Source organism: Nocardioides salarius (assembly GCF_016907435.1).
Classification (GTDB): Bacteria; Actinomycetota; Actinomycetes; order Propionibacteriales; family Nocardioidaceae; genus Nocardioides; species Nocardioides salarius.
The window spans coordinates 4,121,680-4,352,365 of record NZ_JAFBBZ010000001.1 but is presented as its reverse complement, the minus strand read 5'-3'; the positions used below and the strand labels follow the sequence as shown (position 1 = coordinate 4,352,365).

The 230,686-nt window shown below is 70.1% G+C and carries 204 protein-coding genes and 6 pseudogenes (2 of these 210 running past the window's edge); 111 read left to right on the top strand and 99 right to left on the bottom strand.

The annotated features are described in order from the left end of the window. The 3 genes in view from JOE61_RS20830 to JOE61_RS20820 are tightly spaced (each overlapping or abutting the next) and all read right to left on the bottom strand, a layout consistent with a single transcriptional unit that may run on beyond the window. A protein-coding gene (locus JOE61_RS20830; protein ID WP_307823142.1) for a prenyltransferase/squalene oxidase repeat-containing protein crosses the window boundary here: on the bottom strand, positions 1–881 show its 5' portion. 271 nt of this gene lie to the left of the window's left edge; 881 of the gene's 1,152 nt are visible here — the first part of the coding sequence; the start codon lies at positions 879–881; its stop codon lies beyond the left edge, outside the window. Next, the gene (locus tag JOE61_RS20825) at positions 871–1,602 is read right to left on the bottom strand and encodes a class I SAM-dependent methyltransferase (RefSeq protein ID WP_193670620.1); all 732 of its coding nucleotides are present in this window, start codon (positions 1,600–1,602) and stop codon (positions 871–873) included. Before JOE61_RS20825 ends, JOE61_RS20830 begins: the two co-directional genes overlap by 11 nt. Further along, positions 1,589–2,887, bottom strand: a complete 1,299-nt coding sequence (locus tag JOE61_RS20820; RefSeq protein WP_193670619.1) for a glycosyltransferase family 4 protein — start codon at positions 2,885–2,887, stop codon at positions 1,589–1,591. The genes JOE61_RS20825 and JOE61_RS20820 overlap by 14 nt, the downstream gene beginning before the upstream one ends. A 166-nt stretch (positions 2,888–3,053) precedes the next feature. Here JOE61_RS20820 and JOE61_RS20815 point away from each other — a divergent pair, with 166 nt between their 5' ends. Continuing rightward, positions 3,054–3,668, top strand: a complete 615-nt coding sequence (locus JOE61_RS20815) for a TetR family transcriptional regulator (RefSeq protein WP_193670618.1) — start codon at positions 3,054–3,056, stop codon at positions 3,666–3,668. Here JOE61_RS20815 and JOE61_RS20810 read toward each other — a convergent pair whose 3' ends face one another. From JOE61_RS20810 to JOE61_RS20785, 6 genes are all read right to left on the bottom strand, one after another. After that, positions 3,669–4,166: a pyridoxamine 5'-phosphate oxidase family protein gene (locus tag JOE61_RS20810; RefSeq protein WP_193670617.1), complete on the bottom strand. Its 498-nt coding sequence runs from the start codon at positions 4,164–4,166 to the stop codon at positions 3,669–3,671. Positions 4,167–4,173: 7 nt separating this feature from the next. Beyond that, positions 4,174–4,977 carry an SDR family NAD(P)-dependent oxidoreductase gene (locus JOE61_RS20805; protein ID WP_307823141.1) on the bottom strand — a complete coding sequence of 268 codons (804 nt, stop codon included), beginning with the start codon at positions 4,975–4,977 and terminating at the stop codon, positions 4,174–4,176. After that, complete coding sequence (locus JOE61_RS20800; RefSeq protein ID WP_193670616.1) at positions 4,974–5,888, bottom strand: 3-oxoacyl-ACP reductase; 915 nt, start codon at positions 5,886–5,888, stop codon at positions 4,974–4,976. Before JOE61_RS20800 ends, JOE61_RS20805 begins: the two co-directional genes overlap by 4 nt. Then, positions 5,889–6,083, bottom strand: coding sequence for a ferredoxin (locus JOE61_RS20795; protein WP_193670615.1), 195 nt, complete (start codon positions 6,081–6,083; stop codon positions 5,889–5,891). It abuts the gene before it with no gap. A gap of 3 nt (positions 6,084–6,086) precedes the next feature. Further along, complete coding sequence (locus JOE61_RS20790; protein ID WP_307823140.1) at positions 6,087–7,094, bottom strand: NAD(P)/FAD-dependent oxidoreductase; 1,008 nt, start codon at positions 7,092–7,094, stop codon at positions 6,087–6,089. 76 nt (positions 7,095–7,170) lie between these two features. After that, positions 7,171–7,890, bottom strand: a complete 720-nt coding sequence (locus JOE61_RS20785) for a response regulator transcription factor (RefSeq protein ID WP_204797332.1) — start codon at positions 7,888–7,890, stop codon at positions 7,171–7,173. Between the two features lie 210 nt (positions 7,891–8,100). On the opposite strand from JOE61_RS20785, the gene JOE61_RS20780 reads away from it, so the two are divergent. From JOE61_RS20780 to opgC, 5 genes are read left to right on the top strand one after another with little or no spacing between them, the layout of a single operon-like run. After that, positions 8,101–9,297 carry a PP2C family protein-serine/threonine phosphatase gene (locus JOE61_RS20780; protein WP_204797331.1) on the top strand — a complete coding sequence of 399 codons (1,197 nt, stop codon included), beginning with the start codon at positions 8,101–8,103 and terminating at the stop codon, positions 9,295–9,297. After that, positions 9,294–11,261, top strand: coding sequence for a glycosyltransferase family 2 protein (locus JOE61_RS20775; protein WP_307823139.1), 1,968 nt, complete (start codon positions 9,294–9,296; stop codon positions 11,259–11,261). Before JOE61_RS20780 ends, JOE61_RS20775 begins: the two co-directional genes overlap by 4 nt. Continuing rightward, positions 11,258–11,593 (top strand): STAS domain-containing protein, encoded by a 336-nt coding sequence (locus JOE61_RS20770; protein WP_193670612.1) that lies wholly within the window; start codon positions 11,258–11,260, stop codon positions 11,591–11,593. Before JOE61_RS20775 ends, JOE61_RS20770 begins: the two co-directional genes overlap by 4 nt. Next, on the top strand, positions 11,586–12,065 hold the full coding sequence (locus tag JOE61_RS20765; RefSeq protein WP_193670611.1) for an ATP-binding protein: 480 nt from the start codon (positions 11,586–11,588) through the stop codon (positions 12,063–12,065). The genes JOE61_RS20770 and JOE61_RS20765 overlap by 8 nt, the downstream gene beginning before the upstream one ends. 17 nt (positions 12,066–12,082) lie before the next feature. After that, a complete protein-coding gene (gene opgC, locus JOE61_RS22350) occupies positions 12,083–14,560 on the top strand; it encodes an OpgC domain-containing protein (protein ID WP_193670610.1) in 2,478 nt (825 codons plus the stop codon). Here the strand turns inward: opgC and JOE61_RS20755 are convergent. Together JOE61_RS20755 and JOE61_RS20750 are read right to left on the bottom strand one after the other, a co-directional pair. Continuing rightward, complete coding sequence (locus JOE61_RS20755; protein WP_193670609.1) at positions 14,538–14,843, bottom strand: hypothetical protein; 306 nt, start codon at positions 14,841–14,843, stop codon at positions 14,538–14,540. The two genes, opgC and JOE61_RS20755, sit on opposite strands and share 23 nt — an antisense overlap. Next, positions 14,840–16,129 carry an MFS transporter gene (locus JOE61_RS20750; RefSeq protein ID WP_307823138.1) on the bottom strand — a complete coding sequence of 430 codons (1,290 nt, stop codon included), beginning with the start codon at positions 16,127–16,129 and terminating at the stop codon, positions 14,840–14,842. Before JOE61_RS20750 ends, JOE61_RS20755 begins: the two co-directional genes overlap by 4 nt. Positions 16,130–16,185: 56 nt before the next feature. On the opposite strand from JOE61_RS20750, the gene JOE61_RS20745 reads away from it, so the two are divergent. After that, a complete protein-coding gene (locus JOE61_RS20745; RefSeq protein ID WP_193670608.1) occupies positions 16,186–16,887 on the top strand; it encodes an ion channel in 702 nt (233 codons plus the stop codon). A gap of 19 nt (positions 16,888–16,906) precedes the next feature. Here the strand turns inward: JOE61_RS20745 and uvrB are convergent, their stop codons facing one another. After that, positions 16,907–19,045, bottom strand: a complete 2,139-nt coding sequence (gene uvrB, locus JOE61_RS20740) for an excinuclease ABC subunit UvrB (RefSeq protein ID WP_193670607.1) — start codon at positions 19,043–19,045, stop codon at positions 16,907–16,909. 142 nt (positions 19,046–19,187) lie between these two features. Here uvrB and JOE61_RS21965 point away from each other — a divergent pair, with 142 nt between their 5' ends. Genes JOE61_RS21965 through JOE61_RS20725 form a run of 3 tightly spaced genes read left to right on the top strand, consistent with a single transcriptional unit; the run spans position 19,188 to position 22,868 of the window. Further along, positions 19,188–20,957 carry a right-handed parallel beta-helix repeat-containing protein gene (locus JOE61_RS21965; RefSeq protein WP_193670606.1) on the top strand — a complete coding sequence of 590 codons (1,770 nt, stop codon included), beginning with the start codon at positions 19,188–19,190 and terminating at the stop codon, positions 20,955–20,957. Continuing rightward, entirely contained in the window at positions 20,954–21,562 is a 609-nt protein-coding gene (locus JOE61_RS20730) for a hypothetical protein (protein ID WP_193670605.1), read from the top strand. Before JOE61_RS21965 ends, JOE61_RS20730 begins: the two co-directional genes overlap by 4 nt. Before the next feature lie 43 nt (positions 21,563–21,605). Next, the gene (locus JOE61_RS20725) at positions 21,606–22,868 is read left to right on the top strand and encodes a phospholipase D-like domain-containing protein (protein WP_307823137.1); all 1,263 of its coding nucleotides are present in this window, start codon (positions 21,606–21,608) and stop codon (positions 22,866–22,868) included. 58 nt (positions 22,869–22,926) lie between these two features. Here JOE61_RS20725 and JOE61_RS20720 read toward each other — a convergent pair whose 3' ends face one another. Then, a complete protein-coding gene (locus JOE61_RS20720; protein ID WP_193670604.1) occupies positions 22,927–23,772 on the bottom strand; it encodes an SCP2 sterol-binding domain-containing protein in 846 nt (281 codons plus the stop codon). A gap of 90 nt (positions 23,773–23,862) precedes the next feature. Then, entirely contained in the window at positions 23,863–24,801 is a 939-nt protein-coding gene (locus tag JOE61_RS20715; protein ID WP_307823136.1) for a DNA-3-methyladenine glycosylase family protein, read from the bottom strand. A gap of 52 nt (positions 24,802–24,853) precedes the next feature. Here JOE61_RS20715 and JOE61_RS20710 point away from each other — a divergent pair, with 52 nt between their 5' ends. Further along, positions 24,854–25,633 carry an enoyl-CoA hydratase/isomerase family protein gene (locus JOE61_RS20710; RefSeq protein WP_193670603.1) on the top strand — a complete coding sequence of 260 codons (780 nt, stop codon included), beginning with the start codon at positions 24,854–24,856 and terminating at the stop codon, positions 25,631–25,633. A gap of 35 nt (positions 25,634–25,668) precedes the next feature. Beyond that, the gene (locus tag JOE61_RS20705) at positions 25,669–27,186 is read left to right on the top strand and encodes an ATP-dependent DNA ligase (RefSeq protein ID WP_193670602.1); all 1,518 of its coding nucleotides are present in this window, start codon (positions 25,669–25,671) and stop codon (positions 27,184–27,186) included. 3 nt (positions 27,187–27,189) lie between these two features. On the opposite strand, the gene JOE61_RS20700 is transcribed toward JOE61_RS20705, so the two are convergent. Further along, a complete protein-coding gene (locus tag JOE61_RS20700; RefSeq protein ID WP_204797330.1) occupies positions 27,190–28,473 on the bottom strand; it encodes an NRAMP family divalent metal transporter in 1,284 nt (427 codons plus the stop codon). A gap of 146 nt (positions 28,474–28,619) precedes the next feature. Then, positions 28,620–29,948, bottom strand: coding sequence for an ISL3 family transposase (locus JOE61_RS20695; protein ID WP_193671201.1), 1,329 nt, complete (start codon positions 29,946–29,948; stop codon positions 28,620–28,622). 286 nt (positions 29,949–30,234) lie between these two features. On the opposite strand from JOE61_RS20695, the gene JOE61_RS20690 reads away from it, so the two are divergent. After that, positions 30,235–31,593 carry an HNH endonuclease signature motif containing protein gene (locus JOE61_RS20690; RefSeq protein ID WP_193670950.1) on the top strand — a complete coding sequence of 453 codons (1,359 nt, stop codon included), beginning with the start codon at positions 30,235–30,237 and terminating at the stop codon, positions 31,591–31,593. Continuing rightward, entirely contained in the window at positions 31,526–32,212 is a 687-nt protein-coding gene (locus JOE61_RS20685; RefSeq protein ID WP_193670949.1) for a TetR/AcrR family transcriptional regulator, read from the top strand. The genes JOE61_RS20690 and JOE61_RS20685 overlap by 68 nt, the downstream gene beginning before the upstream one ends. A gap of 3 nt (positions 32,213–32,215) precedes the next feature. Here JOE61_RS20685 and JOE61_RS20680 read toward each other — a convergent pair whose 3' ends face one another. Next, a complete protein-coding gene (locus tag JOE61_RS20680; RefSeq protein ID WP_193670947.1) occupies positions 32,216–33,499 on the bottom strand; it encodes an acetyl-CoA C-acetyltransferase in 1,284 nt (427 codons plus the stop codon). A 186-nt stretch (positions 33,500–33,685) separates the two neighbouring features. Here JOE61_RS20680 and JOE61_RS20675 point away from each other — a divergent pair, with 186 nt between their 5' ends. Together JOE61_RS20675 and JOE61_RS22345 are read left to right on the top strand one after the other, a co-directional pair. Beyond that, entirely contained in the window at positions 33,686–35,020 is a 1,335-nt protein-coding gene (locus JOE61_RS20675; RefSeq protein ID WP_193670946.1) for a 3-oxoacyl-ACP reductase, read from the top strand. A gap of 1 nt (position 35,021) precedes the next feature. Beyond that, complete coding sequence (locus JOE61_RS22345; RefSeq protein WP_193670944.1) at positions 35,022–35,927, top strand: MaoC/PaaZ C-terminal domain-containing protein; 906 nt, start codon at positions 35,022–35,024, stop codon at positions 35,925–35,927. Here JOE61_RS22345 and JOE61_RS20665 read toward each other — a convergent pair whose 3' ends face one another. The 4 genes from JOE61_RS20665 to JOE61_RS20650 all read right to left on the bottom strand — a co-directional run bounded on the left by JOE61_RS20665 (position 35,928) and on the right by JOE61_RS20650 (position 39,932). After that, positions 35,928–37,133: a peptidoglycan DD-metalloendopeptidase family protein gene (locus JOE61_RS20665; protein ID WP_193670943.1), complete on the bottom strand. Its 1,206-nt coding sequence runs from the start codon at positions 37,131–37,133 to the stop codon at positions 35,928–35,930. It lies immediately after the preceding gene. Between the two features lie 126 nt (positions 37,134–37,259). After that, complete coding sequence (locus JOE61_RS20660) at positions 37,260–38,087, bottom strand: acyl-CoA thioesterase (protein WP_193670955.1); 828 nt, start codon at positions 38,085–38,087, stop codon at positions 37,260–37,262. A 26-nt stretch (positions 38,088–38,113) separates the two neighbouring features. Then, the gene (locus JOE61_RS20655) at positions 38,114–38,971 is read right to left on the bottom strand and encodes an acyl-CoA thioesterase (protein ID WP_193670941.1); all 858 of its coding nucleotides are present in this window, start codon (positions 38,969–38,971) and stop codon (positions 38,114–38,116) included. Between the two features lies 1 nt (position 38,972). Then, positions 38,973–39,932, bottom strand: coding sequence for a proteasome assembly chaperone family protein (locus JOE61_RS20650; protein WP_193670940.1), 960 nt, complete (start codon positions 39,930–39,932; stop codon positions 38,973–38,975). Positions 39,933–40,103: 171 nt separating this feature from the next. Here JOE61_RS20650 and JOE61_RS20645 point away from each other — a divergent pair, with 171 nt between their 5' ends. After that, positions 40,104–41,303, top strand: a complete 1,200-nt coding sequence (locus JOE61_RS20645; protein WP_193670939.1) for a thiolase family protein — start codon at positions 40,104–40,106, stop codon at positions 41,301–41,303. After that, the gene (locus tag JOE61_RS20640; protein WP_193670937.1) at positions 41,303–43,372 is read left to right on the top strand and encodes a 3-hydroxyacyl-CoA dehydrogenase NAD-binding domain-containing protein; all 2,070 of its coding nucleotides are present in this window, start codon (positions 41,303–41,305) and stop codon (positions 43,370–43,372) included. The genes JOE61_RS20645 and JOE61_RS20640 overlap by 1 nt, the downstream gene beginning before the upstream one ends. Here JOE61_RS20640 and JOE61_RS22340 read toward each other — a convergent pair. The 13 genes from JOE61_RS22340 to JOE61_RS20575 all read right to left on the bottom strand — a co-directional run bounded on the left by JOE61_RS22340 (position 43,369) and on the right by JOE61_RS20575 (position 58,613). Then, positions 43,369–44,697 (bottom strand): hypothetical protein, encoded by a 1,329-nt coding sequence (locus JOE61_RS22340; RefSeq protein WP_193670936.1) that lies wholly within the window; start codon positions 44,695–44,697, stop codon positions 43,369–43,371. The two genes, JOE61_RS20640 and JOE61_RS22340, sit on opposite strands and share 4 nt — an antisense overlap. Continuing rightward, complete coding sequence (gene dxs / locus JOE61_RS20630) at positions 44,681–46,585, bottom strand: 1-deoxy-D-xylulose-5-phosphate synthase (RefSeq protein WP_193670934.1); 1,905 nt, start codon at positions 46,583–46,585, stop codon at positions 44,681–44,683. Before dxs ends, JOE61_RS22340 begins: the two co-directional genes overlap by 17 nt. Positions 46,586–46,638: 53 nt before the next feature. Further along, positions 46,639–47,583, bottom strand: a complete 945-nt coding sequence (locus JOE61_RS20625; RefSeq protein WP_193670933.1) for an SMP-30/gluconolactonase/LRE family protein — start codon at positions 47,581–47,583, stop codon at positions 46,639–46,641. Continuing rightward, positions 47,580–48,005, bottom strand: a complete 426-nt coding sequence (locus JOE61_RS20620; RefSeq protein WP_193670931.1) for an NUDIX domain-containing protein — start codon at positions 48,003–48,005, stop codon at positions 47,580–47,582. The genes JOE61_RS20625 and JOE61_RS20620 overlap by 4 nt, the downstream gene beginning before the upstream one ends. 24 nt (positions 48,006–48,029) lie before the next feature. Next, on the bottom strand, positions 48,030–48,401 hold the full coding sequence (locus tag JOE61_RS20615) for a hypothetical protein (RefSeq protein ID WP_193670929.1): 372 nt from the start codon (positions 48,399–48,401) through the stop codon (positions 48,030–48,032). An 801-nt stretch (positions 48,402–49,202) separates the two neighbouring features. After that, a complete protein-coding gene (locus JOE61_RS20610) occupies positions 49,203–49,610 on the bottom strand; it encodes a YjbQ family protein (RefSeq protein WP_193670928.1) in 408 nt (135 codons plus the stop codon). A gap of 7 nt (positions 49,611–49,617) precedes the next feature. Further along, complete coding sequence (locus JOE61_RS20605) at positions 49,618–51,543, bottom strand: M3 family metallopeptidase (RefSeq protein WP_307823134.1); 1,926 nt, start codon at positions 51,541–51,543, stop codon at positions 49,618–49,620. Then, a complete protein-coding gene (locus tag JOE61_RS20600; protein WP_193670927.1) occupies positions 51,540–52,139 on the bottom strand; it encodes a thioredoxin-like domain-containing protein in 600 nt (199 codons plus the stop codon). The genes JOE61_RS20605 and JOE61_RS20600 overlap by 4 nt, the downstream gene beginning before the upstream one ends. Then, a complete protein-coding gene (locus tag JOE61_RS20595; RefSeq protein WP_193670925.1) occupies positions 52,136–52,435 on the bottom strand; it encodes an MTH1187 family thiamine-binding protein in 300 nt (99 codons plus the stop codon). Before JOE61_RS20595 ends, JOE61_RS20600 begins: the two co-directional genes overlap by 4 nt. Positions 52,436–52,461: 26 nt before the next feature. Beyond that, positions 52,462–53,154, bottom strand: coding sequence for a TSUP family transporter (locus JOE61_RS20590; protein WP_307823133.1), 693 nt, complete (start codon positions 53,152–53,154; stop codon positions 52,462–52,464). A gap of 35 nt (positions 53,155–53,189) precedes the next feature. Then, positions 53,190–56,054, bottom strand: coding sequence for an aconitate hydratase (locus JOE61_RS20585; protein WP_193670924.1), 2,865 nt, complete (start codon positions 56,052–56,054; stop codon positions 53,190–53,192). A gap of 129 nt (positions 56,055–56,183) precedes the next feature. Beyond that, positions 56,184–57,803 (bottom strand): ATP-binding protein, encoded by a 1,620-nt coding sequence (locus tag JOE61_RS20580; RefSeq protein WP_227492346.1) that lies wholly within the window; start codon positions 57,801–57,803, stop codon positions 56,184–56,186. A 3-nt stretch (positions 57,804–57,806) separates the two neighbouring features. Further along, on the bottom strand, positions 57,807–58,613 hold the full coding sequence (locus JOE61_RS20575; protein WP_193670922.1) for an alpha/beta fold hydrolase: 807 nt from the start codon (positions 58,611–58,613) through the stop codon (positions 57,807–57,809). 884 nt (positions 58,614–59,497) lie between these two features. On the opposite strand from JOE61_RS20575, the gene JOE61_RS20570 reads away from it, so the two are divergent. The 4 genes from JOE61_RS20570 (at position 59,498) to JOE61_RS20555 (ending at position 66,373) form a co-directional block, all read left to right on the top strand. Further along, positions 59,498–61,321, top strand: coding sequence for an SIR2 family protein (locus JOE61_RS20570; RefSeq protein ID WP_193670921.1), 1,824 nt, complete (start codon positions 59,498–59,500; stop codon positions 61,319–61,321). Then, complete coding sequence (locus tag JOE61_RS20565; protein ID WP_193670920.1) at positions 61,318–62,730, top strand: argonaute/piwi family protein; 1,413 nt, start codon at positions 61,318–61,320, stop codon at positions 62,728–62,730. The genes JOE61_RS20570 and JOE61_RS20565 overlap by 4 nt, the downstream gene beginning before the upstream one ends. An 84-nt stretch (positions 62,731–62,814) precedes the next feature. Next, entirely contained in the window at positions 62,815–65,316 is a 2,502-nt protein-coding gene (locus JOE61_RS20560) for a DEAD/DEAH box helicase (RefSeq protein WP_193670919.1), read from the top strand. A gap of 82 nt (positions 65,317–65,398) precedes the next feature. Next, a complete protein-coding gene (locus tag JOE61_RS20555) occupies positions 65,399–66,373 on the top strand; it encodes a serine/threonine protein kinase (RefSeq protein WP_193670918.1) in 975 nt (324 codons plus the stop codon). Positions 66,374–66,392: 19 nt separating this feature from the next. Here the strand turns inward: JOE61_RS20555 and JOE61_RS20550 are convergent, their stop codons facing one another. From JOE61_RS20550 to JOE61_RS20525, 6 genes are read right to left on the bottom strand one after another with little or no spacing between them, the layout of a single operon-like run. Further along, positions 66,393–67,316 carry a hypothetical protein gene (locus tag JOE61_RS20550; RefSeq protein WP_193670917.1) on the bottom strand — a complete coding sequence of 308 codons (924 nt, stop codon included), beginning with the start codon at positions 67,314–67,316 and terminating at the stop codon, positions 66,393–66,395. Continuing rightward, positions 67,307–68,479: a restriction endonuclease subunit S domain-containing protein gene (locus JOE61_RS20545; RefSeq protein ID WP_193670916.1), complete on the bottom strand. Its 1,173-nt coding sequence runs from the start codon at positions 68,477–68,479 to the stop codon at positions 67,307–67,309. Before JOE61_RS20545 ends, JOE61_RS20550 begins: the two co-directional genes overlap by 10 nt. Continuing rightward, on the bottom strand, positions 68,476–69,747 hold the full coding sequence (locus JOE61_RS20540) for an HsdM family class I SAM-dependent methyltransferase (protein WP_193670915.1): 1,272 nt from the start codon (positions 69,745–69,747) through the stop codon (positions 68,476–68,478). Before JOE61_RS20540 ends, JOE61_RS20545 begins: the two co-directional genes overlap by 4 nt. 2 nt (positions 69,748–69,749) lie before the next feature. Next, the gene (locus JOE61_RS22660) at positions 69,750–72,860 is read right to left on the bottom strand and encodes a type I restriction endonuclease subunit R (RefSeq protein WP_193670914.1); all 3,111 of its coding nucleotides are present in this window, start codon (positions 72,858–72,860) and stop codon (positions 69,750–69,752) included. Then, a complete protein-coding gene (locus tag JOE61_RS20530) occupies positions 72,857–74,050 on the bottom strand; it encodes a restriction endonuclease subunit S (RefSeq protein WP_193670913.1) in 1,194 nt (397 codons plus the stop codon). The genes JOE61_RS22660 and JOE61_RS20530 overlap by 4 nt, the downstream gene beginning before the upstream one ends. Positions 74,051–74,066: 16 nt before the next feature. Next, on the bottom strand, positions 74,067–75,653 hold the full coding sequence (locus JOE61_RS20525; protein ID WP_193670912.1) for a class I SAM-dependent DNA methyltransferase: 1,587 nt from the start codon (positions 75,651–75,653) through the stop codon (positions 74,067–74,069). 260 nt (positions 75,654–75,913) lie between these two features. Between JOE61_RS20525 and JOE61_RS20520 the strand changes: the two genes are divergently transcribed. The 6 genes from JOE61_RS20520 to JOE61_RS20495 all read left to right on the top strand — a co-directional run bounded on the left by JOE61_RS20520 (position 75,914) and on the right by JOE61_RS20495 (position 82,774). Further along, positions 75,914–76,234 carry a hypothetical protein gene (locus JOE61_RS20520; RefSeq protein ID WP_193670911.1) on the top strand — a complete coding sequence of 107 codons (321 nt, stop codon included), beginning with the start codon at positions 75,914–75,916 and terminating at the stop codon, positions 76,232–76,234. Between the two features lie 124 nt (positions 76,235–76,358). Further along, positions 76,359–77,369 carry an IS481 family transposase gene (locus JOE61_RS20515; protein WP_204797323.1) on the top strand — a complete coding sequence of 337 codons (1,011 nt, stop codon included), beginning with the start codon at positions 76,359–76,361 and terminating at the stop codon, positions 77,367–77,369. Between the two features lie 112 nt (positions 77,370–77,481). After that, positions 77,482–79,155: an NACHT domain-containing protein gene (locus JOE61_RS20510; RefSeq protein ID WP_193671050.1), complete on the top strand. Its 1,674-nt coding sequence runs from the start codon at positions 77,482–77,484 to the stop codon at positions 79,153–79,155. Positions 79,156–79,176: 21 nt separating this feature from the next. Then, a complete protein-coding gene (gene istA, locus JOE61_RS20505; RefSeq protein ID WP_193671048.1) occupies positions 79,177–80,502 on the top strand; it encodes an IS21 family transposase in 1,326 nt (441 codons plus the stop codon). Next, positions 80,499–81,311, top strand: coding sequence for an IS21-like element helper ATPase IstB (gene istB, locus JOE61_RS20500; protein ID WP_193671046.1), 813 nt, complete (start codon positions 80,499–80,501; stop codon positions 81,309–81,311). Before istA (JOE61_RS20505) ends, istB begins: the two co-directional genes overlap by 4 nt. A 92-nt stretch (positions 81,312–81,403) precedes the next feature. Then, positions 81,404–82,774, top strand: coding sequence for a hypothetical protein (locus tag JOE61_RS20495; RefSeq protein ID WP_193671044.1), 1,371 nt, complete (start codon positions 81,404–81,406; stop codon positions 82,772–82,774). A gap of 6 nt (positions 82,775–82,780) precedes the next feature. On the opposite strand, the gene JOE61_RS20490 is transcribed toward JOE61_RS20495, so the two are convergent. Together JOE61_RS20490 and mobF are read right to left on the bottom strand one after the other, a co-directional pair. Next, a complete protein-coding gene (locus JOE61_RS20490; protein WP_193671042.1) occupies positions 82,781–83,113 on the bottom strand; it encodes a sulfate permease in 333 nt (110 codons plus the stop codon). 111 nt (positions 83,114–83,224) lie between these two features. Continuing rightward, complete coding sequence (gene mobF, locus JOE61_RS20485) at positions 83,225–86,752, bottom strand: MobF family relaxase (protein WP_193671040.1); 3,528 nt, start codon at positions 86,750–86,752, stop codon at positions 83,225–83,227. A 335-nt stretch (positions 86,753–87,087) separates the two neighbouring features. Between mobF and JOE61_RS20480 the strand changes: the two genes are divergently transcribed. From JOE61_RS20480 to JOE61_RS20430, 12 genes are read left to right on the top strand one after another with little or no spacing between them, the layout of a single operon-like run. Continuing rightward, positions 87,088–87,735 carry a hypothetical protein gene (locus JOE61_RS20480; RefSeq protein ID WP_193671039.1) on the top strand — a complete coding sequence of 216 codons (648 nt, stop codon included), beginning with the start codon at positions 87,088–87,090 and terminating at the stop codon, positions 87,733–87,735. Next, positions 87,720–88,679: a hypothetical protein gene (locus JOE61_RS20475; RefSeq protein WP_193671037.1), complete on the top strand. Its 960-nt coding sequence runs from the start codon at positions 87,720–87,722 to the stop codon at positions 88,677–88,679. Before JOE61_RS20480 ends, JOE61_RS20475 begins: the two co-directional genes overlap by 16 nt. A gap of 18 nt (positions 88,680–88,697) precedes the next feature. Beyond that, positions 88,698–89,375, top strand: coding sequence for an SAF domain-containing protein (locus JOE61_RS20470; protein ID WP_204797329.1), 678 nt, complete (start codon positions 88,698–88,700; stop codon positions 89,373–89,375). Next, positions 89,375–90,142, top strand: coding sequence for a hypothetical protein (locus JOE61_RS20465; protein ID WP_193671035.1), 768 nt, complete (start codon positions 89,375–89,377; stop codon positions 90,140–90,142). The genes JOE61_RS20470 and JOE61_RS20465 overlap by 1 nt, the downstream gene beginning before the upstream one ends. Next, a complete protein-coding gene (locus JOE61_RS20460; RefSeq protein ID WP_204797328.1) occupies positions 90,139–91,629 on the top strand; it encodes a TadA family conjugal transfer-associated ATPase in 1,491 nt (496 codons plus the stop codon). Before JOE61_RS20465 ends, JOE61_RS20460 begins: the two co-directional genes overlap by 4 nt. Then, entirely contained in the window at positions 91,626–92,483 is an 858-nt protein-coding gene (locus tag JOE61_RS20455; RefSeq protein WP_193671034.1) for a type II secretion system F family protein, read from the top strand. The genes JOE61_RS20460 and JOE61_RS20455 overlap by 4 nt, the downstream gene beginning before the upstream one ends. Further along, positions 92,480–93,385: a type II secretion system F family protein gene (locus tag JOE61_RS20450; RefSeq protein WP_193671032.1), complete on the top strand. Its 906-nt coding sequence runs from the start codon at positions 92,480–92,482 to the stop codon at positions 93,383–93,385. Before JOE61_RS20455 ends, JOE61_RS20450 begins: the two co-directional genes overlap by 4 nt. Positions 93,386–93,434: 49 nt before the next feature. Continuing rightward, positions 93,435–93,623, top strand: a complete 189-nt coding sequence (locus tag JOE61_RS21945) for a hypothetical protein (protein WP_223399687.1) — start codon at positions 93,435–93,437, stop codon at positions 93,621–93,623. After that, positions 93,595–93,999, top strand: a complete 405-nt coding sequence (locus JOE61_RS20445; protein ID WP_227492370.1) for a TadE family protein — start codon at positions 93,595–93,597, stop codon at positions 93,997–93,999. Before JOE61_RS21945 ends, JOE61_RS20445 begins: the two co-directional genes overlap by 29 nt. Before the next feature lie 14 nt (positions 94,000–94,013). Further along, on the top strand, positions 94,014–94,433 hold the full coding sequence (locus JOE61_RS20440) for a TadE/TadG family type IV pilus assembly protein (RefSeq protein WP_227492369.1): 420 nt from the start codon (positions 94,014–94,016) through the stop codon (positions 94,431–94,433). Then, positions 94,430–94,861 (top strand): TadE/TadG family type IV pilus assembly protein, encoded by a 432-nt coding sequence (locus tag JOE61_RS20435; protein WP_193671027.1) that lies wholly within the window; start codon positions 94,430–94,432, stop codon positions 94,859–94,861. Before JOE61_RS20440 ends, JOE61_RS20435 begins: the two co-directional genes overlap by 4 nt. Continuing rightward, a complete protein-coding gene (locus JOE61_RS20430; protein WP_193671025.1) occupies positions 94,858–97,968 on the top strand; it encodes a LysM peptidoglycan-binding domain-containing protein in 3,111 nt (1,036 codons plus the stop codon). The genes JOE61_RS20435 and JOE61_RS20430 overlap by 4 nt, the downstream gene beginning before the upstream one ends. A gap of 308 nt (positions 97,969–98,276) precedes the next feature. Here the strand turns inward: JOE61_RS20430 and JOE61_RS20425 are convergent, their stop codons facing one another. After that, on the bottom strand, positions 98,277–100,349 hold the full coding sequence (locus JOE61_RS20425) for an ATP-binding protein (RefSeq protein ID WP_193671023.1): 2,073 nt from the start codon (positions 100,347–100,349) through the stop codon (positions 98,277–98,279). Between the two features lie 247 nt (positions 100,350–100,596). Between JOE61_RS20425 and JOE61_RS20420 the strand changes: the two genes are divergently transcribed. Next, entirely contained in the window at positions 100,597–101,409 is an 813-nt protein-coding gene (locus JOE61_RS20420) for a hypothetical protein (RefSeq protein ID WP_193671021.1), read from the top strand. Positions 101,410–101,470: 61 nt separating this feature from the next. On the opposite strand, the gene JOE61_RS22655 is transcribed toward JOE61_RS20420, so the two are convergent. Next, positions 101,471–102,613 (bottom strand): protein kinase family protein, encoded by a 1,143-nt coding sequence (locus JOE61_RS22655; protein WP_204797327.1) that lies wholly within the window; start codon positions 102,611–102,613, stop codon positions 101,471–101,473. A 273-nt stretch (positions 102,614–102,886) separates the two neighbouring features. Between JOE61_RS22655 and JOE61_RS20410 the strand changes: the two genes are divergently transcribed. Both JOE61_RS20410 and JOE61_RS20405 read left to right on the top strand, forming a co-directional pair. After that, the gene (locus JOE61_RS20410) at positions 102,887–104,020 is read left to right on the top strand and encodes a hypothetical protein (protein ID WP_204797326.1); all 1,134 of its coding nucleotides are present in this window, start codon (positions 102,887–102,889) and stop codon (positions 104,018–104,020) included. 320 nt (positions 104,021–104,340) lie between these two features. Then, a pseudogene (locus tag JOE61_RS20405) lies at positions 104,341–105,687 on the top strand (IS256 family transposase). Positions 105,688–105,745: 58 nt separating this feature from the next. Here the strand turns inward: JOE61_RS20405 and JOE61_RS20400 are convergent. After that, the gene (locus JOE61_RS20400) at positions 105,746–107,488 is read right to left on the bottom strand and encodes an SIR2 family protein (RefSeq protein ID WP_193671019.1); all 1,743 of its coding nucleotides are present in this window, start codon (positions 107,486–107,488) and stop codon (positions 105,746–105,748) included. A gap of 202 nt (positions 107,489–107,690) precedes the next feature. Here JOE61_RS20400 and JOE61_RS20395 point away from each other — a divergent pair, with 202 nt between their 5' ends. Further along, positions 107,691–108,665, top strand: coding sequence for a hypothetical protein (locus JOE61_RS20395; RefSeq protein WP_193671017.1), 975 nt, complete (start codon positions 107,691–107,693; stop codon positions 108,663–108,665). 201 nt (positions 108,666–108,866) lie between these two features. Here the strand turns inward: JOE61_RS20395 and JOE61_RS20390 are convergent, their stop codons facing one another. The 4 genes from JOE61_RS20390 to JOE61_RS20375 all read right to left on the bottom strand — a co-directional run bounded on the left by JOE61_RS20390 (position 108,867) and on the right by JOE61_RS20375 (position 112,009). Next, positions 108,867–110,087, bottom strand: a complete 1,221-nt coding sequence (locus JOE61_RS20390; RefSeq protein ID WP_204797325.1) for an MFS transporter — start codon at positions 110,085–110,087, stop codon at positions 108,867–108,869. Between the two features lie 23 nt (positions 110,088–110,110). Next, positions 110,111–110,662 (bottom strand): ArsR/SmtB family transcription factor, encoded by a 552-nt coding sequence (locus JOE61_RS20385; RefSeq protein ID WP_193671016.1) that lies wholly within the window; start codon positions 110,660–110,662, stop codon positions 110,111–110,113. A 409-nt stretch (positions 110,663–111,071) separates the two neighbouring features. After that, a complete protein-coding gene (locus JOE61_RS20380) occupies positions 111,072–111,551 on the bottom strand; it encodes a hypothetical protein (protein WP_193671014.1) in 480 nt (159 codons plus the stop codon). After that, entirely contained in the window at positions 111,548–112,009 is a 462-nt protein-coding gene (locus tag JOE61_RS20375; RefSeq protein ID WP_323741332.1) for an ImmA/IrrE family metallo-endopeptidase, read from the bottom strand. Before JOE61_RS20375 ends, JOE61_RS20380 begins: the two co-directional genes overlap by 4 nt. Before the next feature lie 147 nt (positions 112,010–112,156). Between JOE61_RS20375 and JOE61_RS20365 the strand changes: the two genes are divergently transcribed. After that, a protein-coding gene (locus tag JOE61_RS20365) for an IS3 family transposase (RefSeq protein ID WP_372440070.1) occupies positions 112,157–113,574 on the top strand; the annotation gives its coding sequence in 2 pieces (ribosomal slippage) (positions 112,157–112,397 and positions 112,397–113,574; 1,419 coding nt in all). On the opposite strand, the gene JOE61_RS20360 is transcribed toward JOE61_RS20365, so the two are convergent. Next, positions 113,545–114,261 (bottom strand): hypothetical protein, encoded by a 717-nt coding sequence (locus tag JOE61_RS20360; RefSeq protein WP_193671155.1) that lies wholly within the window; start codon positions 114,259–114,261, stop codon positions 113,545–113,547. The two genes, JOE61_RS20365 and JOE61_RS20360, sit on opposite strands and share 30 nt — an antisense overlap. Before the next feature lie 788 nt (positions 114,262–115,049). Here JOE61_RS20360 and JOE61_RS20350 point away from each other — a divergent pair. Beyond that, positions 115,050–115,970, top strand: coding sequence for a DUF4268 domain-containing protein (locus tag JOE61_RS20350; RefSeq protein WP_193671156.1), 921 nt, complete (start codon positions 115,050–115,052; stop codon positions 115,968–115,970). A 72-nt stretch (positions 115,971–116,042) separates the two neighbouring features. Here the strand turns inward: JOE61_RS20350 and JOE61_RS20345 are convergent, their stop codons facing one another. Continuing rightward, positions 116,043–116,558, bottom strand: a complete 516-nt coding sequence (locus JOE61_RS20345; RefSeq protein WP_193671157.1) for a hypothetical protein — start codon at positions 116,556–116,558, stop codon at positions 116,043–116,045. 93 nt (positions 116,559–116,651) lie between these two features. On the opposite strand from JOE61_RS20345, the gene JOE61_RS20340 reads away from it, so the two are divergent. The 9 genes and pseudogenes from JOE61_RS20340 (at position 116,652) to JOE61_RS22755 (ending at position 123,724) form a co-directional block, all read left to right on the top strand. Continuing rightward, the gene (locus tag JOE61_RS20340) at positions 116,652–117,479 is read left to right on the top strand and encodes a GIY-YIG nuclease family protein (RefSeq protein ID WP_193671158.1); all 828 of its coding nucleotides are present in this window, start codon (positions 116,652–116,654) and stop codon (positions 117,477–117,479) included. A 313-nt stretch (positions 117,480–117,792) separates the two neighbouring features. Further along, positions 117,793–118,707, top strand: coding sequence for a bifunctional DNA primase/polymerase (locus tag JOE61_RS20335; protein WP_193671159.1), 915 nt, complete (start codon positions 117,793–117,795; stop codon positions 118,705–118,707). Next, complete coding sequence (locus JOE61_RS20330; protein WP_193671160.1) at positions 118,704–119,078, top strand: hypothetical protein; 375 nt, start codon at positions 118,704–118,706, stop codon at positions 119,076–119,078. Before JOE61_RS20335 ends, JOE61_RS20330 begins: the two co-directional genes overlap by 4 nt. Next, positions 119,075–119,923 carry a hypothetical protein gene (locus JOE61_RS20325; RefSeq protein ID WP_193671161.1) on the top strand — a complete coding sequence of 283 codons (849 nt, stop codon included), beginning with the start codon at positions 119,075–119,077 and terminating at the stop codon, positions 119,921–119,923. Before JOE61_RS20330 ends, JOE61_RS20325 begins: the two co-directional genes overlap by 4 nt. Continuing rightward, positions 119,916–120,902 (top strand): ParB N-terminal domain-containing protein, encoded by a 987-nt coding sequence (locus JOE61_RS20320; protein WP_193671162.1) that lies wholly within the window; start codon positions 119,916–119,918, stop codon positions 120,900–120,902. Before JOE61_RS20325 ends, JOE61_RS20320 begins: the two co-directional genes overlap by 8 nt. Before the next feature lie 28 nt (positions 120,903–120,930). Then, entirely contained in the window at positions 120,931–121,608 is a 678-nt protein-coding gene (locus JOE61_RS20315; RefSeq protein ID WP_227492406.1) for a hypothetical protein, read from the top strand. 3 nt (positions 121,609–121,611) lie between these two features. Continuing rightward, positions 121,612–122,694 (top strand): M23 family metallopeptidase, encoded by a 1,083-nt coding sequence (locus JOE61_RS20310; protein WP_193671164.1) that lies wholly within the window; start codon positions 121,612–121,614, stop codon positions 122,692–122,694. Between the two features lie 6 nt (positions 122,695–122,700). Next, complete coding sequence (locus JOE61_RS20305) at positions 122,701–122,994, top strand: DUF6112 family protein (protein ID WP_227492407.1); 294 nt, start codon at positions 122,701–122,703, stop codon at positions 122,992–122,994. A 32-nt stretch (positions 122,995–123,026) separates the two neighbouring features. After that, a pseudogene (locus JOE61_RS22755) lies at positions 123,027–123,724 on the top strand (DUF6349 family protein). 1 nt (position 123,725) lies between these two features. Here JOE61_RS22755 and JOE61_RS20295 read toward each other — a convergent pair. Further along, positions 123,726–124,058, bottom strand: a complete 333-nt coding sequence (locus tag JOE61_RS20295; RefSeq protein WP_193671166.1) for a DUF3024 domain-containing protein — start codon at positions 124,056–124,058, stop codon at positions 123,726–123,728. 79 nt (positions 124,059–124,137) lie between these two features. Between JOE61_RS20295 and JOE61_RS20290 the strand changes: the two genes are divergently transcribed. The 4 genes from JOE61_RS20290 to JOE61_RS20270 all read left to right on the top strand — a co-directional run bounded on the left by JOE61_RS20290 (position 124,138) and on the right by JOE61_RS20270 (position 128,773). Beyond that, positions 124,138–124,455 carry a DUF6112 family protein gene (locus tag JOE61_RS20290; protein ID WP_307823130.1) on the top strand — a complete coding sequence of 106 codons (318 nt, stop codon included), beginning with the start codon at positions 124,138–124,140 and terminating at the stop codon, positions 124,453–124,455. A 26-nt stretch (positions 124,456–124,481) separates the two neighbouring features. After that, positions 124,482–125,567: a TrbL/VirB6 family protein gene (locus JOE61_RS20285; protein WP_193671167.1), complete on the top strand. Its 1,086-nt coding sequence runs from the start codon at positions 124,482–124,484 to the stop codon at positions 125,565–125,567. 57 nt (positions 125,568–125,624) lie between these two features. Further along, positions 125,625–127,042, top strand: a protein-coding gene (locus JOE61_RS20275) for an IS3 family transposase (protein WP_372440070.1) whose coding sequence is annotated in 2 segments (ribosomal slippage) — positions 125,625–125,865 and positions 125,865–127,042 — 1,419 coding nt in all. Because the reading frame shifts where the segments join, the coding sequence is not laid out codon by codon here. 309 nt (positions 127,043–127,351) lie between these two features. Then, positions 127,352–128,773 (top strand): SCO6880 family protein, encoded by a 1,422-nt coding sequence (locus JOE61_RS20270; protein WP_193671153.1) that lies wholly within the window; start codon positions 127,352–127,354, stop codon positions 128,771–128,773. A 37-nt stretch (positions 128,774–128,810) separates the two neighbouring features. On the opposite strand, the gene JOE61_RS20265 is transcribed toward JOE61_RS20270, so the two are convergent. Continuing rightward, positions 128,811–129,647 carry a hypothetical protein gene (locus tag JOE61_RS20265; RefSeq protein ID WP_227492405.1) on the bottom strand — a complete coding sequence of 279 codons (837 nt, stop codon included), beginning with the start codon at positions 129,645–129,647 and terminating at the stop codon, positions 128,811–128,813. Continuing rightward, the gene (locus JOE61_RS20260) at positions 129,637–130,071 is read right to left on the bottom strand and encodes an SMI1/KNR4 family protein (protein ID WP_193671151.1); all 435 of its coding nucleotides are present in this window, start codon (positions 130,069–130,071) and stop codon (positions 129,637–129,639) included. The genes JOE61_RS20265 and JOE61_RS20260 overlap by 11 nt, the downstream gene beginning before the upstream one ends. A gap of 238 nt (positions 130,072–130,309) precedes the next feature. Here JOE61_RS20260 and JOE61_RS20255 point away from each other — a divergent pair, with 238 nt between their 5' ends. From JOE61_RS20255 to JOE61_RS20225, 8 genes and pseudogenes are all read left to right on the top strand, one after another. After that, a complete protein-coding gene (locus JOE61_RS20255; protein WP_193671150.1) occupies positions 130,310–130,711 on the top strand; it encodes a hypothetical protein in 402 nt (133 codons plus the stop codon). A 5-nt stretch (positions 130,712–130,716) separates the two neighbouring features. After that, entirely contained in the window at positions 130,717–132,240 is a 1,524-nt protein-coding gene (locus JOE61_RS20250; RefSeq protein ID WP_227492400.1) for a putative type IV secretion/conjugal transfer ATPase, read from the top strand. After that, positions 132,206–133,567, top strand: coding sequence for a nucleotide sugar dehydrogenase (locus JOE61_RS20245; RefSeq protein WP_307823129.1), 1,362 nt, complete (start codon positions 132,206–132,208; stop codon positions 133,565–133,567). The genes JOE61_RS20250 and JOE61_RS20245 overlap by 35 nt, the downstream gene beginning before the upstream one ends. Next, positions 133,567–134,355 (top strand): hypothetical protein, encoded by a 789-nt coding sequence (locus tag JOE61_RS20240; protein WP_193671147.1) that lies wholly within the window; start codon positions 133,567–133,569, stop codon positions 134,353–134,355. Before JOE61_RS20245 ends, JOE61_RS20240 begins: the two co-directional genes overlap by 1 nt. Then, positions 134,343–135,413 carry a glycosyltransferase gene (locus JOE61_RS20235; RefSeq protein WP_193671146.1) on the top strand — a complete coding sequence of 357 codons (1,071 nt, stop codon included), beginning with the start codon at positions 134,343–134,345 and terminating at the stop codon, positions 135,411–135,413. The genes JOE61_RS20240 and JOE61_RS20235 overlap by 13 nt, the downstream gene beginning before the upstream one ends. Further along, a pseudogene (locus tag JOE61_RS22770) lies at positions 135,410–135,847 on the top strand (GHMP family kinase ATP-binding protein); the annotation flags it as partial. The gene JOE61_RS20235 and the pseudogene JOE61_RS22770, both read left to right, overlap by 4 nt. 177 nt (positions 135,848–136,024) lie before the next feature. Further along, entirely contained in the window at positions 136,025–136,420 is a 396-nt protein-coding gene (locus JOE61_RS20230; RefSeq protein WP_193671145.1) for a hypothetical protein, read from the top strand. 71 nt (positions 136,421–136,491) lie between these two features. Next, positions 136,492–137,208, top strand: a complete 717-nt coding sequence (locus JOE61_RS20225; protein WP_193671144.1) for a Rossmann-fold NAD(P)-binding domain-containing protein — start codon at positions 136,492–136,494, stop codon at positions 137,206–137,208. Here JOE61_RS20225 and JOE61_RS20220 read toward each other — a convergent pair. The 5 genes and pseudogenes from JOE61_RS20220 to JOE61_RS20200 all read right to left on the bottom strand — a co-directional run. Next, positions 137,197–137,850, bottom strand: coding sequence for a hypothetical protein (locus JOE61_RS20220; RefSeq protein WP_193671143.1), 654 nt, complete (start codon positions 137,848–137,850; stop codon positions 137,197–137,199). The two genes, JOE61_RS20225 and JOE61_RS20220, sit on opposite strands and share 12 nt — an antisense overlap. Before the next feature lie 68 nt (positions 137,851–137,918). Then, positions 137,919–138,764, bottom strand: a pseudogene (locus JOE61_RS20215) (IS3 family transposase); the annotation flags it as partial. Between the two features lie 139 nt (positions 138,765–138,903). Beyond that, a complete protein-coding gene (locus tag JOE61_RS20210; protein WP_307823128.1) occupies positions 138,904–139,647 on the bottom strand; it encodes an ATP-binding protein in 744 nt (247 codons plus the stop codon). Further along, positions 139,644–140,943: pseudogene (istA, locus tag JOE61_RS20205) on the bottom strand (IS21 family transposase). The gene JOE61_RS20210 and the pseudogene istA (JOE61_RS20205) overlap by 4 nt, the downstream one beginning before the upstream one ends. 164 nt (positions 140,944–141,107) lie before the next feature. After that, positions 141,108–141,520, bottom strand: a pseudogene (locus JOE61_RS20200) (transposase); the annotation flags it as partial. Between the two features lie 122 nt (positions 141,521–141,642). On the opposite strand from JOE61_RS20200, the gene JOE61_RS20195 reads away from it, so the two are divergent. From JOE61_RS20195 to JOE61_RS20185, 3 genes are read left to right on the top strand one after another with little or no spacing between them, the layout of a single operon-like run. Then, positions 141,643–142,698, top strand: a complete 1,056-nt coding sequence (locus JOE61_RS20195) for a serine/arginine repetitive matrix protein 2 (RefSeq protein ID WP_193671141.1) — start codon at positions 141,643–141,645, stop codon at positions 142,696–142,698. Next, positions 142,695–143,225 (top strand): hypothetical protein, encoded by a 531-nt coding sequence (locus tag JOE61_RS20190; RefSeq protein WP_193671140.1) that lies wholly within the window; start codon positions 142,695–142,697, stop codon positions 143,223–143,225. The genes JOE61_RS20195 and JOE61_RS20190 overlap by 4 nt, the downstream gene beginning before the upstream one ends. Next, positions 143,222–144,985 carry a type IV secretory system conjugative DNA transfer family protein gene (locus tag JOE61_RS20185; RefSeq protein ID WP_307823127.1) on the top strand — a complete coding sequence of 588 codons (1,764 nt, stop codon included), beginning with the start codon at positions 143,222–143,224 and terminating at the stop codon, positions 144,983–144,985. Before JOE61_RS20190 ends, JOE61_RS20185 begins: the two co-directional genes overlap by 4 nt. On the opposite strand, the gene JOE61_RS20180 is transcribed toward JOE61_RS20185, so the two are convergent. Continuing rightward, positions 144,982–145,992: an IS481 family transposase gene (locus tag JOE61_RS20180; RefSeq protein ID WP_204797323.1), complete on the bottom strand. Its 1,011-nt coding sequence runs from the start codon at positions 145,990–145,992 to the stop codon at positions 144,982–144,984. The genes JOE61_RS20185 and JOE61_RS20180 overlap by 4 nt on opposite strands. A 124-nt stretch (positions 145,993–146,116) precedes the next feature. Further along, a complete protein-coding gene (locus JOE61_RS20175; RefSeq protein ID WP_193670343.1) occupies positions 146,117–146,551 on the bottom strand; it encodes a hypothetical protein in 435 nt (144 codons plus the stop codon). 100 nt (positions 146,552–146,651) lie between these two features. Between JOE61_RS20175 and JOE61_RS20170 the strand changes: the two genes are divergently transcribed. From JOE61_RS20170 to JOE61_RS20145, 6 genes are all read left to right on the top strand, one after another. Next, complete coding sequence (locus JOE61_RS20170; protein ID WP_193670342.1) at positions 146,652–147,083, top strand: single-stranded DNA-binding protein; 432 nt, start codon at positions 146,652–146,654, stop codon at positions 147,081–147,083. Between the two features lie 11 nt (positions 147,084–147,094). After that, positions 147,095–147,673 carry a hypothetical protein gene (locus JOE61_RS20165; RefSeq protein WP_193670341.1) on the top strand — a complete coding sequence of 193 codons (579 nt, stop codon included), beginning with the start codon at positions 147,095–147,097 and terminating at the stop codon, positions 147,671–147,673. Positions 147,674–147,771: 98 nt separating this feature from the next. Further along, positions 147,772–148,104, top strand: a complete 333-nt coding sequence (locus JOE61_RS20160; RefSeq protein WP_227492126.1) for a hypothetical protein — start codon at positions 147,772–147,774, stop codon at positions 148,102–148,104. Further along, positions 148,104–149,423 carry a hypothetical protein gene (locus JOE61_RS20155; protein WP_193670340.1) on the top strand — a complete coding sequence of 440 codons (1,320 nt, stop codon included), beginning with the start codon at positions 148,104–148,106 and terminating at the stop codon, positions 149,421–149,423. The genes JOE61_RS20160 and JOE61_RS20155 overlap by 1 nt, the downstream gene beginning before the upstream one ends. Before the next feature lie 40 nt (positions 149,424–149,463). Next, the gene (locus tag JOE61_RS20150) at positions 149,464–149,784 is read left to right on the top strand and encodes a helix-turn-helix transcriptional regulator (protein WP_227492125.1); all 321 of its coding nucleotides are present in this window, start codon (positions 149,464–149,466) and stop codon (positions 149,782–149,784) included. A gap of 30 nt (positions 149,785–149,814) precedes the next feature. After that, positions 149,815–151,059: a tyrosine-type recombinase/integrase gene (locus tag JOE61_RS20145; RefSeq protein WP_193670338.1), complete on the top strand. Its 1,245-nt coding sequence runs from the start codon at positions 149,815–149,817 to the stop codon at positions 151,057–151,059. 184 nt (positions 151,060–151,243) lie between these two features. Here the strand turns inward: JOE61_RS20145 and JOE61_RS20140 are convergent, their stop codons facing one another. Next, positions 151,244–152,431, bottom strand: a complete 1,188-nt coding sequence (locus tag JOE61_RS20140; protein ID WP_193670337.1) for a class I SAM-dependent RNA methyltransferase — start codon at positions 152,429–152,431, stop codon at positions 151,244–151,246. After that, positions 152,428–154,470: an APC family permease gene (locus JOE61_RS20135; protein ID WP_193670336.1), complete on the bottom strand. Its 2,043-nt coding sequence runs from the start codon at positions 154,468–154,470 to the stop codon at positions 152,428–152,430. Before JOE61_RS20135 ends, JOE61_RS20140 begins: the two co-directional genes overlap by 4 nt. A 73-nt stretch (positions 154,471–154,543) precedes the next feature. Between JOE61_RS20135 and JOE61_RS20130 the strand changes: the two genes are divergently transcribed. Together JOE61_RS20130 and JOE61_RS20125 are read left to right on the top strand one after the other, a co-directional pair. After that, the gene (locus JOE61_RS20130) at positions 154,544–155,191 is read left to right on the top strand and encodes a potassium channel family protein (RefSeq protein WP_227492158.1); all 648 of its coding nucleotides are present in this window, start codon (positions 154,544–154,546) and stop codon (positions 155,189–155,191) included. Next, a complete protein-coding gene (locus tag JOE61_RS20125; protein WP_193670334.1) occupies positions 155,191–155,862 on the top strand; it encodes a potassium channel family protein in 672 nt (223 codons plus the stop codon). Before JOE61_RS20130 ends, JOE61_RS20125 begins: the two co-directional genes overlap by 1 nt. Here JOE61_RS20125 and JOE61_RS20120 read toward each other — a convergent pair. The 4 genes from JOE61_RS20120 to dut all read right to left on the bottom strand — a co-directional run bounded on the left by JOE61_RS20120 (position 155,859) and on the right by dut (position 158,163). Beyond that, positions 155,859–156,584 (bottom strand): DUF3159 domain-containing protein, encoded by a 726-nt coding sequence (locus JOE61_RS20120; protein WP_307823125.1) that lies wholly within the window; start codon positions 156,582–156,584, stop codon positions 155,859–155,861. The two genes, JOE61_RS20125 and JOE61_RS20120, sit on opposite strands and share 4 nt — an antisense overlap. Further along, complete coding sequence (locus JOE61_RS20115; RefSeq protein ID WP_193670333.1) at positions 156,581–156,943, bottom strand: OB-fold nucleic acid binding domain-containing protein; 363 nt, start codon at positions 156,941–156,943, stop codon at positions 156,581–156,583. The genes JOE61_RS20120 and JOE61_RS20115 overlap by 4 nt, the downstream gene beginning before the upstream one ends. A 6-nt stretch (positions 156,944–156,949) precedes the next feature. Next, complete coding sequence (locus tag JOE61_RS20110; protein WP_193670332.1) at positions 156,950–157,654, bottom strand: DUF3710 domain-containing protein; 705 nt, start codon at positions 157,652–157,654, stop codon at positions 156,950–156,952. Positions 157,655–157,719: 65 nt separating this feature from the next. Continuing rightward, positions 157,720–158,163, bottom strand: a complete 444-nt coding sequence (dut, locus tag JOE61_RS20105; RefSeq protein WP_193670357.1) for a dUTP diphosphatase — start codon at positions 158,161–158,163, stop codon at positions 157,720–157,722. Between the two features lie 108 nt (positions 158,164–158,271). On the opposite strand from dut, the gene JOE61_RS20100 reads away from it, so the two are divergent. Further along, positions 158,272–158,757 (top strand): DUF3093 domain-containing protein, encoded by a 486-nt coding sequence (locus JOE61_RS20100; RefSeq protein ID WP_193670331.1) that lies wholly within the window; start codon positions 158,272–158,274, stop codon positions 158,755–158,757. Positions 158,758–158,767: 10 nt separating this feature from the next. After that, entirely contained in the window at positions 158,768–159,061 is a 294-nt protein-coding gene (locus JOE61_RS20095) for a DUF4235 domain-containing protein (protein ID WP_193670330.1), read from the top strand. A gap of 70 nt (positions 159,062–159,131) precedes the next feature. On the opposite strand, the gene JOE61_RS20090 is transcribed toward JOE61_RS20095, so the two are convergent. The 3 genes from JOE61_RS20090 to JOE61_RS20080 all read right to left on the bottom strand — a co-directional run bounded on the left by JOE61_RS20090 (position 159,132) and on the right by JOE61_RS20080 (position 161,520). Continuing rightward, on the bottom strand, positions 159,132–159,422 hold the full coding sequence (locus tag JOE61_RS20090) for a DUF4193 domain-containing protein (RefSeq protein ID WP_193670329.1): 291 nt from the start codon (positions 159,420–159,422) through the stop codon (positions 159,132–159,134). 146 nt (positions 159,423–159,568) lie between these two features. Continuing rightward, positions 159,569–160,399, bottom strand: a complete 831-nt coding sequence (locus tag JOE61_RS20085) for an inositol monophosphatase family protein (protein WP_193670328.1) — start codon at positions 160,397–160,399, stop codon at positions 159,569–159,571. After that, on the bottom strand, positions 160,396–161,520 hold the full coding sequence (locus JOE61_RS20080; protein ID WP_193670327.1) for a ferrochelatase: 1,125 nt from the start codon (positions 161,518–161,520) through the stop codon (positions 160,396–160,398). The genes JOE61_RS20085 and JOE61_RS20080 overlap by 4 nt, the downstream gene beginning before the upstream one ends. Before the next feature lie 81 nt (positions 161,521–161,601). Between JOE61_RS20080 and JOE61_RS20075 the strand changes: the two genes are divergently transcribed. Together JOE61_RS20075 and JOE61_RS20070 are read left to right on the top strand one after the other, a co-directional pair. After that, positions 161,602–162,792 carry an MFS transporter gene (locus JOE61_RS20075; RefSeq protein ID WP_193670326.1) on the top strand — a complete coding sequence of 397 codons (1,191 nt, stop codon included), beginning with the start codon at positions 161,602–161,604 and terminating at the stop codon, positions 162,790–162,792. A gap of 102 nt (positions 162,793–162,894) precedes the next feature. Continuing rightward, positions 162,895–164,193: a D-arabinono-1,4-lactone oxidase gene (locus JOE61_RS20070; RefSeq protein ID WP_193670325.1), complete on the top strand. Its 1,299-nt coding sequence runs from the start codon at positions 162,895–162,897 to the stop codon at positions 164,191–164,193. Between the two features lie 15 nt (positions 164,194–164,208). Here JOE61_RS20070 and JOE61_RS20065 read toward each other — a convergent pair whose 3' ends face one another. Next, on the bottom strand, positions 164,209–164,844 hold the full coding sequence (locus tag JOE61_RS20065) for a trimeric intracellular cation channel family protein (protein WP_193670324.1): 636 nt from the start codon (positions 164,842–164,844) through the stop codon (positions 164,209–164,211). A 128-nt stretch (positions 164,845–164,972) separates the two neighbouring features. Here JOE61_RS20065 and sepH point away from each other — a divergent pair, with 128 nt between their 5' ends. Both sepH and JOE61_RS20055 read left to right on the top strand, forming a co-directional pair. Further along, positions 164,973–165,863 (top strand): septation protein SepH, encoded by an 891-nt coding sequence (gene sepH, locus JOE61_RS20060; RefSeq protein WP_227492124.1) that lies wholly within the window; start codon positions 164,973–164,975, stop codon positions 165,861–165,863. A 50-nt stretch (positions 165,864–165,913) separates the two neighbouring features. Beyond that, positions 165,914–167,899, top strand: coding sequence for an SDR family oxidoreductase (locus JOE61_RS20055; RefSeq protein ID WP_193670322.1), 1,986 nt, complete (start codon positions 165,914–165,916; stop codon positions 167,897–167,899). 13 nt (positions 167,900–167,912) lie between these two features. Here the strand turns inward: JOE61_RS20055 and JOE61_RS20050 are convergent, their stop codons facing one another. After that, complete coding sequence (locus JOE61_RS20050) at positions 167,913–168,749, bottom strand: sulfurtransferase (RefSeq protein WP_193670321.1); 837 nt, start codon at positions 168,747–168,749, stop codon at positions 167,913–167,915. A gap of 47 nt (positions 168,750–168,796) precedes the next feature. Here JOE61_RS20050 and JOE61_RS20045 point away from each other — a divergent pair, with 47 nt between their 5' ends. Further along, on the top strand, positions 168,797–169,468 hold the full coding sequence (locus JOE61_RS20045; RefSeq protein ID WP_193670320.1) for a thymidine kinase: 672 nt from the start codon (positions 168,797–168,799) through the stop codon (positions 169,466–169,468). Positions 169,469–169,485: 17 nt separating this feature from the next. Here JOE61_RS20045 and JOE61_RS20040 read toward each other — a convergent pair whose 3' ends face one another. Continuing rightward, positions 169,486–169,917 carry an SRPBCC family protein gene (locus JOE61_RS20040; RefSeq protein ID WP_193670319.1) on the bottom strand — a complete coding sequence of 144 codons (432 nt, stop codon included), beginning with the start codon at positions 169,915–169,917 and terminating at the stop codon, positions 169,486–169,488. A gap of 116 nt (positions 169,918–170,033) precedes the next feature. On the opposite strand from JOE61_RS20040, the gene JOE61_RS20035 reads away from it, so the two are divergent. After that, positions 170,034–170,714: a hypothetical protein gene (locus JOE61_RS20035; protein ID WP_193670318.1), complete on the top strand. Its 681-nt coding sequence runs from the start codon at positions 170,034–170,036 to the stop codon at positions 170,712–170,714. Positions 170,715–170,841: 127 nt separating this feature from the next. Here JOE61_RS20035 and JOE61_RS20030 read toward each other — a convergent pair whose 3' ends face one another. Genes JOE61_RS20030 through JOE61_RS20015 form a run of 4 tightly spaced genes read right to left on the bottom strand, consistent with a single transcriptional unit; the run spans position 170,842 to position 175,973 of the window. Continuing rightward, positions 170,842–171,960: an alkaline phosphatase family protein gene (locus JOE61_RS20030; protein WP_193670317.1), complete on the bottom strand. Its 1,119-nt coding sequence runs from the start codon at positions 171,958–171,960 to the stop codon at positions 170,842–170,844. Then, positions 171,957–172,553 (bottom strand): DUF5998 family protein, encoded by a 597-nt coding sequence (locus tag JOE61_RS20025; RefSeq protein WP_193670316.1) that lies wholly within the window; start codon positions 172,551–172,553, stop codon positions 171,957–171,959. The genes JOE61_RS20030 and JOE61_RS20025 overlap by 4 nt, the downstream gene beginning before the upstream one ends. Positions 172,554–172,555: 2 nt before the next feature. After that, positions 172,556–173,209 carry a sulfotransferase family 2 domain-containing protein gene (locus JOE61_RS20020; RefSeq protein ID WP_193670315.1) on the bottom strand — a complete coding sequence of 218 codons (654 nt, stop codon included), beginning with the start codon at positions 173,207–173,209 and terminating at the stop codon, positions 172,556–172,558. Positions 173,210–173,237: 28 nt separating this feature from the next. Further along, positions 173,238–175,973, bottom strand: coding sequence for a GNAT family N-acetyltransferase (locus tag JOE61_RS20015; protein WP_307823124.1), 2,736 nt, complete (start codon positions 175,971–175,973; stop codon positions 173,238–173,240). 76 nt (positions 175,974–176,049) lie between these two features. Between JOE61_RS20015 and JOE61_RS20010 the strand changes: the two genes are divergently transcribed. Genes JOE61_RS20010 through JOE61_RS19995 form a run of 4 tightly spaced genes read left to right on the top strand, consistent with a single transcriptional unit; the run spans position 176,050 to position 181,634 of the window. Beyond that, complete coding sequence (locus JOE61_RS20010; protein ID WP_193670313.1) at positions 176,050–178,569, top strand: DNA gyrase/topoisomerase IV subunit A; 2,520 nt, start codon at positions 176,050–176,052, stop codon at positions 178,567–178,569. A gap of 5 nt (positions 178,570–178,574) precedes the next feature. Continuing rightward, positions 178,575–179,288, top strand: a complete 714-nt coding sequence (locus tag JOE61_RS20005; RefSeq protein ID WP_193670312.1) for an LppX_LprAFG lipoprotein — start codon at positions 178,575–178,577, stop codon at positions 179,286–179,288. Next, positions 179,285–181,108 (top strand): MFS transporter, encoded by a 1,824-nt coding sequence (locus JOE61_RS20000; RefSeq protein WP_193670311.1) that lies wholly within the window; start codon positions 179,285–179,287, stop codon positions 181,106–181,108. The genes JOE61_RS20005 and JOE61_RS20000 overlap by 4 nt, the downstream gene beginning before the upstream one ends. A gap of 10 nt (positions 181,109–181,118) precedes the next feature. Further along, positions 181,119–181,634 carry a beta-class carbonic anhydrase gene (locus JOE61_RS19995; RefSeq protein ID WP_193670310.1) on the top strand — a complete coding sequence of 172 codons (516 nt, stop codon included), beginning with the start codon at positions 181,119–181,121 and terminating at the stop codon, positions 181,632–181,634. Positions 181,635–181,650: 16 nt separating this feature from the next. Here the strand turns inward: JOE61_RS19995 and JOE61_RS19990 are convergent, their stop codons facing one another. Both JOE61_RS19990 and JOE61_RS19985 read right to left on the bottom strand, forming a co-directional pair. Further along, complete coding sequence (locus tag JOE61_RS19990) at positions 181,651–183,357, bottom strand: glycoside hydrolase family 3 protein (protein WP_193670309.1); 1,707 nt, start codon at positions 183,355–183,357, stop codon at positions 181,651–181,653. 37 nt (positions 183,358–183,394) lie between these two features. Then, a complete protein-coding gene (locus JOE61_RS19985) occupies positions 183,395–185,509 on the bottom strand; it encodes a DNA gyrase/topoisomerase IV subunit B (RefSeq protein ID WP_193670308.1) in 2,115 nt (704 codons plus the stop codon). A gap of 319 nt (positions 185,510–185,828) precedes the next feature. Between JOE61_RS19985 and JOE61_RS19980 the strand changes: the two genes are divergently transcribed. Continuing rightward, on the top strand, positions 185,829–186,065 hold the full coding sequence (locus tag JOE61_RS19980) for a DUF7455 domain-containing protein (RefSeq protein ID WP_193670307.1): 237 nt from the start codon (positions 185,829–185,831) through the stop codon (positions 186,063–186,065). A gap of 147 nt (positions 186,066–186,212) precedes the next feature. On the opposite strand, the gene JOE61_RS19975 is transcribed toward JOE61_RS19980, so the two are convergent. Together JOE61_RS19975 and JOE61_RS19970 are read right to left on the bottom strand one after the other, a co-directional pair. Next, on the bottom strand, positions 186,213–187,712 hold the full coding sequence (locus tag JOE61_RS19975) for an RNA polymerase sigma factor (RefSeq protein WP_307823123.1): 1,500 nt from the start codon (positions 187,710–187,712) through the stop codon (positions 186,213–186,215). Between the two features lie 184 nt (positions 187,713–187,896). Then, positions 187,897–188,472 (bottom strand): HhH-GPD-type base excision DNA repair protein, encoded by a 576-nt coding sequence (locus JOE61_RS19970; protein ID WP_193670306.1) that lies wholly within the window; start codon positions 188,470–188,472, stop codon positions 187,897–187,899. 281 nt (positions 188,473–188,753) lie between these two features. On the opposite strand from JOE61_RS19970, the gene JOE61_RS21925 reads away from it, so the two are divergent. The 3 genes from JOE61_RS21925 (at position 188,754) to JOE61_RS19955 (ending at position 192,716) form a co-directional block, all read left to right on the top strand. Beyond that, positions 188,754–190,253 (top strand): DUF4389 domain-containing protein, encoded by a 1,500-nt coding sequence (locus JOE61_RS21925; protein ID WP_193670305.1) that lies wholly within the window; start codon positions 188,754–188,756, stop codon positions 190,251–190,253. Between the two features lie 90 nt (positions 190,254–190,343). Beyond that, positions 190,344–191,519: an MFS transporter gene (locus tag JOE61_RS19960; RefSeq protein WP_193670304.1), complete on the top strand. Its 1,176-nt coding sequence runs from the start codon at positions 190,344–190,346 to the stop codon at positions 191,517–191,519. 9 nt (positions 191,520–191,528) lie between these two features. Continuing rightward, complete coding sequence (locus JOE61_RS19955; RefSeq protein WP_193670303.1) at positions 191,529–192,716, top strand: AI-2E family transporter; 1,188 nt, start codon at positions 191,529–191,531, stop codon at positions 192,714–192,716. Between the two features lie 73 nt (positions 192,717–192,789). Here JOE61_RS19955 and tpx read toward each other — a convergent pair whose 3' ends face one another. Both tpx and JOE61_RS19945 read right to left on the bottom strand, forming a co-directional pair. Then, the gene (gene tpx, locus JOE61_RS19950; protein ID WP_193670302.1) at positions 192,790–193,284 is read right to left on the bottom strand and encodes a thiol peroxidase; all 495 of its coding nucleotides are present in this window, start codon (positions 193,282–193,284) and stop codon (positions 192,790–192,792) included. Positions 193,285–193,340: 56 nt separating this feature from the next. Continuing rightward, the gene (locus JOE61_RS19945) at positions 193,341–193,739 is read right to left on the bottom strand and encodes a universal stress protein (protein WP_193670301.1); all 399 of its coding nucleotides are present in this window, start codon (positions 193,737–193,739) and stop codon (positions 193,341–193,343) included. Between the two features lie 130 nt (positions 193,740–193,869). Between JOE61_RS19945 and JOE61_RS19940 the strand changes: the two genes are divergently transcribed. Then, positions 193,870–194,310, top strand: a complete 441-nt coding sequence (locus tag JOE61_RS19940; RefSeq protein WP_307823121.1) for a hypothetical protein — start codon at positions 193,870–193,872, stop codon at positions 194,308–194,310. Here JOE61_RS19940 and JOE61_RS19935 read toward each other — a convergent pair. Together JOE61_RS19935 and JOE61_RS19930 are read right to left on the bottom strand one after the other, a co-directional pair. After that, positions 194,307–195,770: a glutamate-cysteine ligase family protein gene (locus JOE61_RS19935; RefSeq protein ID WP_193670300.1), complete on the bottom strand. Its 1,464-nt coding sequence runs from the start codon at positions 195,768–195,770 to the stop codon at positions 194,307–194,309. The genes JOE61_RS19940 and JOE61_RS19935 overlap by 4 nt on opposite strands. Before the next feature lie 41 nt (positions 195,771–195,811). Beyond that, positions 195,812–196,762 (bottom strand): DUF4192 domain-containing protein, encoded by a 951-nt coding sequence (locus tag JOE61_RS19930; RefSeq protein ID WP_193670299.1) that lies wholly within the window; start codon positions 196,760–196,762, stop codon positions 195,812–195,814. Between the two features lie 118 nt (positions 196,763–196,880). On the opposite strand from JOE61_RS19930, the gene JOE61_RS19925 reads away from it, so the two are divergent. Then, positions 196,881–198,245, top strand: coding sequence for a DNA polymerase IV (locus JOE61_RS19925; protein ID WP_193670298.1), 1,365 nt, complete (start codon positions 196,881–196,883; stop codon positions 198,243–198,245). Here JOE61_RS19925 and JOE61_RS19920 read toward each other — a convergent pair. From JOE61_RS19920 to JOE61_RS19910, 3 genes are read right to left on the bottom strand one after another with little or no spacing between them, the layout of a single operon-like run. Beyond that, positions 198,229–199,095: a 5-oxoprolinase subunit C family protein gene (locus JOE61_RS19920; protein ID WP_193670297.1), complete on the bottom strand. Its 867-nt coding sequence runs from the start codon at positions 199,093–199,095 to the stop codon at positions 198,229–198,231. The two genes, JOE61_RS19925 and JOE61_RS19920, sit on opposite strands and share 17 nt — an antisense overlap. Next, positions 199,092–199,748, bottom strand: coding sequence for a 5-oxoprolinase subunit B family protein (locus tag JOE61_RS19915; protein ID WP_193670296.1), 657 nt, complete (start codon positions 199,746–199,748; stop codon positions 199,092–199,094). Before JOE61_RS19915 ends, JOE61_RS19920 begins: the two co-directional genes overlap by 4 nt. Before the next feature lie 2 nt (positions 199,749–199,750). Continuing rightward, positions 199,751–200,455 carry a 5-oxoprolinase subunit PxpA gene (locus JOE61_RS19910; protein WP_193670295.1) on the bottom strand — a complete coding sequence of 235 codons (705 nt, stop codon included), beginning with the start codon at positions 200,453–200,455 and terminating at the stop codon, positions 199,751–199,753. 37 nt (positions 200,456–200,492) lie between these two features. On the opposite strand from JOE61_RS19910, the gene JOE61_RS19905 reads away from it, so the two are divergent. Beyond that, on the top strand, positions 200,493–202,664 hold the full coding sequence (locus JOE61_RS19905; RefSeq protein WP_193670294.1) for a S9 family peptidase: 2,172 nt from the start codon (positions 200,493–200,495) through the stop codon (positions 202,662–202,664). A gap of 259 nt (positions 202,665–202,923) precedes the next feature. Next, a complete protein-coding gene (locus tag JOE61_RS19900) occupies positions 202,924–203,892 on the top strand; it encodes a sigma-70 family RNA polymerase sigma factor (protein ID WP_193670293.1) in 969 nt (322 codons plus the stop codon). Between the two features lie 36 nt (positions 203,893–203,928). Here JOE61_RS19900 and JOE61_RS19895 read toward each other — a convergent pair whose 3' ends face one another. After that, on the bottom strand, positions 203,929–205,263 hold the full coding sequence (locus JOE61_RS19895) for a glycoside hydrolase family 3 N-terminal domain-containing protein (protein WP_307823120.1): 1,335 nt from the start codon (positions 205,261–205,263) through the stop codon (positions 203,929–203,931). Continuing rightward, positions 205,260–205,850 carry a dephospho-CoA kinase gene (coaE, locus tag JOE61_RS19890; RefSeq protein ID WP_193670292.1) on the bottom strand — a complete coding sequence of 197 codons (591 nt, stop codon included), beginning with the start codon at positions 205,848–205,850 and terminating at the stop codon, positions 205,260–205,262. Before coaE ends, JOE61_RS19895 begins: the two co-directional genes overlap by 4 nt. Before the next feature lie 114 nt (positions 205,851–205,964). Between coaE and JOE61_RS19885 the strand changes: the two genes are divergently transcribed. Next, positions 205,965–206,399: an SRPBCC domain-containing protein gene (locus JOE61_RS19885; protein ID WP_193670291.1), complete on the top strand. Its 435-nt coding sequence runs from the start codon at positions 205,965–205,967 to the stop codon at positions 206,397–206,399. Here JOE61_RS19885 and JOE61_RS19880 read toward each other — a convergent pair. Beyond that, the gene (locus tag JOE61_RS19880; RefSeq protein WP_193670290.1) at positions 206,396–206,899 is read right to left on the bottom strand and encodes a putative universal stress family protein; all 504 of its coding nucleotides are present in this window, start codon (positions 206,897–206,899) and stop codon (positions 206,396–206,398) included. The genes JOE61_RS19885 and JOE61_RS19880 overlap by 4 nt on opposite strands. A gap of 162 nt (positions 206,900–207,061) precedes the next feature. Here JOE61_RS19880 and JOE61_RS19875 point away from each other — a divergent pair, with 162 nt between their 5' ends. The 5 genes from JOE61_RS19875 (at position 207,062) to JOE61_RS19855 (ending at position 212,525) form a co-directional block, all read left to right on the top strand. Then, on the top strand, positions 207,062–207,280 hold the full coding sequence (locus tag JOE61_RS19875) for a hypothetical protein (protein WP_193670289.1): 219 nt from the start codon (positions 207,062–207,064) through the stop codon (positions 207,278–207,280). A 12-nt stretch (positions 207,281–207,292) separates the two neighbouring features. Next, the gene (locus JOE61_RS19870; RefSeq protein ID WP_307823119.1) at positions 207,293–208,000 is read left to right on the top strand and encodes a class I SAM-dependent methyltransferase; all 708 of its coding nucleotides are present in this window, start codon (positions 207,293–207,295) and stop codon (positions 207,998–208,000) included. An 86-nt stretch (positions 208,001–208,086) separates the two neighbouring features. After that, positions 208,087–209,532, top strand: a complete 1,446-nt coding sequence (locus tag JOE61_RS19865; RefSeq protein ID WP_193670288.1) for an HNH endonuclease signature motif containing protein — start codon at positions 208,087–208,089, stop codon at positions 209,530–209,532. Positions 209,533–209,574: 42 nt separating this feature from the next. Then, positions 209,575–210,849 (top strand): class I adenylate-forming enzyme family protein, encoded by a 1,275-nt coding sequence (locus JOE61_RS19860; RefSeq protein WP_193670287.1) that lies wholly within the window; start codon positions 209,575–209,577, stop codon positions 210,847–210,849. Positions 210,850–210,926: 77 nt separating this feature from the next. Then, complete coding sequence (locus JOE61_RS19855) at positions 210,927–212,525, top strand: SLC13 family permease (protein WP_193670286.1); 1,599 nt, start codon at positions 210,927–210,929, stop codon at positions 212,523–212,525. Between the two features lie 12 nt (positions 212,526–212,537). Here the strand turns inward: JOE61_RS19855 and JOE61_RS19850 are convergent, their stop codons facing one another. Next, a complete protein-coding gene (locus JOE61_RS19850; protein WP_193670285.1) occupies positions 212,538–213,482 on the bottom strand; it encodes a helix-turn-helix domain-containing protein in 945 nt (314 codons plus the stop codon). Positions 213,483–213,573: 91 nt separating this feature from the next. Between JOE61_RS19850 and JOE61_RS19845 the strand changes: the two genes are divergently transcribed. Then, a complete protein-coding gene (locus JOE61_RS19845; RefSeq protein ID WP_193670284.1) occupies positions 213,574–213,741 on the top strand; it encodes a hypothetical protein in 168 nt (55 codons plus the stop codon). Between the two features lie 98 nt (positions 213,742–213,839). Here JOE61_RS19845 and rpsA read toward each other — a convergent pair whose 3' ends face one another. Both rpsA and JOE61_RS19835 read right to left on the bottom strand, forming a co-directional pair. Then, positions 213,840–215,330 (bottom strand): 30S ribosomal protein S1, encoded by a 1,491-nt coding sequence (gene rpsA / locus JOE61_RS19840; protein WP_193670283.1) that lies wholly within the window; start codon positions 215,328–215,330, stop codon positions 213,840–213,842. 255 nt (positions 215,331–215,585) lie between these two features. Beyond that, entirely contained in the window at positions 215,586–216,536 is a 951-nt protein-coding gene (locus tag JOE61_RS19835; protein ID WP_307823118.1) for a phosphotransferase family protein, read from the bottom strand. A 58-nt stretch (positions 216,537–216,594) separates the two neighbouring features. Here JOE61_RS19835 and JOE61_RS19830 point away from each other — a divergent pair, with 58 nt between their 5' ends. Next, positions 216,595–217,167 (top strand): hypothetical protein, encoded by a 573-nt coding sequence (locus tag JOE61_RS19830; protein WP_193670281.1) that lies wholly within the window; start codon positions 216,595–216,597, stop codon positions 217,165–217,167. After that, complete coding sequence (locus JOE61_RS19825) at positions 217,164–218,024, top strand: class I SAM-dependent methyltransferase (protein WP_307823117.1); 861 nt, start codon at positions 217,164–217,166, stop codon at positions 218,022–218,024. Before JOE61_RS19830 ends, JOE61_RS19825 begins: the two co-directional genes overlap by 4 nt. A 37-nt stretch (positions 218,025–218,061) precedes the next feature. On the opposite strand, the gene JOE61_RS19820 is transcribed toward JOE61_RS19825, so the two are convergent. Beyond that, complete coding sequence (locus tag JOE61_RS19820) at positions 218,062–218,979, bottom strand: PorA family protein (RefSeq protein ID WP_193670280.1); 918 nt, start codon at positions 218,977–218,979, stop codon at positions 218,062–218,064. A gap of 103 nt (positions 218,980–219,082) precedes the next feature. Between JOE61_RS19820 and JOE61_RS19815 the strand changes: the two genes are divergently transcribed. Continuing rightward, on the top strand, positions 219,083–220,930 hold the full coding sequence (locus JOE61_RS19815) for a chalcone isomerase family protein (RefSeq protein WP_193670279.1): 1,848 nt from the start codon (positions 219,083–219,085) through the stop codon (positions 220,928–220,930). Then, positions 220,927–222,159, top strand: coding sequence for an acyltransferase family protein (locus JOE61_RS19810; RefSeq protein WP_193670278.1), 1,233 nt, complete (start codon positions 220,927–220,929; stop codon positions 222,157–222,159). The genes JOE61_RS19815 and JOE61_RS19810 overlap by 4 nt, the downstream gene beginning before the upstream one ends. Here JOE61_RS19810 and JOE61_RS19805 read toward each other — a convergent pair. Together JOE61_RS19805 and JOE61_RS19800 are read right to left on the bottom strand one after the other, a co-directional pair. Further along, positions 222,045–226,250 (bottom strand): alpha-(1->3)-arabinofuranosyltransferase domain-containing protein, encoded by a 4,206-nt coding sequence (locus tag JOE61_RS19805; RefSeq protein WP_193670277.1) that lies wholly within the window; start codon positions 226,248–226,250, stop codon positions 222,045–222,047. The two genes, JOE61_RS19810 and JOE61_RS19805, sit on opposite strands and share 115 nt — an antisense overlap. After that, on the bottom strand, positions 226,247–227,014 hold the full coding sequence (locus JOE61_RS19800; RefSeq protein ID WP_307823116.1) for a class I SAM-dependent methyltransferase: 768 nt from the start codon (positions 227,012–227,014) through the stop codon (positions 226,247–226,249). Before JOE61_RS19800 ends, JOE61_RS19805 begins: the two co-directional genes overlap by 4 nt. A gap of 32 nt (positions 227,015–227,046) precedes the next feature. Between JOE61_RS19800 and JOE61_RS19795 the strand changes: the two genes are divergently transcribed. Beyond that, complete coding sequence (locus JOE61_RS19795) at positions 227,047–228,210, top strand: glycosyltransferase family 4 protein (protein ID WP_193670276.1); 1,164 nt, start codon at positions 227,047–227,049, stop codon at positions 228,208–228,210. A gap of 22 nt (positions 228,211–228,232) precedes the next feature. Here JOE61_RS19795 and JOE61_RS19790 read toward each other — a convergent pair whose 3' ends face one another. Both JOE61_RS19790 and JOE61_RS19785 read right to left on the bottom strand, forming a co-directional pair. Then, on the bottom strand, positions 228,233–228,412 hold the full coding sequence (locus tag JOE61_RS19790; protein WP_193670275.1) for a hypothetical protein: 180 nt from the start codon (positions 228,410–228,412) through the stop codon (positions 228,233–228,235). A gap of 67 nt (positions 228,413–228,479) precedes the next feature. Beyond that, on the bottom strand, positions 228,480–230,183 hold the full coding sequence (locus tag JOE61_RS19785) for an MmpA family trehalose lipid delivery protein (protein ID WP_193670274.1): 1,704 nt from the start codon (positions 230,181–230,183) through the stop codon (positions 228,480–228,482). 79 nt (positions 230,184–230,262) lie between these two features. Here JOE61_RS19785 and JOE61_RS19780 point away from each other — a divergent pair, with 79 nt between their 5' ends. Continuing rightward, positions 230,263–230,686, top strand: the 5' end (the start) of a protein-coding gene (locus JOE61_RS19780; protein ID WP_193670273.1) for an MATE family efflux transporter. 851 nt of this gene lie beyond the right edge of the window; the window shows 424 of its 1,275 coding nt (coding positions 1–424); the start codon lies at positions 230,263–230,265; its stop codon lies off the right edge, out of view.

The window sequence follows — 230,686 nt, the reverse complement described above, 5'->3', positions numbered from 1 at the left end:
TCGGTGCGCAGGTGCTGCATGTCGGCGAGCAGGTCGCGCGCGCGGCGCGCCTCGCCGAGGGCGTCGAGCGCCATCACGAGCTCGCAGGTCTCGGCGCCCGTCACCCACGGGTTGGTGTCGACGCAGAGGATGCCCAGGCCGGGGCGCACGAAGTCGTCCCAGCGGCTGTCGATGAGGGCCAGCCCCTCGTCGCCGCGCACCGCACCGCCCAGCACCGGGTAGTACCAGTCCATCGAGTAGGTGGACTTGTCGAGGAAGAGGTCGCGGTGGCGGCGCACCGCGTGACCCAGCCGGCCGCCGGCCAGCTCCCACTCGGGCTGCGGGTCGTCGAGCAGGTCGGCCAGCGCGACGCCGGCGCGCAGCGACTGGTAGATGCTCGAGGAGCCGGCGAGCAGCGCCCCCTCCTCCTCGGGCGTCCAGTTGATGCCGCCGAAGGCCAGCTGCTGGCCCACCACCCAGTCGAGCCCGGCGCGCACCGAGGGCCAGAAGCGCTGCACGAAGGCCAGGTCGCGGCGCACCAGCCAGTGGTGCCAGATCCCGACGGCCAGATAGGCCGACATGTTCACCTCGCCGCGCGGGTCCTCGACCTCGCCGCCGACGATCTTCATCGGCCACGACCCGTCGGCACGCTGCATCGTGGGCACCCAGGCGTAGGCGCGCTCGGCGGCCTCGCCCTCGCCGCCCACGAGCATCGCCATCGCGGCCTCGACGTGGTTCCAGATGTCGGTGTGCTCACCGGTCGTCCACGGCACCGAGCCGCAGGGCTCCTGCATGGCGGCGATCGCGCGGGCGGTGTCGGCGACCTGCTGGGCCGAGAGCACCCCGTCGACGTACGGCAGCCGGGCCAGCTCGGCGTCGGCGACGCGGTCCTCAGGCCGCACGCGGGTCGCTCACGGGCTTGGTGACGTAGAGCACCATGCTCTTGCCGATCAGCGGGTCGAGCACCTTGCCGGCCAGCCGCAGGGCGCGCGGCTGCTTCATGATCTCCCACACCAGCAGGCGGTGGTAGGCCCTGACCGCCGGATGCTCGTCGTTGGTGACGCCGACGGCGCACTTGATCCACCAGTACGGCGCGTGCAGGCCGTGGGCGTAGTCCTTGCCGTCGTAGGTCAGCCCGGCGTTCTCCAGCTTGCCGATCAGCTCCTTGTCGGAGTAGATCCGGATGTGGCCGTAGGGCACGTTGTGGTAGTCGTCGCTGAGCTTCCAGTTGACGATCTCGGGGAACCAGCGCGGCACCGAGACCGCCATCGTCCCGCCCGGTCGCAGCACCCGGGCCAGCTCCTCGATGGCCTGGATGTCGGCGGGGATGTGCTCGAGGACCTCGGCGGCCACGACGCGGTCGAACTCGCCGTCGGCGAAGGGCAGCGAGAGGGCGTCGCCCTCCTTGACGTCGGCCTCGGCGCCCTCGGGCACCTCGCCGGCCTCGCGCATGGCCACGAACAGCTCACGCACGCCGGCCAGCTCGTCGGCGTCCATGTCGAAGGCGATCACGTCGCCGCCGCGCCGGTAGGCCTCGAAGGCGTGCCGGCCCCCGCCGGCACCCATGTCCAGCACGCGGTCGCCCGGGCGCAGCCCCAGGCGGTCGAAGTCAACGGTGAGCACGGGTGCCCCACTTTCTGCTCGCCCGGCCCTTGCTGCCGGTGCCGGTCATCGGTCCTGTGGTCTGCCACGAGGCGATCACGTCCTCGTAGGCGGCGGCGACGGTGGCCGCCACCGCGCGCCAGCTGAACAACTCCTCGACGCGGCGGCGGCCCGCGCGCCCCATCTCCTCGCGGCGCTCGGGGTCGTCGAGCAGCGCCGCGATGGCAGCGGTCAGCTCGCCGACGTCACCCGGGGTCACCAGGTCGGCGCACTGCCCGTCGGGGCCGACCACCTCGGGGATCGCGCCGGCCCGCGAGACGATCAACGGCGTGGCGCAGGCCATCAGCTCGGCGGTCGGCAGCGAGAAGCCCTCGTAGAGCGACGGCACGCACGCCAGCTCGGCCGAGCCCATCAGCTCGACCAGCTCGGCGTCGCTGATGCCGTGGACGAAGCGCACGGAGTCGCCGATGGAGAGCTTGTCGATGAGCTTCTCGGTGCGCCCGCCCGGCTGCGGCTTGGTGACCAGGAGCAGCTCGACGTCGCGCTCGGTGCGCAGCTTGGCGAACGCCTCCAGCAGCGTCGAGATGCCCTTCATCGGCGCGTCGGCGCTGGCCATCGCCAGGATCCGCCCGGGCACCCGGGGCCGCGTCGGCGGCACGAAACCGTCGTCGACGCCGAGCAGGATGACCTGCATGCGCGCCGGGTCGACCCCGAAGTCGCGGGCGATGTCGCGCTTGGAGGTCTCCGACGGCGTCATCAGCGCGCGGGCCGAGCGGGCCACGCGGCCCTGCATCCGCAGGAAGCCGTACCAGCGGCGCAGCGTGAGCTTGCGCCACGGGTTGCGGGTCTGGGCCAGGTCGATGCGCCGGTCGAAGGTGATCGGGTGGTGCAGGGTCGTGATCAGCGGCATGGTCTGCTCGACGTCGAGCATGCCGTAGCCCAGCACCTGGTTGTCGTGGGCGACGTCGAACTCGTCGGCGCGCTCGCGCAGCAGGCGGGCCACCCGGGTGCTGAAGGTCTTCGGCTCAGGGAAGCCGGCCGCGCACATCGTCGCGAACTCCTCGACGTCGACGCGGTCGCGGAACTCGCGCAGCCTGGGCACGCGGAACGGGTCGGGCTCGCGGTAGAGGTCGAGGCTGGGCACCTTGGTCAGGCGCACGCCCTCGTCGAGGTCGGGGTAGGGCTGGCCGGAGAACACCTCGACCTCGTGGCCCAGGTTGACGAGCTCACGGCTGAGGTGGCGGATGTAGATGCCCTGGCCGCCGCAGTGCGGCTTGGATCGGTAGGACAGCATCGCGATCCGCATGCCGGGCTCCTCTGGTCGGTACGGCCGTCGGGGCCGGTCGGGGTCTCGAGCCACCACCGCCCGTCTCACCCCTGGGGGCCGTGGAGCAGAGTGGAACGTGTTCTATCATGTCACGACTCGTCGGTAGCCTAGTCGGCGATCCATCGACCACACGAAAGGGTCCAGCGTGACCGTCAGCAACTCCCTCAGCAGCGACGAGCTCGGCTCGGCCGCCCAGCGCGAGCGTCGCAAGCGCATCCTGGACGCCACGATCGCGCTGGCCTCGGAGGGTGGCTTCGACGCCGTGCAGATGCGGTCGGTCGCCGACCACGCCGAGGTGGCCCTCGGCACGCTCTACCGCTACTTCCCCTCCAAGATCCACCTGCTCGTCTCCGCGCTGGGCCGCGAGTTCGAGCGCGCCGAGGTCCAGTTCGCGCAGCGCGAGATCCCCGGCGACACCGCCGCAGAGCGCGTGGTCAACGTGCTCAAGACCACCAGCCGCGGAGTGCGCGGCGACGCCCACCTCACCGAGGCCCTGACCCGGGCGTTCATGTTCGCCGACGCCTCGGTGCGCGCCGAGATCGACCACGTGGGCATGCTGATGACGCGGATGGTCACCCGGGCCATGGACCCCACCCGCGACGCGGCCGGCGACGAGCTGAGCGAGACCGACATCGCCATCGCCCAGGTGATCGGCGACGTGTGGCTCTCCGCGCTGGTCGGGTGGGTCACCGGTCGCGCGAGCGTGGCCGAGACCAGCCAGAAGATCGAGGTCGCGGTCCGGCTGCTGCTGCGCGACTGACTAGCGCACGGCGGCGGCCGTCGAGCCGCCCAGGTCCATCGCCGGCAGGCCCAGCTTGCGGTGGTCCCAGCTGCGCACCCGGTCGGCGTCGAGCCGCACCACGACGCGGTTGCGGGCCATCACCTCGACGAAGGGGCGCATCTCCTCGGTGTACGGCGCGTTGTAGCGCTCGAAGACGTTGACGCACACGTCCCACACCAGCTGCTCGTCCTCGAGCACCACCCCGGTGCCCTCGAGCGCGACCCCGCGCAGCTGGTCGTAGGTGTGGCCGTTCTCGACGAGGAAGCTCATCCGCGGGTCGCGGCGCAGGTTGACGACCTTCTGCGACTTGGCCTTGGTCTCCAGGTAGACGTGGCCGTCGAGCCACGCGTACCACATGGCGACCAGGTGCACGGCGCCGTCCTTGCCGATCGTGGCGACCGTGGAGCTGCGCTGCTCGGTCAGGAACGCATCGACCTCGGCCTCGTCCATCTGGACCTGACCGCGCTGGTTGGCCATCTGCTGCTCATCCTCCGAAGGCGTGGGTGGCGCTGACGCCGCCGTCGACGGCGATCTCCGCCCCGTTGACGTACGTCGACTCGTCGCTGGCAAGGTACACGTAGAGCGGGGCGACGTCGTGGGGGTGCCCGACGCGGCGCATCGGCACCTTGGCCGCGCCGTACTCCATGGCCGCGTCGCCGCCGTGCTCGCGGGTCATCGGGGTGTCGATCATGCCGGGGTGCACGGAGTTGACCCGGATGCCGTGGGGGCCGAGCTCGTGCGAGGCGCCCTTGGTCATGCCGCGGATGGCGAACTTCGTCGCGCCGTAGGCCACCACGCCCGACATCCCGCCCAGCCCCTCGGTGGAGCTGGCGTTGATGATCGAGCCGCCGCCGTTCTTGCGCATCGTGCGCGCCACCGCCTTCATGCCCAGGAAGCAGCCGAGCTGGTTGACCCGGAACATCAGCTCGAGGTCGGCGACGTCCTGGCGCTCGACCTGGCCGAAGCGCAGCACGCCGGCGTTGTTGGCCAGCACCGAGACCGGCCCCCACTGCTCGCCGGTCGCGGCGACGAGCCGGGTCCAGGACTCCTCGTCGCTCACGTCGTGGTGGGCGAAGCGGGCCATGCCCGGGTGCGAGGCCTCGAGCTCGGCGGCCAGCGCCTCGCCCGGCTCGTCGGCGACGTCGGCGATGACGGTGCGCGCCCCCTCGGCCACGAACGCGCGGCAGATGCCGGCGCCCTGGCCCATCGCCCCGCCGGTCACGATGGCGACCTTGCCGGCCAGCCGACCGTGGCCGGCCCCGCGGGTGCTGCCGTCGGTGCTGCTCACAGGGTCATCCTCATGATCGAGTCGGCGGCGAAGCCGACGGCGGGGTCCCGCTCGGCGAAGAAGCCGCCCAGCCGCTCGTCGAGCTCCTCAGCGGTCCAGGTCGTTCCCGTGGTGTCGAAGCGCTGCTCGACGACGGGCGCGGCGACCACGGCCACCATGCCGCCGTACACGACGAGCACCTGGCCGGTGATCCGTGCGGCGGCCGGCGAGGCCAGGTAGGCCACCACGGGCGCGACGTGCTCGGGCGAGAAGGGGTCGACCGCCTCGCCCGAGGTGTCCTCGCCGAAGACCTCCGCGGTCATCGCGGTGCGGGCGCGTGGGCAGATCGCGTTGGCGCGCACCCCCGAGGAGCCCAGGGCGCGGGCGGTGGCGACGGTCAGGGCGGCGATGCCGGCCTTCGCGGCGCCGTAGTTGGCCTGCCCGGGCGGGCCCGACAAGAAGGCCTCGGACGCGGTGTTGACGACGCTGCCGTAGACGGGCCCGCCCTGCTGCTTGGCCTGCGCGCGCCAGTGGGCAGCGGCGTTGCGGGAGAGCAGGAAGTGCCCGCGCAGGTGCACCCGCACGACCGCGTCGAACTCCTCGTCGCTCATGTTGAAGAGCATCCGGTCGCGGGTCATGCCCGCGTTGTTGACCACCACGTCGAGTCGGCCCAGGTCGTCGACGGCAGCGGCGAGCATCGCGTCGGCGGTGCTGCGCTCCGCGACGTCGCCCTCCACGACCAGCACCCGGCGACCCAGCGCCTTGACCTCGTCGACCACCCGGTCGGCGGCGCCCGGCAGGTCGTTGACCACCAGGTCGGCGCCCGCGCCGGCCAGGGCCAGCGCCTCGGCGCGCCCCAGGCCGGCCCCCGCGCCGGTCACGACGGCGACGCGGCCCTCCAGCGACGTGCTGCCGCCCGGCTCGTGGCTCACTCAGTCCTCCAGCCGGATCGCGGCACGCGGGCACGCGGCGACGGCGCGCTCGACGTCGGCGCGGTTGTCGTCGGTGATCTGCTCCGTCTTCAGCTGCAGGTAGTCGTCGTCGTCGAGCTCGAAGACCTGCGGGGCCATCGCCTCGCACAGCGCGTTCGACTCGCACAGGTCGAAGTCGACCTTGATCGTGCTCATGGATCAGCTCCCTTCACTGGAGTGGCCCGGGAACACCTTGGCCCCGGGGTCGATGGCGACGGTGGCGTTGTTGACGGCCGTGGCCGCCTCGCCGAAGCCGACGGCGATCAGCCGCACCTTGCCGGGGTGCTCGGTGATGTCCCCGGCGGCGAAGACGCGGGGCAGGTTGGTGCGCATCGAGGGGTCGACCACCACGTGCCGCTTGTCGACCTCGATCCCCCACTGCTGGATGGGGCCGAGGTCGGCGACGAAGCCGAGCGCGGCGACCACGGCCTGGCAGACCAGCACCGTCGTCTCCTCCCCCTGCCGGAGCTCGATCTCGGCGAGCGGACCGTCGGGGTCGCCCGGAGCGGCGCGCAGGGCCAGCACCTCCGCCTCGGTGACCAGGCGCACCGACGAGGCACGCACCTGCGCGACGGTGCGCTCGTGGGCGCGGAACTGGGCGCGCCGGTGCACCAGGGTGACCGAGCGGGCGACCGGCTCGAGGTGCACGGCCCAGTCGAAGGCCGAGTCGCCGCCGCCCACGATCACCACGTCCTTGTCGGCGTACGGCTCGAAGCGCGGCACGAAGAACTCCAGGCCGCGTCCCAGCCAGCCCTCCCCCGCCGGCAGCGGCCGGGGGCTGAACTTGCCGATGCCCGCGGTGACCAGCACGGCCCCGGCCCGCACGACCGTGCCGTCGTCGAGCCCCACCACGACCCCGTCGTCGAGGTGCTCCAGGGTCGACGCGGTGCGGCCCAGCAGGTACGTCGGGTCGGCGCTGGCCGCCTGCTCGACCAGGCCGGCCACGAGGTCGCGCCCCTTGACGGCCGGGAACCCGGCGACGTCGAGGATCAGCTTCTCGGGGTACATCGCGGTGATCTGGCCGCCCAGCTCGGGCAGCGAGTCGACCACCGCCACCCGGTGGCCCCGGAAGCCGGCGTAGTAGGCCGCGAACAGCCCGGTCGGGCCGGCGCCGACGACCAGCAGGTCGCACTCCACGTGCTCGGGGTGCTCGGTGGTCGGGGTCACACCGAAACCATAACGTGTTCTATTTCCGGCGTCACCGGCAGCCCGATGGTCGGAGGTGGTCAGCCGAGAGGACGAGTCAGCTGGTAGGCGGAGTCAGCTGGTAGGCGACCCCGTCGACGGCGCGCACCCACTCCCGTCCCGCGACCGCCCGCAGCTTGCGGCGCACTCCCGCCACCTGCACGTCGACCAGGAAGCCCGACTCGACGAAGTCGCCGTCCCACACCGCCGCGGCCAGCTCGGTGCGCGGCCAGGGCGTCCCCGGCCGGCTGGCGAGCACTCGCAGGACCTGCACCTCCGTCGGGGTGAGCAGCACGACGTCGTCGCCCAGGCGCACGTGCCCGGCGCCCGCGTCGATGCGCAGGTCGCCCACCTGGAGGACCTCCTGCCCCTGGGGGGCGACACTGCCGGACTGCTGCTGGTCGGCCCCTGCCCTGGGCCGGCGCAGCAGTGCGACGGCACGGGCTCGCAGCTCTCGGGGGGAGAAGGGCTTGGCCAGGTACTCGTCGGCGCCCACCTCGAGGCCCACGAGGCGGTCGATCTCGGAGTCGCGGCCCGTGATCATGACGATGTAGGCGTCGGTGAACCCGCGCAGCTCCCGGCACACGTCGGTGCCGTCGGCGTCGGGCAGGGTCAGGTCGAGGGTGATGAGGTCGGGAGCGTTCGCACGGGCCACCGCGACCGCCTCCGCGCCGGTGCCCGCGGTGACCACGGCGATGCCGATGTCCTCCAGGACCGTCACCAGCAGGTGGCGGATGTCAGGGTCGTCCTCGACGACGAGAGCTCGGTGCCCGGACACTCGTGCCTCCTGCCGCGCTGGATGGTGCCGGTCCTCCGGCCGTTCATGGTCGCCCCCCAACGACGAGGTCAGGCTAGCGCGCCCTGCCCCAGCCGCGGCACGCCGGTTCGGGGACCTGCCCCGAGCCACCGCGCACGCCGGTAGCCTGTGCCCTGCCTGGGGGGGACCAGAGCCACGGCTCGACCTGAGCACGAGACGAGTCAGGATCACATGACAGACCACGACGCCGCCTCCGAGGCGCAGCGCCAGCGTGCCGTCGACAGCCTCGGGCTGGCCCCGGGCGGACGGCATCCCCGGCTCGACAGGATCACCCGGTTGGCGCGCCTGGCGCTGTCGGTCCCGATGGCGGGGGTGACCGTGCTGGAGCACGACCGGGCGTGGTTCCCCTCCGTGCAGGGCATGCCGGGCGATCCGATGCCGCGCCGCGACACCTTCTGCGACGCCGCCATGGGCCAGGACGAGACGCTCGTGGTGCGCGACGCGGCGCTCCTGCCGCGGTTCGCGGATCTTCCCGCCGTGAACGAGGAGGGGATCAGGTTCTACCTCGGCCGCACGCTGCGCGACCCGCACGGCAGTCCCGTAGCGACGTTCTGCGTCCTCGACACACGCCCGCGCGAGGTGGACGACGACGACCTCGAGGTCTTCGAGGACCTGGCCGCCTGGGCTGAGCGGGAGCTGGTGTCGTCGACGGAGATGTCGCAGGCGCGACACGTCCAGGCCTCCCTGCTCCCCTCGGCGCCGCTGCGGACCGGGGCGTGGCAGGTCGCAGGCGTGTGCCACCCCGCACTCGCGGTCGGGGGCGACTTCTTCGACTACTCCGTCACCGACGACGTCCTGCACCTGAGCCTGGGCGACGTCATGGGCAAGGGGACCGGCGCCGCGCTCATCGGAGCCGGAGCCCGCACCGCGTTGCGCAGCACCGACGCCGCGGTCGCCGCCGGCGTGGACCTGGGCGTGACCGTCACCCAGGTCGCGCAGGGACTGCTGGCCGACCTCGAGTCCGCCGAGTCGTTCCTGACCCTCTTCGAGGTCGCGCTCGACGCCGGCACGGGCCTGCTGCGCTACGTCGACGCCGGCTCCGGCCTGGCGCTCCTGGTCCGCGGCGACGGCACCATCGAGCGCCTCGACGGTCGCGACCGTCCCCTGGGTGTTCTGGCCGACGACCACTGGACCGAGCACGAGCGCGACCTGGGCCCGGCGGACCGGTTGCTGGTCTTCAGCGACGGTCTCCTGGACCTCGTTCCCGACCAGGCGAGCTGGTGGGAGCCCATCGGTGAGCTGGTCGCCGGCGCCGCCGACCTGTCCGGTTGCCTGGCCGCCATCACCCGGCTGGCGCACTCGCAGACCCCCCTCGACGACATCACCGCAGTCGCCGTCTTCGGCGCCGGGCAGGACTCCGGCCGGTGACGCGTCGCCTGGCGCTGATCCGCGTCATCGTGGTGGCGACCGCCCTGCTCGGCATCAACTACGTCGCCTGGCGCTGGATGTTCTCGGTGAGCTGGTCTGCGTGGTGGATCGCGGTGCCGCTCGTGCTGGCCGAGACCTACAGCCTCGTCGACTCCCTGCTCTTCGGGCTGGGCATGTGGCGGCTCAAGGAGCGCGGGGACGCACCGGCTGCCCCGCCAGGCCTCACCGTCGACGTCTTCATCGCCACCTACAACGAGCCCATCGACCTGGTCATGCGCACCGCGAGAGCCGCCAAGGACATCACCTACCCGCACCGCACCTGGGTCCTCGACGACGGCAACCGCCCCGAGATGCGTGCGGCCGCGGAAGCCGAGGGCATCGGGTGGCTGACCCGCTCCGCCGACTGGGCGGGCATGCCGCGCCATGCCAAGGCCGGCAACCTGAACAACGCGCTGCTGGCCACCGACGGGGAGTTCCTCCTGATCCTCGACGCCGACCAGGTGCCGCTCCCGGAGATCCTGGACCACACGCTGGGCTACTTCGCGGACGAGCGGATGGCACTGGTGCAGACCCCTCAGTGGTTCGTCAACGTCGCGGCCAGCGACCCTCTAGGCAGCCAGGCGCCGTTGTTCTACGGGCCGATCCAGCAGGGCAAGGACGGCTGGAACGCCGCCTTCTTCTGCGGCTCCAACGCCGTCATCCGGCGCGAGGCCCTGATGCAGCTGGGGATCTCCCGCTACGTCGGCGAGGTCGAGGAGGGCGTACGCCGCGCCCTGCGCACGGCCCGCTCGGTGGTCCGCCGGGCGCGACGCCAGCTGGGCCCGGAGGAGCACGAGGTCCGGGGAGCCCTCGACGAGATCGCCCACGACATCGGGAGGGCCCGGCGAGAGCTCGAGCGGGGCACGCCGCTCTTCGACGTCACCTACCGGTTCCAGCGCAGGGTCGAGGAGGTGCGGACCCGCCTCGTCGCCTCCGACCTGGAGACGCTCCAGGCCGACCTGGCGGTCATCGCCGAGCTCGAGGGGATCGCCCACGATCCCGACCTGAGCCTGGCCACCATCGACGAGTCGGCGTTGGCGCGGATGGCTGCCCGGGACCTGTCCCCCCTGGGGGCCGTCGAGACCGTCGACGCCCTGGTGCGAGCACTCGACGTCGACCGCACCGGCGAGGCGCAGCCGATCATGCCCCTGGCGACCATCTCGGTCACCGAGGACATGGCCACCTGCATGCGCCTGCACACCCTGGGGTGGCGCAGCGCCTACCACGACGAGGTGCTGGCCCACGGGCTGGCGCCCGAGGACCTGCAGACGATGCTGGTGCAACGGCTGCGCTGGGCCCAGGGCACCGTGCAGGTGATGTTCCGCGAGAACCCCTTGGTCCAGAAGGGGCTGAGCCTGGCCCAGCGGCTCATGTACTTCTCCACGATGTGGAGCTACCTGTCCGGGTTCGCGGCCCTGGTCTACATCGCCGCGCCCGTCATCTACCTGACCATCGGGGTGCTTCCGGTCAAGGCGCTCTCCACCGACTTCTTCGCGCGGCTGGTGCCTTTCCTGATCGTCAACCAGCTCCTGTTCCTCGTCGTGGCGAACGGTCGACCGACCTGGCGCGGGCAGCAGTACTCCCTGGCGCTCTTCCCGGTCTGGATCACGTCGTTCACGTCGGCGTTCGGCAACGTGTTCCTGCACCGGGACCTGGACTTCGCGGTGACGCCGAAGACCAAGCAGGCCGACACCGGCCCCGCCTGGCACCTCGTGCGCCCCCAGCTGTGGGCCATGGGCCTGCTGCTCGGTGCGATGGTCGTGGGGGTCGTGCGGATCGCGGTCGGGCAGGCCGACGTCTTCGGCAGCGTCTTCAACATGGTCTGGGTGGTCTTCGACCTCGCCATCTTCTCCATCATCATCCGTGCCGCGCGCTACCGCGGCTACTCCCCCGATCCCGTCCCCGGACCCCAAGGAGCATCATGATCGATTTCGCCGTCCACACGCGCGACGACGGAGTAGGCGTGGTCGTCCCCCAGGGACGACTCAACATGGTCTCCGCACGCCGCCTCAAGGAGCTGCTCTCCGAACTGGTGGCGGGCGGGACCGTCCGCATCGTCGTCGACATGGCGGAGACGACCTTCCTGGACTCCTCCGGCCTCGGCGCCCTCATCGGTGGCCTCAAGGCCGCGCGCCAGGCCGGTGGTGACCTGCGCATCGCGCGACCCACGCCCGCCGTGACCACGGTGTTCGAGCTGACCAACCTCGATCGGGTGCTGCGTGCACGCGAGGACGTCGACGGTGCGTTCGATGACTGAGGGCTCCGCCGTCGAGCCGGGCCTGGACCAGATCGACGACCGGCTCGAGCTCTCGGCCGCCGCCACCCCCGAGATCCTCGACCTGGTGCACGCGCTGCTCGAGCACCTGCTCGCCCAGCGCGAGGACGTCGACGCGAGCGCCCGGATGCGGTTCGAGATGTCCGTCATCGAGATCCTGTCCAACATCGTCGAGCACGCCTACCAGGCCGACTCCGGACTGTCCCGCCCGCCAGGCGGTTCACGCCGGTTCACGATCACCCTGGCCGTCACCGCGACCCGGTTGATCGCCGCGCTCAGCGACAACGGGTTGCCGATGTCTCTGGACCTCGAGACCGCCACGATGCCCGACGACCTGGCCGAGTCCGGACGCGGCCTGGCCATGGCGACCGCCGCCCTGGACGCACTGGAGTACGAACGGGTGGAGGGGCGCAACAGGTGGCACCTGATGTGCCTGCACGGCGCCGCACGGTGAGACAGCAGCGGAGGCCGGTGCTGCTCCTCCTGGCCTGGCTGCTGCTCCTCGCGGTCGGGCCCTGGCCCCCGGCCGGCGCCGAGACCACTCCCGGCCCGGCGGTGCCACCGGCCGGGCGTCCGCTCTTCGGGCCCGGGCTGGACTGGGCCGATGACAGCGCGGCCGCCTACCAGGAACGCCTGGGCCTGGCTCCCTCCCTCTACGAGCAGCGCGTCGCGTACCCGCTCGACACCGAGTCGACGACCTTCCTGGAGCAGATGGTCGAGCAGGTCGCGCCGCAGGGGGCTGTGGCCCTGCTCAGTCTCGAGCCGTCGGTCGCCCTGGGTGATCTCGACCAGGCCGACGCGGCAGCGCTGGCCGAGACCCTCAGCCGGCTGCACGCCGAGCACGGGACCACGTTCCTGCTCCGTTTCGCCCCCGAGATGAACGGCACCTGGTACTCCTGGGGCCAGCAGCCCCGGGCCTACGTGTCGGCTTTTCGCGAGCTGGCCGGGGTGGTGCACGCCTCGGCCCCCGAAGCACGGCTCGTCTGGTCGCCCGTCTACGGCGCCGGCTACCCCTACGGGGCGGCGTACGGGGACGTGGACCCCGACCGCACCCGCGACGTCACCGCTCTCGACACCGACGCTGACGGTCGGCTCGACGGCGACGACGATCCCTACGGCCCCTACTGGCCCGGCGCCGAGGCGGTCGACTGGGTAGGCCTGACGCTGTTCCACTTCGGCATCGACCGCGGACGCGAGGACAACGCCCTCGACCCGTCGTCCGGCGGCACGCCGGGCGAGGACGAGCGCAGCATCGGCTTCGAGACCGATGTCGCTCCCCGGGCCGGCGCCTTCCGGGCCCGCATGGAGGAGCAGTTCGGCTACGACGGCACGAGGCGACGCGAGCCGTTCTACGAGCGCTTCGCCGAAGCGTACGAGCGGCCACTGCTGGTCGAGACCGGTGCGGTCTGGCTGCCGGACGCCGCTGGTGACCCCGAGCTCAGGATCAAGCGCGCCTGGTGGCGACAGGTCCTGGCGGCCGACGAGGAGTATCCGCTGCTGCGCGGCATCTCGTGGCTCGAGCAGCGCCGACCCGAGGCCGAGGTGCAGGGCCGGACGGTCGACTGGCGGGCCACCCGCCTGCCACGACTGGCGACCGCCTTCGCCGAGGACCTCACCGGCGAGGTGACGCTGGGCCCCGTCACCTCGGCACCGACCGGCGACCAGCCCGGCGCGGCAGCCGAGCGCGACGGCGACATCGCCCCTGCCGTGCGCCCCGACCCGGCCGCCGGCGGCCTGGTGGCGGCCTGGTGGGCGCTGACCGTCATGCTGCTGCTCGCGCTCCTCGTCTCGCGACTGCGACCGGGATGGAGCTGGCCGGGTCACGATGCCCCCGACACGACCGGTCGCGACGAGCGTCTCGACGTCCTGCGGGGGATCCTGCTGGTCGTCCTGGTGGCCGCGCACCTCGAGGCGCTCACCGCCACGTCCGGCCCCGTGTCACGACTGATGGGCGTGACCACGGGACCGGAGGCCTTCGTGCTGCTCTCGGGCGTGGTGCTGGCGATGGGGCACGGGCCGCACGTGGCACGGGTGGGCGCCCTGTCCGCCGCGGGCCGGTGGTGGCGCCGAGGAGCCGCGTTGTGGTTCACCGCGGTCGCGACGACGCTCGTCGTCCTGGGCGTCTCCTACCTGCCGGGCGCCAGGACCTCCGGGGTCACCACCTGGGCGGCGACCGGCGCCGGCGTCGACCTCTACACCGGGGCCGCATCGCTGCTGGAGTACCCGCCGCCGTGGCCCGCCGTGCGTGACCTGTTCCTCCTGGGCACCGGTCCCTGGCCGCTGGCCATGCTGGGACTGCTCGTGGTGCTGTCCCTGGCCGCGCCGGCGGTCCTGTGGCTGCTGGGACGTGGCCTGTGGTGGCTGGCACTGCTGCTGTCGTGGGGCCTCTTCACGTGGGGCACCGTCACCGCTCCTGACTGGACCGTGGGGCAGTACGAGTCCGCCTACCCACCACTGGTGTGGCAGGTGGTCTTCGTCCACGGACTGGTGCTGGGCCACCACCGGACCGTCCTGGCCCGGGCATGGGCGTCCCCGGCAGGCCGGGCCGGGCTCCTGGCCTCGGTCGTCGCCCTGGCCACGGCGCTGACCGTTGCCTGGACGGCCCCCGGGGGACCTGCGCTGCTCCTCCACCTGTGGGGTGGCGACGCCCTGGGTGCCGGACGCCTCCTGTCCGTCCTGCTGGTGGGGCTGGTGGCCGTCGCGGTCCTCAGCGCGGCCTGGACCCCGGTGCGCCGCGGCGTCGCCCGGGTACTGGTGCCCGTGGGCCGCGCCGGGCTGCTTGTGCTGGTCCTGCACGTGCTGCTGCTCGTCGTGGTCGACACCGTCGCGACCGGCACGGGGACCACCGCGCCCGGTGCCTGGTGGGCGACCGTGGTGCTGCCCACCGTCGCCCTCGTGCTGCTGGTGGTGCTGGCGCCGGGACTGGTCAGGAGGACGGTGGCTCGCTGAGGGGCGCCTCCCAGCGTCGCCGCCGCTCCTCGTCGCCCAGATCCCACCACGGGGTGCCGCGCTCCCCCAGCGCCTCCTTCGCCGCCTGCACGCCGGCGCGCGAGGTCTGCTCCTCGTCGGTGCCCCGGGTGCGGCGCACGTCGCGGCGCCACGCCATCAGGTTGCGCTGCAGCTCGTCGCGGCGCTCGGGCGGGAGGTCGGGGTCGGTGGCACGCCACCGGCGACCGTCGACCACGATGTAGCGGCCGTCGGGGGTGTGCTCGACGTCACTGCGTCCGCTCATGACCCGCTGCCCGCCTCGAGTGCGGCGCGGTCGAAGGTGCGCCGGGCGCGCAGCCGGTAGCGGTAGACCTGGACCAGACCGAGGGTCCAGAGCACGTACTGGGTGCTCATCGCCCACCGGAACGCCTCCGGCGTGTAGTCGGACCCGCCGCCCGGCGTGCGCCAGTCGAGCACCAGGCCGATCGCCACGACCAGCACCAGGCTGGCCGAGAAGCCGCCGACGTTGATGATGCCCGTCGAGCTGGCCATCCGCTCCGGCGGGTTGGCGGTGCGCCCGACGTCGAAGCCGATCATCGAGGCCGGGCCGCCGACACCGCACACCAGGGCCAGCACGACGAGCACCCCGAACGGGGCGTTGCCGGGCCAGGCCAGCACGACGCTCCAGCTGACCACGATGCTGATCACCACCGCGAGCACCATCGAGGAGCGGTGCCACGGGTGCAGGCCGATCAGCCACCCCAGCACCGGCCCGCTGACGATCACGGCCACCACGATCAGGGTCAGCAGGAACCCGGCCTCACCAGGGCTGCGACCCTCGCCGCGCACGAAGAAGGGGTAGCCCCACAGCAGCGAGAGCGTCGTCGCGCTGAACTGGGTGGAGAAGTGCATCCAGAATCCGAGCCGGGTGCCGGGGTGCGACCAGGAGGCCCGCAGGCTCGCCACCACGAGCGCGGGCGACATGAGCTCACCGCGCGTGTGCCGGCGTCCCGGCGCGTCGGCGACCACGACCAGGGCCACCAGCGTCAGCACGGCTCCGACGACGGCGGTGACGAGGTAGGCCGTGGTCCACCCCCACTGGCCCAGCGCCCAGGTCATCGGCACCGCGGCCGCGATCGCGCCGGTCTGGCCGATGGTGCCCGTCAGCTGGGTGAACAGCGGCACCCGCCGCACCGGGAACCAGGTGGCCAGCAGCCGCAGCACGCAGATGAAGGTCATCGCGTCGCCCATGCCTACGAAGAAGCGCGCCACCAGCGCCACCGGGTAGCTCTCGGCGAACGCGAAGGCCGTCTGCGCCGCAGCGAGCAGGACCGCACCGCTGAGGAGCACGCTGCGGGGGCCGTACCGGTCGACGAGCAGCCCGACCGGCACCTGCATGGCGGCGTAGACCAGCAGCTGCAGCATCGTGAAGCTCGCCAGCTGGGAGGCGGAGATGTCGAAGCGCTCGGTGGCCACCAGCCCGGCCACGGCCAGCGACGAGCGGTGGAAGACCGCCAGCAGGTAGAGGGACAGCGCGACCGCCCAGATCAGCACCGCCGCCGACGGCGCTCGCTCGGGTGTCCTCGTCACGGTGTCATTCTCCGCCCCTCCCGGAGCACGGGGTCTCCACCCCTAGGGTGGCCCTCATGAGGAGCCGGTTCTCGCGTGATCCCCGAGCCGACGGGGTCCTGGGACCCCAGCCGTCGGCGGTCCTGCTGGCCACCCAGGTCCTGGCCGTCATCGCCTACCCCTTCCTCGACGGCAGCACCGTCGGCCGGGCCCTGCTCGGGGTCGCGCAGATCGCCGTGGTGGGCGCGGCCCTGGCCGCCGTGCGCCGCACGCCGGCCCTGAACTGGGTGGCACTGCTCGTGGGGGTGCCCGCCGCCGGCTTCACGGTGCTGGAGGCGCTCACGGCGGACGTCGACTGGATCGTGCTGGTCTCGGCGCTGCTGCACGCGCCGTTCTACTTCTACGTCTCGTACTCGATGATCCGCTACCTCTTCCACGACGACAAGGTCACCAAGGACGAGCTGTACGCCACGGGCGCCGCCTTCACCGTGGTCGCGTGGGGCTTCGCCTACGTCTACGCCGCGGTGGCCGTGCTCTCCCCGGACTCCTTCTCGGGAGGCTCCGCGACCGACGGCCAGACCTGGTTCGAGCTGCTCTACCTGTCGTTCTCGGTGCTCACGAGCGTCGGCCTCTCGGACGTGGTGCCGATGGGCTCGCACGCGCGCTCCTTCGTGGCCGTCGAGATGGTGGTGGGCGTGCTCTACGTCGCCCTGGTGATCTCGCGCCTGGTCGGACTCACGGTCAGCCGCCAGGCGATGAAGGCCGTGGACAAGGACTGAGCGTGGCTCGAGCGGCCGGCTACTTGGTGGCCTCCATCATCTGGCGCAGCTCCTTCTTCAGCTCCTCCACCTCGTCACGCAGCCGCGCGGCGAGCTCGAACTGCAGCTCGGCGGCCGCCTCGCGCATCTGGTCGGTGAGGTCCTGGATGAGCTGGGCGAGGTCGGCGCTGGGCATGCCGGCCAGCTCCTTGGCGTGCTTGCCGGCGTCCTTGCCCGCCAGCGCCGGGACCGGCTGCTTGGCCTTGACCCCGCCGGCACGGCCCTTGGCCGCGGTGCCGGCCCAGGTCTCGAGCAGCGCCTGGGTGTTCTCGTCCTCGCGGGCGAGCATCTCGGTGATGTCGGCGATCTTCTTGCGCAGCGGCATCGGGTCGACGCCGTGGGCGGTGTTGTAGGCCACCTGCTTCTCGCGACGCCGGTTGGTCTCCTCGATCGCGGCCTCCATCGAGGGCGTGATCTTGTCGGCGTACATGTGCACCTGGCCCGAGACGTTGCGCGCCGCGCGCCCGATCGTCTGGATCAGCGACTTGTCCGAGCGCAGGAACCCCTCCTTGTCGGCGTCGAGGATCGAGACCAGCGAGACCTCCGGCAGGTCGAGCCCCTCGCGCAGCAGGTTGATGCCGACCAGCACGTCGTACTGGCCCAGGCGCAGGTCGCGCAGCAGCTCGATGCGCTTGAGCGTGTCGACCTCGCTGTGCAGGTAGCGGGTGCGGATGCCCGCGTCGAGCAGGTAGTCGGTCAGGTCCTCCGACATCTTCTTGGTCAGCGTGGTGACCAGGACCCGCTCGTCCTTCTCGGCGCGCTCGCGGATCTCGTGGATCAGGTCGTCGATCTGGCCCTTCGTCGGCTTGACCACGACCTCGGGGTCGATCAGGCCGGTGGGGCGGATGATCTGCTCGACGACGTGCGGCGGGGTCGAGCCGCCGACCTTGTCGAGCTCGTAGTCACCAGGGGTGGCCGAGAGGTAGATCGTCTGACCGATCCGCTCGAGGAACTCCTCCCACTTCAGGGGGCGGTTGTCCATGGCGCTGGGCAGGCGGAACCCGTGGTCGACCAGGTTGCGCTTGCGCGACATGTCGCCCTCGTACATGCCCCCGATCTGCGGGACCGCGACGTGCGACTCGTCGACGACGAGCATGTAGTCCTCGGGGAAGTAGTCGAGCAGGCAGTTGGGCGCCGAGCCGCGCGCCCGCCCGTCCATGTGCATCGAGTAGTTCTCGATGCCCGAGCAGGAGCCGACCTGGCGCATCATCTCGATGTCGTACGTCGTGCGCATCCGCAGGCGCTGGGCCTCGAGCAGCTTGCCCTGCTTCTCGAAGCTCGCCAGCTGCTCCTCGAGCTCGGCCTCGATCCCGCGGATCGCGCGCTCCATCCGCTCCGGGCCAGCGACGTAGTGGGTGGCGGGGAAGACGTAGAGCTCGTTGTCCTCGGTGATCACCTCGCCGGTGACGGCGTGCAGGGTCATCAGCCGCTCGATCTCGTCGCCGAAGAACTCGATGCGCACCGCGTGCTCCTCGTAGACCGGGAAGATCTCGAGGGTGTCGCCGCGCACCCGGAAGGTGCCCCGGGTGAAGGACATGTCGTTGCGCGTGTACTGGATCTCCACCAGCTGGCGCAGGATCGAGTCGCGGTCGCGCTCCTCGCCCACCCGCAGCCGCAGCATCCGGTCGACGTACTCCTGCGGGGTGCCCAGGCCGTAGATGCACGAGACCGTGCTGACCACGATCACGTCGCGACGGGTCAGCAGCGAGTTGGTCGCCGAGTGCCGCAACCGCTCGACCTCCTCGTTGATCGAGGAGTCCTTCTCGATGTAGGTGTCGGTCTGGGGGACGTAGGCCTCGGGCTGGTAGTAGTCGTAGTAGGAGACGAAGTACTCCACCGCGTTGTCGGGGAAGAGCTGGCGCAGCTCGTTGGCGAACTGCGCGGCCAGCGTCTTGTTGGGCTGGAGCACCAGCAGCGGGCGCTGCACCTGCTCGGCGACCCAGGCCACGGTGGCGGTCTTGCCGGTGCCGGTGGCCCCCAGGAGCACCACGTCCTGCTCGCCGCCGTTGATGCGCTTGGAGATCTCGGCGATCGCGGCGGGCTGGTCGCCGCCGGGCTGGTAGTCGGAGACCACCTTGAAGGGGGCGACACGGCGCTCGAGGTCGGTGACAGGACGCATGCTCCGAGCCTAGACATGCCCACCGACACCCGCACGGTCCCGGCGCCCGGTGCGGGCCGGTGAGGCTGCTTCTCTTCCATAACGTGAACGACGCTCATATATTCAGCGCACGCTCCCTCCACCTCCCCCCGAGGAGTCCCTCGTGCGCATCGTCGTCCGGCTGCTCTGCCTGGCCCTCATCTCCTTCACGCTCTCCCTGACGGCGTCGTCCCCTGTGGCCGCGCACGAGGAACGCGAGTCGCAGTTCCCGGCCGGGGACGGCACGGTCCCGAAGAAGCGGTCCCTCCGGCAGGCCGCCGACGTGATCGTGGTCTGCAAGGCGGACTCGCGGAAGCGGATCAGGAAGCTGCCGGGCAGGAAGCTGCGCGCCTTCAACATGCGGCTGCTGCGCCAGTGCGAGCACCGGCACATGCAGGCGGCCGTGGACGCGGTCGAGAGGCAGCGCACCAACATCTACGTGCTGCCGGGTGTCTACCGCGAGCAGCCCAGCTGGGACGTGCCCTGCATGGACGACTACGAGGGCGGCGTCGTCGAGTACGACCAGATCGTCTCCTGCGGCGAGGTGGTCAACCTGGTCACCATCGCCGGCGACGACCCGGACGACCCCGACATCACGTGCGACAACCAGCTGTGCGACCTGCAGGTGGTCGGCACCGGCGCGGGCCCGCGCGACGTCACGCTCAAGGGCGGCTTCCGCGAGGACGGCGACTGGGTCAAGCACAACGGCATCAAGGCCGACCGGGCCGACGGCTTCTACCTGGCCAACATGCGCGCCATGCTCTTCCGCGAGAACGCCTTCTACGTCCACGAGACCGACGGCTACGTGCTCGACCGCTTCGAGGCCTCGCACAACGACCTCTACGGCGTGCTGACCTTCACCTCCGACCACGGCGTGATCTCGAACTGCAACGCCCACCGCAACGGCGACTCGGGCGTCTACCCGGGCTCGGCCGCCGACGTGAACGCCACCAGCAGCACCACGGGCCCCCTGACCCGCTGGGCGGCCGAGGTCACCGGCTGCAACATGCACCACAACGCGCTCGGCATGTCCGGGACGGCCGGGAACTCGGTCTACGTGCACGACAACCGCATCCACCACAACGGGCTCGGCTTCATCGTCGAGTCGATCCTCGCCGGCCACCCCGGAATGCCGCAGGACCACGGGTGGTTCGAGGACAACCTGATCTACAGCAACAACACCAACTACTACGAGAAGTACGTGCAGGGCGACGACGCCCCCTGCCAGGAGACGACGGCCGAGCTGGTGGGTCACCAGCGTGGCGTGGTCTGCCCCGCCTTCGGCTTTCCCGTCGGCACCGGCGGCATGATCATCGGCAACCACAACTTCATCGACTCCAACCAGGTCTGGGACAACTGGCGGCAGGGCTTCATGCTCTTCTGGGTGCCGCCGGCGCTGCTGCGCGGCGACTACGACCCGCTGCACCAGCAGGACAACTCCAACCACAACGCCTTCACCAAGAACGAGCTCGGCTACTCGCCGAAGGGCGAGGTCCTGCCCAACGGCATCGACTTCTACTGGGACGAGGCCGGCCAGGGCAACTGCTGGCAGGACAACCTGACCGCCCCCGGCGCGGAGGTCACCCACAACTACGCGATCGACCTGCCCGACTGCGGCAACCCCTCGCAGTGGCCCATCGGCAACCTGGTCAAGACGACCCAGCTGATCCCCTGCGCGACCTACGACCGCCGGTCCGAGCCCGACCCGGCCGGCTGCGACTGGCTCGACACCCCGGAGAAGCCCGGCACCGGCTCCCGGGCGCAGGGCGCCGGGGCCGAGCGGCCCGGTGACGGACCCGTCGCCCCCGCGGCCCTGCTGGCGATCACGCTGGTGGGCACCCTGGGCATCCGCGCCGCCGGCGCCCGACGCCAGCGCGCCCGGGCCGACCAGTGAGCCTGCAGACCGCACCACGGCCCCACGCGGGCGTGGCGCCCCTCGAGCCCGGCCTCCCGGGCCGCGGCCGCGGGCGGCTCGTGGCGGCGGCCCTCGGCCTGGCCGCGGCCCTCGCGGTCGGCTGGGCGCTCGCCCCGCACCTGGTCACCGTGCACTCCCCGGAGGTGGCGCTCGCGCCCGACGCCGGCCTCCACGTCGAGGGGTACGGCGATGCGGGGACCTACGCCCTGCACTACCGCTACGGCGAGCGCGTCGAGCTCACGGTGCCGCTGCGCAACGCCTCGGCCGTGCCCTGGCGCGTCACCGACGTCGAGCTGGTCGAGCCCGACTACCCCCTGCTGGAGCCGGTGGGCGGGCCCATCGAGCCGGTGGCGCTCACGCCGTACGGGGACGGCGAGGTGGGGCTGGTCTTCGAGTACGCCAACTGCCGCTACTACCACGAGCGGGCCAACAACTCCTTCGACCAGGTGCGGGTCAGCGGCACCGTGCTGGGCCGCGAGACCTCCGTGCTGGTCGACCTCGAGGTGCCGCTGGTCGTGCACAGCCAGGTCATCCTCGACTGCCCCGAGCGCACCCTGGTCCGCGGCGACGACGTACGACGCTGACGGGCCTGCACCGCCACCTCCGGCCTGGTACTAACGTGTCCGCGTGACCCACCGCAGCGAACCCATGGCCGGACGGGTGCTGCGGGTCGTGCGGCGCACGCTGCTGACGATCGTGGGCGTGCAGCTCGCCGTCGCGATCGGGATGTCGCTGGTCGACTCCTACCGTCGGAGGGGCAAGAAGCCCAAGCCCTTCCCCACCACGCCGCCGCGCACGGTGGAGGTGGGCGGGGGGACGATGACCACCTACACCTACGGCAGCGACCTCTACGCCGACATGCTCGAGGCGATCGAGGGGGCGCAGCGCCAGGTCTTCTTCGAGACCTACATCTGGAAGGGCGACGCGACCGGCGAGCGCTTCAAGAAGGCCCTGGCCGACGCCGCGGCGCGGGGGGTCGACGTCTACTGCATCTACGACGGCTTCGCCAACCTCGTCGTCTCCCCCGTCTTCAAGCACTTCCCGCGCTCGATGAAGGTGCTGCGCTACCCCGTGTACGCCGCCGGCCTGCGCTTCTTCGACCTGCGCCGCTACGGCCGCGACCACCGCAAGATCCTGGTCGTCGACGGTGAGGTCGGCTTCGTGGGCGGCTTCAACATCGGTGACGCCTACGAGACCGAGTGGCGCGACACCCACGTGCGGGTCACCGGGCCGGGCGTGTGGGACCTGCAGCGCGCCTTCGCGGACTTCTGGAACCTCAACCGGCGCCGGCGGCTGGGCCACAGCGCGCGCCCGCTGCTGCTCGAGACGTCCTCGGTGTGGGAGTCGCGGATCCGGTTCCAGCGCAACGTGCCGCGGCTGTGGATGTTCCCCATCCGCTCGATGTACCTCGAGGCGATCAACCGGGCCAGCCGCAACATCTGGCTGACCACCGCCTACTTCCTACCCGACCCCGACTTCGTCGACGCCCTCAAGGACGCCGCGCGCCGCGGCGTCGACGTGCGCCTGCTGGTGCCGCTGAAGTCGAACCACATCGTGGCCGACTGGATCTCGCGCGGCTACTTCTCGCACCTGCTCGAGGCGGGGGTGCGGATCTTCCGCTACCGCGACGCGATGGTGCACGCGAAGACCGCGACCGTCGACGGCACCTGGACCACCGTCGGCACCGCCAACATCGACCGGCTGAGCCTCAGCGGCAACTACGAGATCAACGTCGAGGCCATCGACCGCGGGCTCGCCGAGGTGATGGAGGAGATCTTCACCGTCGACGAGTCGAACTGCCTCGAGCTGACGATCGGCGAGTGGGAGGCGCGCGACCTGCACCGCAAGTTCACCGAGTTCGTGCTCGCTCCCCTGCGCCCCCTGCTCTGACCCGTCCCATATCTCACGCTGACCCGGCCCATACTTCGCGCCGAGTCGGCCCAGACCTTCAGGGCTGGTCCGCGGAGGGGATGTCGAGCACCGAGAGCAGCTGCAGCGCCTTGGCCTTGTCACCCTTCACCTTGAGCTGGCCCTTAAGCACCCCCGCGACCGGCGCGAGGTGACCGGTCGCCAGGCGCAGGAAGTCGTGGCCCGCGCACGTGATGGTCGCGTCGCGGCGCTCGGGCACCTCGGTGTCGACCAGGCCGGGACCGGCCGTGCGGCAGACTCCGTCGGCGACGCGCACGACGTACCTCTCGGTCTCCCCGTCGCCGCGACCGGTGAGCCGGAAGCCGATCGTCAGGTCGCAGCGCCCGGCTCTGCGGGCATCGAGGAAGGTCGGCAGTCGGCTGAACACCTCCTCGAGGACGACGTGGCGGAAGCCGCCCGCCATCACCGAGCGCAGGTGGGCGGTGGGGACGCCGACGAGCGTGCGGGCGACGGTCACCGGGTCGAGCGCGCGCGGGTCGACGGCGACGGGGTCGGCCTCCGTGCCTGGCACGACGAACACGCCGCCCAGCGCCAGCGCGAGGTCGGCGTCCCCCTCGACCACCAGCCGCCCCGCCAGCAGGTCGAGACCGGCGTTGGCGACGCCACCGACCAGGTCGGGCAGGTGGCTCGCGGGCATCGTGAGCACCACGTCGACCGGCGCGTCCGTTGGGGGGACCACCTCGACCACGCCGTCGGTGAGGACCACGACGCTGCTGGTCACGACGTGACCGTCGTGGGTGAGGTCGAAGCGCACGCTGCCGCGCAGGGCGGCGAGCCTCTCGGGCAGCGCGTGCTCGGGCAGGCGCTGCAGGAGCGCGACAGCCTCCGCGGGGTCGAGCAGCACCGTCGATGTTGTCTGCGTCACAGCGTCACAGTAACCACGCTACGGCCGGTTCGGGCCGGGTCAGCGCGACATTTGCGCCGGGTCAGCGGGAGATATGGGCCGGGTCGGCGCTCAGGTGCGGGTGACGCGGGCGGGGAGGTGGGTGCGCGGGGCCATCCGGGCGCCGTGCCGCGGGCGGTGCAGGCCGGCCAGGCCGAGCAGGGTCGGCACCCGGCCCCGCTGCGGGCGCCACGGCTCGAGGTAGTCGGCCATCTCCTCGTCGGTGAAGGGGGTGCCGGTCAGCGCCCAGCCGACGTCCTTGGCGACGTGGTAGTCGCCGAAGGAGACCGCGTCGGGGTCGCCGAAGGCGCGCTGGCGCACCTCGGCGCAGGTCCACACCCCGATGCCGGGCAGGCTGCTGATCCGCTTCTCGGCCTCCTCGCCCGGCAGGGTCGCGGTGCGCTCCAGCGACTCCGCGACCCGGGCGGCGGTGACGATCGCGCGGGAGCGGGCGTGGTCGACGTGCATCTTGAGCCACTCCCACGAGGGCACGGTGCGCAGCTGATGAGGTGTGGGCTGCACCCACAGCCGCAGGCCGGCGCCGGGGCCGGGGGCGCGCTCGCCGTAGCGGTGCACCAGCATCCGGAAGCCGGCGAAGGCCTCCTGGCCGGTCACCTTCTGCTCGATGATCGAGGGCACCAGCGACTCCATCACCAGCCCGGTGCGCCCCAGCCGTGCGTGCGGGTGGCGTCGCCGGGCCTCGACGAGCACGGGGTGGCGCGGCTCGAAGGCGCTCCAGTCGTCGTCGGCGCCGAGCAGCGCGGGCACCGCCTCCAGCATCCACTCCGCCCCGTCGCCCCACGCCCGGGCGTGCACCTCGCCGTGGGCCGGGCGCGACTCCAGCGAGAGCGTCGCCGGGCCGAGCGGGGTGCGCACGCCGCGCCAGATCCGCCCGGCGTCGTCGATGCGGTACGTCGGGTCGCCGCGGCCGCGGCGCTGCTGGCCGGCGACGGAGGCGACCTGGCAGGGCCAGTCCGGGCGCCAGGTGCGGCGCAGGGGCTCGGCGGTCACGGCCCCGACCGTACGTGATGGAACGTGTTCTAGTTTCGCGTAGTCTGCGGCCATGCCCCTGCAGACCCACGACGAGCAGCGCGTGCGCACGCTGACCCTCGACCGGCCGGACGCGCTCAACGCCTTCGACGAGGAGCTCTACGACGCCACGACCGACGCCCTGCTGGCGGCGGCCGGCGACCCGGGCGTGGCGGTCGTGCTGCTGACCGGGGCCGGACGCGCCTTCAGTGCGGGCACCGACCTGCTGGAGATGCACCGGATGTCCGCCGACCCCGGCTTCCGGCGCGGCCGGCACGGCTTCCCCGGGATGCTCGACGCGCTCGTCGCCTTCCCCAAGCCGCTGGTGGTCGCGGTGAACGGCGTCGGGCTGGGCATCGGCGCGACCGTCCTGGGCTTCGCCGACCTGGCGTTCATGTCGAGCACCGCCCGGCTGAAGTGCCCCTTCACCTCGCTCGGGGTGGCGCCGGAGGCGGCGTCCTCCTACCTGTTCCCGCGGCTCGTGGGCCACCAGGCCGCCGCGTGGATGCTGCTGTCGTCGGAGTGGATCAGCGCCGACGAGGCGCTCGCCGCGGGCCTGGTGTGGCGGGTCTGCGAGCCCGACGACCTGCTCGCCGAGGCCCGCCGCCACGCAGAGCTGCTCGCCCGCCGCCCGGTCGCCTCGCTGGTGGCCGTCAAGCAGGCGATGACCGCTCCCCTGCGCGCCGGCATCGACGCGGCCCGCGAGCGCGAGAACGCCGCCTTCGCCGAGCTGATGGGCGGCCCGGCCAACCTCGAGGCGCTCGCCGCCTTCGCCGAGGGCCGCGAGCCCGACTTCACCGCGCTGCCGGGGTGAGAGCGGCGGTTGACCGGTGAGGGTTCAATGAGACGGTGCTGCTCGCCGACGTCGTGACCACCTCCCAGTCCGTCGCCGCCACCCGCTCGCGCAAGGACAAGGTGGCCGCGCTGGCCGACCTCCTGGGACGCACCGGCCCCACCGAGGCCGAGACCGTCGCGGCCTACCTGGGCGGCACGCTGCGGCAGCGGCGTACGGGGTTGGGGTGGCGCTCGTTGCGCGAGCTGCCCGAGCCGGCAGGCTCCCCCACGCTCGAGGTGCTGGAGGTGCACCAGCGCTTCGAGGAGGTCGCCGCGTTGGCAGGGCCGGGCTCGGCCGGCGCCCGGACCCGCGCGGTCGAGGAGCTCTTCGGCCGCGCGACCGCCGCCGAGCAGGTCTGGCTGCGCGGCGTGGTGACCGGCGAGCTGCGCCAGGGGGCGCTCGACGCGTTGGTGCAGGAGGGCGTCGCGCGGGCCGCCGACGTGCCGCTCGCCGTCGTACGCCGCGCGGCGATGCTGTCGGGCTCGACCGTCGCCGTCGTGGTCGCCGCCCTGACCGAGGGCGAGGAGGCGCTGCACGCGATCGGCCTCGAGGTGATGCGACCGGTGCTGCCGATGCTGGCCGGCTCGGCCACCGACGTGGCGGCGGCGATGACGAAGGCGCTCGGCAAGGGGGCCGAGCCGGGAGCCGAGGTCGTGGTCGACACCAAGCTCGACGGCATCCGGGTGCAGGTGCACCGCGACGGCGACGAGGTGCGCGTGGCCACCCGCAGCCTCGAGGACATCACCGCCCGGCTGCCCGAGGTGGTCGAGGTGGCTCGGGCGCTGCCGGCCCAGCGGTTCGTGCTCGACGGCGAGGCGCTGGCCCTCGACGACGACGGCCGGCCGCGCCCCTTCCAGGAGACGTCGTCGCGCACGGCGCAGTCGGCCGGCGTGCACGTCACGCCCTACTTCTTCGACGTCCTGCACGTCGACGGGGCCGACCTCCTCGACGCGCCGGGCCACGAGCGCCTCGACGCCCTGCACGCACTGGTGCCCGAGCAGCACCGGGTCAGCGGCCTGCGCACCGGCGACCCGGAGGCGGCCCAGGCGTTCCTGGCCGGCGCGCTCGAGGCCGGCCACGAGGGCGTCGTGGTCAAGAGCCTCGACGCGCCGTACGCCGCCGGGCGCCGCGGGTCGGGGTGGGTCAAGGTCAAGCCGGTGCACACCCTCGACCTGGTCGTGCTGGCCGTCGAGTGGGGCTCGGGGCGGCGGCGCGGCAAGCTCTCCAACCTGCACCTGGGGGCCCGCGACCCCGAGGGTGGCTTCGTGATGCTGGGCAAGACCTTCAAGGGGCTCACCGACGAGGTGCTCGACTGGCAGACCGAGAGGTTCCTGGCGCTGGAGACGCACCGCGAGGGCCACGTCGTGCACGTGCGGCCCGAGCAGGTGGTCGAGATCGCGATCGACGGCCTGCAGCGCTCGACGCGCTACCCCGGCGGGGTGGCCCTGCGCTTCGCCCGGGTGGTGGGCTACCGCGACGACAAGCCCGCTGGTGAGGCCGACACCCTGGAGACCGTCCGCGCGCTCGGCTGAGGGTCAGCCGAGGAGGCCGACGAAGTCGAGGAGGAACAGCGCGGCGAAGCCCGCGAGGTAGACCAGGCCGGCGTACGAGAGGTAGCGCAGCCCGGGGCTGAGCGAGCCCTCGCCGCGGACGAGGCTGAAGTTGAGCCAGGCGAAGACCGGGGCGGTGAGGAAGGCGCTGATCATGGCGAAGGTGAGCATGGTGGCCAGCGAGGCGCTCATCGCGACGACGATGACCAGCCCGACGCCGGTGATGCCGCTGAGCCACAGGTTGAGGGAGCGGCGGCTGAACTCCGGCTCGCGGCGCAGCAGGCGCAGCGACTCCGCGCACGCGCGGGCGTAGCCGTCGATGACGGTGATGACCGTGCCGTACATGCAGGCGAACGCGATCACCGCCATCAGCGGCACCGCCCACTGGCCGATGGCCGTGCCGTACATCTGCAGCAGCTGGTCGACGTACGCCCCGCCCGCGGTGGCGACCTCCACCCCGGAGCCGTACTGCACCAGGGCCCCCAGCGAGAGGAAGAAGAGGGCGAGCACGGCCGAGGTGGCGTAGCCGACGTTGAAGTCGAAGAGGACGTCCTTGGCGCGGCTGGGGTGCAGCTTCTGCTTGGCCTGGATCCACAGCGAGTTCAGCGCGCTGATCTCGATGGGCGCCGGCATCCAGCCCATCAGTGCCACCAGGAACGGCAGCGTCGCCCACGTCCACGGGGTCGGCTCGACGAAGCCGGCCACCCGCTCGGAGCCGGCCGAGGCCGCCATGAAGGTCGCGGTGATCGTGGCCAGGGTCAGCGTCACGATGATGACCTTGGTGACGGCGTCGAGGGCGCGGTAGTGACCGGCGACCAGCAGCACCCACGCCGAGGCCATCATCGCCGTGGCCAGCGCGGGGATGCCGGGAGCCCAGCTGTCCGGGAGCATGAATCCGAGGATCACCGCGCCCAGCAGCCCGACCCCGGCGGTCGAGATCACCGAGCTGACGGTGGCCAGCACGAAGAAGACCCACAGGTAGCCGCGACCCTTGCGGGCGTACCCCTCGACGAGCGACCGGCCGCTCTCCACGGTGTACTGCGGGCCGAACCGGAAGAACGGGTACTTCAGCAGGTTGGCCACGACGATGACGAACGCCAGCTGCCACCCGAAGCGGGCCCCGGCCTGCGTCGAGGAGATCAGGTGGGACCCGCCGATCGCGGCCGAGGCCATCAGGATCCCCGGGCCCAGCGCCGCCGTCCGCGACGCCCAGACCCCGGGCTCGACCCGCCGGGTCTGCGTCGCAGGACCCTCTGCCGTCTTTGCCATTGGCCGAAGTTAACACCGGGCTTCTTCGGCCGGTCGGGGCGTGCGACGTGGGCGCCGCCGGAGGCGGAGCGGAAGTGTGGAGCCGAGGATGAACCTGGTTCGTCCCAGGCTCCACACATTTTTGGCTCTCCTGTCTCTTCCGTGGGTCATGTGCGCCCGGGGAGGGTGGGCCGGTGGCCGCCGAGGTTGAGCATGGCCAGCGCGATGAGGGCTTCGGGTGATCTGAATCCGAAGGCGACGCGGGTGATGAGTCGGATCTTGGTGTTGATCGATTCGATGCGTCCGTTGGACAGGTCGTGCTCGATGGCGGCCAGGATCGATGTGCGGTGCTTGGTGATTCGTCGTTGCAGCTCGACGAAGGAGGGAAGCCGGCATCTTCGGGCCCAGGCGATCCAGGCATCGAGGGCCTCGCAGGCTTGGTTGTAGGGCAGCTGGAAGACCACGCGCAGACCTTCTTTGAGCAGGTAGGCGCGGTGGAGGCGTGGATCGGTCTTGGCGATCCACTCAAGCTTGGCGCGTTGACGGGTGGTGAGGTTCTCGGGGTTCTTCCACAGCGCGTAGCGGGCACGTTTGAGGCCGCGTGCGCGACCGGTCGCGTCGTGTCGTCGCCCTTGGGGGCCGTGGCCGGGGCCGTTGCCGTACGTGCCGCCGGGGGCACGACGCGCGTTGTTCCACGCTGCGCGGCGTTCGACGTCGAGGGCCTCGGTGGCCCAGCCCACCACGTGGAAGGGATCAGCGCAGCGCACCGCCTGGGGACATCGTTGCGCCACCACGTCGCTGATCCACTGCGCGCCGTCGGCGCTGACATGGGTGATCTGAGCGCACCGACCGGGCGAGGACTCCTCGAGAGCATCGAAGAACCGGCCCAGGGTCTCGCGGTCGCGTCCGGGCTGGGCCCAGATGAGTCGTCCGGTGTCGTGGTCGACGACCACGGTCAGGTACTTGTGGCCGCGCTTGTAGGAGATCTCATCGATGCCGATTCGTCGCAGGCCGGCGAACTGGTCGATCCCGGCCGCGGTGTCGGCCCACACCCTGGTGATGATCGAGCCCACCGTGCGCCACGCGATGCGCATCAGCTGGGTCACCGCGCTCTTGGAGCACTGCGTGGCCAACCAGGCGACCTGTTGATCAAAGGCACGGGTGTGCCCGGCCCCGTGGCGTGCCCAGGGCACCTGCCGGACCGTGGGGCCATGCACTGCGCACCGGACCCGCGGCGAATCGGCTTCCAAGTACACCTGGATGACACCGAGGTCCAGGGCCCGCCAGCGTCGGCGGTCCTCGCCAGGGTCGTACCAGCTGCTGGGTGCCCCGCACACCCCGCAGCGGCCGCGTTTGGCGCGACGTGGGCGCACGTGAGCGACCAGGACACCCCCGAGTGACCCGTCGGAATCGGCGTCCTGGTTGAACTCGACACCCTCGATCACCGCTGTCGCATCGACGCCCAACAAGGCGCGCCATAGGCTGGCGTCCCGCACGCCGTTCTCCTGCCCTTGGTTTCGGACTCTAGACAAGCCAGAAACCTAGACAGAGAACGGCGTGCGCCACATCAGGCCACGCTCAGCGACCCACGGAAGGGTCACAAGAGCCACATTTTTCCAAGCAGGCCCGTCCCTCGCTTCACCCCACGAGCCACCAGGAGACGGACCAGACATACCGGCGCGGGAGCGACGGCCGGCCCTCCGGGCGCGCTGGCATTCACACATCGCCGCAGGTCAGCGGCGGTGCGGCGGGACTGTCGGCGGTCAGTGCTTGAGTGGATGCATGCTGATCGAGACGGACCTCGCGGGTGGTCCGGTGCGGGTCGATGACCTGGACCGGGACTCGGTGCTGTGGTTCGCCGAGCAGGCCAAGGCACGCGAGGCCGCCGCGGCACGCGCGGTACTCCACGCCGCGATCCGCTGGTGCGAGACCAACACCGTCGACGACCCGAGGCTGGCGGCGGGGTTCGGGGAGGTCGGGGGCGACCTGGACTGCCCGGAGAAGATCGGTGGGGACGGCCGCCCGATGGTCGCTGCGTTCTCCGCCGAACCCCTCGCCGCGGCGATGGAGATCTCCACCACCGCCGCCCTGACGTTGATGGCCGATGCGCTGGAGCTGGCGCACCGGCTGCCGCGGGTGATGGAACGCGTCGAGGCCCTCGAGGTGCCCGTGTGGCGCGCACGCAGCATCGCCCAAGCCACCTCGTCGCTCTCCCCCGACGCGGCCGCCTACGTCGACGCTGAGATCGCCGCCCGCGCCCACCGGGTCGGCCCCGTGGTGCTGGCCCGGCTCGTCGAGACCGCCCGGGCCCGCTACGACACCGACGCCCATCAAGAGGCCGAGCAGAAGGCGCAGGAGTCGTGGGACGTCGCCGTGACCCATGCCGGGGCGCGTGACGGACGGTGGTTGGGGACCTCGTGGATGGAGATCACCGGCGACACCGCCACCCTGGCCGATCTGCAGGACCTGGTGGGTCGTATCGCCCACGACCTGCTGGTCACCCACTCCGACCTGTCCCTGGCGCGGCGTCGGGTGCTGGCGTTGCAGGTCATCGTCGACCGGGCCCGCGCCCACGGCGACAGCCCCGCACCGAGCCGGCCGTACAAGGCCTACGTGCACCTCACCGCGACCCCCGGAGGCGACATCGCACCGCTGGGGCGGGTGGAGGACCTGGGCCCCGCGACCAGCGCGATGATCCGTGACTGGCTCACCGGCGCCCGGGTCACGGTGACCCCGGTCCTCGACCCCGACCGCGGCGACCCCGTCGATGCCCACGACCCGCCGGAATGGATGCGCGAGCTGGTCGTCCAGCGCGACCAGCACTGCGTCTTCCCCGACTGCCGCCACCCCGCCAGGCGCTGCGACCTCGACCACATCGACCCCTACGACCCCCACGGACCCCACCAGACGATGGCGCTACCGGCGGATGGACCACGGCCACTACACCTGGACCGGACCCCAGGACCAACGACTCGTCGTCGTCCCCGGCATCGGCACCTACTCGCCTGGCTGACCGCCGCCGAGCCCGTCACACTCGTGCAACTCGGAGTTGCACGAGTCGTACACTCCTCCCATGAGCACCCGCACGCCCGAGACCGACGGCCGCAGGTCGGCGGCGGCCGCCCGCCGCCGCGCCCGTGAGGCGGAGATCCTGGCCGCGACCCGCGCGCTCTTCGACGAGCGCGGGGTGCGCGACGCCCAGATCGAGGACATCGCCCGGGCGGTGGGCATCAACCGCGCGATCGTCTACCGGCACTTCACCGGCAAGGAGGAGCTCTTCGCCCTCACCCTCGTCGGCTATCTCGACGAGCTGCGGGTCGACCTCGAGCAGGCCTCGACCACCTCGAACGCCCCCAGGGACCGGTTGGCCGACATCGTGGGCGCCTTCGTCGACTACTCGCTGGCCCACCCGGCGTTCGTCGACTGCGCGCAGGCGCTGATGCGCCGCTCCGGGCCCGAGCTGCTCGACGAGATCTCCGAGAGCGCCCTCTTCCGCCTCGGGCGCGCGATCTCCGGCGCGCTGTCGATCCTGTCGACCGCGCTGGAGGACGGCGTCGAGGCCGGCGACTTCACCGTCACCGACCCCACGCTGCTGGCCAACACCCTCTACGCCAGCGGCCTCGGCGCGCTGCAGCTCGCCCGGGTCGGCATCCTGGTCAAGGAGGCCGCCCCGGGCGTGCCCACGGTCGGGGAGATCTCGCCGCAGCAGGTGCGCGAGTACCTCGTCGCCTCAGCGCTCGCGCTCGCCACCCTCAGGTGAGCGTCAGGGCGCCTCGAGGATCGCGGTGACGCCCTGGCCGCCGGCGGCGCAGATGCTGATCAGGCCGCGGCCCGAGCCCTTCTGGTGCAGCAGCTTGGCCAGGTTGGCGATGATCCGCCCACCGGTGGCTGCGAAGGGGTGACCGGCGGCCAGCGACGAGCCGTTGACGTTGAGCTTGTCGCGGTCGATCGAGCCCAGCGGGGCGTCGAGGCCCAGGCGCTCCTTGCAGAACACCGGGTCCTCCCACGCCTTGAGCGTCGAGAGCACCTGCGAGGCGAACGCCTCGTGGATCTCGTAGAAGTCGAAGTCCTGCAGGCTCAGGTCGTTGCGCTCCAGCATCCGCGGCACGGCGTACGCCGGCGCCATCAGCAGGCCCTCGCCGCCGTGCACGTAGTCGACCGCGGCGGTCTCGGAGTCGACGAAGAACGCCCGCACCTCGAGCCCGTGTGCCTCGGCCCACTCCTGCGTGGCCAGCAGCACCACCGAGGCGCCGTCGGTCAGCGGCGTGGAGTTGCCGGCGGTCATCGTGGCCGCCTCGCCCTTGCCGAAGACCGGCTTGAGCTTGGCGAGCTTCTCGCTCGAGGAGTCGGCGCGCAGGTTGTTGTCGCGCTCCAGCCCGCGGAACGGGGTCACCAGGTCGTCCTGGAACCCGCTGTCGTACGCCGCCGCCAGGTGCTGGTGCGACGCGGCCGCCAGCTCGTCCTGCGCCTCGCGGGTGATCTGCCACTCCAGCGCGGTCAGCGCGGCGTGGTCGCCCATCGACAGGCCGGTGCGGGGCTCGCCGTTCTTGGGCAGGTCGAGCCCGATGTCGCCGGGGCGGATCGAGCCCAGCGCGGCCAGGCGCGCCTTGGTGTCGCGCGCGGCGTTGACCTTCATCAGCTTCTTGCGCAGCTTGTCGCTGATGGCGACCGGGGCGTCGGAGGTGGTGTCGGTGCCGCCGGCGATGCCGGCCTCGATCTGGCCCAGGGCGATCTTGTTGGCGACCTGGATGGCCGCCTGCAGGCCGGTGCCGCAGGCCTCCTGGATGTCGGTGGCGGGGGTCTCGGGCGCCAGCGCCGAACCCAGCACCGCCTCGCGGGCCAGGTTGAAGTCACGCGAGTGCTTGAGCACCGCGCCGGCCACGACCTCGCCGAGCCGCTCGCCCTCGAGGCCGTAGCGGGAGACGAGGCCGTCGATGGCGGCGGTGAGGAGGTCCTGGTTCGACACGTCCGCGTAGGCGGAGTTGGACCGGGCGAAGGGGGTGCGGTTGCCGCCGATGACGGCGACGCGACGAGGAGAGGTAGCCATGCGCACATCCTTGCGCGCGCGGCCCCGCACAGAGAAGGGTGTGAGGGGCACGTCACGAAAAGTGGACTCGGAGTTACACATCTAGTTACATGCCCGGTAGTGCCACCTGGTGCTGCCCCAGTGCCACCCCAGGCCCACCCCAGGCCCACCCCAGGCCCCACAGGACTTCACGGAGGACGGACCCGCATGAGCGACAAGTACCAGAGCTTCAGCCAGTCGCCGATCGGCAAGCTGCTGGTCAAGAACCTCGGCCTGCCCGCCCCGATGCCGCTCGAGCGCTACACCCCCGGCGCCCCGCTGGTCGACGGCACGGTCGTCACCGGCGGCACCGGCCGCCTGGCCGAGTCGCTGGCCGGCCTGCTCGACACCCTGGGCATCGCGAGCACCGAGACGCCCGACGACACCACGTCGTACAAGGGCCTGGTCTTCGACGCCACCGGCCTGACCTCGGCCGACCAGCTCGTCGCCCTGCGCGACTTCTTCACCCCCCTGATGCGCCGCCTGGCCACCTGCCCCCGCGTCGTGGTGCTCGGCACCCCGCCCGAGCAGGTCTCCGGCGCCGAGCGGGTCGCCCAGCGCGCCCTCGAGGGCTTCACCCGCAGCCTGGGCAAGGAGATCGGCCGCGGCGGCACGGTGCAGCTCGTCTACGTCGCCGAGGGCGCCGAGGCCGCGACCACCAGCACCCTGGGCTTCCTGCTCTCGCCCAAGTCCGCCTACGTCTCGGGCCAGGTCGTGCGCATCGGCGCCACCGGCACCACCGAGGCCGCCCCGGTCGCCGACCAGTTGCGTCCCCTCGACGGCAGGGTCGCCCTGGTCACCGGCGCCAGCCGCGGCATCGGCGAGCAGATCGCCCGCGTGCTGCACCGCGACGGCGCCACCGTCGTCGGCGTCGACGTGCCCCAGGCCGCCAGCGAGCTGCAGTCGCTGATGAAGGAGCTCGACGGCGACTGGCTGACCCTCGACATCACCGGCAAGGACGCGCCGCAGCGCATCGCCCACCACCTGGCCGAGAAGCACGGCGGCGTCGACGTCGTGGTGCACAACGCGGGCATCACCCGCGACAAGAAGCTGGCCAACATGGGCGAGGACCGCTGGGACTCGGTGGTCGCGGTCAACCTCACCGCACCCGAGCGGATCAGCCGCGAGCTGCTCGACCAGGGCGTCGTCAACGCCGGCGGCTCGATCATCGGCGTCGCCTCCATCGCCGGCATCGCCGGCAACGTGGGCCAGACCAACTACGCCACCTCCAAGGCCGGCGTGATCGGCCTGGTCGACTCCCTCAAGGACGAGCTGAGCGACGGCATCACCGTCAACGCCGTGGCCCCCGGCTTCATCGTGACCCAGATGACCGCCGCCGTGCCGTTCGCGACCCGGGAGGTCGGCCAGCGGCTCAACGCGATGGCCCAGGGCGGCCTCCCGGTCGACGTCGCCGAGACGATCGCCTGGTACGCCTCCCCCGGCTCGACGGCCGTCAACGGCAACGTCGTGCGGGTCTGCGGCCAGATGATGCTGGGCGCCTGACGTGGCCGGCCCCACCGTCGAGCGCGCCGCCCGCACCCACGACGGCAGCACCGGCGCCGGCACCCTGCTGCGCGCCGCCCTGCCGAGCCTGCCCGTCGTCGGCAGCCTGCCCGGCGTGCGCAAGGCCCGCCCCGAGGGCTTCGAGGGACTCGCCCTCACCCGGCCCCCGGTCACCGTCGAGCGCCCCCACGTCGAGGCGTACGGCGACCTGTGCGGCTTCCCGCGCAAGGACGTCGCCCCGCTGACCTACCCGCACATGCTGGCCTTCGGCCTGCACATGGCGATGATGACCGACTCGGCCTTCCCGGCCCCGGCCATCGGCACCGTGCACGTGGCCAACACCGTGACCCGGCACCGCCACGTGGTCATCGGCGAGCAGGTCGGCGTCTCGGCGCACGTCGGCCCCTCGCGCCCGCACACCAAGGGCACCGTCTTCGACTTCGTCACCGAGGTCCGCGACGGCGACGGCGAGCTGGTCTGGGAGAGCTCCTCGGCCTACCTGCGCCGCGGCCGTGGCGACGCCGCGGCCCCCGAGGGCACCGTCTTCCCCGACGCGCCCGCCACCGGCGCCACCTGGTCGCTGCCCGGCGACCTGGGCCGCCGCTACGCGGCCGTCTCCGGCGACCACAACCCGATCCACCTCTACCCGCTGACCGCGAAGGCGCTGGGCTTCCCGCGCCAGATCGCGCACGGCATGTGGAGCCTGGCGCGCTGCGTGGCCGCGCTGGAGAACCGGCTGCCCGAGGCGGTCACCGTCGAGGTCGCCTTCAAGAAGCCGATCCTGCTGCCCGGGCGGGTGGCGTTCGGCTCGCGTCCCACCGACGACGGCTACGCGTTCTCGCTCAGCGACCCCCGCTCCGGCGCCCCGCACCTGGCGGGCGTCTCGCGGCCGGCCGCCGGGGGCTGATCAGCGGGGCCGGCCGAAGACCGTGCTCTCGGTGGTCGAGCGCGCCGCGGTCGGTCGCAGCGCCTGGCGCTCCGAGAAGGTCGCCGTCGCGGGGTCCCAGACCCCGACGTCGGTGACCAGGTTGCCGTCCCAGTCGCCGGTCACCGGCAGGTCGCCCGGCTCCCCGAACTGCACCTCGGCGGTCCAGACGAGCCCCTCGGCGTCGACGCGGCGCAGCGTGAAGGTCGCGGTCGACTGGTCGAAGACGCCGACGTCGGTGCGACCGTCACCGTCCCAGTCGCCGGTGACCGGCAGGTCGGAGGCGTCGCCGAGGCGCACGCTGCTCACCGACCCGTCGGCGGCGCGCAGGTGGAAGGTGGCCTCGCCCGGGCGACGTACGCCGACCTCCCAGCGGCCGTCGCCGTCCCAGTCGCCGGCCACCGGCTGGTCGCCGCTCGCCCCGAACCCGACGCGGGTGCGCCCGCTGCCGACCTTGAGCGCGAAGGTGGCGCTGCCGGGGCTGAAGACGCCGATGTTGGCGACGCCGTTGCCGTCCCAGTCGCCCAGCACGGGCTCGTCGGTGGCGGTGCCGAAGCGGCGCACCTTGGGGGTGCGGCCCGGGCGCAGCACCTGGAACTGCGAGCGGGCCTCGCGGCGGTAGACGACGAGCTCGGCGGGTGCCTTGCCGATCATGTTGGCCGCCAGCGGCACGTCGACGCAGTTCGTGGAGCGCTGGGTCGAGCCGTAGACGAACGCGGCGCCGCCGAACCAGGCGCTCTGCACCGATCCCGAGAGCCGCTGCTCGTAGTGCACGTGCGCGCCGGTGGAGTTGCCGGTCGAGCCGACCGTGCCGAGCTGGGCGGCCTGGTCGACCCGCTGGCCCACCGCGACCGCCACCGTGTCGAGGTGGGCGTAGAGCGTCGACTCGCCCGCCCCGTGGTCGACGACCACGTGGTGGCCGTAGCCGGTGCCGCTGGTCGCGTTGGCCGTGGTCACGGTGCCCGGTGCCGAGGCCACCACCGGGTCGCCGGCGTCGTCGGGCCGGTTCCAGTCGATCGACTTCGCGCTCGGGCTGTGGTTGCCGCGGGTGGTGCCGGTCCACTCCTGCCCGCAGGGGAAGGGCATCTCGTGGTCGGCGCTGGGGGCGGCGTGCGCGGGCAGCGCGAGCGCGACGACGACGGCGCCGAGACCGGGTGCGAGCAGGGTCGACAGCAGGGGCAGGCGCATGATCGGGGGTCCCTCGGGGGCGGGGGGCGGTCCGGTCACACGCTCCACAGGAGCGATCAACCGCCACATTGGTCACAAAAATAACCAGGTGGCGGCGTGTCTGTCACGAATGACAGCGCTGTAATGCTATTTGCGGGGCCGGATCAGGCCCTCCTGCGCGACCGTGGCGACCAGCGAGCCGTCCTGGGTGAAGACCCGGCCGATGGCCAGCCCCCGTCCGCCGTGCGCCGCGGGCGAGACCTGGTCGTAGAGCCACCACTCGTCGGCGCGGAAGGGCTGGTGGAACCAGATCGTGTGGTCGAGCGAGGCCATCTGGGTCTGCTCGGGCCCGATCGGGTGCGCTGCCAGGGTGGCCCCCAGCAGGCTGATGTCGCTGGCGTAGGTGAAGGCCGCCAGGTGGGCGGTCGGGTCGTCGCCGAGGTCGCCCTCGACCCGCAGCCACAGCCGCGAGCGCGAGGGGTGCGCGGGGTCCTCGGGCAGGCCGCGCCCCGAGCTGCCGACCCAGCGCGCGCCCAGCGCGGCCCACTCCTTGGCCAGCGCGTCGGCCTCGGGGGTGCCGCCGCGGCGCATCATCTCCACCATGTCGATCGCGTCCTCGGGCGCCACGACCTGGGGCATCGAGTCCTGGTGCTCCAGCCCGTCCTCGGGCACCTGGAAGTTGGCGGTGAGGTAGTAGATCGGCCGGCCGTGCTGGCGCGCCGCGACCCGACGGGTCAGGAAGGAGCGCCCGTCCCGGATCCGCTCGACGTCGTAGACGATCGGCACCTGCGGGTCGCCGGGCAGCAGGAAGTAGGAGTGCATCGAGTGCACGGTGTACGCCGGGTCGACGGTGCGGATGCCGGCGCACAGCGCCTGCGCCGCGACCTGGCCGCCGAAGACCCGGGTGCGCGTCGTGCGCACCGGCCGGCCGCGGTAGAGGTCGGCGTCGATGGTCTCGAGGTCGAAGAGCCCCATCAGCTCCTCGAGGGCGGACTGCTCGCTCACCGATCGCCCCCCTGGCGCATCCGGCGGATCAGCGCCTCCTGGCTCACCGAGGCCACCAGCAGGCCGTCGCGGTCGAAGATCCGGGCGTTGACCAGCCCACGACCCCCGGTGGCGACCGGCGAGTGCTGGTCGAAGAGCCACCAGTCGTCGGCGCGGAAGGGCCGGTGGAACCAGATCGAGTGGTCGAGCGAGGCCACCATCACGTCGCGGGTGCCGATCGAGATGCCCTGCGGCGAGAGCGCCGCGCCCATGATCGTGGCGTCGGAGGCGTAGGTGAAGGCCGCGGCGTGCAGCAGCGGGTCGTCGGGCAGCGGCTCGTTGACCCGCAGCCACGTCTGCTGGCGCCCGGGCCGGTCCTCGTCGGGGGCCAGCAGGTCGTGGGAGGACCCGATGTAGCGGAAGTCGAGCACGTCCCACTCGGTGAACGACCCGTCGGCGCCGCGGATCTGGGCGTTGATGTCGAGCGACTCCTCCGGCCCGGGCACCTGGGGCATCCGGTCCTGGTGCTCGTAGCCCTCCTCGGGTCGCTGCAGGTCGACGGTCATCACGTAGATCGGTCGGCCGTGCTGGCGCGCCAGCACCCGCCTGGTGGCGAAGGAGCGCCCGTCGCGCAGCCGCTCGACGTCGTACACGATCGGGGCGGTGGTGTCGCCCGGCTGCAGGAAGTAGGAGTGCAGGGAGTGCACGGCGTAGGAGTCGTCGACCGTGCGGTCGGCGGCCACCAGCGCCTGGGCGGCCACCTGGCCGCCGAAGACGCGCGGCAGCACCGACTCCTGCTGGGCGCCGCGGAAGAGGTTGTCGTCGATGGTCTCGAGGTCGAGCAGCGCGAGCAGCTCGGCGGTGGTGCGGGGCATCTCAGGCGGGATCCTCGTCGTCGGGGCGCGGGTCTCGGTCCTCGAGCTGGGCCAGGAACTGCTCGAACTCCTGGCCCAGCTGCTCGCCGGTCGGCAGCGGCTGGTCGCGGGCGAGCAGGTTGTCGCCGGACTCCTCGGCGCGCTCGAAGGCGTCGTACTGCCGCTCGAGGGCGGCGACCACGTCGCCGACCTCCTCGTTGGCCTCGAGGTAGCTGGTGATCTCGGCCTCGCGGTCCTCGGCCTCGGCGCGCAGCCCCGAGAGGTCGACGGTCAGGCGCCCGGCGAGCTCGACCTGCTCGAGCAGCACCGCGGCGGCCTGGGGGTACTCGAGCTGGGCCAGGTAGTGCGGCACGTGGGCGACGAAGCCCTGCGCGGCGTGGCCCCACTCCCCCAGGCGCACCTCGAGCAGCGCCTGCGCGCTGCTGGGCACCCGCAGCTCGCCGCGCCACGGGCTCGCGCCCAGCAGCAGCTCGGGGCTGTTGGCGTGGTGGGTCACCGCGGTGGGGCGCGTGTGCGGCACCGCCATCGGCACCGACCCCATGCTGATCACGCGGGTCACGCCGAAGCGCTCGACGACCTCGCGCACCGCTCGGCAGAAGCCCTCCCAGCGGTTGTCGGGCTCGGCGCCGTTGAGCAGCAGGTACGGCGTGCCGCCGCTGTCGCGCAGCAGCCGCACCACCAGGCGCGGGGCGTCGTAGGAGTCGTAGCGGTCGACGACGAACGAGATCGGTGGGCGGCGGGCCCGGTAGTCGTGGAGCCGGTCGACGTCGAAGGTCGCCACCACCCGGCCGGTGCCGTCGTCGGTGCCGGCGACGTCGACGAGGTGCTGGGCGGCGCGGGCGGCGACGTTGCCGGCGTCGAGGAAGCCGTCGAGCACCACGACCATCGTCAGCGCGGACTCCTCGGAGGCGTCGATCTCGGCCACCTCGTCGACGATGTGCACCAGGCGGGTGTCGCTCACGGGTCTCCTCGGGTCGGTGGGGCGGGCGCGGGGCGAACCGGACCCGTGGCCACGATATTCCCTGCCCACCCCGGGTGGACGGGGCGTCCGGCCAGGGTTGGTTACCCAGGGGTAACCTAGCGTCGGCAACCAGCCACACCCGTCACATCACAGCGACACCCAGGAGAACCGGTGCCCCGACAGCTACGAGAGGTCGTCTTCGTCGACGGCGTGCGCACCCCCTTCGGCAAGGCCAAGGGACAGTACGCCGAGACGCGGGCCGACGACCTCGTCATCAAGTGCATCCGCGAGCTGATGCGCCGCAACCCCTCGCTGCCTCCCGAGCGCGTCGACGAGGTCGCGGTCGCGGCCACGACCCAGATCGGCGACCAGGGCCTGACCATCGGCCGCACCGCCGCGCTGCTCTCGGGCCTGCCGCAGAGCGTGCCGGGCTTCGCCATCGACCGCATGTGCGCCGGCGCCATGACCGCGGTGACCACCACCGCCTCCGGCATCGCCTTCGGCTCCTACGACGTGGCCATCGCCGGCGGCGTCGAGCACATGGGCCGCCACCCGATGGGCGAGGGCGTCGACCCCAACCCGCGGATCATGTCCGAGCGCGTGGTCGACCCCGACGCGCTGGTGATGGGCAAGACCGCCGAGAACCTGCACGACCGCTACCCCTCGATCACCAAGGAGCGCGTCGACGCCTACGCCGTGCGCTCGCAGCAGAAGACCGCGGCGGCGTACGACGCCGGCACGATCCAGCAGGACCTCGTGCCGGTGGCGACCCGCTCGGCCGACGAGGGCTGGGGCCTGGCGCTGAGCGACGAGCCGATGCGACCGGGCACCACCCTGGAGTCGCTGGGCTCGCTCAAGACGCCCTTCCGTGCCCACGGCAAGGTGACCGCCGGCAACGCCGCGGGCATCAACGACGGCGCCACCGCGGCGCTGCTCGCCGACGAGGAGACCGCCCGCGAGCTGGGGCTGCCGGTGCGGATGCGCCTGGTCGCCTACTCCTTCATGGGCGTCGAGCCCGAGGTGATGGGCGCCGGACCGATCCCGGCGACCGAGAAGGCGCTCAAGCAGGCCGGCCTGACGATCGACGACATCGAGGCCTTCGAGGTCAACGAGGCCTTCGCCGTGCAGGTGCTGGCCTTCCTCGAGCACTTCGGCATCGCCGACGACGACACCCGCGTCAACCCCTACGGCGGCGCCATCGCCATGGGCCACCCGCTGGCCTCCTCGGGCGTGCGGCTGATGACCCAGCTGGCGCGCCAGTTCGAGGAGCGCCCCGAGGCCCGCTACGGCCTGACCACCATGTGCATCGGCATCGGCATGGGCGGCACCGTGATCTGGGAGAACCCGCACCACACCGGAGAGGCAGCCTGATGAGCGACCTGACCACCCTGCTCACCCGCGCCGAGGAGATCAGCTCCGACGCCGAGCGCGTCACCCAGGCGCACCTGCGCAAGGTCACCCTGCCCCGCGGGGCGGGCGTGATGGGCCTGATCACGCTCGACAACGGCGAGGACCACACCAAGCCCAACACCTTCGGTCCCCGCGGCCTGATCGCGCTCAACACCGCCATCGACGCGGCGCTGGCCGACGACGAGGTCACCGCCATCGGCGTGACCGGCAAGCCGTTCATCCTGGCCGCCGGGGCCGACCTGACCAGCATCGCCTCCAGCGGCGCCGCCGGCGTCCGGGTCGTGGCCGAGCTGGGCCACGCCGTCTTCCGCAAGCTGCAGGACGGCGGCAAGACCTCCTTCGGCCTGGTCAACGGCCTCGCCCTGGGCGGCGGCCTCGAGGTCGCGCTGCACTGCGACTACCGCACCGTGATGGACTCCGCGCCCGCCCTCGGCCTGCCCGAGGTCATGCTCGGCCTGGTGCCCGGCTGGGGCGGCGCCTACCTGGTGCCCAACCTGGTCGGTGCCGACGCCGCGGTGACGCTGGTGCTGGAGAACCCGCTCAACAACGGCAAGACGCTCACCGGGCAGCAGGGCTTCGAGCTCGGCCTGGCCGACGCGGTCTTCTCCGGCGCCGACTTCCTCGAGCAGTCGCTGCTCTGGGCGGCCGACGTGCTCAACGGCGAGGTGCTCGTCGAGCGCGCCCAGGTCGACCGCGGCGAGGCGTGGGACGCCGCCGTCTCGCGCGCCGCGACGGTGGTGCGTGCCCGCACCGGCGGTGCCAGCCCCGCCGCCGAGCGCGCGGTCGAGCTGGTCGCCACCGCCCGCAGCGCCAGCCGCGACGAGGGCTTCGCCGCCGAGGACCAGGCGCTCGAGGACCTCTCGCAGACGCCCGAGCTGCTGGCCAGCCTCTACGCCTTCGACCTGGTGCAGAAGCGGGCCAAGCGCCCCGTCGGCGCCCCCGACCGGTCGCTGGCCCGCCCGGTCACCAAGGTCGGCATCGTCGGCGCCGGCCTGATGGCCAGCCAGATGGCGATGCTCTTCGTGCGCCGCCTCGAGGTCCCGGTCGTGCTGACCGACCTCGACCAGGAGCGAGTCGACAAGGGCGTGGCCTACGTGCACGCCGAGATCGACAAGCTGCTGGCCAAGGGCCGCATCGGCCAGGACAAGGCCAACCGCCACAAGGCGCTGGTCACCGGTGCCGTCGACAAGGCCGAGGTCTTCGGCGACGCCGACTTCGTGATCGAGGCCGTCTTCGAGGAGATGTCGGTCAAGAAGTCGGTCTTCGCCGACGTCGAGAAGGTCGTCTCGCCCACCTGCGTGCTGGCCACCAACACCTCGTCGCTGTCGATCTCCGAGATGGCCGCCGACCTCGAGCACCCCGAGCGGGTCGTCGGCTTCCACTTCTTCAACCCCGTCGCGGTGATGCCGCTGCTCGAGATCGTGCAGGGCACCGCCACCGACGACGCCTCCCTGGCCACGGCCTTCGCCACCGGCAAGGCGCTGAAGAAGACCACGATCCTGGTGCAGGACAGCCCGTCCTTCATCGTCAACCGGCTCCTGGGCCGCTTCATGAGCGAGGTCAGCAGGGTCGTCGACCAGGGCACCCCGATCCAGACGGTCGACGGCTCCTTCGCCGGCGTCGCGCCGATGCCGCCGTTCACGCTGATCGCCCTGGTCGGCCCGGCCATCGCGCTGCACAACACCGAGACGCTGGCGGCGGCCTTCCCCGACCGCTTCTACGTCTCGCCGGCGCTGGAGCGGGTCGTCGAGGCGCGCAAGGGCGCCTACTTCGCACCCGACGGCACCCTGGACCCCGAGGTCGAGGCGCTGCTGGAGACCCCGGCCGACCCGGTCGTGCTGACCCAGGAGCAGGTGCGCACGCAGGTGCTCACCGGGCTGGCCGAGGAGGTGCGGCTGATGCTCGACGAGGGCGTCGTCGCCGGGCCCGAGGACCTCGACCTGGCGATGATCACCGGCGCCGGGTTCTCGTTCTGGAACGGCGGGCTCACGATGCTCCTCGAGCGCGAGGGCCTCGGCTCCTTCCACTAGTCGTAGGTCGCCACCATCAGGCGCGCGGCACGCGCAGCGAGCCGGTCCTCGTCCAGGCCCACCAGCCGTTCGAGGGCCGGCTCGTCGCCTCCCGCCTCCAGCAGCTGCCAGAGCACCTGTGACCCGAAGCTGTCGGCCAGGTGCTCCGCGGCCCACCACGACAGCCCGTAGTGCGCGGTGGAGCCGTCTGCGTTGAAGGTCGCGCCGTCGGGCATCCGCACCCGTCCGGCCGCCAGGTCGGCCCGCGCCGCCTGCAGCGCGACCTCCGGCAGCGCCCGGTCCTCGGGCGCCAGCGGACGTACCGAGACCCACTCGGCGATCCCCTCGGCCAGCCACACGGGCGCGTCGTCGTCGCCCGCCCCCACCGCGACGTGGGTGACCTCGTGGCGCAGCAGCCGGTCGCGGGTGCGTCCCTGCGCGGAGGTGCGCTCCGCGCCCGCCGAGGCGAGCACACGGGGGTTGAGCACCACCCTGGTCGAGGCCAGCGGCGAGTCCGGGTCGCGCGGGTCGGCGGCCACCGGCACCGCGGCCGCGTCGAGGGCCGCGGCGTCACCGCCCGGCAGGTCGGCGACCGAGGCCAGCGCGGCGGTGGTCGACAGCGCGTAGAGCACCACCTGCTCGCTCCACTCGAAGGGCACCACCGCGCCCACCTCGGCCACGGCGCGCTGGGCGGCGTCGAGCAGTCCAGGGGCCGCGGCGACGCTGGCGTCGTCGAAGACCCCCAGCACGCCCGCGACCTCGCGCACCTGCACCGGGCCCCGGTCCCAGGGCTGCGGCACCACCTGGTTGCGCTCCTCCCAGGCCGCGTCGGTCACCGAGGCGAGGCGCAGCCGGTCCCGGGCGCCGCGGCCCGGCTCGAAGAGGTAGCGGTCGCGGGCCACGACCGGCACGTCGTCGTAGCCGCGCAGCTGCAGGCGCACCTCGACGACCACCCAGTAGGAGTCGTCGACGCGCAGCACGTCGGCGGGGTCGAAGCCGTAGTCGACCCGCTCCAGCGGCAGCTGCAGCAGGTTGTCGAAGTACTGCGCCTGCTCGGCGCGGAACTCGGCGGGCCCGGGCGTCAGGGCGCGCTCGAAGCGAGCCCGGTCCTGGCGGCGTACGCCGGAGGCGCGCAGGTCGAGCGTGCGCTGCACGGCCGAGACCACCTCACGCGGCGCGGGCCGCGCCGACGTCGTCGGCGCGGCGCCCGGCTCGTCGTCGCCGGTCAGCAGCGTGCACGACGCGAGGACCAGCGACAGCACGAGCGCCGTCAGCAGGACCAGCAGTCCCCTCCCCAGGGGTTCGAGCGCGTCTCCCTCCCGGGTGCGCTCAGCCGGGCCGCTCAACCGGCTGCTCGTGCTCCAGCGGGGACCCGGTCGACATCGCCTCGACGATGCCGCGGGCCAGCGACTGCGGGCTGAGCCCGATGCGCTCGAGGATGACCGCGCGCTTGGCGTGCTCGAGGAACTCCTGCGGCACCCCGTGCAGGCGCACCGGCGTGCTCACGCCGGCGGCGTTGAGGGCCTGCAGCAGGCTGGCGCCGCAGCCGCCCTGCACACCGTTGTCCTCGATGCTCACGACCAGCCGGTGCTCGCGCGCCAGGTCGATCAGCGCCGGGTCGACCGGCTTGACCCAACGCGGGTCGACGACGGTCACGCCGATGCCCTGGGCGACCAGCCGGTCGGCGACCTCGACGGCGGTGGCGGCCATCGAGCCGACCGCCACGACCAGCACGTCGCGGGCACCGGAGCGCACCAGCACGTCGCAGCCGCCGGCGCGGTCGACGGGCTCGATGTCGGCCGGCGGCGGACCCTTCGGGAAGCGCACGACGGTCGGGGCGTCGTCGACCGCGACGGCCTCGTCGAGCAGCTCGCGCAGGCGGGTGGCGTCGCGCGGGGCGGCCAGGCGCAGGCGCGGGACCACCTGCAGCACCGACATGTCCCACATGCCGTTGTGGCTCGCGCCGTCGTCGCCGGTGACCCCGGAGCGGTCGAGCACGAAGGTGACGCCGCAACGGTGCAGCGCGACGTCCATCAGCACCTGGTCGAAGGCCCGGTTGAGGAAGGTGGCGTAGACCGCGACGACCGGGTGCAGCCCGCCCATCGCCAGGCCGGCCGCCGACGTCGCGGCGTGCTGCTCGGCGATGCCGACGTCGAAGGTGCGGTCGGGGAAGTGCGCCTGGAACTTGTCGAGACCCACCGGGTGCATCATCGCGGCGGTGATCGCCACGACGTCCTTGCGGCGGTGGCCTATCTCGACCATGTCGTCGGCGAAGTGGTCGGTCCAGATCCGGCCGCGGGCCTTCTCCTCGCCCGACTCGATGTCGAAGGGCTGCGGGGAGTGGAACTGGTCGGCCTCGTGGCGCTCCGCGGCGTCGTACCCGAAGCCCTTGCGGGTCAGGGCGTGCACGATCACCGGGGCGCCGTACTTCTTGGCCTGGCTCAGCGCCGTCTCCATCGCCGCGCGGTCGTGGCCGTCGACGGGGCCGATGTACTTGAGCCCGAGGTCCTCGAAGAGGCCCTGCGGGGCGAGCGCGTCCTTGAGCCCCTTCTTCATGGCGTGCAGGGCGTCGTAGGCGGCCGTGCCTACGCCGGGCACCGCGTTGAGGCGGCGCTTGACCATGTCGAGCAGCGTCTCGTAGCGCGGGTCGGTGCGCAGCGAGGTCAGCGCGGTGGCCAGGCCGCCGACGGTCGGGGTGTAGGAGCGCCCGTTGTCGTTGACGACGATCACCAGGCGGCTGCTCTGGGCGACCGCGATGTTGTTGAGCGCCTCCCAGGCCATGCCGCCGGTCAGCGCGCCGTCACCGATCACGCCGACGACGTGGCGGTCCTCGCCGCGGATCGCGTAGGCCTTGGCCAGGCCGTCGGCGTAGCTCAGCGCGGTGGAGGCGTGGGAGTTCTCGACGATGTCGTGCTCGGACTCGGACTGGCTGGGGTAGCCGGAGAGGCCGCCCTCCTGGCGCAGGGTGTCGAAGTCGCCGGCCCGCCCGGTGAGCATCTTGTGCACGTAGCCCTGGTGGCCGGTGTCGAGCACGACCCGGTCGCGCGGGGAGTCGAAGACCCGGTGGATCGCCATGGTCAGCTCGACCACCCCGAGGTTGGGGCCCAGGTGGCCGCCGACCTTGGAGGTCGAGCGGACCAGCAGGTCACGGATCTCGCTGGCCAGCGTCTCGAGCTCGGCGTCGTCGAGGCTGCGGAGGTCACGCGGTCCCGAGATGGACTCGAGGATCGACATGGGGCTCCTTGCTGTCGCGGCGGGGGTGGGGTGGCAAGTCTAGGGGGCGTCCCTCATCGGCGCAGAACCGCGACGGCGGGCTCCAGGAGGCTGCCGATCCACACGTCCCCGTCGCGCTCGCGGACCCCCGTGGCCATGTGGAAGCCCTCGGCCGGCAGGTCGTGGTCGTGCACCAGGCGGCCCGTGTCGTCGTAGGCCTGGACCCGGCAGGTGCGGGCGGGCTTGGGCTGCAGCCGCTGCGGGATCCGCGTCACCTGGCGGCGCAGCCACGGCGGACCCTGCTGCAGCCGCTCGACGACCGGGTCGCGGGGGCTGGCGACGGCGACCCAGATCAGCCCGTCGCTGCCGCGGGCGATGTTGTCGGGGTAGCCGGGCAGGTCGGCGACCAGCAGGTCGCGGCTCCCGGCCCGCTCGCCGGTGATCCAGTGGCGCACCAGGGTGCGCGCCCCGGTCTCGGCGACGACCACGAAGGACTCGTCGGCGGCCAGCGCGACGCCGTTGGCGAAGGCCAGCCCGTCGAGCACGACGCTGACCTCGCCGTTGGTGTCGAGCCGCAGCAGCCGGCCGGTGCGGGTGTCCTGGACGAAGTCGTCCTTCCACTGCTCGATGGAGAAGCGCGTCGAGGAGTCGCTGAACCACACGGTGCCGTCGGAGGCGATCGCGGCGTTGTTGCAGAAGACCATCTCGCGCCCACCGACCTCGTGGACCACCTGCTCGACGTCGCCGCTGGCCAGGTCGACGCGCAACAGCCCCCGGTGGGCGTCGCAGACGAGCAGCCGCCCGTCGGGGTGCAGCTCGAGACCCAGCGGCCGGCCGCCGGTGTGGGCGACCCGGTCGATGCGGCGCCCGTCGTGGGAGAGCCGGAAGATCGCGCCGTCCTCGGTGCCGGAGAGCACCGACCCCTCGTGCGGGCCGTCGGGCAGCACCAGCACGTCCTCGGCACCGTGGCCGGGCAGCGGGTGGATCTCGAGTCTCGTGGGGGTCGCGGAGGTGGTCACTGGCACAGCCTGTCGTAGAGGGGCGAGGTCAGGAAGACGGGCAGCAGCAGCCGGCCCGAGACGGTCAGGTCCTTCTCCAGGACCGCACGTGGGGCGACGAAGACCATCTGGCGACCCTCACCGCAGACGATGTCGGCGTCGCCCAGGTCGGTGGCGCCGGCGAAGAGGTGCACGGTGTCGTCACCGCCGCAGGCGGGGCTGTGGAACGTCCACTCCCCCGCCGCCTGCAGGCCGGAGCCCAGCTCGACACCGGTCTCCTCGGCGAGCTCGCGGTAGGCCGCCTGCTCGGGGGTCTCCCCCGGCTCGATCGAGCCGCCCGGCAGGCCCCACTTCTCGGGATCGATGACCGGGTGCTCGTCGCGCTCCTGCATCAGCAGCCAGCCCCGGCGGTCGACCAGGGCCACGCTCGAGAACCGGTGCACGCGCCCCACCCTAGGGGCGGGCGCTCACAGCCGCGCGATGAAGCGCCGACCTCGCAGGGCCTCCTCGACCAGCCCGACCGCGCGGCGTACGCCGGCGAGCCGGGCGTCCTCGATCAGCCAGGTCTGCACCGCGGCCTCGATCACGTCGGGGGTGGCGACGTCGCGCAGCTCCGACCGCGCCTCGCTCAGCCCGCGCCGCGCCGCGGCCTGGCCGGCCTCGACGTGCAGCACCGCGAAGCGGGCCAGCACCACGACGTGCTTGCGCAGCCCCGGGTAGCCGCGGAAGTCGGGCGGGCACAGGTCGAGCAACCAGCTGGCCGCCGTGGCCTCCCAGTCGGGCGCGTCCGGCGGACGCACCTCGACCGGCCAGCCCGGCGGGGCGACGTGGGTGGGCATGCCCCCACCCTACTCGAACGCACGTTCGAGAGCCAGTGGACCGTGCGGCGAGGCCCCGCCGTTGGTCGAGCAGCGAGGGCCGAAGGCTCGAGCGACGCCGAGACCCCGTGAGCCCATGGCGTACGGCGGGCGCGCCACTCCCCAGGTCTCGGCGACGCTCCTCGCTGGCGCTCGTCACTGCTCGACCAACGACCACCGCCGTTGGTCGAGCAGCGAGGACCGAAGGCTCGAGCGACGCCGAGACCCCGTGAGCCCATGGCGTACGGCGGGCGCGCCACTCCCCAGGTCTCGGCGACGCTCCTCGCTGGCGCTCGTCACTGCTCGACCAACGACCACCGCCGTTGGTCGAGCAGCGAGGGCCGAAGGCTCGAGCGACGCCGAGACCCCGCAACCACCCGGCGTACTGCGCGCGGGCACCTCGCCGGGTCTCGGCGACGCTCCTCGCTGGCGCTCGTCACTGCTCGACCAACGACCACCGCCGTTGGTCGAGCAGCGAGGGCCGAAGGCTCGAGCGACGCCGAGACCCCGTGACCCCATGGCGTACGGCGCGCGGGCACCTCGCCGGGTCTCGGCGACGCTCCTCGCTGACGCTCCTCACTGCTCGACCAACGACCACCGCCGTTGGTCGAGCAGCGAGGGCCGAAGGCTCGAGCGACGCCGAGACCCCGTGAGCCCATGGCGTACGGCGGGCGCGCCACTCGCCAGGTCTCGGCGACGCTCCTCGCTGGCGCTCGTCACTGCTCGACCAGCGGAGGCGACGCTCCTCGCTGGCGCTCGTCACTGCTCGACCAGCGGGGTGGGTCAGGCGGAGGTGAGGAAGCTGAAGCGGACCTTGCGGTCGGGGTTGTCGACGTTGAGGTCGACCAGGCAGATGCTCTGCCAGGTGCCGAGCGCGAGCTGTCCGTCGAGCACCGGCACCGTGGCGTACGGCGGCACCAGGGCCGGCATCACGTGGGAGCGGCCGTGGCCGGGGGTGCCGTGCTGGTGCTGCCAGCGGTCGTCGGCGGGCAGCAGGTCGCCGAGCGCGGCGATCAGGTCGTCGTCGCTGCCGGCGCCGGTCTCGAGGATGGCGATGCCGGCGGTGGCGTGCGGCACGAAGACGTGCAGCAGCCCGTCACCTCGTCCGGCGCACCACTGCTCGGCCTCGCGCGTCAGGTCGACGACCACGTCGCGGCCGCCGGTGTGGATGCTGCAGGTCTCGGAGTCCATCTCTGTCTCACCTCTCCAGCCAGGCCGTGAAGGCCGTGGGCTCGTAGGGACGGCCGAGGAAGTCCTCGACCAGGTCGGCGGCGTCCTTGCTGCCGCCGGCCGCCAGCACCCGGTCGCGGTAGCGCAGCGCCACCTCGGGTGCGAACAGGTCACCGGGGTCGAAGGCCGAGAAGAGGTCCTTCGCGATCACCAGGCTCCACATGTAGGTGTAGTACGCCGAGGTGTAGCCGCCCAGGTGGCCGAAGCCGCAGTGGAAGTGCGAGCCCGGCAGCGCCGCCCACACGGCGTACTGCTCGGACAGCTCGAGCGAGCGGGCGGTCAGGTCGGCGGGCAGCTCGGCGTGGAAGCGGTAGGAGACCGAGGCGTAGTACATCTGGGTGCGCGCGTGGACGCCCTTGCCGAACTCCTCGGCGGCGCGCATCCGCTCGACCAGCTCGGGCGGGATCGCCTGACCCGCCTCGTCGGTGGCGAAGCCGGCGAGCACGCCGGCGTCCCACGCCCACTCCTCGAGCATCTGGCTGGGCGCCTCGACGAAGTCCCACTCCGTGGCCACGCCGGAGAAGCGCACCCAGTCGTGGCGCCCGGCGAGCACGTGGTGGAGCAGGTGGCCGAACTCGTGGAAGAGGGTCACGACCTCGGAGTGCTCCATCAGCCCGCGACCGAAGTTGCAGACCAGCACGCCCTCGGGCAGCTGGCGCCCGGCCACGCCGCTGACGAGGTCGAACTGCGCGGCGTGGTTGTACTTGCCCGGGCGGGGGTGCAGGTCGAGGTAGATCCGCCCGAGGGGCTCGCCGGCCCCCTCCAGCGCGACGTCGTACGCCGCCACCTCGGCGTGCCAGGTCGGCGCGTCGTCGACGGGGGTCCAGGTCAGCCCGAAGAGCCGGCCGGTGACGTCGAGGAGGCCCTGGCGCACGCGGGTGAAGTCGAAGTAGCGACGCACCTCCTGGGCGTCGACCTCGTAGCGCTCGCGGCGCACGGCCTCGGTGTAGAACCGCGCGCCGGAGACGTCGAGCCGCTCCAGCCCGGGCTGGTCGAGGCGGGCCCGCTCGAGCAGCAGCGCGGCGTCGCGCTCGGCCGCGGCGGTGGCGTCGTGGGTGATCTGGTCGATGAAGTCGGCGATCGCAGCGCCGGTGCCGATCATCTTGACCTCGGCGTCGAAGGCGGGCCAGCCGTCGTACCCGAGCAGGCGGGCGCGCTCGTCGCGCACCGCGAGCAGCTCCTGCAGCACCTCGTCGTTCTCGGGCCAGGCCAGGTCGAGGAAGGCGCCCATCACGGTGCGGCGGGCCTCGGCGTCGGTGGAGAAGGTGAGGAACGGGTGCGTGTCGGGGTAGTCGGTGGTGATGGCGACGGTGCCGTCGTCGTCGACCGGGTGCGCCTCGACGTAGTCGGCGGGCAGGCCCTCTAGGGCGCTGGCGGGCACCCCGGTGGTGCGGGCCCCGTCGCGGATGTGGCGGCCGAAGGCCTGCGCCAGGTCGTCCTCGCGCTCGCCCAGCACCCGCAGCCGCTCGCGGGTCGCGTCGTCGCGGTCGACGCCGGCGCGGCGGAAGGAGCGCAGCGCGTCGTCGAGCACGCGCCAGGCGGCGTCGTCGAGACCCTCGCGGGGCACCGCCTCGAGCCGGGCGAAGACCTCGGGGTCGAGCATCAGCGCGGTGCGGAAGCGGTTCGCCTCCTGCTCGGCGGCCTCGGCGGCGTCACGCAGGTCCCCGTCGGGGTGCACCTGGCTGAGCAGCGAGGAGGCCGCGAAGGCGTTCGCCAGCGCCACGTGCAGGTCGTTCCACAGGGCCAGGGCCTGCGCCGTGCCGGGCTCCATGGCCCGCAGCGCCTCGGCGGTGCGGGCCGCCTCGGCGAGCGGCGCGGCGGTGCGCTCGGTCAGGAACGACGACCAGCCGGCGGTGTCGTCGGCGGGTGGCAGGACGAGCGGGGTGGGAGTCACGTCGGCAGGCTACCCATCCCCTCCCCCTGCGAACCGTCGGCGTCGGGGAGCCCGCCGGCACAGCTGGCGAACGGCTCGGGGGCGGTCTCCCCGGCGCCGAAGGTGTCGATGAACAGCGGCAGCCGCGGGTCGTCGGCGCCGGTGAGCGCGAGCTGGCGGCCCCACACCGTCACCACCACCGGCGCGTCCAGCCCGTCCCACGGCGAGAGGATGCCGTTGTCGGGCAGCAGCGCCTCGAGCCTCTCGACGTCGGCGGTCGAGGTGTCCGGGCGGTAGGTGACAAGCACGGTGCCGTGCTCGAGGTCGTGCACCACGTTCTCGGCGCGCACCTGGGTCTCGTAGGCGCCGCAGTCGAGCCACCGGTCGGCGTGCTGGCCGCCGACCGGCGGGTCCTGCGCGTAGTCGACGTCGCCGTCGACGTGGGTGGTCGGCAGGTCCTCGTAGACTCGCACCTGGTCGAGCGTGCGGTCGACCGGCTCCGCGAGCAGGCGCGGCACGACCGCCGCGGCCGTGACGATCAGCGCGGCGAGCAGCAGCGTGACCAGCAGCGCCACCAGCGGCGCGCGGTCGCGCGGCTGCGGCGCGACCTCGCTCACTGGTCGAGGAGCCGCTCGACCCGCTCGACCTTGGCGCTGAGCTGGCCGTCCCAGCCGGGACGGATGTCGGCCTTGAGCACCAGCCCGACCCGCGGGGAGACCTCGGCGACGACGTCGACGGCGCGCTTGACGACGGCCATCACCTCGTCCCACTCCCCCTCGACGTTGGTGAACATCGAGTTCAGCTCGTAGGGCAGGCCGGACTCCTTGACGACGCGTACGGCGGCGGCGACCGCCTCCGAGACGCTGCCGGTCTCGTCGGCGGCGGTGGGCGAGATGCTGAAGGCCACGATCATGGGGCGAACGGTAGCCGTGCGGTGGATCAGACGAGGCTGCGGACCAGGAGGACCAGGGCGGAGGAGGCGCAGACGACGAGCACGACGCCACGCACCCGGGCCTCGGGCAGACGCGGGCGCAGGACCCTCCCGAGGGCGGCACCGACCGCGAGCACCGGCGCGAGCAGGAGGGCCAGGAGGAGCGAGTGGACGTCGAGCTGTCCGGCCAGGCCGAGCCCGGCGAGCGACAGGGCGGCGCCGACCATGAAGTAGACGGCCAGCGTCGTGCGGATCGTGCGGGCCGGCTGGTGCTGGTAGAGCAGCGCCAGCGGCGGGCCGCCGATGGAGGTGGCGGTGCCGGTCACGCCGGAGACGGCGCCGGCCACCACCAGCGAGGTGCGCGTCAGCGGGACGACGACCGTGCGCCAGGTCAGCAGCACGGCGACCAGCACCATCGCACCGACCGCCACCCCCAGCAGCCGGGGCTCGAGCACGGTCACGGCGAGCACGCCGACCGCGGTGCCGACGATGCGCGAGGGCAGGGACCAGCCCAGGCCGTGCCAGTCGATGTCCTCGCGCTCGGAGGCGAGGGTGACGAAGGGCAGCGCGAAGGCCAGCCAGAGCATCAGCTCGGGCATCAGCCGTGGCTCGACGAGGGTGATCACCGGCGCACTGACGAGCCCGAGCCCCAGGCCCACCAACGACTGCACGGTGGCCCCGGCCAGGAGGGCCAGGGCCACCGTGAGCAGCGCAGGTGCGGTCAGACCGAGCAGGATCAGCCCCGGCGCAGGTTGCGCAGGACGTACTGCATGATGCCGCCGTTGCGGTAGTAGTTCGCCTCACCCGGGGTGTCGATGCGCACGACCCCGTCGAACTCGACGTCGCCAGCCTTCACCTTGACCGTGCGCGGCGTGGTGCCGTCGTTGAGCTCGGTGACCCCGGTGATGGAGAAGGTCTCCTCGCCGGTCAGGCCCAGCGACTCGGCCGACTCGCCCTCGGGGAACTGCAGGGGCAGCACGCCCATGCCGATCAGGTTCGAGCGGTGGATGCGCTCGTAGGACTCGGCGATGACGGCCTTGACGCCCAGCAGCGCGGTGCCCTTGGCGGCCCAGTCGCGCGAGGAGCCGGAGCCGTACTCCTTGCCCGCGAGCACGACCAGCGGGGTGCCGGCGGCGACGTACTTCTCCGAGGCCTCGAAGACCGAGGTCACCTCGCCCTCACCCGTGAAGTCGCGGGTGAAGCCACCCTCGGTGCCCGGCGCCAGCTGGTTGCGCAGGCGGATGTTGGCGAACGTGCCGCGGATCATGACCTCGTGGTTGCCTCGGCGCGAGCCGTAGGAGTTGAAGTCGCGCTGCTGCACGCCGTGCTCGGCGAGGTACGTGCCCGCCGGGCTGTCCTTCTTGATCGCGCCCGCGGGCGAGATGTGGTCGGTGGTGACCGAGTCGCCGAGCTTGAGGAGCACGCGCGCGCCCTCGATGTCGGTGACGGCCTCCGGCTCGTCGGGCATCCCGTCGAAGTAGGGAGGCTTGCGGACGTAGGTGGACTCGGGGTCCCACTCGAAGGTCTTGCCCTCCGGGGTGGGCAGCGAGCGCCACTGCTCGTCACCGGCGAAGACGTCGGAGTAGCCGTCGTCGAACATCTCGGAGGTGATGGCCGAGCCGACGACCTCCTCGATCTCGGCGGCCGTGGGCCAGATGTCCTTCATGAAGACGTCGTTGCCCTCGGTGTCCTGGCCCAGCGGGTCGTTGAACAGGTCGAGGTCCATCGAGCCGGCCAGCGCGTAGGCGACCACCAGCGGCGGCGAGGCCAGGTAGTTCATCTTCACGTCGGGGTTGATCCGGCCCTCGAAGTTGCGGTTGCCCGAGAGCACCGAGACGACCGCGAGGTCCTTCTCGTTGACCGCGGCGGAGACCTCGGGGATGAGCGGGCCCGAGTTGCCGATGCACGTGGTGCAGCCGTAGCCGACGAGGTTGAAGCCGAGCTTGTCGAGGTACGGCGTCAGGCCGGCCTTCTCGTAGTAGTCCGAGACGACCTTCGAGCCCGGGGCCAGGGTGGTCTTGACCCACGGCTTGCGCTGCAGGCCCTTCTCCACGGCCTTCTTGGCCACCAGCGCCGCGCCGATCATCACCGACGGGTTGGAGGTGTTGGTGCAGGAGGTGATCGCCGCGATCGCGACGGCGCCGTGGTCGAGCTCGAACTCGGTGCCGTCCTCGAGGGTGACGTGCACCGGGCTGCTGGGCCGCCCGCCGTCGGCGGGGGCCGCCGAGAGGTAGTTCTTCGGCGCCTCGGCCTGGCCGCCGCCGTTGCTGGTGGCGGGGTCGGAGGCCGGGAAGGTCTCCTCGACGGACTCGTCGTAGCCGTTGGTGTCCTGGTGCTCGTGGTCGACGTAGTCGGCCAGCGCGCCGCGGAAGCCCTGCTTGGCCTCCGAGAGCGCGACGCGGTCCTGGGGGCGCTTGGGCCCGGCCAGCGACGGGACGACCGTGGCCAGGTCGAGCTCGAGCTTCTCGGAGTAGCGCGGCTCGGCCGAGGGGTCGTGCCAGAGGCCCTGCTCCTTGGCGTAGGCCTCGACCAGCGCGATCTGCTCGGCGCTGCGGCCGGTGAGCTCGAGGTACTTGGTGGTCTCCTCGTCGATCGGGAAGACCGCGATGGTGGAGCCGAACTCGGGGCTCATGTTGCCGATCGTGGCGCGGTTGGCCAGCGGCAGCGCGGAGACGCCGGGGCCGTAGAACTCCACGAACTTGCCGACCACGCCGTGCTTGCGCAGCATCTCGGTGATCGTGAGCACCAGGTCGGTGGCGGTCGCGCCCTCGGGCAGGTCGCCGTTGAGCTTGAAGCCGACCACGCGCGGGATCAGCATGGAGACCGGCTGGCCGAGCATCGCGGCCTCGGCCTCGATGCCGCCCACGCCCCAGCCGACGACGCCGATGCCGTTGACCATGGTGGTGTGCGAGTCGGTGCCGACGCAGGTGTCGGGGTAGGCGAGGAGCTCGCCGTCGACCTCGCGGGTGAACACGGTGCGGGCCAGGTGCTCGATGTTGACCTGGTGCACGATGCCGGTGCCCGGCGGGACGACCTTGAAGTCGTCGAAGGCGCCCTGGCCCCACCGCAGGAACTGGTAGCGCTCGCGGTTGCGCTCGTACTCGATCTCGACGTTGCGCTCGAACGCCTCGGGGGTGCCGAAGACGTCGGCGATCACGGAGTGGTCGATGACCATCTCGGCGGGCGCGAGGGGGTTGATCTTGGTCGGGTCGCCGCCCAGGTCGGCCATCGCCTCGCGCATCGTGGCGAGGTCGACGACGCAGGGCACGCCGGTGAAGTCCTGCATGATCACGCGCGCCGGCGTGAACTGGATCTCCTGCGAGGGGTCGGCGTCGGCGTCCCAGCCGGCGATCGCCTTGATGTCCTCGGCGGTGATGTCGGAGCCGTCCTCGGTGCGCAGGAGGTTCTCGAGCAGCACCTTGAGGCTGAAGGGGAGGCTGGCGACGTCGAGGCCGTCACCCTTGACCGCGTCGAGGCGGAAGATCTCGTACGACGTGCCGTCCACGTCGAGGGTGCTCTTGGCACCGAAGCTGTCCTTGCTTGCCACTGACCAACATCTCCTCTGTCGCGTCTGCGATGACGGGCGCTGCTTGCGCCTCATCTTGCCGCCGGGCCGGGGAGCCAGCAAAGGAAGGGCACCCTTACCCGTCGACCACATCTCTTGACGTCAAGATACACGACATCAAGGGGTCTTCTCCAGCAGTGCCACCCGCCCGCGCTCGACCACTGCTCAGCCGTTCGCCTCGATCTCGGGCAGGACCACGGTGACAGTCGTTCCTCGCCCGTGAGCGGACTCGATGTCCATCGTGCCGCCATGGGCGGTCACCATGGACTCCACCACGCTCAGTCCGAGGCCGGTGCCGGGCACGGCGCGCCGGTAGGCCTCGGATGAGCGGTAGAAGCGCTCACGGACCCGCAGCCGGTCCTCCTCCGACATCCCGATCCCGGAGTCGGCAACCGTGAGCACGCACCCTGCTGGAGTCGAGGCGACGGTGAGGGTGACCGACCCGCCGTCAGGAGTGAACTTGATGGCGTTGTCAGCCAGGTTGAGCACCACCCGTTCGAGCGCGCGCGTGTCGCCGTGCACGAGGACAGGCACATCGGGCACCTGGACCCTCAGTGCCACGTCGCGGGTGCGGAGCACCTGGTCGAGACTGGCGCGCGACTGCACGACCAGCGCCGCCATGTCACTCGGCTCGAGGCGCAGGGGAACCTCGTCGGCGGCTCCGAGACGGTCGAGGTGCAGCAGGTCCTCGACGAGCACGGAGAGCCGCGACGCGTTGCGCAGCACCTTGGCCACCGCGTCGGCCTGCGCAGGTGCCAGCGTCCCCAGGTCGCCGTCGGCGAGGAGCTCCCCGTAGCCCTGGATCGAGGCGATGGGTGTCCGCAGCTCGTGGCTGATCGTCGAGACGACCTCGTCCTTCATCCGATCGGCCTGTTCGAGCCGTGCCACCGACTGCAGCTCCCGATCGAGCGCCGCGCGCTGGGCTGCCTCGAGCCGCAGTCGCAGCGAGACGTCCTCCCCCGCGCACAGGTACCCGATCAGCAGATCGTCTTCGCGGATCTCGGTGAAGCTCAGTGACATGGTCCGCCGCTCGCCGGAGCGGGTCGTCAGAGTCCAGTCGCGGGGGGCGCCGTGGCGCACCAGCGCCGGGACGAGGCTCGCGGGCTGGGACGAGACACCGAGCTCATCAGCGTGGCGTTGACCTTCCTCCACGTCCAAGAGCCCCTCGGCCGACTGACCGACCACGTCCTCGGCCGCGTGCCCGAGCAGCTCCTGGGCGCCGCGGTTGAAATGGGTGACGACCAGATCGGCGTCCGTGGCCACCAGGAGCGTGTTGGTGGCCGCGTCGATGATCTGGCTGACGGTGGCTGTAGCGGTCGCCGCCTGCTCGGCCTGGGCCCTGAGCTCGACCTCCTGCTGGTCGCGTGCGCGCACCAGGTCGCGCTCGTAGGCACGCCGCCTGGTCGCCTCGAACACGGCAACCTGGATCGAGTGCGGTTCCCCGTCGGGCGTCCGGACCACGCCGGCGTTCAGGAGGACCGGAAGCCTGCTGCCGTCCGCACGGACGACGTCGACGGCGATCTCCCGCACGGATCCCCGCATCTGCATCATGGGGGCGTAGTGGGTCTCGTGGTAGATCCTGCCGGCGGGCGTCAGCAGCTCGGTGAGGTGGAGACCGAGAAGGTCCCCCGCCTCCATGCCCAGCCAGGTGCAGAGGGTGGCGTTGACCCGCGCGATCACCCCTTCGGTGGTCGTCGACAGGTAGCCGAACGGCGCCCCGCCGGAGAGACCGCCGTCCTCCTCGGGGCTCGCCCACAGGGAGTCACCCTCGGAGTCAGGAAGCATCACCTATGTCTCGCCTCGCCGCAGGAAGTCATCGATGGCGGCGATGGTCTCCTCAGGAGCGCTGAGGTTCGGACAGTGGCCCGTCGCGGCGAGCTGCACGAATGTCGCGTCCGGCACGCTGTCTGCCACGTACCGGCCGACGCGTGTCGGCGCGATCGCGTCGCGACTGCACTGCAGGACCAGCGTCGGCACAGCCACCTTCGGCAGGTCCTCACGGTTGTCCGACAGGAACGTCGTGGTCGCGAACTGACGGGCGATCTCGGGGTCCATCCGACAGAAGCTCGCGGTCAGCTCCTCCCCGAGCGCCGGCCGATCCGGGTTGCCCACGATCACCGGCGCCATCGCCGAGGACCAGCCGAGGTAGTTGCTCGCCAAGGCCTCCAGCAGCTCGTCGATGTCCTCGCGCGCGAACCCACCGCGATAGTCGATGTCGTCGATGTAGCGCGGTGACGGGCTCACCATCACCAGCGCGTCGAACCTCTCGGGCGCCGCGATGGCGGCGAGTGCACCGATCATCGACGACACCGAGTGCCCCACGAACACGACGTCGCTGAGCTCGAGCTCCCGCACGATCTCGAGGACGTCGGAGGCATAGCCGTGGAGGTCCTCGTACCTGCTCCGGTCGTAGCCCGAGACATCGGACCCTCCCGACCCCATGTGGTCGAACGTCACGACGCGGTACCGGTCCGAGAACGCTGGCGCGACGTGGCGCCACATCGTCTGGTCACACCCGAACCCGTGCCCGAACAGCATCGGTTGAGCATCACGCGGTCCCGATACCGAGACGTGGTGCCGAGAGATCATCGTCATGGCGGTCAGACTCTAGCTGACGCGGACCAGCCGGGTCCCTCGGAGCGGATACCCGCTGCTGGCACCACGGCTCACCGGCATCCGGCTGCGTCGAGGGTCAGACTCCCTCAGTCGACAGCAAGGCGACACACTCGACGTGGTGCGTCATCGGGAAGGCACCGATGACGTTACGCGGGATTGCGAATCTTTGCGCTCCACTGCGATCGGCGGCCAAACGCGCCGCTGACCTGCAACGATGCCGATTTCAGGCACTGATGGCGTCGGGTGCCCATTGCGGGTCTGTGCGAATCAAAGTGCGCCCAAAGTGCGCCCTGCCGTCAGCAGTCCCCGACGCTCGCAAAGGACCGCAGGTCGCGTGGACCCTCCCCCAGCGTCGGTCGTCGCCGATGGCGGCGACGACCGAAGTGTGGAAGTCAACCCTTGCGAGTAGGCCTCTGCAGGGCCGCGCGCTTTGTATAGCCCGCGAGGACGGGGCCGTAGGGCACGACATGTTCCAAGCTGCCAGTCGACGGACCCGCCTCTCAACTTCGACGCGGCGACAGACTGGGAATAGAGGGCCGGTCAGATCGAGCTCTACTACGACATCTGATCCGGGGCTTTTCAGCCTCTGTCAGCAGTCGCCGAAAACGGCGGCTGACCTGCGGAAACGTCTTTCGACGTCTTCCAGGGTCAGCCGCCGTTTTTCGTTCTCGTGCGTACCCAGTACACCCCCAAAGTGCTTTGCTCGCGCCCGCTAATAGGACCAACAGGAACCCCGAACCGCGGTCGATCCTCCCGCAGGTCGTCGTTCCTCCGTGGCAAGGTGGGTCAGCTGACTGTCAGAGGTTCGGGGCCGACGACGGCTCGATCAGATCCACGCATCCATGGCAGGAGGTTCCCCAGCAATGTCGCTCCAAGTTGCCGACCTCGGGACCTTCGCCCGCCAGTGGGCCGTGCAGGGCGCAAAGGTTGGCTGGCTACTGGGCGCCGGCGCCAGCGCTGCGGCGCGCGTACCGACAGCCGACCACATCATGATGGATCTGTTGCTTCGGATGTATGCCGATGCACATGGCCTCGTTCGCCAATCACTCTCGCTCGCCGAAGCGCGGGACGTGGAGCGCATCCGTGAGTACTACGACGGCCACAACGGGATGCCGATGCTCAGCGATCCGTCCGCCTACAGCGTGGCGTTCCAGCTGGCACTCCCAGACGCCACGGCTCGGCGCCAGCACCTTCGGTCACTGTTCGAAGGACGGTCGCCGTCGTACGGACAGCGAGTCCTCGGCGCCTTTGTCGCTGCCGGCTTGTCCGACCTCCTGATCACGACGAACTTCGACGACCTCATCGAGAAGGCAGTCGATCAGGCGCAAGTCACCTTGAACGACAGTTCGCGCAGCCGGTTGGGTGTCGCCGATCTCGGCAACCCGGGTCAGGCCAACCTGGCGCTGAGCGACGACGACTTTCCGTTCCTCTTCAAGCTCCACGGGGACTTCCGCGACCGTGAACTGAAGAACCTCGAGTCCGAGTTGCAGGCGCAGGACACCAGGATGCGACAAGCAGTGCTGGACGCCAGCCGACGTTTCGGGCTCGCGGTCATGGGCTACAGCGGCCGCGACGCCAGCGTGATGGACATGCTCAACGACGCCGTGGCCACCGAAGGCGCCTTTCCGGCCGGCCTATGGTGGATGGGACGCCGTCTCGAATCACTACTCGCGCCGGTCAGGGAACTCTTCGCAGCCTGCACGGCAAACGGCGTCGCCGCCTACTTCGTCAAGATCGAGACCTTCGACGAGACCCTGGGCGCGCTCGGCCGCCAGGCCGAGTTGCCCGACAGCCTGCGCGCCTACGTCGACAATCTCCAGGCCAAGCCGCGGATCGTCGATAGCGGGTTTCCTCAGCATGACCGTGGTTCGCTGCCAGCGCTGCGCATGAACGCCCTTCCGGTGCTCGATGCACCGAGTCACGCGCTTCGGGCAACCCTGACGACGGCGCCCGATCGTGTCGAGATGCGCAAGGCGCTCAGCGAGGCGCACTGGCGCGGTGCCGCGGTTGCGACTGGCCGGCAGGTGCTCGCTCTGGGAAGCCCGCAAGTCCTTCGAAGCGCTCTCCAACTCGATGGCCAGATTGAGCAATGCGACATCAGCCCGCTGGCGCAGCACGTCTCGACCGCCGAGCGTGCCCTTGTTTACGAGGCACTCGCCCGGGGGCTGGCGCGCAACTTGCCCGTGCAGGCCCGGATTCGCGATTCCGGGCACCGGCTCATCGTGGCCCCTGAACGCGGCGACCGCCCTGACGACCAGGGGCAGTCCCAGGTGCGCGCGCTTCTGGCGGAGGCCTACGGCGACCCGTTGACTGGGCAGTGCCCGATGAATCTCGGTCGTGGTATCGATGGGAAGGCCCGTCGCTTTGCCGAGGCGCTCGAGCTGTCATTGGAGTGGCGTCTCGGTGTTCTGTGGCTCCTGTTCGTGCCGAGGACCTGGGTCTCGGCCCTCCCGCAGAAGGACCGCCAGAAGGGTCTCGGGGACCCGGCGTCAGCCTGGCGCAAGGAGCGCTGGGTCAACCGGCGCAACGAGCGCTGGGCGTCCATCATCGACGCGTGGGCCAAAGCGCTCGCGCCACATGAGCGGACCGAGGTCGCGGTGCTGCCGTCGACCCTGACCGAGCGGGACTTGGTCGGCGGAACATTCGTGCTCGGGAAGACGACGGCATACAGCAGGGAGGCAACGTGAGCACCCAAGTCGTGGGCAGCCTGCTGCCGCCGCATCGGCTCCTTGCCGAGCCTTCGCTTCTCTTTGGCGCCGGCGGCAGTCACAAGCATCCGCTCCTCGGGCTCCGTACACACGGCCCCTACAGTCGCGACTCCTTTGGCTCGGCCGATATCCGATTCGCCCTCATCACCACGACCACGCTTTATGCGCGGACCAGGCAGTTCCTCGGCAGCCTGCTGAGCCAGCACCAACCGACGGACAGGCGGAAGTACGTCCCACCGTATCCGGGCTTCAACCAGGTCTACGGCGTCGGACTTCGCCCCGCCGACGGCTCCGAAGTGCAGTTGGATCCTTCTCTCACCAATACTCCAGATCCCCACAACGCGATCGCGTCGGCGCTGGCGCCCGCCGTCAGACAGCTGGCAACGACGCGATCTAACTGGGACGTGCTGGTCATCGCTTTGCCCGCAGCATGGCGCCAGTGGAAGGTATCGGCGGACGGCGCGTTCGACCTGCACGACCAGCTCAAGGCATTCGCCGCACCGCTGGGACTGCCGACCCAGATCGTGTGGGAAGACCGAGCCCTCAGCTTCAAGCACCCGTGCAGCCTCAGTTGGCGCCTTTCCATGGCTTTGTACGCCAAAGCCGGCGGGACCCCTTGGCGCCTCCACCGAACCGACGACGCCGACGTGGCCTACGTTGGCCTGTCCTACGCCATCCGAGGCGGCACGGCCGACGGGTTCGTGACGTGCTGCTCGCAGGTGTTCGACGCTGACGGTGGCGGCATGGACTTTGTCGCCTACGACGTTGGTCAAGGCGTCGATCTGGACAACCCTCACCTCACCCGAGACCAGATGCGCGCGGTGATGAGCCGCAGCGTCCGTCTCTACCAAGACCGTCACGCCGGCAACCTCCCTAGCCGCATCGTCGTCCACAAGACCACCCGCTTCCGCGATGAAGAAGTCGACGGCGTCTTTGACGCCTGGGATGCCTGCGAGGAGATCGAGTGCGTCCGAGTGCAGGCCAGGACACCGTGGCGCGGCGTGCACCTAGTGGCAGCAAACCCGGGCCAAGGTCCCAGCAAGCCAGCGAACTGGCCAGTCCAGCGCGGCACCCTCCAGTTCCTCTCCGGTCGCGACGGCCTGCTCTACGTCAACGGCACCGCACCGGGACTCGCATCGGGCAACGGGAACTTCTACCAGGGCGCAAAGAGCATCCCGAGCCCTCTTCTGGTCACCCGAGATGCCGGATCGGGCCCTTTGGAGCGCACCGCCGACGACGTGTTGGCGCTGACGAAGATGGACTGGAACAACGACGCTCTCTACGATCCGCTGCCGGTGACGATCAAGTACTCCCAGACGCTCGCCCGAGTGATCGGCCACACGAGCGGCCTGCCGGACGCTGCATACCCATATCGCCTGTTCATGTAGGCACGCCGATTCGTCGTGCGTCGTGAAAAGTCCTCCGCTGATGTCGGGGGTTCCTGAGACCATTGGGGCGGGAGGTACCTGACCATGGCCATCAACTTCGGAGCGTTGAACCAGTCGCGCGCTGCCGATGCACTCATCGACCCGCGCGACATCTTCAACGCGCTTCCTACCAAGCCGCCCGGAATGAACTTCCTCCGCGGCCCACAAGACCAGGTCCTGGAGAAGTGGTTCGCTCGGAGGTCCCAGCGCGACGTCGTGGTCAAGCTCAATACCGGCGGCGGCAAGACCGTCGTCGGCCTCCTGATCGCCAAGAGTTCATTGGCTGAGGGCAAGGGCCCCGTCGCCTACCTGGTTCCTGACAAGTATCTCGTGGACCAGGTCATCGCCGAGGCTGGCAGGCTCGGTATCCCCGTGGTGAACGACCCCAAAGTCTTCGCCTACTCCCAGGGGTCGGCCATCCTCGTCGACACCTTCCAGAAACTGTTTAACGGCAAGTCCGTCTTCGGCGTCAGCGGGAGTGCCGGACGATCGCCCTCAGCTCGCCGCCCGCATACCCTCATAATCGATGACGCCCACGCTTGCCTGAACAAGGCCGAGCAGGCCTTCCGACTCGCCATCCCGAGCACGCATGACGTCTACGACAAGCTGCTGGCACTGTTCGCGCCGACCCTCGAAGATCAATCGCCAGCGGGATTCGTCGCGCTGGAGGCAAAGTCGAGCAGCGGCGTCCAGCAGGTCCCTTATTGGTCATGGGTCGAGAAGCAACGAGAGGTCCTCTCCACACTGCAGGGCCTGGCGGGCGAGGACGACTTCCAGTTCTCATGGCCACTCGTGGCCGATGCTCTGCCGATCTCCCGCGCGGTCTTCACTTCCGACGCCCTGGAGATCGAAGCGCCGTGCCTGCCTTCCGACATCGTGACCGGGTTCGGCCAGGCCGAGCGCCGCATCTATCTGACGGCAACACTCGCCGACGACGGCATCTTGGTCAGCCACCTGGGCGCTGAGCCAGCCGCGGTGGCCGATCCGATCACGCCCGCCAGCGCCGGCGATATCGGTGACCGTCTGATCCTGGTTCCGCAGCAGACCCACCCAACGGCAGCCGACGATGAGATCCGGGATCTCATCGTCGAACTGGCCGCTACTCGCAACGTTGTCGTCATCGTGCCGAGCCTTCGTCGAGCGGCGTACTGGCTGCCCTATGCCAAGTTCGTACTCGACAAGGACACGCTGACGTGGGGCGTCGACCAGCTGCGCCAGAATGCAAGCCTTGGTCTGGTCGTGCTCATCAATCGGTACGACGGTGTGGATCTGCCCGGCGACGCCTGCCACGTTCTCGTGGTCGACGGCCTTCCCGAGGCCATGTCAGGAACCGAACGAGTCGACCAGGCGCAACTGGCAGGCTCCGAGCTACTGGTGGCGCGACAGGTGCAACGTCTCGAACAGGGCATGGGCCGCGCGACCCGCTCCAACGACGACCACTGTGTCGTCTTCCTGCTCGGCAACCGGCTGGCTGAGCGCCTGCACGGCACCGGAGCTCGCGACTGCTTCTCCCCCGCCACCCGCGCCCAGCTCGAGCTGTCCGAACAGGTCGCAGCGCAGCTGGAAGGTACCGGCCTGGATGCACTGAAGGAGGCTGCCCTCCAATGCCTCAACCGTGATCCGGACTGGCTAGCGATCAGCCGCGCCACCCTCGCGCCCCTGCGATACGGCCAGGCCAACGTCAGTGAGCTGTCAGTGGCCAGCCGCGAAGCGTTCGAGCACGCCGTAGCTGGCGATTTCAATGACGCGCTAGCAGCGATGCAGCGAGCGATCGACGCCGCGGACGGCCCGGCCGAGAAGGGCTACGTCCTGCAGCAGTGCGCGGCATATGAGCATCATGTCAACCCCGCTCGGGCACAGCAGACCCAGAAGTCGGCCAACCGTAAGAACCGCAGCGTCCTGCGCCCCATGGACGGCGTTGACTACGAGAAGCTGTCGGCACCAACACTCGAGCAAGGTGCGGCCGCGGCAGCTAGCCTGCAGCAGCGCTACGCCTCCGGGAACGAGTTGCTGCTCGGCGTCAATGCGCTGCTGGGTGACCTTGCGTGGGGCGTACGCGCCGAGGCGTTCGAGCAGGCATGGCACGAGCTGGCCGATCACCTCGGCTTCGCTGGTCAGCGTCCCGAGCGAGACACCGGGCGTGGACCTGACAACCTATGGGCGCTGACTGACGGGTCGTTCCACGTCATCGAGGCCAAGAACGAGGTCAAGGAGTCGCACCCGGTCTACAAGAAGCACGCCGAGCAGCTGTCCAATGCGATGGACTGGTTCCGGCAGACATACGGAGCGAAAGCCACCGCGACACCGGTACTGGTGCACGCTCGCGCGATGTTTGACAAGAAGGCTGCTGTCCCGACCGGCTGCCGCGTCATCACCAAGGAGAAGCTGGACTACCTCCGCGACGCTATCCATGCCTACGCGACCGCCCTCGCCGATGCCGATACCTTCCGGGGCGCAGCTGGCGTCGGACGGTTGCTTGCCACGCTCGGACTCACGGCCAACGACTTCACCGACAAGTTCACCTCGTCGGCGCTGCGCGATTCGTGAACCGCCGAGGGGGGCGGTCTCGATGTGAGGTTGCCGACGCCGATCGAGATTCATCCGCGTCGCTGACTGACATCATGGCTCCGTGACGACGGAAGACTTCGGAAGCCAGCGCTTCCAACGCGCCCTGGCGTCGACTGATGCGACGTTGCTCGCCGAGCCCCTCCAACTCGGCTCCTTCTACTGCCACGCGGCCATCAAGCGAGGTGGGCAAGGAACGGTCTACCTGGGCACGGGAGATAACCAGGCTCGCTCTCGGGTGTGCGTCATCAAGACCTTCAACGACTCGGACCCCGACACGCTGGACCGCGCCGAGCGGAGCATCCGGATTCAGCTGCGGTTGTTGGACAAAGCCACTGACTACCCGGCCACCTTGTTCTCCCGGGACGACCAGATTCGGCCGTCTCCGTGGGTGCCGGACATTCTTGCGTGGGACCTGGACGGCTCCCTGCCGTGGGTGGCGCAGGACTTCCGTGGCCCCAGCCTGACGCGAGCGCTCAGCAACGGCGTGGCCGACCGCAGTGGTCGCAGCCATAGGAATCAGCGCACGGGCAAGGACGTCCGGACGTGGCTCCTCTCCCAGGTCGTGGATGCTGTCGAGTTCGCTCACATGCACGACGTCATCCACCGTGACCTCAAGCCGGACAACATTCTCGTCGAGCGAGTCGAGGCCAGCCATCTCATGGTCGAGAGCGTCGCCCTCTGTGACTTCGACCTTTCGAGGAGTCGCGAGCACACGACCTTGACGCCCTCCGCCGTCGGAATGGGGACCTTCGGCTACGCAGCGCCCGAACAGTTCTGGGGCAATGCGCGCGACGTGACCACTGCCGCCGACGTCTACTCGCTCGCCATGGTGGCCGTCCGCGTATTCACCGGCCTGGAGCCGTCGGATGCAATGGTGGGACCGGGCCTGATGCATCTGCGGCTCGATCCTTCTGCCGCGGGCCAGCTCGGCAGCAAGCGCGAATGGGTGGAGAGCGCGCTGTCCTTCAACCCAACTGACCGGCCGTCGCTCAAGGAGCTTCACCCAAAGCTCTACGGGCCGGAGGCTGACCGATAGGCGCAGCCGAGCGCACCGCTCAGTCGTCGAAGGCGATCAGTTCCCACTTCAGGTCGTCCCACGTGCCTTCGCGGACGACTCGACCGGCGGATTCAGTTAGCTCGAGGGCAATCTGAGAGCAGAGGAACTGCGTGATGCCCATGATCGTGAGTCGAATCTGACTCCAGTCGCGCGCCTGCTCCTTGACGTCGACGAAGCGAGGCTTGCCAGGCTTGTCCGCGACGTGGGAGAGCGTGTTGCGCCTCTCAGCGAACTGGGTGAAGTGCTGGCCGATCTGACGACCCATGTGCTCGGGCACGATGCGGCGGACCTCTATGACGAGCTGGGTGATGGCCTGCTGGCCGTCAGCGGCTTCAGGCTGCATGCCTTCGGCAAGACCGGTGCCGCGCCAGAAGGTGGAGGTGCCGGCCATCTCGGGCCATGGCGCAGGAACGTCGTTCAAGTGCAGAACATGCTCGACCAGGCCCTCATACGCGGCCCGGACGTTGTCATCGGTTGGAAGCCTGGCGGGGGCGACGGGCAGGTTCTGGTCTACCGCGCCGACGACCATGCCAAGCGTCCAGCCGACAACCACCGGCTTCCACTGGTTCGGCAGCTCCATTGGAGCCGACGGAATCTCGGCCAGCGCTCGCGTCGTGACTGCCACGCGCAGTTCGTCGCCGAAGTCATAGCTCGACCCGCTGCCACGAAGCGCCGCGAGCACCCAGCTGGCGAGTACCGCATGTTCGGCCCCCACCGCGACCAGATCGCCTGGCCCAGCGGCGACCTTGAGGCTGCCCTGCCACGTCGCCTCGTACCGCTGGGCCGCCTCGTCTAGCCACGAGAGTTCCCAGCCGACTTCGGCCAGCCGCTCTTCGAGCAGCTCGGCGCAGCTGCCCTCGCTTGCCAGTTTGCGATACAGCTCGGCGAAGACGAGCGGCGAGAGTTCGCAACTCAGTCCCACAGCACGTGCTCCAACTGCAGGTCCAAGGGCACGAGCGGCTCTGCTCGACCCGTGTACTCCAAGGCCTCGGCTGGGATCGGTAGGCGCGCGAGGTTGTTTTTGCGCATCCCAGGAATGAAGTCTCCCGTCAGCAGCACCTGACGCAGGCCGTACCCGGTCTGGCCATTGAGATAGTGCGCGACCGCCGGGCCAAGGCTCGGATCCCGCAGTCGCAGTACGAAGAGGTTGCGGTCGACCGCGGTCTCCGCGATCGCGACAACGGCGTGGGGCCTGGCACCAACCGCCGCGACAAACAGGTCACCGGGATGGGCAATGACGCGAGGGCGTGGCTCGAGAGGAACCCAACGGCGTACGGGCTTCCCACCTAGGACCGCAATGTCGGTTACGGCGAGATAGCCGGGCTCCGGCGCCTCGCGGTAGTCCTCTCGCGGGACCGCCCTCCCCCGGGCGATCTCGCTGCAAAGGTCTCCGAGTGGGATACCGAAGTCGAGCACATCGGGATTGGGCGTGGCCAGCGCAATCGACCAGTCGCCCGTCGTCAGATCGGCGGTCCGCCACCAGGTACCACCGGCCTCCTCTTCCTCGCGGTGGGTGCCCTGCTCGATCGCGAGGAGCCGGCCCTCGGTCGCGCCGGCCTCGGCCAGGGGCGGCACGGGGATCTCTAGGTCAAGCAGGGCGGCTTTGGTGGTGGAGCGCCCAGCTGATCCGACCGCGAGGTGCGAGCGGAACTGCCGCCCCGTTCGGCTCGTGAGCACTGCCCAGATCCAAAGGGCCAGTCCGTCGTGGGGACGAAGCGCAAGGAAGGTCGACGACACGAGGGAGCCGACGTGTTCGGGTCGCACCAAGAGCAGTGGCAGGTCCGGGTTCATGGGCACGAGGACATCGCCAGCCCGGAGTCCACGCTCCTGGCTGCCCACCTGGAAGGCCGCACCTCGGTACTTACGGCTGCGCTTGCGAATACCACCACCGACGGGGTCGAGGCTGGCCGGAGTGATGACCGGGACGTCGTGCTCGACCCAGCCATCAGCGAGAAGTGAACGCGACAGGTCTCGCAGCGGCAACGTGTGGCGACTCGGTCCGGGCCACTGCAGGGCTTCGGCGGTCAGCGCTGCGGGATCCCAGGTTGGTCGCTCCCGAAGCGACACGACGGTCGTGCTGATCACGGCCGGTGCCCGTCGATGTGGGCCAGTGCGGCTTCCAGCGCAGCACCACCAGGGGCAAGCTGCGATTCCCAGTCCTCTCCAAGTTGCGCGACAAAGGTGTCCGTTGACGGTGCGTCTTCAATCACCATCAGGACAGTTCGAATCCCCGTCCCAGCGACGGCACCATACGGGAGGCCGAGGATGGCTGCGATCCGGAACCGTGACGCTAGGAAGCGGCGGTACTGCTCGCCGGTAGATCTGAAGGTGACCCCGACGGGCAGGTGCAGCACGGCCCTGCCGCCGCTACCGAGCAAGCGGACGATGCGATCCAGGATCACTAGGTCGCCGTCGCGGGTGGTCGAGCCGTCAAGGAGTTCGTGATGCTCCAGAATCCTCAGCCCGAACGGCGGTGCTGACACCACGCACGTGGAGAGCGGGAGGTCGGCCGACAGGGCGTCCGCCGCGACAATCTCTACCGGCACGGGCGCCGCGTTCCCGATCGAGCGCGCGACCTCCGCGGTGCGCACGTTGATGTCGTACCCGAGAACGGTGTTGAGTCCGGTGCGATGCTCCTGGGCGTAGTCGATGGCCTCCCAGAGGAACGAACCCGCGCCGCAGAACGGATCGAGCAGGTCCCAGGTAAGGCGCGTTCCCGCCAGGCGCGCGACCGCTTGGGCGATCGCCTTCGGGCTGGTGTAGATCCCGGCTTCCCTGCCCCGGCGCTCGAAGTCGACGATGGAGCGTCGACGGGCCTGCCAGAGCACGTCGCGCTTGACCGGAAGTCGGGCGCCGGTTGCCGTGCGCAGGCCACCGAGGTCGAAACTGACGTCCGATGCGAAGGCGTAGTCGACTAAAGGCTCCCGTCGATCCCTCGACCGCGACGTGGTCTTCCACAGGGCTTCGCTGATCAAGGAGCTGGCGAGATCCACATCAGTGATTTCGCCTTCGCCGCCGTTGGGGGGCGGGACGGGGCCGTCGACTCGTTCCAACCGTTGGATGCCGGGGTCGGCCCGGAACCACTCGGTGTCGTTGACGACGACGTAGTGATCCACAGTGCCGAGCAGGTCACGGGCCCGAGCGAGCGCGGGCAGTCCCGCCTCGGGGTGGACCGCGGCGTGCTGCTTCTTCGTCTCGACAACGAGCCATGGCACGAGCGTGCCGCGTGCGTCGGCGGCCCATGCGACAAGGTCGGGATTCCAGCTCGCCTTGGCGTCGGGGATGCGTGGCTCGACCTGAACGAACTCATAGCCGGCTCTGACCAGGGTGTCTCGAATGGATTGGGTGCTCATGGTCAGTTGGCGTCCTCGTCGGCGACACCGGTGGCGAACACGGCGGCCTGCTCCAGGACGAGTTCGATGGCCTTCTCTTCAAGGTCGGGCGGGTAGTCGTACTTGGCCAGCAGACGCCGGACGCGGGTGCGCATCGTTGCCCTGACGGACTCTTTGAGGTTCCAGTCGATCGTGGCGCTGGCCCGGATGGAGTCGACCAGGTCGTGGGCCATCTTCTTCAGGATGTCGTCGCCCATCTGGAGCACCGCGGCGTCGTTCTGAACGATGGCGTCGTAGAACGCGGCCTCCGCGACGGTGAGTCCCAGCTGCTCATGGCGTTGAGCCTGGTCGCGCATCTCTTTGGCGAGCTTGACCAGCTCGGCGATGATCTCGGCCGTGGTCAGGCTGCGGTTGGTGTAGCGGTTGATTGCCTCTTCGAGCAGCTCGGAGAACTTGCGAGCCTGGACAACGTTGGTGCGCTGCACGGTCTTGATCTGGTCGCCGAGCAGGCGGCGCAGCAGTCCCATCTGCAGGTTGGGCTTGTCACGATCGCCGAGCGAGTCGAGGAACTCGTCGCTGAGGATCGACAGTTCGGGGGTGTCGATGCCGGCGAGCTTGTAGATGTCGACGACCTCGTCGGCTGCGACTGCTTCGTTGACGAGCTGCCCGATCGCCGTGTCGATCTCCACTCCCCCGGCACCGCCACGGCCGGAGTCCGGGTTCTGGATCTTGATGATCGCCGCCCGGACGTCGGCGAAGAGCCGGGCGTCGTTGCGGATGGCAGCGGCCTCGTCGCGGGAGCCTGCCAGGCCGTATGCCTTGGCGAGTGCCAGGACCTGGTCGAGGAACCGCTTGGTGCGGTCGGGGTCTGCCATGACGAAGTCGAGAACCTTGGCGTGCTCGGCAAGGCGCTGCCCGGCGGGCAGGTCGGGGCTGGAGTCGAAGGCGCAGCCGTGGAGCAAGCCGCGGATGATGTCGTGCTTCTCCAGCATGGCGGCGACGATCTCGTCGATGGGCACGCCGGCCTGGTCGCGGTCGCTTGGCGAGTATTCGACCAGCGCCTTCTGGAGGTTGGAGAAGACGCCGATGTAGTCGACGATGAGGCCGCCGGGCTTGTCGCGGAAGGTGCGGTTGACTCGAGCGATGGCCTGCATCAGGCCGGCGCCCTGCATGGTCTTGTCGACGTACATGGTGTGCATCGACGGCGCGTCGAAGCCGGTCAGCCACATGTCGCGGACGATGACCAGCTCGAGCGAGTCCTCGGGGTCCTTCGCGCGGGCCTTGAGCTCCTTGCGTACGTCCTTGGAGTGCAGGTGCGGCTGGAATTCCGGCGGGTCCGCGGCCGAGCCGGTCATGACGACCTTGATCTTGCCCTGCGCTGGATCGTCGCTGTGCCAGTCGGGGCGGAGCTTGACGATCTTCTCGTAGAGCCGCACCGCGATACGGCGGCTCATGGTGACGATCATGGCCTTGCCGAGCATCGCCTCGCGGCGCTTCTCCCAGTGCTCGACGATGTCGGCAGCGACCAGGTCGAGTCGCTCCTCGGCGCCGACGATGGCCTCGATTCGGGCCCAGCGGGTCTTGGCCTTCTCGCCCTCGTCCTGCTCGACCGTCTCGGTAATCTCATCCACCAGCTCGTCAAGCGCGTCGTAGTCGTCGTTGGACAGGCCGACCTTCACCAAGCGCGACTCGTAGTAGATCTTGACGGTTGCGCCGTCCTCGACCGCGCGGGTCAGGTCATAGACGTCGATGTAGTCACCGAACACGGCACGGGTCGACCTGTCGTTCGACTCGATAGGCGTGCCAGTGAAGCCGAGGAACGTCGCGCCCGGCAGCGCGTCGCGCATGTGCTTGGCGAGGCCCGCCTTCAAGCGGCCATCCTTGTCGAGCGACTCCACGAAGCCGTACTGCGACCGGTGGGCCTCATCGGCCACGACGACAACGTTGCGGCGGTCGGTCAACACCGGGTTGCTGTCCAGCCCCTCCTCGGGGCGGAACTTCTGCAGAGTCGTGAAGATGATGCCGCCACTGACCCGGCGAAGCAGCACACGCAGATCAGCGATCGAGTCAGCCTGGACCGGCCGCTCGGGCAAGATCTGGGCGGGCGCGAACACCTCGGCGAAGAGCTGGTCGTCCAGGTCGTTGCGGTCAGTCAGGAAGACGAGCGTCGGGTTGTTCATGCGGGCGTCCCGCATGATCTTGGCCGCGTAGAGCAGCATCTCGATGCTCTTGCCACTGCCCTGGGTGTGCCAGACGACACCACCGCGACGGTCGCCATCCGGGCCGGCGGCCTCGACGGTCGATTCGACCGCAGCGTTGACGGCCCAGTACTGGTGGTACTTGGCGACCCGCTTGATGAGACCGACCGACTCCTCGCTGAAGACGATGAAGTTCTTCACGATGTCGAGGAAGCGGGTCTTGTCGAAGACACCCTTCAGCAGGACCTCGAGGGCGGGCTTGCCGGAGACCACCTCGCGTCCGTCGATGGTCTTCCAGGGGGCGTAGTGCTCGAAGCCGCCGGAGAAGGAACTCATGGCTGCGCTGGTGCCGTCCGAGATCACGGTCAGCGCGTTTGGCGTGAAGACCGATGGGATGTCGGTGCGGTAGGTCTGGATCTGATTCCAGGCGCTCTTGAGTGTGGCGTGTTCAGCGGCGGGGTTCTTCAGCTCGAGCAGGCCGAGCGGGATGCCGTTGATGAAGACCAGCACGTCGGGCCGACGGTTCTTCTTCTCGACGATCGTGAACTGGTTGACCGCCAGCCAGTCGTTGTTGTCCGGGTTGTCGAAGTCGATGAGCCGGACCTGCACCGTGCGTACGGCCCCACCAGCGTCGCGGTGCTCTACCGGCACGCCGTGGATGAGCAGCTTGTGGACGCGGGCGTTCTCTGCGACCGCGTTCTGCGACTCGGCGCGCTCCAGCCGCTTGATCGCCTCGTCGACGAGGTCCCGGTGGTCAGGGTTCAGTCGGTGCCCGGCGTCGCGCAGCCGGTCATAGAGATAGATCTGCTGGAACGATGCGCGCTCGGGGCGCTCGCCGTCCGGGGCGATGTTGGGGCCGAAGTCGGTGGCATAGCCCAACTCGCGGAGGTAGTCGAGCGCTGCGTCCTCGATGACGGACTCGTTGAAGGCGCTCACGCGATCGCCTCGCTGACCTGGTGCTCGGAGACGCCGACCCGGATCTGTCCGGAAAGGAGCGCGGGAAGAAGCGCGTCGCGCAGCCGGGTAAGCCGTCGGTTCTCCTGCTCAGCTACAAGCAGCCGCCGCCAGAGCGGGCCAAGTTCGTCGCCAAGGATCGCGAGCTGGCCGGGGTTCGGAACCTCGACCTCGGTCGATTCGAGGTGGCCCCGTTGGATGTGTCCCATCGTGGTGGCCTTGTCCTTCGCCACGGATTGGAAGATGTGAATGACGGCGTCAAGGCGGTCGAAGACGAGCCACGCCGGAAAGTCGGTCGGCAGCACTTTGAAGATGTGCTGGTTGACGATGGCTTCATCTAGCACCCACCGATAGACGCCCAGAGAGCCGGACCAGGACATAAGGATGTCCCCCGGCCGGGCGGTCTTGTCGTCGGGCACCTCGATGTCGTTGTAGACGGTCGAGCTTCCCGGCCCCGAGTTCAGGTCGGCGATGCGGACGACCATTCGCCCCGTTCCCGTCGCACCCTTCGTATAGGCACCGCCGTTCACGAACTTGGCGAGCTTGGCGACAGAGATAAGCACCGGCTCGGATGCCAGCGCAGACAGCACACGGGCACGGATGAGATCAGGCACGACCTGCACGAGCCGTGCGTTGGTCTCCATCTTCGCATCGAGAGCCGCAAGCACGCGACCAATCACCTGCTGCGACTCCAGCGGCGGCAGCGGCAAGCGGAATGACTCGATGTGCCCCTTCGTGACTGCGCGGCGGGAACCACCGGAGTTGAAGGAGGCGATGTACGGCTTCACCGCTGGGTGCGTCAGGTATGCGAGAACGTAGTCGGGATCGGCCTTTGCCGGATCAACCCGGACGATCGAGACATGCTGGTTCACACAGGCCGGGAGCACCGAATCCGGGACCATGCAGGAGCGCCCAAACGTGTCACCGTCGCCGGTGATGTTGAGAAGGACATCCTTGGGTTGAAGAAACACTCCGCGCAATACTTGCGCCTGCTCATTGCTGATGTAAGCCAGCCCATCAGGATCGAACCTGCGATCGAGAACATTCTGACTACGGACCAGCGCGTACTCGACGCGTTCGGGGAGGTAGGTCTCAGCTCCGCCACGCGGCGTAGCTCCGGAGCCGACCTTGGTGGCGATGTCCGAGATCGATACCTCGGGCCAGCCGGCCACGTTCGAGATGGGGCCCTTAGACGTCATAGCCAAGCTCCCGAAGGTTCTTCCAGATCTCAGCCTCCAGAAGTTCGCCCTCTGCGAGGACGTCCTTCAACTCGCCGACGAGGCGGTTCACCTTATCGTCAATCGGCTCATCGTCGAGCAGAGCCTCCTCGACACCGACATATTGACCAGGCGTGAGCACGAAGTTGCGTGCCGCAATCTCCTCCAGCGAAGCGGCCTTCGCGAAGCCGGCAAGGTCCGCGTATCCCCCGTCGTGATTGCGCCAGGCGTGATACGTGTCGGAGATCTTGGCGATATCAGCATCGTCGAGCACGCGAAGTCGACGCGTCTCCATCTTGCCAAGCTTTCGCGCATCGATGAATAGCACTTCGCCCGTCCGCCTCCGGTGACCGTTCCCGTCGCGCTCCTTCGAAACGAACCAGAGTGTCACGGGGATACCCGTGTTGAAGAAGAGCTTGTCGGGCATGGCGACGATGCAGTCAACCAAGTCACACTCGATCAGGCTTCGGCGGATTTCGCCTTCGCCGCCTGACGTTGAGGCCAGCGATCCGTTAGCAAGAACGAACCCCGCGGTGCCCTTCGGCGAGAGGTGGTGGATGAAGTGCTGGACCCACGCGAAGTTCGCGTTGCTCGATGGCGGCGTTCCGTGCTTCCAGCGCGGGTCGTCCTGGAGCTTGGCGTCCCACCAGTTGCTGACGTTGAACGGCGGGTTGGCAATCACGAAGTCCGCGCGCAGGTCCGGGTGCAGATCCTGTGTGAAGGAGTCAGCTGAACGGTCGCCAAGATCAGCCTCGATGCCGCGGAGGGCGAGGTTCATTTTGGCGAGCTTCCAGGTGGTGTCGGTGAACTCCTGGCCATAGACGGAAATGTCGGTGCGCTTACCACCGTGGGCCTTCACGAACTCGGCAGACTGCACGAACATGCCGCCCGAGCCGCACGCGGGGTCGTAGACCCGGCCGTGAAAGGGCTCGAGCATCTCAACGAGCGTCTTGACCACGGATCGAGGCGTGTAGAACGCGCCGGCGTCCTTGCCGGTCTCCTTGCCGGCGAACTGCCCGAGGAAGTACTCGTAGACGCGGCCGAGCACGTCGTCGGATCCGTGGTCGTCGGACTCGGTGAAGCCGATCGAGCCGATGAGGTCGACGAGCTGACCGAGTCGTCCTTTGTCGAGCCCTTCTCGGCCGTAGTTGCGGGGCAGCACACCCCGGATCGAGGGGTTCTCCTTCTCGATCAGGTCCATCGCTGTGTCGATGACCTGGCCGATCTCCGGCAGCTTGGCCTGGGCCTGGATGGACTCCCAGCGCGCGTCGGTCGGTACCCAGAAGATGTTGTGCGAGCGGTACTCGTCGCGGTCCTCGAGGAAGGTCTGGCGGCGGGCTTCGTTGGGGATGTAGTCCGGTGAGTTCGGATCAGCGAGCGCTGCCTCGATGTCCTTACGCCTGGCCTCGAACCGGTCAGAGATGTACTTGAGGAAGACCAGGCCGAGCACGACGTGCTTGTACTCCGACGGCTCCTGGTTGCCGCGGAGGGCGTCAGCCGCATCCCAGAGCCGCTGTTCGAGCGACTTGGGCTGAGCCTTCTTGGCCTGGCGTGCCACGTTGGTGGTCTCCTTTCATCTGTTCGATCTCGATTGGGAAAAGCCAAGAAGAATGACATAGGTCTCCGTCGGCCGCAACCCTGACCCTAGCGATCGCCTCCGACGAAGGTGACCAACGCCAGCGGATCGGCACGCCAACTGGCGGGACGCAGTGCGACACAGGACGCGCCCGGGAGGCGGGCGGGTCAGCGGGCCGCGTGTCGCCTACGAAGACTGTCGGCACCTCCAGTCATGATTGGAGGGCATCCAAAGGAGTCGACATGCCCGAGAGCCGTTTCAAGTACCTGTACGAGCGCTTGGGCGACGACGACTTCCAGCTCCTCGTGAACGCACTGCTCACCGAGCGCTACACCGACTTTTATCCGCTCCCGCTCCGCCAAGCAGACGGTGGGCGCGACGGCATCCGTCGCTCCGGCAAAGACCTCCTGATCTACCAGGTGAAGTGGTCGGTCAACGGGCGGGAGAAGAAGCCGGTTGACGCCCTCAGGGCCGCCGTTGTTGCCGAGGAGCCGAACATCCGACGGTTAGTTACGGAGGGGGCGAAGCAGTACTTCCTGGTCACAAACGTGCCTAGTGCCTAGTTGTGATGCCCAGGCACGTTGGTCGAGATCCTGCTACGACACGGTCTGACATGTAGATGGACGAAGGCCTCCCCGGTGTGGAGTGGAGCTGTCTAGAAACCGCTCCGCCACCAAGGAGGCCTTCGTGTCCCACGCTACCCATGCCAATGCTGCCCTGACCCCTCGCGCCCGGCTCCGACTCGCACGCCTGGTCGTCGAGCACGGTTGGCCGCCCGCTCGCGCGGCCGAGCGCTACGACGTCTCCTGGCGCACCGCGAAGAAGTGGGCCGAGCGATACCGAGCCGAAGGCCCGGACGGCATGCACGACCGGTCCTCGGCCCCACGTCATCAGCCGAACCGGACATCGACCCCGGTGGTACGCAAGATCGTGCACCTGCGCTGGAAGCAACGCCTCGGCCCCATCGCGATCGGCGACAAGCTGGGCATGCCGGCCTCGACCGTGCACGCAGTCTTGGTCCGGTGCCGCATCAACCGACTCACCCACATCGACCGCGCCACCGGTGAGCCCATCCGGCGCTACGAGCACGAACGGCCCGGCGACCTGATCCACGTCGACGTCAAGAAGCTGGGCCGGGTCCCTGACGGTGGCGGATGGCGCTACGTGGGGCGTCAGCAAGGCGGCAAGAACCGTTCGGCGACCGTGGAGCGCACCGGCGCGGCCAAGAACAAGTGGCACAACCCGTTGATCGGAACCTGCTACCTGCACACCGTGATCGATGACCACTCCCGCGTGGCCTACGTCGAGGCCCACGACGACGAGACCAAGGAGACCGCAACCCAGGTCCTCAAGAACGCGACTGCTTGGTTCGCTCAGCGCGGCGTCACCGTCCGGCGAGTGCTCTCCGACAACGGCAGCTGCTACCGATCGCACCTGTGGCGCGACACCTGCACCGAACTCGGCATCACACCTAAGAAGACCCGGCCCTACCGACCCCAGACGAACGGGAAGATCGAACGCTTCCACCGGACCCTGGCCGAGGGCTGGGCCTTCAAGAAGTTCTACAACTCCGAATCAGCCCGCCTCGCGGCTCTGCCAGGATGGATCCACGAGTACAACCACCACCGGCCCCACTCAGCAATCGGGAAGGCAGCCCCCATCACCAGGTTGGACAACCTGGCTGGGCATCACACCTAGTACAGGCAAGGCCGGCACTGGAACATTCGACCAGCTCGATAGTGAGCTGGGCGCTCTCAGTGCCGACTACGGCATCCAGATGCAATGCATCTGGAGAGAGAGCGTCGACGCCATGGTCGACTCCGCCCCGACCGAAACGAAGTGGGCGTACGCCGACATGCTCGCGGGCTGGGATCTCATCCGCTACCTCATCGACGAACACTACGAGTCGAAGCGCGACAAGGGCCTGCGTGACCTCGTGCGCAAGGTTGCCGCAGCCCAATGGGGCGAGGACGAGCGGGTGAAGTTCAGCCAGGTCGATATAGACCGTGAGCCAGTTGCGGAGCTGTATGTCGATGTCACCTCAGATCGCCTTCGAGGGCCGCGGGGCGCGGCGGAGCGCATCCCTCGTGGTGGCCGACCGGGTCGTCCCGCACCCCGGCATGCACTTGCTCCACCGCCGGACGTCCCGGGCCAAGCACGACTCGGCGGAACGGCGGCCTACCTCCTCAAGGAGGGACTGCCATTCACCCTCGTGCGGGGTGCGCCCGGTCAGGGGAAGTCAACGCTTAGCCAGTTCGTCTGCCAGGCGCACCGAGCGGCCTTCACATCCCGCGCCACCAAGCCGCCTGGTTTGCTCACCACCGACAAGCCCCGCTTTCCAGTGCGCTTCGATCTCAGCGACTACGCGATGTGGATCCGCGGTATCGACGTCTTTGACCCAGCATCGGAGCGCCACAAGAAGCCAAGGGGCAAGACACGGCCGGCGGCGCAGAGCACGATCGAGTGCTTCCTGGCCGAGCTGATGAGCCACGCGAGCGGACGTGGCAACGTGACCGCAGCTGAAGTCCAGGCGCTCTTCGATCGCGTGCCATCGCTCGTCGTCATGGACGGCCTGGACGAGGTCGGCAGTGCCAAGGATCGCGAACGCGTGGTCAAGGCGATCGACACCTTCTGTGGACGTGGCAAGTCCTACGCTGTGCCGCCTCGCGTCGTCGTCACGACTCGTCCGAGTGCCGGCGAGCTGCCCGAGCCGTCGGCTGAGCTCTTCGAAGTGCTGGTCCTCAATCAGCTCGACCGAGATCAGCGCAGGGAGTACCTCCGCAAGTGGTGTGCCATCCGGGACATTCGTGGCCGGGACGGTCGTTTGTTGCGCTCGACTTTCGACGAAAAGACTCGTGAGCCTTACATCGGGGAGCTAGCTGGCAACCCGATGCAACTTACGATCCTCATCGAGCTGCTCCACAAGCGCGGGCTGGCAACCCCAACCCAGCGGACGCAGTTGTACGACGGTTACTTGGAGCTCCTGCTGGACAGGGAGTCGAACAAGCACCCCGAATCGGTGCGCAAGTACCGAAGCGAACTCATGGAGATCATTCCGTTCCTCGGCTGGTACCTGCAGTCACGGAGCGAGCAACACAGCCTCAACGGACGCATGCAAGCGGCTGAGTTGGACGCCGCGATGCGCCAGTTCCAGCGCACCTACCGGCGACCGGAGTCGGTCGTCGACGAGCTGTTCGAGGCGGCCACGGACCGCTTGTGGGCGATCACCAGCAAGGAACAGGGCGTCTACGGGTTCGAGGTTGTTTCCCTTCGGGAGTACTTCGCCGCGCGGTTCCTCTATGACTTCGCAGGTGAAGGCGACCGCAACTTCGACAGAACCACTGTCTTCCGCGAACTTCTCCAGCGTCCCTACTGGCTGAACACGGCACGCTTCTACGCAGGCAACGCACCGCCGAGCGGCGTCTTTGAACTATCCTGTCGCTGCCGGGTGAATCCTGACCCCCTGGTGCCGATCGAATCCTGACCCCCTCGGCACTGTGAGGGAGTGATCATGACTGAGGACTGGGCTGAGATTCGACGGCTGCACAAGTCGGAGAAAATGAGCATCAAGGCGATTGTTCGCAAGACGGGGTTGGCGAGGAACACGGTGCGTGCCGCGTTGGCCTCGGATACGCCGCCGAGGTACAAGCGGGCTCCGGCGGGCTCGATGCTCGATGCCCACGAGCCGCGGATTCGTGCGTTGCTGGCGGAGTTCCCCTCGATGCCGGCCACGGTGATCGCGGAGCGGATCGGGTGGGCGAACTCGTCCTCGGTGCTGCGGGCCAGGGTCGCTCAACTGCGTCCGCTGTACGCCCCGGGCGATCCTGCTGACCGCACGAGCTATGTCGCTGGAGAGATCGTGCAGTGCGACCTGTGGTTCCCCGGCAAGGTCATCCCCGTCGACGTCCACGCTGGGTCCAAGACCGCGGCCTGGGTGGGCGGGCGGCCCGCGGTGGACCTGCCGGTGTTGACGATGGTCGCGGCGTTCTCGGGGTTCATCATGGCCACGCTGCTGCCGTCCAGGAAGACCGGCGACCTGGTGGCCGGGATGTGGCAGCTCCTGTCGGGCCTGGGCGGGGTCCCGAAGATGCTGGTGTGGGACAACGAGGCCGGCATCGGCCAGCACCACCGCCTGACCCTGGGCGCCAGGTCGTTCGCCGGCACGCTGGGCACCCGGATCTATCAGACCGCGGCACGTGACCCCGAAGCCAAGGGGATCGTGGAACGGGCCAACGGGTTCCTGGAGACCTCCTTCATGCCGGGACGTGAGTTCGACTCCCCGGGCGACTACAACACTCAGCTCACCAGCTGGTTGCCGCGCGCGAACGCTCGGGTGCTGCGCCGCACTGGCCAGCAGCCCGGTGTCAGGGTCGCGGCCGATGTCGCCGCGATGGGGGCCCTGCCGCCGGTCGCGCCGTCGGTGGGCACCACCGTGCGGGTCCGGCTGGGTCGCGACTACTACGTGCGCGTCGCCGGGAACGACTACTCGGTCGACCCGGCCGTGATCGGCCGGTTCGTCGATGTCCACGCCGGCCTGGACACCGTCACCATCACCTGCGCGGGCACGAGCGTGGGAGTCCACCAGCGGTGCTGGTCGACCCATCAGACGATCACCGACCCGGCCCACGTCGACACCGCGGCCGGGCTGCGCAGCGCCTTCCAGGCCCGCACCGCTGCGATGCGGGGCCCCGCCATGAGGTCGGCGAACGGGGTGGGGGCGGTCGTGGGTGTGCGGGCGTTGAGCGACTACGACGCGCTGTTCGACCTGACCCCGGCGATCACCGACGAAGCGGCTCTCGCTGCACGAGCGAGCCTGGAGGTCGTGCGATGACGACATCCCCTGGCAAGGTCACCGGCAGGGTCGCCGGCAGCGAGCTGCTCAGCGAGGTCGCGTTCCTGGCTCGTGAGCTCAAGACCCCGGTGATCAACGAGACCTTCGCCGTCCTGGGCGACCAAGCCCGCGCCGAGGGCTGGTCGCACGAGGAGTACCTCGCGGCCGTGCTCGGCCGCCAGGTCGCCTCACGCACCGCGAACGGGACCCGGATGCGGATCGCTGCCGCGCACTTCCCCGCGATCAAGACCATCGAGGACTTCACCTTCGACCACGTCCCGGCAGCGACCCGCGACCTGGTCGCGCACCTGGCCACCACCACGTTCATCGCCAAACGCGACAACGTCGTGCTCCTCGGGCCGCCCGGGACCGGGAAGACGCACCTGGCGATCGCGCTGGCGATCAAGGCCGCCGAGGCGTCCTACCCAGTTGCGTTCGACTCCGCGACCGGGTGGATCAACCGCCTGGCCGCCGCCCACGAGCAAGGCAACCTCGAGCGCGAGCTGCGCAAGCTCAACCGCTACCGGCTGCTGGTCATCGACGAGGTCGGCTACCTGCCCTTCGACACCGCAGCCGCGTCGCTGTTCTTCCAGCTCATCGCCAGCCGCTACGAGACCGGCTCGGTCGTGGTCACCTCGAACCTGGCGTTCTCACGCTGGGGCGAGACCCTCGGCGACGACGTCGTCGCCGCAGCCACCATCGACCGCCTCGTCCACCACGCCCAGGTCATCGCCCTGGACGGCGAGTCGTACCGCACCCGCGGACACCGAACCGGGCCACCCCCGGCAAGCCACACCAAGACCACCTAGCACCAACAAACCGCTCGAAGGGGGTCAACTTTCGATCGGCAAAAGGGGGTCAGTTTTCGGCCGGCGTTGACATATCCGGCGCAATCCGGGAGTTGCGCACCACAAGCCCTTCGCGGCACCCCTACATCGCAAGTTGGACGCTCCTCACCGACGGCGTGTTCGCCAGCCGACCAGCCGAAGGCGCGCTGGTTCTCGACGAACTCTGCAGCGACACAGGCTCAGAGATGTTGCTAGCAGCACTCGACCGGAAGGAGATCCTCCCGCTACCGAAGCTGCCGTCGGATCGGTCGACGAACCCAACCTGGACGAGACTGACTGAGGCGATTGCCAAGAACCCCGCAGACTCCAGCAACCGGCAACGGGTGCGCGTCCTCCGCGAGCTCCTCTCAGAGCGCGGAGCGTTCGCACAGTGGTGGTCGGAGCAGGTCAGGGCCGCCGTCGGCAAGAACGACGAGTGCGCGTGGCTCGTACTTGGTGCCGGATGCGAAGCAGCCGAAGGCCGGACGCTCGCCCTCGATGGAGTTGACCTTGCCGATGGTGGCGCCGAGATCCTGCTCAACACCGGCCTGATACCGCCCCCAGGGGGCACCCTCGAGACGCTGCTACTGCAGCGGGTCTTCGACGGTGAATGCCCCTACGTCACGTCGGTTCGTTCGATGCCGGCCCAAGTTGCGGTCGCTCTCGCGCCGGACACCTTCCACACGACGTCCAAGGCCGGCTTCGCCGGCCAGAGCTCGTACATGACACAGCGACGCCAGGACGCGGTCCGCGCACTGCGGCGCACCAACGCTCCGATCGCTACAGCCGCGTCCAAGCGTCGATTCAAGTCCGGCGAACATGGCAGTACATTCCCGTGGTCAAACACGGCGACTGCGCTCTTCGATGCCGTGGGCAGATGCTGGCTAGCCTCGGAGATCGCGGTCCTCGGCGCGGCCTCTGGTCACCAGGCTGGGCACACGACGAAGCGCGGGCCAACCGCCTTCGGCCCGAACAGCCACCCCGCTGTCCTGCTCGCCCAGATTCGCCACAACGCCAACGACGAACAGTGGTGGCGAGCACAACGCTCGGCGTGTGTTGACGAACTCGCCCAGGCCGAGTGGGTCTTCGCGCTGTGGGCCAAGGCCTCTCCGAACGTGATCGCGGCCCTGTTTGCTGACTGGGAGTCGACCTTGGCGAGCCTGCCTGTAGCCCGGCAGCAGGTCTTCCAAGACCGGGCTATTCGACTCAATTCGTGGGGGTTGCTCGCGAGTTTCAGGAGCGATGTCGTCGCGACAACTGATCTCGGCGCACAACTGCTGGCAGCGCGCCTCCCCAGGCAGGAGCGCACCCCGTCCGCGCCAAACCAACAGCAGGGTGGTGTCCGCCGTGGCGCGCCGGGTGCCCAAGCACGAGTGACGTCCTTGGCACAGATCGCCGGTACAGGGAAGTGGTTCCAGGTCGACCAGGTTGCCAGTTACCGGTAGCGCGATTCACCTGCTAGCGGGGCGCCCGGCTACCGGAACATCACGAATCGCCCGTACGAGAATCATCGGGAGGCTGAGGACGGCCATCCAGGCGAACTTGGCGGCGTTCCAGAAGAAGAGGAAGACCAGGACGTTGAGCCAGCCGAGGCTCGGTCGGGCGGCTCCCTGGATGGCGAGGGTGGTCAGGCCGAGGTAGGCGGGCGTGGCGACGAGGGCCACGGGGATCGCCCACTTGAGGCCGCGCGGCGAGCGCAACCAGTCGACTGCGCGGTTGGTGGGCATGTAGAAGCGGAGGTAGCCGCGGATCGCGGCGCTGAGAGTCCAGAGTGCGGCGAGCATGATGGTCTCCTTCGGTCGGGCTCACCTCCTCCCTACGCCGGTGGTTCGACAGGACGGGCGCACCGTCGCCCCTCCTGGGGATAACCCGGCTGAAACTGCCGGTGTGTACCGCTACGCGATCACCCGTCCCGGTGATTCGAGGGTGCGGCTTTGCCCCTCCTGCGCGTTGGCAGCATCCTCAGCTATGGCTCTGGCGCGGCGGATCGCCTGCTCGGCGCGGGCAGCGTCGAGCTTCTGCGCCTCGTTCTTCGGCTCACCCAACGTCCTGCGCCCCTGCACCCTGTAGCGGTCACGGTAGGCAGCGACCGTCCTGACCTCGTGGAGCCAAGGACCCCGACTTGCCTCGGTGGTCGGCGGCGTGCCGAGTCGCTTCAGCCACGGCGCCTTGTCCTCGACGGCCTGCTCGGCCAGCGTCATCGCCCGTCCTTCCATCAGGTCCGCGAGTTCGGTCAGCACCTCGGCCATCTCTGGACTCATCGGTCCGTCTGCGACCGGGATCAGGCCGACGACCAGCTTCGGGGACGGGCGACGCTTCCCGCGCCTTGGTTGGGCTGCCTTCTGGACGCGGCTGATGAGCACGGCGCCGATGTCCTCGGCGTCGGCGAGCGACCGGCGGGCGACGAGCGCCGGCAGGAGCTTCGCGACGTCGTAGTGGTTCGACTCGGCACGACGCAGCTCGGCGGTGAGCGGACCGAACGACTGCGAGGACAGCACCTGCTCGACCTGGGTCTCGGTGAGGCCGCTGTTCTTGATGGCTGCAACCCAGCGGTCGCGCTGGGCGACCGCGCCGATGGTCTCGTACTCCGCAGCGAGTTGGGCGATGGACGACCAGCGCTCCTGCTCGGCCTCGATCATCTGGTGGGCCGACAGTTCCCCGCCGAGGTGCTGGAGCACGCCGTACAGAACGGTGTGGGCGCTGACCTCGTCCGATTCGGGAGGGGCGTGGCCCTCGTCGGGTTTGTCGAGAGCGACGTAGGCGATGTTGGAGTCGCGGCCGCGGGTCATGGACACGTAGAAATTCTCCCGGGTCGTCGAGCCCGTCACCACGACGCGTGAAGTGTCGACGGTCATCCCCTGGGCTCGGTGGGCGGTGACGGCGTAGCCGAGGTCGACGTGCTCGGCGACGTACGCCGCAGGCAGCGTCACCGTGCCACCGAAGTCGACCCCGAGTCGCTGGACCTGCATCGAGCCGTCCCTTTGGACGCGAGTGACGGTCCAGCGGTCGCCGTTGCGCACCCACCCACCGCGCAGCGTGTGGAGGCGGCGGTCGTTGTGCCGCGTGATGACGAGGTCGCCCTCGGATGCTTGGGTGCCGTCGGCAAGGTTGACCTCGATGTCGCCGACCGGGTTCGCGACGATCCGGTCTGCACGAGCACGCTGGTTGAGGCGGGTCACCATGTCCATCGCCTCAGCGACGAGGATCGAGGCGCGCCCCTCCTGCACGTCGGCTGCCCACGCGAGGTAGGCGGCGTCCATCATCTCCTCGGTCGTGCCCTCCTGGACGCGGTCCTTCGTCATGTAGGTGCTGATGACCTCCGCCCGTCCAAACCGCAGTTCGAGCGACGCGGTCTTCTCCCACTCGTGGGTGAAGCGGTGGACCTCGGTCAGCTCGGGGGTGTCAGGACGGGCGGAGGCCAGCAGGCAGAACGCCCCTCCGGCGTCGACCGACTGAAGCTGCGCCCAGTCACCGACCAGCACCACCTTCGCGCCCGCATGAGCGGCGAGCGCCGTGAGCCGGTCCAGAGTCAGGGTGCCGGCGAGCGTCGCCTCGTCGATGATGACGAGCTGGCCCTTGCGGAACTGCGACCGCCCGCGGTCGTGCTCATGCAGCCACTTGGCGGTGTTCTCGCAGCCGATGCCCAGGTCTTCGGCCAGCACCTCAGCGGCGACGGCGCTCGGGGCGAGGCCGACGACGCTGCCCTTGCCGTGAGCCTTCGTCCAGGCGGTCTTCAGCGCATGCGTCGCCGTCGTTTTGCCAGCCCCGGCAGGGCCGACGAGAAGATCGACCTGTCGCCCGGACACGGCGATGCTTGCCAGCGTCTCGGACTGCTCGGCAGACAGCAGGTGTTCCTTGCGGGTCACGCGTTCGATCACGGCCAGGTCCACGGATGGAGCAGTCATGTCGTTCGAGCGAGTCAGGAGCCGATCCTCGGCGGCGAGCAGCGCTTCGGACGTGAAGACGACCGAGTGCCGGGGACGGAACCGGCTGGTGCCGTCGGCTCGGCGGAACGTCTCGGGGACGGCCACGAGCTCAGGTGGCGTCAGAGGCCGCGACTCCTGCTTGGCGGCGTCAACGATCACCCCGACTACGGCCTCGCGGTCCTCTGCGCTGGCAAAGCGCCAGCCCATCGTTTGCCGGGATGCCTCGGCCCAGAGGTTCCAGTGCTTCCACGTCGAGCGCCTCTCCTCGACCGCGCCAACCACGGAAACCGCCACCTCGCCGATCACGTCAAGGGACACGTCGTCAGCCCGGAGAGTAGGGCGGGCGATGGGACGGGCGGTGACTTCCTTCGCCCAATCGACTGCGCCTCTCCCGAGGATCTTCTGTGCCCGTCCTCGCCATTCGGTGGTCAGGTCGAACAGGGAGTGGATCTCCTTCTCTGGGCGTGTGGCGAGCGTGGCCTTGGCGCGCAACTGGATGACTTTCGCGGAGGACGGGCGGTGCCCTGTGCGCTCGGTGTACGCGGCGATGAGCCGGTCCTTCTCTTTGTCGATGTGGCTGGCCCGGCTGGAGAACTCCCGGATCAGGGTCTCCGGGACGGGCGCGAGTTCCCAAGCTTGGTTCCGCTCCGCCCCACGTTCGCGCTGCTCCCACTCGATGCCGAAGAGCCGGGTCATGCGGTCGGCGAGCACGGCGTTGTAGTGCTCGGAGATCGGAACGTTCGCTTCGAACAGCGGACGCCCGTCGAGGCTGCGCCATCGCCCGTCCTCGGTTGTCTTGACCTTGTTGGAGATGACCACGTGGGTGTGGAGTTGCGGATCGCCGAGCCGGGAGTCCCAGTGGTCGTACGCCGTGGCGGCGACGCCGACGATGTCGGCCTGCATCACCGCTCCGTCTCCTGCGGCAACGCCCCTCCTCGTGCAGACGACCTCACGCTCCATGAAGTCGAGCACCTCCGCCACGGCCTGGTGATGCGCGTCAATGATCAGCGCCTGAGTGCCGGCGTCGGCCACTCCCCAGAGCGCCGAGACGGACTTCGGGACGCTGAACGTGAAGTCGAAGCCCGCCACGCCGCTTGATGCCTTCGCCGACTCCTCGGCCTTGATCTGGTCGAAGGCCTCCTTCCGCTGCTCGTCGGTGAGGTCGGCAGGGAGTTCGGCCATGCGTTCGGCCATGCGCTGCTGGAGCGGCGGAAACGTGGGGAACGACCGGCCCAGCTTCTCGCCGGTGACCGGGTCGAGGCCCGCACCGATGAGAAGCTGGAGCTGCTGCGGCGTCACCTGGTCGCCGCGCTTGATCTCCCCGTTGCCGAAGGCGTGAAGGGCCGACCCCATCCAGCGACCGGGTGGCGTGCCCTCCTCGGTGTAGTACCTCGTGACCGGGTTGGGGTCGCTCATGTTGGCGTCTCCACGGACCACGCTCTTGAGCAGGTAGTCGCAGCCCCTGCCTGCGCGAATCACCTTCATCGAAACGGTCATCACCGCACACCTCCTCGGCGTGAAGGTGCGCCGACGTGTTCACAGACCCGGAATCATGTGGGTCCATCCACAGCGCTGGGCCACGGAGCCCACCTCGTTCTGCATGACGTGTATGCCGAGAAGGAGGGTGCGGCCGGTCAGGGCGGGCGGAGTCGCGGTGCGGTCGGTGCGGCGCACCTGGGTGAGAAGAGGCGGCACTCGGTCGCACGGAGCGAGGAGGCAGCGTGAAAAGCGAACCGGTTCAAGGTCCCGGATGTGACGTACGATACGAATGCGACGACCCAGTCGGCCCGCCGTCAGGGCGTCGTATGCGTCCTTCTCGGGATGGTCTCGGGATGGGCGTCCAGGACTCGGCCATGACGAACGCCCGACACTCTGCGCTCCTGGCGACCGTTACCGCGGTGGCGATCGCAATGGGAGGTTGTGCCTCCGACGGCAATGACCCGGCGGCGACCCCGACCCCCACTTTAAGTTCGAGCTCGCCGGCCACCACCACGACTTCCCCAACGCCGCAATCTGACAGCGAGATCGCATCAGAGGCGGCGTCTGCCATTCTTCGGAAGTACTACGACGTGCGAAACGACCTTCGCCGAAACCCAAGCAAGCCGCTGAGGCTGCTCGACAAGGTCGCGATCAGCACCGAACTCGCGGCACAGAAGAACCTGTTCACGACGGAGCGCAAGCAAGGCCTCCACCAGACCGGCGCGACGAAGATCGTCGAGCTGGAAGTGCAGTCGGTCAACCTCGACAACTCGGACCCGAAGGCCGGCAAGGTGCCGACGGTTCAGATCGACCTGTGCTTCGACGTCAGCGGCGTCGACGTCGTCGACAAGGACGGCAAGTCGGTCATCAGCCCGGACCGACCGGACACCGGCTGGATTCAGTTCCTGGTGTCGAACTACCAGTGGGGCACCGATCCCGATGGCTCGTGGCGTGTTGCCTCAAGCCAGGACATCGAGCGCACGCCATGCGAAGCCTCGTAGTCCGTGCCGTCGTCACCTCACTCGCCGTCGCGGGGCTACTCATCCATGCCCAGGCGCCGTCGTACGCCGACACCGTCTGTCAGGTCACGGACCCTGAAACCGGCGTCTGCCTGATCTACGTCGAGGTCCCCGGAACACCCGGCGACCCCGGAGACGGCGACGACGACGGACCCAAAGACACCGGGGGCGGTGCCGCTTGCTTCTGGGACGGGAGCGATCAGGGAATCACAAAGCCTCCGCCTGGGCCTGTCTCCTGTTCCACCGAGTACGGGTACTGGTCGAACGGCTACCGGTGCTACATCTCGCTGCTCGACCCGCAACCGCCAGCCGGCGATCCGAACTGGCAAGGCCACGAGCCAGGCGATGGTGCCGTCTACAACTGCTACCAGCCACAGACCGACCTGCTCATCTGGATCTGGTCGCAGGACCCGCCGCCGAACTCCGGCGCAGGGCCGACGCCCGGCGAGGTCGCGCAGATCGCGATTCAGGAGATGAACCTGCGAGCCATCGACATCGGCATCACACCTGAGCCAGGTGAGGACAGCATCGGAATCGTCGGCATGCCCGTGTGGATGTGGGCTGCCAACCCTGACGAGCACACCGTCGGCCCGATCACGGAGTCGGCCTCCGCGGGCGGGATCACGGTCACCGCCACGGCGAAGCTCCACAAGATCACCTGGGACATGGGCGACGGCGCCACGGTCAAGTGCCCAACCGCCGGGACGCCGTACAAGTCGGCGTACGGCAACACGAAGTCGCCCGACTGCGGGCACGTCTATGAGAAGTCGAGCTCGAAGCAGGCGGGCGGGAAGTACACGGTGACCGCCACCTCGGACTGGGTCATCACATGGGAAGGGGCAGGCCAAACCGGGACCATCCGGCTGAACGGCCTGACACGGACGGTCGCGATTGCGGTCGGGGAAGCGCAGGTGCTCGTGCAGTAGCCGGGCAGCAGAGAGGCGATGAGTATGAGTGGTGCAGCCACCCGGATCGACGGGACGCTCAAGCAGGAGGGTCCGGCCGCTGCTGCGCTCGTGCCTCCCCCGAAGCTGCGTCGACGACCAGCCCTCGTAGCCGCCGCGATCGGCGCCATCTGCATCGGAGCGCTGCTCGCCGGCTGGGCCTGGACCGCGACGACCAACACCCACGAAGTGCTCGTCGCGCGGCACTCCATAGAACGTGGCTCCGTCATCGAGGCAGATGACCTTGCCCGGGTGCAGGTCAGCGCTGGTCCCGCCCTCAAGCCCGTGGCAGCCTCGGAGTTCGACCGGGTGGTCGGGCAGCGGGCGGCGATGGACATCTCCTCTGGCGGAATGCTCACTCCGGACTCGTTCACCGCGGAGGTCGTCCCAGGCGAAAACCAGTCGGTCGTCGGCGTCGCCCTCACTCCAGCGCAGGCACCAGGGCTCGAACTCCGGTACGGCGACAAGGTCCGCGTCATCGTCACCCCGGCCCAAGGCGAGGAACTCGCCGCCGGCACACCGTTGAGCAACGACGCCACGGTCGTCGGAGTCCACACCTCCGAGGAGACCGGACAGACGGTCGTCGACCTACTCGTCCCCAAGGCCGACGCCGCGGTGCTCGCCACCCGGATCGCCACCGGCAACATCGCTCTCGTTCTCGATTCGCGGGAGCGCTGATGGCTGTCGTCGCACTCGCCTCCGCTTCTGGCTCCCCCGGCGTCACCACGACAGCGCTCGGGCTGGCCCTTCTCTGGCCGCGCCCGGTTCTGCTAATCGAGGCCGACCCAACTGGCGGCTCGGGGCTGCTGGCCGGCTACTTCCGTGGCACCCGTGAGTACGACGGCGGACTCATCGAGCTCGCGCTGACCGCAAGCAACTTGAGTGATGCGTTGGCCGACGTCGCGCGTCCCATCGAGGGCACCGCGGTGTCGTTCGTAGCGGGCACCCGCTCGCACACCCAGGCCAGTGCACTGCGGGATCTCTGGGCACCCCTGGCGGAGACACTCGGCGAACTGGAGACCACCGGTCAGGATGTCATCATCGATGCCGGCCGACTCGGTCTCCACGGGTCACCCCAACCCCTGCTCGATGCCGCCGACCTGTCCCTGCTCGTCAGCAGGACGACGCTCCCCCACCTCTCGGCCCTGCGCTCGTGGGCGGAGCCGTTCCAGCGCCCTGCCCTGGACTGGCACCAGTCGGGCGTCCTGCTCATCGGCGAGGGCCAGCCCTACAACGCCCGCGACGTCACTGCAGCGGTGAACCTGCCCGTCCTGACGCCGCTGGCCGACGATCCGGAGTCGGCTGCGGTCTTCTCGCGTGGCGCCCAGCCGCCGAAGCGGTTCGAGACCAGGCCGCTGGCAAGAGCGCTCACTGCGGCCATCGCCTCGATCCACTCGACGATCACCCGCCGGCGCAACGAGCTGCTCGAAGGAGCCCGGTCATGACGACGGAACGATCCGAGGACTACGAAACCACCCCGCTGACAAGATTGCCTCTGTTCACGCAGCCAGTTCCGCCGGTGGCTGAGAGGTTGGACCGTCGCTATCCAGTGGCTCCGGTGGCACACCTGTCGACCATGAGCACCCATCCCATCGGCAGCGGTCTCGACTGGTCGCTCGTCTCTGCGCTGCGCGCGCAAGCCTCCGAGCAGCTCAGTCAGGCGGTTGCGGCGGACAAGGGACGCCTCAACAAGGTCGCGCAGGAGGAGCTGGGCCGGACGATTGTGCTCGACCTCATCGAGACGACCGTGGCTGACCGGGTGAACGCCGGGATGACCACACTCCCCGGCGCCGAGCAGGACGCGCTGGCCCGTGCGGTGTTCGACTCGCTGTTCCGGCTGGGCCGCCTCCAGCCCCTCGTCGACGACGACCGGATCGAGAACATCATCATCACCGGCCACGACAACGTCGTGCTCGAACTCACTGACGGCTCACAGATCGACGGGCCACCCGTGGCCGACTCCGACGAGGAGCTCGTCGACTTCCTGGTCTTCCTCGCCTCCCGATCCGAGGTCAACGCTCGCGGTTTCTCCGAAGCCCAACCGCGCCTGCATCTGCGCCTCGATGGCGGCTCGCGGCTCGCCGCTGCTGCGTGGGTGACGCCCCGACCCTCCGTCGTGATCCGTCGCCACCGGCTGATGGAAGTCACGCTCGACGAACTCGTCACTCGACAGATGCTGACTCCTGTCGCAGCGTCATTCCTGCGGGCGGCGGTGCGGTCCCGCAAGTCCATCGTGGTGTCCGGATCGCAGGGCGCGGGCAAGACGACCCTGGTTCGAGCTTTGTGCGCCGAGATCGACCCGCTGGAGGCGATCGGCACCTTCGAGACTGAGTACGAGCTGCACCTGCACGAACTGCGGGACCGGCACCGCATCGTCCACCCGTGGGAGGCCCGTCCGGGCTCTGGTGAGCGTGGTTTGGACGGGCGCGCGGCCGGTGAGTTCACCCTCGACGAGGCGCTGGTCGACTCGTTCCGCTTCAACCTCTCGCGCCAGATCGTCGGCGAGGTCCGAGGCAAAGAGATCTGGGCGATGATCAAGGCGATGGAGTCCGGCACCGGGTCCATCTCCACGACTCACGCTTCCGACGCGGTCGCGGCCATCCGCAAGCTGGTGACTTGCGCGATGGAGGCCGGCCCGCACGTCACGCACGACCTCGCGACCTCGAAGCTTGCGGCGACCGTCGACCTCATCGTCCACCTCGACCTGCGGACCTATCGGCAGGAGGGGCGCAGCATCCGGCAGCGCCGGGTCGCCGAAGTCATCGCCCTCGACCCCGGCGAGCGCGAGCCCGGCTATGCCGCCACTCATGTCTTCGCCCCAGCCGCCGACGGGACGGCCGTTCCTGCGGTCCTGCCCGACTCGTACCGAAGCCTCGCGGCGTACGGCTTCGACCTCGGCACCTATCTCGCCCAGCAGGAGGTGCGGTCGTGATCGTCCTCGTTCCGGCCTTGGCCGGCGCGCTGGTGGTATGCGGCCTGATCGCCCTCGTCGCCGGGCTGCGCCCCTCCCCCATCGTCGAGCGCCCCTCCCGCCCCCGCAAAGTCCGCACGGTCACCAGGCAGACTCGGATGCTCCTGCTCGGCGGCTTGGCCGCAGGCATCGTCGCCCTCCTGGTCACCGGCTGGGTGCTCGCGCTGGTCATCGTCCCGGTGGCTTTCGTCGGCCTGCCCATCCTGCTCTCGTCGTCCTCGGCAGCGCAGCGGATCGAGCGCCTCGAAGCGATGGAGGAATGGACCCGGTCCCTTTCAGGCGTGCTGACCGTGGGGGTTGGACTGGAGCAGGCGCTCGTGGCCACACTCCGCTCCACACCGGCCGCGATTGCTCCCGAGGTCACCCGGCTGGTCGCCCGGCTCCGCGCACGCTGGGTGACCGAAGATGCGTTGCGGGCATTCGCTGACGAGCTCGATGACGCAACGGGTGACCTCGTGGCTGCGAACCTGATCCTCGGCTCCCGAAGGAGGGGCGCAGGGCTGGCGAGCGTGCTCGAAGGCCTGGCCGAGTCGGTGGCGGCCGACGTACGCGCCCGACGTCAGGTCGAGGCCGACCGCGCCAAGCCCCGAGCCACTGCACGCTGGGTGACGCTCATCAGCGTTGGGGTGCTGGTGATCCTGGCGGTGTCGGGCACCTACGTCGAGCCGTACCAGAGTGCGCTCGGGCAGGTCATCCTCGTGGCGCTGCTGGCGATGTACGTCGCGACGCTGGTCTGGATGAAGCGCATGGCGATTGGACGCGAGATGCCCAGGTTCCTGGCTCCCGTCCCGGTCACGAGGGAAGGCGCAGCATGACCACCGGACTTCAGATCGCGCTGCTGGGAGGGGCGTTCCTCGGGCTCGGCGTGGTCTTGCTCGTTGCCCGCCTGATGCCCGCCGAGCCGGACCTCACCGAGGTGCTGAGCCGACTGACTCCTGCTCGCGGACGAGCGAACGCCGTTGGTCCGGTCACCACTGCGAAGGGCAAGGAGCGGATCGGCGTCTGGGCGATCAAGGCATTGCCCCCGGCCGTCTGGATCAGGACTCCGACGCGAGAGCTCGCACTCCTCCGTATCCCGCTCGCGAGGTTCTACGGCGACAAGATCGTCATGGCACTCATGGGGCTCGTGATTCCGCCCCTCTTGGCGTTCTTCTTCGAGCAGCTCGGACTGGGCTTCCCCATCGCGGTCCCGGCCATCGCGTCAGTCGGGCTGGCGGTCGTGATGTTCTTCCTGCCCAACTACAACGCGGTCGACGACGCCAGGAAGGCTCGGCTGGAGTTCACTCGAGCGCTCGGGGCGTACATCGACCTCGTCGCCTTGGAGCGGAACAACGGCTCCGGCGTACGACAGGCAATGGAGTCGGCGGCCGAGGTCGGGGACTCGTGGGTCTTCACGCGCCTCTCGGAGGAGTTAACTCGCTCCCGCTGGTCGGGCCAACCGCCCTGGGATGCCCTGCACGCCCTGTCCGACGAACTGGGCCTGCCCGAGCTCGACGACTTCGCCGACATCATGCGGCTCTCCGGCGAGGAGGGCGCGTCGGTCTACACCAACCTGCGCGCCCGTTCGGCCGCCATGCGCACGGCGATGCTCAACGACGAGATCTCCGAGGCCAACGCTGTGGGCGAGCGCATGACCATCCCCGGCTCCCTGCTCGGCGTCATCTTCATGGCGCTGCTCGTCGCTCCCTCCCTGCTGCGGATGTTCAGCAACACCTGACAACCCCAACCCCACGAAAGGGCACCCATCCAGGAAAGGAAACGCCACTATGAACCGATTGCTCGCACTCCTACTCATGCTCCATCTGGGCGTCGATGCGCGCCTGCGGGTCCGCAACGAGCGAGGCTCTGTCACGACCGAGCATGTGCTCTGGGCCGTGGCCGTCATCGCCATCGTCGGGATCGTCGTCGCAGCCATCAAGGCTTACGTTGAAAGCCAAGCCGGCAACATCAAGTAGGCCGCGGGACGAACGCGGCTCGGGCACCATCGAGCTGGTCATCCTGCTGCCTGCCCTGTTCGCGGTGATGTTCCTCGGGACTCAGGCCGCGTTGTTCTACCACGCCCGAACGGTGGCGATAGCCGCTGCGCAGGAGGGCGCGAGGGCCGCTGGCGGTGAGAACGGCAAGGAGGCCGACGGCGTCAACGCCGCCTCCTCGTTCATCGCCGACGCTGGTGGCGACGACGTACTCACCGGCGCGAATGCGACAGCCAATCGCACCGCCACCACGGTGACCGTGACAGTGACCGGTCACAGTTTGAGCGTGATCCCGGGCTGGAGCCCGGCGGTCGTCCAGACGGCGTCGCTGCCCGTCGAGAGGCTGACCGCTCCGTGATGGCTTGGACGCACATGAGGAACGAGCGGGGCTCGGCTGCGGTCGAGGCCGCTGTTGGCCTGCCTGCCTTCGTGCTGTTCGTCGGTCTCATCATCTTCGGTGGTCGCACCGCCACCACCCACTCGGCCGTCGAGTCCGCTGCCGCCGACGCCGCCCGCACCGCCTCGATCGCCCGTACGGCATCCGAGGCGACGAGCGAGGCGAAGGCCGCGGCGCAGGCCAGTTTGGCCAACCAAGACGTTCACTGTCTCAGCGTCACGGTGACGGTCGACGTGTCCGACTTCGGCAAGACCGTCGGCGAGGCCGGGTCGGTCTCGGCAACCGTCGGGTGCCTTCTTGATCTAGCCGACCTCTCCGTTCCGGGCGTCCCAGGCAGTCGCCTGATCAAGGCCACCAGCAGTTCGCCTCTGGACACCTGGAGGGAGCGGGCATGACGCACCGAGCTCGCGGTGAACGCGGCTCCATCAGCATCTGGCTGGCGGTGACGAGCTTCGTGATGATGATGCTCGTCGGACTCGCCGTCGACCTCGGCGGACAGGTCCACGCCAAGCAGCGTGCTCACAACATCGCCGCCGAAGCCGCCCGGACAGGCGGCGAGCAGGTGCAGGCCGCGCCCGCCATCAAGGGTGAGTACGTCGCGGTGGACACCGTCGCGGCACGTAACGCGGCCGAGGACTACCTGAGCGCCTCGGGCGTCACCGGCGCCGTGACCATCACCGGCGGCGACACCATCACGGTCGATGTCACCGACACCTACAAACCCAAGTTCCTGAGCGTCATCGGCATCGGCATCGGTGACCTGACCGTCACCAGCACCGCCTCGGCACGACTCATCCGCAGCCTCGGAGGGAGCGAACAATGACCCAGCCAACGTTTGCCCAGCGAGTTCGCGGTCTCGCGGCCACGCTCACCCTCCTGCTTCTCGTCGCCGGCGTGCCGTTCCTGCTCATCGGTATCGGCGGCGCTCCCTGGAGGGCCGACCTCGGCTCGCTTCGGAGCCTGCTGACCAGCCCCGACGACGGGACACTCGCGATGGTCGTCATCGCGACGGTGGCGTGGGTGGCATGGCTGGTCGTGGCAATCTCCGTCGTCCTGGAAGTCGTCTCTCAAGTCCGAGGCCTTCCGACTCCGACACTGCCTGGACTCGGCGCTCCACAGCGGGTGGTGGGCCAACTGGTCGCGGGGGCAGCACTGCTGTTCGTTGCTGCTCCCACCGTGGTCGCGGCGTTCCAGACTCCGCCAGCCCGCGCCGCGACTGCGCCGGTCCTCGAAGCGCCGCGACTCGCAGCCGTCGAGGTTGCGCCTCTCCTCCCCCAGGCTGCGCCCCTCCTTGCCACCGCAGACTCGCCAACGACGGTGAGGACGACGATCGACTACACGGTCAAACGAGGCGACAGCCTGTGGAAGATCGCCGAACGCCTGCTCGGCGATGGCACCCGGTTCACCGAGATCGTCGACCTGAACAAGGGGGTCCTGAACGGACGCCCCGACTTCATCGTGTCCGGCACCGTGCTGAAGGTGCCGAACGAGGATCCCGAGGTCGACGCCGACCGTCCGACCGAGGAGTACGTCGTGCAGCCTGGGGACACCTTGTCGGAGATCGCCGAGGCGAGGCTGGGCGACCCGATGCGCTACCCCGAGCTCTTCGAGGCATCCCGCGACACCGTGCAGCCCGACGGCGTGACGCTGACCGACCCGGACCTGATCCGGCCGGGTTGGGAGATCACCATTCCCGGGCGGGCGAAGCACAAGGCCGAGGTCCCGGAGGAGCCACCCGTCGAGGTCGAACCACCGGTTGACGTGACCCCGCCGGTCGAGCCCCCGATTGTCGAGCCGACGACTGAGCCGACCGAGTCGGCGGACCAGGAACCCACGCCTGCCGTGAGCAGCACCGACGAGGCAGACGACGTCGAGTCGTCGGCACCCGGCTGGCTGATGCCCGGCCTCACCGGGGCGGGCGCAGTTCTCGCGTCGCTGCTGCTGCTCGCCGTACGCGCGCACCGCAACACCCAACTCCGCTACCGCCGGCCCGGGCAGACCATCGCCCCTCCTCCCGAGGAACTCCGAGCGGTCGAGAAGACCGCCTTCGTCGCGGGGGCGCCTTTGACCAAGGTCATCGAGGATCTCGACCGGGCGCTCATGCACCTCGCCGGCAAGTGCTCGGACGCAGGACGAGCGCTGCCCCAGGTCGTCACCGCCACGCTCGCCAAAGGCACGGTGACCCTGCACCTCGCCGAGGACGCAGACCTTCCGGGACCGTGGACTGGCGCAGGCTCCGACTGGCGCCTCGCCCTCGGTGAAGCTTTGCCCGAGCGCAGCGACGTGCTGCCGCCCTACCCACTGCTCGTCACCATCGGGCAGGACGATGACGGCCTCCACCTCGTGAACCTGGAGCAACTCTGCGTCGTCGCACTGGCCGGTGACCCGGAGCGCGGCAAGGCACTCGCGCGACACATCGCTGCCGAACTCGCCCTCAACCCGTGGTCGGCCATCGTCGAGGTCAACGTGATCGGCCTGGGCGAGGAACTCGCTCCGCTCGACAGCCTCCGCCTGCGTCATCACGAGAACGGCGAGCAGGTGGTCCCCTCTCTGGTCCGCTCCCTCACCGCGTCGCAGGAGAACGGCTGGGAAGACCCCGACCCGTACGGCGTGGTCATCACGACCGGCGACGGGACGGGCGAACTTGCACCGCTCCTTCACTCGCCGACCTCCCGGATCGGCGCGGCCTTGGTGTCCCTGGCTGCGCCCCTCCCCGCATCCACGGTCATCGAGGTCGATCCGACCGGGCGTCTGCGTGCGCCCTCCCTCGGACTCGACCTCGAAGCCGCCGGACTGACCAGCGAGGAGGCGAAGGCGTGCGCTGCGATCGTCGACCTCACCCGCGACAGCGAGCCGGTCAAGATCGCGCCCTTCGAGCAGGCCGCCGACGGTTGGATGGCACTCGTTGACCAGGCCGGCGCCCTCCGCGAAGAGCTGACCGACGTGCGTGAGGAGGGACCTGCTGGCGAAGGCTCACTCCTGCCCGAATCGGCCGGAGAGTACGTCGAGGTTGCCGCGACCACCGTCGAGGATGTCGAGACTCTGGCCCCGGTCGTGCCAGAGCAGGTCCGTCGCACGGTCGAGGAAGCCGATCCGACCCTCGACCAGGACGTCGCCGACTGGTTCGACGCCGAAGTGGAGCGCCCTCGTCTGGTCCTCCTCGGCGCGGTGAACGCCGAAGCGTACGGCGAGGCCAAGCCGGTCATTCTGAAGCGCCGACCCTACTTCGTCGAGATCCTCGCCTATCTCGCGTTGCACCCCAAGGGCGTCACCTCCAGCGAGATGGCCGACACGTTCGGAGTGGCCGCGTCTCGGGCCAGGACAGAAGTCAGCGCACTGCGCGACTGGCTCGGCACGAACCCTCGCACCGGCGGCCCCTACCTGCCGCCAGCCAATGAATCGCCCGTCTACGTGGAGACTGGCGTGAAGACCTATCAAGTGCTGGACGTGCTCGTCGACCTGGACCTCTTCCGGAGATTGCGTGCCCGCGGCCAGGCGCGCGGCGCGGAGGGCATCACGGACCTGCGGACCGCCATGTCCCTGGTCCAGGGGCTTCCGTTCAGCCTGCTACGCGACAAGGGCTGGAGCTGGCTACTCGACACCGAACGGGTCCACGAGACTGTCGGTTGCGCGATCGTCGACACCGCGCACCTCCTCGTCGTCGACGCGCTCGCAAAGGGTGAGCTCGACGTGGCGCGAACCATTGCCGAGACCGCCTGCGAGGCCGCGCCCTACGACGACAACTGTCGGCTCGACCTGGTGAAGGTCGCCGCCGCCGAGGGCCACGGCGAGGCGGTCGAGAAGATGCTCAACGACGACGTCTTCAACCGCACTGACGACTACCTCCCGCCCATCGACCTCCCCGAGAGAACGGGCGACATCGTCGGCAAGGAGGGCTGGGGGAACTCCAAGCGTCCTCCGCCCACCTGATTCCGGGCGTCGCGATGCAGCGGAGATCGCGAATTCCCGGCCGCGAGCCTTGCTGCATTTCGCCCACTATGACGCAACTGTTCCGCGGCTACGGAAGTAGTGGGCACCAGTCCGGTCCGCCCGTGCATCTCGATACCTACCGCCTCGGACTGCCGAATGACACTGCCAAACCTGCGCGGCCTGTTCGGATGACTGCCGAGAGCTCTTCAAGCACCGCTCGTGCCGCTGCAGTGCGCGGTCGGCTCACGTCTGGGCCGGTCACGCGAAGTCGGCCTCTCAGACGTCTCAACAATGCGGGCCCCGCACGCTCAGGCGCCTGTGGATGTGCCTACCGTTGCGATAGTGGCGTGCAAAGCGCTCAAGTCGGACATGTCCTGATGGGTCGGGAAATCGGGGATGTGCTCGGCCAGGAACGCAAGTCTGGTCTTGGCATCCTCAATGATTTCAGCCCACGTCAGCACCTTGGTCTCGTAGGTGGCCCCGCTGACTGTCCGTTGCTTGTCGACTCGCCCGACGGGCCTATCGTCAGCCGTACGCTTCCGGTCTACGAACTCGTCGGCCGTCAGGCCGACGAGGACAAAGGTCCAGTCGATTCGACCGTCGTTGAACTGCGGGTCCGCAATGACGGTCTGAACGTAGTTGTCGAGCTGGTCGAGCTCCTTCTTCCCCAGCTTCTGGCTTGGGCGCTTCAGCTCCACCACCAAGTTCTGTCTCCGACCCGAGGACTTTCGAGCCCGCGAAAGCAGCAAGTCGACGCGCACTCGGCGGCCGTCTGCGTCTAGGACCGTCGAAACGTCAGAGTCACCCAAATCGAGTTCGCGCAGGCGTCTGAGGCCAGTCGCAAGCGCTTTGTCAGCGATGACGGTCTGCCAATCGTCACCGAAGATCCACACGTTCGACTCGATGTACTCCTGGAGCCCGCCGCGTTCGGTGGTGGATTCCACCCAGGCGTCGACTGTCAGAGAGGCTTCAAGCCACGCGCAGAAGGCAATCCGGTCGGTAGCGGTGCGCTGCATCGCGATCATCGAAGTCAACGGGACTCGTCCCAGGAGTTCATCCAGGTCCGCGAGATCCTCCTCGCCAAGCCCCACGACTTGCTCGAGAACGTTGCGGAGCGCCGAGGCGTCAGTCTGAACCGCTGCCTTGAGCAATCGAAACGCGAAGCGGCGCCCTGCTGCGTCCGCACTGTTCAACGCAGGCGCAGCTGTGACGGCGACAATGTCGAACAGATCTCGTTCTGCTTCGTCCACCGAGGTGGCCGGGTCGCCCGTGTAGGGATATGACCCCTCGGCTCGCCACTCATCAAGAAGCGCACGACGAGCATCATCTGCTCGCACCTCGAAGTGTTGGCGAAGAGTCCTGCGGACCACATTCAACAGAGCCCGCGTGGCGTGGTCCATGTCTTCGAGGTCGGCGCCTGCGAGTTCGCGGCTCCCTGCCCACCGGAGTTTTGCGCTATAGGAGATGCCCGGGGTATTGACACGCGTCGGGATGGTGTTAACGGTCCACCCGGCCTCATCCGCCAGATGAAGCGCGGCTGTGACGTTGTGCTCCCACTCCGAGATCTCCAACGTCATCGGCGCGTCCGCCAACTCCGCAGGCAGATCGGGCAAGTGCTTAACGATGGCCTCTGGGTCGAGAAGCAGAGGGGAACGCTCAATGAGGCGATCGTCGGGCGAGATCGGCACACCGTCGTAGATGAGTTCCACACCCGGGTATCGATGCAGGTAGCTGAAGAAGTGATCCGCAACGATGTTGCGCGTGTGCACTGTGCGTAGGCGTTCGCAGGCCTGCGCGACGTGAGTCACTTCGACCCGGGTGCCTCGCCACGACCGAGTTTCGGGGCCGGCTTCTGCCAGGCCAGGGCGCCGCTCCGCGTCGCCCTGCTCCCTGGCCTGTTGCGGGAGGTCTGGCCGACTCGGTAGCTCGTTGCCTACGAGTTCCTCGTCGCCGTCGAACGCTTCCTCATCCCCTCGCCACACGACCAGGGTGATCCATCGCCGCTCGGGATCCTCGTCGTCAGTGACGCTGGTCCATGTGACCAGCTCCCCAAGCCCGAAGGCGCCGAACCGTCCACGACCGCGCCTGCCAAACAGATCGCGTCCACTCGGGGTCGTGTTGACTGAGTTCCTACGCTTCCACGAGGTTCCCATCGGGCAGAAGTTCTGCTCGACGTCGGCCACACGCATGCCCACGCCGTTGTCGGTCACAGAGATCGTCTCAATGGGATTTAGTGGCCCCTCCGCAAGTTCGAAGGCGACCTCGACGCGGGTGGCGTCAGCGTCGAAAGCGTTGTGAAGCAACTCGAGCAGGCCCTGTTGGGGCGTGAGGCGCATCTGTCGCATGTAGTCGGCGGTGAAGACCACGCTCATCCGGGGCATCGGGCCAGTATCTCGTTCTGACGAGGCGGGCGTGTCCAATCGTCAATCTCACCTCGTCTATCTCACCGAAAGAGGAGAAGGAGCTCCTCGGTGTGCGCGAGGGAGACGGCGCGGTTGGGGCTATGACTTGGCGCTGCATCTCACGTGAGTGCTGACGCTCGGCCCTGTCGGCCCCGCTTCGACGTCAGCAAGCGCCGACCACCCTCATGCTCGATGCCGTCAAGAGTTCGACGATGATGGTGGGGCCATGAATGATCCAGCCTGGTCGTTTCCTGCGGGACTGAACCGCAGTGCGGTCTCCTCGACGAACGACGCGGTCTTCGGTCTCAATGTCCTCGACCGCCTCGTGAGTGAACTCGAAAAGGCTGCCGCCCTGCGACGCACCGAGCGCATGTGGGGTCCAGCCGCGATCGGATGCGCGATGTTCATGGACGACCCCGAGCTGATCGCCGTTCTTGAGAAGATGGCGAACGCGTGCGTGGTGATCACCAAGCAACCGGCACGCAACTACGACAAGCCTCAGGCTGAGACGTTGCGCCAGTTGTCCACCACCACGGGCCTAGCCCAGCGTGCTTTCCACGAACTGTCGGAGGTAGCGCCTCTGGAGCACGGCCGGCCGCTGCTGATCGGGCCTTGGTCTCGCGACTGGGACACACACGAGCTCGGCGCCGTCCGTGAAGTCGGATTTCGTAAGGTTGGCGAGCGACTGGTGCCGATCCTGCACGCCAAGATGATGCTGCTTGGGCACATGTATTGGACCGATGAACACCCCGCTGGCGGCGTCGCCGACATCATCGGCTTCCGTGCCGAACGGCTGTGGATCGGCTCTGCGAACTTCACCCGCAGCTCCCGCCAGAGCCTTGAGATGGGCACTTGGACTACAGACCCGATCATGCTTAGGGCAGCTCGCGATTGGCTTCTCTCCCTCGTCGCGATTTCCGAACCCTTCGGAACAGGCCCCGAGGAGATGCGCCCGGAGCTTGTCGAGGTCGAGTACGACGACGACGCGATGCGCGAGGCTATGGCCAGCCAGGCCGAGCTCGACTTCGACGACGACTAGCCGGGATCGGTTCGGTAGTCGCAATACCCGCGTTCGCGCGCAGATCCCGGGAGTGATGGCGCTAGATGGCTGCGATGGCTGCGATGAGCAGGTCCACCGTCGCGTAGCGGTCTCCAACGCTGTGGTGAGCGCACCGCTGGATGATGTCGCCGAGCGGAGTTCCGACCGGCATCAGTGACTCGCGGCCCGTCACGACGTACGAGAGCACCCACGCGATCGAGTACAGCTCGTTGGCGACGCCGTAGTGCTTGAACGATGTGAGCATGGGGTCGCGGATCGTTCCGCGCATCTCGGTGTTGGTCAGGGTGAACGCCTGCGACTGGTCCTTGGCGAGGCCGAAGTCCGAGACTTTGACCTGGACCTCGCCACTGCCGTACACGCGGAGGAGGATGTTCTGCAGGCTGATGTCACGGTGGAGGATGCCCTCGCGGTGTAAGTAGCTGATGGCGCTGAGGAACTGGAGGGCGATGTTCTTGCGGACGGCGGACTCGAGCGTGCTGTTGCGCTTGCGGATGAAGTCGCGCAGGGTCTCGTCGCAGTACTCCATGCGGTACTCGCTGCGGTCGTCGTCGTACTTGTAGACCTCGACCAGGTTCGGGTGGCTGAGCCGCTTCATGTAGTCGAACTCGGCCTTGAACCGGATCAGGTCGCGCTCCCCAATGTCTTTCTTCGCGCGCTTCAACGCGAACTTGATCTCGTAGTCGGGGTCGACGTACGAGTACACCGTGGCGTAGGACCCGGTTCCGACCATCTGCAGTAGGGCAGGCTCGCTCTGCTTGGTGAGCTTGACCGCCGTTGTGGACCGGGTCAGGACGGGCTTGAACCGCTCGACCTCGATCTTGGCGAAGTCCTCGGGAACTGGGCTTCCGCCGCTCGGTGAGAGCCAGGGGCGGCAGGCTTCCAATGCGTTCTCGTACACGGGGTCAAACTCGACCTCGATGCCGCCGCGGCGCAGCGTGTGGAGGTCCTGCTCGATCTGTTCGGTCAGCCGGATCAGGTCGCGGCTGTTGTCGGCCCAGTAGTGGTTGCCGATGCGCCGGTTGATGTCGTCGAAGTGCTGGTTGAGCTGCTTGTGCAGGACCCCGAACATGTGTCCCCACTCGGGGTCGTCCTCGTACAGCCGGGTGATTCGCGGCGGCACCGACTCTGCCGCGTAGTCGGCGCGCAGGTCAGCGAGCATGTACTCGTGCGGGTTGCCAGCCACGGTTCCTCCTCTCGCCTGGATGTTCCCATCCACTGACTCGCGGGATCTGTACTTCTCCGGCGCGCCGCCAGCTCGGTGGACGAGTGAACGCCTCCCCGATACCTTTGCAGGACGAGGCGGGCTGGACTGCCTCTCTCCGAGTCTGAGTCCCCACGCGACGACGACGCCGAGGACAACGGGTGCCGATCCAGCAATGAGGTTCCAGTCGATTCGAGATCTCTCTCATTCAGGGCTGGCAAGCGTGGGTTGTGAAGCCCGGGAACAGAGATTGAGATGTCCTCCACCAACCACGCCGAGAACCGCGAAGTCCAGCAGGACGCGCGAGCATGGGCAGACTTCACCGGCATCAAGTACACTGCCGCGCTTCGGCAGATCACCTCCCCGTACGCCCAGGGGTTCCTGGGCGACCGAGTCAGCGCACGGCACCTGATCGCTGTCCTCGACAAGCACGAGCTGGTCGGGGCCGAGCCCGACGGTCCCATCCTCAGCGACAACGGGTTCTACGCCGACGAGCCGTGGCGGTTCGACGGGAAGACCGACTACGTCAGGCTGGCCCTGGTCGTCGACGTGCTCCGCATGTTCACGCCCACCCCGGCAGGGACAGCTCCCGAGGTCAGCAGCTACCGGCTGAAGCACACTGCGGAGAGGTTCCTCGACCCGCACTGCAGCTACGTGTCGAACGGACGCCTGATCTGGGCAGCAGCAGCGCTCGGCCTCGACATGGTCGAGCCGGACGGCGGCAGCCTGAACCTGCTGATCGGTATCTCTGAGCGCGAGCACGACTACGTTCGGCGCACAATCGATTCAGGCCGGACTGCGCCGGGCGGCCACCACCACCGCCCGGCCGGGTTCGATCACCTTCAGGCAGCGCTCGGGGACTGCGCTGCTGGTCGCCCGGCAGGCCCTGCGTGGATTCGCCCAACCCGTGCCGAAGTCGAGGCTCCGTTTCACGACTGGCTGACCGCCCAGGCTGAGCGCGATGACCCGGTGGGGGACTTCGCGGGCGACTACCGGGCTGGCGTGCACGACAGCGACCACCGGATCGCCCGCACCCCCAGCGAACTGTTGAGCATCCTGTACGACGTGACGCCGTCGCCGGCCGCGTACGACGCTGGCGTGTCCGCGATCGCTGAGTGGTTCAATGCGTCGCCGACTGCGGAGCCCGTTCGCACCGACCTCATCAGCAGCGACTCGGACAACGTCGCGGGGTACGGCGCCGGCGCAGGAACCGTCGAGCGCTACCGATACCGGTGCCCATGCGGCGACGGACAGATCGTCGAGGAGCACGACAACGTCCCCGGGTTCCGCGAACACGACCTCCAGATCGCCTGCGGCAAGTGCGATGACGAGTGGCGCCTCGCTCCTGGACGAGCGACCCGCGACTGGGGCCTGCTGCCTGTGACCTGAACGACCTGACCTGGCTTGTGGCGGGCCAGAGCTGTGTTGGGCAGTGCGACGAGGCTGCCGTCGACGTCGCACTGCCCAGCGCACACGAACAAACAGGGCAAGGGTTGACGGTCGTCGGAAGTGCACCACTGATCTTCACCCGCTCGTCGCGCATGCCAGACGCTCGTCGGGCGCTCGATCGAGTGTCCGGATCCGCGATCTAGCCTCCCCAAGGGCATCTATCCGCCGCCTTCGCGCCCCACCTTCATGATGGGGACTGTCCGAACAACGGTGTAAGTGGCTCGACACGCTGACCTGCTGGTTGGCGAGATGGAGTCACGATGACCGAAACACTGGGTTCTGTGAGCCCTCCAGAGGATGTGGCGGTGTCACCGCCGGACGTTGCGCAGGACGATGACCCTGGGTTCGAGGGGTCTGCTCACCCATCTGTTGAGGAGCTCGAGATCGCCCGCGAGCTGGTCCGCACCGCGCGGGCTCGTGGAGTCGCGTTGACCGGCCCTGATGGCATGTTGAAGGTCTTGACCAAGACGGTGATCGAGACCGCTCTGGACGAGGAGATGGCTGAGCACCTGGGCTATGACAAGCACGAGGTCGCCGGCCGCAACAGCGGGAACTCCCGCAATGGGGTCCGGACCAAGACGGTCCTGACCGACAACGTCGGGCCGATCGAGATCGCCGTCCCGCGTGATCGTGAGGGCACCTTCAGCCCGGTGATCGTGGCCAAACGTCAGCGACGCCTGGGCGATGTCGACACGATCGTGTTGTCGCTGGCTGCGAAGGGTCTGACCACCGGCGAGATCAGCGCCCACTTCGCCGAGATCTACGGGGCGTCGTTGTCGAAGGACACGATCTCGCGGATCACCGACAAGGTCGTGGCCGAGATGGCCGAGTGGACCTCGCGGCCACTGGAGAAGGTCTACGCCGCGGTGTTCATCGATGCGATCTACGTGAAGATCCGCGACGGTCAGGTCGGGAACCGCCCGATCTACGCCGCGATCGGTGTCGACCTGGCCGGTCACAAGGACATCCTCGGCATCTGGGCAGGCACCGGTGGCGGGGAGTCAGCGAAGTTCTGGCTCCAGGTGTTGACCGAGCTGAAGAACCGCGGCGTGGAGGACATCTTCTTCGTCATCTGCGACGGCCTCAAGGGACTGCCCGACTCTGTCGGGGCCGTGTTCGGCCAGGCGATCGTGCAGACCTGCGTGATCCACCTGATCCGCAACACCTTCCGCTACGCCTCGAAGAAGTACTGGGCCAGATCGCCACGGACCTGAAACCGATCTACGGGGCACCGACCCGCGAGGCGGCCTGGCGGGCGTTCGAAAAGTTCGACGAGAAATGGGGCAAGCCCTACCCCGCGATCAGTGGCCTGTGGCGATCGGCGTGGGAGCAGTTCACCCCGTTCCTCGACTACGACGCCGAGATCCGCAAGGTGCTGTGCTCGACCAACGCGATCGAGTCGTTGAACGCCCGCTACCGCCGCGCCGTGACGGTGCGCGGCCACTTCCCGACCGAGCAGGCAGCGATGAAGTGCCTGTACATGTGTCACCAGATCGCTAGACCCCAAAGGCACCGGTCAGACACGATGGACGATGAGGTGGAAGCCAGCACTCAACGCTTTCGCCATCACCTTCGCGGACCGGATGCCGGCCGCGGAGAACCTCTAGCAATGGAATCGCTGCTTACACCGTTCGTCGGACAGACCCTGGCTCGCTGCCAGCCAGGTCAGCTGTATTTGAGGCGGTCGTAGCGGGCGATGGCCTTGAACAGGCCGCTCTTCTCGTTGACCGTGAGATCGGCGAGCAATGCGTAGGTTTCGACGAGGACGTCCCGTAGCTCGTCGAGTTCGAAGCCGGCCGGATCCAGACACAGGAGGCAGTCGATCTTGAAGTACAGCGGATAGTCGCTGTCGAGGACCTCGCGAGGCGTGGTGAGGACGCCCATGACGTTGCTGGCGTATCGCTTCTTGCTGTAGTCCCCAGGTTCCAGGGACTGCTTGATGAGCGCCTTGACCGACTCGTCCAGGCCGCCGAGTTTTGGCTTTCCGTTGTCGATGAGATCAGCTTCACGGAGGTACTTGAATACGGGGACTCGCGCGTTGCCGCGATACTTGACGATTTGCGGCAGGACGACCCGTAGGACGTTGGTGGCGGCGAGGGGGCGGGTGCGGATTCCTAGGACGTCCTCAGCGAGGTCTTCGCGCTCGAGGGTCTTTCCACCGATGTCGGCCAGCTGTTCGACGTCCTCGTCGGTGAAAGATCCGACGCCGAACACGACGCGGAGGTCGTCGGCGGCCTTGGAGTCGAACGGGATTGCGCGGACCGTCTCCCGTGCCTGTTCGGGGTTGGGGTGGGCGACGAGGTCGTAGACGTGCTTGCTTAGTTCGCGCAGGACGCGGACGGGAAAGGGGCGTTCAAGCTGTGTTAGTGCAGCGAACAGCGGCGCGAACGAGTGCATCTCGATGCGTTGCGCGGGCAGAGTGTGGCCGGGGAGGACTTCGATGAAGAACTGGGAGATTGTCGGGTCGGTGTCCGGGTCGGGATTCCAGTCGACGAAGTAGATCTGCTTCTGAAGTGCATCGAGGCGGTCCGGGCCGACTGCGGCAGCGATGCTGGCGATGATGTCGCGAATGTACTGATCACCGAGGCTATAGCCCAAGAAAATGACCGGGTGCTCGGCGAAGATGGTCAGCAGTTTCGCCGCGAGGTAGCTGTTGCGATTGTGAAAGTTGGCGTAGTCGCCAGCCGTCAGGACGAGACTGAGCGGCTGTCGGCTGCTGCCGTGGATCTTGTAGGTCTCGGCGACGAACTGAGCGTCCGAGAGGATGAGTTCGTCCTGACCTACGTAACTGGTGTACTCGGGGAAGAGCTCGTCGGTGAGGTCGTCGAAGTTAGTGGTGATGACACCGTCGACGATGCTGTTGCGCAGAAGGTCGAGCTCGACGGCCAGGTCGGCGTTGTCGACGCCAGGGACGCCGGCTTGCAGGCGTGACCGCTCGCTGAAGTACGTCGAGATCGCGACCTTCAGCGCTGCCTCGGTATCGCGGACCTCTGCCTTGTACTCCTTGCGCTGAGCCGAGTAGCGGCGGTGCTTGAACCAGACCGGGTGAAACACCCGCGCAAGTTCGCCAGCGGCCGCGGGGAGGTCGCCGTTGACGGAGGCAAGCATGAAGTCGAGGTCTTCGCCGATCTCGTCGGCGAAGTGCCGCAGCATTCCTTCCCAATCGGGCAGCCCGAGGTAGCGCCGCGAGACGCCGCTGCCAACGAACAGGTACGGGAGCGCGTTGTGCTCGCGCAGCTGCGCGAGGAACTCTCCCGTGAAAGCCAGGCCGGGAGGCCCAACAGGAGCCTCGGACGCGGGTCCGGTGGTCGGAGTCAGTTTCTTAGCGACCTGCTTCTTGACCGGGGCGGCGCCCCTCGAGCCGGCGCTATGTGCGCGGTCGTCGTCGGCCAACTCGGGTAACTCCATCCGGTCGAGGCTTGGTGCCACATGCTCCCATGGGACACCGATCCCGAAACGAGAAACCCACGTCAGCTCTTGGCGGCGGTTCCGCCGAGACGTTCCCGAAACCGGTCGGGCGACGTGAGCGCGGGGCCACGTCTTTCCACCGCGAGGCGGCCAGAGGGGCGCGCCTGGCACGAGCGTCAGAGTGTCGGAACCTGTGCGTACGTTGAAGACCGTGCAGCCGAAACAGACAGCCAACGCCTTCCACGTCTCGAATGCGCAACTCGGTTCGAGCCTTCGCGCATGCGCGGGGGCGGCGAGCGGATTCGGCCAGGATAATCGTTGGCGCCCCAACAGCGACTCCGAAACAGCCACGGTGTGGCGCGCTGCAGCGATCGACATGCGAGCTCGCACCTTGACCGAAGCAGACGTGCAAGCCATCACGCTCCTCCACTCGGGACTCGAACATGTAGCGGCCACGGCTCAAAGCATCTCCGCCGGCAGGGCACTACTGCCGCATACGCTCGCCCGCACAGCGACCGAGCATCTGCTTCGAGCGCAGCACCTCTTGGACGAGACAGCCACGTCAGAGGACCGCATCCAACGTCGCTTGAACGAATGGCTGTACGCCATCACGGAGTCCGGGTACAGAAGGCAAGGCTTGCTCAACAGCGACGTCATCGCAACAGCGGGCCTCACCCCTGACGACCTCGGCCTGACCGAGAGCGACTTGCTTCAGCAAGCTCACGATCGAGCTGAAGCAGTAGGCGAGGTGATCACTGACCGCGACCCCAGCAACAAGAAGACCCGGGGCCCACGAGTAGAGGGCACACCGGGACGCCTCTCGACCATGCGCCTTGCGGAGATCTATACGGCCGGCGAAGCGGGAGGCATCCCGGCGTTCACCATGCGCGCGCTCTCGGCCTCGGTTCACGGCACAGAAATCGGTGTGCTGCAGTCCTTCTCCGACGACGCACCCGCAGACCCCTCTCTCGGGGGTGTCATCGTTCCGGTGCCCGCCCAACTCGACCCACCGACCCTCGCGTTCAGTCTTCTCGGCGTCGTGCTAAGCCTTGTGAACGCCATCGACTCGATCCGCATCAGGTTTGCATGGGCAAGCCAAACGAAAGCGGACCGTCGCTACCAACGCGATAAGGACGCACTCCTAGCCACTTGGGGTAGAGCACTCAACGCACCGTGACGGTCGCCGTCGACGACCACGTATCTGCTAAATCCTCATTGCGTTGCTGCCACGGAGTACGTCTGGATCTGCCGCGATGAGAGCGGCAGGCATCCTGCGTCTCACCGCCGCCTGTCGGCGCCCGCCCTTTGCCGACCTGCTTGCGGATGCGAGCATCGAGTTGCCGTTCCATCGGGGTCTTTGGGAAGCCACCCGGTGCGCTCACGCCGCCGTGTGAGTCTCCATGGCGTCTTGGCTCTGTCGGTTCATCTGCCGAAACGAAGGTACGAAGGCCGGGGCCATGGTGACCGCGAGGTATGCGACACCGATCACGATGAAGGCGGGATAGAGACCGACACCCGTGATGAGCGTGGCCCCAACGAGGCCCCCGAATGGCATCAGGGCGTAACACATCGAGCTCGAGAGGGACGAGACGCGGCCCACCAATCCGCTGGGGATCCGTTCGAAGAAGACGGCACCAAGGATGGGGTTGAGAAATCCGGAGGCAGCTCCGGCGGTGACCGTGATGAGCATGATGAGCCACAGCGGAGAGTCGGCGGCCATCACCACGAAGCGCGGGAGTCCACAGACTAGGTAGGCAAGGAGGTAGGTCCGAAAGCGAGGCAGTCGCTCACCGTAAGCCGAGGCGAAGAGAGACCCTGCGGCCGAACAGCCTGCGAAGACCGCGAACATCAAGCCAAGGAATCCGGCGCCGTTGCCAGATTCAATGGCCCATACCGGGGCTAGGACCGCTGACCATGCGGCGTCGAGAAGATTCGTGATGGCGATCATCACTGAGAGGCCGAGCAGGACCGGTTCGTGACGGAGGTAGGTCCAGCCTTCGTGCAGTGACAGCCAAAACCGCATCGGCGATTCGTGAACGTCTTGCACGCGGTCGGTTTGCGGCAATCCGACCGTGGCCCAAGCCAAGATCGCGCCACCAACGAGGAAAGACATCGCGTCTACGACCAGGGCGGTGGTTGGCCCTACCGCAACTACGAGCACACCTGCCAGGGCGAAGCCGACCATGCCCGCACCGCGCTCGACCGCGGACGCGAGACCCGTCGCCCGCTCCATAGGCACCTTGGCCGAGGCGACGATTGCCGGGGTCAAGGAGTCCTTCGCAGCGTCCCCAGGTCCGCGCAGGGCGCCCGCCATTGCGACGATGACGAGGAGAAGCGGGAAGTTCAGCCACCCAAGCCAATGCAAGAGCGGCACCAGGCCCACCGCGAAGAAGCTGCCCACATCGCAGGTGACCGCCACGCGCCGAGCGCCAAGGCGGTCTATCACCGGTCCGCCCAGCACTTTCGCCAAGACGAGCGGAAGTATCTCCGCGAACGCGACAAGGCCGGTCTGGGTGACGGACCCTGTCGCAGTCAAGACGAACCACGGAATCGCAATCATCGAGATCCTGGTGCCGGTAAGCGAGATGGCGTCAGACACCAGCCACCCGTACAGCGGGCGTCTCACTCTTCGAGTCCTTGCCCCGGCAGCGGGAAGGCACCCAGCTGGATCGTGTACGTGGCATCCGCGTCTGGGTCGTCAGGCGTGTTCTCGATGACCTCGATCAGGGTTTCGAGGAGGCGGCGTGCGGCGGCGGGCTTGAGCCGTAGTGGCCAGTCGCTCAGGGTCACGGCTTCATCCCAGGCGCTCGGCAAGAACGGTCGCTCCGCTGCTGCTCGCGAAAGCTGTTCGCCATATGTGAGCGCGACCGCCTGGAGGTAGGCTTGCTCGGCTTCGGGCTCTGCATCACCCGTGCTCATTCGAGTGGATTCGTGCACGGCGCGCCACCAACGGTCCCGCGCGTTGCCGCGTTCGGTCTCTTCCTCTATGAAGCCGTGCTCGGCGAGCTGGCGCAGGTGGTAGGACGTCGCACCCGTGTTGAGGCCCAGGTCCTGTGCCAACGAAGTGGCCGTGGCCGGTCCCTCCGTTCGCAGCAGCCCGAGCATGCGCAGCCGAACGGGATGACTCAGTGCCCTGAGTCCGGCGGAGTTGGGAGTGATCGAAGACCGGCCCATCAGCAGACCGTATAACTGCAAGGACGTTTTGCAAATAGCCTTTGCAATCAACGGTGCCGTGAGCGGACAGCCCTGACTGCCACCCACACTCAGACCGCGATTCGTGTCACGGGGGTGCCCCCTTCCGCCGCGGCGGGAGCCACAAGGTCAGATCGAGATCATCGAGGGAAGAGCAGCGGCGCACGGGTCTCGAGCAGGAACTGGGCCATCTCGTCCTGATGGCGAGCTCCGGCGGCCCCTCCGGTTGGCGGCGCCAGAAAACCAGTACAGCTTGCGGACTCCCGGGTGCGGTCATTCCGCCGCCTGGCAGGCGGACCTCCGCCACACGAACTCGACATTGCCTACCAGTGCGCCGGTGCGCCGGTGCTCCCCGGGATTCTCTGGAGGCATAACACCTTCGCTCCGGGCCTCATCCGCGGTCGTCAGACTCGGTGACGCCGACGAGCGGGGCCTGGGATTTATCGATGAGTGTTGCGAGGCAGGCGGGCTTCATTGTCGGTACACCGTGCGCATTGGCCATCGCCTCAACGGCGCGGTCGTTGGTGACGATGACCCATGCATCTGGGAAGAGCATTCCCTCGTCGGCTGCGAGGGCATCCAGCGCGGAGGCGACCAGCCCGGGATCGGCTGTCCCCTTGTTGCCGTAGAGGTCAACGAGACTGGTGTCTCCGACCTCAACGGTCTTCATCACGGTTCGGATTCCATCGAGAACAGTCGGGGTGAGGTCGTAGGCATTCGACGCAAGGAGTTCCCGGTCTGGGTGCTCTTGTGCCTCCCGCAGGACGTCTGCGGTGACTCTGCAGTGAGTGCGGAAGTACGTGGACCTCACCCGTTCGCGCCTGAGCGCGAGGAGGGCGTTGTTGTCTACCAAGTAGAAGGTCCGGTTCATCCGACTGCCTCTCGATAGTCGCTGATTTGGGAGGCAGAGATCTTGTTGAAGAGCATGATCCGTCGGAACTCCGTCGGGTTCATGTGTCCAGCGTTAAGGATGCCGAGCATCCGGCGTGAGCACTCGACGCCGTTGTACTTCTTGAGCGCGTTCACCGGGCGGGCGTTGGACAGGATCTTCTTAGGCCGGTCGTCGTACTCGGCTTGGAGCTCGTCCATGTAGCTGGTAAACGTGTCCCGATCGATGCGGCCGAGCCTCCGCGCGCGCATGGCGACGGCGCTCGGAGTCACCTTGAACTCCTCAGCAGCGTCTCTCACAGACTGCAGATCGGGGAAGCTCATAGCCCGCACCGCCTTCTCCGGCATGAGGATCTCCGCAGTGATCTGGTAGGCCCGCGGCGAGCTTTCGTCCTTGGTGTGACCGTCGTAGTTAACCGGCGCGAACGTGTCTTGGGCGATCAGAACGGTGAGCAGGGTAAGGGTAAAGATCTTCCTTCCAGAAGGCTCGAGATGCTCGCCCTCGTCGCCCGCCCCTGTGCGTCAGGCTGAGGTGAGACACCGCTACTGAGTTCCTTCCCTCTGCACGGGCGAGAAGCGAGACACCTGATGACCATGACGTTGGCTGATGCTGCCCGGATCGATGATGGGGTGGTGAGCCCGAGAGCAGACCGTCCGAAGCGACGCACGTTCACCGCCGAGTACAAAGCGAAGATCCTGGCCGATTACGACGCTGCCGACCGCGGCGAGCGCGGTGCGATCCTGCGGCGGGAGGGGTTGTACTCCTCCCACATCGTGGAGTGGCGCAAGGCCGCCGAGTCTGGCGCCGCCTCAGCGCTGGCCCCCCAGGCCAAGGACCGTCGCGAGCGGCAGCGGGATCGGGAGGTCGAACAGTTGCGCGCCCGTGCGGAAAAGGCCGAGGCCGAGTTGGCCAGGACGAGGGCCGCGTTGGACATCGTGGGAAAAGCACACGCGCTCTTGGAGACGCTCTCCGAGAGCACGGGCACGCCGAAGCCGCCCGGACGGTGATCAACCCTGCCGTCGACGAGCTCGCCGAGCTGACCTCGGTGACCAAGGCGTGTGAGCTGCTGGGACGACCCAGGGGCAGCCACTACCGCGCCAAGCAACCTCGGTTGCACGGCCCGAAGCCGTCGCGTCCGAGGCCGCCGAACGCGCTCACCGTGGCCGAGCAAGCCGAGGTGCTGGAGGTGTTGACCTCGCCGAGGTTCTGCGACAAGTCGGTGGCCCAGACCTGGGCGACGCTGCTGGACGAGGGCACCTACCTGTGCTCGATGTCGACGATGCACCGGCTGCTGCGCGCCCACGGTGCGGCCGGCGAGCGGCGCCGGCAGGCCACCCATCCTGCGAAGACGAAGCCCGAGCTGTTGGCCACCGCGCCGGGGCAGGTCTGGTCCTGGGACATCACCAAGGTCCGCGGCCCCCAGCGCGGGATCTGGTTCCAGCTCTACGTCGTGCTCGACATCTACTCCCGCTACGTCGTGGCCTGGACCGTGCAGGCTGTCGAGGACTCCGAGATCGCCAAGACGATGCTGGAGAAAGCGATGGGCGTGCACGGCATCCCTCAGGCGATCCATGCCGACCGCGGGACGTCGATGACCTCCAAACCCGTCGCCCAGCTGCTGCTCGACCTCGGCGTCGACCGCAGCCATTCCCGGCCGCGGGTCAGCAACGACAACCCGTTCAGCGAGGCCATGTTCAAGACCCTGAAGTACGCCCCGGTCTTCCCCGAGGCGTTCGGCTCGCTGGCCGACGCGAGAGCGTTCTGCGAGGACTTCTTCGGCTACTACAACCACGAGCACCGTCACTCCGGGATCGGGCTGCACACCCCCGCGTCGGTCCACCACGGCACCGCAACCGAGATCCGGGCCCAGCGCCAGCACACCCTGGACGCAGCCCACGCCGCTCACCCCGAACGGTTCGGCACCCGCCGACCCCAGGCCCCGAAGCTCCCCCAGGCCGCCTGGATCAACCAGCCATCACCGGAGGCCCTCATACAGACCGCGTGACGAGACGTGTCTCAGACTGCTTGACATCTTCCGCGCGGCCAGGAAGATGAAGGGAACCTTCTTATCCTTGATCGTCATGCCGCTGAACTTGACGTGGCGCGGCATCTCCTGAGGCATGTGGTGGAGTGCGCTCCGGGAGACGAGGATCTGCTTGGCCTCCAGTCGCTCGATCAGGAGATCAAGTGCTGCCTCCTTGGTCTTCGCCGCACGGATCTCGGACCGGGCAAAGCCGATCGCCTCCATTAGCCGGCCGGCATCCTCCGAGGGAGACTGACGCGATTTCTTGAGAAGCCCAACTAGATCATTCTTGGCCAAGCTGCTGTCGTACCTGCGGAGCAACTCCTGCTTGCGGAGGAGGTCCTTCACGATCAACTCGACGTCGCGGAGCTCAACCTTGTGGCGAGAGTGCATCGAGAATGACGGCTTCGTGAATCCCGCCATGAGTTTCTCAGTCTTGAGCCGTACCTGTGCCTCGACGACGTCGATTGGCGCGAAGAACAGCGGGTAGGGGACCTCCGCCTGGCGGGAAAGCTTGAGGAACTCCTTGAACGCCAGCGGCTTACCGTCCAGAGCTCGGCGAACTCCGGAATAGTTTGAGACGACGGAGTTCTTGAACAACGCGATGAACACGTCCCGCTCAATCGGCACCTGCGTGCCGTTGAGGGTGACTCTGACGCCCATCGCCACCATTCCTCCCAGCGCGCTTTCTCACGATCGTTTGCCGTCCGCAAGGTAAACGACCGGCGTGGGGCGACGGGGAAAAACGAACGAAATGACAGCCATCGCGCTGATTCCGGCACGCGACACCGATCGTTCCCGCGCCGGAGCGCACGGGTGGGCGCGGTGGCAGTCGGGGCGGAACAAGGGCAGCGTCTTGCCGACGCCTGGGTGCTCTCAGAGCTCGTCAGAGTCCCACTCGTCAGCCCGAACGGCATCGTTCGGCGTCCACCCAAGGGGGATGTGGGCCGCCCCAGCGGTCTCGCAGAAGTAGAGCTCGGGGGCTCCGTACGCCGGGTCATCATTCGGGAGGGTGATTAGCCAGTCCCCGCATGTAGGGCAAGTCAGTGCCACGCGAGCAGGGTAGACACCCCAGGCGAGCTGGTCATGGCCTTCCGCAGCTTGGTTGCACGTGCGTGCGTAGCAGAGCCAGCAAGCAACCAGGGCCGTGGGCACCCATCTACCGCGTCACACCGCCGCGAGCGGGGCAGACAGACCAATTGGCATTCTGAATGACCCTTATGGCGCTGATCCAGCGATAGCGAAGCCCAGCAAGCTAGGTGCGAGCACTGGCATCGTCGCGTTTCGGAGCTTGGGTGGTCTGTATTCGCCGCCTGCGGGCGCCCATTTGTGCAGCCGGGCTAGCTCGTTCCGTGTCAAAATCCCCGGATGTGGAAGCGTGAGCGACCGGTATGGCGTTAGAGAGGAGCCTGATGACTTCAAGTACGGAGAGCCTAAGCCGACTCACGACGGTGGCGGTGAGGAGCATCTGGAAGCACGAGGCGCACGACTTCACATTGTGGCTCCTCGAGAACGCGGACGTGCTCGGTGACGCTCTCGGGATGGATCTGGAGCTGACCGAAGCCGAGCGCAGGGTTGGCGGTTTCGCGCTGGATCTCATCGGTACCGATCTCGCGACCAATACCGTCGTGATCGTGGAGAACCAGTTGGAGCAAACAGACCACTCCCACCTCGGGCAGCTCCTCACTTATGCCGGCGGGACAGACCCGTCGACGATCGTCTGGTGCGCTCCCAGCTTCCGCGAGGAACATCGGGCGGCCCTCGACTGGCTCAACGAGCACACTGACGAAGAAACCCGCTTCTTCGGCGTCGAGATCGCTGCCGTGCGCATCGATGAGTCGCGTCCCGCGCCGCTATTCCGCGTCGTCGCCAAACCCAACGATTGGACGAAGCAGCTGCACACGGAGAGGGCTGCCGTTTCTCTGTCGCCGAAGTCTCTGGCGTATCAGGGATTTTGGAGCGAGTTGCTCACGCGTATCCGCTCCGAGCACCCTGCCTGGACGAAATCTACAGCTGCTTCGACGCAGTCATGGATCACCTTGCCGTATGGCACCTCGAACATTTGGTACGGGATGGCATTCACGATCGCCGGTCCTCGCGTTGAGTTGTACTTCGGTGCCTCGGACGCTGCCGTCAACCTTGCTGAGTTTGAGCGCTTTCTCGAGTACCGCGAGTTGCTAGACGTCGAGTTCGGCGAGTCGATCAAGTACGACGCCCTTCCTGGCAAGAAGGCGTGCCGCATCCATGTTGACCGGCTGCATGGCGACGTGCTGGACGTCGACTCGCGTGCCGACTACATCGACTGGTTCATCTCGACCATGGCGAAGTTCCGTCCGATAACGCAGCAGATTCGCGCGACTCTCGAGTCAGCATCCTGAGGATCTGGCGCAGCGCGCTTCTGAGTCATTCCGCCGCGAATCCGCCCGACCCCCTTCGGGTCAGCACCGCATCTACAGGGTCAACTTGCCTCCGCGCGTATGGGTCAGGATCTGTAACAACCGGTACGCGGGCTCGCTGGGTGTTCTGGTGTCCTTCGCTGCAAGGTGTACCAGTTCCTGCAGGCGCTGGGTGTACTCGGCGTTGATCACGAAAGTGACCTCAACGCCACTGGCCGAGCTGAGCTCCACGTGTTCGGTGAACCAGTCTGTCGTCTTCCCCACCGGCACATTCGGCGCCCAGAACTCGACATGGGTCACGTGACTCGGGAAGAGCTTGTGTGCGAAGGCGGCGGCGCGCTCCAGCTTGCTGGCGATCTTGTTTGTCATTTGTCCGAAGTCGGCCCCATAGCCGAGACCCGCGATGTGAGTGGCCACCTCACAGAGCCAGACCTCGGGCACGTCGCCGCCGCGCACGCCGATGACATCGATCTCGCCTTGTGCCTCGGTGCGCTCGTTGTAAAGGACCATGTCGCAGCTCTTCGCGTAACGAAGGTAGGCACCGACAAGGCTCTCGCCCATCTCGATCATGAAGCTCCTCGGAAGAGATCGGGTATCTACAGGGCGGCGTCCGCCAGGGACTCTTCAACTTCGTCAACGGTCGCTCCCCGCTATGGTCCGGCCATGGAGGCCATCCCGTTGACCAGTCTGCTCCCCGAGGGCTTCAATCCCAGGCAGTACAAGGTCCACTTCGCCGTCTGGAATCAGGTCAAATACCCAATTGACGTCTTGGCCAGCAACCCGGAGGAGTGGCAGGGGTGGAACTCGTGGCGAAGTGTGAAGGACGACTTCAATCGCGAGTTCGTCTTCTCGGTGGCTCAGGACAAGCATGACGCGACCCTCTGGCTCTTTGGCGGGATCTGGGAAGTCCTGGAGCGCAGGTCAACGCAGCAGGCCCACTCGTACACGGTGGCGCTTCGTGAGGACCTGATGGGCCCGTTCGTCCGCCGCCTCTGGATCCGCCACAAGAGGTCCGGCCGGAACATTCGCCGGACGATGGAGTCCGTGCTGCCCACGATGACGGTTTCATCGATCCTCCAGGAGCCGTTCGCCGGTGACCCGTTCCCGGGGCACGATCGGATCAACCACAGCCTCGCCGATCTTCAGGCTGTCGTCACTCAAGCGCGGGCCGACTGGCGGATCGCGTTAGAGAGCATGAAGGGCGTCTACGTCATCCATGACAAGGAGACCGGGCTGCGCTATGTCGGTTCGGCGTACGGGGACACCGGGATCTGGCAGCGCTGGGTAACATACGCGGCCACGCTGCACGGCGGCAACGTCGGGCTGAAAGCGCTGCTCGAGGAGAAAGGCGACGAGTACTACCGCACCAACATGCGGTTCGCTCTCCTCGAGTACTGGTCCATGCGTACCGACGACGACCATGTCCTGCAGCGCGAGTCGTACTGGAAGGACGTGATGCACGCGCGGTCGCTGGGGCACAACAAGAACTGAAGGTGCTGCCTGCACCGCTCGCTGCAGACCCAACTCGGCCCTCGATGGCCGATCGTGCGATCCGCGTCCTTCCGGCGCGATCGACGCCAACCCCTCCACCGCTGCCGTCTAGGGCCGCTGCGCGATGAATCATTCCTTTGGGTCGCGCAACCCCCCTCCGCCAAAGTCTTTCAACTCGCGGAGGGGCGCGGCCAGATGGGTCCGTGACCTGCACAAACGCGTGACGACGTTCTCCGCCCTCCCTGCGCCCTCCCTTGGGGGGCGCTCTCAGGAGGGGCGCTTTTTGGTGCGAAGGCTGAGGACAGTCGAGTGCATGAACCAGTTGCCCCAATCACGAGCCGCGGCAGTCCGGTGGAGTCCGCGGCTCCTCAACGACATCGTCAACGCACCGGATCTCGCTACGGCGGCGGAACACCTTGGGGTCAACGGCATCCCCGTGTTTCCGTGCGTCCCCTGCGGCAAGCGCCCGCTGACCGCCCACGGCTTCCAAGACGCCAGCGCCGAGCGAGACGTCATCGACTTCTGGTGGCGCCGACACCCTGACGCCAACATCGGCGTGCCTACCGGCGCGGCCGGTGGCGTCGACGTGGTCGACGTCGATGTTCACAAGACCGTCTCCGGATACCCCGCCTTCGAGCACGCACGGCGGGCCGGCTTCGTCGAAGGCTGGGCCTGGCTGGTCCGCACCCCGTCAGGCGGGCTGCACGCCTACTTCCTCCACACAGGCGAGCGCGAGCAGCGGTCGTGGCAGGTGCCGGGAAAGCACATCGACTTCCGAGGCGACGGCGGGTACATCGTCGTCCCGCCCTCCCGAGTGACCGGCGAGGACGGCGTGACCCGCAGCTACGAGCAGATCGCGGTCGCCTCCCACCATCCCGCCGCGGTGGACGCCAACGGGCTCCGAGGGTTCCTCGACCCGCCCCGGCCAATGCGCCCACCCACCGACCTCCCAGCCGTCGGCGCGAGGCCGGACAAGCTCGCCGCCTGGGTCGCATCCCGCCCCGAAGGAGGCCGCAACGGCGGCCTCTTCTGGGCGGCCTGCCGGATGGCCGAAGAGGGCCACGACCTGAGCACAACGACCTCCCTGCTCGGCCCGGCGGCGTACACCGCCGGGCTCCCGGAGCGGGAAGCGATGGCGACGATCCGGTCGGCGTACCGGATCGCGACTCGACTCGGGCCGGCGAGCCAGCCGCGCCCTACGAACGCGGTTGAGGCGGTGGGACTGTGAACACGCCGGACCCCTACGTGCGCCACCTCGACCGCACTCCCCCAGAACCTGCTCCGACCCCGGATGCCGAGAAGACGGTCGATGCCCTCGCCGTCTACAAGGACCCGTCGGTCCCGACCTCCGGTGCCCGGCAGGAGACAGACCGATCTCATCCGAGCGTCGCCTGGGTTCGCCCCAGCGAGATGCCGACTCTGCTCAGCTCGAAGTTCGTACGTCGCGGCATCAACCTCCAGGCCGAGCTGACTCGCCGCGCGCGTCGTACCCCTGGCTCTGCCGTCTCCAAGGCGTCGCGCCGCATCACCCGCACCTCGATCGCTCGACCCGACGCCACAGGTCCGAGCATCACCGACCAAGAAGGACTCGGGCTATGACCGCACCCACCTATGCAACCGCTGAGGGGCTGCGGCTCCTCTTGCTCGACCTCGCGTACGCCGGACGGCGCGCATGGCAGACCAGCCCGGAAGCCGCCGAGCTGATGACCTACGCGATGGACAAGTACGCCGGCCTCGCCCACAAGCACGGCCGCGAACCGAGCGATGCTGCCGTCGCCGCTTTCGAGGTGATGCGTATGCGATCCACTCGCGTCGCCGAGGACCCCTGGGCGGTCGTCACCCATGCGGTCGAGCTGAGCCTGATCTACGAGTCCCGGGCCGAGGGACTGCTCTGCTCGACCGGACAGGCGCGCAAGACAGCCGGCCTCGGTTACCACGACGCCGAGCGGTTCGCGGATCGTGATTCGGAGATCGCGGACTATCACCCGGCGTTCCACTTCTTCGCCAAGACGGCCGACCCGTACGCCGAGAAGGAGGACAACGTTGACGGCGAGCCGACCAACGCGTTCTTCGCCCTCGACACCGTTGTGGACTTCTTCGTAGACCTCGGTTGGGCCCCCACCAGTGCGCGGCTCGCGATGGAATACATCGCCGCTCGGCTCAGTCGCTGCGGCAAGCCCGAGATTGCATACAAGTCTCTGCTCCGAGAAGGCGACGGCCCGGGATTCCTAGACATCGGGCAAGACGCGTGGATTCACGTGCTCCGCGCCGTGCTTGGTGACCCGCACCCCGACTTCGCGGGCACCACGAGGAGCCACGGCCTACTCAAGCAAGCAGCGATGGGCTTCCCGGTCATCGAACTCTTCGACGACAAGGGCCTCGTCCACATGGTCGAGGCAGCCGCACCGGACTTCACAACCGAGCCAGGTGAGAGCTATGTCTGAGCGCGGCCACATCGAGCTCGACCGCTCCGTCAGCACCATCGTCGTCGGTGAACGCCACCGCCGGGACACCGGTGACCTGACTCCACTGGTGGACTCCTTGAAACGAGTCGGCCTTCTTCAACCCGTCACCATCACACCCGACGGCTACTTGATCTGCGGCTACCGCCGCCTCGAAGCGGCCAAGAAGCTCGGATGGCACACCCTGCGTGTGTGGGTGAGGTCCGGGATCAGCGACGAGCTTACCCGGCTCCTCGCCGAGCGCGACGAGAACACAACGCACAAGCCGCTCTCCAACATCGAGGCCGCGCATCTGTACGACGAGATGAAAACCCTCCTCCAGGAGGATGCAGCCCGGCGTCAGAGGGCGTCGCAGTTCGGACACGAAAATGACAAAACTGCAGGCCAGCCCGGTGGTTCCGAATCGGAACCACCGGGAGCACCCGGCAGGACTCGACACCAGGCGGCCCTTCTGGTCACGCAGCGGGCATCCCACACCCGGCTAGAGGCGATCCTGGAGATGGAGCGCGTGGCTGCTGACCGCGAACTCCCAAAGGACGTCCGGAAGGTCGCCGAGGACGAGCTGGCCGCAATCCGCAACGGCGGCCCGGTCGACCCTGGCTACCAACGCGTAATGGCCGCCAAGCGCATCGCCGCGATGATGGCGCCCGGAGCCGAGGCCAAGCTCAACGAGGAAGCCGAAAAGGCCCTCGAGCAAGCCAAGAAAGACCGGCGTCGGCGCATCCAGGAGAACAAGCGACAGCGTGAGGAAGAGGCCGCCAACCGGAAGCGATCGACACGCTCGTTCAACCTCAAGTGGGCCGAGATGGACGGCTGGTCGAAGAAGTACGACGTCGAGCAGATCGCCCGCGAGATCAAGCCCGATGACTGGGCGCTCTTCCTGCGCGTCATCGACGAGACCAAGGCGTTCGCCGAGGCCGTCACCCTCGCCAAGGAGGCGGGCGGCACACCTGAGTCGTGACCACCCCCGACTCCCGAAGGCCATGCTGATGCTCTACCCGACCACTGCTGATGACCTCCGCCGCCGACGCCTCATCGTCGCCGGTGTCGCATCCGCCCTGTTGCTGATCGCGTTCGTGACGTACGCCGTGCTGGTCCACCGGGCGCACTCCCCCAGCGCTGCGTCGACCAAGGCGCAGGCGCCGGTCGAGTTGACGGAGGTCCACGACGTCCCGGCAGTGACCGAACTCCCTGAACTGCGCCGGACGTCGGACCCCGAGACCTTCGCTCGTCAGGTCGCTGAGGCGATCTTCGCGTGGAACACCGCGACGCTCGTCTCCAGGACCGACCACATCGAGCTACTAACCGAAGTCGCCGACCCGACCGGCGAGTCCACGCCCGGCCTGGTGTCCGACCTCGACAACTACCTGCCGACGCAGGACGCGTGGGTCGAACTGACCAAGTACGAGACGGAGCAATGGCTCACCGTGGACTCGGTCAGCACCCCAACCAAGTGGGCCGAGGCTGAGGCGCAGGCCGGCGACGAGCTGCTCCCCGGCACGACGGCCCTCACGATCCAGGGCACCCGCCACCGCTCCGGCATCTGGGAGGGCGAGCCGGTCTCGTCCGAGCACGACGTGGCGTTCACCATCTTCCTCGTCTGCGCGCCGTCGTACCCCGAGTGTCACCTGCTCCGGCTGTCGATGCTCGACAAGCCGCTGGACTGACCGATGGGCAAGGTCGTCGCTGGCGGGTTGGTCGCGATCCTCCTTGGCCCGGCCTGCATCCTGCTGGGTCTTGGAGCGCTCATGAGTCCAGCGGCGCAGGCCGAGAACCAGTGCCTCGTCTCGCCGGCATCTACTCCGGTCGGTGGGGCTGCGCCCACGCTCCCCGAGACCGCCCGAGTGGTCGTCCCGCTCCCTGGCGGGACTTGGGTGCGAACGAGTGGCTTCGGGATGCGGGTCCACCCGGTCACCGGCGAGTACAAGCTGCACACCGGCGTCGACCTCTCCGCGCCAGCCGGGACGCATATCCTCGCCGCCGCCGACGGCCGTGTGGCGTTCGCCGGACCAGCCACGGGCTACGGCCACCTCATCCTGATCGAGCACACCGTCGGAGGAAAGCGGGTTGCCACCGGCTACGCCCACATGTACGCCGATGGCATCCATGTCGAAGCCGGCGATACCGTCACCGCTGGGCAGTACATCGCCGACGTCGGCTCCGACGGCTACTCCACCGGCACCCATTTGCACTTCGAGGTCCGCCCCGGTGGCACCGACGCTGCACCAGTCGACCCGGAGCCCTGGATGGCCTCGAACGGCGCGGCAAACGTCGAGGGTGGCTCAGCCACGAGTGACGCAGGATGCACGAACGGTGGTCCGGCGTCGCCGTACACCGGCGACAGTCCCGACGGCCTTGTCGACGACCCGACCTCTGACGGACAGATCACACAGCGGACCGCGCACATCCTCTCCCAGGTCCAGAAGAACTTCCCCGACTCCCAGTGGGCGTGCTGGTCGCCGCGCTCGGGGAAGTCGGAGCACCCCCTTGGCCGAGCCTGCGACGGCACCTTCGGCAACTCGATCGGCACCGCAGCAAGCGGCCGTGCGCTCGACTACGGCTGGAAGGTCACCAACTGGCTGAAGGAGAACGCCGAGACCCTCGGCGTTGAGTACCTCATCTGGCAGGGACGCATCTGGTCGGTAGCGCGAGCGTCCGAGGGCTGGCGACCTTACGACGGCGGCGGGATGCACGATCCCAACAGCGTGACCGGCGGACACTACGACCATTGTCACTGGACGGCTCGGGCATAGCACCTGATGACCATGAAGATCCCCGCGATTCTGCCTCTCGTCGGCCCCGACTTCGGTGCCGTCGGCGGCTCTAGCCAACTCCGCGCCATCGTCGGTGCGCTGCTGACCTACGGGTTGATCGTCGCCGTCCTGATGGTTGTCATCTGCGCGGCGACGTGGGCCATCGGCTCGGCTCAAGGCAGTTGGCAGACCGCGAGCAAGGCGAAGACCGGCCTCTTCGTCGCCCTCGGCGGTGCTGTACTCACCGGCGGTGCGCTCGCCTGGGCGAACTGGCTCCTCGACGTGGGAGCGACGTTGTGAGCGAGGAGCAGCTCGCCTTCGACATCGAGGGCATGCTCCACGAGGCGGCCGTCGAGTCGACTCCCGAGTGGCGTGGTGCTCCCCTGCACTTCACGACGGTGTACTACCCGCCGGCCGAGCTCGACGCGGCGCTGGACCATTGGATGTTCCTGCACGCGCACGACAAGACCCACGTCAACCTGTGGCGCCACTCGATCACGGTCCCTGACAACGCCCAGGTCGCGGGCCACGGTTTCGCGCTCTACACAACAGACTTGCGTTGTGAGCCGTGGAAGCACGCCGACCGGCACGAGTCGTGCCAGTGTGTCGGCGATCTGATGTACCAGGCGATCTGTGAACCGTGCGAGTGGAACGCGATCACCGACCACGAGAACGTCGCTGTCGAGTTGTGGCACGACCACGCCCCCCCGGCTGGCGCGAACTCCCGATCGTCCCGTCGAGGTTGCGCGCGATGGACACGGACCGGATGTCCAAGGCCACGAAGAACTGGATCGCCGAGCACTACCCCAAGTCCATGCAGGTGCCCGGTGCGCCAATGATCACTGAGCGTCGGCCCTTTGGAACGCGCCACGTCCCCGGCCGCTCGCCGTGGGGCGGCTACGACATCTCCCACACGGCCGTGGACCCCGACCGCATCGTCGAGGGAGTCAAGCCCCTCCGCCGTATGCCGGACTTCACGCTGGAGCATGCGCGGGCCGCGACGTCCCCCGGCATCGGCCTTGGCGACTGACTTAACCGAAGAAGATCGGGTCCTTGCTCTCGCGGATGTAGTCGAGCAGCGACTGGACGTTCTTCGACGGCCGCTTGTGCTGGTACTCGTGGAATTTCAGATTCCGGTCGCGCCAGTAGATCGCCCACTGGCCGGTGGTCTTCGTGTAGCGCAGCCGAGCGATGGGGAATCGCGTGGGTACCGGGCCACCCATCCAGTCGGGCCGGACCTCGACGATGGTGACGTGCGTCGGCGCAACGTCGGCTTCGACCTTCGCCTGGTCCCACATGTGTTTCGGCCAGATCGAGTCGCACCACTTCTTGATTCGTGCCAGGTCGGTCTCGGGAAGCGCCACAGACGCAACGCTATCGAGGGCACCGTGGTCCGACCCGAACACCTGAGCGAGTGAACCGTCCACTCACTCAGGAGGAATCGTGATCACCCTCGGTCTACCCACCGCCGTCTTGTCGCTGTTGCCGCAGGACATCAACATCGGCCCGAACTCCAACGGGCTGCCGGGGATCAGCCAGCTCAAGGACATCGTCGGCGCGACGATGACCGTCGGCCTCATCCTCGCCGTACTCGCCCTGATCGTCTCGGCGGTCGTCTGGGCACTCGGCGCGAACTCGTCGAACCCGCACTTGGCTGGTCGCGGCAAGCTCGGCGTCCTGGTCGGGCTCGGTGCCGCGATCATCACCGGCGCGTCCGTCGCCCTCGTCAACTTCTTCTGGAACGTCGGCCAGTCCGTCTGACCGGGCAAGCACGAGAGAACACGACGATGGTCGACGTCTGCGATGTACCTGTCATCTCATCCGTGTGCGATGTCGCGGGCGACGCGGCCGGAGCGCTGGTGTCCGCGCCCTTCGACTGGCTGGCTCAGGGCATGGGGCACGCTGCGGGCTGGATGTTCGAGGCCGTGTGGAAGGTCTTCGACTCGACCACGATGGTCGACGTCACCAGCAGTCAGTACACCAGGGTCTACAACATCCTCTTCGGCATCGCCGTCTTCGTGATGCTCGGCTTCTTCATGCTCCAAGTCATCGGGGGCATGATCCGACGCGAACCAGCCGCACTGTCGCGAGCAGCCCTCGGACTGGCGAAGTCGATCCTCGGCTCCTTCGTCGCGCTCGCTCTGCTGGCCACGGCCATGGAAGTCACCGACCAGCTCTGCATCGGCATCGTCAACGCGGCTGGGACCAACATGGAGCAGATGGGCGACCGCGTCGCCCTGCTCACCACCGGCCTCGTCGGGCTCAACCTCGCGGCGCCCGGCGCGGGTGCGATCCTGACGATCTTCATCGCTGGCCTTGCCATCGGCGCGGCAGGCATCGTGTGGATCAGCCTGCTCGTCCGCAAGGCACTACTCCTCATCGCGATCGTGTTCGCTCCGATTGCCCTCGCCGGGTCGAGCTGGGACCACACGCGCTCCTGGGTCAGCAGGTGGGCATCGTTCGTGATCGCCCTCATCCTCTCGAAGGTCGTCCTGGTGGTGATCTTCCTGCTCGCCACCGCACAGGTCTCCGCCCCCATCGACAGTGACATCCAGTCGGTGTCAGAGCCGATCGCCGGCGTCGTGCTGATGCTGATGGCCGGGTTCGCGCCGTACATGACCTACAAGGCGATCAACTTCATGGGCTTCGACATGTACCAAGCGATGTCGGCCGAGCAGGAAGGCAAGTCGGCACTCAACCGCCCGATGCCGATCCCGATGAACCGCGCCCCGAGCTCGCAGCCGAGCAAGGTGCTCGACGGCGGCGGCAATGGTGGCGGTTCACCCGCGCCGGCCGCAGCACCGACGGGTACGGGACCGTCAACCGGAGGTGCGGGTGCGGCTTCCTCGGGAGGACCCTGTGCGTCAGGCTGAGGTGAGACACCGCTACTGAGTTCCTTCCCTCTGCACGGGCGAGAAGCGAGACACCTGATGACCATGACGTTGGCTGATGCTGCCCGGATCGATGATGGGGTGGTGAGCCCGAGAGCAGACCGTCCGAAGCGACGCACGTTCACCGCCGAGTACAAAGCGAAGATCCTGGCCGATTACGACGCCGCCGACCGCGGCGAGCGCGGTGCGATCCTGCGGCGGGAGGGGTTGTACTCCTCCCACATCGTGGAGTGGCGCAAGGCCGCCGAGTCTGGCGCCGCCTCAGCGCTGGCCCCCCAGGCCAAGGACCGTCGCGAGCGGCAGCGGGATCGGGAGGTCGAACAGTTGCGCGCCCGTGCGGAAAAGGCCGAGGCCGAGTTGGCCAGGACGAGGGCCGCGTTGGACATCGTGGGAAAAGCACACGCGCTCTTGGAGACGCTCTCCGAGAGCACGGGCACGCCGAAGCCGCCCGGACGGTGATCAACCCTGCCGTCGACGAGCTCGCCGAGCTGACCTCGGTGACCAAGGCGTGTGAGCTGCTGGGACGACCCAGGGGCAGCCACTACCGCGCCAAGCAGCCTCGGTTGCACGGCCCGAAGCCGTCGCGTCCGAGGCCGCCGAACGCGCTCACCGTGGCCGAGCAAGCCGAGGTGCTGGAGGTGTTGACCTCGCCGAGGTTCTGCGACAAGTCGGTGGCCCAGACCTGGGCGACGCTGCTGGACGAGGGCACCTACCTGTGCTCGATGTCGACGATGCACCGGCTGCTGCGCGCCCACGGTGCGGCCGGCGAGCGGCGCCGGCAGGCCACCCATCCTGCCAAGACGAAGCCCGAGCTGTTGGCCACCGCGCCGGGGCAGGTCTGGTCCTGGGACATCACCAAGGTCCGCGGCCCCCAGCGCGGGATCTGGTTCCAGCTCTACGTCGTGCTCGACATCTACTCCCGCTACGTCGTGGCCTGGACCGTGCAGGCTGTCGAGGACTCCGAGATCGCCAAGACGATGCTGGAGAAAGCGATGGGCGTGCACGGCATCCCTCAGGCGATCCATGCCGACCGCGGGACGTCGATGACCTCCAAACCCGTCGCCCAGCTGCTGCTCGACCTCGGCGTCGACCGCAGCCATTCCCGGCCGCGGGTCAGCAACGACAACCCGTTCAGCGAGGCCATGTTCAAGACCCTGAAGTACGCCCCGGTCTTCCCCGAGGCGTTCGGCTCGCTGGCCGACGCGAGAGCGTTCTGCGAGGACTTCTTCGGCTACTACAACCACGAGCACCGTCACTCCGGGATCGGGCTGCACACCCCCGCGTCGGTCCACCACGGCACCGCAACCGAGATCCGGGCCCAGCGGCAGCACACCCTGGACGCAGCCCACGCCGCTCACCCCGAACGGTTCGGCACCCGCCGACCCCAGGCCCCGAAGCTCCCCCAGGCCGCCTGGATCAACCAGCCATCACCGGAGGCCCTCATACAGACCGCGTGACGAGACGTGTCTCAGACTGCTTGACATCTTCCGGGAGGAGGCGGAGCAGCCGCGGGCGGGGCTGCCGCTGGCGGAGTCGCTGCTGGTGTGGTCGTGGCGAAGGAAGCCGCCACGGCCGGAGTCTGGACCGGCCAGGCGGTCGGCGGTGCCGCCTCGCAACAGGCAGACGCCGCCCAGAAGACCCCGGTCTCGTCCTCGGGCGCACCCCTGCCGCCGCATGTCGCGGACTCGATTCCTTCACAGTCCAACGGGAAGAAGGGCTGACCGGTGAGCAACCCAACGACTGCACACGACTACGAACTCGCTCCGATGAAGTTCTCCCGCCTGACACGGCGAGGTGTGCTCCTGGGATTGTCCGGGTCTCAGCTCGTCGTGGTCGGGTTCGGCGCGATCATGCTGGTGTTCGCGCTCTACTTCGGCGGTGGACCGTCCTTGATGTATGTCGTTCCCGTGCTGCTGCTCTGCGCTGCCCTCGCGTTCATCGGAGTCGGCGGTCGCAAGCTGATCGAGTGGCTGCCCGTGGTCAGCCGCTGGCTCTGGCGGTCCACCGGTGGTCAGTCGTTGTTCCGCCGCCACATCGTCAAGCCTCGACCGGCTGGCACGCTGTCGCTGCCTGGGGATGCCGCGCGTCTTCGTCAGTGGTTCGACCCCGAGAGCGGTGCGGTCATGGTTCATGACCCGCACGCCGCGACGCTGACTGCCATCGTCGGCGTCACCCACCCAGCCTTCATCCTGCTTGACCCGATCGAGCAACAACGCCGTGTCACGAGCTGGGGGCGAGTGCTTGCCACGGCGTGCCGCTCGGGACGCATTTCCTCGTTGCAGGTGATGGAGCGGACGCTGCCCGACTCCGGGAAGGGCCTCGCCGAGTGGTGGTCCCAGCACGGAACCCACAACGACTCCTGGACCTCGACGACGTACGGCGAACTGATCGACCGCGCCGGCCCTGCTGGCGAGCGGCACGCGAGCACCGTGTCGATCTCACTCGACATGAAGGCGGCGGGCCGCGCCATTCGTGCAGCCGGTGGCGGCAACCGGGGAGCAGCCGCAGTTCTCCGTCAAGAGATGTCCACGATGACCGCGGCCCTCCGCGCGGCCGACCTCGCTCCATCGGGCTGGCTGGAGCCCGGCGACCTCGCGGTCATCCTCCGCTCCGCGTACGACCCCGTGGTGGCTGGCGCTCTGGAGCGCCACGGCGAGCTCGGCCGCGACCTCGCCACCGCCGGCCCGGTTGCTGTCACCGAGAACTGGTCGAGCGTGCGCAGCGACTCCGCACACCACTGCGTGCTCTGGATCAGCGAATGGCCGCGATCACTCGTCTACCCGGGCTTCCTCGCACCCGTCCTGCTCTCTTCCGGCGTACGACGGACGTTCACACTGCTCTACACGCCGATGCGCTCCGACCAAGCTGCCCGCGACATCCGCAAGAAGAAGGCCGAGTACATCTCCGACGCCGCTCAGAGGCAGAGGATCGGCCAGATCGAGGACGCCCAGCAGTCCGCCGAATACAACGACGTCCTCCAGCAGGAGGCCGACCTCACCGCCGGCCACGGCATCCTCCGCACCACCGGCCTGATCGCCGTCAGCACCCAAGACCCCGACGAACTCGAACGGGCCGTAGCCGACATCGAGCAGGCCGCCATCCAAGCGTCGTGCGAGACACGTCGGCTCTGGGGACAGCAAGCCCAGGCGTTCTCGGCCGCCGCACTGCCACTATGCCGCTCGGTCTGAGCACCAGACCTGAGGGCCGATCTCAGCCTGGCGGCTGTCAGTCCTTCTTCCCACCGCGCTGGTATGGCCGAACGCTTGTCCCGTCCTTCCTGGTGTATCCACTCACGCCGTGCTCGTCGGGCGACCGACGGGCCTCGCGCAAAGCATCGGCGCTGGCTGCCGGGGCCCGCCTCGTGGATGACTGTGTCGAAGCAGTAGTGGCGCGGACTCCTCTCGGCGAGCGGTCACCAAGAGCGTCTATAGCCACCTTCGCCACGACTGGAGCAGTGGCTAGCACCGCCGCCCGCACATGTGGATTGCTCCACGTCTGCTGGGCGACACGCTTCAGTGACTGAGTCCACTGCCGCAAGTTGCCCTTCGGAGTCGCCGCCGCAGGTGCGGGTGCAAAGCTTCTGGAGGAAGGAGCCACCAGGGAGGGGGTACTTGTGCTGGCATTGGTCGTTTCAGTGCTGGCATTGGTCGTTTCAGTGCTGGCCGGATTGAGAAGCTCGGGATACAGCGGATTTGTAAGCGGCAACTCGGCACACGGTTGGGGAGGCCCGTCACCGAAGTTCGACATTGTCCTCAGGACCGGGTCGTAGTAGCCGTTGGTCTGATTCATCCAGCTGCCGACATGCGCGGCGAGGTGCTCATCGTGCGAAAGGAACTGGATGTTTCGTGGGTCGTCCAGATACTCCGGGTACGCCGAGACACTCTTCATGTGCTGGCCTTCGAATGCCCGCCCCTTATCGTCGTAGGCCTTGCCCTTCTCCGCAATCTGCTCCTGCTGCTCGGGCGTCCAATCACGGGTGCCCTTGCCTTCAAGTACGAGCCTCTTTTCGTTCTCCCATGCCTTCCTGATCGCTCGGTTACGACCCGCAGTCCTACTCGACATCGTCGTCACCAATGCCGACCACCTCAGCCAGACTGGTCAGAAAGGTGAAGAAATCGGCGAAGGTCTCGTCGTCCTCGATCCTTCCGACCTCGTGGTTGTAGATCGAGATTCGCTCACTTGATTCCTCGCACAGAACTGGGTCGCCCGAGGACAAAGTGCCGATGACGATGTAACTGTCATCTGGTCGATCCGGGTCGTCTACATCGATCAACGGAAGATGTTCAATGCCGCGCAGTTGAAAGCCCGCAGGCAGGAAGAAGTCTCCGCCGTCCGAAACGAGGAGCCACCGCTTGAGCTGGGACGGTAGTTGACGGTCATGCTCCGACTCGAACGCCTCGATAAGCGCATCCGTCGTCGGCTCCACGAAACTCATCTGCCCTTGAGACCTCAGCAGGTCTGCAACGGCCTCGGGCTCACTTGACATTTCGTCACTCCTGGAACTGACTCGAATTGGTTGACGCTCGGCGTGGATGGTCCTCGGGTCGTGCCTGAGGCGTGTAGATCATCCCAAATTCCAATCTGGGTGAAGACGTGCCGGGCCGCGTTCGCTACGCCGGTGGTCGGAGGCCGGATGTGCGGCTGTTGCTGTTCAGCGCGGCGTAGGCGCGATCACAGACGTGGTGGCACACCTCCTTCTCGACCAGATCGAGAAGGAGGCCCCGATGCCCACGTTCGAGAACCCGGCGGCTGCCGCCGACGAAGTCCAGACAGTCCTGCGTGGTCTGGCGCATGCGACCCGGTCCATCGACGACCCTCGCGACATCTACTCGGTGCTCGGTTCCCTCACCTCAGCGGTCGCGTCCCTGAGCCAGTCGCTGCACCAGATCGCAGAGTTCCACGACGCACGTCAGCGGCAAACGGAGTGGGTGCCGGCGGACTCTCCGAAGGCTCGCTCGGCTGCGTACCGGGTGTCGTGGGATCTCCACCGGGCTGGCGAAATGGTGCGACAGGTTGGCGAGATCATCGCGAACGCTCAGGAGGCGGAGGCCACGCTTGCCTATCACCGCGAGTTCCCCGATCCACCCTTGTCGCGCTCGTCCGTGGACCACGGGCTGTCACTGTGAAGGGTTTGGACGAAGGCCGCCTGCACAGCGCGGTCCTCGTCGTCCCTCGACGCGAGTGTCGTCGTGACCGGCGGGCACGCAAGGCGGCGGCGAAGTCGTTGCTGGCCGAGGACCGCAACTCCCGCAAGGCCGTCGCCAAGGCGAAGGCAGACGAACTGGCGGCCGAGCGGCGCGCAACGATAGTGCTACCAAAGGCGGGCGAACCCGGCCCCGCTGCGCTCCGCACTCCGGGTCGCCTGCGATTGCCGCGTCATCAGGACACCTCAGCCACCCTGGCGGGTGCGTACCCCTTCCTCGCGGAAGGCGGGCTCGGGAGCGACGGGGTGTTCGTCGGTCAAGATCTCTACTCCGGGTCCTCGTTCGTCTACGACCCTTGGGTGCTCTACGCCCGCGGGCTGATCACCGCACCGAACCTTGTTCTGGCCGGGATCGTCGGGTCTGGAAAGTCAGCTCTGGCGAAGAGCCTCTACACCCGCTCGATCCCGTTCGGACGTCGCGTCTATGTCCCCGGTGACCCGAAGGGGGAGCACACGGCCGTCGCCGAGGCGGTCGGCGGTAAGGCGATTGCGCTCGGGCATGGGATGCCGAACCGGCTCAACCCGCTCGATGAGGGGCACCGTCCGGCTGGCCTCGATGATCAGCAGTGGGCGGCACAAGTGACTGCAAGACGACGTGAACTGGTCGGCGCTCTGGCGGAGACCGTCCTCGACCGTCGGCTCACGCCTCTCGAGCACACCGCGATCGACGTCGCCCTCGCTGAGGCCGTGCGCTCGGCAGACGTCCCGGTGTTGCCAATGGTCGTCGACCGGCTGCTGGCTCCCGATCCGGCCACCGACTCCGATGGTCGGCTTGCCGAGGACGGCCGGCTCGCCGGCCACGCGCTGCGCCGACTCGTCGCGGGTGACCTAGCCGGGCTGTTCGACGGTCCCTCGACTGTGCGGTTCGATCCGACGTTGCCGATGGTCTCCCTCGACCTGTCTCGGGTCACGGAGAACGCCACTTTGATCTCGGTGCTGATGACGTGCGCGTCCGCGTGGATGGAGTCCGCCCTGCTCGACCCGAACGGCGGTCAACGCTGGGTCGTGTACGACGAGGCGTGGCGCCTCATGTCCCACCCGGCTCTGCTGCGCCGGATGGACGCCCACTGGCGGCTGGCACGGCACTACGGCATCGCAAACATGTTGATCTTCCACAAACTCTCCGACCTCGACAACGTCGGCGATCAGGGCTCCGCGATGCGAGCCCTCGCCTCGTCCCTGTTGGCCAACGCCGAGACGCGAGTGGTCTATCGGCAGGAGTCCGACCAGCTTGGCTCCACCGCCGCGACCCTCGGGCTGACCGGCACCGAGCAGTCGCTCCTGCCAACGCTGGGCACCGGACAAGGACTATGGCGGATCAAGCACAGGTCGTTCGTGGTCCAGCACCAGCTCCATCCCGCCGAGCTGGAGTTGTTCGACACTACGGGCCGGATGCGCCCAAGGGGTGCACTTTCCAATGTTGTGCCAACGAACATCCACCGCCTCCACTAGTGTCCGTCCGGGGATGAGGTTGAGATCAAAGGAGTCGTCAGTGCAGGTAGGTGTTGTCGGACTCGGGGAGGTTGGCCTCAAGTTCGCAGCACTAGCCGCGGAGTCCGGGATGCAGGTCCTTGGTGTCGACACCGCACCGGCGCGTCGCAGGATAGCGACGCATGGACTTCGAGCCGCCGGTTATGAGTTCGATATCCCCGGCCTGCTCGTCGGTGAGGCCCCCGAGCCGAGCGACGTTCACGTGATCTGTGTCGATTCCCCCATTGACTCCGCGACCAAGAAAACGCGTCTCGATAACCTATTGTTGGCGGCAAGAACCGTTGGCGCAGTACTTCGCCCCGGAGACCTCGTAATTATGCGTTCGACGGTTCCGGTCGGAACAACCCGGGCCGGAGTCATCCCCGTACTACAAGAGGCTTCTGGTCTCTCGGGTGGCGACTTCCTCATCGCCTTCGCACCGGAACGAACTTCAACAGGCGGAACCTTGACCGAATCCCGCACCATACGACACCTAGTGGGCGGCTTGGAGTCGCGGAGTACACAACGCGCGGTGGACGTAATGACACAAGCTGGCATGCCTTGCCAGGCTGCGGAAAGCATTGAGGCCGCCGAACTCGGGAAACTGGCCACCAACGCGGTTCGCGACATCAACCAAGCGCTCGCAAATCAGTTGTGCCAGATCGCGGAGATGCACGGCATCGATATCCGTCGTTTGGTAGATGACGTAAATCTCGACTATCCCCGTGATCGACTCAAGCACGCGAGTCCAGGCGTTGGGGGGTCCTGCCTCACCAAGGACTCATACATACTCGCCGAGTCCCTCTTGCCGGTACCGCCGCAGGACACGTTGTTCGGGCGTGCCCGAATCGTGAACGATCAGGCACAAGAACCCACGATTTCTAGCCTCGCGCGTCACTTCAGCAGGCATGCGGCCGCCGAGGTCCGCATCCTAGTTTGCGGCGCAGCTTTCAAAGGCAGCCCACCAACCACAGACATGCGGAACTCCGTTGGACTTCACGTGGCCCGGGAACTTGTCAACCTGGGCTTCGATGTGTCGGTGTACGACCCAGTGGTGCCCGCATCGGACATCACTGGAATAGGATACCGGCATTCAAGCCTGCCGGGCGATGACGCTTGGAACGCTGTGCTCCTCTACAGCAACCACGCATCCCTTTCCTCAGCACGTCTCTCCCAACAGATCGTTGACTCGATCTCACATGACGGATTCATTTACGACCCGCACCTGTGGTTGACGGATCTGGTGGTTCGCGACGCTGCGCCAGGTACCCGCTACCGCACCCTCAGCACTGAGCGAGTGATCGACTGATGCCCTCGATCCTGCTCTCAGCGACTTCGAACCTCATTGAGGTCATTGGTGTCTCCGAAGCCCCGCCGCCTGAACTACTCATGCCACTCTTTCCGGACCTAACCGATATTCGGTTTCGGGGCGACAAGGCAACGCTCGAAGGCCGGTGGACGTTCGGTCGATCTGAAGTCCGGGCCATAAACGTTCGGGCGATACCAACGTGGTCTGAGTTGACATACGGCGCGTTGCGCTTCTGGCATGGAGAAAGCCACGCCATCCAAGGACGAGTTGTCGTCGATGCGGCCATGCTCGTATCCGATGGTCTCGGACTCTTGGTGATCGGCTCGGGGAAGTCGCACTTCGCAGCAAGGTGCGCCAAGGTGGCGTCGGTCATCACTGACGACACGGTGGTTGTTGATCCTGCGATGAACAAGCCCTGGCTGGTTGGCACAGGATGGCGACGTCGCCACATTCGCAGCCGAACAGGGCAATCGCTACTCCTTCCGCCCGAGGGACCCGCCGATGCGCAGATATCCGCCATAGCCTTCGTCGAGGGATCGTACGGCCGACCAAGCATTCAGGACGTCTCTGAAGTGGATGCCCGATCGTGGCTACTCCAAGCATCACTCGCCAAGGTCCTCAACACCCGATCTAAGCCGCCCTCGTTTTGCCAGGCCTTCATCGGCTCGTCCGCAGCGGCGCAGTTGGTCGCAGATCAAGTTTCAGACTGGAGGCTCCCGTCTTTCCGCGCTCTCGGGAACGTGGAGGCAGCAGTATTTTGGGAGGCCGCGATCCAATGCGCAGCCTGACCTTGTACACGCCGTTCTTCGTTCCCCATATCGGCGGGATGGAGCGAGCTCTATACCGAATCACGACTGCGCTGAGTCGGCGATCGTGGATCGTACATATTGACACCTCCGAGCTCACGCCGCCTGACATCAAGCATCAGGCAATTACCCGCTCGGGAGCCTCACTGGTGGAATGGGCGGATGGCGTCCAACGACGCACCCTTCGCCTTGACCCCGAACACGGTCCTATCCTCTTCGCGTCGCTCGGCCCCGGAACGGGTCTCCAACAGCTCGCCGCCGCTTCCGAGTTCCGGAAACGAGGTGGTCACAGCATCTGGAGGACTCCCACCGCTGACCACGCAAGTCGAAATCTGGTTGAACATCCGGGCAAAGCCGCAAGCGCGTTCGACCGAATAGTTGCCAATGGCAACGCGTCGGCCGTCATGACCCGAAGTGCTGTTCCAGGAGTACCGGTGTCGGTCGTTCCGAACCTTCTGTTGGATGAAGAGGTAAAGGGGCACGACGAAGATCTGGCGAGCCCCCGAAGGGCGGACCTGGCATGGGCTGGCCGTGTTGAGGCTCGAAAGCAGCCGGAGCAATTGGCTGCCTGCCTAAATCGCGCCGCTCGGAAGGGCCTAGTCGTCGTTGCTCAACCGGTCCCGTCCTTCGGGAACCTCACGATGTACGACCAATTTTGCGACTCACTGGACGATCGTGTCAGGCTCCTTCAACCTACCAATGGGATGCATCGCGACATTGCGGTCGCCAGTGTGTTCTTGCATCTGTCAACGCGTGAGGGCTCACCCAACTCACTACTAGAGGCAGCATCTCGCGGCCAATGGATCATTGCCAGTGACATCCCCGAGTGCCGAGAATTGCTTCAGGACTATCCAGCCGTTGCATGGCTGACCAACTTTCACGACTTTGATCACCACTTAGTCGCCCACCTTGCCAGGGAGGACTCCGTCGACATGCGGATTGGCATGGTCCAGCGGATCCGGGAACGGCACAACGAGGAGACCGTCGTCGGCATGTGGGGGGCTGTATTGGCACAGCCCGAACTCGCGGATCGAGCATGAGCACGCCCATGATCTGGGCGCAGGAGTCGATCCAGGCCTTCACCGAGCGCGCGCTCCGTCCAGTGGGACCAGCAACCGTGGAAGTGAAGGGACAGGCCAGAGTGCACCTTGGGTCAATCGACCTGTCCTCCGCGGTTCCAAGGGGCGGTGGCCTCGGGTTCTCCGTGCCGGAACTGCAGTTCACGTTGCGCATCCAGGCTCTCGGCGACTCGTGCGAATCACCCCCACTCCCGCCGTCCCTTCAGCAGCTTCCCATGTTCGCGGAGCGAGCGAAGATCGATTTATCGAATCTCCGCATCGACTTCGAATCTCGTCTTCCGGAACACCGGGGACTCGGATCGACGACCCAGTATCTAGTCGCACTTCTTCAAGGCTGTCAGTGGGCACTTGGCCGTCCGCTCCTCTCGGTGCACCAACTTGCACGCATTGGAATCGGGGCAGAATCATCGCTCGGTGTTCGCCTTGCTTTCGATGGTCGACCGCTACTTGATCTGGGCGCGAGCTCGCCAGATGCATGGGGCGGCCCATTCATGAGACGCCAACCCAGACCTCGGGCCTTTCGTCTGAGGTTCCCGCGGGAATGGCGGGCACTTATTGCATGGCCCCGAGAGATGCAGGGCCTCGACGCTACCGCCGATTCAGGCTTCTGGGCCCGCGTTCTACCCGTTCCTGAAGACAGAACGCTTTCGGCGCTTTCGGCACTTCTAACCGATGTACTGCCCGCCATCTTCGAACCGTCTTTTGATGACTTTATTCGAGGATTGGCAAGATTCAACCAGGCGAGTTCGAAGCCAGAAGAATGGGATATCCAGCCAAACCTGGTCCGGCACCAAGCAAACCTGCTTGCGGACATCGGATACACGCCTCTTCTGTCGTCAGTTGGACCAGCGATTGTCGTATTTGGTCCATCAAGAGATGCGCTTTCGATGGCCGAGTCAAAATTCAATGAGGAGGCGGGCGTCTGGCAACACGTCACGACTCAATTCGTGAACAGGGGGCGCCAATGAGAGTTGGAGTGATCGGACTGGGCCACGTTGGCATGAACGTGGCCCGCAGACTCCGGGAGAAGAATGTCGACGTGGTCGAGTTCGACCGCGCGATTCACGACGAGTACCCGGCGCCGGCCCTCGGGAGCTGTGACTTCGTGACGGTATGTGTCGGAACTCCGCGACGGGATGACGGCTCGGCCGATCTAACCGACGTGGTGGCCGCCATCAAGCAGGTTCCAACAACAAGAGTCCTTCTCCGGTCGACGGTCCCGCCCGGCACCACCGAGCAGCTTGCAGCGAGCACCGGAAAGTCAGTCTGCTTCAGTCCTGAGTACGTCGGCGAGTCGGCATTCGCACAAGAAGACTGGGGAACTTGGGCAAATGATCGCCTGTTCCAGATCATAGGAGGCGAACCCTCCGACGCACGCTGGTTCGCAGAGCGCCTGACGGAAATTCACGGAGCCGAGACGCGTATCTTCACCTGCACCGCGTCAGAGGCTGAATTGGCAAAGTACATGGAGAACAGTTACTTCGCACTAAAGGTTACGTTTGCGAATCAGTTCTTCGACCTGTGTGAAGCACTCGACGCGGACTGGTTTGCAGTTCGCGAGGCTTGGCTTCTTGACCCGAGAGTCGAACGGGACCACACCGCCGTCTTCACTCGATCGCGCGGCTTCGGAGGACGCTGCCTACCGAAGGACTTGGAGGCCATTCTCCACGTCGCCCGACAGGCTGGGGTCTCCTTCGAACTGCTTCGGGCCGTACATGACATCAACGAGGGTTATCGAAGTAGCTCACCCGGCTAACTGATTCGCGAGTGCCTTGACGATTTTCCGAGCCACGACCAGTCGCTCGTTTGGCCAGCTGGAAATCTCGGCCGAGATGTCGTCACTGATATCGACCATTACTTGAAAGACGTTCGGGTCAGGCCCAAACACAAATCCGTAGGCGCTCTTAAATCGACGGACACTGTCGTCATCCTTGGCGACGAGACCGTCGCGAACTCGTCTTGTCGCGGCATAGTTCCTCTTACCGTCGGGTCCGATCGCATTCTGAATTCGCGAGTCAAGGTCACATTCGATCCAAACCGCGACGTCGTGAACGGTTGACCGAAATGGCGCCACCCAGGAATCGAGCACGATGCGCGGCGACTCGCTCAGATGATGCAGGAGTCGATCATCCAACGTCCGTTCGTGCTCTGTAGACCGAAGCGCCTCGACCCGCGTGCGCTCGTCGATCCAGTCCACTGACTCCATACCCAACTCGGTGGTGAGGACATTCGAGGCACACAGGTACTCACACTCAAGTAGTGCGGCAAGGTGGCGCGCAAGAACGGACTTTCCACTAGCGGACCAGCCAGAGACTAGAACTCGTAATTCTGGTCGGGCACGAAGCACGCCCACGTTGGGGTCTTCCAACAAGGGCGCCAAGCCCGCCGCCAACTCCACTCTCAACATCCTCCCACGAGCGCGCCCGTTGGAGTCGTGAATCGCCCTGGGTCTGATGGAGGCTCTGGTCATTTGATTTCAACCAGGGCGCTCTCGCCCTGTTGGGTAGCGTAGAACCTCCCTTCGAACTCGGTTGGCGGTAGGTCGTCGAGGTAGCCGTGGAGCCGCTGGTGGTTGTGCCAGTGGACCCACCCGAGGGTGGCGAGCTCGACGTCGTCGACGGTGCGCCACGGCCCCGGTCGTGCAGGGCCGCGGATGAGTTCGGCCTTGCAGTAGCCGTTGACCGTCTCGGCGAGCGCGTTGTCATACGAATCGCCGACGGTCCCGATCGACGGCACGGCGCCGATCTCAGCGAGCCGCTCCCCGTATCGCAGGCTGGTGAACTGCGACCCGGCATCGCTGTGACACCGCAGACCCTCGAGCTGGGTGCCGCGTGACCAGCGGGCCATCTCGATCGCGTCGAGCACCATCTCGGTGCGCATGTTCGACGCGACCCGCCACCCGACGATCATCCGACTGAAGACGTCGACGATGAAGCACACGTAGGCGATCCCCGCGAACGTTGGCACGAACGTCAGGTCGGTGACCCACAACTGGTTCGGGCCGGTGGCGGTGAAGTCCCGCTTCACCAGATCCGGATGCCGAGCAGCAGCCGGGTCCGGCTTGGTGGTGCGAACCCGTTTGGTGCGCCGGACACCCTCGATGCCCTCGGCGCGCATCAGCCGGGCGACCTGGTCACGGCCGACATCGTGGCCGGCGCGCTTGGCGGCCTTCCACAGCTTCCGTGCCCCATAGACCCGGAAGTTGTCCTCCCACAGGCTCCGCAGCATCGGCCGAAGCTCTGTGTCGCGGACCTCCCGCGCCGACGGCTGCCTGGACTTCGCGGCATAGTAGGTGCTCGGAGCCATCTGCAGCCCTGCCTTGGACAGGGTGCTGCAGATTGAGTATTTGAAGGCTTGGGGACCACTGGATCGGATGGCTGGGGGCCGTGGATCTTGCCGTTGGGGGCCAGTGGCCGCGGGTGTGGGGGCCACCGGCCCCCAACGGCTGTTTTCACCGGTTCATCGAGGCGTGTTCACGCATGTTGTGGTTGCCGGTATCGACCCAGATGGTGTTGTGCACGATGCGGTCCATGATCGCGTCGGCGTGCACTCCTGATCCGAGCCGCTGGTGCCAGTCCTTCTTGGCGTACTGCGTGCAGAACACCGTGGACCCGGTGTCGTACCTGCGTTCCAGTAGCTCCAACAGCATGCTGCGCATCGCGTCGTCGGGGTGGTCGAGCAGCCATTCGTCGATCACCAGCAGCGTGAAGGCCGCGTACTTCTTGAGGAACTTCGTCGCTCCTTGTGGCTTGTCACTGGCCAGCGCCCAGGCTTCTTCCAGGTCGGGCATGCGGATGTAGTGGGCACGGATCCGGTGCTGGCAGGCCTGCTTGGCTATCGCGCATCCGAGGTAGGACTTCCCGGAGCCGGTGAAGCCCTGGAACACGACGTTCTGCTGTCGCTCGATGAACGTGCAGGTCCCGAGCTGGGCGATCACCTGGCGGTCCACACGTTCCTCGACCAGATCGAGCCGGCGCAGGTCGGCGCCGGGGTGCCGCAGTCCGGCGCGGCGGATCAGGCCCTCGACCTTGGCATGGTTGAACGTCGAGTGTGCCTCGTCGACCACCAACCGGAGCCGTTCACCGAAGCCCATCCCCAGCGTCAGGGTGTCGTCTTGGGCCTCGAGCGCCTCCAGCAGCGGCGCAGCGCCCATCTCACGGAGCTTGCGCTTGGTCTCGATGTCGATGCCGTTCACTTGGCACCGCCCGCGTAGTAGCCGGCACCACGGACGTAGCCACCGGCTTCTGCTGGTTCGGTCCGTGGCGGCCGCAGCCCGGCGGTCTTGTCCTGCCCGGTGGCCAAGATGGGGTGCAGGTGCGCATAGCGCGGGGACCGCACCCGACCTGCCAACGCCAGCCGGGAGGCTGCCTCGACCCGTTCGGCCGAGAAACGTCGCGACAGCCGCAGCACCGCCAGGGCGGCGTCCAGGCCCTGCTCGTCGACCGGGACGGACTCGAAGATCCGATTCACCACGCTCACCGTCGCCGGACCGATCCGCTCAGCCCAGTCCCTGACCCGGTCCGGGTCCCACTGGCGATATCGTTCGCCGGCAGGGAGGTCGGCGTCGTTGGTGCGGTACTCGTTGGCCGCGTCCGGCGGCAGCAGCAGGTGGCTGGTCAGCCGCTCGGTGCCGCGGTAGGCCTGCAGCACCCGGTCGGTGATACGCAGGTCGACCTTGGCGCCGACGTGGGCGAAAGGCACGGAGTAGAAATTCTTCTCCCACACCACATGCCCGTTGCGCCCGACCCGGCGCCCGTAGACCCAGCGGCTGATCTCGTAGGCCGTTTGTGGCAGCGGCCGCAGCAGCAGCTGCTCCTCGGCCGTGAACACGCTCGCCCGCGAGCCGGGTCGCTTTTGGAACGGCTCGACGTTGTAGGCCTCCACGCGGCTGGTGATGGCCGCCTTGAGCTAGGGCAGCGACGTGAACTTCTCATCACGTAGGTCGGCGATGATTCGCATCGCGACGTGCCACACGGTGTTCTCGACGCTGGCCTTGTCCTTGGCCTTCCTGACCCGGCCTGGCAGCACCGCAGCCGAGTAGTGGCCCGCCATCTCGCGGTAGGCGTCGTTGAGGACGATCTCGCCGTCACGGGGATGCTTGATCACTCCGGTCTTCAGGTTGTCCGACACGATCCGTGGCACCGAACCGCCGAAGGCCTCGAACATCGCCACGTGAGCCCGCAGCCAGGTGTCCTGCTTCATGTCCAGGGTCGGCTCCACGAACGCGTACCGGCTGAACGGCAGGCACCCCACGAACAGGTACACCGTCCTCGTGGCTCCGCTGATCGGGTCGCTCAGTTGCATCGTCGGGCCGGACCAGTCGACCTCGACCGTCTGGGCGGGCCTTGTGACCAACACGCGACGCGTCCGCAGCGTCCAGCACCGCGGAGATGGACTTGCGTGACATTCCCTGCGAGGACGCGATCGCTCGCCCTGACAGTCCCTCTGCCCGCAACTGCAGCACGAGCTTCGCCTTGATCTTCCGTACCATCGATGATCCGCTCCTTCCGCTGTGCGCCCTATACGCACGGCGGGAGGAGCCTAGAAACGGGTGGCCCCCAACCACGCCAACACCGGCCCCCAAGCCCGCTAACGAGCAGTCACCCCGACGGCCCCGGAACACGCCGCCGCTGGACCCCAGTAAGGCGAATATTCACAGATGGACTCGACTCCGAGTTTCCTGCCGCCCACGACGTCGTCGCGGTTGGCGTCGATGAACGCGACTACTTCTTGTGTTGGCGGTCGAGCTCCGCCCCGAAGAAACTGGCGGCCCTCTTCAAGATCTCGTTGGCCCGCTTCAGCTCGCGGTTCTCCTGTTCGAGCTCCTTGATCCGCTTCGCCTTGGCCGTGGTCACACCGGGTGCGTGGCCCTCGTCGATGTCAGCCTGCTTGACCCACTGACGGACCGACTCCACGCCATAGCCCAGCTGCGTCGCGACCCGCTGAACCGTTCCGTGCTCGGTTCCCAGCTCTGCTCGCAGCGTGCGGACCATCCGGACCGCTGCTGCCTTCTCATCCGGGGTGTATCGCCGCGTCTGCGGCTTCCCGGGCACCTGCTCCTTCGGCATGGCTCCATCCTCGTTTCCAAGGTCGGGAGCCTCCAAGAAACCCAGGGCGATTCATCGCACCGCGCGAGTTCGTGAACGTCGTCACCAGCACACCTGCCTGCCACCAAGGCAGGAGGAATCCGATGAGAGTCCAGACCCGAGACCTCGCCGCTCGTGAAGAGAAGCTCGAAACCCTGCAACAGAAGCTCACCGAGTCGGTCAGCGCGCTGGTCACCGGCGACGACTGGAAGCGCGCCCTGGAGTTCGCCGCGAAGTTCCGCTCGCGGTCCTTCAACAACACGATGCTGATCCACGTCCAGCACTACGCGGCGTTCCAGCAGGGGCGGGTGCCCGAGCCGGTGCCGACGTACGCCGCCGGCTTCCGCCAGTGGCTCAGCCTCAACCGAGCAGTGATGAAGGGCCAGTCGGGCTACGCGATCCTCGCGCCCGTTACCGCTCGGTTCGCTTCCTCGAATCCTGCCGACGCGGACTCGTGGCGACGTCTCGCCCGCGGCGAGAAGCCGGGCTTCGGCGACGCTGTCCGCTCCAAGCTGGTTGGCCTCAAGCCTGCACACGTCTGGGACATCTCCCAGACCGACGGTGAGCCGATCCCCGAGACGCCGCGCCCCGCCTTGCTCCAAGGCCAGGCACCGGATGGCCTGTGGGACGGCCTTGCCGACCAGATCAGCCGGCACGGGTTCGAGCTGCGTCTCGTCTCGGATGCGAGGTCGATTGGTGGCGCCAACGGATTGACCGACTACATGACCCGCGAGGTGTCGGTGCGGATGGACATGGACGACGCCGCCCAGGTCAAGACGCTGGCCCACGAGCTGGGGCACGTCATGCTCCACGGACCTGACAATGCCGACGCCGCCATGCACCGTGGCATCGCCGAGGTCGAAGCCGAGTCCGTCGCCCTCATGGTCGGCGCGGCGCACGGGCTGGCGACCGACGACTACACGATCCCGTACGTCGCCTCCTGGGCGTCGAGCGTGCCGGGCAAGACGCCCGTCGAGGTCGTGCAGTCCACCGCCGAGCGTGTGCGGGGTTCGGCGGTCACGATCCTCGACAAGCTCGACACCCCGCAGGTCGGCGACGGCAACCCGCCCGGACTCGACCGCGAAGCGCTCGCTGCTGGGCGTGGGGCAGCACGAGTGCAAACGGTCGCTCAGCGGCAGGTGGAGACGATCGGGCTATGAGCATGATCAACGCTGCCGCCCCGTACCGGCGCGACGACCGCCAAGCGGTCCGCGTCCCCGTGGTCATGCCGCTGGTCGAGGTCGACGTCGACGAGAAGGGCTTCCTGACCGTCAAGCTCGACCACGAGCCCTACTCCGCCGACGGATCGCTCACCCGCGACGACCTCCAGCGAATACTCGACGAGATCGCCGCCGACCTGGGGACCGCCGTGCGGGTCGAGGTCCACGAAGCCGACGGGAACACCTTCACCGACATCGTCACTCCTGCCCGTCCACGCCTGCGGATGGTCAAGCCTTTGCGCGAGGCGGCGACCACGGTCGGCGAGGTGACCGGCGGCGGCTTCCTGCCCAACGAGGAAGTCGCTGTCGCCGTGGTGGTCGCCAACCAGGTCGCCAGCACCGACGGCACCGCGCGACTGCGCCTACCGCCGGCGCTGCTCGAAGCTCACCCGGGCCTGGTGGTGTTCATGGGTAAGCGGTCCGGCACCGTCATGGTCAGCGCGAGTGCCGATGGGGGTGCGGCGTGAACCCTCGCGGGCAGGGAGTCGACGACGAGCTGGTCAACCTCGGCCTCATCCTCATCGCCGCCGTCGGCCTGATGGCGGCGATCCTGCGACTTGCTGGGTCTGCCGCCGCGTGGGTGTCAGGCGCCTCGCAACCGTCTGGCGGCTGGGAGGTCGGCTTTCGAGTTCTCACCCACCCCAGCGACCCATCCACCGCGCTCGGTGCCGACGGACTCGCAGCTTGGGTCTACTGGCTCGTGCTGCTGCTCATGGTCTCGGCGGTCATCGCCAGCACCCTCGTGCTGTGGCGACGGATCGGCTCGATGAGGCACACGACGTCGCATGATCCCCGCCGACTTGCAGGGGTCGCCACTGGACGCGACGTACGAGCGGTTGCATCGGATAAGGCGCTGCTTGCGCGTGGCCGGACGCTGCGACCGTCCCTCGACAAGCCGGAGCCCTCCGACGTCGGCTACCTCCTCGGGCGCTCGCGGGGTCAGGGCGTCTGGGCGTCGGTCGAGGACTCGATCCTGGTGCTGGGACCGCCCCGCTCGGGCAAGGGCCTCCACGTCGTCATCAGCGCGATCCTCGACGCCCCCGGCGCGGTAATCACCACCGCCACCCGACCCGACAACATCGCAGCCACCCTCACCGCTCGCCAGGAGCGAGGACCGGTCGCGGTCTTCGACCCTCAACGGCTTGCCGAGGGTCTACCGGCCGGCCTTCGCTGGTCACCCGTGCGCGGTTGCGAAGACCCACTCACCGCGATGATCCGAGCCACCGGCCTGGCGTCCGCAACCGGCTTGTCGACCGGCGGGGTCGAGTCCGGCGGCTTCTGGGAAGGCAAGACCCGCACAGCCCTCCAGGCGCTGCTCCATGCGGCTGCCCTCGACAATCGCAGTCCCCGCGAGCTGTTCGGGTGGACGCTGTCGCCGTCTGCGGCGGCCGACGCGGTGGCGATCTTGTCGAGCAACCACAAGGCTGCACCCGGCTGGGCCGACTCGTTGGAGTCGATGATCCACTCCGACCCCCGCACCCGAGACTCGATCTGGATGGGCGTCTCCCTCGCCCTAACCTGCCTCGCCGACCCACGAGTCCTCGACGCCGTGTCCCCGAACCCCGGCGAGCACTTCGACCCCGTCGACTTCCTCACCAGCAACGGCACCCTCTACCTCCTCGCCACCGGCGCAGGAGCTGGCGCCTCCTGGTCACTCGTCGCAGCCTTCATCGAGGATCTCGTCGAGACCGCCCGCCACCTCGCCGCCGCATCACCCGGCGCACGCATGGACCCACCGCTACTCCTGGCATTCGACGAGATCGGCAACCTCTCGCCGCTGCCGTCCCTGCCGGTCCTCATGGCCGAGGGCGGCGGCACCGGGATCACCACGATGCCCGTGCTCCAGTCCCTCTCCCAGGCCCGGGACAAGTGGGGCGACCACGCGGCCGGCGCCATCTGGGACGCCTCCATCGTCAAAGTCGTCCTCGGCGGCACTTCGTCGGCGAAGGACCTCCAAGACCTCTCCGCCCTGATCGGCGAGCGCGACGAGAAGACCGACACCGTCTCCGTCGGCGACTACGGCTCCCGGTCGCTCCAACGCTCCGTGCGACGAGTGCCGGTGTTGCCGCCAGAGGTGATTCGCACCCTGCCATTCGGCACCGCTCTCGTACTGCTCCGCAGCGCCCCGCCGCTGGTCACCGACCTACGTCCTTGGACGGCTCGCAAGGAAGCCGAGCGGCTCCGCGATCAACGAACCCAGGTCGAAGCGGCACTCCGCCGCCGCTAGGTGTGATGCCCAGCCAGGTTGTCCAACCTGGTGATGGGGGCTGCCTTCCCGATTGCTGAGTGGGGCCGGTGGTGGTTGTACTCGTGGATCCATCCTGGCAGAGCCGCGAGGCGGGCTGATTCGGAGTTGTAGAACTTCTTGAAGGCCCAGCCCTCGGCCAGGGTCCGGTGGAAGCGTTCGATCTTCCCGTTCGTCTGGGGTCGGTAGGGCCGGGTCTTCTTAGGTGTGATGCCGAGTTCGGTGCAGGTGTCGCGCCACAGGTGCGATCGGTAGCAGCTGCCGTTGTCGGAGAGCACTCGCCGGACGGTGACGCCGCGCTGAGCGAACCAAGCAGTCGCGTTCTTGAGGACCTGGGTTGCGGTCTCCTTGGTCTCGTCGTCGTGGGCCTCGACGTAGGCCACGCGGGAGTGGTCATCGATCACGGTGTGCAGGTAGCAGGTTCCGATCAACGGGTTGTGCCACTTGTTCTTGGCCGCGCCGGTGCGCTCCACGGTCGCCGAACGGTTCTTGCCGCCTTGCTGACGCCCCACGTAGCGCCATCCGCCACCGTCAGGGACCCGGCCCAGCTTCTTGACGTCGACGTGGATCAGGTCGCCGGGCCGTTCGTGCTCGTAGCGCCGGATGGGCTCACCGGTGGCGCGGTCGATGTGGGTGAGTCGGTTGATGCGGCACCGGACCAAGACTGCGTGCACGGTCGAGGCCGGCATGCCCAGCTTGTCGCCGATCGCGATGGGGCCGAGGCGTTGCTTCCAGCGCAGGTGCACGATCTTGCGTACCACCGGGGTCGATGTCCGGTTCGGCTGATGACGTGGGGCCGAGGACCGGTCGTGCATGCCGTCCGGGCCTTCGGCTCGGTATCGCTCGGCCCACTTCTTCGCGGTGCGCCAGGAGACGTCGTAGCGCTCGGCCGCGCGAGCGGGCGGCCAACCGTGCTCGACGACCAGGCGTGCGAGTCGGAGCCGGGCGCGAGGGGTCAGGGCAGCATTGGCATGGGTAGCGTGGGACACGAAGGCCTCCTTGGTGGCGGAGCGGTTTCTAGACAGCTCCACTCCACACCGGGGAGGCCTTCGTCCATCTACATGTCAGACCGTGTCGTAGCAGGATCTCGACCAACGTGCCTGGGCATCACAGCTAGGAAAGCAGTCTGGCGACCGCATCCAGGTCGCGGTCGTGACTGCGAACGATCTTGCCGCGCTTGTTCTCGAAGGCTTCCAGGGAGATCACCACCAGCCTGAGGCCGTGCTGAGGAATGAGCTGACGGCGCCGCTCGTCATACAGCGCTCGCTGTTCACCGCGAGGCACGCCCGAGACCGTGATCCTGTCGGGCTTGTCGAAGAACGCGACCGCCTCGGTGTGCTGCCGCTCGTAGAACTCGACAACGAGGCTGCGACTGGGCCAGTAGGCATCCACCGGAAGTGCGGTTGCTCTCCCAGTTTTCGGAGACGGGTCACCAAGAAGCCACGGGAACCTGTGTTGGCGTAGGCCCGCCTCTCCCAACGCCTCGTCACAAAGATCGACGACGTAGAACTCGTCGCTCTGTGCGCGGCCACGACCACTGCTCTTCATCGGCAACGAGCGTAACCATCCAGGCAGATCGTCGCCGCTGCACACCTGACTCCTGAGAGCGGATGCCATCCGGGCACCGCCCGACGTCAGGAGTCAGACGATGACGATTCCCACTCAGATGAGCCTTCACGGGTTCATCGCGACAGCGCCGGAGCTCACGTTCACCGGCAAGGGTCACGCCCGGTTCTTCTGCCGGGTCGGCATCGAGCAGCACCGCAAGGAGGTCGACGGGTCGTTCACCAAGCTCGACCCCGTCTTCTGCGACCTGGTCCTGTTCGACCGCGCGGCCGAGCGGGCCTACCCGCGGTTCAAGCCCGGCGACCAGATCGTCGCTTCCGGCTACATCCACGAGTACGAGCAGGAGCGACCCGGCGGTCCCAGCGAGATCCGCGAGCAATTCGTCGCCCGCCGGATCGGACACGACTGCGCCCGCACCCGCTACGTCGTGGACCGCAACCCTGCCAAGCAGCCCGATCCTCCGACCAACGAGATGAACGTGGTCAACGAGCCGGCCCACGCCGTCAGCTTCTGAAGGCCACCGTGATGAGCACCGACGTCGAATCCGACCAGCAGACGCTGGAGATCGAGGGCGGCGACTCGTTCGAGGAGTTCGGCGGTCCCGACGCTGTCTTCGGGACCGCCGACTTCGACGATGAGCGCCCGCTGCGCCCGATCAACTGGAACCTCCTCACGGCGGACGAGGCATTCGATGAGTGGCACGACCTCGACGCGTGGGTGGACTGGCTGCGGCACACCTACGGCCTGCCGCCGACGGTGATCCCACCGCTGTGGCATCGCCACGACGAGCTGATCTGGGAACTCTCTGCACTCCACACCCACTGGCTCAACGCCTACGACCCCGACGGCTCGCCGTCAGCACCTCTCGCCTGGCATCGAGACTTCGCCGAGGCCCGAAACCGGCTACGCGAGTGGGTGTCCCTGTGCGGCACGCGGCTGGACCGTGACCGGCCGACCCGGCAGACCGCGTGGCCCGGAGAAGCCCCGCACGAGCCCGCGCCGGAGGTCGAGATCGTCGACCGACGAGCCGACTTCAACGCGTTCGTCGCCGAGGACCTCGCCGTCCGCAGAGCGATCGAAGACGCGGTTCGCTTCGCTGCGTAGCCGCGCACCCGATAGACAGCGGGACTTTCCATCGGCTTGTCCACAGACAGGACTACGCGCTCTCGGCGTCCTCGATCGACCACTCCACGGTCGAAGACATGCCGACCATCTCCCGCCCCCGAGAGGACTCCCCCATGCTGCTCGCCCACGCGGTCACCCTCGCCGAGGCCCGCTCCTACGTCGCCGCCCTGGCCGACGCCGCGCTCACGACCGATGCGTCGATCGAGTACGACCGCGTGCTGCTCCAGATCGACTTCATCCACGGCGACTACATCCCTGGCATCAGCCCGGTCCCGGTCACCAACCGCGACGTGCTCTTCGAGGTCGCCGAGTCGGCCATCGAGGACCTCGTCAGGCACGGCATCGACTCCCTGACCGTCGAGCTCGTCCTCGACATGCTGTGGGCCGCCCGAGAACTGGATGCGCCCTGATGTACGGCGAGACCAGCGGGATGCTCCGCGATGCGCTGAGTGAACTGCTGCGGCAGCACCGCATCCAGCACCGCATCGGCGGCGCCGGCGTGCACACGGTCCCCGAGACCACGACTCCCGATGAGCGGAAATTGATCGGTGAGCAGATCGCGCGCTACCGCTACGCCGTACTCGTCTGGAGCCATCAGGCGATGCGTGCCGCCAACCCGCACATCAACCTCGAAGGCAGCACCGGCCGCACCCGTGGCCCTGCCGGGGAGCTGCGCTATCGCCTGGAAGCCACTCTCGGCGCGATCGAGGTCGACCTGCCGACGATGGACGCGCTGGTCACCGAGCAGCCGTTCGCGCTCGTCGACACCTGGCGTCAGGCGGCTCGTGCTTGCGTGCTCGGCGAGCACGACTTCGCCAACGGCGTCGGGTACGGCCGTCTGTCCGAAGCCCAGTGCCTGACCGTCATCAAGGACGCCGCCGACGTGGTGCGTGCGGTCGTCAGCCTCGACCGTCGCTACGCCAACATCCCCGGCTGGCAGGCACTCAAGGAGCCGGGCCGCCTTGGACGTGCGGCCGAGTCGTGCGTGACATGGGCGGGATACGGCGAGCCGGACTACACCGTCGACCTTCGCGGATGGAGGCCCGAACCAACGCTGATTGAAGGACCCGAGCTGCCCGGCATCACCGGCGTACTCCAGGCCCAGCACAACCTGCTCATCCACCTCGGGACGTTCCCCACCGCCCACAACCTGCGCGTCGTGCTCGACTCCCAACGCATCGTCTCGCATGAAGCAGCCCGCCGACTCCAAACCGTCGACCCGACCGTCGCGGTCCGGTGGGAGCGACGTGCTGAGAGCTACGGGCGACTCGTCCACGAGACCCGTGACCTCGGCGGGATGGTCGGGAACGGCGGACCCGCCGCCGGCCAAGGCTCCGTTGCCGCCGTCCGCATGGAGAAACTCGGCCGAGACGGACTTGCCGATCCCCCGCAGAACCGTCGGCTCCAGCGGATCAGCGCGGGCATCGACGACCGGATGTGCAACGTCATCGAGCACGGCGTCGCCCAGCGCCTCTACTTCCAGCGCATCAACGTCCCCGGACTCGACGACCACAACGGCGAACTCGTCCGCGTCACCCGGCGGACGTTCGTGCCCATCACCACGCCCGTGCAGACCGAGCTGCTCGCAATCGTGCGCAGCGACCTGCGGCCCACACCTATCCAACGAAAGGCGCCGAAAGGCGCAGCGCAAAGCCGTCTCGACTTCGAGGCCGCGTTGCACCACCGGCCACCACCGAGAGGAGCGAGCCCTGATGTCCCGTCGATCTGACACCCCATCCAGCGCGAGCAGCGGCGACAAGGAAAGGCCCTTGGCCCTCGTCGTCCCGCTTCCCCAAGACCCCTTCCTCAACACCGAGGACGCCTGTGGCTATCTCGGCGTCCCGAAGGCCACGCTCCTGACCTGGCGGGTCCGTCGACCCGGCTATGGCCCACGCGCAGTGAAGGCGGGCGGCAGGCTCAAGTACCGCCTGTCCGAGCTCGACCGGTGGCTCCGGGACCACGAGGAGTCGTTCGGACTCGGCGACGACGACGAAGGCGCAGACTCCGCCTCGGAGGGCGGCCGGCAGGTTCGGAGCCGCAGCCGCGCAAGCCGGGTGCGGGGTGGAGCCTTCCGAACAGCGCAGCCCTGACGGAGATCAGGTACACGAAAGGAACCAGAAATGGCCCGACAGAAGTTGGTGGTCGGCACCTACGGCGACATCAACTGCACCCAGCGTGCCAACGGGACGTGGCTGGCTCGTGCCCGCTACTGCGATGTCGACGGCGTCGTCCGCGAGTACCGCAAGAGCGGCGAAACGAAGAACAAGGCACGGGCCAACCTCAAGGCATTCTTCGTCGAGCACACCGGCACGTTCGGGGATGGCGCCATCGCTCCCGACGACACGGTCCAGGAACTGCTCGACCTCTGGTTCACCAAGATGGAAAGGGCCGACGGCGGTCCCAACTCGGAGACCCTGGACCGTTACCGCTATCACCTGCGTTGGGTGCTCGACAGCGACAAGACCGAGCACCCTCTGGGGGCCTACCAGCTGCGGCACGTTCGGCCCGTGATCATCCAGGCGGCCCTGGACAGCGCCGGGGTCTCAGCGGACATGCGCAAGCGGATTCGCAGCGTCCTGGTGCGGGCCTTCAACTTGGCGGTCTTCCACGAGGCGCTAAACGGCAACCCGGCAACAGCCGTCCCTTCTGTCCCTGTGCCGAAGGTCAAGAAGAAGCCGGTAGCGGTCGAGGACCTCGACGCTGTGCGTGCGGCCATCCGTGAGTGGGCGAACGCCGAGCGGCGCAATGGCCCCAAGAGTGTCGACCTCCCGGACATCGTCGACATGCTCATCGCCACCGGTATGCGGATCGGCGAACTGCTCGCCCTGCGCTGGTCCGACATCGAGTTGACCGCCCCTCCCGCGCGCCGCGACGACGAGACCTGGTTCCCGTGGCTCATGGTCAACGGCCAGATCACCTCCAAGGGCAAGCGGGTCGACTACGGCAAAACCCACGCCGCGATCCGCCCCATCGCACTCCCCGACTGGGCCGTTGCCATCCTGCGCCGACGCAAGCTGGAGCAGCCACCGAACGACATCGACGCAGTCTTCGCCAGCCGCAACGGAACCTGGCACTTCCCCGGCAACATCCAGAGCCGGCTGTGGCACATCCGCCAGCTCGACGAGTACGCCGACATCGCCGCGCTCAGCGACGTCTCGCCCCACTCCTTCCGCCGGACAGTGGCAACCGAGATCGACGAGGTCTACGACGCCGACGCCGCCAAGGATCAGCTCGGCCACACGTCCAAGACGGTCACCGAACGGCACTACATCAACCGCCGGCTCGTGGTGCCGGACTACCGCGCCGCGACGGAGCGGCTTGCTCCTCGGACTGAGCCCGCCGACGATCCCGAAGTTGGGCTCTGAGAGCCCTCAGACCCCCGGAACGGCCCCGTGAGCCCTCTTTGCACTACGCGTCGGTCTACGGGCCGTTTCTCGCGTTCTCGGGGGTCTCCAGGCCCGGCATCTGAACCGGTCTCAAACTCAAAGTGCGCCCAAAGTGCGCCCTAAGCCCCGATTTTCGAGGCCTGCGCCAACACCCCGACTTGCATCACCGCAGGTCAGAGCCGGTTTTCGTCAGCAACGCGACGCATTCGACGTGGTGCGTCATCGGGAAGAGGTCGAAGGCGCGCAGCGCCTTCAGCTCGTAGCCCCGCTCGGCCAGCAGGGCCAGGTCGCGGGCGAGTGCCGCGGGGTCGCAGGCCACGTAGGCGATCCGACGCGGCGAGCGGGCGACGACGGCGTCGACGACGGCCCGCTTGGCACCCTCGCGGGGCGGGTCGAGGACCACCAGGTCGAACGGCTCGTCGTACGCCGACGCCAGCACCTCGGCCACGTCGCCGCAGGCGGTCTCGACACGGGCCGGTGCGCCGGCCAGGTTGGTGCGCGCGTGCAGGCTCGCGGTGCGGTCGCCCTCGACCGCCACGACCTGCCCCTCGGGGCCGACCGCGTCGGCGAGGAAGCGCGCGAAGAGCCCGACGCCGGCGTACAGGTCGAGGACCCGCTCCCCCGCCTGTGGCTCGAGCATCTCCAGGACCGTCGTCACCAGGGTGGCCGGCGCGCCGGGGTGCACCTGCCAGAAGCCGTCGGCGGCCACGGCGAACCGGTGCTCCCCCGCACCGGTGGCGACCTGCTCCTCGAGCGAGCCGGGGGCCGGCTCACGGGCGTCGGGGTGGGCGATGCGGCAGTCGTCGACCTCGACGGTCGCGCGCGAGCGGTGCTTGCGCATCCCCCGCCGCCCGTCACCAAGGTCGACGTAGGAGACCCGGGTGCGCCAGCGCAGCCCGGCGAGCTGCTCGGGCAGGTCACCGGCGACCGGCTCGACCTCCACGTCGCTGTCGATCCTGGCCAGGCGCGAGAGCTGCTCCCGCACGACCGCGGTCTTGAGAGCACGCTGGTGCGGCAGCGAGACGTGCTGGAAGTCGCAGCCTCCGCACAGACCCGGCCCCGCGAACGGGCACGGCGGGACCACGCGCTCCGGCGAGGCCTCGAGCACCTCGACGGCGTCGGCCCGCCAGAACTTGTCGCCGTCGGTGCCCTCGGTGACCTGCAGGACCACCCGCTCGCCCGGCACGGCATGGCGCACGAACACCACGCGCAGCGGCGCGTCGGGGGCGCTGCTCGTGGGCACGCGGGCCACGCAGTGCCCACCGTGGGCGACCGGGCCGACCTCGACCTCGAAGCGCTCCCCGACGCGGGACCGACCGCGCTGACGGCGCGCGCGGGGGTGCCGGCTCACCGGTCCCGCCCCCGCCGACCGCGCGGGTCGACGCGCCCGCTGCGCAGGTCGCCGGGACGGACGCGGAACTCGTCGCGCTCCTCGCGCTCGCGGGCGATCTGCGAGGACCGCAGCTGGTAGGGCACCGAGGTGACCATGACCCCCGGGGTGAACAGCAGACGACCCTTGAGCCGCAGCGCGGTCTGGTTGTGCAGCAGCTGCTCCCACCACCGGCCCACGACGTACTCGGGGATGTAGACGGCCACCACGCCACGCGGGTTGGCCCGGCGGATCTCGGTGGCGTACTCGACGATGGGGCGCACCAGCTCGCGGTAGGGCGAGTGCAGCACCTTGAGCGGCACGTCCATGCGCCGCTCGTCCCACTCCTCCATCAGGCGCGCGGTGGCCCGCGCGTCGGTGGCGACGTAGACGCCCTCGAGGGTGTTGGGCCTGCTGGCCTGGGCGAAGGCCAACGCGCGCAGCGTCGGCTTGTGGAGCTTGGAGACCAGCACGATGGCGTGCACCCGGGTCGGCAGGACCCGGTCCTCCTCGTCGGCGGCCAGCTCGTCGGAGACCCGCTCGTAGTGCCCGTGGATGGCGCGCATCAGGACGTAGAAGGTGCCCATCGCCAGGATGGTGATCCAGGCGCCGGCGAGGAACTTGGTGATGAGCACGATCACGAGGACCACGGCGGTGAAGGACAGGCCGGTGGCGTTGATGACCCGCGAGCGCTGCATCCGCCCGCGCACCGCCGGGTCGTGCTCGCCCTGCAGCTCCCGGGTCCAGTGCCGGATCATGCCCAGCTGCGAGAGGTTGAAGGAGACGAAGACGCCCACGATGTAGAGCTGGATGAGGCGGGTCGGCTCGGCGTCGAAGATCCAGATCAGGGCGATCGCCATCGCGGCGAGGAAGACGATGCCGTTGGAGTAGGCCAGGCGGTCGCCGCGCGAGCCGAGCGCCCGCGGGGCCAGGCCGTCCTGGGCCAGGATCGAGCCGAGCACCGGGAAGCCGTTGAAGGCGGTGTTGGCGGCCAGCACCAGGATCACGCCGGTGACGGTCACGGTCAGGTAGAAGCCCGGGGGGAAGCCGGTGAAGACCGACTCGGCGATCTGCGAGATCACGGTGTGCTGGTCGTAGTCGGCGGGCACCGGCCCGCCACCGCGCGAGAGCCGGTCGAACTCGTCGGGGTCGACCAGCCGCACCCCGATCTCGCGGGCCAGCACGATGACGCTGATCATCATCGCGATCGCGATCGCGCCCAGCAGCGCCAGGGTGGTGGCCGCGTTGCGGCTCTTGGGCCGCCGGAAGGCGGGCACCCCGTTGGAGATCGCCTCGACGCCGGTCAGCGCCGCGGCGCCGGAGGAGAAGGCCCGCGCGAGCAGGAACATCAGCCCGATCGTGGTCAGCGGCTCCTCGAAGCCGGTGGCCGGGGTGATGGTGATGTCGGCGCTCTCGGCGGGGCGCAGGTCGCCGCTCCACCACTGCCAGGCGCCCCAGCCCACCATGGCCGCCATCGCCACCATGAAGGCATAGGTCGGCACCGCGAAGAACGCCCCCGACTCACGGATGCCGCGCAGGTTCATCGCCATCAGCAGCACCACCAGCGCGGCGGCGAAGCTGGCCTCGTGGCCGCTGAGCGCCGGCACCGCGGAGGCGGCGTACTGCGCGCCGGCCGAGATCGAGACGGCCACCGTGAGCACGTAGTCGACCAGCAGCGCGCTGGCCACCGTGGTGCCGGCGGTGACGCCGAGGTTGACCTTGGCCACCTCGTAGTCGCCGCCGCCCGAGGGGTAGGCGTGCACGGTCTGGCGGTAGGAGGCGATCACCGCCGCCATCACCACCGCGACCGCCAGGGCGACCTTCCACGACCACACGTAGGCCGAGGCCCCCGCCAGGGAGAGCATGATGAAGACCTCGTCGGGCGCGTAGGCCACCGAGGACAGCGCGTCGGAGGCGAAGACCGGCAGCGCGATGCGCTTGGGGAGCAACGTCTCGCCCAGCTGGGAGCTGCGCAGCTTGCGCCCCAGCAGGATGCGTTTGGAGACGTCTCCGACACTCACGAGCCGGAAGGCTACGGCACCGGCGCCGCTCGAGCGGCGTTGCGGCTACCGTGGCCCCGTGCACGTTGTGATCATGGGCTGCGGCCGGGTGGGTTCGACCCTGGCCAACAGCCTCGAGGACCGGAACCACACGGTGTCGATCATCGACAGCGAACCCGATGCGTTCCGACGCCTGGGGCCCGCCTTCAACGGCGACAAGGTCGCCGGCATCGGCTTCGACCAGGAGGTCCTGGAGAAGGCCGGCATCCGCCGCGCCGACGCGTTCGCCGCGGTCTCCAGCGGCGACAACTCCAACATCATCGCCGCCCGGGTGGCGCGTGAGACCTTCGGCATCCAGCAGGTCGTGGCGCGCATCTACGACCCGGGCCGTGCCGAGGTCTACCAGCGCCTGGGCATCACCACCGTGGCCACCGTGAAGTGGACCGCCGACCAGGTGCTGCGCCGGATCCTCCCCGCGGGCGCCGAGCCCGACTTCCGCGACCCCAGCGGCACCATCCGCGTCGACCACATCACGGTGCCCGAGATCTGGATCGGCAGCCGCACCATCGACCTGCAGGTCCAGACCCGCAGCCGGATCGCCTGGATCGACCGCCTGGGCGAGGGCATGCTGCCGGTGCGCGAGACCGTCCTGCAGGAGGGCGACATGCTGCACCTGGTGATCCGCGAGGAGAACGCCGCCCACACCTACGAGCGGCTCGACAACGGCCCGGAGGAGAACTGATGCGCGTCGCCATCGCCGGAGCCGGCGCCGTGGGCCGCTCCATCGCCCGCGAGCTGATCACCAACGGCCACGAAGTGCTGCTGATCGACAAGAACGCGGGCTCGATCAAGCCCGAGCGCGTGCCCGGAGCCGAGTGGCTGCTGGCCGACTGCTGCGAGATGTCCTCGCTGACCGAGGCGCGCCTGGAGCGCTGCGACGTGCTGATCTCGGCCACCGGCGACGACAAGGCCAACCTGGTCGCCTCGCTGCTGGCCAAGACCGAGTTCGGGGTGCCGCGCACCGTGGGTCGCGTCAACCACCCCAACAACGAGTGGCTCTTCAGCGAGGCCTGGGGCGTCGACGTCAACGTCTCGACCCCGCGCATCATGTCGGCGCTGGTCGAGGAGGCCGTCACCGTCGGCGACCTGGTGCGCCTGTTCACCTTCCGCCAGGGCAAGGCCAACCTGGTCGAGATGACGCTGCCCGCCGACTCGCCGTACGTCGGCAAGCCCAGCGGCCTGATCCCGCTGCCCGACAACTGCGCGCTGGTCACCATCCTGCGCGACGGGCAGGTCTACGTGCCGAGCGCCGAGCAGCCGGTGGAGTCGGGCGACGAGCTGCTGCTCGTCGTGCCGGCCGAGAAGGAGGACGAGCTCGAGCGGCTGCTGGCACCCTCCACCCACGGCGGCTAGGTCGACTGCGGGGTCTGCTGGTCGGCGGCCCGGCCACGCTCGACAGGGGTGTGGTTGCGACCGAGCACCCACATCATCGCCGCCAGCGCGGCCAGCTGCAGGGGCCAGCCCAGCACGATCTTGAGCACCCCGAGCACCGCGATCGCGGTCTCGGCGGCGATCGCCTCCGACCAGCCGCCCAGCCAGATCGGGCCCTGCACCACGACGCGCAGCACGCAGGGCGCCGCGAGCAGCCAGGTCAGGGTGCTGGTCAGGCGCACCACCTGCCTGTCGGAGTGCCAGGCGGTCGCGTCGCCGGTCACGCTCCCGACCATGAAGCCGACCAGCGGCCAGCCGATGAGCACGGTCAGGACGAGCAGCACGGCGTACCCGCCGTTGTAGAGGATGCCGGGCAGGAAGTAGGCCAGCGCCTGCTCGTCCTCGCTGCCGCCGCGGCGGGCTGCGAGAGTGACGAAGAACCAGCCGATGCCGATGCCGAAGAGCGCGTTGAGGGCGAACTGGACCGTCGAGCGCTGCACCAGGCGCACCGCGAGCGCCAGCACCGCCGCGGCGACGCTGACGACCAGCGCGACCTGCAGCTGCTTGGTGGAGAGCCACACGACGGTGAAGAGCAGCGTCGGCACCGCCGCCTCGACCATGCCCCGGCGCCCGCCGAGCGCCTTGGCCAGCTGGCTGCGCACGACCGACTCGACGGTCTCGACGTCCGGGGTGGGGGCGTTCACGGGATCAGCTCGTATCGGGGGTTGTAGATGACGCGCACGCCGTCCTGGGTGCCGATGCGGCCCTCCACCGACATCGCCACGCCCGGGTTGATGCCGGCGATGCGGCGCCGGCCCAGCCACACGACGGTGATCGAGCCCGAGCCGTCGAAGAGCTCGGCCTCCAGCGCCGGTACGCCGCCGCGCGGGCGCAGCGTGACGGTGCGCAGCCTGCCGCGCAGGCGCACCCGCGAGCGGTCGGTCACGTCGGCGATGCAGTCGGTGCCCGGCTCGGTGTAGGTGCGGCGCAGGTCGCGCGCCTCCTGGTCGGAGCTGTTGGCCCACCGGCTGATGCTGCGCCGCAGGCGGCTCTTGTCGGGCATCGGTCCTCAGTCGTGGTCGTGGCCGAAGTGCGGGTGGTCGGTGGAGCGGCCCCGGTCGTCCTTGGTGCCGGGGGCCACGGCCGGGCCGACCCGGCGCGCACCCTCGGGCAGCACCAGGTCGAGGGCCTCGCCGACGGGCATCGCGCCCTGGCCGCGCTCGACGCCGACCTGGGTCAGCGCGCTGAGCCACGGCTCGGCGACGTCGCTGCCGCGGGCGGGCGCACCGATCAGGGTGGCGCGCAGCATCCAGCGGTTGCCGTTGACGCCCAGGATGCGCGAGAGCTGCTTGCCGGTGCGCCCGTCGGGCATCGTGCGGGTCAGCTCGCAGAGCAGCTCGGTGCCGTAGCGGCCCTCCTGCTCGGTGGCGGTGCCGCCGCGCTGGACCATGTCGGCCGCGATCTGCGGGCGCACGTCGCCCCACAGGTCGCCGCCGCGCGGGGCGGCGAAGGCGCGCAGCTCGATCGCACCGTCGGCGCCGGCGAGCAGCACGGCCTGGATCTCCTCGGTGGCCTCGTCGACCTGCAGCCGCAGCTCGAGCCCCTCGGGCACCACGACGAGCAGCGAGCCCAGGTCGATGCGCTGCAGGCCCTCGGGCAGCTCGGGGAGGTCGGCCGCGTCGAAGGGACCCTCCGGCGCCGCCGCCGGCGTCTCCTGCGCAGCCTCGGCTGCCCCGGCGGACTCGGTGGCGTCGGACTTGCGGCGGAACTTCACTGGCGGGGCTCCTCGAGGGTGGTCGGTGCTGTGCTGTGGTGTGGCTGGCTGGGCGGGTGGCTGCCTCAGGTCGAGGCGAACCCACCTGTAGAACCGTAGCCCCCGGCGCCCCGGGGCGACGAAGGCAGCGCCTCGACCTCGACGAAGCGCGCACGCTCGACGCGCTGCAGCACCAGCTGGGCCACCCGGTCCCCGCGGCGCAGCTCGACCGGCTCGCGGGGGTCGAGGTTGACCAGCAGCACCTTGACCTCGCCGCGGTAGCCCGCGTCGACGGTGCCGGGGCTGTTGACGATGGAGACGCCGTGGCGCGCGGCGAGGCCGGAGCGCGGGTGCACCAGCGCGACGTACCCGGTCGGGAGCGCGAGCGCGATGCCCGTCGGCACCAGGGCCCGCTCGCCCGGCTCGAGGCGCACGTCGACGGTGGTCAGCAGGTCGGCGCCGGCGTCGCCGGGGTGCGCGTACGCCGGCAGCGGCAGGTCGGCGTCGAGGCGGACCACCTGGACGGGCAGCTCGTGCGGGTCGGGGGCCTGGCCTGCGGGTGGGGGTACGGGTGCGGGGTCGCTCACGCACGGGACCCTAGGTCATCGCCCTCGGCGCCCGGGTGGGAGAATCGGGCCGTGGACGCGACCCCGACCTACCGCGAGCGACTCTCGGTGCCGCTGCGCTGGTGGGTGCAGGGCACGATGCTGGTGGCCAGCCTGTGGCTGGCCGTGATCGTGGCGGTGCCCGAGGCGCTGGCCTGGGCGATCACCGGCGTGGCCGTGGCGCTGCTGGCCGCGCTGCTGCTGGGCTACGGCTCCCCGGTGATCAGCGTCGCCGACGGCGTGCTGCGCGCCGGCCGGGCCCGCATCGAGGTGCGGCACCTGGGCGCGGTGCAGGCCCTCGACGCCGAGGGGGCCCGCCGCGCGGCCGGGGTCGAGGCCGACGCCCGCGCCTACCTGCTGCTGCGTCCCTACCGCAAGCGCGCGGTGCGCGTCGAGGTCAGCGACCCCGCCGACCCCACGCCCTACTGGCTGATGAGCAGCCGGCGCCCCGACGACCTCGCCGAGGTCCTGCGCACGTCCTCCGCCCGGGTGGCCCCGCCCTCCGGCAGCACTGGGTAGGGTCGCGCCCATGGCATCCGGTGGTGGCTCCAAGGTCTGGTCTCTCATGTCGCTCGGCTCCTCGGTGGGCGCGGCGGTCGCGGCCCGCAAGGCGCTCGAGGCGTCCTGGAAGACGGCGGCGCGGCGCAAGCCCCCCGCCAACCCGGCCGACCCCGACGTCGACGTCTGGGAGGCGGTGACCTGGGCGCTGGCCACCGGCGCCGTCGCCTCGCTGGCCCGGATGCTGGCCCAGCGCCGGGCGGCGGAGTACTACACCCGCTCCACCGGCCACCTGCCCCCGCCGCTGCAGAAGGACGGTCAGTAGGCGCTCGACCCCGCACGCCGAAGGCCCGGCCCCCACGGGGGACCGGGCCTTCGTGGCGTGGTGCGGCTGCTCAGACGCAGTCGCGGCAGATGAGCTTCTTCTCGTCGGCCAGCTGCGAGCGGTGGTGCACCAGGAAGCAGCTCATGCAGGTGAACTCGTCCTCCTGCTTGGGCTTCACCTCGACCGCCAGCTCCTCGTGCGACAGGTCGGCGCCGGGGAGCTCGAAGGACTCAGCGGCCTCGGTCTCGTCCTCGTCGACCTTGCCGGAGTTCTTGTCGTGGCGGCGAGCCTTGAGCTCCTCGATGCTCTCCTCGGACTGGTCTTCCTCGTTCTTGCGCGGTGCGTCGTAGTCGGTGGCCATCGTCGCCTCACTCCCCTCGTCGTCTCGTGTGCGTGATGCCTGGGTGGCGCCTCGTGTGTGTCGTCGGCGCCAGATTGTGCACCATGGCCGTCGACAGCGACACACCGGTCACGCAGACGCCCCATGAACAGCGTGTGGTGCCCGGGTTATTCCCCGGCCGTGTAGCCGGCCTCCACCACCAGGGCGCGCAGCTCCTCGAAGCTCTCCGCGGGCGCGCAGAGCAGCAGGTCGCGCCCGCTCGCCCCGGTCGTCAGCTCGGTCCGCGCGCCCGCCGCCCGCGCCACCAGGGCGCCCGCGGCGTGGTCCCACAGGTGCACGCCCTCCTCGACGTAGGCGTCGACGGTGCCCTCGGCCACGCCGCAAAGGTCGAGCGCGCAGGAGCCGAGCCGGCGTACGTCGCGCACCCGGGGCAGCAGGTGCACCAGCGAGCGCGCCTGGCGCTCGCGCACGTCGGCGTCGTAGGAGAAGCCGGTGGCCACGAGCATCTGCGACAGCGGTGCGGCCGGGCGTACGCCGACCGGTCGCCCGTCGCGGGTCGCGACCGGTCCGTGGGGCCCGAGGTGGGCGGCGTACTCGACGCCGGTCGCGGCGTTGAGCACCACCCCGGCCACCACCTCGGGCCCGCCGGCGCCCTCGACCTCGGCGGCGATCGACACGGCGTACTGCGGGAGGCCGTAGAGGAAGTTGACGGTGCCGTCGACCGGGTCGACGATCCAGCGCACCCCCGAGGTGCCGGCGACGTCGTCGCCCTCCTCGCCGAGCACGGCGTCGTCGGGACGGGCCTGCAGCAGCAGCCGCCGGATCAGCGCCTCGCTGGCCCGGTCGGTCTCGGTGACGACGTCGACCGGGCTGGTCTTGGTGTCGGCCACGGCGACGTCGCCGGCGCGGTGCTCGCGCACCAGGGCGCCCGCCGCGCGCGCCACGTCGAGGGCGAGGTCGCGCAGGGCCTCGGCGTCCACGGCCGCGGGCACGCTCACGCCCCGCGGCCGCACAGGGCCGGGCGCTCGGCGCGCGGGTTGGCGCAGCAGCCCACCGGGCAGGCGTCCCACATCGGCCCGGTGTCGCCGACCGCGGCGCGGGCGACCTCCTCGCCGCGCTCGACGGTGGCCCGCTCGACCAGCAGGTCGCGCACGGTGGCCACGAACCGCGCGTCGATGCCGGCGGTGGCGGCGCGACGCACCGGCAGCCCGATCCGCTCGGCGGTCTCGACGGCCTCGGTGTCGAGGTCGTAGATGACCTCCATGTGGTCGGAGACGAAGCCCACCGGCACCATCACCACCGCCGGCACGCCCCGGTCGCGCAGCGCCTCCAGGTGGTCGTTGATGTCGGGCTCGAGCCACGGCACGTGCGGGGAGCCGCTGCGCGAGCAGAAGACCAGGTCGTGCTCGTGCAGGGTGCCGGTCTCGGCAGCCACCCGCTCGGTGACCACGCGGGCCACGTCGCGGTGCTGGGCAACGTAGGCGCCGCCGCCCTCGTAGCTGACCTCCGGGTCGCCGCTGTTCTCGTTCATCGCGGTCGGGATCGAGTGCGTCACGAAGACCAGGCGCGCCCCGGCCCGCACGTCGTCGGGCAGGTCGGCCAGCGCGGCCAGCGTCGCGTCGACGTTGGGCTCCACGAACCCCGGGTGGTTGAAGTAGTGGCGAAGCTTGTCGAGCCGCACCGGCGAGCCCTCGACCCCGCCGGGCAGTGCGTCGACGGCGTCGTAGAGGTTCTCGCGGTACTGCCGGCACGACGACCACGACGAGTAGGCGCTGGTCACGAAGCAGGCCGCGCGCGTGACGCCGTCGTCGGCCATCTGCTGCAGCGTCTCGGCGAGGTAGGGGTCCCAGTTGCGGTTGCCCCAGTAGACCGGCAGGTCGATGTCGTGCTCGGCGAGGTCGGCCTCGATCGCGGCCTTGAGCTCGCGGCACTGGTCGTTGATCGGCGAGCGCCCGCCGAAGAGGTGGTAGTGCTTGCCCACCTCCTCCAGCCGCTCGCGTGGGATCCCCCGGCCACGGGTCACGTTCTCGAGGAACGGCACCACGTCGTCGGGCCCCTCCGGACCGCCGAAGGAGACCAGCAGGAGCGCGTCGTAGGGGTGCACGTCAGGAGTCGCCATGGCGCCATCGTAGGGAGGGGGTCCTTCACCCCTGGTGAGGGATTCGCCGGGGGCTGAGGAGCGGGCTTACGCTCCGCTCGGATGTTCACGTCGTACGCCCGCGTGCTGGGTCGTCCCGGTGCCCTGCGGTTCAGCCTCACCGGGATGTTCGCGCGCCTGCCGATCAGCATGGTCGGGCTGGGCATCGTGCTGCTGGTCGAGGCCTCCACCGGCTCCTACGGGCTGGCCGGGGCCGTGTCGGCGGCGTACATGCTGGCCAACGCGCTGCTGGCCATCGCCCAGGGCCGGCTCGTCGACCGGCTCGGGCAGGCCCGCGTGCTGGCCGCCGCCAGCGTCGTCTTCGGGCTGGCGCTGACCACGCTGATCTGGTCGGTGCAGGCCGGCTGGCCCGTGGCGGCGACGTACGCCGCTGCCGCGCTGGCCGGCGCCAGCCTGCCCCAGATCGGCTCGTGCGTGCGGGCGCGCTGGTCGCACGTGCTCGACGCGCCGGCCGACGTGCAGACCGCCTTCGCGCTCGAGGCCGTCGTCGACGAGGCGTGCTTCATCCTGGGCCCGATCCTGGTCACGGTGCTCGCCACGACCGTGCACCCGGTGGCCGGGCTCGGCTCGGCGATGGTCTTCGGCACCCTCGGCGGGCTGCTCTTCGCCTCCCAGCGCGGCACGGAGCCCCCGCCCCAGCCGCACGACCGCCACACCGGGCCGCGCCCGCCGCTGCCGTGGCGCACGCTGGTGCCGCTGGCGGCCGTCTCAGCCATGCTCGGGGTGCTCTTCGGCGCCGCCGAGGTCACCACCATCGCGTTCGCCGACGAGCAGGGCAGCCGCGCCTGGGCGGGCCCGCTGCTGGCGCTGTGGGCGCTGGGCAGCCTGGTCGCCGGCGTGGTGTCGGGGGCGATGATCTGGCGGGCCGGGCCCGCCACGCGGCTGAAGTGGGGCGCGTTCGCGATGGCGGCGGCGATGGCGCCGCTGCCGCTGGTCGGGTCGGTGCCGGTGATGGGCCTGGTGCTGCTCGTCGGCGGCGCGGCGATCGCTCCGACCATGATCGCCACGATGTCGCTGACGGAGGCCACGATGCCGCGCAGCCGGCTCACCGAGGGCATGTCGGTGGTGCAGACGGGCCTGGTGGCCGGCGTCGCGCCGGGCGCGACGCTGTCGGGGCTGGTCGTCGACGCCGCGGGCGCCTCGACGGCCTACCTGGTGCCCCTGGGTGCCGGGCTGCTGGCGGTGCTCGCGGCGCAGACCATCACTTCCGGTGCGGGTCGCGCAGGATCCTGATCCCCGCCCAGGCGGCCAGCGGCACGAGCACGAGCAGGGCGAGCACGGTCCATAACGTCATCCGCCCATGGTGTCATCGCACGAGGCGCTAGCGTCCCACCCATGTGGCGCAACTGGTCGGGCACCGAGTCGGCACACCCGGTCCGGGTGGCCGAGCCCCGCGGCACCGACGACGTGCTCGCCCTGGTGCGGCGCGCCCGCGAGGAGCGCACGACGCTGAAGATGGTCGGCACCGGCCACAGCTTCACCGGCATCGCCGCCCCCGAGCACACGATGCTCTCGCCCGGCGCGATGAGCGGGGTGCTGGGCGTCGACCGCGACGCGATGACGGTGACCGCGCTGGCCGGCACCCCGCTGCACGTGCTCAACGCCACGCTCGAGGGGCTGGGCCTGAGCCTGCACAACATGGGCGACATCGCCGAGCAGACCCTGGCCGGCGCGGTCTCGACCGGCACCCACGGCACCGGCGGGGTCGCCGCAGGCCTGGCCGCCCAGGTGGTGGGCCTGGAGATGGTCACCGGCGCCGGCGAGGTGCTGCGCGCCGACGCCGAGCAGCACCCCGACGTGCTGGCCGTGGCCCGGCTGGGCCTCGGGGCGCTCGGCGTGCTGACCACGCTGACCTTCGCCGTCGAGCCGCTCTTCGTGCTCGAGGCCCACGAGCGGCCCCTGGGCTGGGACGAGGCGTTGGATTCCTTCGACGACCTGGTCGCGGCCCACCACCACGTCGACCTCTACTGGTTCCCGCACACCGACCGGGTGCAGGCCAAGTGCAACGACCGGCTCGACGCGCCCCTGGCCGAGGCCCGCCCGCTCCCCCGCTGGCGGCACCGGCTCGACGACGACCTGCTGCAGAACACCGTCTTCGGTGCCCTGACCGCTGCCACGGCACGGGTGCCCGCCGCGGTGCCGCCGCTCAACCGGCTCAGCTCGGCGCTGCTCTCCGAGCGCACCTACAGCGACGTGCCGCACCGGGTCTTCACCGCCCGGCGCTCGGTGGTCTTCCGCGAGATGGAGTACGCCGTGCCGCGCGAGGCCGGGGTGGCGGCGCTGCGCGAGGCGCGGGCGGCCATCGAGGCCTCCGGGCTGCGGATCAGCTTCCCGGTGGAGGTCCGGGTCGCGCCCGCCGACGACGTGCCGCTCTCGACCGCGGCCGGGCGCGACACGACGTACCTGGCCTTCCACACCCACCGCTCGGTGCCGCACGAGGAGTACTTCGCGCTCCTCGAGCCGATCCTGCGCGCCCACGACGGCCGACCGCACTGGGGCAAGCTGCACACCCGCACCGCCGCCGACCTCGCCCCGGCCTACCCCCGCTTCGAGGAGTTCCTGGCGGTGCGCGAGCGCCTCGACCCCGACCGGGTGCTCACCAACGCCTACCTGCGGCGGGTGCTGGGCGACTGATCCGCCGGCGGTCGGTCAGACGCTGGCCGATCCCCGCGGCAGGGGCGCCTGCCAGTCGCGCCAGACCGCCAGCAGCCGCCACGCCAGGCAGACCGTGGCGCCGGTCAACGCCGCCACCACCACCGGCAGGCCACCGCGCTCCATCAGCACCGCGACCATCGCACCGGCCAGCGCCGGGGTCGCGTAGAGCTCGCCGCGGAAGATGATCGGCACCCGGCCGGCGAGGACGTCGCGCACCATCCCGCCGCCGATGCCGGTGACCATGCCGAGCAGCGCCGCGGGCAGCGGGCCGAGCCCGTAGTCGACGGCCTTCAGGGCGCCCGCCACGCAGAAGAGCGCCAGGCCGAAGGCGTCGAAGACGGTCACCAGCCGCTCCATCCGGCCCAGCGTCGGGTGGAACGCGAAGGTCAGCAGCCCCGCGCCCACCGGCACCAGGAGGTAGCGCCAGTCGGCGAGCGCCGCGGGCGGGGTGGCGTCGATGAGCACGTCGCGCAGGAACCCGCCGCCCAGGCCGGTGGTGCCGGCCAGGACCAGCACCGCGAAGAGGTCGAGCTCCTTGCGCACCGCCACCAGGGCGCCGGAGATGGCGAAGACGAAGATGCCGATGAGGTCGAGGACGACCAGGGTGGGGGCGGGCTCGACTGGTGGCACCCGGCGAGGCTACCCACGACCCGCTGCGCGCAGGGCACGGCGTCCACGGCTGGCGGCCGTGGCTGGCGTAGGCTCAGGACAGCTGTCGGCACGTCGCCGGCACCGGTGATCGAGGAGGTGGACCTGAGATGGTGCACCTGACCCTCGCGGGGGTGAGCGAGGACGGGAAGCGCCTGCTCATGGTCGACGACGCCGGTGTCGAGCACGACCTCGACGTCGACGCCAGGCTCCGGGCCGCCCTGCGCGGCGAGACCTCACGACTCGGCCAGTTGGAGATGACCATGGACAGCGTCCTGCGCCCCCGCGACATCCAGGCACGGATCCGGGCGGGCGAGAGCCCCGAGGCCGTGGCCGAGGCGGCCCAGACCAGCGTCGACAAGATCATGCCGTACGCCGGCCCGGTGCTCGCCGAGCGCGAGCACGTGGCCCAGCGTGCGCAGCGCAGCTCGGTGCGGCGCACCGCGGGCGCCGACGGCGTGCGCAGCCTCGGCGAGGCGGTCGAGGCGCACCTGCGCTCCGAGCACATCGGGCCCGACGTCGTGACGTGGGACGCCTGGCGTCGCGAGGACGGGCGCTGGACCCTGACCGCCGAGTTCGAGACCCGGCCACGCTCGGGGCTCGCGCACTTCACCTACGACATGCCCGGCAGCTACGTGCTCCTCGACGACGAGGACGCGCGCTGGCTCGTGGGCGAGGTCATCGCCACCGCCACGCTGGCCGCGCCTCTCGACGACCTGCAGCAGGCCCGGGCCAGGCGCCGGGTCTCCCTCGACGACGAGGAGCTGCCGCTGGGCGAGGACGCCATCGGCATGGTCTCGCCCGAGCCCGAGCCCGAGCCCGCGCCGGACCCGGAGCCCGAGCCGGAGCCCGCCCCCGTCGCGGAGACCGAGCCGGAGCCCGAGACCGAGCCGGAGGTCCAGCCGGAGCCCCCGGTGCGCCGACCGGTCCGCAAGAGCCGTGGCCGCGCCTCCGTGCCGAGCTGGGACGAGATCATGTTCGGCGGCGGCAAGCAGGAGTAGCGCGCTCCGCGAGACTCCCGCGCGGGGATCGCGACGAGTACTGTCCGGCCATGTCCTACTTCGTGACCGGCGCCACCGGGTTCATCGGCCGATTCCTGGTGGAGGAGCTGCTCGACCACCGCGAGGGCGAGGTCTTCGTGCTGGTGCGCGAGGGCTCGCTGCCCCGCATGGAGGCGCTGGTGCGGCACTGGGGCACCGGCCGGGTCGTCCCCGTGGTGGGCGACCTGTCGACCGAGGCGCTCGGCGTCGACCCGGCGTGGGTCGCCGAGCACCGCGGCGGGATCGAGCACTTCTTCCACCTCGCCGCGGTCTACGACATGACGGCCGACGACGCCACCAACGAGGCGATGAACGTCGGCGGCACCCGGCACGCCCTGGCGCTGGCCGCCGACCTCGACGTCGGCTGCTTCCACCAGGTCAGCTCGGTCGCCGCGGCCGGTGAGCTGCAGGGGGCCTTCGACGAGACGATGTTCGCCGAGGGCCAGCACCTGCCCTCGCCCTACCACCGCACCAAGTACGAGTCCGAGCGGATCGTGCGCGAGGAGGGCACCGTGCCGTGGCGGGTCTACCGGCCCTCCATCGTGGTCGGCCACTCCCAGACCGGGGCGATGGACAAGGTCGACGGGCCCTACTACTTCTTCGGGCTGATGAAGACCATGCGCGACGTGCTGCCCGCCTGGCTGCCGCTCGCGGGTGTCGACATGGGCGACACCAACGTGGTGCCGGTCGACTACGTGGCCCGCGCCATGGACCACCTGGCCCACCTGCCCGGCCGCGACGGCGAGGCCTTCCACCTGGTCAACCCCGAGCCGCAGCCGGTCGTCGACATGATCAACGCCTTCTGCGCCGCCGCGGGCGCCCCGACCTTCGCGATCGGGCTCGACCGCGGCCTGGCCCGCCGGCTGCCCCGGGCCCTCCAGCCCGCCGGGCTCCTCGCGGCGGTGGGCAGGGTGACGCCGCTGCAGGCCGCGCTCGACCTGGTCACCAGCCGCGTCGGCGTACCGGCCGAGGTGCTGGCGCACACGAGCTTCACGGCCGTCTTCGACTCCCGGCGCACCGAGCGGGCGCTCGCGGGCTCCGGCATCGCGGTGCCCGACCTCGAGTCCTACGCCCGCACGCTCTACTCCTACTGGGAGGAGCACCTCGACGAGACGACCGCTCGCGACCCGCGCATCCGCGCGGCGCTGCAGGGCAAGCACGTCGTCATCACCGGCGCCTCGTCCGGCATCGGGCAGGTCACCGCCCACAAGGTCGCCCAGGCCGGCGGCGTGCCGGTGCTGGTCGCGCGAGGCAAGGACAAGCTCGAGGAGGTGCGCGCGGCCATCGAGATGCGCGGCGGCCAGGCGCTGGTCCACCCCTGCGACCTCTCCGACCTCGAGGCGATCGACCGGCTGTGCGAGCAGCTGGCCGCCGAGCTGCCCTCGGTCGACTTCGTGGTCAACAACGCGGGGCGCTCCATCCGGCGCTCGCTGCGGCTCTCGCACGACCGCTTCCACGACTTCGAGCGCACCATGCAGCTCAACTACTTCGGCGCGATCCGTCTGGTGATGGGGCTGCTGCCCACGATGCAGGCCCAGCAGCGCGGCCACGTGGTCAACGTCAGCTCGATCGGCGTGCAGACCAACCCGCCGCGGTTCTCGGCCTACGTCGCCTCGAAGTCGGCGCTCGACTCGTGGAGCAACGTGGTGGCCTCCGAGCTGGTCGGCGACGGCGTCACCTTCACCGGCATCCACATGCCGCTGGTGCGCACGCCGATGATCGCGCCGACCAAGATCTACGACAAGTTCCCCACGATCTCACCGGCGCAGGCCGCCGACCTGGTCGTGGAGGCGATGGTCGCGCGTCCCCACGAGATCAACACGCTGCTCGGCAACGTGGGCGCGGTGGCGCACACGGTGGCGCCCAAGCTGACGTTCCGGCTGCTCAACATGGCCTACCACGTCTTCCCCGACTCGGCCGCGGCCAAGGGCGAGGGCGGCACCCGTGAGTCGGAGCAGATCATGCTGGCCAAGATCTTCAAGGGCGTGCACTGGTAGGTAGGCGCCTGGCTCAGCCTCGCTCCACGGGCCGGGACGGGTCGGCGCTCCACTCGCTCCACGAGCCGGGGTAGAGGGCCGCGCGGATGCCCGCGACCTCCATCGCCAGCACGTCGTGGCAGGTGGTGACGCCGGAGCCGCAGTAGGCAGCGACGTCGGCGCCGGGCTCGACCCCCTCGGCGGCGTAGAGCGCCCGCAGCGTGGCGGCGTCGCGGAAGGTGCCGGCGGAGGTCAGGTTGGTGGTCGTCGGCACGTTGACGGCGCCGGGCACGCGGCCCGCGACCGGGTCCATCGGCTCGACCTCGCCGCGGTAGCGCTCGGGGGCCCGGGCGTCGACGAGCACGTCGACGTCGAGGACACCGTCGAGCTCGACCAGCGGCATCCGCCTCTGCCGCGCGGTGAAGCCACCTGGGGCCGGGTCGACCGGGCCCGTCTCGACGGACCCGCCCCCGGCCAGCCATGCCGCCCAGCCGCCGTCGAGGACGCGCACGTTGCTGTGGCCGTGGTGGCGCAGCAGCCACCAGGCCCGCGCGGCCGCCAGCCCCGACCAGTCGTCGTACACGACCACGGGGCGTCCGTCGTCGACACCGAGACGGCGCATCGCCGCCTGGAGGTCCTCGGTGGCCGGCAGCGGGTGGCGCCCGCCGCCGTCGGGGGTGGTGGCCGGCGGGGCGGCGAGGTCGGTGTCGAGGTCGACGTACGCCGCTCCCGGCAGGTGGCCCGCGGCGTGCTGCTCGGGGCCGGCCGGTCCCCCGAGGCGGTAGCGGACGTCGAGGAGCGTCACGTCGGGGGCGTGCGGGTCGTCGAGGAGTCCGCGCAGCACGGGGACGCTGATGAGAGGGCTGCTCATGACGCCCATCGTGCCGTACCGACGGGGGCGTGAGAGGATCGCGCCCCGTGGCCGAACTGCACTTCTTCACCGGGACCATGGACTCGGGCAAGAGCACCCTGGCGCTCCAGACGAACCACAACCACGCCGCCCGCGGTCGGCAGGGACGGATCTTCGTCACCCGTGACCGGGCGGGCCAGGGACGCATCTCCAGCCGCCTGGGCCTGACCCACGAGGCCCTCGAGGTCGACGCCGACTTCGACTTCTGGCGCCACGTCGTCGACAGCCTCACCCAGGGCACCCGCATCGACTACGTCATCTGCGACGAGGCGCAGTTCTACACCCGCGACCAGGTCGACCAGCTGGCCAAGATCGTCGACGAGCTGCAGATCGACGTCTTCGCCTTCGGCATCCTCACCGACTTCCGCACCGAGCTGTTCCCGGGCTCCGGCCGCCTCGTCGAGCTGGCCGACCGGATGAACGTGCTGCAGGTGGAGGCGCTGTGCTGGTGCGGCAAGCGCGCCACCCACAACGCCCGCACCGAGAACGGCGTGATGGTCACCGAGGGCGAGGTCGTCGTCGTGGGCGACGTCGAGGACGGCGAGGCGCCGGAGCCCACCTCCGACGCCGATGCCGACGTGGCCTACGAGGTGCTCTGCCGCCAGCACCACCGGCGCCGTCTCACCGCGGCCCGGGCGAAGGCGGTCTCCCTCGCGCCCGAGCCGCTGCCCTTCGGCTGACCCCACGGGCCCGGGGCTCAGAGCCTGCTCAGGTGCTCCTCCATGCTGGCCGCGACCTTGTCGGCCAGCACCTTCAGGCCGGCGGGCATCAGCGGCTCGGCCAGCTTCGCGGCACCCTGCGGGTCGAACTCGGCGTGGTAGGTCACCGAGGTGTGCCCGTCGCTCTCCTCGCAGGTGATGGTGTCGAGCAGCTGGATCGACCCGGCGTCGCCCTCGAGCTGGAAGGTGTGCGGCTCCTCGAACTTCGTGACGGTGTAGTCGACCTCCTGCTCGGAGCCGAGGAGCTTCGAGACGTTGTGGTAGGTCGTCCCGACTCCCCCGTCGCCGCTGGTGCGCTCGGTGCTGACCGAGGGCGGGTCCCACTCCTCGCTGTTGCGGAAGTCGCTGAGGTAGTCCCAGACCTTCTGGATCGGCTGGCTGACGGTGACGGTGCGCTCGACTGACGGCACGGTGTGCTCCTTTGGTCGTGGTGGCTTGTCCACCTCGTCGGTACCCGCGCCGGCGCGACCCGCGTCCACCCCCACGGGTGACCGGCCGTAGGGTGCGCGGGTCGAGAGGAGCCGCGGTGTTCGGTGGACGCAGGCAGGGACCGGCCGAGGACATGTGGTCGGAGTGGTCGCGTGGGCTCAGCCTCGGTGCCGTCGAGCTCGTGGCCGGCCGCCGGGTGGTCGCGCGCGTCGACCACGAGGGCGTGCTGCTGGTGGCCCGCGACCTGTTCGTCGCCTGGGAGCACCTGGGCTTCGCCGATGGCCTCGACCCCCTGTCGACGATGCCCGGCAGCCTCGCCGTCGCGGTGTCGCGGCCCTGGTGGGCCGAGCACGTCCCCACCTTGTCGGGCAGGGAGCGCAGGCGCGCACAGGAGGAGCTCGAGACCGGCCTGGTGAGCGTGCCTGTGGCGTCGCGGCGCGCCGTACCCGTCGAAGCGTTCGGCGACTGGCTGAGCGCCGAGGTGATCGCCCGTGCCCCGCTCCCCGGACGCCTCTGCCTCACCCCGGGCCCGGAGACGTCGGTCCTCGATCGTGACAGCAGTCGACCGGTCCCCCTCGACCGGCTGCCGATCAGCCACACCCTGCGCGACCGCCTCGCCGCGTGGGGCGCCGCCGCCGGCGCTGTCCCGGACGACGAGCGGACCGTCATCGCGACCTGGGACAGGTTCCTGCCCGAGGGACGCGTCCTGGCGGCAGACCTGGAGACGGAGACCGGCCGGTCGGCGGCGGTCTGGGCGGACTGCCCCGACATGCCCTGAGCCGGCGTACGCCGTGACGAGACCGCGGACTTGTCAGGGAAGTCCTGCGCTTGATGGGTGTTGCAACCCCTGACAAGCGCAGGAGTCCCCGGCCGGCCGGGGACTCCTGCAGCGGCCGCCGAGCCCCTCAGTCGACCAGGACCGGGATCAGCATCTCCTCGGGCGTCAGCGAGCCGTGCAGGCCCACGAGGCGGGCCTCGTAGGCCCAGTCGACGCTGGAGATGACGGCCGCGTCGCCCCGGCAGGCCACCACGACGTCGCCGATGCGCGGGCGCACCGCGGAGGAGACCTCGCCGAACCAGCCCAGGGCGGTGGCGTCCTCGCGGGTCAGCACCTCGGCCCTGTCGCCGAGCACCGAGCGCCAGGTGGCCACGACGTCGTCGACCGCACCGCGCTGGCAGTAGAGCTGGCGGAAGCGGGCCTCGCCACCGAACAGCACCAGCCCGTCGCGCAGCTCGTGCACGGTGTCGACGTCGACGCGCGAGGCGTCCGGGGAGTCGACCATGCCGTGGTCGGCGACGACCACCAGGCGGGTCGAGGACGGCAGCGCCTCGCGCAGCTGCTCGGCCTCGTGGTCGATCATCGCCAGCTGCTGCAGCCACTCGGTGGAGGCGACGCCGTAGCGGTGCCCCGTCCAGTCGAGGTCGCCGTCGTAGAGGTAGGTCAGGGAGGGCGCGTGGTCGGAGGCCGCGACCGCGGCCGCGATCCGCTCCCCCACCTTGTCGGCGCCCACGAAGTCGGCGCCGCGGTGGGCGGCCCGGGTCAGCCCGCTGCTGACGAACTCGCGCTTGTTGACGACGCTGACCGCCACGCCCCGCTCGCGCAGCCGCGAGAAGACGGTCGGGTGCGGCTGCCACTCGGCCGGGTCGACGTCGCTCGGCCACGCCAGCGCGTTGAGCAGCCGCTCGGTGCCGGGCACCCGCGAGGTGAACCCCACGACGCCGTGCGCGCCCGGCGGCAGCCCGGTGCCGAGCGAGGTCAGGCTGGTGGCGGTCGTCGACGGCACCCCGGCCGTCGCCCCCGGGGCGGCGCTGCGCAGGGACGACAGGTACGGCGCCACGTGCGCGTAGCGCTCCAGCAGCCGCGCCCCGAGACCGTCGACGAGGAACACCACGTACGCCGGCGCCTCGGGCAGCGCGAGCCCCTCGTGCGCGGCACCCTCGAGACGCACCCCCAGGGCGGCACCGACCGCGGGCACCACGTCGGCCAGCGACCGGTCGCCGTACCCGGGCGCGAGGAACGTCACGGCGCCGACGGCGCCTGGTGGGTGCGCGACGACAGGGACTCGGCGAAGGCGAGCAGCCCGGCCACGGCGTCCTTGCCGTCGGCGGCGGACGAGACCCGCAGCGAGAAGTCGTCGGGGGCCAGGACCCCGGTGTAGCCGTGGTCGGCGTCGCACTCGGGGTCGCTGCAGCCGGCGGGCTCGAGGTCGACCCGGCTCACCCCGCCCCAGCCGATCGTCATCACGGCCTCGGCCGGGTGGCCCGGGCCCGAGGTCGGGTTGGCGACCATCCGGGTCACCACCACCGAGCGCACCGCGCTGAGCCGGATCGCCTCGGTGGAGGTCGAGGTGTAGGGCTCGGGCAGCAGGTCGTCGCCGGTGTGCTCGTCGGTGTGGGCCAGCACCAGCCGGGTCGGGGTCAGCACCACCACCGACAGGTGCCGGCGCACCTCGTCGTGCTCGAAGGTCGGCTCGTGGTGGACGAAGAAGGAGACCACCTGCTCGCCGGCCACGGCGGCCTGGACGCCCTCGCCGACCACCTCGGGGTAGTAGCCGGTGCGGTCGATGGCGGCGCGCAGCTCGCGCAGGCGGTCACGGTCGTCGGTGCGGGCGCGCATGCTCAGAACTCGTATCCGAAGGCGGTGACGTCGCGGGCGAAGGCCGCCTCGACGCGTCGGGCCATCTCGTCGGTGTACTCGCTGCGGTAGCGGGTGTCGCGCCCACCGAGCTCGGGGCCCGCCTTGTAGTCGGGGCGGGTGCGGTCGATGTTGACGCTCTTCAGCGGCTCCCAGGCGATGTCGAAGCGGGCCTGCACGGCGCGCAGGTCGGCCTCGAGGCTCTCCTGGCGCCCGATCATGTCGGCGCGGCGCGTCTTGGTGGCCAGGTAGCGCCACTGCGGCGTCTGCAGCCGGGAGAACTCGTCGAGGCCCTTCATGATGAAGGACTCGAAGTCCGGGCAGGTCTCGGCGACCGAGCGGATGAACTGGTTCTTGCGGTCCAGGCGGCGCTCGCCGTCCTGCTCGGAGTCGCGGAAGCGCTCGACCATGCGGAACCACGACAGCATCCGCGCCCACGGGTTGCGCACGATCCCGAAGGTCCAGTACGTCGACAGCTCGGGCTCGGCGCGCAGGATCTGGCCCAGCGTGGCGTGCCGGTCGACGCCCTTGACCTGGCGTGCGTCGGGCAGGACCTCCGTGAGCCGGTTGTGGATGGTCGACCCACCCGTCTTCTGCACGTGCACGAAGAGCAGGCGCGCGCTGTCAGAGATCACCATGACCACGGAGCATACGGGTAGGTCGACCTCAGCTCGGAATGGTGTCGCCCGGCTGTGAGGGCATCCGGCGCACGAACCAGTCGGAGCGCGAGTCGGCGGCCGGCTCGACCCGCGCCGAGGCGTCGAGCACGGTCGATCCCGAGGGCCCGGCGAGCACCAGCCCGAGCTCGAGGGCGGAGAGCTGGGGCATGTCGTTCTGCAGCTGCGAGACGCGGCTGATGAGCCGCTCGACCTCCCCGACGTCGACGACCTCGCTGCCCCGGTAGCCGAAGAGCATCGGGCTGGCCTTGACCTCGCGCACCATCGCGGCGGCGTCGCGGGTGCCCAGCGGCGGGATGCGGTAGGCCCGGTCGCCGAGCAGCTCGGTGAGCGGTCCGGAGATGCCGAAGGAGACCACCGGCCCGAAGAGCGGGTCCTCGATGCTCGAGATCGACACCGGCACCCCGGGCGGGGCGGTGCCCTGCACCAGGAACGCGTCGGTCAGGTCCTCCTCGCCCACCAGGGCCGACAGCGAGGCCCAGGCGTCGCGCATCTGGTTGACGCCGTCGATGTTGCGCCACACGTGGGCCAGGTCGGGGCGCTCGCGCAGGTGGTCGGCGGTCGCCTTGAGCACCACGTCCCACCCGAGCTCGGCGCCGGCGGCGTTGGCCTCGCCGAGGCTGCTCACGACCCGCGAGGGCCACAGGTCGATGTCGTAGGCGGCCAGCAGGGCCCGCAGGTCGTCGCGGCCCAGCTCGGCGCCCTGGGGGTGCTCGGCCAGCACCCGGTTGACGATGCCGCGTGCGGTGTCGTCGTCGGCGCCCTCGGGGTCCAGGGGTGTGCCGTCGGGGGTGCGCAGCCACACGGCGTAGTCGACGACACGGGCCAGGGCCCGCACCGCCGCCTCGACGGCGGGGTACGACGGCACCGAGCCGCGCCCGGCCGTGGAGCCGGCCACGTCGGGCACGCGCAGCAGCTCGGGCACGCCCTCGACGCCCAGGAAGGTCGAGACCAGGGGCTTGTCGGACTGCTCCCCGATCGCGGCCAGCACGTTGGCGACCTCCTCGCCGCTGACGTTGAGCGGCGGGGTGTAGACCGCGACCACGGAGTCGACGTCGGGGTCGTCGATGGCCGCGTCGAGCGCGTCCTCGAAGTCCTCGGCGGTCGCCTCGGCGCCCAGCGGCACCGCCTTGTTGACCACCAGGCCGACCGCGGCCGCGGCGTCGGCGGCCAGCAGGCCCAGCGCGTCGGAGTTGCCCACGATCGCGACCCGGCGCCCACGCGGCAGCGGCTGGTGGGCCACCAGCTGGGCGACGTCGAACATCTCGTCGAGGGTGTCGACCTGGATGATCCCGGCCTGGCGGAACATCGCGTCGACGGCCGCCGGCGGGGCGGCGATCTTGCGCACCGCGTGCCCCATCGGCACGCCCTGCGTGGTGCGCCCCGAGCGCACCGCGATGATCGGCTTGCGCAGCGAGACCCGTCGCGCGATCCGGGAGAACTTGCGCGGGTTGCCGATCGACTCCAGGTAGAGCAGCACGACCTCGGTGGAGTCGTCCTCCTCCCAGTACTGCAGCAGGTCGTTGCCCGACACGTCGGCGCGGTTGCCGGCGCTGACGAAGGTCGACAGGCCCAGCCCGCGGTTCTGGACCTTCTCGAGGATCGCCGAGCCCAGCGCACCGGACTGGCAGAAGAAGCCGGCCCGCCCGCGCGGCGGCATCACCGACGACAGCGAGGCGTTGATGGAGACACCGGGGTCGGTGTTGATGACGCCCAGGCAGTTGGGCCCGATCAGGCGCAGCCCGTAGGAGCGCGAGAGCCCCACGAGGCGACGCTGGCGCTGGCGGCCCTCCTCGCCGGTCTCGGCGAAGCCGCTGGAGATCACCACCAGCCCGTGCACGCCCTTGGCCGCGCAGTCGAGCACGACGTCCTGCACCGCGTCGGCGGGCACCGCGACGATGGCCACGTCGACGTGGTCGGGGATCTCCCCCACGCTCTTGTACGCCGGCAGCCCCGACACCGCGCCCGCCGACGGGTTCACGGCGTACACGCGACCGGTGAAGTCGCCCATCACCAGGTTGCGCACCAGCGTCTGGCCGATCGTGTCCTGGCGGCGCGAGGCGCCGATGATGGCCACCGAGCGGGGGTTGAAGAACTTCTCGATCGAGGCGGACTCGGCGCGGTGCTCCCGGTCCTGCATCACCCCGATCGCGGTGTCGGTGGCGTCGATCGGGAACTCCAGCTGGATGACGCCGTCCTCGAACTCGCTGGCCACGCGGTAGCCGGCGTCGCGGAAGGTCTGGATCATCCGGGAGTTGTCGGGCAGCACCTCGGCGGTGAACTTCTCGAGCCCGCGCTCGCGACCGGCCTGCGCCAGGTGCTCGAGCAGCAGCTGGGCGATGCCGCGGCCCTGGTGCTGGTCCTCGACCAGGAACGCGACCTCGGCCTCGCCGGTGCGGACCCGGTCGTAGCGGCCGACCGCGATCATCCGGTCGGCCAGCACCAGCACCAGCGCCACCCGGTCGTGGTGGTCGACGCGGGTGAAGCGCTGCACGTCGCGGTCGGAGAGGCGCGGCATGGGCGAGAAGAACCGGTAGTACTTCGAGCGGTCCGAGACGCGGCTGTAGAAGTCGACGAGCAGCTCGGCGTCGTCGGGGCGGATCGGGCGGATGTGGGCGGTGCGTCCGTCGCGCAGCAGGACGTCGGCCTCCCAGTGCCGTGGGGCACCGGGTGCCGCGGGCTCGGTGGAGGTCTCGATGTCGTCCTGCTGGGGGCCGCCGCTCACGAGAGGGAATCTACCGAAGACCCGCGACCGGCGTGCCCCGGCGCCGAGCGCGGGGACGTGCGGGGAGAATGGCCCCATGGCCAAGGGTTCCACCAAGCAGCCGCTGCCCGACGACTTCGAGGAGCACATCCTCGACATCGACGTCGGCGACGAGATGCGCAGCTCGTTCCTGGAGTACGCCTACTCCGTCATCTACTCCCGGGCGCTGCCCGACGCGCGCGACGGTCTCAAGCCGGTGCAGCGGCGGATCCTCTACACGATGAACGAGATGCGGCTCTTCCCCGACCGCGGGCACGTGAAGAGCGCCCGCGTCGTCGGCGAGGTGATGGGTCGCCTGCACCCCCACGGCGACTCCGCGATCTACGACGCCCTGGTCCGCACCGCCCAGCCGTGGTCGATGCGGCTGCCCTTCATCGACGGGCACGGCAACTTCGGCTCGCCCGACGACTCCCCCGCCGCCATGCGCTACACCGAGTGCCGGATGGCCCCGCCGGCCGTGGCGATGACCGCCTCCATCGACGAGGACACCGTCGACTTCAGGCCCAACTACGACTCCCGCGAGATGGAGCCGTCGGTGCTGCCGTCGGCGATCCCCAACCTGGTGGTCAACGGCACCACCGGCATCGCGGTCGGCATGGCCACCAACTGCGCCCCCCACAACCTCGTCGAGGTGGTCCAGGCGCTGCGGCACCTGATCATCCACCCGGGCGCCGGCATCGACGACCTGATGCGCTTCATCCCCGGCCCCGACCTGCCCACCGGCGGCAAGATCGTGGGCCTCGACGGCATCCGCGACGCCTACGAGACCGGCCGCGGCACCTTCAAGATGCGCGCCACGGCCCGCATCGAGACGATCGGTCGGCGCAAGGCGATCGTGGTGACCGAGATGCCCTACGGCGTGGGCACCGAGAAGATCGTCGAGCGCATCAAGACCCTCGTGCAGGCCAAGAAGGTCCAGGGCATCTCCGACATCAAGGACCTCACCGACCGCGACCACGGCCTGCGCCTGGTCATCGAGGTCAAGAACGGGTTCGTGCCCGAGGCGCTGCTCGAGCAGCTCTACCGCCAGACCCCGCTCGAGGACTCCTTCGGCATCAACAACGTCGCCCTCGTCGACGGCCAGCCCCGCACCCTGGGGCTCAAGGAGATGCTCGAGGTCTTCCTGGGCCACCGCTACGACGTCGTACGCCGGCGCACGCAGTTCCGCCGCACCAAGAAGGCCGAGCGCCTGCACCTGGTCGACGGCCTGCTGGTCGCGCTGCTCGACATCGACGAGGTCATCCAGGTGATCCGCACCAGCGACGACGCCGGCGCCGCACGCGAGCGGCTGACCACGGTCTTCGAGCTCTCGGTGCTGCAGGCCGACTACATCCTCGAGATGCAGCTGCGTCGCCTGACCCGCTTCAGCCGCATCGAGCTGGAGAAGGAGCAGGAGCAGCTGCGCGGCGAGATCGAGGCGCTCGACGCGATCCTGGCCGACGACCAGCTGCTGCGCGAGGTCGTCTCCGACGAGCTGGCCGAGGTCGCCAAGACCTACGGCACCCCGCGCCGCACGGTGCTGCTGGAGTCGGCCGGGACCCCGGCGGCCGCGGCGGCTACGCCGCTCGAGGTCGCCGACGACCCGTGCTTCGCCTACCTGTCCTCCACGGGCCTGCTGGCGCGCTCCTCGAGCGCCGAGGCGCCGGGCGTGGGTGGCGACCGCACCAACCACGACGTCGTGGTCTCCGCGGTGGCCACGACCGCGCGCGCCGAGGTCGGGGTGCTGACCAGCCGCGGGCGGCTGCTGCGCCTGACGGTGCTCGACCTGCCGACCATCCCCGCCTCGGCCAACGACCCCAACCTGCAGGGCGGGGTGCCGCTCAGCGAGTTGCTCTCCCTCGAGACCGGCGAGCGGGCGCTGTCGCTGTGCACGCTGGCCACCGACGGGCCCGGCCTGGCGCTGGGCACCCGGCAGGGCGTCGTCAAGCGCGTCAACCCCGAGGTGCTCAACCGCGACGACTGGGAGGTGATCGGGCTCAAGGACGACGACGAGGTCGTCGGCGCCGTCGAGCTCGTGACCGGCCAGGAGTCGCTGTGCTTCGTCAGCACCGACGCCCAGCTGCTGCACTTCTCCGCCGACGCGGTGCGTCCCCAGGGCCGGTCCGGCGGCGGCATCGCCGGCATCCGGCTCACCGACGGCCAGGCGGTGCTGTGGTTCGGGGTCGTCGACCCGTCGGCGCCGGAGGGCGCGGTGCTGGTCACCGCCTCCGGCTCCGCCACCGCCCTGCCCGGCACCGAGGTGGGCGCGATCAAGGTGACGCCGTTCAGCGAGTACCCCGCCAAGGGTCGCGCCACCGGCGGCGTGCGCTGCCACCGCTTCCTCAAGGGCGAGGACGCGCTGGTCCTGGCCTGGGCGGGCACCGCCCCCGCCCGCGCCGCCGCGGCCAGCGGTGCGCCGGTCGAGCTGCCCGCCGCGACCGGGCGCCGCGACGGCTCCGGCGTGCCCGGGTCGCAGGCGGTCGCGGCGTGCTCCGGCCCGGTCGCCCTGCGCGTGCCGGCGAGCGCCGCCGACGTGCCCGCGGTCGACCCGGGCGTTGCCGACGATGTGCAAGGCTGAGTGACATGCGTGCTCCCACCCTCGCGGCCCTGACCGCGGCCGGCCTCCTGGGCCTCGGCGGCCTCTCCGCCTGCAGCAGCGGCGACGACAGCGCGGCCGAGGAGGCCCCGAGCGCGCAGGAGGTGCTCGCCGAGGCCAAGGCGACCCTCGACGAGACCAGCGGCGTGCAGGTCAGCCTCGTCACCGACGACCTCCCCGAGGGCGTCGAGGGGCTGCTGCGCGCCGAGGGCGTCGGCACCCCCAGCCCCGCGGCCTTCGACGGCGTGATCACCGTGCGCTTCGCCGGCTTCGAGCCCGAGGTTCCCGTGGTCGCGGTCGACGACGTCGTCCACGCCCAGGTGCCGCTGACGACCGGCTGGTCGCAGATCGACCCGGCCGAGTACGGCGCGCCCGACCCGGCCGCCCTGCTGGGCGCCGACGGCGGCTTCTCGTCGCTGCTGACCAGCACCGACGACGTCGAGGCGGGCGAGCAGGTGCGCGGCGGCACCGACAACCGCGACGTGCTGACCACCTACACCGGCACGATCTCCCAGGAGGTCGCGGCCACCATCATCCCCAGCGCCGAGGGCGACTTCGACGCCTCGTACGCCGTCTCCGACGGGGGCGAGCTGCGCTCGATGGAGCTGACCGGCGCCTTCTACGGCGACGGCGAGTCGATGACCTACACCGTCGACTTCGACGACTACGGCTCCTCGCCCGAGATCACCGCGCCCGAGTGAGCACGAGCAGCGCCGCGGGCGGCACCGCGGGCACCGACCGGGGTGCCCGGCTGCTGCTGGGGCTGGCCGCGCTCGCGGTGGCCTTCGCGGCCGCCGACACCTACGTGGTGGTGCTGGCGCTGGTCGACATGATGGCCGGGGTCGGGCTCTCCCCCGACCAGCTGCAGCGCGCGGCGCCGATCATCTCGGGCTTCCTGCTCGGCTACGTCGCGATGCTGCCGCTGATCGGTCGGATCGCCGACCTGCGCGGCCGGGTGCCGGTGCTGACCGCCTCGCTGGTCGTCTTCGCGATCGGCTCGATCGTCACCGCCGCCGCCTACGACATGCCCTCGATGGTGGCCGGACGCTTCCTGCAGGGCGTCGGCGGTGGCGGCCTGGTGCCGGCCACCCTGGCGCTGGTCGCCGACCTCTACCCGCGGGAGCGGCGCGGGGTGCCGCTCGGGCTGGTCTCGGCGGTGCAGGAGATCGGCAGCGTCGTCGGGCCGTTGTACGGCGCCGCGGTGCTGGCCTTCGCCGACTGGCGCGCCATCTTCCTGATCAACCTGGCCGTGGGCCTGGTGCTGGCCGCGGCGATCGCCGCCCTGGCCGCGCGCAGCGGCACCACGACCGGCCCCCGTGACCGGCGCATCGACCCGCGCCGGGGGCGGCCCGACCTGGTGGGGCTGGGCCTGCTCCTGCTGCTGCTCCTCGCGGGTGCCCTGGTCTTCCAACCGCCCGGTTCCCTGCGCGCCGACATCGACTACGGCCGGCTGTTCATCCCGTTCGTCGACGGCGGCGGCCGGTGGCTGACCCCCGTCGGCGCCGTCACCGTCGTGCTGGCGCTGCTGGTGGTGGCCCGCACCCTGACCGCCCGGCGGCCGCTGGTCGACCTGCGTGCCTGGGGCCGCTCGCTGCGCGAGGCCGACGTCACGGGGGCGACCTACCTCGCGGTCGCGCTGGGCGGGGTGATCCTGGCCTTCGCCACCGCCGACCCCAAGGTGCAGGTCTTCTCCGACCAGGGCCGGTGGTACCTGCTGGGGGCCGCCGTCGCCTCGGTCGCGTTCGTGGTGCACCTGCGCCGCGCCAGCGACCCGCTGCTGCCGCGCGGGGCGCTGCGAGACCGGCCCGCGTGGGGCTCGGTGGTGGTCAGCTTCCTGATCGGGGCCGCCCTGATCGCGGCCCTGATCGACGTGCCGCTCTTCGCCCGCACCACGACGTACCAGGACTCCCAGCTGCTCGCGGCGCTCGTGCTGGTGCGCTTCCTGGTCGCGCTGCCCGTCGGTGCGGTCGTCGGCGGCTACCTGACCCGGGTGCTGCCCGCCGGGGTGATCACCGCCGCCGGGATGGTGATGGCCGCGACCGGCTTCGTGATGATGTCGCGCTGGGGCGTCGACGCCCTGGAGAGCTGGACGGCGACCGTGCCGCTGGTGGTGGGCGGGCTGGGCTTCGGCCTCGCGCTGGCGCCGGTCAACGCGGCCGTGCTGGCCCACACCGCCGACGCCGTGCACGGCCTGGCCTCGGCGATGGTCGTGGTCGCCCGCACGGTCGGGATGCTGGTCGGCATCTCGGCGCTCACCACGATCGGGCTGCGCCGCTACTACGCCGAGCAGGCCGACATCCCGCCCATCCAGGACGTCTGCCCCGCGGGCACCACCCGCTGCGCGGAGTACTCCGACCTGCTGCGCGCCGCCGGCATCGCCCAGGAGCAGACCGTCTTCCTCGGCGCCGCCGGGTGCGCGCTGCTGGCCGCGGTGCTGGCGCTGGTGCTGCTGCGCGGCGCCGACACACGTGCCGCAGGTCACGGCCGAGACGCCGCGACCGGGGTGCCCGCCGTCGGCTAGGTTGCGGGCCATGGCCGACTCGCACCCCAACCCAGCCGCCTTCGAGGACCTCCTCGAGGCCAACCGCAGCTTCGCCGACTCCTTCGAGTACGCCGGCTTCGACGGCATCGCCAAGGCCGGCGTGGCGATCGTGACCTGCATGGACTCGCGCATCGACCCGCTGGGCATGCTCGGGCTCTCCGCCGGTGACGCCAAGATCTTCCGCAACCCCGGCGGCCGGGTCACCGAGGCGGCGCTCGAGGCGCTCGTCCTCGGCGCCCACCTGCTCAACGTGCAGCGGGTCCTCGTGATCCCGCACACCCGCTGCGCCATGGCCAGCGCCACCGAGGCCGAGCTGCACGAGCGGGTCACGGCCTCCGCCGGCACCGACTCCACCTGGCAGCCCTTCCACGTGGTCGCCGACCAGCTCGCCGCGCTGGCCGACGACGTGGCCAAGGTGCGCACGCACCCGCTGGTGCCCGACAGCGTCTCCGTGGGCGGGTTCGTCTACGACGTCGACACCGGTCTGCTGACCCAGCACGCCTGACGGCACCCAGCGGGGCTCAGCAGCCGCGCCGCGGCACTCCGGGCACGTCGACGGGCAGCCGCCCGGGAGCGCGCTCGCGCCCGGTGAGCACGTCGACGAGCGCCGACATGGCGCCCGGGGTCTCGCCGTACGTCGCGATGCGCACGGGCGCGCTCGATCCCCCGAGCAGGTAGGGCCGGTCGGTGGCGACCACGACGCCGGTGTCGGGCGCGGCACCGCCGCCCAGCAGGTGCACCGGTGTGCCGTCGACCACGCGCACCGGCTCGGTGCGCCGCCAGCGGCGCAGCGCGGCGCGGTCCTTCTTCCTCCGCCCCGTGCGCTCGGGGCGCGGCGGCTTCTCGTAGCGCACCTGGCCCAGGGCCAGCCCCGCCGACCGGGCCGCGGCCCGGAACGCCTGCACCGCCGTCGCGTCGCCCAGCGGCACCACCGACCCCCGCACGAGCGGCCCGCGGCAGGGACCGGCGGCGACGGTGACGGCGGCCGCCGAGAGCCGCCGCGAGGCCGCCCGGCCGCTGCCGGGCGGGGCCGGGTCGCCCGAGGCGTGGTGCTCGAGGAGCGCGATGGTGCGCGCGGCGGCCTGGCGCAGGCGGGTGCGGCCCAGGCGGCCGTCGCGCACGGCCCGCACGATCGCGGTGCGGGTCGCGGCCGGGTCGGGCGGCATCAGCACCACGTCGGAGCCGGCGCGCAGCACCTGCACCGCCGGCGTACGCCGCCCGCTCACCGCGCCCATGTCGAGCGCGTCGCTCATCACCACGCCGTCGAAGCCGAGCCGTTGGCGCAGCAGCCCGGTCACCACCGGCCGCGAGAGGCTGGCCGGCACCCCGGGATCGACGTCGGCGACGGCGATGTGGCCGGTCATCACCGCCGGCAGCCCGGCCTCGACCGCGGCCCGGAAGGGCCGCAGGTCCGTGCGGGAGAGGGCGGCCAGCGGGCGCCGCTGCACCGGCAGGGCGAGGTGGCTGTCGGTGCCAAGCGAGCCGTGGCCGGGGAAGTGCTTGACGACCGGCACGACGCCGGCGTCGCGGAAGCCGCGGGCGGCGGCCACCACGTGGCGGGCCACGGCGGCGGGGTCGGAGCCGGCCGAGCGGCTGCCGATGACGGGGTCGGCGGGGCCGGTGGTGACGTCGGCGTCGGGGGCCAGGTCGACGTTGACGCCCAGGCCGCGCAGCTCGCGGCCGCTGGCGGCGTAGGTGCGCCGGGTCAGGGCCGGCCGGGCGGCCGCGCCGGCCGACATGAACGCGGGGAAGCCGGTGGCCGAGCCGCGCACCCGCGCGACGGAGCCGCCCTCCTGGTCGACGGCCACCATGACCGGCCAGTCCCGCCCGGCGTCGCGCTGCAGCGCCCGGGTGGCGCGGCGCAGCTGGTCGGTGGAGGAGATGTTGTCGGCGAAGGCGACCACGCCGCCCAGGTGCAGGCGCCGCACCAGCGCCGTCGGCGCCCCGGTGCCGTCCCAGCGCGCGACGATCACCTGCCCGGCCAGCTGCGGCAGGCTCATCCGCTGCGTACGCCGCGCCGCGAGGTCGAGCTCGGCGCGGCTCGGACCCCACCCGGGGCGCAGGCCCAGCCGCTCCGAGGCGCTGGGCGGGTCGGGCGCGTCCGTGCTGGCCAGGTCACCGCTGGGCTCCGGTGCTCCCCCGGGCCCACCCGTGCAGCCCGACACGAGCACGCCCAGCGCGAGCAGCGCGGCGATCCCGCGGCGGCGCGGGGAGGGGGAGGCGGGCACGCCCTCCATCGTCCCAGGCCGGCGGTGAGGACGACACTCAGGCGTCGAGCGCCTCGACGTCGACGTCGTAGGCGCCCTGCACGATGAACTCCTTGCGGGGCGCGACGTCGGAGCCCATCAGCAGCTCGAAGACCTGGGTGGCCACGTCGGCGTCGTCGACGGTGATGCGGCGCAGGGTGCGCCGGCGCGGGTCCATGGTGGTCTCGGCCAGCTGGTCGGCGTCCATCTCGCCGAGGCCCTTGTAGCGCTGCACCGGGTCCTTCCAGCGCACGTTCTTCTTCTTCAGCTCGGCGAGCTTTCGCTGCAGCTCGTCGTCGGAGTAGGTGTAGACGTACTTGTCCATCCCCTTCTTGGGGTTGGACAGCTCGATGCGGTGCAGCGGGGGCACGGCGGAGTAGACGCGCCCCTCGGTGATGAGCTCGGGCATGTACTTGAAGAACAGCGTGGCCAGCAGGCAGCGGATGTGGGCGCCGTCGGAGTCGGCGTCGGCCATGAAGATGATCCGGCCGTAGCGGCGGGCGTCGAGCTCGAACGTGCGACCCGACCCGGCGCCGACGACCTGGATGATCGAGGCGCACTCGGCGTTCTTGAGCATGTCGCCGACCGAGGCCTTCTGGACGTTGAGGATCTTGCCGCGGATCGGCAGCAGCGCCTGGAAGGAGGAGTCGCGGGCCAGCTTGGCGGTGCCGAGCGCGGAGTCGCCCTCGACGATGAACAGCTCGGTGCGCTCGTTGTCGTTGTCGCGGCAGTCGGCCAGCTTGGACGGCAGCGCCGAGGACTCCAGAGCGTTCTTGCGGCGCTGGGTCTCCTTGTGCTGGCGCGCGGCCAGGCGGGTCTTGGCGGCGCCGACGACCTTCTCCATCACGAGCTTGGCCTGGGCCTTCTGCTCGCGCTTGGAGGACGTCAGCCACTCCTTCAGCTCGCGCGCCACGACCTTGCGCACGACGGTGCGCGCGGCCGGCGTACCGAGGATCTCCTTGGTCTGGCCCTCGAACTGCGGCTCGGCCAGGCGCACCGTCACGACCCCGGTGAGGCCCTCGAGCACGTCGTCCTTGACCACGTCGGCGTCGTTGACCTTCAGCGCCTTGCTCTGGCGCATCACGTCGTTGAAGGTCTTGGTCAGCGCCTGCTCGAAGCCGCTGAGGTGGGTGCCGCCCTTGGGGGTGGCGATCACGTTGACGAAGGAGCGCATCTCGGTGTCGTAGCCGGTGCCCCAGCGGATCGCGACGTCGACGACCAGCTCGCGCTCGATCTCCTGGGGCGTCATGTGGCCCTTGTCGTCGAGCAGCGGCACGGTCTCGGTGAAGGTGTCGCTGCCCTGCAGCCGCAGCACCGAGGTCACGGCCTCGTCGGGGGCCAGGAACTCGGTGAACTCCGAGATGCCGCCGTCGTGGCGGAAGCTCTCCTCGACCGGCTCCTCGCCGCGCAGGTCGCGCAGCACGAGCTCGAGCCCGGGCACGATGAAGGAGGTCTGGCGCGCCCGGGTGACCAGCTCGTCGTAGACGAAGGTGGCGTCCTTGGTGAAGATCTGGCGGTCGGGCCAGAACCGGATGCGGGTGCCGGAGCGGCCCTTGGCCACCCGCCCTCCCTTGCGGGTCAGGCCCGAGCGGGGCTCGAAGGACCCGCCGAGGCCCTCGCCCTCGAAGACGCCGGGCACGCCGCGCTGGAAGGACAGGCCCTGCGCCGCGGGCGAACGCTCCACGTCGATGTCCATGCGCGAGGAGAGCGCGTTGACGACCGAGAGGCCCACGCCGTGCAGACCACCCGTGGCGACGTACGAGCCGCCGCCGAACTTGCCGCCCGCGTGCAGCTTGGTGGCCACCACCTCGACACCGGGCAGCCCGGTCTTGGGCTCCTTGTCGGTGGGGATGCCGCGACCGTCGTCGTGGACCTCCACCGAGCCGTCGGGGTGCAGCACGACCTCGACGCGGGTGGCGGACTCGGCCAGCGCCTCGTCGACACCGTTGTCGATGATCTCCCACAGGCAGTGCATCAGCCCGCGGGTGTCGGTCGAGCCGATGTACATGCCGGGACGCTTGCGCACCGCCTCGAGCCCCTCGAGGACGAGGAGGTGGGCGGCGTTGTAGGTGTTGTCGGCGATCGTGGGGCTCCTGGCAGGACGTGCGTACGGCGGGTGCGCACCGCGACCCATCCGGGTGCGGGTGCTGCTCCGAATCTAGGTCACGACACGCCGGTGCCCCGCACAGGCTCGCCCACGGGGGCACCGCTAGCGTGGAGAGACCCAGCACGAGGGCCGGCCACGTCACGATGTGGAAACGATCGGAACGGGAAACGTGAGATGACCCCGCTCCCCTCGCCCCGACCCGCACACTGGGAGAGCACGGACAGGCGCTCTCACCCCGATGGTCGGGTTGAGACGCTCACAACAGGGGAATCAGATGATCGCGGGAATCTTGGGTCCCCTCGCTACGTTGAGCCAAGCACCGAGTGATCGAAGAAATGAGGCCGATGTGACCACCACAGTTGCCCCCAGCGCCCCGCTGACCGCAGCGGACCGCTGCGACCGTTGCGGAGCCCAGGCCTACCTCCGCGTGGAGCTGCAGAGCGGCGGCGAGCTGCTCTTCTGCGCCCACCACGCCCGCGAGCACGGCGACAAGCTCAAGGAGGTCGCGTCCAACGTCATCGACGAGACGCACAAGCTGACCTCCGACTCCCCGATGGCCGCCAAGGCCCCCGAGACGGAGTGACGCCACTCCCCTAGCGCTTGATCAGCAGGCCCCCGGACCTCGGTCCGGGGGCCTGCTGCGTTGTTGCCGGGTCCTTCTCTTGACTACCGGGAACGCAGCAGCGCCCGGGAGCCAGGCTCCCGGGCGCTGCGTGTGGTGCTGTCCTGCTCAGTCGAGGTAGTCGCGCAGCACCTGTGAGCGCGAGGGGTGGCGCAGCTTCGACATCGTCTTCGACTCGATCTGGCGGATCCGCTCACGGGTCACGCCGTAGACCTTGCCGATCTCGTCGAGGGTCTTGGGCTGGCCGTCGGTGAGGCCGAATCGCATGCTGACCACGCCGGCCTCGCGCTCCGAGAGCGTGTCGAGCACGGCGTGCAGCTGCTCCTGCAGCAGCGTGAACGAGACGGCGTCGGCGGGCACGATGGCCTCGGAGTCCTCGATGAGGTCACCGAACTCCGAGTCGCCGTCCTCGCCCAGGGGCGTGTGCAGCGAGATCGGCTCACGGCCGTACTTCTGGACCTCGATGACCTTCTCGGGGGTCATGTCGAGCTCCTTGGCGAGCTCTTCGGGGGTGGGCTCGCGCCCGAGGTCCTGCAGCATCTGGCGCTGCACCCGGGCGAGCTTGTTGATGACCTCGACCATGTGCACCGGGATCCGGATGGTGCGGGCCTGGTCGGCCATCGCGCGGGTGATCGCCTGGCGGATCCACCAGGTGGCGTAGGTCGAGAACTTGTAGCCCTTGGTGTAGTCGAACTTCTCGACCGCGCGGATCAGGCCGAGGTTCCCCTCCTGGATCAGGTCCAGGAAGAGCATGCCGCGACCGGTGTAGCGCTTGGCCAGCGACACCACGAGACGCAGGTTGGCCTCGAGCAGGTGGTTCTTGGCGCGGCGCCCGTCCTCGGAGATCCACTCCAGCTCCTCGAGGAGCTTGGGGCCGATGCGGCCGCCCTTGGCCATCTTCTCCTCCGAGAAGAGGCCCGCCTCGATGCGCTTGGCGAGCTCGACCTCCATCTCGGCGTTGAGGAGCGGGACCTTGCCGATCTGCTTGAGGTAGTCCTTGACCGGGTCGGCGGTCGCGCCGGCGACCATGACCTGCTGCTCCGGCTCGCCGGAGTCGTCGGCGTCGGAGACGACGAAGGACGCGTCCTTCTCGTCCTCCTTGATCGTCGGGTCGTTCTTGACGTCCTTCTCGAACTGCTCGTCCGGGACGTCGGGCAGGATCTTCTTGCCGTCGGGGCCCACGGTCGGCACGGCCTCGACGACCGCCTCGACGGTGTCGACCGGCTCGGCGTCGGCGCCGGCGGTGTTGGCGGCGGCGGTGGTCTTCTTCGCCGCCGCCTTCTTCGCCGGTGCGGCGGTCTTCGCCGGAGCCGCCTTCTTGGCGGGCGCCTTCTTGGCGGCGCTGGCGGTCGTGGTCTTGCGCGTGGAGGTCGCGGCCACGGCGCGGGCACTGCTGGCCGCACCGATGTGCACCGAGATCCCCAGTCCGCTCAGGTGGGCGAGCAGCGCCTTGAGGTGCTTGGGCTCGATCGCCGCTTCCTCGCTGGCCCGCCGCACCTCCTCAGGCGTCAGGCTCCCCGTGGGGGTGCCGTGCTCGATCAGGGCCACCACGGACGGGTGGGCGAGCACCTCGGTCGGGATCTTGCGTGCGTTCGAGGACACGAACACCTCTCGTGTGCTGACGTGTGGGCGCGGCAAGGCCCGGAGTCGTCAAGAGCCGCGATGAACATTCTGCCACGGGGGTGGTGGTCGGCCAGCATCAGGGCGGTCCGCCCCCTCAGCCGTGCCTCAGCCCACCCTCAGGCTGCGCTCAGGATCCTAGCGAGGATCCGGTCGCGGACCAGGCCGTGGATCAGCTCGGTCCCGGGGCCTGCTTCGCGGCGGCCTTCTTCTGCTTCTTGAAGTCACGCACCTTCTGCAGCGAGGCGGTGTCGACGACGTCGGCCACCGAGCGGTAGCCCTCCTGGGAGTAGTCCCCGACCACGGCGTCCCAGCCCTCGGGGCGCACGTCGAGCTGCTTGGCGACCAGCGCCACGAAGATCTGCGCCTTCTGCTTGCCGAAGCCCGGCAGGGCCATCACCCGCTTGAGCAGGTCCTTGCCGTCCGTGGCCTCGAGCCACAGCCGCTCGGCGTGCCCGTCGTACTCGTCGGTGACGATGCGGGCCAGGTCCTGCAGCCGGGCCGCCATCGAGCCCGGGAAGCGGTGGATCGCCGGCGGGGTCGCGCACAGCGACGCGAACTCCTCGGGGTCGGCGGCCGCGATCCGCGCCGGCTCGAGGCTGCCGAAACGCTCCAGCACCTTCGCGGGGCCGCGGAAGGCGTGCTCCATCGGGTACTGCTGGTCGAGCATCATGCCCACGAGCAGCGCGAACGGGTCGTCGGTGAGCACCTGGTCGGCGGCGTCGTCGCCGGTGATGTGGATCGCCATGCGCCCATCCTCCACCACCGGCGCCAGCCCATCGAGGGGCTCCGGGTGTCGACGGGGTGCCCGAGGTGTCGCCTGCGCACCTGCTCGGCGGCCCTGCGCGCCGCGGAGGCCGCGATCAGGGCCTGGTGCCGAACCCAGGCACTCGCCGGCCGTGCGGGTCAGGGGCCGGGGTCCCCTCGGGAGGGGTCGAAGAGCCCTGGTGGAGCGGGCCCGGTCGCCGTCCCATGGAGCAGGCAGGGCCGGACCCCGGCCCGTCGTCCATCGCGGAAGGAACCAGCGGCATGACCGATCCCCCCGACGCACGCGACGCTCCCCCGCCGGTCCCGACGTCGCCCACCCGCACCAGCCGTCCGGTCCCACTGGTGATCGGTGTCCTGCTGGCCCTCGTCGGCCTGCCGCTCCTGCTGGCCGGGGCCGGACTGGGGTGGGCGCTCGCGACCCAGCGCGACGACGACGGCTTCTTCTCGACCACCACCGAGCAGATCAGCACCGAGACGGTGGCCCTGACGAGCCCGGTGCTCGACCTGGGAGCCGCCGGACCCGACGGCCGGTGGACCGAGCGGGACATCGTGACGCTGCGGCTGAGGGCCACGAGCGGCGGCTCGCCCGTCTTCGTGGGCATCGGCCCGAGCGAGGAGGTGGAGCGCTACCTCGCCGCGGCGTCGTACGACGAGATCGGCGACCTGGTCACCGACCCGTTCGACTACACGCTGACCCGCCGGGGCTCCGGCGGGTCCCTGCCGACGCCCCCTTCCGAGCAGGACTTCTGGAGCGACCGGAGCATCGGCTCCGGCACCCAGACACTGACCTGGGACGTGCGCCCCGGCAACTGGACCGCGGTGGTGATGAACGGCGACGGGTCACCAGGTCTCAGCACCGGGCTGAGCGCCGGCGGCCGGGTCGACATGCTGGCGCCGCTCGCCTGGGTGCTCGGGGCACTCGGCCTGCTGCTGATCCTCGGCGGCGCACTCCTGGTGGTCCACGGCGCTCACGCACCCTCCGCAGCCGACCAGCAGCGCCCGGACCCCGTCCCCGCACCCACGTCAGGGGTGATCGCCGGCGCCGACCAGGCGGTGCCGTCGCCCGTCACCATCTCCGGCCACCAGGACCAGGACCTGAGCCGCTGGCTGTGGCTGGTGAAGTGGCTGCTGGCGATCCCTCACTTCATCGTGCTCGCCCTGCTGTGGCCGGCCTTGGTGGTGCTCACCGTCGTCGCGTTCTTCGCCATCCTCGTCACCGGCCGCTACACCCGAGGCCTGTTCGACTTCAACGTCGGGGTGCTGCGCTGGACCTGGCGGGTGCAGTTCTACTGCACCAACGCGATCGGCACCGACCGCTACCCGCCGTTCACCCTCGACCACGCCGACTACCCCGCCGACCTCGACGTCGCCCACCCCGAATGGCTCTCGCGGGGCCTGGTGCTGGTCAAGTGGTGGCTCCTGGCCATCCCGCACCTGGTCGTGCTGGCCGTGCTGGCGGGCACCTGGACCCTGGACGACGACCTCCAGCCCATCGTCGGCGGCCTCATCGGCGCGCTCACCTTGGCCGCCGGACTCCTCCTGCTCTTCACCGGCAGCTACCCGGCGCCGCTGTTCGACCTGCTCGTCGGCCTGAACCGATGGGTCTACCGCGTCGTCGCCTATGTCGCCCTCATGACCGACACCTACCCTCCGTTCCGGCTCGACCAGGGGCCTGTCGACCCGTCGCCCGCACGCCCGCCGGAGCCGCCGCAACCGGGAGCCGAGGGCGAGCGGGCCCAGCAGCGGCGCCAGTCGGTGTGAGGACGTGCTGGGCGCCGCGGCGGCGTACCAGCAGCTGCTCCTCACCCGGGTGCGTGTGTGACCGGGGCGGTGGACGGGTAGCCCAGCGGCATGGAGAAGCAAGAGATCCGCGCCGCGGCCGGAGGCGCAGCAGTGGTCGGGGTGGCGTTCGGCATGGCCCGCTACGCCTACGGCCTCACGCTGCCCGACATGCAGGCCGAGTTCGACCTGTCGGAGCAGCTCTCGGGGCTGGTGGCCAGCGCCACCTTCGTCGGCTACCTGATCGGCCTGCTCGGGGTCCCCGTGCTCGTGGCCCGGCGCGGGCCTCGCGCCCCCACGTCCGTCGGAGGGGTCTGCGGCGCACTGGGCTGCGCCATGGTGGCGCTCTCGCCGAACGCGGCGGTGCTGGCCACCGGAGCCGTGCTGGCGGGCAGTGCGGCGGGCTGGGTGTGGGCGCCGTACTCCGACGTGCTCCGCGCCGTGGCCGACCCTCGGCACCGGCCCACGCTGCTGGCCGTGGTCACCACCGGCACCGGGGTCGGCCTCGTGGGGCTGGGAGCGCTGGGCCTCCTGGCGCCCCTCGTCTCGTGGCGGCTGACCTGGGCAGGCATCGCCGTGGCCGCCGCGGTCGCCGCCACCCTCAACCTGCGTCTGGTCCCCGCGCTGCCCCCGCCCGAGCGGCAGGAGGGCGGCCAGCGACTGCACCTGGGACGGCTGCTGGGACGGCTGCTGGTCCCGCTCCTGTACACCGTGACGTACTTCGTGGCGATCACCGTCTACTTCACCTACGCCAGCGACGCGGCCGAGGAGGCCGGACTGGCCGACTGGGCGCCGGCGCTGGTCTTCGCCCTGATCGGGCTCGGGGGGCTGGTGGCCTTCTGGACCGGGCGGATGACCGCCGCCCTGGGCCCCGCCGGTGTGGGAGCCGCCAGCCTCGGGGTGGTCGGTCTCGCCCTGGGCGGCTTGGGGCTGGCCTCCGGTGCGCCGCTGGTGCTCGGCTCCGCCGTGGTGCTCGGCGCCGGATTCATGGTCGGGTCGTCGGTGCTGGCCATCTGGACCGCGCACGTCGAGCCCGAGCGCCCCGGCACCGCCTTCACCGTCGCCCTCGTCGTGGGGGCGGTGACCTCGATCGTGACGCCCGCGGTCACCGGCTCGCTGGTGCCCAGCGCCGGGCTGGGCACGGTGCTGGTCTCCTCCGGCGCCGTGGCCGTGGTCAGCGCGGTGGCACTCGCCGCCGGCCTGCCCGTGGGAGCGGCCGTGCGGAGGACACGGGCCCGCACGACCTAGTCTGCTGGCATGCACCCCCAACTCTCCTCCAGCACCCCGTCCCGCGAGGAGGTCGTGGGCCGCGGCATCGACTGGCTGGCCCGCTGGACCGTGCGCTGGCTCCTCGTCGCGCTCGGCGCGGTCGCCCTGGGCTGGCTGGTCGGCAAGGGCTGGTCGATCGTGCTGCCCGTCGTGCTGGCCCTGATCCTGACGACCGTGCTGCAGCCGCCGGCCCGGTGGCTCGAGCGCCGGTGGCGGCTGCCGGCGGCCGCCGCGGCGCTGACGGTCATCCTCGTCGGGCTGGGCCTGGTCACCGCCCTGGGCGTGACGATCGCACCCTCCGTCGGCGAGCAGGCCGTCGAGCTGGCCGACTCCGCCTCGCTCGGGCTCGCCGAGGTGGAGCGGCTGGTCGCCGACAGCTCGCTGCAGATCACCCAGACCCAGGTCGAGACCTTCGTCGAGGCCGCGCAGGACCGTCTGCAGTCCAGTGCCAGCAGCATCGCCTCGGGAGTCCTGGTCGGTGTCGGCGCGGTGACCTCGGCGCTGATCACCTTCGTCCTGACGCTCGTCCTGTCGTTCTTCTTCATCAAGGACGGCCGCCGGTTCCTGCCCTGGCTGCACCAGCTCACCGGTGAGCGCGCCGGGCCGCACCTCGTGGAGGTCGGTTCGCGGGCCTGGGCGACCCTGGGCGGCTTCGTGCGCACCCAGGCCCTCGTGGGTCTCATCGACGCCGTCCTCATCGGCATCGGCCTGCTCGTCGTGGGCGTGCCGCTGGCGGTGCCACTGGCGGTGATCACCTTCATCGCCGCCTTCGCCCCCATCGTGGGTGCCGTCACCGTCGGGGCGCTCGCCGTGCTGGTGGCGCTCGTGGCCAACGGCTGGGTCTCCGCGCTGATCGTGCTGGCCATCGTGCTGGGCGTCCAGCAGCTCGAGGGCAACGTCCTGCTGCCGTGGCTGCAGGGCCGCAGCCTGCGCCTGCACGCCGGGGTCGTGCTCCTCACGATCGTGCTGGGCTCGACCCTCTACGGCGTGGCCGGGGCCTTCCTGGGCGTGCCCGCGGTGGCCGTGCTCGCCGTGGTGGTGCGCTACCTCGACGACCAGGTGCGCGAGCGCACCGGCGAGCCGACCAAGGAGCAGCCCGACCACCCCGTCGCCGAGGTCGACCCCGAGGACGACGAGCAGGACGCCTCGGCGACCGACGAGCAGGACCGGGTCTGACGGCGCCCGGCGCAGCACGACGCCCGCCCCCGCAGCGTGCGGGAGCGGGCGTCGTACGTCGTGGGGTGGCGGGTCAGGCCAGTGCGGCGGCCACCGCGTCGTAGTCGGGCTCCTGGGCGATCTCGGGGACCAGCTCGGTGTGCAGCACGGTGCCGTCGCGGTCGATGACGACGACCGAGCGGGCCAGCAGGCCCTCGAACTTGCCGTCGACGAGGGTGACGCCGAAGTCCTGGCCGAAGGTGGAGCGGAAGGCCGAGGCCGCCACGACCGACTCGATGCCCTCGGCGCCGCAGAAGCGGGCCTGGGCGAACGGCAGGTCCTCCGAGACGCAGATGACCTGGGTGTCGGCCAGTCCGGCGGCCAGCTCGTTGAACGCGCGCACGCTGGCGGCGCAGACGCCGGTGTCGACGCTGGGGAAGATGTTGAGCACGGTGCGCTGGTCGGTGGGGCGCGTGACCTCGGTGGTCAGGTCGGTGCCGACGAGGCGGAAGTCGGGAGCGGGGCTGCCGGTGGCGGGGAGGTCACCCACGAGCGTGACGGGGGTGCCTCCGAGTGCGGTGGTGGTCATGCGGACGTTCTACCACCGCGCCGCACACCCACCGCGCAGGTGTCCGCGATCGTCGATCAGGCCTTGACAGCCAGCACCGGGCAGGAGGCGTCCAGCAGGATGCGCTGCGCGTTGGAGCCCAGGATCAGCTTGCCGACCGGCGAGCGGCGGCGCAGCCCGATGACCAGCAGCTCAGCATCGCTGTCGGCGGCCAGCCCGATCAGGTCCTCGGCGGGCTCGAAGCCGCGCACCAGCTGGCGCAGCTCGAAGTCGACTCCGGTGCCCTCGAGCTCGGCGCGCACCTCGTCGAGCTCGACCTGGGCCTTGCCCGCGGCCTGGGTGTCGTACTCCTGGCCACCGCGGTGCGAGGAGACCACGACCAGCCGCAGCCCGCGCAGCTTCGACTCCTCGATCCCCCGCGCCAGCGCGGCGCGCCCCTCCGGCTTGTTGACGTACCCGACCACGACGGTGCCCATCGTTTCCTCCTCGGCTCGCTTGCGCTCGGTCGCGTCGACCGTGCTCTGGGCACGCTAACCGATCGCGGCTCACCCCGGACGGCTGTGGAGGAGCACTGCGGGCCACGGCCAGGACGGGCAGGCTGGGCGGGTGCACCCACCACCCGACAGCGAGGGCCTGCACGAGCCGCTGCCGCGCCCCCTCGAACGCACCCTGCGCCTGGCGGTGCTCGGCCACGTCGAGGCAGAGCGGCGCCGCCGCCACCCCACCGTCGTGCACGTGGGTCGTCCGGGTGGCGGCGAGGTGGTCTTCGCCTGCGCCGCCGGCGACCCCGACGACCTCGGGGTGCGCACCGACGTGCTGCTGGCCCTGCTGTCGCGGGTCGACCACCCGGAGCCGCTGGTCTGGATCACCCGACCCGGCGACCTCGAGACCCAGGACGACGACGCCTGCTGGTTGGCAGCCACCCGCGCGGCCGCGGGCGAGCTGGACCGCCCGGTCGAGCTGGTGCTGGTCGGGCGGCACGGGTGGCGCGACCCGAGGTCGGGCCTCTCGCGCAGCTGGAAGCGGCTGCGCGCACGCTCGGGCTAGTCCCAGGTGTGCACGGGCTCGTTGGTGTGCATCCGCTCGCGGTACTCCAGCACCGTGGCCCGCAGGGCGTCGTAGCGGTCCTCGCCGCGGCGGCGCCGCATCCGCTCCACGAACCACTCGGCTCCGTTGACGCCGGTGAGGCAGCGCTGCTCGATGATCCCGAGCAGCCGGTCGCGCACGTCGGCCTCGACGCCCCACGACTCCAGCCCCTCGTGCGCCATCGGCAGCAGGCGGCGCAGCACCAGCTCCGTGGCCGGCACCTGGCCGACCCCGGGCCAGTAGATCTGCGCGTCGATGCCCTGCTGCGCGGCGACGTGCAGGTTCTCCTCCGCGGCGCTGAAAGACATCTGCGACCACAGCGGGCGCGGCGAGTCGACCAGGGCCCGCACCAGCCCGTAGTAGAAGGCGGCGTTGGCGACCGTGTCGACCACCGTCGGACCGGCGGCCAGCAGCCGGTTCTCGACCCGTAGGTGCGGCACGTCGTCGACCACGTCGTAGACCGGCCGGTTCCACCGGTAGACGGTGCCGTTGTGCAGCCGCAGCTCGGCGAGGGCCGGGGTGCCGCCCGACTCCAGCACCTCGAGCGGGTCCTCGTCCTCGGTGACCGGCAGCAGGGCCGGGAAGTAGCGCACGTTCTCCTCGAACAGGTCGAAGACCGAGGTGATCCAGCGCTCCCCGAACCACACCCGCGGCCGGACGCCCTGGGCCTTCAGCTCCTCGCTGCGGGTCTCGGTGGCCTGCTCGAAGAGCGGGATCCGCGTCTCGCGCCACAGCTCGCGCCCCAGCAGGTACGGCGAGTTGGCGGCCACCGCCAGCTGGGGGGCGGCGATCGCCTGCGAGGCGTTCCAGTAGGCCGCGAACTGGTCGGGCGAGGTCTGCACGTGGAACTGGGTGCTGGTGCAGGCGGCCTCGGGCACGATCGAGTCGGCGGTGGTCTCGAGGGTCTCGGCACCCGAGATCGAGATCGCGATGTCCTCGCCGCGCGCGTCGAGGATCTGGTCGCTGAGCAGGGCGTAGCGGGGGTTGGCGCTGAGCGTCTGCCGGGTCATGTGCCCGTCGGCCAGCGTGGGCAGGATGCCGATCATCAGCAGGTGGGCGCCGACCTCGGAGGCCTTGGCCTCGGCGTCGTCGAGGTCGCGCCGCAGCTCGTCCTCGAACTGGGTCAGCCCGCCCTCGCGCAGCCGGGCCGGCGGCACGTTGATCTCGATGTTGTACTGGCCGAGCTCGGTCTGGAAGTCGGGGTCGGCGATCCGCTCGAGCACGTCGGCGTTCTTCAGCGCCGGGTCGCCGCGCTCGTCGATGAGGTTGAGCTCGACCTCGAGACCGGTCATCGGGTCGTCGGTGTCGAAGGCCGCCTCGCGCAGCATGCGCGCGAACACGTCGAGGCAGCGCCGCACCTTGGCGCGGTGCCGCGTGCGGTCCGCGCGGCTGAACTCCTGAGCCTCGACCTCTTCACCCATGCCCCGACCCTAGGCCCACCCGCGCCCCGGAGGGACCCCCCTCAGGCGGGCCGCCCGGCGCCGGCCCACGCGTGCGGCGGCACCGCGCGCTCGAGGAGCTGGGCCACGTAGCCGCCCAGGATGTGGTCGGGGTCGACGGACAGGCACCGGTCGAGGGCGCACCAGGCCAGGGCCCCGCTGCCGGAGAGCCAGGCCGCGAAGCCGAGCACCGCCGCCGCCCCGGGCAGCCACTCGTCGGGGGTGCGTCGCACCACGTCGGACCAGAGCACCACGTGCCGGTCGGCGTCCTGCCTGGTCATCATCAGCCACGCGACGTCGCGCACGACCGGGTCGGCCACCGCGCGCACCAGCCCGGCCACCTCGTGGGGGCCGGGGACGCTGCCGGTGGCCAGGCAGGAGAGCAGCAGCGTGGAGACCTCGTCGGCGGTCAGGGCTGGCCGGTGGTCCAGCGCCCGGGCCACGTCGGCGCGTCCGCGCCCGTCGGGGTCGAGGGTCGCGGCGAGGTCGGCCCGCGAGCGGCGGGTCACGTGGCCGTCGAGCACGGCCTGGACCCGCACCGGGTGGGCGCTGACGTCGTACGCCGTGCCCTCGCCGGGACCGGTCGCCGGCCAGTGCCGCTCCCCGTCGGCGCGGATCGCGCGCAGCACCGTGATCCCCGCGGCGCTGAACGCGTCGACGAGGCAGCGGGCGCTGCGCCGCGCCCGCTCGGCCTCGTCGGAGTAGACGACCAGCAGCACCCCGGAGACGTGGTGACGCACCGCCGGCTCGACCAGCAGCCCCGCGAGCTCGGCGACCCGGGCGTCGCTCGCGTCGGCCGGGGGGAGGTCGAGCCGCGCGTGGAACTGGTGCTCGGCGCCGAACGTCAGCATCACCACGCAGTCCTCGGGCTCGAAGCCGAGCAGCACCGGCACCACGGCCAGGACGTCGGCGGGGTCACGGGCCACGAAGCCGTGCGGAGGGGCTGACGGGGAAGGCATCTCTGGGAACGTCATGGCCCGAGGCTGCCCCCGCCTCCGGGTCACGGTCGGGCCCCGCGCCACGGCTGGGGAGGAGCCGCGCCGGGGCCCCGCCTGTGCACGGCCGGTGGCGCGGCGCGGGTAGCGTGCCGGGGTGCGCTCCCAGGCCTCGGTCCTCCACCTGGACCTCGACGCCTTCTTCGCCGCGGTCGAGCAGCGGGACAAGCCCTCGCTGCGCGGCAAGCCCGTGGTCGTCGGCGGGGTCGGCGGGCGCGGGGTGGTCGCCACGGCGTCGTACGAGGCGCGGGTGCACGGGGTCCGCTCGGCGATGTCGACCCGCGAGGCCCGCTCGCGCTGCCCGCACGCGGCGTTCCTGTCGGGCCGCTTCCACGCCTACCGCGAGGCCAGCCGGGTGGTGATGGGCCTGCTGCGCGAGGTCTCTCCCCTGGTCGAGCCGCTCTCGCTCGACGAGGCCTTCGTCGACCTCGAGCGCGCCGACCTGCCCGACCTCGAGGTGGCGACGGTCACCGACTTCGCCCAGGACCTGCGCCGGCGGGTGCACGAGGCGACCGACGGGCTCACCGCGTCGGTGGGCCTGGCGACCAGCAAGCTGGTGGCCAAGATCGCCAGCGACCTCGACAAGCCCGACGGGCTGGTCGTGGTCGCACCCGGCACCGAGCAGGAGCTGCTGCGCCCGATGCGGGCCACGATCATCCCCGGGGTCGGCCCGGCGACGGCCGAGCGGCTGCGCCGCGCCGGGATCGTGACGGTGGCCGACCTCGAGGCCGCCGGGCTCGACGAGCTGGTGCGCCTGCTGGGCCGGGCCCACGGCGGCGGGCTGCACCAGATGGCGCGCGGGCGCGACGACCGGGCCGTGGTGGCCGAGCGGGAGGCCAAGTCGGTCAGCGTCGAGGGCACCTACGACACCGACCTGTCCGACCTGCGTCTGATCGAGGGGCTGCTGGCGCGCCAGGCCGGCGAGGTCGCGACCCGGTTGCGGGCGGCCGGGCTGTCGGGGCGCACGGTGAGCATCAAGGTGCGCTTCCACGACTTCACCACGCTGAGCCGCTCGACGACGCTGGCCTCCCCCACCGACCACGGCCCGACGGTCGCGCGCAGCGCCCGTGCCCTGCTGGCCGAGCTGGTGGCCGGCCCCGACACCGGGCCCCAGGTCCGCGCCGGGGTCCGGCTGCTCGGCGTGGGCGTCTCGGGGCTGGCCGACTGGGTGCAGGAGGACCTCTTCGCCGACGACGCCGACGACGAGACCGAGGACGAGGAGCTGCCCGAGCCGCCGCGCGCCCGGCACCTCGGGGCCTGGGCGCCCGGGATGGACGTCGAGCACGCCGAGCTCGGTCGCGGCTGGGTGTGGGGAGCCGGGCGCGGGGTGGTGACCGTGCGCTTCGAGACCCGCGAGACGCCGGCCGGGCCGGTGCGCTCCTTCCCCGACGACGACCCCGCCCTGACACCGTGGTCGCCCACGGAGCCCGACGAGGACGAGCCCGTCAGCGGGCCCGCGTGAAGCGCACCGGGTCCCCCGGTCGCAGCTGCGCGCACTGCCACAGGTCCCCCGGGTCGACCACGGCCACCACGGGGTAGCCGCCGGTGGGCGGGTGGTCGGCCAGGAACACCACGGGCCGCCCGCTGGGCGGCACCTGCACCGAGCCCAGCACCATCCCCTCGCTCGGCAGCTCGCCCGCGTCCGCGTGCGTGAGCGGCGGCCCGTCGAGGCGCAGCCCGACCCGGTCCGCCTCCGCCCCGACGACGTACGCCGTCGCGCACAGCTCTGCGAGCGCCTGCGGGCCGAGGCGCTCGAGCCGTGGGCCGGGGTGCACCCGCAGCACGCCGGTGGGGGTGCCCCGCGGCGGGACCGCGGGCGCCTCGACCGGCGCGGGCGGCCCGGCCGGCGGCCCCAGGCCCAGCCGCTGGCCGGGTGCCAGGACCGGCGGGCCGACCCCGGCGAGGGTGTCGGTCGAGCGCGAGCCGAGGACGGGGGCGACGTCGATCCCGCCGGCGACGGCGACGTAGCTGCGCACGCCGGCCCGTGGGGCGCCCAGGCGCAGCACGGCTCCGGCGGGCAGGCGCTCGGCGCGGCCCGGGGCAGCGGGCCGGCGCCCCACCACCACCGGTGCGGGAGCACCCGTGACGGCGACCCACGTGTCGGCGGTGGCCCGGACCTCGAGCCCGCCGAGCACCACCTCGAGCAGCGCGGCCCCGGGCGGGTTGCCGACCAGCCGGTTGGCGAGGTCGGCGGCCGGCCGGTCGAGCGCACCGGCGCGGGGCACACCCAGGTGGGCCAGCCCGGGGCGGCCCTGGTCCTGCACCGTGCACAGCGGCCCCGTGGCCAGCACCTCGAGGGCGCGGACGCTCACGGCGCCTCCGCGGCGACGAAGCGCACCCGGGTGCCGGGCGCGAGCAGTGCCGGCGGGTCGCGGTCGACGTCCCAGAGCGAGGCGCTGGTGCGGCCCAGCAGCCGCCACCCGCCCGGCGAGGCGGTGGGGTAGACGCCGCACCAGGTGTCGGCGAGCGCGACCGAGCCGGGGGGCACCCGGGTCCGTGGCGTGCCCAGCCGCGGCACCGCCCACTGCGCAGGCAGCCCGGAGAGGTAGGCGAACCCGGGAGCGAAGCCGCAGAAGACGCTGACCAGCTCGAGGCCGGTGTGGCGGGCCATGGCCTCCTCGCGCGAGACGCCCCACAGGTCGGCCACGTCGTCGAGGTCGGGACCGTCGTAGACCACCGCCAGCTCGACGACGGGACCGCCGCCCGCCGGTCGCCGGTCACCACCCGCGATCGGCTGGCCGCGCCAGCCCGCGAGCAGCGCGCGGGTGGGGCCGACGTCGGCCGGGTCCAGGCCGTCGAGCAGCACCGTGCGAGCCGCGGGCACCACGTCGGCGGCCGCCACCCCGCGCTCGCGCAGCCAGGTCGCCAGGGCGAGCGCGGCGGCCGCGTCGTCGACCTCGGCCAGCAGGGCGGTGGGCCCGAAGGCGCGCACGTGCACGGGGTCAGCCGCGCTCGAAGGCTCCATGCTCACAGCCCGCGCAGGGTCCAGCCGTCGGCCTCGAGCGCGGCGCGCACCGCGCGGGCGTGCTCGACCGCGCCGGGGCTGTCGCCGTGCACGCAGAGGGAGGCGAGACCGGCCACGCCACCGGGCGGCTCGCGCAGCAGCCGCAGCGCCTGGTCGGCCACGGTGCCGACGCCCTCGAGCAGCGCACCCGGCTCACCCCTCGGCACCAGGCGCCCGCTGGCGTCGTACCCGCGGTCGGGGAAGCCCTCGTGCCGCACCTCGCGACCCAGCCCCGCCGCCAGGTCCAGCAGCACGCCGGGCATCCCGAGCACCGGCAGGCCTCCGGAGCCCTCGAGCACGGCGCGCGCCTGCTCGGGGTCGGTGGTGGTGCGGTGGTAGAGCGCGCCGTGCGGCTTGAGGTAGCGCACCGACGTGCCCGCCGACTGCGCGATCTCGACCAGCATGCCGACCTGGTCGGCCACCTGCTCGCGCAGCGTGCCGGCGGCGACGTCGAGCGGACGCCGGCCGAAGTGCTCACGGTCGGCGTAGGAGACCTGCGCACCGATCGAGACGCCCAGCCGGGCCGCCTCCTCGCAGACCGCGCGCATGATCGCGACCGAGCCGGCGTGGTAGCCGCAGGCGAGGTTCGCGGAGGTCACCACGCCCAGCAACCCGGCGTCGTCGGTGACCTCCTCGCCGAGGTCGGCGTTCAGGTCGACGTACCGCATGTGCGGACGTTATCGCCCCGCCTCTAGGTTGGCAGCCATGTCCTCCTCCACGTCCCCGCACCCGCCCGTGGCTCCCCCGGTGGCGCCGCGGCGTCCCACGCAGCGCGAGCTCCACGGTCGCACCCGCCACGACGACTACGAGTGGCTGCGCGAGAAGGACTCCCCCGAGGTGCGCGCGCACCTGGAGGCCGAGAACGCCTGGACCGAGGCCCGCACCGCCCACCTGGCCGACCTGCGCACCCGGATCTTCGAGGAGATCAGGGCCCGCACCCGCGAGACCGACCTGTCGGTGCCGACGCGCAACCGCGACCACTGGTACTACGGACGCTCCTTCGAGGGCCGCGAGTACGGCGCGACCTGCCGCGTGCCGGTCGCCGGGCCCGACGACTGGACCCCGCCGACCCCCGCCGAGGACTGCGCCCCCGACCAGCCCGCGCTGCCGGGCGAGGAGGTGCTGCTCGACCTCGACGCGCTGGCCGAGGGCCACGAGTTCTTCTCCCTGGGCGGTGCCAGCATCAGCCCCGACGCCACCCTGCTGGCCTACAGCGTCGACGTGGTCGGCGACGAGCGCTACACCGCGCGCATCAAGGACCTGGCCAGCGGCGAGCTGCTGCCCGACGTCATCGAGGGCGTCATCCACGGCACCACGTGGGACCGCGCCGGCGAGAACCTCTACTACGCCACGGTCGACGAGTCGTGGCGCGCCGACAAGGTCTGGCGCCACCGGCTCGGCACCGAGCAGTCGCAGGACGAGCTGGTGCACCACGAGGAGGACGGACGCTTCTTCGTCGGCGTCGGCCGCACCCGCTCCGACCGCTTCCTGGTCATCGCCTCGGGCAGCAAGACCACCTCGGAGTACCGCTTCCTCGACGCCGACGCCCCCGAGGCCGGCTGGCAGGTCTTCGCGGAGCGGGTCGAGGACGTGGAGTACTCCCTCGAGCACGCGGTGCTCGCCGGCGAGGACCGCTTCCTGGTCCTGCACAACGCCACCGGTCCCGACTTCGAGATCGCCAGCGCCCCCGTCTCCCCCACCCCCGCAGCCGGCTGGGAGCCGCTGGTGGCCCACGACCCGGCCGTGCGCCTGGAGGAGGTCGACGCCTTCGCCGGCCACCTGGTGGTGCACCAGCGCAGCCACGGCCTGACCCAGCTGCGGATCATCGAGCTGGGCCCCGACGGTGTCGGCGACGACTACCTGGTGCCCTTCGACGCGCCTGTCTACACCGTCGGCGCGGGCGGCAACCTGACCTTCGACCAGCCCACGGTCCGCCTGGGCTTCACCTCGATGGCGGTGCCCTCCTCGGTCTACGACTACGACGTGCGCAGCCGCGGGCTGACGCTGCTGCGGCGCGCCCCCGTGCTCGGCGGCTACGACCCCGACGACTACGAGGAGCACCGTCTGTGGGCCACCGCCGACGACGGCGAGCAGGTGCCGATCTCGATCGTGGCCCGGCGCGGCTCGCGCGAGGACGACGGCGGCGGCACCCGCCCGGTCCCCACGCTGCTCTACGGCTACGGCTCCTACGAGGCCTCGATCGACCCCTACTTCTCGATCGCGCGCCTCTCGCTGCTCGACCGGGGCGCGGCCTTCGCCATCGCCCACGTGCGCGGCGGCGGCGAGATGGGCCGGCGCTGGTACGACGACGGCAAGATGGCCAAGAAGCAGAACACCTTCTCCGACTTCGTCGCCTGCGCGCGCCACCTCGTCGCGACCGGGTGGTCGCGCCCCGAGACGCTCGTCGCCGAGGGCGGCAGCGCCGGCGGGATGCTGATGGGAGCGGTGGCCAACCAGGCCCCCGAGATGTTCACCGGGATCGTGGCGCAGGTGCCGTTCGTCGACGCCCTCACCACGATGCTCGACGCCAGCCTGCCGCTGACGGTCACCGAGTACGACGAGTGGGGCAACCCCGAGGCCGACCCCGAGGTCTACGACTACATGGCCTCCTACGCGCCGTACGACAACGTCACCGAGCAGGACTACCCGGCGATCCTGGCCGAGACCTCGCTCAACGACACCCGGGTGCTCTACGTGGAGCCGGCCAAGTGGGTGGCCCGGCTGCGCGCCACCGCCCCCGACCACCGGCCCGACGTGCTGCTGCGCACCGAGATGTCGGCGGGGCACGGCGGCGTGTCGGGCCGCTACAAGGCGTGGCACGACCGGGCCTTCGCGCTGGCGTGGATGCTCGACCGGATGGGCCTGGCCGACTCCTGAGTGCCGGGGAGCCCCGGGAGGTGACGTGTCCCACCCTGGCGGGTGAGAGGCATCCGGCGCGGGCGGGGCACCGAACAACCAGTGAGGATGCGAGGCCCTGAGAAGTCCCTGAGAGTTGGTCGACGATGCAACTCCGGGGTCGGGCCGGACGTCCTTGATGGTGAAGGCTCCATGGCGGAACGGGAATCCGGGCCACTGCAGGAGCGTTGGACACGACGTGGGAGCGCGAGAGCGACCACGTGACTTCAGGAGGGGTTCCATGGCCACCCGCACCGCCACCCGTACCGCACCTGCCGCCGGCCGCGAGATCGAGGGCCGCGACAGCGTCGGGCTGTACCTCGACGAGATCGCCCGCAACCCGCTCCTCGACGCCGCCGCCGAGGTGGATCTGTCGCAGACCATCGAGGCCGGCCTGTACGCCGAGCACCTGCTGGCCGAGGGCCGCGTGGGTCGCCGCAAGGGCGGCGCACCCGGCCGGGCCACCCAGGAGGAGCTCGAGTGGCTCGCCGAGCAGGGTCGCCAGGCGGTCGACACGTTCATCACCGCCAACCTGCGCCTGGTGGTCTCGATCGCCCGCAAGTACGGCCGGGCCCAGATGCCGATGCTCGACCTGATCCAGGAGGGCAACACCGGCCTGATCCGGGCGGTCGAGAAGTTCGACTACACCAAGGGCTACAAGTTCTCGACGTACGCCACCTGGTGGGTACGCCAGGCGATCACCCGCGGCATCGCCCAGCAGGCCCGCGTCGTGCGGCTGCCCGTGCACGTGGTCGAGGAGCTCAACCAGGTCGGCGGCGCGCGCCGCACCCTGGAGCGCCAGCTGGGCCGCGACCCCGAGCCGGCCGAGATCGCTCTCGAGCTGGGCATGGAGGTCGACCGGGTCCTCGACCTGCTGTCGTGGGGTCGTGAGCACGTCTCGCTCGACACCCCCGTCGACGAGGACGGCGACACCTCCCTGGGCGACCTGATGGCCCAGGAGACCTCCCCGGGCCCCGACCTCAACGTCATCGACGTCGAGTCCCGCGACCGGCTCAACGCCCTCGTCGGCCACCTCGACGACCGGGCGGCCGACATCATCCGCTCGCGCTACGGACTGGCCGACGGGCGCCAGCACAAGCTGGCCGACATCGGCGCCAAGCACGGCATCTCGGCCGAGCGGGTGCGTCAGCTCGAGCGCGAGGCGCTGCAGAAGCTGCGCCGCTTCGCCGACCCCGACCTGGCCGCCTGAGCCGACGAGAACCACCCGGCGGCCGGGAGGATCGGCCTACGGGGCGGCGTACGCCGCGACCTCCAGCGCCTGGGCGGCCTCGGCCGCCCGGGCGCTGACGTCGTCGGGGACCTGCTTCTCCTGCGCGACGCGGGCCTGCCACAGCTGCAGCGCCACGACCCGGGCCGCCGCCTCCTCGATGCGCTCGGGCGCGACCTCGCCGCCGCTGATCGCCTTGGTGACGCGGGCGTGGGTGCGGCGGGTGTCGGCGGGCATCAGCAGCAGGTCGGCCCCGGCGACGAGCGCCTTGACGGCCAGGTCGGGGATGCCGGCCACCGCGCCCATGCCGAGCGAGTCGGTGATGGCCACGCCCTCGAAGCCGACCTCCTCACGCAGGTGCTCGTAGACCTCGGGGGCGATGCTCGAGGGCGTGCCCGGTGCCAGCGCCTCGACGTCGAGGTGGCCGATCATCACCGACGGCGCCCCGGCCTTGGTGGCGGCGCGGAAGGGCATCAGGTCGCGCTTCTCCAGCTCCTCGACCGGGGTGTCGAGGGCGGGCAGGGTGAGGTGGCTGTCGGCCGTGGCGCCGCCGTGGCCCGGGTAGTGCTTGGTCGTCGAGACGGTGCCGGAGCGGTCGAAGCCGTCGACCGCGGCCGCCGTGGCCTTGGCGGCCAGCCGGGGGTCGCTGGAGGGCGAGCGGCTGCCGATCGTGGGGTCGGCGGCGCCGATGGTGACGTCGGCGACGGGGGCGTAGACCCAGGTGAAGCCGAGGTCGCGCAGCTCGAGCCCGGTCGTGTACGCCGCCTCGCGCACCGCGACCTTGCCGCTGCGCCCGTTGCCGTCGACGGCCTCGCCGGCGGTGCGGAACGCGGGGAACTCGGTGGCGATGCCGCGCAGGTGGGAGACCGTGCCGCCTTCCTGGTCGACGCCGATGACGGCCGGGAAGTCGCGGCCGCTGTCGGCGACGGCCCGGGAGACCGCGGCCGTGGTGGCGCGCACCTGGGCCTCGTCGACGACGTTGTCGCCGGTGACGCAGACGCCCGAGAGGTGCAGGTCGGAGACGAGCTGCGCCGGCTCGGCGGGGTCGGTGCCGGCGTAGCGGCCCACGATCACCTGGCCGGCGAGCTCCTCGGGGCTCATCTGCGCCACGACCTCGCGGGCCTCGGCGAGCTCGCCCTCGGTGGGGCCCCACGAGGTGGCCTGGTCGGGGTCGACCGTCTCCTCGGGCTGCTCGGGCTCCTGGGACTGCTCCCCCGGCTCGACGGTCGCGTCCGCCGACGGCGTGCCCGACCCGCTGCCGGCGGTGGTGGTCTCGTCCGTGGCGCCCGAGCAGCCGGAGACCAGCAGCCCCAGGCTGAGCGCGGCGGCCGCCAGCGCGCCCGGGCGCCTCACGCGGCCGTCCGGAGCTGGTCGTGGACGGCCTGCACCTGGGCGCGCAGGTCGTCGAGGCTGCCGGTGTTGTCGATGACGTGGGTGGCCACGGCGAGGCGCTGCTCGCGGGTGGCCTGGGCGGCGATGCGCGACTCGGCGTCCTCGCGGGTCCAGCCGCGCTGGCCCAGCATCCGCTCGACCTGGGTCTCGGTGGGCACGTCGACGACGACGACGGCGTCGAAGCCGTCCGCGCGGCCCGACTCGGCGAGCAGCGGGATGTCGTGCACGACCAGCGCGCCGTCGGGGGCGGACTCCTCGAGCTCGGCGTAGCGCTCGAAGACCAGCGGGTGCACGATCGCCTCGAGCCGCTTGCGTGCGGCGTCGTCGCCGAAGACCAGGCGGCCCATCGCGGGCCGGTCGAGGTCGCCCTCGGGGGTCAGCAGCCGCTCGCCGAACTCGGTGACCACCGCGGCCAGCCCCGGGGTGCCCTTCTCGACCACCTCGCGGGCCAGGGCGTCGGCGTCGATGACGACGGCGCCCAGCTCGGCCAGCATCGCCGCGACCGTGCTCTTGCCCGACGCGACACCTCCTGTGAGACCCACTCGCATGGGCGCCACGCTACGTCGTGGCCCGAGGATTTTGCCCATCGGACCCGGGTCGCGCCTTCCCGCACCGCCGACCCGTTGGGACGATCAGGGCCCGACCACCGGAGGCGGCACACCATGACCACCACGACGAGCACCAGCACCGCGATCGACGCCCCGGCCGGTCGGGTCTGGCGGCTGCTCACCGACGCCGCCTGGTGGAACCGGGCCGACAACGGGGTCGTCGACGTCGCCGGCACGATCCGCGAGGGGCAGCGCGTCAAGCTGGTCTCCGAGCTGAACCCCGAGCGCGGCTTCAGGCTCAAGGTCGTCGACGTCGACCCGCCCCGGTCCATGACGTGGAGCGGGGGCTTGCCCGTGGGGCTCTTCACCGGGCGGCGGACCTTCCAGGTCGAGCCGGACGGCCCCGAGCGCTGCACCTTCACGATGGCCGAGGACTTCACCGGTCCCCTGGCGCCGCTCATCACCCGCTCGCTGCCCGACTTCCAGGACTCCTTCGACCAGTTCGCCGCCGCGCTGAAGGCCGACGGCGAGGCCGCTCGCGACGACTAGGGGTCAGGCCGCTCGTCCGCCTCGATCGTGGTCACCGGCGCTCTCGAGGCCCGCGCCACCCGGCTGGGCAGGTCCAGCCTCAACCAGCGCGAGAGCCGTCCCGGCAGGGTCGAGACGATCACCTCCGAGTAGGAGTGCTCCGCCACCTGCTCCTTGACGGCCTCGATCGGGTCGGCGTCGCAGACGGCGCCCTCCGCCCGGGCCCCGGCCCCCTCGATCGCTCGCGTCATCTTCGCCAACCGCCGCTCCGCGAGACTGCGGGCCTCCTCCATCGTCTTGCGCCGGTGCTCACCGTCCTGCTCGAACCACGCCCGCGCCTCCACTCCGGACATGCCCTCGTAGGGCACGAAGCCGCCGGACCACCCGCTCTCGTCGGGAGGAAGCGTCACCGGCACCAGCACGTAGAAGCTGCTGTCCCCCCGCTCGATGCGTTCGCGGACCGTGCGCTCGAGCTTCTCGCCACCCAGTGTCTGGTTGGCCACGACCAGGTACTCGTCCACCGAGACCACCTCCTCAGCACTGGTTCGATCTTCTGCCCGCCGCCGGCGCGGGTCAAGGACTCCGCAGCCCCACGCGTGCCCGGCTGGGCGAGAGGACGGCCCCTGCGCCGTGTCGGTGCCCGGGGGTTGCCAGGAGCGGAGCCGGTCGGCACTGTGAGCGTCGTGAGCGAGCTACCGCTGCCGTCCCGCACAGCTCGCCTGATGGTGGGCGTGCTGACGATCCTGGTGCTGCTCGTCGGGGCCTTCGTCCTGGCCCTGGTGGGCTTCTCAGCGCTGTACGCGGGCGCGCCCGGCTGGGTGGTGGCGACCGCCGTCATGGCGGTGCTCGTCGGGCTGGTCGTGTGGTTCCAGCGTCTGCGTCGCGCGGGAACCCGCGACTAGGAGGACGCCCAGGTGCGGCCGATCGTCCGTCGCGATGTGTGCGTCGTGCACGCCTACGCGCGGGCGAACGAGGAGGGTCTGTTCAACAGGTGGTACGCCCGGCCTGCGGTGCTGGACCTGCTCGGTGATGTCGCTGGGCGGCGGATCGTCGACGCCGGCTGCGGTTCTGGTCCGCTCCTCGCCGACTTGGAGGAGCGGGGAGCGAGCGTGGCTGGGTTCGACGCGAGCCCCGCGATGATCCGGCTCGCCCGCGAACGGCTTGGAGCCGAGGCCGACCTGGAGGTGGCCGACTTGACCCAGCCGCTTCCGTACGACGACGAGGCCTTCGACGACGCGTTGGCGGTGCTCGTCCTGCACTACCTCGAAGACTGGTCACGGCCGCTGGCTGAGCTGCGGCGCGTGCTCAAGCCGGGCGGTCGGCTGGTCGTGGTGGTCAATCACCCTGTCATCCCGCCGGTGCTGTACCCCGAGCTGGACTACTTCGCGACCGTGCCGAACGAGGAGGAGTACGACTTCGACGGCGTCTTCGCGACGCTGACGATCTGGTACCGGTCCCTCAGCGCGATGTCGGACTCCTTCACCGCCGAGGGTTTTCGGATCCTGGCGATCAGCGAGCCGCCGGTCTCGCCCGAGACGCCGCCCGAGCTGCTGCCACCCAGCGAATCCGATCCCACCCGTTTCATCGGGTTCATCTTCTTCGTCCTCGAGGCCGGCTCCTAGATACCACTCAGGCAACACCGAGAAGTTCTCCACAGATTGTCGAACTGGTGTTCCCATCGGGCTCTCGGCTTGGGAGAATGGTGGGCATGAGGCTGCTCCAGAACCCCACCAGCGACCGGGTCCCCGACCCGGGTGCCGGGGTGCCCGCGAGCAGCTTCCCGGCCGCGGAGGCCGGTCCGGTGGCGCAGGCAGTCGCGACCGCTCGTGCAGCGATGGCCGCCGCGCGCGAGGGCGACCTGAAGGACCAGCCGGTCGACGACCTCGCCGCCCTGGTGCAGGCACTCTCCGGCCTCGAGGCCGAGGCCTCCGCCCTGCTCGGTGACGTGCTCGGTGAGGCAGAACGTCGCCAGGTCGCCGACGCCGAGGCCGCCACCGGCACCGACGCCTGGGCCGCCGCACTGACCGGACAGTCCCGCGAGGTCCTCGCCGGCGGCGCTCGGATCGCCGAGCTGCTGCGCACCAAGTACCACCACGCCCGCGAGGCCTACGCGACCGGTGCGATCACCACCCGCCAGGTCCGCGTCATCGTCGCCGCCGCCGAACAAGCACCCCTCGAAACCACCCCCGACCAGCTCGCGGCCGCCGAGGAGGTCCTGGTCAACAAGGCCAGCGGCGTCGGCACCCGCACCGGGCGCCCGATGAACCCCAAACGCCTCCGCCAAGCCGCCCGACGAATGCTCGACATCGTCGACCGCGACCTGGCCGACAAGCACGAAGCGATCATGCTCGGCCGCGAATCCCGCCGTGCCAAGCACGAGACCTACCTCGCGCTGCACGACAACGGCGACGGCACCTACTCCGGCAAGTTCACCATCCCCGAGCTGCACGGCTCCCTGCTCCGCACCGCACTCGAGACCCTCTCCGCCCCACGGCGGCTCAACAAGACCCGCACCAGCCCCGAGGGCGAGACCATCTCCGGCTACGACGAATCGGCGCCCACCGGCCCCGGCCACGGACTGTCCGGTTGGGAAATCGCAGGCAACGCCCTGTGCGAGCTCATCGAGCACCTGCCCACCGACGGCTGGAACGGCGCCAACGCCCTCACCCTGCTGGTCACCATGACCGCCGAGGACCTCACCCACGACCTCACCCAAGCCGGGAAGATCGACCCCGCCGACTGGCCCGACTGGCACGGCCCCGACGAGACCGGCACCGCCAAGCTCGACACCGGCATCCGCACCGCCGCCGGCGACCTCCGCCGCCTCGCCTGCGAGGCAGGCCTCGTCCCCGCCGTCCTCAACACCACATCCGTCCCGCTCGACCTCGGCCGAACCAGACGGCTGCACAGCCACCACCAACGAAAAGCCCTCGCACTCGTCCACGACACCTGTGCCATCGGGACCTGCGAAAGACCGTTCGCCTGGTCCGAGATCCACCACCTCATCCCCTGGTCACACCACGGCGACACCGACCTCGAAGCCATCCCCCTGTGCTCCTGGCACCACCACCGCGCCCACGACCCCCGATGGCACCTCACCCAGCACCCCCTACGGGGCTGGGAGCTGCGCGCACGCGAGCGCCGCAGGCGCTGAACCGCCCGCCGCCGGCCGGACGTCCCCACCTACCATCGGCCCATGCCCACCCCGCTGCCCGAGGGCTCGCGCGTCGCCCTGCTGGTGTCCGGCTCGCTGCTGCTCCTCGAGGCGGTGATGGCGCTGCTGGCCCGCGGCGTCCTGCCGGTGCCCCTCGACCCGCGGCTGACGGCGTACGAGCGGGAGCGCATCCTCAGCGGCCTCGACCCCGCCCTCGTGGTCACCGACGAGGAGGCACTGGCGGCGCTGCTCGACGACGTCCGCCCCGAAGGCCCGCTGAGCGGGTGGATGCCGCGCGCCCGCCCGATGCACGTCACCAGCGGCACCACCGGCACCCCCAAGGGCGTGAGCAGCGGACTGCTCTCCCCCGCCGACGCGGCAGCGCTGGTCGCCGAGGAGCGCGACCTGTGGGGCTTCGCCGCCACCGACGTCAACCTCGTCCTCAGCCCGCTCTACCACTCCGCGCCGCTCCGGTTCGCCATGGGCACGGTGCTGGCCGGCGGCCGGGTGGTCGTGCCCGGTCCGTTCGACGTCGAGCGGACCACCCGGGCGATCGAGACCGAGCGGCCCACGACCATGTTCTGCGTGCCGACGCACCTGCAGCGCCTCTTCGCGCACTGGGACGAGGTCGGCACCCCCGACCTGAGCAGCTTCCGCGTCGTCGCGCACGCCGGCGCGCCCTGTCCCCTGTCCACCAAGCGACGCCTCCTCGAGACCTTCCCTCCCCGCTCCACCTGGGAGTTCTACGGCTCCACCGAGGGCCAGTTCACCGCCTGCCGCAGCGAGGAGTGGCTCGAGCGCCCCGGCACCGTCGGGCGGGCGCGACCCGGGCGCCGCCTGCACGTCGACGACGACGGCACCATCTGGTGCACCGTGCCCGAGCACGCCCGCTTCGAGTACCACGGCGCACCCGACAAGACCGCCGCCGCCTGGCGCGAGACGCCGGACGGTCCGGCCTTCACCGTCGGCGACGTCGGCCGCCTCGACGACGACGGCTACCTCTACCTCGACGGACGACGCACCGACCTGATCATCACCGGCGGCGTCAACGTCTACCCGCTCGAGGTCGAGCACGCCCTGCGCGAGCACCCCGCGGTCGACGACGTGGCGGTCTTCGCCGTCCCCGACCCCGACTGGGGCCAGCGGGTCTGCGCGGCGGTCGTGGGCGCGGCGACCGAGGAGCAGCTCGACGACTGGGCCCGCCAGCACCTCGCTCCGCCCAAGCGGCCCAAGACCTGGACCCACGTGCCCGACCTGCCCCGCACCGCGACCGGCAAGGTACGCCGCGACCAGCTCGCGCCCCACCGTCAGGGGTGAGCCCGACCCGATCGCCCAGGTGTGAGGTGAAGCAGATCGGCTGACACGTCCAGGGCCGGTCTCTCTCGGGAGGCACCATGACCAGCACGGACCAGGCGGCGCCGCCGCAGCACGAGGGCGGGCCCACCCGCTCGGCACGGCACACGTGGGGGGTGCGGGTGCTCGGCGTCGTCATCGCCGCCGCGGTCTACCTGGCCCTGGGTGGCGCCGAGCTCTCCCAGGACGGGCGCGTCGTCGCCGCCGTGGGCGCCCTGATGGCCACCTGGTGGATGACCGAGGCCCTCCCTCTGGCGGCCACGGCCCTGCTGCCCATCGCGCTGCTGCCCGCGCTGACCGACGGCGTCGCCGTCCCCGACGCGACGGCGCCGTACGCCGACCCCATCGTCTTCCTCTTCCTCGGAGGATTCCTGATCGCGATCGCCATGCAGAAGTGGGACCTGCACCGGCGCATCGCCCTGCTCACGCTGCGCCGCGTCGGCACCCACCCGCGCCGGATCATCCTCGGGATGATGATCGCGACGGCCTTCTTGTCCATGTGGGTCTCCAACACCGCCACGACGCTGATGATGCTGCCCATCGCCCTGTCGGTGCTGGCACTGGTCGTCGAGAACAGCGCCGGCAGCCGGCAGAGCACCGACGAGGCCGAGCTCACCGAGCGCCTCGGCGGGCGCGAGAGCCTCCACGAGGTCATCGACGACCCCGACGTGCGGCTCTTCGGCGTCGCCCTGCTGCTCTCGGTCGCCTGGGCGGCCTCCATCGGCGGTCTCGGCACCCTGCTGGGCTCGCCGCCCAACGCGATCGTGGCCGGCTACCTGTCCACCGAGCTCGGCCGCGACGTCGGCTTCGCGGAGTGGATGATGCTCGGCCTCCCCCTCGTGGTGGTCTTCCTGGCCCTCGCCTGGCTGCTGGTGACCCGGGTGATCTTCCGCTTCCGGCTCGACTCGATCCCTGGTGGGCGCGAGCTGATCGACTCCCAGATCGACGACCTCGGCCCGGCCAGCCAGGGCGAGAAGGTGGTGCTGGCGGTCTTCGCCACCGCGGCCTTCTTCTGGGTCGTGCCCGGTGTGCTGGCCAGCATCGGCGACCTCGGCGAGCGGGCCCCCTGGCTCGACGGCTTCGACGACACCGCGATCGCCATCACCGCCGGCCTGGTGATGTTCCTGATCCCCGGCGACGACCGCGGCCGGATGACCCTGGAGTGGCAGGACGCCGAGCGCGGTCTCCCGTGGGGCGTGCTGCTCCTGTTCGGCGGCGGCCTCAGCCTCGCCGGCGCCGTGGCCGCCACCGGGCTCGACGCCTGGTTCGGCGAGCAGGTGGGCGCTCTGGGCGCGCTGCCGATCGTCCTGCTGCTCGCCGCCGTCGTCGCGCTGGTGCTGCTGCTGACCGAGGTCACCAGCAACACCGCGACCGCCGCGACCTTCATCCCCGTGCTCGGCGGCGTCGCCGCCGGCCTCGGTGTCGACCCGGTGACCCTGTTGATCCCGGCCGCGCTCGCGGCGACCTGCGCGTTCATGCTGCCGGTCGGCACCCCGCCCAACGCCATCGTCTTCGGCACCGGTGCGGTGCGCATCGCCGACATGGCGCGCGGCGGGGCCGTGCTCAACGTGCTCGGCGTCGTCCTCATCACGGTCTTCACCGTCACGATCGGCCCGTTCGCTCTCGACCTGGTGCTGTGAGGCGTCACGGCCTCAGCAGGCGAACTGGCGCCGGTACTGCTGAGGACTGATCCCCCGCACCCGGCTGAACTGCTGGCGCAAGGTCGCCGCGTTGCCGAAGCCGACCCTGGCGGCGATCTGCTCGACGCCCAGGTCGCTGCGCTCGAGCAGCTCCTCCGCGGCGGCCACCCGCTGGTGGGTCACCCAGCTGTGCGGGGTGGTACCGGTCTCCTCGCGGAAGCGCCGTGCGAACGTCCGCGGTGACATCAACGCCCGGCGCGCGAGGGCATCGACACCCAGCTCCTCGTCGAGGTGCTCCACGATCCACGTCAGCAGCGGGCCCAGCGTCTCGGCCTCACAGTCGGGCACGGCCCGCGCGATGAACTGCGCCTGTCCCCCGTCGCGCTGCGGGGCCACCACCATCCTTCTGGCGACCGCTCCGGCGACCCGGGAACCGTGCTCCTGGCGCCACAGGTGCAGGCAGGCGTCGATGCCGGCCGCGGTGCCGGCGCCGGTCACGACCTGGCCGGCGTCGACGTACAGGACCTCGGGCACCACCTGCGCCAGCGGGAACCGCTCGGCGAGCTCGGCCGTGTGTCGCCAGTGCGTGGTGCAGGCGCGGCCGTCGAGGAGCCCTGCCTCCCCGAGCGTGAAGGCCCCCGAGCAGACCGAGAGCACGCGCGCGCCGCGAGCTACCACGCGCTGCAGCGCTCCGGCGACGCCCTCCGGCAGGCCGGGCGTGCGTGGCATCGCCGGGACGCAGACGAGGTCGGCCTGCTCCAGCCGGTCCAGCCCGTGCTCGACCAGGATCGAGAAGCCGGCGTCCGTCGCGACCTGTCCTGGTCGCGGCGCACACACGGCGAAGTCGACCAGGGGCACGCCGTCGTCTCGCCGGTCGACTCCGAACGCCTCGCAGACGACACCGAGCTCGAAGGGCGCGACCCCGTCGTAGACGAGGACGGCGACGTTGCTGAGCATCGGCCCAGTGTGTCACGGATGGCAGGAAAACGTCGACGCCTGACATCTCTGCCACTGTTGGCAGGATCAAGGCAGGCGCATGATTGCTGCCATGAGCGAACTACTCTTCTTCATCACCCTGGTCCTGCTGGTCACGGGCGTCGCACTGGCGCTCCTCGAGGTCATCGACGCCGACGACCCCTTCTTCCACACCGACTACCGCCCGCCGCGCAGCCACCCGGACGAGCCCTTCGACCACTCCGGCTCCTGGTACCACTGAGCCCGCGCCGCGGACGCAACGAGGGCCCGGTCACCTCTCGGTGACCGGGCCCTCGTCGTCAGGTCAGCGTGGCGCCGACCGGCTGGGTCTCAGCCGGGTCAGTTGCCGCCGCCGGTGAGCTTCTCACGCAGCGCCTGCAGCGCCTCGTCCGAGGCGAGCGAGCCGCCGTCGGTCTCGACACCCTCGACCTCGTCGGTGCTGGTGCTGCCACCGCTGGAGTACGAGGTGGCCTCGCCGGCCTCGACCTCGGCCACCTTGGCCTCGGCCTGCTGCTTGACGTGGGCCTCCCAGCGAGCGTGCGCCTTGGCGTACTGCTCCTCCCAGACGGCGCGCTGGTCGTCGAAGCCCTCGAGCCACTCGCCCGTCTCGGGGTCGAAGCCCTCGGGGTAGACGTAGTTGCCCTGCTCGTCGTAGGTCGCGGTCATGCCGTACAGCGTCGGGTCGAACTCCTCGACGTCCGACGCGGCAGCGGTCTCGTTGGCCTGCTTGAGCGACAGCGAGATCCGGCGACGCTCGAGGTCGATGTCGATGATCTTGACCATGACGTCGTCGTTGACCTGGACGACCTGCTCGGGGATCTCGACGTGACGCTCGGCGAGCTCGGAGATGTGCACCAGGCCCTCGATGCCCTCCTCGACGCGGACGAACGAGCCGAAGGGCACCAGCTTGGTGACCTTGCCGGGCACGATCTGACCGATCTGGTGGGTCCGGGCGAAGTGCTGCCAGGGGTCCTCCTGCGTCGCCTTGAGCGACAGCGAGACCCGCTCGCGGTCCATGTCGACATCGAGGACCTCGACGGTGACCTCGTCGCCCACGGCCACGACCTCGGAGGGGTGGTCGATGTGCTTCCAGGACAGCTCCGAGACGTGCACGAGGCCGTCGACGCCACCGAGGTCCACGAAGGCACCGAAGTTGACGATCGAGGACACGACACCCTTGCGGATCTGGCCCTTCTGCAGCTGGGTGAGGAAGCCGTGGCGGACCTCGGACTGGGTCTGCTCGAGCCAGGCGCGACGGGACAGGACCACGTTGTTGCGGTTCTTGTCGAGCTCGATGATCTTCGCCTCGAGCGTCTGGCCCACGTAGGGCTGCAGGTCGCGGACGCGGCGCATCTCCACCAGCGAGGCGGGCAGGAAGCCGCGCAGGCCGATGTCGAGGATGAGGCCGCCCTTGACGACCTCGATGACGGTGCCCTCGACGACGCCGTCCTCCTCCTTGACCTGCTCGATGGTGCCCCAGGCCCGCTCGTACTGCGCGCGCTTCTTGGACAGGATCAGACGGCCTTCCTTGTCCTCCTTCTGGAGGACGAGGGCCTCGACCTTGTCGCCGACGGCGACGACCTCGTTGGGGTCGACGTCGTGCTTGATCGACAGCTCGCGCGAGGGGATGACGCCCTCGGTCTTGTAGCCGATGTCCAGCAGGACCTCGTCGCGGTCCACCTTGACGATGGTGCCGTCGACGATGTCGCCGTCGTTGAAGTACTTGATGGTCGCGTCGATCGCGGCGAGGAAGTCCTCTTCCGACCCGATGTCGTTGATCGCGATCTGCGGCGCGTCGTAGTCAGGAAGAGTGGAGATGGTGCTCGTCATAAGGGAAGTGGAACCTTCACGTGGTCAGGAATCGTGCGGACGTGCGCGAGGGGTCCTCTTCCACCACCGTCGACGCGGCGGCACCCATGATGCGGTGCGGCTGCGGCGACCCCGACCGACGAGGTCAGGACAGGCGATGAGCCAGGTCCGCTCCGTATGGGACGCAGGCAGACTCCAGGCGCTGCAACAGCGTACGCCGCGCGTCACACGCCCGTCCAACCAGGCGGGCACCCGCGCGGCAGGGCGCCGAGCAGCTCAGTCCTCGGTCGCGTGCAGGTCACCACTCGCGATGATGGCACGCAGCCGCACCGCGGCGCGGTCGCACACCGGGTTCGCGCCCGCACGTGAGGCCAGCTCCACCAGCGCCGGCAGGTCGGCGGCCCGGGCCAGGTCGAGCGCCCGCCGGGCGTCGAGGCCGCGCAGGTCGGCGTACGTCGCCAGCACGACGTCGTGGAAGGCCGGGCGCCGGTCGAAGCGCAGCAGGTTGCCCAGGTCGGTGAACGGGTGGCCGGCGTGGGCGAACTCCCAGTCGAGCACCCCGGTGACCTCGACGCGGGGCTCGGCGCCCTCGTGCCGGCGCAGCAGCAGGTTCTTGGGGTTCAGGTCGCTGTGCACCAGGCAGTGCTGCGGCACCTCGTCGAGCAGGTCCTGCGCCTCGCGGGCCAGGCCGGCCAGGGTGTCCAGCGCCGGCAGGCCGAGGTCGGGCAGCCGCGACCCCGGCGCCTGCACCATCACCTCGACCAGCTCGTCCAGACCATCGACGTCGTACGGCGCCGGGTGCGGGCCGATCGTCAGCGCGGGGTCGACGAAGGCTCCCCCGCGGGGCAGCGCCGCGCCGGCCAGCGCGGCCAGCACCCGTCCCAGCGCCTCGCCGGCGGCCGCGGCCCCCGCGTCGTCGAGGCGCGGGAGCAGCAGGTCGCCCCGCTCCCCGGGCAGGAAGCCGGTCACCAGGAGCCCCGGCAGCCCCTGGTCGGGGTCGGCCCGGCGCACCTCGAGGACGGGAGGCACCCCCGGCACCACGCCGGCGGCGAGCGCGAGCACGGCGGCGTCGACGGCGGGCGCCTCGGGGCCGCGCCGTCCCGCGTAGATCCGCACCACCGTGCGCTCACCGCCGGCCTCGGCCACGAACGTCTCCCCCGACCAGCCTCCCTCGAGGGGACGAAGCGAGGCGAAGTCCGGGGCGGGGCTCGACTCTGGGGTGTCCACGGCCCGGATGCTGCCACGTCGACACCCACGGGGGCGCGCGTGACCGTACGGTTGACCCATGCTGCTCCCCCTGCCGCCGGCGCTCCGCGAGGCCGCGCTCCTGCCGTGGCGCGTCAGCGTCGCCGCGACCCGCACCACGCTCGCCCTGGGCGTCCTGGCCTCGCCCGACGGGCCGCTGCGACGCCCGGGCGGGTACGCCGACCTGCTGCTGCGCGTGATCGGCGAGCGGGGCTACGCCCAGCAGCTCACCGACCTGCTGACCGACGAGCACGGGCCGATGCGGCTGGCCGGGGCCGTCAACGAGCTGATGGCGCCCGACCGCCCGCTGGGGCGGATGCTGGCGCGGGACGGCGTCGTCGACCGGCTGCTCGTCGAGGGGGGCCCGGTCGACCGGCTGCTGGCGCCGGGGGGCTCCCTCGACCGGCTGCTCGCCGAGGACGGCGCCCTCGACCAGCTCGTCCAGCTCGGCGCCACCCTGGAGGCGATCCAGCCGCGGCTCGCCGAGCTGGCCGCGGTGGTCCCGACGCTGTCGTCGTCCGCCGACGCGCTCGGCCGTGCCGTCGGCCCGCTCGGCGACCTCGCCGGCCGCTTCCCGATGTCGCGGCGCAAGCCGACCCCGCTCGGCCCGTGACCGTCCAGCCGCCGGGTCGTCCCCCGGTCACCCCCGACTCCCGCGACCACCCGCCTCAGGCGCCGGTGCGTGCCGAGCGGCGCGCGGTCGACGAGGCGGAGTCGCGCCGCGCCAACGGGCCCGACTGGGACCGCTACGCCGACGACTACCAGGCCACCCACGGCGAGTTCCTCGGCGACGTCGGCTTCGTGTGGGGCCCCGAGGGCCTCACGGAGGCCGAGGCCGGGGTGCTGGGCGACCTCGAGGGCCGCGACGTGCTCGAGGTCGGCTCCGGGGCCGGTCAGTGCTCGCGCTGGGTACGGGCGGCGGGCGGACGCTCCTTCGGGCTCGACCTGTCGCACCGCCAGCTGCAGCACTCACGCCGCATCGACGCTGCCACCGACGTGGCCGTGCCCTCGGTCCTGGCCACCGCCACGGCGCTGCCCTTCCGCGACGACTCCTTCGACGTGGTGTTCAGCTCGTTCGGGGCGCTGCAGTTCGTCGCCGACATCGACGAGGCCGTGAGCGAGACCGCCCGGGTGCTGCGACCGGGCGGGCGCTTCGCCTTCTCCATCACCCACCCGACCCGGTGGATGTTCCCCGACGACCCCGGCGAGGCCGGCCTCGTGGCCTCGCAGTCCTACTGGGACCGCACCCCCTACGTCGAGGTCGACGACGCGACGGGCGAGGTGAGCTACGTCGAGCACCACCGCACGCTGGGCGACTGGGTCGGTCTGCTGGCCGGAGCCGGGTTCGCGCTGGCACGCCTGCTCGAGCCCGAGTGGCCCGAGCACCACGAGCGCGTGTGGGGCGGCTGGTCGGGCGTGCGGGGCCGACTGACCCCTGGAACAGCGATCCTGGTGGCCGACCTGCGCTGAACGCGGGTCGACCACCAGGGCCGGTGGGTGGAACGGGTCAGCGACCGGCGCCGACGAGGTCCTGCTTGCGGCTGTGGGTCGTGGTCCTGGAGCGGCCACGCAGCAGGAGCAGCCCGGCGACGAGGCAGATCGCGCCCCCGACGAACCCGACGATCGGCAGGACCGTGGTGACCAGGGTCAGCAGCTGCCGGTCACCGGCGTTGTCGTCGACGCCCTGGGCGACCTGCTCGTCGGTGAAGGCGAGCTGGAGGTCGAGCGCCGGGGTGCCGTCGGCGAGGTAGCGCTGCTGGTCCTCGGTCTGGTTGAGGATCGCGCCGGTCTGCGGCTCGACGAAGATCTCCTTGACGGTCGTGTAGGTGCCCGGCACGCCCTCGGCGACCTCGATGGGCGCCTCGTCGATCTCGACACGGTAGACGTAGGTCTCGGTGCCCTCGATCGACTCGGTGCGGTCGTAGGCGGCGTCGACGGCCTGGCCGACGGTGCCGTCCCAGTAGGGGTAGGTCTCCTGCTCGGCGCCGAAGGGCCACTTGTTGACCAGGCCGTCGTGGGGCACCGCGTCGGCGGGCAGGTCGAGGGTCTCGTTGTCGGCCAGGGCGGTCACGCGGTCGGTGGCGAAGATGTCGACGGAGGCCGTGATCAGGTCCTCGGAGTCCTCGTCGCACACCCGGTCGCCCCCGCGGTCGATCATCACGCACGAGGTCGAGAGCCACGCGACGGCGTCGTCGTCGGACAGCTCGGTGTCGGTGCGGGTGTCGCTGATGGCGAAGATCGGGTTGTCGACCAGGTCTCCGGTCGAGGTGTCGAGCTTGCCGGCCTGGCCCTCGAGCATGGTGATGGTCTCGACCTGGATCGGGGTCTTCTCGACGACGCCAGGTGCCCAGACGAGCCCCAGCAGACCGGCGATCAACAGAAAGCCGCCGAGTCCGAGCAGGACCGGTCCTAGAATCTTGCGCACGAATTTCCCTCCCCAGAGAACGATGTGTGAGCGCAGCGTACTGCCGAGTAGCCGTTTTCGTGGCAATCGTCACAAACCCGTGCGCCGGTGACACACTCTCGCCGTGCCGCTGACTGCCGCCGAGCCCGCCCAGGCCACCACCACCGCACGCGTCCGGGTCCTGCTCGCCTGCGCCGCCGTGCTCGTGGCCGGGGCGCTGTCCCGCGGCTGGGCGCTGCACGGCTCGTGGTTCTACACCGACGACCACCGCCTGGTGCGCGACGCGTTGGGCGCGCGCTCCCCGCGCCAGCTCCTAGACCCCTTCGACTCCCAGCTGATGCCGCTGGGACGCGCCCTGGCCTGGCTGGTCTCGACCGCCGAGCCGGACCGGTGGGCCGCGGCCGCCGCGACCACGCTGACCCTGCACGTGCTCGCCGGGGTGGCCTGCGCCGCCATGCTCCTGGTGCTGGTCGGTGCGCGCTGGCGCGTCGTGGTGCTCCTGGCGCTGCACCAGACCTCCGTCATCGCGCTGCCCGCCACGATGTGGTGGGCGGCCGCGCTCAACCAGCTGCCGCTGCAGGCGGTGCTCATGGGTGCGGTCGCCACGTGGGTCCTGCACCTGCGCACCGGGCGCGGCCGCTGGCTGGCCGCGACCGCCGCACTCGTGGTCCTGGGGCTGCTGGCCTACGTCAAGGCCGTCCTGGTCCCGCTGGTGCTGGCCGCCCTGCTGCTCGGCTGGTTCACCGAGGGCGGCCCCTGGCGGCGGGTCCGCAGCGCGGTGGCCGGGCACTGGCGCGCCGCCGCGCTGCTCGGCACCGTGGGCGTCGCCTTCAGCGCCTACTACCTGACCCAGGTGCCGCAGGTCTTCGTCGAGTCGCAGACCGGCGAGGCCGTCGGCGACGACCTGGCGTGGTCGATGCTGGGCTCGACGCTGCCCGTGGGCCTGCTCGGCGGGCCCTGGCGCTGGGAGGCCAGCAACCCCCCGACGTCGTACGCCGACCCGCCGGGGTGGGCGGTCGCGCTGACCTGGGTGGTGCTGGTCTCGTGCGTGGCAGGGCTGTCGCTGCTGCGCCGGCGCACCGGCCGGGCGTGGGTGCTGCTGGCCGGCTACGCCCTCGTGGCGTACGTGCTGGTCCTGACCAGCCGGGCCCAGGTCGTCGGCGGGGTGGTGGGCCTGGAGTACCGCTACCTCACCGACGTGCTGCCGGTGGCGCTGCTGGCGCTGGTGCTGGCCACCACCCGGGTCGAGGGAGCGGTCGGCTCCAGCGAGCCGCGCTCGCCTCGGCCGGCACTGCTCGAGCGGCTGCCCGCCCCACCGCGCCCCGCGGCGCGCGTCGCCGGGGCGCTGGCGGTCACTGCGGTGCTGCTCGGCGGCGTGCTGAGCTCGGCGGCCTACGTGCGCACCTGGCACCAGGACAACCCCGGCGAGGCCTACCTGCAGACGGCCCGCGAGACACTCGCAGGCCGGGGCAGCCTCGACCTGGCCGACCAGGTCGTGCCGCCCCAGGTGGTGCCCGGCTACCAGTTCCCGGCCAACACGACGCTGCGGCTGCTGCCGCTGCAGGTGCCCGGGCTGCGCTTCCCGGAGGTCACCGACGACCTGGTCGTCCTCGACGAGGCCGGCCGGGCCCACCGGGCCGAGATCGACGTCGCCGTCGACGCTGCGCCGGGGCCCGACGAGGGCTGCGGTTGGCGGATCGGCCCCTCCCCCGTCACCATCGACCTCGACGGCACGGCCTTCGACAGCACCTGGTGGGTGCACCTGGGCTTCGCCGCGTCGAGCGACGACACGGTGGAGGTGACGGTGCAGGACACCACGACGCGCGCTGCGGTGCGCCGGGGCCCCGGCGAGCTGTTCTGGCGCGTGGAGGCGGAGATCGGCCAGGTCACCCTCGGCGGGCTCCGCTCGGGCACCACCCTGTGCGTCGACGTGGTCGAGGTCGGCGAGGCCGTCGCCGGGGACCCGCTGTGAGCACCCCGCCGCCCGAGCGGGTCGTCGAGCAGTTCCCGCACCTCGACGCGCTGCGCGCGGTCGGTGCCGTGGCGGTGCTGACCACGCACGCCGCCTTCTGGGGCGGCGAGTACACCGACAACGGCACCGCCGGTCGTCTGCTCGCGCGTCTCGACGTGGGCGTGGCGCTCTTCTTCGTGCTCTCCGGCTTCCTGCTCTCGCGGGCGTGGCTGCAGGCGGCCGCCGACGCCTCGGCGCGACCCGCCACCGGGCACTACCTGTGGAAGCGGTTCCTGCGCATCGTGCCGGTCTACCTGGTCGCGGTGCTGGCCGCGCTGTGGTTCATCGACGCCAACGCCGCCCTCGGCGCCGGCGACCGGGCCGCGGCGGTGCTGCTGTCCTCCTCGATGGTCGACCCCGCCTTCCCGGCGGGCCTGACCCACATGTGGAGCCTGATGGTCGAGGTGCACTTCTACCTGCTCCTCCCGCTGCTGATGCTCCTGGCGACCGGGCGCCGACCCGGTCTCGACGTCCGGCGCACGGTGGCGGTGCTGGCCGCGATGGTGGCGGCCAGCGTGTGGTGGCACCTCGACGGCGCGCTGCGCGTCGGGGAGGGCCGTGACGTCGACGCCGGGCAGTGGCTGCCGGCCTACCTGACCTGGTTCGCCGCGGGCATCGGGCTGGCCCTGGCCCAGGTGCTCCTGGTGCGTGGTCGGGGCGGGCGACCCGTCTCGCTGCTGGCGCGCCTGGCCGCGCAGCCCGGGGTCTGCTGGAGCGCGGCGGTCGGCCTGCTGCTGGTGGCCTCGACCCCGGTGGCCGGGCCGGTCCTGCTCGCCGCCCCGACCGCCGGACAGTCGCTGACCAAGCACCTGCTCTACGCGGCGGTGGGCGCTCTGCTGGTGCTGCCCGCGGTGCTGCGGGTGCGCCGTCCCGACGCGGGCGCCACCACCTTCGACCGGCTGCTGACCAACCGCGGCGCGCGGCACCTGGGCCTGGTCTCCTACGGGATCTTCTGCCTGCACCTGCCGCTGCTGCACCTGGTGATGCGGACGACCGGGTGGGAGCTCTTCGCCGGTCGCGGCCTGCAGATCTGGGCCCTCACGCTGGTGGCCAGCATCGTCGCCGCCGAGGTGGCCTACCGCCTCGTCGAGCGGCCGGCGCTGCGCCTCAAGAGCGTCCATCCCCTGCGCCGCCGCGGTGCGGCACCGGCCGAGAAGAGCACCGCCGCCACCGGCAGCACCACCAGGTAGGCGGGCCAGGCCAGCGTCCCGGCCCAGCCGGCCGGGTCGCCCCAGGGCCGCGCGGCGTACGCCGCCACCGCCGCGAACGCGGGCAGCGCCAGCAGCCACGGCTCCCAGTCGGGCGCACGGCGTCGCAGCAGCACCACGACGCCGACGCTCACCACGGCGAGCAGCAGGCCCGCCCATCCGGCCAGCAGCCCGGCGCCCAGCACAGCGGTGAGCGCCGCCGTCGCGGGACGGGCCTGGCGCGCCGAGAGGGGCGGATGCTCGACGTCGCGGGCCGCGCGGCGGCGCACCAGCGGCACGACGACCACGAGCAGCAGCACCAGCAGGCCCAGCGCCCCGACCACCAGGCCCCAGCGGTAGGCGCGGTCGGGCGCGAAGCGCAGCTCCAGCGGGCCGGCCGACCCGGGCGGGAGCAGCCAGGCCTGCTGCCAACCGTCGACCGTGAGCGGGACCAGTCCCTCGCCCTCGCGCGCGCCGGTCCAGCCGGGGTTGGTGTTCTCCCGCACCGCGGCCAACCTCGCGTCCCCCGGGGGCTCGCCCACATCGCGACCGGCCGGGGAGCGCGCCAGGTCGAGGCCGGCGTCGAGGAGGGCGCCCGGCGCGGGCTCGGGCAACGAGCCCAGCACGACCGACTCCACCGCGAACGCCGCCGTGTCGCTCATCCGCACCGTGGTCTCGCCCTGGGGCAGGCTCAACCGCCGCTGCGTGGGCCCGGCGCCAGGTCCGCAGGGCACCACCTCGGTGCTGCGGCCCGCCGCCAGCTGCGCCGGGGACCCCTCGACGCGGGTGCGCCAGGTGGTCGCTCCGACGCGCAGGCTGGGCCCGGTGCCGCAGGCGTAGCGACGCCGGTCGAGCGAGAGACGCAGCGGCTCGTAGGGCACCCCGCCCAGGCGGAGCTCGCCGATGCCGGCGCCGACCGGGTGCGGCACCCCGTCGAAGCCGAGGTCGGTGACGTCCTCGGTCTCGAGCACCTCGACGTCCAGCGTGTCGGTGCGGACACCCGGCAGGCGTGCCCGGCCGTCGACGAGGTCGACCTCGAGGCTCTGCGCACCCCAGCTCACCCGCACCCGGGTCGGGGTGGCCGCGGCGGCGTCGGCGTCGGTGCGCAGGCGCAGGAAGCGCACCCGCTCGACGCCGAGCCACGAGATCCGCAGGGTCGGGCTCGGGTCGTCGGGGTCGGCGAGCCAGGTCGTGCCGGGGTTGCCGTCGAGGGCCGCCAGGGCCGAGCCCCGCGGGTCCGGCACGGCCGTGCTGCTGGCCTGCACCCCGACCGCGCGACCCTGCAGCACCAGCCGCGACAACGCGTCGCCGGCGCGGGGACGCACCCGCAGCGCCACCTCGGAGAAGTCGGCCGGGGCGGCCAGGCGCACCACCCGGTCGAGGCCGCTGGCCTCCTCGGGCTCGACGACGCGGCGCTGCACGCAGCGGACCTCGTTGCGCTCCTGCTCGACGTCGCCGAGCTCCACGCACCCGCCCCGGTGGTCCTTGTCGGCGCGCAGCACCACGGCGTCCGGGGCACCCCACGCCTCGGGCAGCAGCGGCAGGACCAGCGGACGGCGCACCTGCACGCCGGGGATGCGGACCTCGGCCAGGCTCAGCGTCCGGTCCGCCTCGAGCGAGCGCACCTCGACGTAGGACGTCGGGCCGCCCTCGAGCGGGACCGTGCGGCTCTCGCCGGGCCCGACCTCGACCGGGTCGGAGGTGCCCGCGCCGGTGCGCACCTGCACCTCCTGGTCGTCGGCGGCGTCGGGGCCGCCGACGAGCCGCACGGTGCTCGGGTCGAGCGGGGTCTCGAGGTCGAGGCGCCACCACGCGGTGCCCGCGCGACCGGGCCCCGAGCGCCACGCCGACTCCTCGGCGCCGTCGAGGGCCGCCCACGGCGAGGACCCCCGCCGGATGCTCCCCAGGGAGTCGGCGTCGGAGGCCGAGGAGGATGCCGACAGCGACGCCGCCCCGACCAGCCGCGCGGTGGTGGACCACCGGTCGCCCTCGTCGAGCAGGTAGTCGCGCACCGGGTTGCCGGTGCGCCGCACGTCGCCCTCGACCAGTGCGGCCGAGCTGCCGTCGTGGATGCGGGCGAAGGAGCGCTCACGCACGCGCAGCCCGTCGCTCAGCACGACGGGGACGTCGTCCAGCTGCTCGGGCAGCTCGGTGGGCACGTCGGCGGCCAGCACGACGGGCCGGTCGTCGAGCGCGCCGGCGTCGACCAGGTCGGCGAGGTCCTCGGGGCCCGCCGCGACCAGGGCAGTGACGTCGGCCGCGACCGCGGGCTCGGCGTCCGTGACGGCCCACACCTCGACGGCCTGGTAGGCGCTCTGCCAGCCGCCGGCCGCGAGCACCCGCCCACCGTCGTCCTGGTCGAGCAGCGCGACCCCGCCCAGCAGCGGCCCGAAGCCGGCCACCTGGACGACCCCTGGGCTCTCGCGCAGGGCCTGGCGCACCAGGACCGGGTCGGGCGCGTCGTCGGCGCGCTCGAGGTCGCCGCGCACCACGACGTAGCGCAGGCCCGCGCGGCGCAGGGACGCAGCCAGCCCCGGGGAGCCGTGGCCCTGCGCCAGGCGTGCCTCGATCCCGTCGAGCATCCGGATGTTCCCGGGGGGCACGAGCGGCACGACGTTGCGCACCGCCCACCGGGTGCCGGCCAGCCACTGCATCGGCTCGTCGTCGGGGTCGCCCCACAGGTAGCGCGCGAAGGTGGAGCCGGGCACGAGCAGCGCGGTCGCATCACCCTCCTCGCGCTCCTGGTCCTCGAGCCAGGCAGCCGTCTCGGTCCAGTAGCCCGGGACCTCGAGGACGGCCCCGGCGGGTGCGACGCGGCCGGCGAGCGCCGGGGCGGCGGCCCCGGCGACGACCGCCACCGTGACGGCCAGCGCCGTCGCGGTGTTCAGGCGCACCAGGCGGGCGGTCCGGGCGTCGCCGGCACGGGCCGCACCTCGGCGCCCCGATGCCACCAGCGCGTCGAGGCTGAGCGCCAGGCCGATGGCCAGCGGCAGCCGCAGCACGGGGTCGAACTTGTGCACGTTGCGCAGCGGCGACAGCACCCCGTCGAGCTGCACCTGCAGGGCCGGGGCGAACCAGCCCTGCACCGCACCCAGGTGACCAGCGGTGACCATCAGCAGCCCGACGAGCAGGCCCAGGCCCAGGAAGCGCCGGTGCGGGTGGTCTCGCAGCATCAGCCCGGCGAGCCCGAGCACCAGCACGACCGCCGAGTTCAGCGCCAGGAACGACGTCGTCAACAGGTCACGTCCCGCCCGCGATCCGCCCTCGACGTAGGGCACCCAGTTCGACGTGCCGCGCAGCGCGTCGACGATCGTGGTGGGGAACGTGGTGACCGACGCCGACTCGATGTAGTCCAGGAACGGGGGGCTGTAGGAGCCCATCAGCGCCAGCGGGACCAGCCACCACAGCGTGCCCAGCAGGGTGAAGGCCGGCCACCAGAGCATCAGCGCGCGCCGCCGCGGCCCGGGCGTGCGGGTCAGCAGCCACAGCGCCCCGAGCGGGATCACCGCGAAGGACGCGGCCGCGTTGACTCCCCCGACCAGGCTGATCGCCAGCGCCGAGAGCGCCGCGGCCCGGCGCGGCGAGCCACGCTCGGCACCCACGACCAGCGGCAGCAGCACCCACGGGACCAGGGCGACGGGCCAGGTCTCGCTCGAGATCGGGCCCATCGTGGTCAGCACCCGCGGGGAGAGGGCGAACGCCGCGCCCGCGACCAGGCACGCCAGGTCGCTGCGCACACCCAGGGCACGGGCCAGCCGGGCGGTGCCGGCGAAGGCGACCGCCAGCACCAGCCCCCACCAGAGCCGTTGCACCACCCAGCCGGGCACGGCCAGGAGCGCGCCGAGCCAGAAGAAGCTGCCCATCGGCCACAGGTAGCCGTAGGCCTGGTTCTGCAGCTGCCCCAGCGCCCCCTCGCCGTCCCACAGGTGCAGCGCGCGAGCCAGGAAGTCGCCCGGCGCCGCGACGAGGTCGAACTTCGTGTCGGCGGCCAGCAGCCCCGGGTCCTGCACGAACGCCAGGCCCACGAGCAGGGCGCAGCCTGCGAGCACGCGCAGACCGAGGCGACCGCCGTCGGTCGCGGCGGCCTCGCTCATCGCCGGCGCAGCACGATCACGAGGTTCCAGGTCACGACCTCGCGCAGCACCGGCACCCGCAGCAGCCAACGTGACCACCAGGGGTTGTAGCGCGGGCTGAGGTCGACCAGCTCCACGCCGCCGGCGGCGGCCTCCTGCCGCGCCCAGTCGAGACCGGCCCCCACGGTGACGGCGAAGAGCGACTCGCCGTACCTGTTCTTCGGCTCGTGGCCGTGGGTGCGCGCGTAGCGGCGTCGGGCCCGGGCGCCACCGAGGTAGTGCCACGGCGCGGTCTCGTGCCCGCCCCACGGCCCGAACCACACGGTGTAGCTGATGAAGACCAGGCCGCCCGGCCTGGTGACCCGCACCATCTCGCGGGCCATCGTCCACGGCTCGGGCACGTGCTCGAGCACGTTGGAGGAGTAGCAGACGTCGACGCTGCGGTCGCGGAAGGGCAGCTGCATGCCGCTGCCCACGACGGTGCCGTTGGCGATGGTGCCCAGGCCGGCCAGCTCGCCGACGTCGGAGTCCAGTGCCAGGTAGGTCGCACCCGCGGCGGCGAAGGCGTCGCGGAAGTAGCCGGGACCGCCGCCCACGTCGAGCAGGACCGTGCCCTCCAGGTCGGTGTAGGAGGCCAGCTGGGCGGCGGAGTCCTGCGCCAGGGCGGTGTAGAAGCGCGCCGGGTCGTCCTGCTCGTGGCGGAACTCCCGCAGCAGCCGCACCGACCGGCGCAGCGTGGCGCGGAAGGCCCGGGAGCGGGGACGGGACGTCATCGGGCTCGGCACGCGCGCACCCTACCCACTGGTACCTTCCCCCGATGCACGAACAGCACACCGGGCCGCTCGCCGGTCGCCACGTCGCGTTCCTCAGCTGGCGCGACACCGCCAACCCCGAGGGCGGGGGCGCCGAGCGCTACCTGGAGAAGATGGCGGCCGGCCTCGTCGAGCGTGGCTGCACCGTCACCGTCTTCTGTGCCGCGCACGCCGCTGCGCCGCCCGAGGAGGTCGTCGACGGCGTGCGCTTCGTGCGCCGCGGCACCAAGCTCAGCGTCTACGCCCAGGGCATGCGGGCGCTGCGCCGCGGTGACCTCGACGGTCCGCACGGCGCCCCCGACGTGGTGGTCGACGTCCAGAACGGTCTGCCCTTCTTCTCGCGCCTGGTGACCAGGCGTCCCGTGCTGGTGCTGGTCCACCACGTGCACCGCGAGCAGTGGCCCGTGGTCTACCCGGGCCGCTCGGGCCAGGTCGGCTGGTGGATCGAGCGCCGGCTGGCGCCCTGGCTCTACCGACGCCAGCAGTACGTCGCGGTCTCGAGCGCGACCCGCGACGAGCTCGCCGAGCTCGGCGTCGACCCGGCGCGCACCGCGGTGGTGCACAACGGCACCGACCCCTACGTGCACGTCGACCCCGGCAAGAGCCCGACGCCGATGGTCGCGGTGGTGGGGCGGCTGGTGCCGCACAAGCAGGTCGAGCACGCGGTCGACGCCGTGCTCGCGCTGCGCGCGCGCCACCCCGACCTGCGCCTGCACGTCGTGGGCTCGGGCTGGTGGGAGGCCGAGCTGCACGAGTACGTCGCGGCGCGCGGTGCCGGCGCCAGCGTGGTCTTCGAAGGTCACGTCGACGAGGAGCACAAGCACGAGGTCTACGAGCGGGCCTGGGTCCTGGCGCTGCCCTCGCTCAAGGAGGGCTGGGGCCTGGTGATCGGCGAGGCCGGCATGCACACCACGCCCACACTGGCCTACCGCTCCGCGGGCGGGACCCAGGAGTCGGTGGTCGACGGGCACTCGGGGGTGCTGGTCGACGACCAGGCGAGCTTCACGGCCACGTTGGGCCGGCTCCTGGACGACGCGGCGCTGCGCGAGCAGCTGGGCCGCGGCGCCCTGGAGCAGAGCCGGCGCTTCACGTGGACACGGGCCCAGCAGTCGTTCGCCGACGTGCTGGTGGCGGTGCTGTCGGGCCGGCGGGTGGCCGGCTCCGACTAGCGAGCCCGTCCGGTGGTCCGGGTCAGCCGTTGGTGCCGTACTGGACGACCGGCTGGTTGACGTTCGCCGGCGACGGACCCTCGGTCCCGGTGCTGGAGTTGACCAGGCTGACGACCGTCACGGCGGCGACGACGCCGCCGACCGCGGTGGTGGTGACGGTGGCGACGATGGCGGACAGACCGCCACTGAGAATTGCAGACACAGAAGACCCTCCCTCAAAGGTGACTGGAGAGTAGCAGCGCGTAGCACCGATGTGACGATTTCTTGACTCATCGGTAACGAGAGGTCCGTACCCTCTGCCAGGCGCGACCGGCCGCCGCAGCCAGCAGGGCCAGCCAGGCCGCCCACGCCACCACCATCGCCACCACCCAGCTCGCGGGTGCGCGTCGTCCCCCGGCCCCCGCCACCTCGGTCACCACCAGGTCCTGGGTGCGCAGCAGCTCGCGCCCGGCCAGCTCGACCGACGCGTCGTCGCGCCCTCCGGGGGCCGTGCGGTCGCGCACCACCACGCCGATGCCCGAAGCCGCCAGTGCCTCGGACCTGGAGGCCGTGTCGGCCGCGGAGAGCGCCTGGGCGGCGCGGCGGGCCCGGGGGTCCTCCCCTGCGACCGCGACGCCCGAGACGACCAGCTCGTCGCCGGCCACGTGGTCCCGCCCCAGGTAGCGCCCCAGGGGGTCGAGCACCGTGCGTCCGCCGTTCCAGGCAGGGGCCCGGAAGGGGCTCAGCGGCAGCACCAGCACGTCGCCGGGCCCGGCCGCGGCCACCGCCGCGCGCGCCTGCTCGTACGACGACGGGTAGGACACCGCGCGCAGGTCGCCGGCCACGTCGGGCATCAGCGTGACCGGCCAGGTGGTCAGCAGCGCGCCGACCACGAGGCCCGGCGCCAGCGGCAGCCGTCCCGGCCACGCGCGGACGACCCACGCACGCACCTCGACGACCCCCTGGGCCACGACCGGGACCAGCAGCGGCGCGCACAGCACCAGGACCCGCGCGCCGTCCCGGACCACCCCGACGCCCGGCACGGTGGCGGCCAGCCAGCCCAGCGCGCCCGGGGCCAGCCAGGTCGCGACCGCGGTGCCCCATCCCAGCAGCCACAGCACCAGCAGCCCGCCGGCCTCTCGGGTGCCGACCCGCCGCCACCAGCCGCGCCAGCCCACCGCGGCGAGCAGCACCAGGACGCCCGTCGAGACCCAGGCCGCGGCCCCGGCGCGGGAGGCCGGCAGGACCTCGGCGTTCCAGGCGCCACCCAGGCCGAGCGCCGCCAGGGGGCCGGGCAGCGCGCCCTCGTCGGCCAGCGCGAAGACCGCGGCCCCGGCGGGGTCGCCCAGCGCCGCGCCCGCGTGCAGCAGACCAGCCACCAGCCACGGCGCGTTGGCCAGCAGCGCCACCGCCGCCACCCTGGCCACCTGCACCGGCTCCCGTCGGGTCGCGAGGACCAGCAGCACGGCGGCGGTGGCCAGCCCGGCGCTCGCGCTCAGCGAGCCGACGACGACCAGCAGAGCCAGCACGCCGGGCATCCGGCCCTCCTCGCGCCAGCGCCGGGCCGCGCCGACCAGCCACGGGAGCGCGGCGTACCCCAGCAGGACGGGCCAGTGCCCCAGGCCCAGCCGCTCGACCACCAGGGGGTTCCACTGCCACAGCGTCACCGCCGCCAGCGCGCCCAGCAGGCTGCCCCGGGGGGCCAGCCGCGCGGCGCCCAGCCCGCCGACGACCAGCGAGCCCAGCAGCACGAGCTTCTGCAGCACCATCCCCGGCACGACCTCGTCGAGCACCGCCACCACCGCGTCCGAGGGCACCGCACGCGGCAGCCCGCTGCCGGTGCCGAGGGCGTCGGAGCGCAGCGCCAGGTCGGGCACCCAGACCATGTCGTAGGTGAGCACGTAGCCCGGGGCGAGCGCGGGGCCGAGCAGCAGCACGGCGAGCAGCACCGACCAGAGCGGCACCACCAGTCCTCGTCGCCGCCCCAGGTCCACGCGCGAAGGAAACCACACCGTCACCGGCCGGACCCGCCGAAGTTGCTCGTGGTGCGGCCCGCTGACCTACCCTCGACCCGTGACGAGCACCACGGAGGACGCGCCGAGCGGCCCCACCGCCCCCGGCGCCGGCGCCCCGGGTCGCACCGGCCTGCGGGCCCTGCTGCGCGGCAGCGCGGGCATCGCCGTGGCCATGGGCGTCATGAACGTGGCGACCTACGCCTTCCAGATGATCTCGGCCCGCCTGCTCGGTCCGGCAGACTACGGCGCGCTCGCGCCGCTGATGGCGCTGCTGATGGTCGTCGCGGTGCTGCAGCTGGGCCTGCAGGCCACCGGTGCCCGCCGGATCTCCGCCGACCCCGACCACGTCGCCCAGATCGAGGGCGTGGTGCTCGCCGTGACCTACCGCGCCGCCCTCGGCCTCGGCGCGCTGATGCTCGTGCTCTCCCCCGTGGTCATGGTGGTGCTGCGCCTCGACAGCGTGCTGCCGGCGGTGCTGCTCG

What these genes read in the sequence shown, in the direction of transcription:
- JOE61_RS20055 (WP_193670322.1), top strand. Translation starts at nt 165,914, where the DNA reads ATGTCCTACTTCGTGACCGGCGCCACCGGGTTCATCGGCCGATTCCTG.
- JOE61_RS20285 (WP_193671167.1), top strand. Translation starts at nt 124,482, where the DNA reads ATGGTCGACGTCTGCGATGTACCTGTCATCTCATCCGTGTGCGATGTC.
- JOE61_RS19855 (WP_193670286.1), top strand. Translation starts at nt 210,927, where the DNA reads ATGACCAGCACGGACCAGGCGGCGCCGCCGCAGCACGAGGGCGGGCCC.
- JOE61_RS20175 (WP_193670343.1), bottom strand. Translation starts at nt 146,551, where the DNA reads ATGAAGAGCAGTGGTCGTGGCCGCGCACAGAGCGACGAGTTCTACGTC.
- JOE61_RS20675 (WP_193670946.1), top strand. Translation starts at nt 33,686, where the DNA reads ATGAGCGACAAGTACCAGAGCTTCAGCCAGTCGCCGATCGGCAAGCTG.
- JOE61_RS20540 (WP_193670915.1), bottom strand. Translation starts at nt 69,747, where the DNA reads ATGAGCACCCAATCCATTCGAGACACCCTGGTCAGAGCCGGCTATGAG.
- JOE61_RS19910 (WP_193670295.1), bottom strand. Translation starts at nt 200,455, where the DNA reads ATGCGGTACGTCGACCTGAACGCCGACCTCGGCGAGGAGGTCACCGAC.
- JOE61_RS20575 (WP_193670922.1), bottom strand. Translation starts at nt 58,613, where the DNA reads ATGACGATGATCTCTCGGCACCACGTCTCGGTATCGGGACCGCGTGAT.
- JOE61_RS20190 (WP_193671140.1), top strand. Translation starts at nt 142,695, where the DNA reads ATGAGCATGATCAACGCTGCCGCCCCGTACCGGCGCGACGACCGCCAA.
- JOE61_RS21945 (WP_223399687.1), top strand. Translation starts at nt 93,435, where the DNA reads ATGAACCGATTGCTCGCACTCCTACTCATGCTCCATCTGGGCGTCGAT.
- JOE61_RS20425 (WP_193671023.1), bottom strand. Translation starts at nt 100,349, where the DNA reads ATGCCCCGGATGAGCGTGGTCTTCACCGCCGACTACATGCGACAGATG.
- JOE61_RS20615 (WP_193670929.1), bottom strand. Translation starts at nt 48,401, where the DNA reads ATGCCCACCCACGTCGCCCCGCCGGGCTGGCCGGTCGAGGTGCGTCCG.
- JOE61_RS19970 (WP_193670306.1), bottom strand. Translation starts at nt 188,472, where the DNA reads ATGGCGATCCACATCACCGGCGACGACGCCGCCGACCAGGTGCTCACC.
- JOE61_RS19850 (WP_193670285.1), bottom strand. Translation starts at nt 213,482, where the DNA reads ATGCTCAGCAACGTCGCCGTCCTCGTCTACGACGGGGTCGCGCCCTTC.
- JOE61_RS19795 (WP_193670276.1), top strand. Translation starts at nt 227,047, where the DNA reads ATGCACGAACAGCACACCGGGCCGCTCGCCGGTCGCCACGTCGCGTTC.
- JOE61_RS19985 (WP_193670308.1), bottom strand. Translation starts at nt 185,509, where the DNA reads ATGGGTCGCGGTGCGCACCCGCCGTACGCACGTCCTGCCAGGAGCCCC.
- JOE61_RS20440 (WP_227492369.1), top strand. Translation starts at nt 94,014, where the DNA reads ATGAGGAACGAGCGGGGCTCGGCTGCGGTCGAGGCCGCTGTTGGCCTG.
- JOE61_RS20480 (WP_193671039.1), top strand. Translation starts at nt 87,088, where the DNA reads ATGGGCGTCCAGGACTCGGCCATGACGAACGCCCGACACTCTGCGCTC.
- JOE61_RS20450 (WP_193671032.1), top strand. Translation starts at nt 92,480, where the DNA reads ATGACCACCGGACTTCAGATCGCGCTGCTGGGAGGGGCGTTCCTCGGG.
- JOE61_RS20640 (WP_193670937.1), top strand. Translation starts at nt 41,303, where the DNA reads ATGAGCGACCTGACCACCCTGCTCACCCGCGCCGAGGAGATCAGCTCC.
- JOE61_RS20315 (WP_227492406.1), top strand. Translation starts at nt 120,931, where the DNA reads ATGCTCTACCCGACCACTGCTGATGACCTCCGCCGCCGACGCCTCATC.
- JOE61_RS20195 (WP_193671141.1), top strand. Translation starts at nt 141,643, where the DNA reads ATGAGAGTCCAGACCCGAGACCTCGCCGCTCGTGAAGAGAAGCTCGAA.
- JOE61_RS20260 (WP_193671151.1), bottom strand. Translation starts at nt 130,071, where the DNA reads ATGTCAAGTGAGCCCGAGGCCGTTGCAGACCTGCTGAGGTCTCAAGGG.
- JOE61_RS20010 (WP_193670313.1), top strand. Translation starts at nt 176,050, where the DNA reads ATGGCCAAGGGTTCCACCAAGCAGCCGCTGCCCGACGACTTCGAGGAG.
- JOE61_RS19830 (WP_193670281.1), top strand. Translation starts at nt 216,595, where the DNA reads ATGCTGCTCCCCCTGCCGCCGGCGCTCCGCGAGGCCGCGCTCCTGCCG.
- JOE61_RS19995 (WP_193670310.1), top strand. Translation starts at nt 181,119, where the DNA reads ATGGCCGACTCGCACCCCAACCCAGCCGCCTTCGAGGACCTCCTCGAG.
- JOE61_RS20340 (WP_193671158.1), top strand. Translation starts at nt 116,652, where the DNA reads ATGGAGGCCATCCCGTTGACCAGTCTGCTCCCCGAGGGCTTCAATCCC.
- uvrB (WP_193670607.1), bottom strand. Translation starts at nt 19,045, where the DNA reads ATGCGTCCTGTCACCGACCTCGAGCGCCGTGTCGCCCCCTTCAAGGTG.
- JOE61_RS19930 (WP_193670299.1), bottom strand. Translation starts at nt 196,762, where the DNA reads ATGACGTTCCCAGAGATGCCTTCCCCGTCAGCCCCTCCGCACGGCTTC.
- JOE61_RS20780 (WP_204797331.1), top strand. Translation starts at nt 8,101, where the DNA reads ATGACAGACCACGACGCCGCCTCCGAGGCGCAGCGCCAGCGTGCCGTC.
- tpx (WP_193670302.1), bottom strand. Translation starts at nt 193,284, where the DNA reads ATGACCACCACCGCACTCGGAGGCACCCCCGTCACGCTCGTGGGTGAC.
- JOE61_RS20465 (WP_193671035.1), top strand. Translation starts at nt 89,375, where the DNA reads ATGGCTGTCGTCGCACTCGCCTCCGCTTCTGGCTCCCCCGGCGTCACC.
- JOE61_RS20410 (WP_204797326.1), top strand. Translation starts at nt 102,887, where the DNA reads ATGTCCTCCACCAACCACGCCGAGAACCGCGAAGTCCAGCAGGACGCG.
- JOE61_RS20680 (WP_193670947.1), bottom strand. Translation starts at nt 33,499, where the DNA reads ATGGCTACCTCTCCTCGTCGCGTCGCCGTCATCGGCGGCAACCGCACC.
- JOE61_RS20245 (WP_307823129.1), top strand. Translation starts at nt 132,206, where the DNA reads ATGTTGTGCCAACGAACATCCACCGCCTCCACTAGTGTCCGTCCGGGG.
- JOE61_RS19865 (WP_193670288.1), top strand. Translation starts at nt 208,087, where the DNA reads ATGAGGCTGCTCCAGAACCCCACCAGCGACCGGGTCCCCGACCCGGGT.
- JOE61_RS19905 (WP_193670294.1), top strand. Translation starts at nt 200,493, where the DNA reads ATGTCCTCCTCCACGTCCCCGCACCCGCCCGTGGCTCCCCCGGTGGCG.
- istB (WP_193671046.1), top strand. Translation starts at nt 80,499, where the DNA reads ATGACGACATCCCCTGGCAAGGTCACCGGCAGGGTCGCCGGCAGCGAG.
- JOE61_RS20020 (WP_193670315.1), bottom strand. Translation starts at nt 173,209, where the DNA reads ATGGTGATCTCTGACAGCGCGCGCCTGCTCTTCGTGCACGTGCAGAAG.
- JOE61_RS20160 (WP_227492126.1), top strand. Translation starts at nt 147,772, where the DNA reads ATGCCGACCATCTCCCGCCCCCGAGAGGACTCCCCCATGCTGCTCGCC.
- JOE61_RS20595 (WP_193670925.1), bottom strand. Translation starts at nt 52,435, where the DNA reads ATGATCGTGGCCTTCAGCATCTCGCCCACCGCCGCCGACGAGACCGGC.
- JOE61_RS20430 (WP_193671025.1), top strand. Translation starts at nt 94,858, where the DNA reads ATGACCCAGCCAACGTTTGCCCAGCGAGTTCGCGGTCTCGCGGCCACG.
- dxs (WP_193670934.1), bottom strand. Translation starts at nt 46,585, where the DNA reads ATGTCGATCCTCGAGTCCATCTCGGGACCGCGTGACCTCCGCAGCCTC.
- sepH (WP_227492124.1), top strand. Translation starts at nt 164,973, where the DNA reads ATGGTGCACCTGACCCTCGCGGGGGTGAGCGAGGACGGGAAGCGCCTG.
- JOE61_RS20490 (WP_193671042.1), bottom strand. Translation starts at nt 83,113, where the DNA reads ATGCTCGCCGCACTCTGGACTCTCAGCGCCGCGATCCGCGGCTACCTC.
- JOE61_RS20655 (WP_193670941.1), bottom strand. Translation starts at nt 38,971, where the DNA reads ATGCCCCGCACCACCGCCGAGCTGCTCGCGCTGCTCGACCTCGAGACC.
- JOE61_RS20520 (WP_193670911.1), top strand. Translation starts at nt 75,914, where the DNA reads ATGCCCGAGAGCCGTTTCAAGTACCTGTACGAGCGCTTGGGCGACGAC.
- JOE61_RS20005 (WP_193670312.1), top strand. Translation starts at nt 178,575, where the DNA reads ATGCGTGCTCCCACCCTCGCGGCCCTGACCGCGGCCGGCCTCCTGGGC.
- JOE61_RS20460 (WP_204797328.1), top strand. Translation starts at nt 90,139, where the DNA reads ATGACGACGGAACGATCCGAGGACTACGAAACCACCCCGCTGACAAGA.
- JOE61_RS20710 (WP_193670603.1), top strand. Translation starts at nt 24,854, where the DNA reads ATGCCCCTGCAGACCCACGACGAGCAGCGCGTGCGCACGCTGACCCTC.
- JOE61_RS20700 (WP_204797330.1), bottom strand. Translation starts at nt 28,473, where the DNA reads ATGGCAAAGACGGCAGAGGGTCCTGCGACGCAGACCCGGCGGGTCGAG.
- JOE61_RS20310 (WP_193671164.1), top strand. Translation starts at nt 121,612, where the DNA reads ATGGGCAAGGTCGTCGCTGGCGGGTTGGTCGCGATCCTCCTTGGCCCG.
- JOE61_RS19885 (WP_193670291.1), top strand. Translation starts at nt 205,965, where the DNA reads ATGACCACCACGACGAGCACCAGCACCGCGATCGACGCCCCGGCCGGT.
- JOE61_RS19955 (WP_193670303.1), top strand. Translation starts at nt 191,529, where the DNA reads ATGCACCCCCAACTCTCCTCCAGCACCCCGTCCCGCGAGGAGGTCGTG.
- JOE61_RS20745 (WP_193670608.1), top strand. Translation starts at nt 16,186, where the DNA reads ATGAGGAGCCGGTTCTCGCGTGATCCCCGAGCCGACGGGGTCCTGGGA.
- JOE61_RS20560 (WP_193670919.1), top strand. Translation starts at nt 62,815, where the DNA reads ATGGCCATCAACTTCGGAGCGTTGAACCAGTCGCGCGCTGCCGATGCA.
- JOE61_RS20125 (WP_193670334.1), top strand. Translation starts at nt 155,191, where the DNA reads ATGCGCGTCGCCATCGCCGGAGCCGGCGCCGTGGGCCGCTCCATCGCC.
- JOE61_RS19860 (WP_193670287.1), top strand. Translation starts at nt 209,575, where the DNA reads ATGCCCACCCCGCTGCCCGAGGGCTCGCGCGTCGCCCTGCTGGTGTCC.
- JOE61_RS20265 (WP_227492405.1), bottom strand. Translation starts at nt 129,647, where the DNA reads ATGTCGAGTAGGACTGCGGGTCGTAACCGAGCGATCAGGAAGGCATGG.
- JOE61_RS20810 (WP_193670617.1), bottom strand. Translation starts at nt 4,166, where the DNA reads ATGGCCAACCAGCGCGGTCAGGTCCAGATGGACGAGGCCGAGGTCGAT.
- JOE61_RS20325 (WP_193671161.1), top strand. Translation starts at nt 119,075, where the DNA reads ATGACCGCACCCACCTATGCAACCGCTGAGGGGCTGCGGCTCCTCTTG.
- JOE61_RS20380 (WP_193671014.1), bottom strand. Translation starts at nt 111,551, where the DNA reads ATGAACCGGACCTTCTACTTGGTAGACAACAACGCCCTCCTCGCGCTC.
- JOE61_RS20235 (WP_193671146.1), top strand. Translation starts at nt 134,343, where the DNA reads ATGCGCAGCCTGACCTTGTACACGCCGTTCTTCGTTCCCCATATCGGC.
- JOE61_RS20130 (WP_227492158.1), top strand. Translation starts at nt 154,544, where the DNA reads ATGGGCTGCGGCCGGGTGGGTTCGACCCTGGCCAACAGCCTCGAGGAC.
- JOE61_RS19935 (WP_193670300.1), bottom strand. Translation starts at nt 195,770, where the DNA reads ATGGGTGAAGAGGTCGAGGCTCAGGAGTTCAGCCGCGCGGACCGCACG.
- JOE61_RS20570 (WP_193670921.1), top strand. Translation starts at nt 59,498, where the DNA reads ATGTCGCTCCAAGTTGCCGACCTCGGGACCTTCGCCCGCCAGTGGGCC.
- JOE61_RS20795 (WP_193670615.1), bottom strand. Translation starts at nt 6,083, where the DNA reads ATGAGCACGATCAAGGTCGACTTCGACCTGTGCGAGTCGAACGCGCTG.
- JOE61_RS19845 (WP_193670284.1), top strand. Translation starts at nt 213,574, where the DNA reads ATGAGCGAACTACTCTTCTTCATCACCCTGGTCCTGCTGGTCACGGGC.
- JOE61_RS20820 (WP_193670619.1), bottom strand. Translation starts at nt 2,887, where the DNA reads ATGCGGATCGCGATGCTGTCCTACCGATCCAAGCCGCACTGCGGCGGC.
- JOE61_RS20400 (WP_193671019.1), bottom strand. Translation starts at nt 107,488, where the DNA reads ATGGAGTTACCCGAGTTGGCCGACGACGACCGCGCACATAGCGCCGGC.
- rpsA (WP_193670283.1), bottom strand. Translation starts at nt 215,330, where the DNA reads ATGACGAGCACCATCTCCACTCTTCCTGACTACGACGCGCCGCAGATC.
- JOE61_RS19960 (WP_193670304.1), top strand. Translation starts at nt 190,344, where the DNA reads ATGGAGAAGCAAGAGATCCGCGCCGCGGCCGGAGGCGCAGCAGTGGTC.
- JOE61_RS20610 (WP_193670928.1), bottom strand. Translation starts at nt 49,610, where the DNA reads ATGGACTCCGAGACCTGCAGCATCCACACCGGCGGCCGCGACGTGGTC.
- JOE61_RS20115 (WP_193670333.1), bottom strand. Translation starts at nt 156,943, where the DNA reads ATGCCCGACAAGAGCCGCCTGCGGCGCAGCATCAGCCGGTGGGCCAAC.
- JOE61_RS20305 (WP_227492407.1), top strand. Translation starts at nt 122,701, where the DNA reads ATGACCATGAAGATCCCCGCGATTCTGCCTCTCGTCGGCCCCGACTTC.
- JOE61_RS20240 (WP_193671147.1), top strand. Translation starts at nt 133,567, where the DNA reads ATGCCCTCGATCCTGCTCTCAGCGACTTCGAACCTCATTGAGGTCATT.
- JOE61_RS19805 (WP_193670277.1), bottom strand. Translation starts at nt 226,250, where the DNA reads ATGAGCGAGGCCGCCGCGACCGACGGCGGTCGCCTCGGTCTGCGCGTG.
- JOE61_RS20090 (WP_193670329.1), bottom strand. Translation starts at nt 159,422, where the DNA reads ATGGCCACCGACTACGACGCACCGCGCAAGAACGAGGAAGACCAGTCC.
- JOE61_RS20335 (WP_193671159.1), top strand. Translation starts at nt 117,793, where the DNA reads ATGAACCAGTTGCCCCAATCACGAGCCGCGGCAGTCCGGTGGAGTCCG.
- JOE61_RS20080 (WP_193670327.1), bottom strand. Translation starts at nt 161,520, where the DNA reads ATGGCGACTCCTGACGTGCACCCCTACGACGCGCTCCTGCTGGTCTCC.
- mobF (WP_193671040.1), bottom strand. Translation starts at nt 86,752, where the DNA reads ATGACCGTTTCGATGAAGGTGATTCGCGCAGGCAGGGGCTGCGACTAC.
- JOE61_RS20270 (WP_193671153.1), top strand. Translation starts at nt 127,352, where the DNA reads ATGAAGTTCTCCCGCCTGACACGGCGAGGTGTGCTCCTGGGATTGTCC.
- JOE61_RS20585 (WP_193670924.1), bottom strand. Translation starts at nt 56,054, where the DNA reads ATGAGGCGCAAGCAGCGCCCGTCATCGCAGACGCGACAGAGGAGATGT.
- coaE (WP_193670292.1), bottom strand. Translation starts at nt 205,850, where the DNA reads ATGCGAGTGGGTCTCACAGGAGGTGTCGCGTCGGGCAAGAGCACGGTC.
- JOE61_RS20230 (WP_193671145.1), top strand. Translation starts at nt 136,025, where the DNA reads ATGCAGGGCCTCGACGCTACCGCCGATTCAGGCTTCTGGGCCCGCGTT.
- JOE61_RS20070 (WP_193670325.1), top strand. Translation starts at nt 162,895, where the DNA reads ATGTGGCGCAACTGGTCGGGCACCGAGTCGGCACACCCGGTCCGGGTG.
- JOE61_RS20770 (WP_193670612.1), top strand. Translation starts at nt 11,258, where the DNA reads ATGATCGATTTCGCCGTCCACACGCGCGACGACGGAGTAGGCGTGGTC.
- JOE61_RS20345 (WP_193671157.1), bottom strand. Translation starts at nt 116,558, where the DNA reads ATGATCGAGATGGGCGAGAGCCTTGTCGGTGCCTACCTTCGTTACGCG.
- JOE61_RS20320 (WP_193671162.1), top strand. Translation starts at nt 119,916, where the DNA reads ATGTCTGAGCGCGGCCACATCGAGCTCGACCGCTCCGTCAGCACCATC.
- JOE61_RS19900 (WP_193670293.1), top strand. Translation starts at nt 202,924, where the DNA reads ATGGCCACCCGCACCGCCACCCGTACCGCACCTGCCGCCGGCCGCGAG.
- JOE61_RS20050 (WP_193670321.1), bottom strand. Translation starts at nt 168,749, where the DNA reads ATGAGCAGCCCTCTCATCAGCGTCCCCGTGCTGCGCGGACTCCTCGAC.
- JOE61_RS20025 (WP_193670316.1), bottom strand. Translation starts at nt 172,553, where the DNA reads ATGCGCGCCCGCACCGACGACCGTGACCGCCTGCGCGAGCTGCGCGCC.
- JOE61_RS20420 (WP_193671021.1), top strand. Translation starts at nt 100,597, where the DNA reads ATGAATGATCCAGCCTGGTCGTTTCCTGCGGGACTGAACCGCAGTGCG.
- JOE61_RS20685 (WP_193670949.1), top strand. Translation starts at nt 31,526, where the DNA reads ATGAGCACCCGCACGCCCGAGACCGACGGCCGCAGGTCGGCGGCGGCC.
- JOE61_RS20665 (WP_193670943.1), bottom strand. Translation starts at nt 37,133, where the DNA reads ATGCGCCTGCCCCTGCTGTCGACCCTGCTCGCACCCGGTCTCGGCGCC.
- JOE61_RS20435 (WP_193671027.1), top strand. Translation starts at nt 94,430, where the DNA reads ATGACGCACCGAGCTCGCGGTGAACGCGGCTCCATCAGCATCTGGCTG.
- JOE61_RS20155 (WP_193670340.1), top strand. Translation starts at nt 148,104, where the DNA reads ATGTACGGCGAGACCAGCGGGATGCTCCGCGATGCGCTGAGTGAACTG.
- JOE61_RS20170 (WP_193670342.1), top strand. Translation starts at nt 146,652, where the DNA reads ATGACGATTCCCACTCAGATGAGCCTTCACGGGTTCATCGCGACAGCG.
- JOE61_RS20165 (WP_193670341.1), top strand. Translation starts at nt 147,095, where the DNA reads ATGAGCACCGACGTCGAATCCGACCAGCAGACGCTGGAGATCGAGGGC.
- JOE61_RS20145 (WP_193670338.1), top strand. Translation starts at nt 149,815, where the DNA reads ATGGCCCGACAGAAGTTGGTGGTCGGCACCTACGGCGACATCAACTGC.
- JOE61_RS21925 (WP_193670305.1), top strand. Translation starts at nt 188,754, where the DNA reads ATGACCGATCCCCCCGACGCACGCGACGCTCCCCCGCCGGTCCCGACG.
- JOE61_RS20580 (WP_227492346.1), bottom strand. Translation starts at nt 57,803, where the DNA reads ATGCTTCCTGACTCCGAGGGTGACTCCCTGTGGGCGAGCCCCGAGGAG.
- JOE61_RS20755 (WP_193670609.1), bottom strand. Translation starts at nt 14,843, where the DNA reads ATGAGCGGACGCAGTGACGTCGAGCACACCCCCGACGGCCGCTACATC.
- JOE61_RS19945 (WP_193670301.1), bottom strand. Translation starts at nt 193,739, where the DNA reads ATGGGCACCGTCGTGGTCGGGTACGTCAACAAGCCGGAGGGGCGCGCC.
- JOE61_RS19915 (WP_193670296.1), bottom strand. Translation starts at nt 199,748, where the DNA reads ATGGAGCCTTCGAGCGCGGCTGACCCCGTGCACGTGCGCGCCTTCGGG.
- JOE61_RS20470 (WP_204797329.1), top strand. Translation starts at nt 88,698, where the DNA reads ATGAGTATGAGTGGTGCAGCCACCCGGATCGACGGGACGCTCAAGCAG.
- JOE61_RS20385 (WP_193671016.1), bottom strand. Translation starts at nt 110,662, where the DNA reads ATGGGCCGGTCTTCGATCACTCCCAACTCCGCCGGACTCAGGGCACTG.
- JOE61_RS20690 (WP_193670950.1), top strand. Translation starts at nt 30,235, where the DNA reads ATGCTGATCGAGACGGACCTCGCGGGTGGTCCGGTGCGGGTCGATGAC.
- JOE61_RS20475 (WP_193671037.1), top strand. Translation starts at nt 87,720, where the DNA reads ATGCGAAGCCTCGTAGTCCGTGCCGTCGTCACCTCACTCGCCGTCGCG.
- JOE61_RS20510 (WP_193671050.1), top strand. Translation starts at nt 77,482, where the DNA reads ATGGTCGACTCCGCCCCGACCGAAACGAAGTGGGCGTACGCCGACATG.
- JOE61_RS20095 (WP_193670330.1), top strand. Translation starts at nt 158,768, where the DNA reads ATGGCATCCGGTGGTGGCTCCAAGGTCTGGTCTCTCATGTCGCTCGGC.
- JOE61_RS20660 (WP_193670955.1), bottom strand. Translation starts at nt 38,087, where the DNA reads ATGGGGCTCTTCGACCTCGAGACCATCGACGCCGACCTCTACCGCGGC.
- JOE61_RS20255 (WP_193671150.1), top strand. Translation starts at nt 130,310, where the DNA reads ATGCCCACGTTCGAGAACCCGGCGGCTGCCGCCGACGAAGTCCAGACA.
- JOE61_RS20075 (WP_193670326.1), top strand. Translation starts at nt 161,602, where the DNA reads ATGTTCACGTCGTACGCCCGCGTGCTGGGTCGTCCCGGTGCCCTGCGG.
- JOE61_RS20765 (WP_193670611.1), top strand. Translation starts at nt 11,586, where the DNA reads ATGACTGAGGGCTCCGCCGTCGAGCCGGGCCTGGACCAGATCGACGAC.